Raw genomic sequence first — 230,686 nt, forward strand, 5'->3', positions numbered from 1 at the left:
GCCAGCCGCATCACCGGTTTTCACGCCGACCGCACGGCCGAGTTCGCCGCCACCGCCTTGCTCAACAATGGCCTGGAGGGCTGGCTCAAGGAGGGGCTCAAAGGCCAGAAGGGCAACCTGCTGGTGCACACCAAGGCCATCGTCACCGACTTCACCAGCGAGGCGCCGGTGATCATCAGCGGCAGTCACAACCTCAGCGTCGGCGCGAGCCAGAGCAATGACGAGAACTTCCTGATCATCCGCGGCGATATCGACCTGGCGGACCGCTACGGCCTGGAGCTGCTGCGGTTCTACGAACACTACCGCTTCCGCTACTTCGCCAGGCAATTGGCCCTCAAGCAGGTTCAGCCCCTGGCGGTGGACGACAGCTGGAGCAACGCCTACTACCTGGAAGGGGATCTGCGCCAGCTGTCGCGGCTGCGTTTTTCCGGGCGCTGACCGGGGCTGCGAGCAGCCGCCACAAGGTTGGACAGGGCGCGCCCGACTGGGTAGTTTTCACGGACCGCGCACAAGGACCCTGCCATGGCCCCGGACCTGACCTCCATCGAGCTGTTTCTCAAGGCCCTGACCCTGGGCAACCTGTCCCGGGCCGCCGAGCAGTCGCACCTGTCGCTGTCCGCCGCCAGCCGGCGCCTGTCGCTGCTGGAGCAGCATTTCAAGGTGGCGCTGCTGACCCGCACCTCCACCGGGGTATTGCCGACGGCGGCGGGGCAGGCCCTGGCCGAGCACGCCCGCTCGCTGTTGCGGGCGGTGGATGTGATGCACGCCGACCTGGCCGACTTCGCCAAGGGCGCCACCGGCCGGGTCAGCCTGTACGCCAACAGTTCGGCCATGAGCCAGGAACTGCCCCGGCAATTGACCCAGTGGAGCGACCTGCACCCGGGCATTCGCGTGGACATCCGCGAGGAGCGCAGCCGCGAGATCCTCCTGGCGGTGTGTGACGGCGTGGCCGATGTGGGCATCGTCACCACCCGGCCACGGGGCCAGGACCTGCATTTCATCCCTTATTGCCGCGACCGGTTGTGCCTGATCGTGCCCCAGGACCACCCGTTCAAGATGAGCCACGCGCGCTTTCAGGACCTGTTGGGCTATGACTTCGTCGGCCTGGAGGACAACGCCGCGATCACTCCCCTGATCAGCGAGGCGGCCGCGGCGGTGAGCATGCCCTTGCGCCTGCGGGTGCAGGTGCGCAGCTTCGAGGCCGTGTGCCGGCTGATCGCCGCAGGGCAGGGCGTGGGGGTGCTGCCCCAGGGAGCGGTGCAGATCTTTCGCAAGGAGATGGCCTTGCGTTTTATCGAAATCGACGACCCCTGGGCCGACCGCCAGATGTACCTCTGCCGGCGCCAGGAACAGCCGTCCCTGGCCAGTCGCGAGCTGTTCGACTACCTGGCCGGTTGCGGGCAGGCCGCGGCAGCCGCGGGCTAGCCGCCGGTCATAGCAGGACTCTTCCCGCGTGCCTTCGAATTTTGCGAAGGCGGTTTCCATAATGAGCAATTCCCACTGGCCCCGCGCTGTGGCCAGAATGGGCTCGCCCGTGCGCTTGACCTGCCTCCATAACAACAACACGTCAGACCAGGAGAGACGGCTTGTCCAGGATCAATCCCGCTGTAAAACCTCCCCATCGCATTGCGGTGATCGCCGGTGACGGCATCGGCCGCGAAGTGGTCCCCGAAGGCCTGCGTGTGCTGGAAGCCGTCAGCCGGCGCTTCGGCATCGCCTTGCAATTCGATCATTTCAACTGGTGCAGCGAGCACTACCAGGCCCATGGCAGCATGATGCCCGACGACTGGGCGCAGCAGATCGGTGGCCACGAGGCGATCTTCTTCGGCGCCGTGGGCGCGCCGGACATCGTGCCCGACCATATTGCGGTCTGGGATTCGCTGCTGAAGATCCGCCGCCAGTTCGACCAGTACGTGAACATCCGCCCGGTGCGGCTGATGCCCGGGGTGCCGTGCCCGCTGGCCGGCCGGGCGCCGGGGGACATCGATTTCATCGTGGTGCGGGAAAACACCGAGGGCGAGTATTCCAGCGTCGGCGGGCGCATGTGGGAGGGCACCCCGCGGGAGATTGCCCTGCAGGAGTCGGTGTTTTCCCGCCATGGTGTGGACCGGGTGGTGAACTACGCCTTCGAACTCGCCAGCCGCCGGCCCCGGCGCAACCTGGTGGCGGCCACCAAGTCCAACGGCATCGCCATCACCATGCCGTTCTGGGACGAACGGGTGGAGGCGCTGGCCCAGGCCTACCCTCAGGTCGCGACCCGCAAGTTCCACATCGACATTCTCTGCGCGCACTTCGTCCAGCACCCGGACTGGTTCGACGTGGTGGTGGCCTCCAACCTGTTCGGCGACATCCTCTCCGACCTGGGCCCGGCCTGCACCGGCACCATCGGCATTGCGCCCTCGGCCAACCTCAACCCGGAGCGCCTGTACCCCTCGCTGTTCGAGCCGGTGCATGGTTCGGCGCCGGATATCGCCGGTCTCGGCGTGGCCAATCCGATCGGCCAGATCTGGTCGGCGGCCCTGATGATCGAACACCTGGGGCAGGGCGATGAACTTTACCAGCGGGCCGCGGCGGCGATTGTCGAAAGCATCGAGACGGTGCTCGCCGAAGGGCCGCGCACCCGGGAAATGGGCGGCACCGCCAGCACCGTGGAAGTGGGGCGGGCGATTGCCGAGTGTCTGGCTGGAAACAGGAGCTGAACAGATGACCCTCGAACACTACATCGACAACCAATGGCAAGCCTCGTCCTGGGCCGAAGACATTCCGGTGCAGGACCCCAGCACCGGCATCAGCTATGCGCGGATCGCCCGGGGCACCGCCGAGGACATCGACCTGGCGGTGCAGGCCGCGCAACGGGCCCTGGGGGACAATTTCGACGGCCCCTGGGGCAGCCTCTCGGCCCTGGAGCGCGGGCGTCTGCTGGCGCGCCTGGGCCAGGCGGTGCTGGAGCACCATGAAGAGCTGGCGCAGATCGAAGCCCGGGACACCGGCAAGGCACTCAAGGTGGCCCGCGCCGACGCCACCGCCCTGGCGCGCTATTTCGAGTACTACGCTGGGGCCGCCGACAAACTCCACGGCGAGACCTTGCCCTATCAGGCCGGCTATACCGTGCTCACGGTGCGCGAGCCCCATGGCGTTACCGGGCACATCATTCCCTGGAACTACCCGATGCAGATCTTCGGCCGCAGCGTCGGCGCTGCCCTGGCGGCGGGCAACGCCTGCGTGGTCAAGCCTGCCGAGGACGCCAGCCTGTCGCTGCTGCGGCTGGCGGAGCTGGCGGCCCAGGTCGGCTTCCCGGCGGGCAGCCTGAATGTGGTCAGCGGCTATGGCCACGAAGCCGGTGCCGCGTTGTGCGCCCATCCTGGCGTCGCGCATATCTCGTTCACCGGTTCCACCGGCACCGGCGCCCTGGTGGCCAAGGCGGCGGCCGAACGGCATTGCCCGGTAACCCTGGAGCTGGGCGGCAAGTCGCCGCAGATCGTCTTCGCCGATGCCGATGTGGAGCGGGCGCTGCCCGTGCTGATCAACGCCATCGTGCAAAACTGCGGCCAGACCTGTTCCGCCGGCAGCCGCCTGCTGGTGCAGCGCAGCCTGTATGAACCGCTGCTGGAACGCCTGGCCCAGTGCTTTGGCCAACTGCGCGCCGGGCCCTCGGAGCTGGATCTGGACATGGGCCCGCTGATCAACCAGAAACAGCTGCGCCAGGTCCGGGAGTTCGTCCGCGAGGCCGAGGCCGCCGGCATCCGGGTGGCGGCGCGTGGGCAGGTGGTGGCCGAGGCCGGCAGCGGCGGCTACTTCCACGAAGCGGTGCTGTTTCGCGATGTGCCGCCAGACAGTCGCCTGGCCCGGGAGGAAGTGTTCGGCCCGGTGCTGGCGGTGATGCCCTTCGAGGACGAGGCCGAGGCCATTGGCCTGGCCAACGACAGCGCCTTCGGACTGGTGGCCGGGGTCTGGACCCGGGACGGTGCGCGTCAGTTGCGCATGGCCCACAAGCTGCGCTGTGGCCAGGTGTTCATCAACAACTACGGCGCCGGTGGCGGCGTCGAACTGCCCTTTGGCGGAGTCAAGGCCAGCGGCTACGGGCGCGAGAAAGGCTTCGAGGCCCTGCTGGGTTTTACCGCCTTGAAGACCATCGCCATTCGTCACGACTGAGGGCCGCCACTACGGCGGCCAATAACAACAAAAACAGGAGTCACTAGCATGCGTCTAGCCCATAAAACTGCCATCGTCACCGGCGCCGGTTCCGGCTTTGGTGAAGGCATCGCCAAGACCTTCGCCCAGCAGGGCGCCCGGGTTGTAATCGCCGACATGAACGCCACGGGCGGCCAGCGGGTGGCGCAGGAAATCCGCGATGCCGGCGGCCAGGCCCACTTCATCGAGGTCAACGTGGCCCAGGACGCCAGCGTTGCCGCGCTGCTGCGCAACACCCTGGAGCAATACGGCGGCCTGGACATCGTGGTCAACAACGCCGGCACCACCCACCGCAACCGGCCGATGCTGGAAGTGGACGAGGCCGAGTTCGACCGGGTGTTCGCGGTCAACGTCAAAAGCATCTTCCTCAGCGCCAAGCACTTCGTGCCGCATTTTCGTGGCCAGGGCGGCGGGGTGTTCATCAACATCGCCTCCACGGCGGCGATCCGGCCGCGTCCGGGGCTGGTCTGGTACAACGGCAGCAAGGGCGCGGTGGTGGTGATGAGCAAGACCATGGCCGCCGAGCTGGGGCCGGACAACATCCGCGTCAACTGCGTCAACCCGGTGGTGGGCGCCACGGCCCTGCTCAGTGAGTTCATGGGGGTGCCGGACACCCCGGAAAACCGCCAGAAATTCATGGCCACCATTCCCCTGGGACGCTTCTCCACCCCCCAGGATGTGGCCAACGCCTGCCTCTACCTGGCCTCTGACGAGGCGGCCTTCATCACCGGCACCTGTCTGGAAGTGGATGGTGGACGTTGCGTCTGATGATCTGTAAAACCCTCGAGGCCAGAGCCCCGGCGCGTGCGATCCGCGCTTCGTGTAGCCGCTGCCGCAGGCTGCGAACGGCCCGCAGGGCCACAAGGTTCCAGGGGGCGCCGGGGCTTGACGGTTGATCGCCAGGCAAGGCCACGCGAGCATTTTCGCCCGTTTCAACCCAATCAATGGAGTGCATTCGACATGTGTGGGATCGAGAACAACAAGAACCACCCCAATACCCGGCAACTGCTTGAAGGCCTGCCCAAGAACTGGGGCAAGTGGGGCCCGGACGACGAAGTCGGTGCCCTCAACTACCTGCAACAGGCCGAGATACTGCGGGGCGTGGCCGCCGTGCGCCAGGGCAAGACCTTCACCCTGCAAGTGCAGATCGGCCATCCCGGCGGCGACCCGATGTGGCCGGCACGCAACCCTTCGATGCGTTTCAATACCCTGGACCGCAGCCACTATCAGGCCGGCAAGCAGCCCTCCATGACCGGTGGCGCCGAGTACTGCGACGACGTGATCTTCATGCAGCTCCAGGGCTCGACCCAGTACGACGCCCTGGGCCATGCCTGGTACGACAACCAGCTGTGGAACGGCTACGACGCCAGCAGCACTGTCGGCGGCATGGCCAAGGCCAGTGTGTTGCCGATTGCCGAGCGCGGCGTGGTGGGCCGTGCGGTGCTGATCGACATGGCCCGGCACCGCGGCAAGAAGTACCTGGGGCGCGGCGAGACCTTCAACCACCTGGACCTGCTGGCCGCTGCCCAGGCCCAGGGCGTGGCCATCGAGAAGCGCGACATCCTCATCATCCGCACCGGTTCCATGGGCGCCTTCTACGAGTACGGCAAGACCGAGTTCTTCAAGGACCTGGTGGAACCCGGGCTGACCTACAGCCGGGAACTGGTGGACTGGTTCAACCAGATGGAGATCCCCAATCTGGTCACCGACACCATCGCCAACGAGGTGATCACCGACCCGGTGTCCGGGGTGCAGATTCCCCTGCATTGCGCGCTGATGCGCAACCTGGGGATCGCCTTCACCGAGATCGTGCTGCTTGAAGAACTGGCCGAGGATTGCGCCGCCGATGGCCAGTGGACCTTCCTCTACACCGCCGCGCCGCTGAAGATCGTCGGCGGCAGCGGAGCGCCGGTGAACCCCATCGTCATCAAGTAACCGCTGTTTGCTGGTGGCGAGGCGGGCGCAGGGTTTATCCTGCGCCCCCTCACCAAGACCGATAGGGATCATCGACCGATCATGCATGACGATTCACATTCGCCGGACTGCAGTTGCTGCCTGGATCATGCCAGTGCCCATCAGGGTGTGCTCGATACCCTGGAATTGATGGCCGGCCACCCCGAGGCCAGTGAAGACGACATCGTCCAACTGCTGCAGGAGCGTGGCTACTCGGCCATCGCCGCAGAAAAACTCAACGTCTTCGTGCCGTCGGCCTTCTCCTGGATAGTGCTCAAGCGCCTGGGGGTGGAGCACTTGCCCAATCACTTCATCGCCCTGGATGAGGCGGGCCAGGAGGTCCGGATTCCAGTGGCCGACCAGCACTATTTCACCGCCGCGCTGACCCTGGCCTACAACACCTTTGAAAACGGCTGGAGCGAGGTCCTGCCGCGCAAGACCTACGAAATGGTTGCCGGCCGCAGCGCTGAAATGGCCATGGCCAACGAGGCGCTGTATGCCGGGGAATCTTTGCAGGGCTCCACTCTGGAACCCTTGCAACTGCTGCGCCTGGATGCCCAGGCCGCGCTGATCTGAGCACCTGGCGCAACACTACCTACACTGATGGGCAGTCACCCCGGCCGAGGGCCCTTGCGCACGCAGGCCGCTGGCCGGGACCACCCGCCTTCAGTACAGGAGAACCCCCATGAACCATGAATCCGTTTGCATCGTCGCGGCGGCCCACACCCGCTTTGGCCGCCTCGATGGCAGCCTGGAAGACCTGATTGTCCAGGTCACCCGCGACGTGTTGGTGGACGCCGCCATTGACGCCGGGGCGATCGATGCGCTGTTTCTCGGCCAGTTCAACTCCGGGCTGGTGCCTGATGGTTTTCCCGCGTCCCTGATGCTCCAGGCCGACCCGCAGTTGCGCTTCAAGCCGGCCACCCGCTGCGAAAACGCCTGTGCTTCCGGCTCGGCGGCGATCCAGGCCGGGATCAACGCGATCCGCAGCGGCGCCGCCGAACTGGTGTTGGTGGTGGGGGCGGAAAAGATGACCGGCAACAGCACCGCCGAGGTCACCCGGGCCCTGGCCGGGGCCGGCTACCAGAACGACCCGCAAGAGGCCGGCCTGAGCTTTGCCCAACTGTTCGGCCAAGTGGCCCAGCGCTACACCGAGCGCTACCAGAGCCCCCTGGCTGCCATGGCGGCGATTGCCGTGAAGAACCACGCCAACGCCATGGCCAACCCCCTGGCGCAGATGCATCGGGCCATGGATTTTGCCCACTGCAACAGCGTCTCGCCCGGCAACCCGCTGATCGCCGAGCCCCTGCGTCTGACCGACTGTTCGCTGATCAGCGATGGCGCGGCGGCGATCCTCCTTGCGTCGCCGCGCCGGGCCCGGGAGTTCCGCCGTGAAGTGGCGATCCGCGCCCTGAGCCAGGTGAACGACTTCCTGCCCATGGCGCGCCGCGACGTGCTGGCCTTCGAAGGCCCGCAACTGGCGATCCAGGGCGCCTTGCACGAAGCCGGCCTGGGCCTGGACGACCTGGCGTTCGCCGAAGTCCACGACTGCTTCACCATCGCCGAACTGCTGATCTACGAAGCCATGGGCCTGGCGCCCAAGGGTGAAGGCCATCGAGCCCTGGACGAAGGCTGGGTGAATGCCGACGGACGCCTGCCGGTGAACCTCTCCGGCGGGCTCAAGGCCAAGGGACATCCGGTGGGCGCCACCGGTGTGTCGATGCATGCCCTGGGCTTTCGCCAGTTGACCGGCGAGTCCATTGGCCTCGCCGCGCGCTCACCGGAGTTCGGCTTGCTGTTCAACATGGGCGGCATGGCGGTGGCCAACTACGCCTCGGTGTTGCAGGCCGTCAGGGTGTAAGGGGTTCCGGCCACGCCGGCGTTCAGAGTGCCGGCGTAGCGCCCAGGGGCCCCCAGTCCAGTCTGCGGGCCACTCTCCAGTACCCCGGTTCCTGGCACATGCCAACGTAGAAGGGTTTATGAGCGAGCAATGGCTTTGGCGGCTTGTGGGTCACTTTGCTGTCGCGCACCTTGATGCAGTAGCGGGTGTAGTTGCGGATCTGGTTGAGGCTGACGTCGATCAGGTCCTGGGGGCAGATCAGCAGTGCATCACCGAACAAGAACTGCTGGAATCCCTGGATCTCCAGGCGGCCCTGAGGGCTGAGTCGGGTTTTCCACATCAGCGGGTCGAGGTCCTGTAGCTCAAACTCCTGCTGCACCGAGTAGCGTTCCACGGCTCCCTGGCGAACCTCCAGGCCGCCTGCGGCCTTGTAGGTGATCTGGCTCATGGCCCCGGGCAGCATCAGCAGGAAGGTGCAGGCCATCAACAGTGCGCAGGCTACCGAGTAGGCGATGCGTTTGTAGAGGTCCGCGTTGAGGCAGTAGAAAATCACGACGGGTAGCAGGGTAAAGGCCAGCACCAGCAGGTTCAGGATTGCCGGGAAATGGGGAGCTTCACTCAGCACCTCGTTGCTATAGGCATTGAGCAGCAACAGGCTGGGAAAGACTCCCGATATCACCGTGCTGGTCAGGCAGAAGGTGATGAGGTAGGTAAAGCCGATCCTTGAGGCCCGTGTCGCCTTGCCTGGTTTGTTCACGTTGCTGTCGAGCACCTCCTTGAAGGCCGGGCGCGAGAGCACCCCCCAGCAGGCGAGCAGCACCAGTGTCACCACCAGCAGTATGGCCAGGCCCGGATCAAGCCATTCGCTGAGGTAGTAGCTGATCAGAATGAAGCCGCCAAAGCCCGCCAGGACCGGCAGGGTCAGCCATACCACGACGTTCTTCAGGTGTTCGGGCGTGGAGTGGAACAAGCTGCACGCCAGTCCGAAGAGCAAGGTGGTGGTGGCCAGCAGTATCAGGTAGAGCACCATCAGTACCAGCACGATGACCAGCCACACCGCCAGCGCCGATTTGGCATCGATGGCGGCCATGAACAGGTCGGTGCGGCCTATTGCACGGGTGTACAGGTACAGGCTCAGCAGGCCCTGGCCGGCTGCGCCCAGTCCGATGAGGGTGCCGATCGGTCCCCAGTACGTGAGCACGCGCTTGAAATTTCTCCTGAACACTTCTTCAAAGGCGGGTCCTGCGACTTGCATGTGGGCACTCCCTGGCGACGTTGATGGCGCGGGAGTAGAGCAAGACCTCATGGGCTGTGTCGATGCTTTTGCACGCTGGCCCGCTGGCAACCGCGCCCTCCCTGGCGCGTTCCTGCATCATCGCGGGTATACCGCCCGGCCATGAACCCGCCCCTTGCGCCCCGCCGTCAGGCGATAGGCAATGCCCAGCCAGACAAACCACGCCGGCATCACGCACAGCGCCAGGCGGGTGTCCGGGCGCAGGGCCAGCAGGCACAGGACAAACAGCAGGAAGGCCAGGGCAAACCAGGCCATGGGCACGCCGCCGGGCATCTTGTAGCGCGAACGGGCGTGCAGTTGCGGGTGCTTTTTGCGGTAGGCGATGTAGGACGCGAGGATGGTCGACCAGGTGAAGATCACCAGGATCGCCGACACCGTGGACACCAGGGTGAAGGCGGTCATCACCTCGGGAACCACGTACAGCAGCAACACCCCCAGCAGCATCAGCAGGGTGGTGAAGCTCAGGCTGATGACCGGCACGCTCTGGCCCGACAGGCGCTTGAACAGGCGCGGCGCATTGCCCTGGTCGGCGAGGCCGAAGAGCATGCGGCTGGCCGAGAACACGCCGCTGTTGGCCGAGGAAGCGGCGGAGGTCAGCACCACGAAGTTGACGATGCCCGCCGCCGCCGGGAAGCCGGCAATCAGGAACAGCTCGACGAACGGGCTCTTGTTCGGCGACACCTGTTGCCAGGAGGTCACGGCGATGATGCAGGCCAGGGCCAGCACGTAGAACAGGATGATCCGCAGCGGTATGGCGTTGATGGCCTTGGGCAGGGTGCTGTGAGGGTCGCGGGTTTCCGCGGCGGCGGTGCCGATCAGCTCGGTGCCGGCGAAGGAGAAGATCGCCATCTGGAACCCGGCGAAGAAGCCCAGCAGGCCGTGGGGAAAGGCCGCTTGCCGGTCCAGCAGGTGGCCCAGCGAGGCGGTCACGCCCGAGGGCGAGACGAACGAACTGGCGATCAGCACCAGGCTGACGCCGATCAGGGTGACCACGGCGATGATCTTGATGATGGCGAACCAGAACTCCACTTCGCCGAACAGCCGCACCGTGAGCACGTTGAGGGCGAACAGCGTCAGCATCATGCTGACCGCGGGCATCCAGGCCGGCACCCCGGGGAACCAGTACTGGAAGAAACCGCCCACCACCACGGCGTCGCCCACCACCGCCACGCTCCAGCTCAGCCAGTAGGACCAGCCGAGAAAAAACGCCGCGCGCGGCCCCAGGTAGGCGCCGGCAAAGTCGGCGAAGCTCTTGAATTGCAGGTTCGACAGCAGCAGCTCGCCCATGGCGCGCATCACCAGGTACACGAACAGGCCGATGATCATGTAGATCAGGATGATCGAGGTACCGGACATGGCGATGATCTTGCCCGAGCCCATGAACAGCCCGGTGCCGATGGCGCCGCCCATGGCCATGAGCTGGATATGACGGTTATGCAGGGTGCGTTGCAGCACGGGGCGCGCAGGGGCCCCGAGGGTATCTGGAGTCATCACAAAACCTCTTGATTTTATAGTTGTCGAGTTTTGGCAGTGCAGGGTGGCTGGGGCTGCGCGCTGTGGTTGTAGGTCGGGGTGGCGCAACCGGTTCGGGTTGGGCCGCTGCACAGGGGCACGGGGCGTTTTCCCGTGCAGCGGCCATGGGGGTATTGCCTCAGCCGCTGGCCAGCCGGCGCGGGGCGCCTGTGGCGGCGTCGGGGCCCTGGCCGATCAGTTGGTACAGGTCCTTGATGTTGGCCGGGGTCGGCACCAGGTGGATCCGCTCGCCAATGCCGTGTTCGCGCGCCTGGTCGTGCAGGTAGCGCAGGGACGAGAAGTCCTCCAGGGCAAAGCCCACCGAGTCGAACACCGTGACCTGCCGGGCATGCTCGCGGCCCGGTTCCAGGCCCTGGGCGATGCGGAAGTATTCGGTCACCGCAAAGTCCGCCGGCAACTGCTGGATATCACCCTCGATGCGCGTTTGCGGCTCGAACTCGACGATCACCCGGGCATTGCGCAGGATCTCTGCGTGTAGTTCGGTCTTGCCCGGGCAGTCGCCGCCCACCGCATTGAGGTGCATGCCGGGCTCGATCAGCTCCGGGGTGAGGATGGTGGCGTAGGCCTTGTCCGCGGTCACCGTGGTGACGATGTCGGCGCCCTTGACCGCATCGGCCACCGACTCGGCGATGCGCACCTTCAGGCTCGGCCAGGCTTGCAGGTTGTGCTTGAGCTTGCGGGAGGCGGCCGGGTCGATGTCGAAGATCCGCAGCTCGTCGATGCCGAGCATGTCGTGGAAGGCGATGGCCTGGAACTCGCTCTGGGCGCCATTGCCGATCAGCGCCATGGTTCGGCTGTCCGGGCGCGCCAGGGCACGGGCCACCAGGGCCGAGGTGGCGGCGGTGCGTACCGCGGTGGTCAGGGTCAGTTCGCTGAGCAGCACCGGGTAGCCGCTGTCCACCTCGGCCAGCACGCCGAAGGCCATGACCGTGAGCAACTGCCGGGCCGGATTGCCAGGGTGGCCGTTGACGTACTTGAAGGCGTACTGCTGGCCATCGTCGGCGGGCATCAGTTCGATGACTCCGGTGGGCGAGTGGTTGGCGGTGCGCGGGGACTTTTCGAAGGCTTGCCAGCGCAGGTAGTCGGCCTGGATATAACCGGCCATTTCACGGATCGCCCTGGCGACACCCAGGCGCTTGTACAGCGCCGCTGCCTGATCCACATCGATAAACAAGGTCATGGTGATTTCCCTCTCGGTCGGAACGTTGAACACTGCGGGAGCGCGCGCCTGGCGCGCGCTAGCGGTTGGCATGGCCGTGCAGCACATTGACCGCATTGATGCCGATCTCATCCACCATGTAGCCGCCTTCCATCACGAACAGGGTGGGCGTGCCCACCGTGGCGATGATCTGGCCCATGCCGAGAAAGTCTTCGCTTTCCAGCAGGAAGTGGCTGATGGGGTCGTCCTTGAACGTGTCCACGCCCAGGGACACCACCAGCAGTTCGGGAGCGAAGGCCCGCAACTGTTTGCAGGCCAGCTCCAGCGCTTGGCGGTAGTGCTGCCAGGTGGTGTTCTTCGGCAGGGGCAGGTTCAGGTTGCAGCCTTCGCCGGCCCCGCTGCCGCGCTCGCTGGCATGGCCCGAGAAGTAGGGGTAGGACACGGCCGGGTCGCCGTGCAGCGAGACGAAGAGCACGTCGCCACGGTCATAGAAAATGTTCTGGGTGCCGTTGCCGTGGTGGAAGTCCACGTCCAGCACCGCCACCCGCCTGGCGCCCCGGGTGATGGCGTGCTGCGCGGCGATGGCGGCGTTGTTCAGGTAGCAGTAGCCGCCCATGTATTCCCGTGCGGCGTGATGCCCCGGCGGGCGGCACAGGGCGAAGGCGCTGTCCTGGCCTTCATCGATCAGGGCCAGGGCAGTGAGGGCGATATCGGCGCTGGTGCGCACCGCATCCCAGGTGGTGGCGGTGATCGGCGAGCCGGCGTCCATGGCGAAGAAACCCAGCTTGCCGTCGATGAATTCGGGCACCTGCTGGTTGGCCAGGTCGCGCACCGGCCACACCAGGGGCAGGGCGTCGTGGCTGCGGCCGGTGGCGGTCCATTCGCTCCAGGCGTTTTCCAGGAAGCTGACGTAACGTTCGCTGTGGGCGGCCACGTAGCAGGCGCGGTCGAAGCGCCGCGGGCCGATGATCTCGCCAAGCCCCACGTGGCGCACCCGGTCTCGCACCGTGTCGGCGCGGCTGGGTTGCTCGAAGGAGGGCTTGAGCACGCCATCCTTCAATTCGGTGCCATGGTGCAGGCGGTGGGATTCGCTGAAGACGGTAAGCATGCTGAACGCATCCATTGTTATTGTCCGGTGCAAATAGTTTGTTCCGGCATGGCTGCGAATTCTTTGCTTTTTGTTCTGGTGCAATTAGAGTTTTGGGTAATATTTTCCCCGTTGGTGGCTGATTGTGAAAAAAACGACTCGCAGCGTTAACCTCGACGACACCGACCTGGCGATTCTTGCGCTGTTGCAGCAGGACGCGAGCATTTCCAACGCCGAGCTCAGCGAGCGCCTGTCCCTGAGCCTTACCCCCTGCTGGCGGCGGCGCAAGCGCCTGGAGGAGGAGGGGGTGATCAGGGACTACCAGGCCAACCTCGACCGGCGCCTGCTGGGGCTGGACATCCTGGCCTTCGTCCATGTGCGGTTCGCCACCCACTCCGACCAGACCCCGGACGATTTCGAGACGGTGATCATGCGCCTGCCCGAGGTCCAGGCCTGCCACAAGATCACCGGCGACGCCGACTACCTGCTGCAGGTGCTGGCCCGTGACCTGGACAGCTACAGCGACTTTGTCGAGCACGTGCTCAGGCGCCAGCCGGGCATTGCCTCGATCCAGTCCAGCCTGGCGCTGCGCGAGGTCAAGGCCACCAGCCGCCTGGCGATTCCCCAGCCGCTACCCAGGTAGGGCGGCATCAGATTTCCGATTTTTTGTGCCGGGCTATTCAATGATTGCCCTGCAGGTACTTTCGGCGCGGTCGTGCGCTCGCGTTCCAGCGAGGCAGGCAACAGCAGTGTTGAGCAGGCCATGGATGCAGAAGCAGCAGCGCCTGGCCGCGGCGCTGCCCCGGCCCCAGGGCCTACTGAAATTCGCCGGACTCCAGGCAGAAGGCGACCAGGGCCTGGTCGCTGTCCAGGTTGAGCTTGCGGATCGCCGAGATCTTCTGCGCACTGACGGTCTTCACGCTGCGCTTGAGGTTGGCGGCGATCTGCATCATTGATTCGCCGCGCACGAAATGCCGCAGCACTTCGTATTCCTTGGGCGTAAGGCTGCTCAGGCCGTCGGCCATGGAGCGCAGCGGGCTGCTGTTGAGCTCGTTCTGCACCAGGCTCGGCGGGTGGTGGATGCGCCCCTGGCGGACGTTCTCCAGGGCGCTGAGCAGCTCGCTCATGTCATGGCGCTTGGGCAGTACCGAGCGCACGCCGATGTCATACAGCGCGGCCACGATCATCGGGTTGGACATCATGGTCAGCACCAGCACCTGGACCCTGGGGAAGTGCCGGATCAGGTAGGTCACCAGGCGTATGCCATCGCCGAAGGTCGGGTCGCCCTCCATGAAGTAGTCGGTGATGACCACGTCGATCCGCGGGTCATCCGAAAGTTGCTGGACCAGGGCACTGGGGGTGGTGACAGCCGCCACCACCTCGTACTGGCGGGTCTTTTTCAACAGGTCGCTGACGGCAGCGAGCACCAGGGGATGATCGTCGGCCAGGGCAACGCGTATTTTTTTCATGGTGGACACGATCCATTGTCAAAAGGGAATGCGCAGAAATGCGGGTACTAGGAGCGTTCATTCGAGCTGGCTGATGTCTTGCAAGGCGTGCAGCAGCATCAGGCTATGCGTGCGCGTGGTAGCCGTCAAACCGCTCTGGCGCAAGCTCTGCCCCAAGTCGTGGACCTGCAGGATCAGCGCTTCCTGGCCAGCCACCGCCAGCGACCCGCGCACCCGGTGCAGCAACTGGAAGATGCGCTCGTAATCCTCCTCGTCCAGGGCCTGGCGCAGGTGTTCCACGTCCTGGCCCATGGTGCGGGCAAACAGTTCCCGCAGGTTCGGCGGCAGGCCATCAACTGGCGCGTTGCCAGGCGCGGCTGCCGGATCGGCGAGCGGCTCCGGGGCGAGGCTGGTGAGCCGTGCCAGGCTGGCCCGCAGGGTCTGCAACGGCACTGGCTTGACCAGCCAGGCGTCCATCCCGCAGGCCTGGCAGCGGGCCTCTTCGTCGCACATGGCATTGGCGGTGATGCCGATGATCGGCCGGTCGTCCCCGGCGGCGCGCAGGATGCAAGTGAGTTCGTAGCCGTTCATGCGCGGCATGTTGACGTCGGTCAGCAACAGGTCGTAGTCGCCGATGCGCCACAGGTCCAGGGCTTCCGCGCCATCGGCGGCCAGGGTATTGCGGCAGCCCAGTTGCTGCAGCTGATGGCTCAGGGTCGCCTGGTTGATCGGGTTGTCCTCGGCCACCAGCACGTTCAGGCCCAGGGGGGCCAGAGTGGCGATGTCCCGGGCCGGCAGTTCCGGTTCGGCAGGAGCGTCGGGCGCGCCGCCCAGGGTGCGTTCCAGCAAGCGGCCGATGGCATAGTAGTCGCCGGCCTCGGCCAGGCCCGCACCGGGGGTGCGTTGCTGGCCGCCCAGGTCGATGCGCAGCAGCCCGGGGGGCAGGGCCTCGGACGCTTCGGGGCGGTCATCGAACAGCCGCAGGAGAACGCCCTGGCCCTGGGGAGGTGGGGCCGTAGCGTCCACGGGGGTGGCCTGGGCGTGCCACTTCTGCAGCCACTGGCAGAGGTTGTCGGTGAGTTCGTGGTGCGGGCTTTGTACGTAGATTCGCGCGCCGCCCAGGTCGGGCTGGCGCTCGGCGTCGGGGTCGCTGGCCACCGGCAGTTCCAGCTGCATGGAGAAACTGCTGCCCAGGCCCAGCTCGCTGGTGAGGTGGATCTGGCTGCCCATCAGCGCCGCCAGCTTGGCGCAGATCGACAGGCCCAGCCCCGCGCCGTGCACTGTGTGGGAGTGGGCGTCGATCTGATAGAAGGGGATGAACAACTGCTGCTGTTCTTCCTTGCCGATACCGATACCGGTGTCCGCCACCTGCAGCGACAGCAGCACCCGTCCCTGGCTGCCGGGCTCGGCCCGGGCGCGCACTATCACCTGGCCCGAGTGGGTGAACTTGACCGCGTTGCTGATCAGGTTGGTGAGGATCTGGCTGATCCGCCCCGGATCGCCGAGCAGGGCTGGAGGCAGTTCTGGATCGACCCAGGAAAACAGCAGCAGGCCCTTGTTCCGGGCACTGTCGACAAAGCTTGCGGTGCAGCGCTGGACCAGGGCCCTGGGATCGAACAGCTGATCCCCCAGGGACAGCTGGCCGGATTCGATGCGGGTGATGTCGAGGATGTCGCTGATGATCTGCAGTAGCAGCCCGGACGACACCTGGATGCGTTCGAGCAACTGGCGCTGTTCGCGGTCCAGGTCGGTCAGGCCCATCAGTTCCAGGGAGCCGAGCACCCCGTACAGCGGCGTGCGGATCTCGTGGCTCATGGTGGCGAGGAACACCGACTTGGCGCCGTTGGCCTTGTCGGCCGCCTGTTTCGCCTGGGTCAGTTGCTGCTCCATCTGGGCCCGCGCACTGAGGTCGGCAAAGGCGCAGATCAGCACATCCTGGTTGCGGTAGCGGGTGGGGGCGAAGGCGATGTAGAACGAGCGTCCGTCGAAGCTCTGGTAGTTCTCGATCTCCCCCGGCTCCCGGGCCCGGGCGATGCGCTCCAGCAATGCCGGGTCCAGACCGCTGGCGTCCAGGCTCTGGCCGACCTGGGTGGTGAACCATTTGAGGGCCAGGTTGTTGGCGAAGACGATCCGCCGGTCTTCGCGGCTGAGCACGCACAGGGCCACTGGCGTGGTCTCCAGCAGGGTGCGGCTGAACTGATGGTTTTCCACCAGCTCGGCGTGAGCCTGTTGCGCCGGCGCTATGACCCGGCGCTGGTACCAGCGCGCATAGACCCTGGCGGCCAGGGGGCTGAGCATCAGCAGCAGGAAGATCGCCGCCAGGGACCAGGAGTGGCCGAGGAACAGGGCGCGGTAGCTCAACAGGTAGTAACCGCTCCAGTGGCCACTGGCGTCGTTGATCCGGAACAGCAGGCCGTCGCTGCGCACGTTGGCCCCCTCGTGCAGCGCCAGGGGCGCCGGTTCATCCCCCAGCAGCAGGCCGTCGAGCCGGCCCTGCAGCCAGAACTTGTCGTAGAAGTGCCGCCGCTGCGGCGTGGTGAAGACGTTGATGCGGTCCCTGTAGGTGAGGCAGGCAGCATAGGTGCCGGAACTCTGCAGGCCGCTGCCGGGGGCAAGGTTGTGCAGCGCGGTGAAGGCGATCATGTGCTGGGGAAAGTCCTTGAGACGGATCCAGCGGATCGTGTCGCTGTCGCTGCTGGTAGCGCTGGCGCGCACCGCATGCAGGCCTGCCAGGACCAGGGGGGTGGTCAGCCGCGGCCAGCGGCTGCCGATGGTGGGCACGGTAAAGCTGCTGCCGGCACCGGCGTCCACCACCAGCAGGGCCGAAGCGGGAAAGCTCGAGCGCACCCAGAAGCTGGAGTAGAGATCGGCCAGGTAGCGCCCAAGGCCGGCTGCTGCGGCGCTCTGGTGGGGGCATTGGGCCAGGTCCTGGCAGACCAGGGTGAAGGGGGTTTCCACCGAGGAGGGGTTGCCCTGGAACAGGGTCGCGCCCACCGCCTCCTGTTGCTCCATGAGGTGGAAGAGCTGCGCCGGATCCTGGTCCGCGTCCTTGTATTGCAGGCGCTTCTCGCCGGCCAGCCGCTGGAGCAGGGCTTGCTGCTCGCTCATGTAGCGGGTCAGCAGTTGGAAGTCCACGGCAATCCGTTCCTGTTCCTGGCGGATGATCCGCTGGCCGCCCCAGAACAGCGCGCCGCCCATGACCAGCAGCAACGGCAGAATGAGGAACAGCACGAGATTCAATCGTCGGAAGTTTTTCGCGATGCGGCGTAGCGGGATGTCTGGCATGGGAGAGAGGAGGCGGGCCGGGTAGGTGACGAAAAGGGTGGAGTAACAGTGCATCCCAGCAGTTGTGTGAAGGCGTCCAGCTCCAATGCGGCGGAAATAAGATACCCCTGGGCACTGTCGCAGCCAATCTGGCGCAGAAATTCCAGGTCACGGGCCGATTCCACGCCCTCGGCCACCACTTCCAGGCCCAGTTGCCGGCCCAGTTGCACCGCCGCCACCAGGGCTGCGGCGCGGGCATCGTCGGCTGCGGCGCCATGCACGAAGTGGCGGTCGATCTTCATCTCGGTAAAGGGCGTGGAGATCAGGCTGTACATGGAACTGTAGCCCATGCCGAAGTCGTCCTGTGCCAGGCCGAAGCCTTTGAGGCGCAGGCGGCTGGCGCCCATATGATACTGCCCGGGGGACAGTGGCCGCTCGGTTTCCAGCAGCTCGAAGCAGATATCGCTGGTGGCCAGCCCCGAGGCGAGGGTGATCTGCTGCAACTGGTCGGGCAGGCCGGGGTCGTCCAGCAGTCCGGTGGGCAGGTTCACCGATACGCTGAGGCGGTGGCCCAGGCGTTGCCAGTGCTGCTGCGCCTGGAGGGCGTCGTCGAGCATCAGCAGCAACAGCGCATGGTCCAGCTGGCAGCGGCTGATGGAGGCAAGGAACGAGTCCGGCATCAGCAGCCCGAAGGACGGACTGTTCCAGCGCACCAGGGCCTCGGCGCCGACGATCCGGCCAGTGCTCAGCGAGCGCCGGGGCTGGAACCGGGCCTTGAGCTCGCGGCGTTCGATGGCCCGCTCCAGGACCTGGCGGTCGAACACCGCCTCTTGCTCGGGCCGGGCTGCCAGCACCGGGTCCTGGCTATTGCCGATGATGGCGCTGATCTGCTCGACGTGGATCGCTTCCAGGGGCTTGGGGAAGGTGCCGAGTACCGCCAGGCCCTTCTCCTTGGCCATCAGGCTGACGCTGTTCATCAACCGCCGCGAGCAGGACGAGACGATGGCCAGGATCGGCACCTGGTCGACACCGGTCAGGGCATGGATGAACTGCACTCCATCCATTTCCGGCATGTGCAGGTCCACCAGCACCAGGTCGTAGACCTGCCGGTGCAGCATGGCCAGGGCCTGGCGCGCATCGAGGGCGCTGTCCACCCGGCCGAACCCGGCCGCCTGCAACAGGTGCCGGGCCTGCAGGCAGTGGATCGGATGGTCGTCCAGCACCAGGACTCGCAGGGGCTTGAGCATGCTCAAATGACTTTCCTCTTGATGGATTGCAGTACCTCGCTCAAGGCGTCCAGGGGTACCGGCTTGATCAGCAAATGACGGATTCCGGCCGACTCGCAGTGGCTGCGCAGCGCCGGGGAGAGCTCACCGGTGATACCGATGATGGGGCCGCAATACCCCCGCTCGCGCAGGGTGCGGGCAAACGACAGACCGTCCATGTGTTCCATCTGCAAGTCGGTCAGCACGCCGTCGAAGGACAGCAGGTCGGTGCGTTTCAAGGCATCGACGGCGCTGGCGCAGGCCACCATCCGGTTGCCCAGGTAGCGGCCCTGCTGAAAGATCACCTGCAGCGACAGGGGGCTGTCGTCCACCGCCAGCAGCTTGAGGTCCAGGCTCGGGGCCAGGGCTTCGGGGGAGGCGAAGCACCGTTCGGCAACGATGCCGGACTGGGCCTGGGCCACGGCGTTGCGCAGGCTGTCGAGGCTGAAGGTGCGGGCCACCCAGCTGTCGCCGGCCTGGCGCTGCGGCGGGCCCATGCCGGGGGCGTGCATGAGCACCCGCGGGCCGCTCCAGGCCACTGGCCGCGAGGGGCCGAGAAAGGCTTCCACCAGCACCGCCTTGCGGGTCGGCGGGTCGCGTTCGGCCACATAGGGAATGGCCAGGGCGCCCCAGCGGCGCAACCAGTGGCAGAGGTTGAGATTCACTTCCTGGATATCCCCGCGCACATACACCGGGGTCACCCCCAGGCGCGGCAGGTCCGGCGCCGGGGCGGCGGTGCAGGGTTCCAGGGCCAGGCTGAAGCTGAAGCTGGAGCCCAGGCCCGGTTCGCTGATGGCGCTCAACTGACCCTGCATCATCGTCGCCAGCCGTTGGCAGATGGCCAGGCCCAGGCCGGTGCCCGGCGCCTTCTGGCCCAGCCAGCTGGGCACCCGGTAATAGGGTTCGAACAGGTTGGCCTGGAACTCCGGGGCGATCCCCGGGCCGCTGTCCACCACCTGAAAGCGCAGGCGGGGCGCCTGGCTCGGGCCCGCCTCGGCATGCAGGCGCAGCACCACATGGCCGGACTCGGTGAACTTGATGGCGTTGCTCACCAGGTTGTTGAGGATCTGGCGAATGCGTTCGCCGTCGCCCACCACTCGCTCGGCGACATTCGGGTCCAGGGTCACGTACAGGCGCAGGCCCTTGCTGCGGGCCCGGGCCGAGTAACTGAAGGCCACTTCTTCCACCAGCCGCACCGGGGAGAAGGGGGCGCTGGTGAGGCTCAGGCGGCCGGACTCGATCAGTGACATGTCGAGGGTGTCGTTGATGGTTCGCATCAGCGCCGAGGATGCTTGCTGGGTGGCTTCCAGGTAGTCGCCCTGCTGGGCGCTGAGGGCGGTGGTGCGGAGCATTTCCAGAGAGCCGAGGATGCCGTACATGGGCGTGCGGATCTCGTGGCTCAGGGTGCTGAGGAACAGGGTCTTCTCGTGGTTGGCCTGGTCCGACAGCAGCTTGGCCTGCAGCAGCGACTGTTCGGCCACCTTGAAGTCGGTCACGTCGCTGATGCAGCACAGCACCGCCGCCACGCCGTTGTAGCCGGTGGGGGCACAGGTCAGCTGAATGAAGGTGCCGTCGTCCAGGGCATGTTCGATGGCATGCACCCGGGCAGGCGGCTCGTCGAGGATGCGCTCGCGCAGGCCGGGCACCGAGGCCAGCCAGCGGCGCCCGGATTCATTGCACAGGATCAGCCGGCCGTTGTCGCGCCGCATCAGGCACAGGCCCACCGGCGCCACCTCGATGAAGCGCCGGTTGAGGGACACGCTGTCTGCCAGGGCGCTGTAGTGGCGCACTGCGGGTTCCACCAGGCGCAGGCGGATGTAGCGCGCGCCGAGAAAGATCACCGCGAACAGAAGCAGGGTCACCAGCAGGGTGGTGTACAGCGGGCCACGGCTGTCGCGCAGCAGTTGGCTGACCGGTGCGTAGTACACCAGGCGCCAGCCGGCGTTGCCCACGGATTTATTGAGCACGATGTAGTCGGGCAGCCCGCCCAGGCGGTGCAGGCCGAAGGAGTCCTCGTCGGCCTGCAGGCGCGACAGGCTGCCGGGCACTTGCCAGTTGGCGCTGTGCAGCACCAGTGCGCCGTCGGCGTCATACAGCAGGTATTTGCCCTGGTGCAGGCCCAGGGGGTCCAGGGCCAGGTCGATCTCGGTGAGCTCCAGGCCCAGCCAGCCCTCGCTGGCGTGATGCTCGTCCACCGGGCGCAACAGGTACACCTGCTTGTTGCCATCGATGCCGGCCCAGTACCACAGGGTCCGGGCCTCGGGGTGTCGGGCCAGCAGGTCCTGTACCGCACGCTGGTCGAGCTGGCGCAGCCAGGGTGCGTCCACGGCCTTGCTGGGGGGCTGGCCGGTGCCGGTGGCCGCTGGCTCGTAGAGAGTGCTGACCAGGCCCTGTTCCGGCACCAGGTACAGCAGCTGGCTGTGGGTACTGTCCACTTCCACCAGGTCGCGGGCAGTCAGCACCAGGGCCCAGCGCCGGGAGGGAGTACTGCCGAAGGGCAGTACCCGCAGTTGCTCGTTACTTGCCAGAAAGTTGCGCGCCGTTGAACTAAGGCGCTCATCGCTAGTGCGCACGGCCGAAGAAGAAATGGCCTTCAACAGGCTTTCCCGTTGATTGAAGAATTGTTGTGCGTTAAATGCCGCTGCGTTCATTTGCCGGCGGTAGTTGGAGAGGGTTTCATTAAGTGACCAGTGGACCACGAAACCGGCAATGATCAGGATGCAGGACAGCAGGCTGTACATGAAAAGGCGCAGCAGGACCACCGGGATATAGGCCCCGGAGAAGTGGCTGGTAAACGCTGGGAAGTGGGCTTGTGTATGCATCGGCCCATAGTAAGGAGAACTATCTATATCCCTCTTCAGAATATTCTTAATGCCAGGGGCTTTAAGAAGATTCTCATTTTTTAGTTCACCTATTGACTTCAGGCTTTCGACCCTCTTGTGCTCTAACGCAAAGGTTTGAAAGTTATGGTTCTGGTTAAGAAAACGATAAGCCTCGCCGTTAGCTCCGCGCTGTCGTTGATGACGCTTGTTACTCAGTCTGCAACCGCTGCTGATTATGAAAAAATCGATTTGTCCTCGCCCGAAGGTGAATCCCTGACCCTGGATGAGGCGTCTGTCGATTACACCGGCCGTGGGCCGGCGGTGCGGGTCAGCGGCGCTCAGAACCAGTTGCAGGGCCAGGGCTACGATATCCGGGCCACGGCGGACAGCCCCAACAGCGCGGTGGTGGGCGTGCAGGTGGACGCCGGCGGCAAGGCCGAACTGAGCGGCGTGACCATCAGCACCGGCGGCTCGGATTTCGCCACTGGGGCCCAGGCCACCGGCGCCGGCAGCCAGTTGACCCTGAACGATGTGCAGATCACCACCAGCGGCAACCAGAGCCGCGGCGTGGTGGCCAGCGCTGGTGGCCAGGTGCAGGTGGCCGGTGGCTCCATCACCACCTCGGGCAACCAGGCCGATGTCTTGTCCGCCTCCGGCATGGGCTCCAGCATCCTGGCCTCGGACCTGACCCTGACCGCCACTTCGACCGGCTCGGTCAATGCGGTCCGCGCCGCCGATGGTGCGGCCATCGAGCTGCAGCGCGTCAGCATCCAGTCCAGCGGCTTCATTGGCGCGGTGGCCGTGGAAGGGGTCGGCTCCTCCCTCAGCGCCGACGGCGTCGACATCACCGCCGAGAATGGCCGTGGCATCGGTGTGACCAGCGCCGCCCTGACCTTTCGCAACGGCAGCATCAATGCCAAGGGCGACGGCATCACCCTGAGCAGCCTGTACCAGAAACCGGGTGGCACGGCGGTGGTCAGCCACAGCCGGATCACCTCGCAGAATGGCAACGGTATCAACGTCAACGCCGACCAGGCCGCGGCCGATCTGGACAGCGTGCAGGTCACCGCCCTGGGCGACTATGGCGTGGCGATCTGGATGCCGGGCAGCAACACCCGGGTGGACGTCAAGGACAGCATTCTGCAAACCCGTGGCCAGAGTGCGGTGGCCATCGACAACCGTGGCGGCGTGTTCACCATGGACGGTGGTTCCATCAGCACCCTTGGCGACAACTCCCATGCCCTGTACGCCTCGCCGGACACCACAAACAGCCCCGGTGCGGTGTTCAACGTCAGCCGCGTGCTGATCGAAACCAGTGGCCGGGGCTCCGTGGGGGCGCTGGCCCGCATGGCGGGGGCGAGCATCAGCCTGAGCAACAGCAGCATCGTCACCCACGGCGACCTGGGCTATGGCCTGTTCGCCTCGGGCCGCGGTGCCAGCGTGGAGCTGCAGGACAGCGACGTGCAGACCGCCGGCGAGCAGGCTCACGGCCTGGCCATCAGCAACAACGCCACGACCCGCTTCCAGGGCTCGACCGTGGTCACCAACGGCAGCAACGCCCATGGCATCGTCAGTTTCGCCACTGGCGCCGGGGTGGTGAACGATGTGGAGGTCACGTCCAGCCATATCCAGACTGAAGACGGCGCCGGCATCCTGGTCAACGGCGGAGGCCTGACCACGCGCTTTACCGACAGTAGCCTGGTGGGCCGCAGCGGTGGCGAGCAGGGCACCGCGCTGTGGATCACCGACCGCGCCAGCGGGGTGCTGGCCGGTGCGGTGCAACTGGACGCCGTGCGCTCGAACCTGTTCGGTGATGTGCTGGTGGACGGCGGCAGCCTGCAACTGTCCCTGGCCGACCACTCCAGCCTGGACGGGGCGATCAAGGGCGGCATCCGTGATACCCAACTGAGCCTGGACGACAGCAGTGTCTGGACCCTGCGCGGCGACTCCCAGCTCACCCGCCTGGCCAACAACGGCGTGGTGGAGTTCGCCGATCCCGGCCTGGCGGGGGCCTTCAAGCAGTTGCAGGTCAGTGGCGACCTCGAGGGCGACGGCCACTACATCATGAACACCGACCTGGGCCTGCAGCAGGGTGACCGGTTGATCGTCGGCGGCCAGGTCACCGGCAACAACGACATTCTGGTGCGCAACTCCGGCAGCGAACCGGGGGCCGAGGGCCAGAGCCTGACCCTGGTGCAAAGCGCCGGCGGCCCGGGTTCGTTCAGCCTGGCCAACCGCGGTGGGGTAGTGGATGCCGGGACCTATCGCTACGGTCTTGCGGCCGATGCCCAGGGCAACTGGAACCTGGTGAACGTCGGCCGTACCCAGCCGGCGCCGGGGCCGGACAACCTTTCCACCGGCGCCAGCGCGGCGGTCAACAGCAGCGCCATTGCCACCTTGCGGGCCACCTGGGATGCCGAGCGGGCGACCCTGGTACAGCGCCTCGGCGACCTGCGCCAGGGGGCCGATCGCCAGGGTCTGTGGATCCGTGGTTTCGGCCAGCAGCAATCCCTGGACAACGGCGTTGGCCGGACGTTTTCCCAACAGGTACAGGGCACGCAACTGGGCATGGACACCCGGCTCGACACCGCCGGTGGCACCCTGGTGCTTGGCGCGCTGGCCGGCTACAGCCAGACCGATCGCAACTTCAAGGGCGAGGGCAGCGGCAAGCTCGACAGCTACCACCTGGGCGGCTATGCCACCTACCTGGATGACTCGGGCTGGTACACCGACACCTTGCTGACCCTGAACCGCTGGTCCACCCGCCTGGATGTATGGGGCACCGACGGCGCCAAGGTCTCCGGGCATTCACGCAGCAAGGGCGCGGGCCTGTCGGTGGAAGCCGGCAAGCAGATCGATCTGGGCAACCGCTGGTTCGTCGAGCCCCAGGCGCAGGTTTCCATGCTCTATGCCCGCTCCGACAACTACCGCCTGGACAACGGCCTGCAGGTGCAGCCCGGCGATGGGCTGTCGACCCAGATCCGCACCGGTGCCCGGGCCGGGCGTAACCTGCAGCTGCAAGATGGCACACGCTTGCAGCCCTACCTCAAGGCTGGCTGGGTCGAGGATCTGTCGGCGCAGAACAAGGTCCGCACCAACGGCATCGCCAGCCGTCCCGATGGCAACGGCGGTGGCTGGTATGCCGGGGTTGGCGTGACCGGTGAGCTGAGCCGCCAGCATCAGGTGTATGCCGAGGTCGAGACCAGCGAAGGCTCGAACATCGACCGGCCCTGGGCCGCCAACCTCGGTTACCGCTTCACGTTCTGAGGGGCACTGGCGCTCGCCGCGAGCGTCTGGCGCACCCCTTGGGCATAGGACGTCTTGACGATCGGCCCGATCAGAGCTTGCAGGGCCGAGTCGTCGAGGATCAGCGGCGAGCTGATCAGGTAATGCATCTCCACCATCTCGCGCAGCAGCGGGTCGAACAGCCCCAGCAGGCGCAGCAGGGGCTTGCCGATCACCCGCTGCTTGAAGCGGGCACCGCCGTGCTGCCGGATCAGCTCCAGCAGCTCGCGCTGGCTGGTGACCCCGGCGCCGCCCAGGTGCCAGGTCTTGCCGAAGGCCTCGGGCTGCTGGATCAAGCGGCAGACCACCGGCCCCACGTCGGGAACGAAGACAAACTCATGGGGCCGGTCCAGGGGGCCTACCAGGTTCGCCGTGCCGCCCTGGACCGCGGCCTGGAACGCGCCGTGCAGCAGGCTTTTATCGACCCCGGGCCCGTAGAAGTCCGGCAGGCGCAGCACCGTGGCCTGGATCTTGCCGTCGGCATGGGCCTTCCATAGCAGGTCTTCCTGGGACTTGCGCATGCGGCCCTTGAAGCTGTTGGGCTGGCGCGGATGCTGCTCCGCCACCGGGTTGCTGCGAGCCATGCCGTAGGGATAGACGGTGCCGATCAGCAGGATCCGGCGCACCCCGGCGGCGATGGCGCCGTCCAGGGTCTGGCGCATCAGTTGCGGGTGCAGTTCGAAGCGCCAATAGTCCACCCCTACCAGATAGATCAAGGTGTCGATGCCGGCTGCTGCGGCCTCGACCGAGGCGGGCTGGTCGGGGTCCCAGGTGACCGGCGCGGCCAACGGGTCGGCGCCATAGGCCTTTAGCAGGCTGCTCTGGCTGCGGCCCACCACGCGGTAGGGCTGGCCCTGGCTGCGCAGGGTCCGGGCAATGCTCTGGCCAATGGCGCCGACGGCGCCGAACAAGGCTACTTGGGGCATGACGGGGTTCCTCGTGGATGAACAGAGCTTGCAGAGTGCGAGTTCCTCGGCTAAATGGAAATTGCCCAGACTTCGATGGTTTCTATAAAAAAATGCATAGCCCCACGGATACTCCCCCCCACTGGGACTGGTACCGCACCTTTCTCGCAGTGCTGGACAGTGGCTCCCTGTCTGCCGCCGGCCGTGCCATGGGTTTGACCCAGCCCACGGTGGGCCGGCATATCGACCAGTTGGAAGCGGCCCTGGGCCTGAAGCTGTTCACCCGTTCCTTCGACGGATTCGCCGCCACCGAAGCGGCGCTGGAGCTCAAGCCCTACCTGCTGCAGCTGGCGGCGGGGGAGGCGGCCTTGCGCCGGGTGGCCAGCAGCCATGGCGCCGGGGTGCAGGGCAGTGTGCGGATCTCGGCCAGCGAAATCATCGGGGTGGAGGTGTTGCCGCCGATTCTCGCCACCTTGCGCCAGCAGCATCCGCAGTTGGTGGTGGAGCTGGTGCTGTCCAACCGTGCCGACGACCTGCTGCAACGCCAGGCCGATATTGCCGTGCGGATGTTCCGCCCGACCCAGGAAGCGCTGCTGGTGCGCCGGGTCGCCGACATCGAACTGGGCCTGCATGCCCACCGGGACTATCTGCAGCAGCAGGGCACGCCGCTCTCGCTGGAGCAGTTGGCCGGGCACGCCCTGATTGGCTTCGACCGTGAAACCGCGTTTATCCGCCGCCTGCAACAGCAGTACCCGATGCTGGCCCGGGGCGCCTTCGCCTGGCGCAGTGACAGTGACCTGGCGCAGTTGGCGGCATTGCGCGCGGGGTTTGGCATTGGTGCCTGCCAGGTACGCCTGGCCGAAGCTGATCCACGCCTGGTGCGGGTCCTGGCGGAGCAGTTCGCACCGAGCCTGGAAGCCTGGGTGGCGATGCATGAAGACCTGCGCAACAGCCCGCGCTGCGCGGTGACCTTCGCCGCGCTGGTGCAGGGGCTGGCGGCCTATGCCGGGGGCGATTGACCGCCAGGGTGTCGGCAAGGGTTGCCAGGTGGCCCCGGCAGCGGCTTATCATACGCTGTATGTTTAGGCCCCCAGGAGGCAACGCCCATGGCATTCGGCAAGGTATTCATCGCCACCTCGGTCGATGGTTTCATCGCCCGCAACGACGGTGCCATCGACTGGCTGCCCAGTGGCGAGTCCGGTGAGGACTATGGCTACGGCGCCTTCATGGCGTCGGTGGACGGAATTGTCATGGGCCGTGCTACCTACGACAGCGTGCTGGGTTTCACCCCCTGGCCTTTCGACAAGCCGGTGGTGGTGCTCAGCCGCACCCTCAGTACGCAGGACGTGCCGCAGCGCCTGGAGGGCAAAGTACGCATCAGCGCGCTGCAACCGGTGGCGCTGGTGGCGCAGTTGCGGGCCGAGGGCTGGAGAACCGCCTACATCGATGGCGGCACCCTGATTCAAGCCTTTCTCCAGGCCGGGCTGATCGATGAAATGACCCTGACCCGGGTGCCGGTGCTGCTGGGCACGGGCCGCCCCCTGTTCGGCGCACTGCCCCGGGACCTGCACCTGCGCTGCGTCGATTCCCGGTGGTATCCGGATGGGCTGGTGAGCACCCGCTACCGGGTGGAGCGGGGCGCCGTCCATGACTGACCGGCCCAAGCGCAGCGGCCGCCCTGCCGCAGGGCGTGAACTGAGCCTGGACCAGGTCCTCGACGTGGGCCTGGAGCTGCTGGAGGAGCTGGGGCCCCAGGGGTTCGGTGGCCGGGCCCTGGCGCGGCAGCTGGGGATTACCCCGATGTCGGTGGCCTACCACGTGGGCGACCAGCGCAACCTGATGCGCCTGCTGGTGGAGCGGGTGCACGCCGAGCCGCTGGCCGAGCCGGCAGCGCAGTGGCCACCCGAGGCAAGAATCCAGGCGCTGCTGGGGGAGTACATGGCCCGGGTCCGCCGCCATCCGGCGCTGACCCTGTGCGTCCTCGGTGACCCGCAGCTGTTCGGCGGCTCCCTGGCCACCTTCAGCCAGCGCTTGCGCGAGGAAGTACGGGCCTTCGATGCAGACCCGGCGCTGTTCGACCTGCTGGTGGACTACAGCCACGGCCACGCCCTGGCGCTGGCCCTGGCCGGGGAGGGCGCGCAGGCGCTGGAGGGCGCTTTCGAAGCGGGGCTGCGCCGCTTGCTGCGCTAAGCGGCTTTCTACAGGGCGCCGGCGAGCATCGCGGCAAAGCGCCGGGCTGGCCATTCCTTGCGGTCCGACACCTGGCCGTCGCCCACCTCCACGAGGCGCAGTACGCCGTCGGCCCGCAACACCACATCCACCGAGAAGAACCGACTGTCGATCAGTGCCGCGCATTCGTGCACCAGCGCCGGTACTTCACCGCTAGCACCGTAAGCCTGGCCGTTGAGGACGAAGTAGCGGCGCTCGGTGTCATCCAGGTAGTCCTCGCGACGCCTGACGCAGACACCACCTTCGATCTGGCCGCGATACTGGCGCATGCGTTCGATCAGTGGCGCGATATCCGCGGGGGAGTGCACCAGGCTACCGCTGCCGGTGTTCAGCGATTTGACGTAGTCCTTGATGAAATACCCCGGCCAGTGGAGGTCCGCCAGGGCCTGGGTGAAGTTGGCGTCGGCCGCCAGCACCCGGGTTTCGCAAGTGAAGCGGGCCAGCCGCGGATACCACTGGGGCAAGTGATGGCAGTCCCGGTAGTCGGCAACGCTGGTGAAGGCAACGGCGCCCAGGCGTTGCAGATGCTCCACCAGTTCGCGGTAGCCTTCGGGCGTCAGCATCCAGCCGCGGTACAGCACCGGGGTGCCTCCTTCGAGGGCTGGCCGCGCCCGGAAATTGCCGCTCTCGAAATCCTCGAAGGAAAATAGCGAAGCGCTCAGGCCGGCGGCCAGAATCGCCTGGTATTCGTCGAGGTACTGCTCGTCCGGGCGCTTCGGGTCGAAGGGGTCGCTGGGGTAGAGAAGGTGCATGGCGAATCCTGCCAGTGAGGGTTTGCCCGGGCCCATGGGCGCCGGTGAAGTGAGATGGCGGCCGATGATAACGGGATTTTCCAGGGCAATCCTCCCGGCCCGGGCGTTCATTACATCCCTGCACCTTTGTTCACAGAAAATCACCGACCCACGACAGATTCCAACACCGCTGCTGGGGATACTGGCGCCTGCTCCGCCGGAGCGCCAAGGACCGACGTGACTGGAGAACCCCATGCGTAGACTGTTGACCGCCGTGCTGATCTCGACCCTGGGGGCGGCCTCTCTGGTTCGTGCCGATGGACCAGCGTCATTTTCCAAGGTGTTCGAGGATATTTCGGCCGACCAGCCCGGCTGCGCCGCCGGGGTGATGCGCGGCGGCAAAGTGATCTGGAGCGCAGGCTATGGCGCCGCCGACCTGGCCACCGGAGCGGCGATCCAGGCCGATACCCTGTTCAACCTGGCGTCGGTGTCCAAGCAGTTCACCGGCTTTGCCATCCTCCAACTGCAAGCCCAGGGGCGCCTGAGCCTGGAGGACCCGGTGCGGCGCTTTCTGCCGGAGCTGCCGGCCTATGCCCAGGGCATCAGGATCCGTCACCTGTTGCACCACACCTCAGGGCTGCAGGACTACATGCTGCTGGCCGAACTGGCGGGGATTCCCCTGAGCCAGCGCTTTACCCAGCAACAGGCCCTGGACCTGCTGGTGCGCCAGAACAGCCTGATGTTCCCGCCCGGCAGCGAATTCAGCTACAGCAACAGCGGCTACGTCCTGCTGTCGAGCATCGTCGAGCGAGCCAGCGGCCTGTCGCTGAAACACTACTCCCGGGCGAACATCTTTTTGCCCCTGGGCATGGATCACTCAAGCATCGTCGATCAGTACCCGGTGCTGTTGCCGAACCTGGCCCGGGGCTATGAACCGGGCGGGCAGGGCAAGGCCCAGGTGGCGGTGGATGCGCGCTGGGAGCAGACCGGCGACGGCCAGGTGCACAGCAATGTGGCGGACCTGATGCGGTGGTTGCGCAACCTGTCCACCGGGCGGGTCGGGGGCAAGGCGCTGGTGGAGAACATGCGCCTGACCGAGCCCCTGAACGACGGTGATCCCGGCTATTACGGCATGGGCCTTGCCAACCGCAGCTACCGCGGGCTGCAAGAGCTGTCCCACAGCGGCGGCTGGGCCGGTTTCAACACCGACGTGGCCTGGTACCCCAAGCTCGATGTGGCCACGGTGGTGCTGTGCAACAGCGATGACGGCCGTGCCTCGGAGCGCGGCCGCCAGTTGCTCGATACCCTGCTGGGCTCGCCGGCGCCGTCCGGGGAAGCGGACATTCCGCCGCCACCCCCGAGCATCCGGGCGCTGCCCAAGGCATCGCTGAAAACGCTGGTGGCCGGCACCTACCTGGACGATGGCGGCCATCAGTTGCAGCTGCGGCGCAGCGGCAAGGGTTGGAGCCTGGAAACCTTCCCCGACGTCCTGCCGCTGATCCGGCAGAGCGATGAGGTGCTGGTGGCGGACAACGACGGCACCCCGATCTACCTCGCGGCGACCTCGGGAGGGCGGATCGCGCTCAACAACCCGGCCTCGACCTATGCCCTGGCCCCGCCCTGGAAGCCCGATGATATCCGCCCCTACGTCGGCCTCTATACCCTAGAAACCAGCCCCGGACAGCTCAAGGTCCATGCCCGGCAAGGCAAGCTCTATGTACGCATCGGCCTGTACACCTACCCGATGCAGCCCCTGACCGCTGAGCGTTTCAGCGCCGGGGAACTGGGGGTGCTCAGCTTTGCCGAGCAAGGCGCGGTGCTGACCAGCAGCGTGGCGCGCCACTTGAGGTTTCGCAAGGTGGCGCAGTAGTGTTCCGGCCCCAATTGTGGACCCCTCAAACCCGCCGGCTACGGCCCAGCAACCACAACAGGTAGAAACCTCCCAGCAGGCCGGTCATCAGGCCGATGGGCAGGTTGGCGTGGAACGCCAGGCGCTGGCTCAGCAGGTCTGCGGCCAGGAGCAATACCGCGCCCATCAGCGCGCCCGACCCCAGCGGCACTTCGGCGCTGCGGGTCAGGCGCCGGGCCAGTTGCGGGCCGGCCAGGGCGATAAAGGCGATGGGCCCGGCAGCAGCGGTGGCGATGGCAGTGAGGCCGACGGCGGCCAGGACCATGATCAATCGGGTGTGCTCCACCGCGACCCCCAGTTGGCTGGCGGTGGCGTCGCCCATTTCCAGCAGGTTGATGCGCCGGGCGTGGTACAGGGCGATCGGGGCGATCAGCAGCAGGCCCAGGGCTGCCGGCAGTACATGGGACCAGGTGCGGGTGTTCAGCGAGCCGGCCAGCCACAGTTGGGCGAACATCGCCTGGTCGAGGTTGCCGCTGACCAGCAGGATGCTGTTCAGGCCGGACAGGCTGGCGCCCACGCCGATGCCCACCAGCACCAGGCGATAACCCCCGCTGCTGTGGCCGTTTCGCGCCAGCAGCAACACCAGCAGGGCGGTGCCCAGGCCGGCCGCCACTGCTGCCAGGGACGTGGCCAGGGGGCCGGCATCGAACAGCATGATCTGCACGATGGCGCCACTGGCGGCGCCGGTGGTGAAGCCGATCACGTCCGGCGAGCCCAGGGCATTGCGCGAGATCGACTGGAAGATCGCCCCGGCCATGCCCAGTGCCGCGCCCACCAGGGTCGCGGTCAGGGCCCGGGGCAGGCGCACGCGTTGCAGCACCCGCTGGGCGGTGGGGTCCTGGCCCTGGCCCAGCAGGTTGGCCAGCACCTGTTCCGGGCCCAGTGACAGGCTGCCGGTACCCAGCAGCAGCGCCCAGAGCAGCAGCATCGCCACCAGCAGCACGGCGCAGACCAGGGCCGTGCGCGGTTGCCAGCGCAGCGAGAGCGAGCCCAGGCGCAGGGCCTTGAGCCCCTTCACAGGCGGCTCAGGCGAAAGCGCCTGACCAGTACGATGAAGCACGGCCCACCCAGCAGCAGGGTGATGATGCCGGCGGCGATTTCTTCCGGCGCTGCCACCACCCGGCCGAGCACGTCCGCCCCCAGCAGCAGGCCGGCGGCCAGCAGCGCCGAGTAGGGCAGGATCCAGCGGTAGTCGGTGCCCACCAGCATCCGCGCCAGATGGGGCGCCACCAGCCCGACAAAACCGATCGGCCCGGCCACGGCGGTGGCGGCACCGGCCAGCAGCATCACCGCCAGGCAGGCCAGTAGCCAGGTCAGGCGCAGGTTCACTCCCAGGGCGCGCCCCAGGTCCTGGCCCAGGGCCAGGGCGTTGAGCTGGGCGGCGATCCCCAGGGCCAGGGCCAGGCCCAGCGCGATGGCCAGGGCCGGAACCTGCAGCAGGGCGAAGCCGCTGCCGGACAGCGAGCCCGCGGCCCAGTGGCGAAAGTGATCGAAGACCTCGGGCGGGCTGTTGAGCACGATGATCCCGGTCAGTGAAGTCAGCATCACCGACAGCCCGGCGCCGGCCAGCACCAGGCGCACCGGGTTGGTCCCGGTCTCATGGGCCTGCCCCAGCAGGAACACCACCACTCCCGCCAGCCCGGCGCCGCCGAACGCCAGCCACAGGTACTCGGCCAGGCTGGTCAAGTGCAGCAGCGCCACGCCGCCGATCACCGCCACGGCGGCGCCGGCATTGATGCCCAACAGGCCCGGTTCGGCCAGCGGGTTGCGAGTCACCGCCTGCATCACCGCGCCGGCCACCCCCAGGGCGAGGCCGGCCAGCAGGGCGATCAGGGTCCGGGGCAGGCGCAGTTCACGCAGGATCAGGTGCTGGTCGTTGTGCAGGTCGGGTGCCTGCAACGCCTGCCAGGTCACGCTCAGGGGGATCGCCCGGGAGCCGATGGCCAGGCTCAGCAGGGCCAGCACCAGCAACAGCAGCAGCCCGGCCAGCAGGCCCCAGGTGCGGTGGTGAGGGCGCGACAGCGGTCGGGCCAGGGGCTGGGCAACGAGGTTCATGGCTTAGCGAAAGTGCGCGGCGACGGCATCGATCATCTGCCGTCCCGAGTAATAGTCGATGCGAAACGAACTCGGGCCCAGGGCATACACCCGCCGGTTGATCACCGCTGGCAGGTTGGCCAGCACCGGGTCGGCGAGGAACGCCTGCACGTCGCCGTCGGTGGCGCTGAGCAGGAACACGCTGTCACCGGTGATCGCCGCCGGCAGGTTTTCCCGGGAGATGAACTGGAAGTCCGACGCTCGGGTGACCTTGCCCGCCAGCGCCTCGGGCAGCTCCGCGACCTTGAAGCCAAGAGCGCCGAGCAGCCGGGCCTGGGGGCTGTTCAGGCGGCCGATGGAATAGCTGCCGGCAATGTTGTAGCCCACCACGCTCACCGGCCCCGGGGGCGGGGTGATGCGGGCGGCGGTTTGCGCGGTGTATTGGTCGAAGCGCTGGATCGCCGCCCGGGCCTGTTGCTCCAGGCCGGTGCGCTGGCCCAGGGCGGTGGCGATGTCTTGCCAGCTCTGGTTCGAGTAGTCCACCACCAGGGTCTCCAGGCCCTGGGCCTGCAGCTCGCTGCGGTGGGCGACCACGCTGTCGGCGCCGGTGGCGGACACCACCAGCAGGTCCGGGTCAGCGGCGATCACCGCTTCGATATCGAATTGCAGGTTGCGGTACAGCACCGCTACGCCGCGCTGCCTGGCCACTTCTGCCCACTGGGAAAAGAACCCGCGCTCATCGGTGAGGCGGCTGGGGGTGGTGGCGGCGCTGGCCACCAGCGGCGCATCCATGGCCAGCAGGATCCCGGTGACGCTGGGGCTGGTGGAGACGATACGGGTGGGGGTGGTGCTTGCCCCGAGGGCCAGCTGGCAACTCAGGGCCAGGACCGCTGCACTGAGCAGCCGGGCGCAAAGGCGTGGGTTCATCATCGATCCATCGGACGGTAAAGGGTGGGGCGCAGGGGCCTGAACAGCAGAACCATATGATAATGCTTCTCATGCAATGCGTTCCATATTGTAGAATCCATTCCGCAATTGCAATACTGCAAGCGCTTGTCTCCCAAGGAAAACCCCGCCATGACTCACCGTTTGCACGCCGATGCCGTGACCTTGCGCCACGACGCGCGAATCATTTCCCAGGGCCTGTCCCTGAGCATTCCCGACGGCTCGTTCACGGTCATTGTCGGGCCCAACGCCTGTGGCAAATCCACCTTGCTGGCGGCGTTGTCCCGGCTACTGGCACCGGCTGAAGGGCGGGTGGTGCTCGATGGCAAGGACATCCGCCAACTGCCGGCCCGGGAAGTGGCCCGGCGCCTGGGCCTGCTGCCGCAAAGCGCCATGGCGCCGGATGGCATCAGCGTTGCCGAACTGGTGGCGCGCGGGCGCTATCCGCACCAGTCGTTGCTGCGCCAGTGGTCAAAGGAGGATGAGCAGGCGGTGCGCGGGGCGATGGCCGCGACCCGGGTCGAGGCGCTGGCCGAACGCTTGCTGGACGAGTTGTCCGGCGGCCAGCGCCAGCGGGTGTGGATCGCCATGGTGCTGGCCCAGGAAACGCCGATCCTGCTGCTGGACGAGCCCACCACCTACCTGGATATCGTCCATCAGATCGAGCTGCTGGAGCTTTTGGCCGAGCTCAACCGCCAGGGCCGGACCATCGTCGCGGTGCTGCATGACTTGAACCAGGCCTGCCGCTATGCCAGCCACCTGATCGCCCTGCGCGACGGCGCCATCGTCGCCCAGGGCGCGCCGGCGGCGATCTTCACCGAGGCCCTGGTGGAGCAGGTGTTCGGCCTGGCCTCGGTGATCATCCGCGACCCGGTCAGCGGCACGCCGTTGATGGTGCCCAAGGGCCGGATCGACCCGGCCTGAAGCCACGGCTCAGGGGCGCGCCGGCAACGCTTCCTGGGGCACGCGCTGGCCACCGGTGGCCTGATTGACCTGGGCCGCTTCATGGAACAGCGCATCGCGGTCTTGCGGGGCCTGCAATTGTCCCAGGTCAGTGACTGTGGTCATCACGCAGACGATCTCCTGCTGGGCGTCGAATACCGGCGCGGCCTGCCCGGTGACGTTGGACAGCAGGTGGCTGGTGAGTTCGGCCCAATGCCGGCGTCGTACCTCGTCGAGCACCGCGGCACTGGGCGGGGTGCCGCGAAAATGCGCCGGCTGCTGCTTGCGCGCCGCGTCGATCACGGCCTTGGGCAGAAAGGCCTGGAACACCAGGCCGCAGGCGGTGTTGTCGATGGGCAGGATGTCCCCCAGGGCCAGGGGGTTGATGGAGAAATAGGCGCTGCGGTACCAGCGCACCAGGGTCGGCCCGCGGTCGGTCCAGATCGCCACGCCCCCGCTGGCGGCATGCCGCTGGGCCAGGGCTTTCATGCGCTGGGCGGCGATGTCCACCGCATCGATGCGCTTGAGCGCGCCAATGCCGATGCTCAGGGCTGCCGGGCCCAGGTCGTACAGGCCACTGAGCGGATCCTGCTTGGCCAGCCCTTCCTTGACCAGGCTTTGCAGGTAGCGGTGGGCGGTGGAGCCACCCGTGCCGGTGCGCCGGGCCACTTCCCCCAGGGCCAGCTCGCCCTCGGCATTGGCCAGGGTGTTGAGAAAACGCGCGGCGATCGACACCGACTGGATCACCCCGGAACGTTTTTCCGGCGGTGCATCCAGGGTCTCGTCCAACGGGGGCTGCGAACTGTTCAACGGCTGGGTCTCCTCACCAATGTCTGGCCGCGTGGGGTACGCAGGCTACGGCCTGCGCGGCGCTGGCGCTAGCGGCGGCCATGATACCGGTTCCACCGCCTGCCTGGGACGGGGGAATGCGCCCGGGCCAAAAGTGTAGATCATTCCAATTTGCAGAACGTATTCCGTATTGAGGAATATCATGGCAGCGTGATAGCCTAATCGTGAAAGAGGATCATTCTCATTTGGAAGGAAGTTTTGATGGCCCTTACGCACCGCACATTCAGTCACGGTATTGGCGTTCTCACCTTGTCCACCCTGCTGGCGAGCCCGCCGCTGATGGCCGAGGACAGCAGGCAGCCGGACAAGCCAGGGAAAGGCAGCCTGGCCCTGGAATCGCTGGTGGTCACCGGTGAGAAACTCGACCGCGAGCTGAAGGACACCGCCTCCTCGGTGTCGATCATCACCGACCGCGATATCGACCAGAACAAGACCGGCGATGCGTCGGTGTCGGAGGTCATCAACGGCAGCCCCAACGTGATCTACACCGACTCGGTGGGCGCGCCGATCATCCGCGGCCAGGACACCCAGGGCCCGAACAACGGGCAGAACGTGTTCTGGGGCGGTACGGTGCCGCGGGCCACCATCAACCTGGACGGCCACTACCTGAACTACAACGAGATGTTCTTCGGCGCGACCTCGGTCTGGGACCTGGACAGCATCGAGGTGTTCCGCGGCCCGCAGACCACCTCCCAGGGCGCCAATGCGATTGCCGGTGCGATCATCGTCAACACCAAGAACCCGACCTTCACCCCCGAGGCGGCCTACCAGGCGGAGATCGGCAGCTACCACTCGCGGCGCAGTTCGGTGGCGGTGTCCGGGCCCCTGGCCCAGGACTTTGCCGGGCGCCTGGCAGTGGACTATTCGGCCCGCGACACCTTCATCGACTACGACAACCCGAAGTTCCAGGGCGGCAAGACCGACCAGGATTTTCGCAACCTCAATGCCCGGGCCAAGCTGCTGTGGTTGCCCACCGACATTCCAGGGCTGGAAAGTCAGTTCACCTTCGCCCACAACGACAGCAACCGCCCGACCCAGGAAGCCGCCTCGGCGCCGTTCCACAAGCTGGAGCACAGCTCCACCACCATGCCGTCCTGGGAACAGGACACCAACACCAGCATCCTCGACGTCTCCTATGAGCTGGGTAATGGCCTCAAGCTGTTCAACCAGGCGCAGTATTCGCTGTCGTCGGTGCACCGGGTGACTGGGGCGGCGGGCGAGGGCGATGCCGACATCCACCAGAAGAACGCCTCCAACGAGTCGCGCCTGACCTTCGGTGAGAAAGAGGACCTGCTCAGTGGCATGGGCGGGATCTACTACGCCCGCACCCGCACCGACGAAACCCTCAACCTGCGGGGCCGTTCGGCCTTCGACGACACCAAGACCAACCTGGGGATCTTCGGCGAGCTCAACTACCGGCTCACCGACCTGTGGACCCTGAGCACCGGCCTGCGCTACCAGCAGGACCACATCGAGCGCACGGGCAACTCGGTGCTGGCTCCCGGCGCGCTGAACTACGACAAGACCTTCTCCACCGTGCTGCCCAAGGTTTCCCTGGCCTACGCCGCCACCCCGCACTGGACCGTCGGTGGCCTGGTCAGCCGGGGCTACAACCCGGGCGGTGTGTCGCTGAACCTGACGACCCGGCAATGGGCCTATTTCAAGGAAGAGTCGATCTGGAACTATGAGCTGTTCAGCCGCGCGAGCTTTCTCGACGACCGCCTGCTGATCAACACCAACCTGTTCTACATGGATTTCAAGGACGCCCAGTACAACATCCCGGTGGTGATTTCCCCGGGGGTGGCACAGTCCTACACCATCAACGCCGAGAAGGCCCACGCCTATGGCCTGGAGCTGGATCTGGACTATCGCCTGCTGGACAACCTGCGGCTCAAGGCCAGCGCCGGTACCTTGCGCACCCGCATCGACAAGATTTCCAGCAACGCCGACTACGCCCACAACGAGTTTGCCCGCTCGCCGGGCTACACCCTGAGCGTCGGCCCCAGCTGGGACATCACCGAGCGCCTGAACCTCAATGCCCAGGTGCGCTACCTGGACGGCTACTACTCGGATACCGCCAACACCTCGGCCTATTCGATCAAGCCCTACACCCTGACCGATGCGCGCATGAGCTACCGCTTCAACGACCAGGTGCAGCTCTATGGCTACGTCAAGAACGTCTTCGACGACCGCTCGCCCACCTACATGCAGCAGAACCGCGGCATCGGCGGCATCGAGGCCAGCATGACCCAGCCACGGACCCTGGGCATCGGCGTCAAAGGGGCGTTCTGAGGCCCCGGGAATCCGTCGCCGGCCGCCCCTCGAGGCGCTGCCGGCGTTCATTCGTACACAGGAGATTGGCAACAGATGAGTAACCGCAAACGCCTGCATATCGGCATGTCCCTGGCCCCCACCTGGCTCAGTGGCGATGCCTGGCGCCAGCCCGACAGCAATATCGAAGGCATCTACAGCGCCGACTTCGCCGTGGACATCGCCAAGCGTTCCGAGGCCGCGCACCTGGATTTCGTGTTCCGCCCCGACGTCAGTTGCCTGAACATGGACGGCCTGGAAAGCGGCTCGGGTTTCGCCAGCCTCGATCCCACGGTGCTGCTGGCGTGCATCGCCCGGGAGACGTCCCGCATCGGCCTGGTGTCCACCGTTTCCACCACCTTCTTCCCGCCCTATGTGGTGGCGCGCCAGTTGCAGTCGCTGCATTGGGTGAGCAATGGCCGCGCCGGCTGGAACATCGTCACCGCCTTGCAGGGCCACGAGAACTTCGGCCTGGAGGCCATGCCCGGCGCGGATGAGCGCTATGCCCGGGCGGCGGAGTTCACCCGCCTGGTGCACGACCTGTGGGCCAGCTACCCCAACCAGGCGCTGCTACTGGACCGGGAGAACGGCCGTTACGCCGACCGCAGCCAGGTGCACCCGGTGGACCATGCCGGCGAGTACTTCCGGGTGCGCGGCCCGCTCAACCTGCCGGCGTTCGGCAAGGCACGGATTCCCCTGGTCCAGGCCGGCGCCTCGGACACCGGTCGCGACTTTGCCGCCTCGGTGGCCGACCTGGTGTTCGCCCCGACCCCGGACAAGGATGCGGCCCTGGAACTGCGTCGCGACCTCTCGCAACGGGCCCGGCGCCACGGCCGCCGCCCCGAGGACATCCGCCTGCTGCCGGGCCTGAGCCTGTACCTGGCGCCGACCCGGGAACAGGCCCGCGAGCTGTTCATGCAAACCCACGGGCGCCCGGACAACGCGCGCAAGTTCGCCTCGATCCAGCAGATGATCGGCCTCGATTTAAGCGACTGGCCCCTGGACCGCCCGGTGAGCGCCGCCGACCTGCCGGCCCCGGTGCACAACCCCGGCAGCCGCACCCACACCAACCTGCTGCGGCGGTTGATCGAGCGCGAAACCCTGCGCCTGGACGAACTGCTGCTGCGCCCGGAAGTGATTTCCGCGGCCCACTGGCAAGTGATAGGCACCGCCGAAGATGCATTTGCACAGATCGTGGAATGGGCCGAGGCCGGCGCCATGGACGGCTTTATCGCCGCGCCGGGGGGCTCGATCCGTTCGATGCACATTTTCCTGGAACAGGTGATACCGATGCTGGTGGAGGCGGGGCTGTTTCGCGAGCGCTATAGCGGCACGACCTTTATCGAACACCTGCAAGAGCAGGATTGACCCGGGGCCTGCGAGAAATATCCGGCTTTGAGTGGCGGGCGCTATGGTTGTTTCTCCACAACGTGCGCCCGGATCATGCCGGGCGATCCTAACCCCGCAGTCAATAAAAGGAATGCAACATGAAAGTCAGTGCACGCAACGTGTTCAAAGGCCGGGTCAGCCAGGTGGAAGAGGGTTCGGTCAACGCCGAGGTGGTGCTGTCCCTGGAGGGCGGCGAGCAACTTGTGGCGGTGGTGACCCTGCAAAGCCTGCGTAGCCTGGGCATCGCCCCGGGCACCGAGGCCCTGGCCCTGGTCAAGGCACCCTGGGTGATGCTCATGACCGATGCCGAGGGCATCCGCCTGTCCGCTCGCAACTGCCTGCAGGGCAAGGTGATCAGCGTCACCGATGGTGCGGTCAACGCCGAAGTGGTGCTGGAGCTCAGCGGCGGCAGCCAGGTGTATTCCATCGTCACCCGCGATGCGGTGACCGAACTGGGCCTGGCCCCGGGCGTCAGCGCCACGGCGGTGATCAAGGCGTCCCACATCATCCTGGGCGTGCCGGCCTGATACCCGGCGGTTTCGATCGAGCAGGGGTTCAGGCGCTGTCGGAAGCTCCGGCATCCGCCTGCGCCCCCCGGTTCTCGATGCTTGCGGCAGAGTGCGTACTGCCAATGAACAGGTACATGGCCGGCACCATGAACAGGGTCAGCAGGGTGCCGATGGACAGCCCGGCAAAGATCACCAGGCCCATGTCGTGGCGGCCCGCCGCGCCGGCGCCGGAAGCCCAGACCAGCGGCACCACCCCCAGGACCATGGCCGCGGTGGTCATCAGGATCGGCCGCAGGCGCACCGCGGCGGCTTCTTCGATGGCTTCGCGCTTATTGTGTCCGGCGCGCTGCAATTGGTTGGCGAACTGCACGATGAGGATCCCGTGCTTGGTGATCAGCCCCAGCAGCGTCACCAGCCCGACCTGGGTGTAGACGTTGATCGAGGCGAACCCCATGGTGATGAAGGCCAGGGCGCCGAACAGCGCCGGCGGCACCGAGAACAGGATCACCACCGGGTCGCGGTAGCTCTCGAACTGGAACGCCAGGGCCAGGTAGACGATCAGGATCGAGAACAGCAGCAGGCCGACGAACCCCCCCGATTCCTGGATGAACTGCCGTGATTCGCCGGCGTAGTCGCTGGAGTAACCGGACGGCGCCACCTGTTCCAGAATGCCCTTGAGCCGGGCCAGCAACTCGCCCTGGGACACGCCGCTGACCCCGGACAGGGTCGCCGAGTTGAGCTGCTGGAAGTGGTTGACCGACTCAGGCTCGGTGGAGGTTTCGATATGGGCCACGGTGCGCGCTGCAATCATCGCCCCCGACGGGGTACGGATGTAGTAGTCGAGGATCTGTTCGGGGTTCAGCCGGTCCACCTGCAGCACCTGGGGGATCACCTTGTAGGAGCGCCCGGCGGTGGAAAAGTAGTTCACATAGTTGCCCCCCAGGGCCGCCGAGAGCGCGGCGCCGACGTCGGCCTGGGTCATGCCCAGGGCGGCGATCTTTTCCCGGTCCACCACCAGCTTGGCCTGGGGCTTGTCGAGCTTGAGGTCCAGGTCGGAAAACCAGAACAGCTGCTGCTTGGTGGCCTCGGCCAGTACCGCCTGGGCCACCTCGTTGAGGTTGGCCACCGACTCGGTGGTGCTGATCACGAACTGCACCGGCAGGCCCTGGGCGCCGGGCAGCGAGGGCAGGGGGAAGGCGGCGATGGTGGCGCCGGGCACCTGGTTCCACTTCTGTTGCAGGTCGAGGATCAACTGCGCCTGGGAGCGGTCACGATCCTCCCAGGACTTGAGCAGCACCCCGCCCAGGCCCTGGTTCAGCGAGGGCAGGCCGGTGAGCTGGAACATCTGCAGGTACTCGGGCTCCTTGTTGGCGATCTGGAACGCCTGGTCGGCAATCCACTCCATCTGCTGCGGCGAGGCGGTGGGCGCGCCCTTGATCTGCATGAACACCAGGCCCTGGTCCTCGGTGGGCGACAGCTCGCTCTTGGCGGTCAGGCCACTGGCGGCCACCAGCACGAACAGCAGGAAGCCGAAGGTCACCAGCACCGGCCAGCTATCCAGCCCGGCCGCCAGCACCCGGTGGTAGCGCCCCCGCAGCCAGTCGAAGTAGCGGTCCAGGCGCTTGGCGAACCGGCCTTCCTCCTGGCCGCTCTTGAACAGCCGCGAGGTCATCATTGGCGACAGGGTCAGGGCGATCACCGCCGACACCGTCACTGCGCCGGCCAGGGAAAAGCAGAACTCCTTGAACAGCGCCCCGGTCAGGCCGCTGCGCAGGCCGATGGGCACGTAGGCGGCGATCAGCACCACGGTCATGGCGATGATCGGGCCGCCCAGCTCGCGGGCCGCCAGCAGCGCCGCCTCCAGTACGCCGCGGCCTTCCTCCTTGATATGCCGGTCGACGTTTTCCACCACGATGATGGCGTCGTCCACCACAAGACCGATGGCCAGCACCAGGGCCAGCAGGGTCAGCAGGTTGATGGAATAACCCAGCAGGTACATGACGAAGAAGGTGCCCACCAGCGACAGCGGGATCGCCACCAGAGGCACGATCACCGCACGGAACGAGCCGAGGAACAGGTAGATCACCACCGAGACGATGATCATGGCTTCCACCAGGGTCTTCACCACCTCGAAGATCGAGGTGTTGATGAAGGCCGTGGAGTCGTAGACGATCTCGCCGCGCACCCCGGCCGGCAGTTGCGATTGCAGTTCGGGGAAGGCTTTGCGCACGTTGTCGGCGACGTTGAGGATGTTGGCGGTGGGCGCTGCCTTGATGCCGATGAACACCGAGCGCTTGCCGGAGAAAGCCACGCTGCTGTCGTAGTTTTCCGCCCCCAGGGTGACGTTGCCCAGGTCCTCCAGGTACACCAGGGCGTCGCCGTTGTGCTTGACCACCAGGCGCTTGAATTCGTCCACCGTGTGCAGGTCGGTGCCGGCGGTGAGGTCCACGGTGATCATCTGCCCCTTGGTGGAGCCCACGGCGGACAGGTAGTTGTTGTTGCCCAGGGCCGTGGCCACGTCCTGGGCGGTGACGTTGTGGGCCGCCAGCTTGTCCGGGTCGAGCCAGGCCCGCAGGGCGAACTGGCGGCCGCCGAGGATCTCTGCGGTCTGCACGCCTTCCAGGGAATCGAGCTTGGGCTTGACCACCCGCACCAGGTAGTCGGTGATGTTGTTGGTGGCCAGGGTGTCGCTGTAGAACCCCAGGTACATGGCGTCGGTGGTCTGGCCCACCGCTACCGTCAGCACCGGTTCCTGGGACTGGGCCGGCAACTGGTTCTTCACCGAGTTGACCTGGGTGTTGATCTCGGTCAGCGCCTTGCTGGAGTCGTAGTTCAGGCGCAGGGTCGCGGTAATGGTGGAGAGCCCGGTGATGCTGGTGGACGACAGATAGTCGATGCCCTGGGCCTGGGCGATGGCGGCCTCCAGGGGCTGGGTAATGAAACCGGCCACGGTGGCGGCGTCGGCCCCGTAGTAATAGGTGCTGATGGTGACCACGGTGTTTTCCGTGCGCGGCCACTGGTTCACCGGCAGCTCGAAGATCGAGCGCAGGCCCAGGATCAGGATGAACAGCGAGACCACCACGGCCCAGACCGGACGCTTGATAAAGGTATCGGTGAAGTTCATGGCGGGCCCTAGTGCTCTTGCGGCGTCGGCGAAGGATCGTTGCGCGGCGCGTGGCTGTTGTCGACTTTCACCGGCGAGCCGTTCTTGAGTTTCATCTGGCCGCTGGTGATCACCAGGTCGCCTTCCTTGACCCCTGACAGCACCGCCACCTGGTCGCCACGGTTGGGGCCGGTTTCGATGAAGGTCTGCTGCGCGGTGAGCACTGCGTCGCCCTGGTCGTTGTTCTTCTGGCTGGCGATGAACACCGTGGTGCCGTAGGGGTTATAGGTGACCGCGGTCTGGGGCAGGGTCAGGTAACGCTGGGTGCCGCCGGAGGCCACCACGGCCCGGGCGAACATGCCGGGCACCAGGCTGCGCTTGGGGTTGTCGATGGTGGCTTCCACCGTGACGTTGCGGGTGTTGGGGTCGAACTGGGTGTCGATGGAGCTGACCCGGCCGGTGAACGTCTGTTTGGGCAGGCCGTCGGCGCTGACCGTGACGCTCTGGCCCAGGGCCACCTGCTGCACCTGGGCCTGGGGCACGTTGAAGTCGATGTAGATCGGGTCGAAGGTCTGCAGGTTGGCGATCTTGTCCCCCGGGTTGAGGTATTGCCCGGGGTTGACCGCGGTGATGCCGATGCGCCCGGCAAAGGGCGCGCGGATGCTCTTCTTCGCCACCAGCGCGCGCTGCTGTTCGGCAGCGGCCAGCTTGGCCTTGAGGTCGGCTTCGTCGGCCTCGACCAGGGCCTGGGACACCGCGCTCACCTTCAGTTGCGCCCGGTCGCGCTTGAGCACCGTACCGGCCAGGGCCGCGGTGGCTTCCAGGGAGTGCAACTGGGCGATGTCGGAGTCGGCATTCAACTGCACCAGCAGGTCGCCGGCGGCCACTTCCTGGCCGGGCTTGAAGCCGATGCTGCGCACGATGCCGCCGACCTCGGTGGTCACGTCCACCCCGCGCACGGTCTTCATCGAGCCCACCGCGGAGACGCTGGGCTGCCACTCTTCGTACTGGGCCTTGAGGGCGGTAACCACCGCGGGCGGCAGGGGCACCTTGGCCTGGGCGATCAGCTTGGAGATCTGCGCGAACTTGACCCCGCCGATCACCGCGACGATCAGCAGCACCACGCCGAGCATGATCAGCATCGGCCGCAGCAGCCGGCGCTTGCGCGGCGCCTGGGGGGCCGCGCCGGGGTGCGCAGGGGAGGGGCTGGAGTGGACATCGGCCATGGCGGATCTCACTTAAGGCAAGGTTGCAGGTCGAGTGGACGGCGCGGCGGCTGCCGGCCCCTGGAGCCGGCCCGACTGGCTGGCTTGAGCCTGTTCGCGGTGCTGGGCGGCGGGCGGCGGGTACATCTCCTTGAGCGACGGCCAGCCGAAACGATCGGGGCTGCCGAGGCTGTCGGGATCGACATCCTGGCGCTGCCACCAGCCGCCCCCCAGGGCCTGGAACAGCGCCGTGGTGTCGCTGTAGCGGGCGGCCTGGGCCCGCACCCGGCTGACAATCGCGTTCTGGTAGGTCTGCTGCGCGGTCAGCAGGTTCAGGTAGCCCACCGCGCCCAGGCGGTACTGGGCCTGGGCCAGGTCCAGGCTCTGGCGCGCGGCGGTCTCGGCCAGCACTTGCTGTTGCAGGGCCTCGGCGTCGGCCTGCAGGGCACGCAGGGCATTGGCTACGTCCTGGAAGGCGGTGATCACCGTGCCGCGATAGCGCGCTGCGGCCTGCTCATAGGCGGCCACCGCGGCGCGCTTGCGATGCTCCAGGGCGCCGGCGTCGAACAGCGGCTGGGCGATGGAGCCGGCCAGGCTCCAGACCCCGGTGCCGGAGGAAAACAGTTTGGTGCCCGCCAGCGCCGTGGAGCCCAGGGAACCGGTAATGCTGAACTGCGGCAACTGGTTGGCGATGGCCACGCCGATATCGGCGCTGGCCTGATGCAACTGGGCCTCGGCGGAACGCACGTCGGGCCGCTGCTCGACGATGGCCGAAGGCAGGCTCAGGGGCAGTTCCTCGGGCAGGTGCAGGGAGGCCAGCTGGAAGTGTTCGCCACGGTCCTGGCTGGGGAAGCGACCCAGGTAGGCCTGCAACTGGTTGCGGGTCTGGGCCAGCTGTTTCTGCAAGGGCGGCAGGGTGGCGCGGGTCTGGGCCAGGGTCGCTTGCTGGGTCAGCAGATCGCTGTCGCCGATGGCACCCAGTCGACGCTGGGCCTGCAGCAGGTCGAGCTGGTCGCTCTGCAGGCGAATCACGGTTTCGGTGGCGGCGATCTGGTCACGGATCGAGGCCAGGCTGATGGCGGTGTTCACCAGGTTGGCGGTGAGGGTCAGGTAGGTCGCCTCCAGCTGGTAGCGCTGGTAGTCGGCCTGGGCACCGCTGGCCTCGATCTGCCGGCGGGTGCCGCCAAACACGTCGGGGGCGTAGGACACACTCAGGGACGCCGAGTTGACCGTGAAGATCTGCGCCGCAGAGCCCCCGGCCGCTGCCGCACCGCCGCTGGAGCCCAGGGCGCTGGCGGCGGACACCTTCTCGCGGGTTTTCGAGGCCGAGGCGCTGAGGGAGGGAAACAGCGACGCCTGTTCGGCGTACAGCAGTTCATTGGCCTGGCGCAGCGCGGCCTGGGCGGCGTCGATATCCGGGTTGGCCTGCAGCGCTTCCTGCACCAGGGCATCGAGTTGCGGCGAGCGGAACAGCGTCCACCACTGCCCGGGAATGTCCATGCCGTTCACCAGTCGCTGCGCCGCGCCACCGGCGGCGACCCCCGCCGTGACGGTGCCGGGCGGCAGGGGCGTGGCGCTGTAGCCGGCGTCCCGGCTCAGTTCCGGGCGGCTGAAATCCGGCCCCACGGCGCAGCTGGCGAGGGCTGCGATGCAGATCAGGTTCAGGGACGAGCGGGCAAGCAACAGAAGAGACAGGTGCCCAGAGGATTTTCGACCGGTACCTTCGTCCCTGTGAGGACGCCGGCCGCCAGTGGCTACAGGCAGCAGCTGTGGCTTGTTCATATTCTCTCTAATTGAGCAATCAGTGAGTGAGTTCAACAGGAATATGGAGAGCGGCGCGACGGCAGGGCAGGCACCCCCTCAAGCGCTGGGCTGCGCGAGGTGTAATGAACGTTAATGGATGAGTCGGCTAACCGCCAATAGATGAAATCTTGTGCCGGAAGGTGATCGGTGGGGCTTGGGCTATCCCATTTGCCGCGGGGGGAGCGGCAAATGGGTATTGCGTGCTGGAGCAGGTGTCTGGGTCAAGCTACCAGTGATCGAACAGCTGTTTGACCTGCGTCGGTGCAGTACAGCGCAGCAGGGCCTGGCGAAACCGCGGGTTGGTAAACAGCCGTGCGGTGTCGGCCAGCAGGTCCAGGTGCTGCTGATCGGCGGGAGCGGGCACCAGCAGCACCAGGATATCGCTGACCGGCTGCTGGTCCGGGGCGGCAAAGGCCATGGCGGTCTGCGGCCGCAGGTACAGCGCATGAATGCGATCGAGCTCGGCGAGCCGCGCGTGGGGCACCGCCACCCCTTCACCGATGGCGGTACTGGCGGCCAGCTCCCGGCGCCACAGGCTGGCGGCCACCCACTCCGCCGGCAGTTGCCGGGTCTCTTGCAGGTGCTGGCCGACCTGCTCGAACAGGCGCTGCTTGTTCGTGACATTGACCGCCAGGAGGATGTCTTCGACCTGCAGATAGCGGGCGACTTTGCTCATGGGCTTCTCCGGGAGCTTCAGGCTTGGCTTGCAGGCTATTGAAGCGCATTTGCCAGGTGCCGGGAGGGGCGGGCGGGCAGTCTTTACGAACTCTTTAGATCGCCAGCCGCCGGCCCGCTGCCGCCAGGCGCCTGTTGCCCAGCGCCTCGAAGTCTGGCTCGACAGCGGTATCCGCAGCGGGCAGGAGGTGATCAAGTCCCTGGCGCTGGCCCTGTGTGGCCACACCGATGTGCAGCCGCCGCGGCCAACCTCTCATAGGGCCTCCAGGAAAGCCTTCAGTGCCTTCAGTTCGGTCCGGTCCAGCTCCAATACCTTCAATTGCGCCGACGTCACGGGAAACAGCGGGTCTTGCAGCTGCCCCTCCTTGGGTACGGGCCTGGGCATGCCTGCGTTGTAGAACAACAGCACCTGATCGAGGCTGCTGGCCAGCCCGTTGTGAAACCAGGGGCCGGTATGGCTCACCAGCCGCAGTGAAGGTGTGCGCATGCGCCCGACATCCTGCGCCAGCCCGGTGACTTCATAGCGCCCGAGGTCTTCGCGCAGGCGCCCATAGAAGGTCAGGCCTGCATTGTGGAAGCGGTCGTCCTGCATCCCCGGGCCGAAGTGGCAGTTCATGCAGCGTGCCTTGGTGCGAAACAGGTGCAGCCCCTGCAATTGCTGGTCGCTGAGCGCCTTCGCCTGCCCCCGTAGAAAACGCTCGAAGGGGGTGCGTTGGGCAACCCGCAGCAGGCCACGCTGATAAGTCGCCAATGCCGCCGCCACTTGCTCGGCACCCAGCGCCTGTCCGGGAAATACCTGGGCGAACTGTGCCGGGTAGTCCGTGGTGTCACGCAGCCGGGCCACCAGTTGCGCGACACTGAAGGCCATCTCCTTGGGGTCGACGACCGGCATCAGGGCCTGCATCTCCAGGCTGTCGGCGCGCCCGTCCCAGAACAGGCTCTTGGCCAGGCCGCTGGCCACCAGGCTCGGTGCATTGCGCCGGCCCGCGGCACGGTCATGCCCGAACGAAACCCGACGCCCATCGGCGAACCCCAGGTCCGGTTCATGGCAGGAGGCGCAGGCAATCTGCCCCGAACGCGACAGGCGCGGGTCGAAGAACAGCCGGCGGCCCAGATCGGCCTTCTGCTGCGTGTAGGGGTTGTACGCCGGGGACGGCGCCCGCTCGGGCAAGGGGCCCAGCTCTTGCCAGGCCACGCCGGCATCCACCTGCGGCGCCGGCCACTGCGCGGGGGGGTGGCTGTACAACTCGCGCAGGCAAGACGGTTCGCTCGTGGCGCAGGCCAGCACGTGCTGCGGGCCAATCACCAGCACCATGCCGAGCATGATCTGCAGGCTCTTCAGGGACCGGCGCATTTCAGAACGCGTATCCGACTTCGAGCCAGTACTGGCGGCCCACCTCATAGGTCGAGACCGAGTTGCTGTTGACCGTCTGGTTGGCATTGACCGACTTCTTGTCGAGCACGTTGAAAACGTCGACATTGATGAACACGTTCTGGTCCCTGGCGGTGGGAATACGCCAGCCCAGGCGCGTGTCCCAGGTCAGCGCCGCCTGGAATTTCTGTTCCTCCCAGACATCCACCGAGGTGCCCATGTAGTCCACATTGCGCCCCGTGTCGCCAATGCGCTTGTAGCCGGCGCGGTAGCGCCAGAAGTTGCTCCACTGCAGATTGGCCTGGGGGATCTCGGTGATGGTCGTCAGGCGGGCCGTCCAGGGCCGGTTGAAGTTGCTGGCCGGGCGGTCGTCATAATTGATGAAGCTGCCCTGGTACTGGATGACGCTGTTCTGGTAGTACAGGTTCTCGGCCGCGACGTAGGTCGGTGCGGAGGCCTTGCTGTCGGTCCAGTTGAGCGCCAGTTGCCCGCCGGTCTGGGTGCCCAGCAGTGTCCAGCGCTGCAACGGTGTCACCGTCAGGGTGTAGGTGTCGGTCTCGCTCTTGCCGTCGTTGGTGTAGGTGGTGTAGTTGCTCGCCAGCGTCGGGTCCGTGGAGGGCTCGCCCAAGGTCTTGCCGGACACCTGAACCACCTGGTCGCGCCCCTTGCGATTGACATACTTGAGGGCATATTCGACCCCGGCCCATTGCTGCACCACGCCCAGCATCAGCTCGTCGTCGTAGGGGATGTCCAGCTGATTGAAGCGCACCTGGTTGGCCGCGTTGGATTTGACCACCCAGGGTTTGTCCAGGCTGTCGCGGGTTTCGTTGAAGCGCAGGCGGTTGCGCCCGTCCTGCAGCTGCCAGCTGCTGACGCTGCGCCCGTAGTAACGGTTGACGCCGGCATTGAGCAAGGTGGTGCGGTCACCGAACAGGTCATATTCCAGGGAGAAGCGCGGCGCCCAGGTGGTCTTGTCCATGTAGTCGTCGCTGTCCACGCGTACGCCGGGGCGCAAGGTCAGTTGGCCGAGGGTGATCTCGTCCTGCAGCCAGCTGCCCCAGGAGGTGGTGGTGAAGTCGAATTCGCCAGTGGCATAGCGGGTACGGCTTTTCATGTACTGGCCCGCCCAGCCGTTCAGGGTCTGGCCGATGTTGCAGGCGACGCTGTCGGTAACCCCGGAGCTGTTGGTGCAGGTGGTGGTGGCCGCGGGTGTGACATAGGTGCTGCTGTCGGTCAGGCGCTCGTAGCGCACGTACTGGCGGGAGAACTCCAGGCCGGTCTGCGGGCGGTGAGTCATGCCCAGCCAGTCGACGCTGCGCCAGTCGGCATTGAGCTTGTACTGCCAGGTACGTTGCTGCTGCTCGATATCACCCCAACCGCCTTCAAGGGTATTGGAGGTGGCCTTGTTGCCGATGCCCCAATCCTTGGTGGCCGACTTGCGCCAGGTCCAGTAATCGGCGGAGTCGGATTGGCGGCTCTGTTCCTGGCCGCTCCACGCCAGGTTCTGTTCGACGCGCGCCAGGTCGCCATCCCAGACGGTGCGCAGGTTCACTTGGGTGCCGCCGGCCTTGTTGTCATAACCCGAGTTGGCCACGTTGGCACGGAAGTAGTGACTCTCCTCGGGGGCATGGGTCACGCTGGTCTCAACAGTGAGTTGATCGCTGGCTTTCCATACCGACTTGAGGAAGTAGTTGTCGATGCGCCGTTGCTGCTTCTCCTCGTGAAAGCCCATCTCCTCGACATTGTTGTAGGAGTAGAAACCCAGGGGGATGGTCGAGCGCTTCTGGCTGAAGCTGCCAAGCAGGCCGAAATTGTCGGTCAGGTGGCCCTGCAGCGTGCCACGAACGGTGACCTTGTCGAACTTGGGCTGCTCGTCGGGAGAGCCCGAGTTTTCCATGCGTTGTTCTTCGCTTTCGTCGACGTGATATTGGGTCCAGGCGGAGCGGGTGGTCTGCACCGAGAATTTGCCGTGCAGCGCCTGGGTCGGTGCACGGGTCTGTGCATCGATGACGCCACCGTTGAAGCCGCCATAGGCCGCTGGCACGTTGCTGTCCAGGACCGTGATGTTCTCCAGCAGGTCGGTGTCCAGTGCCAGGCCCTGGCTGCGCCCCGGTACCGCGTCCAGCAATTGCACCCGGTATTCGGCCGGATCGATGTCATTGTTCATGTTGATGCCATCGACCAGGAAGGCATTCTGGTAGAACTGCGCCCCGTTGATGCTGATGTTGGCCGGGCCGATTTCGCCAGGGGTCTTGCTGCTCAGCTGAGCGTCGTCGAACTGCACGTTGGGATGGCTGCGCAACAGGCTGGTGATGTCGCCATTGCCCGCCGGCATTGCTTCGATCGTCGCGCGGTCCACTCGGGTTTCACCCTGGGGCAGCGACAACTCGCCAGGCACCTTGGTATTGCCCAGGCGGACCGGGTCGGTACGCGGGCGAGTCGCCCGTTGCACCATCAGCGCGTCGTCACCGATGTAGATCCACTCCAGCTGGCTGCCTTTGAGCAGCTTCGCCAGCGCCTGCTCGGCGCTCAGTTCGCCCTGCACCGCCGGAGCGTTCAGGTTGAGCAGCAGTTGGCTCTCGACGCTGATCTGCAGGCCGGTCTGCTGTGCCAGCGCCATCAGCGCCGTGCTTAACGGCTGGCGTGCGATGTCGATGCTATGCCGTGTCCGATGGTCACTGGCCAAGGCCGGCAGGGACACCGCCAGCCCCACTGACAGCCACAACAGCCGCGCACTGCGTCGGCAACCCTGAAGTCCCTGTTGGGGGAAAATGGACATGCTCTGGTGAACTCCCCGTTCAGTGCGAACAATACGCACATGCTAATGAGAATAATTATGATTAACTCAGCGGGGCAATAAACGAACGGCGATCGAGAACTTCCAGAAAATTTTGAAATTTATTGTTTTGCCGGCACTTGCGGCTCTTTGCGGATCAGCGTGAGGTAGGGGCCCCATTGCCGCAGATGCCCACCCAACGGAGCGATCGCCAGTTGCAGTGCGCTGACTGGCGAGCGCAGGTTCAGCGAAGCGGTGATGCGCCGCTCGCCCAGAGCAGGGTCCGTCAATAGCAGTACACCGGGGTAATAGTCCTGCAGCGCTTCAACCACCTCGGAGAGTGGCCGGTCATTGACCAGCAACTGCCACTGGCGCCAGGGGGCAACCTGGCCAGGCAATAGCCGACCGCGCTGCGGCGGGCCCTGGTCCAGGCCAAGGCGAAGGCTATCGCCCGGGCCCAGGGCCGGCACCGCGAGTTCGCCGCGCCCATCGCGAACCTGGACAGCGCCGCTCTGTACGGCTACCACCACGGCGGTGCGGCTGAGGTCCACGTCGAACGCGGTCCCTATGACCCTGACCTTGACGTCCGCAGCCTGCACCGTGAACGGGCGCGAGGCATCGTGGCTGACCTCGAAGAACGCCTGCCCCCTGAGCAGGGTGACCGCCCGCGTACCGGGTTCGAAGTCCACTCGAATAGCGCTGTCGCTGCCCAGTTCAATACGGCTGCCGTCACTCAAGAGCACTTGTCGGTGCTCGCCGGCTGGGCTGGTATGGGCGGTCGGTGGTGTCGGCCCGGCCAGCAACAGCAGGCAGGCTGCCAGTGCAAGCGCCTTCAGTGCCCGCCGCGGCCTGTTGCGCCGAGCCCGGAGCGGGGTGGGCAAAGGCTGGGGCACGGGTGGTTCCAGCGGCGCCAGGCCGCCACTGAGCAACCAGACTTTCTCGGCCTTGCGCCAGGCGACAGCATGGCGCTCGTCAGCGGCCAGCCAGCGCGCATGGGCCTGTTGCAGCAAGGCGTCATCCGGCGCCGAGTGGCATTGCAGCAGCCAATCCATCGCCGCCTGCCACACGGGGTCGTCCTTCAGTGAACCGGATACAGGTTGAGGCAAGGGGGTATCAGTCATCGGCCAGGTGCTCCGCACAGTGGGTCAGTGCGTCACGCACCAGCTGGTGCGCCAAGCTGGAGGAGATCTTCAGCTCAGCGGCAATTTCCTGGAAGGTCAGGTGTTGCAGGCGGTGCATGTGGAAGGCCCGGCGCGTGCGCTCCGGCAGCAGTGCCAGCGCATCTTGCAGCAGGCGCAACTGGTCGCTGTGCAGCGCCTGATGCTCCGGTGATGGCGTACTCGAGGGCAGCTCGTTCAGCAGATCGGCGCCATCGGGATGACGATTTTCCAGGGTCGAGCGCCGCAGCAGGTCAAAGGACAGGTTGCGCACGATGCGGTACAGGTAGCCCACCGGGTTGCTCGGCTGGGCGGCGCTATCGGCCTGGCCGCAGAAGCGCAGCCAGGCCTCCTGGACCACTTCTTCGGCTTGAGCCCGACAACCGACAATGGGCGCCGAATAGTCGACCAGCGCGGTACGGTGGGAAAGGTAGAGCTCGAGTTTATCGCTGAGATAAGACACGGCGGCGATCATTCAAGGCGGGATCAGACGAGGGGGCGGGATTCTATCCTTGATTGCAAATGATTATCAAATGCATTTTGTGAGCCTCAATCAGCAGCGCCTGGGCAAGCCTCGCGCTGGGATGGCCAGGCTTCAAGGGCCTAAGGCATTCGAAAAAAACGTACTACAAGGGCTTTCTCATTGGGCACAAACCCAATAGTGATTATTCATTTCCTGGCGTGGGTGTCGGATCGACTTCAGAGGAGGAGGAGGAGGAGGAGGGAAACTACAAATAGCTGTCGCGGGCGCTTGGCTGGTCGGGCTGGTTGTTCGCTGGGGCGCTGCGCAGCGAGCCACTGAGGTTGAGCTGCTGCCACATCAAGGGGCACCTGGATCAGTGATCCTTCCCGGCAAAAGATCACATGAGCCGGGCTATTCGTGCTCGAGGACGCTTTCTGCTCTATTGCTCCCTAGCCCCCGGTACTGGCCTGCATGGAAGACCAGCGGTTCTGCACCGCTGTAGCGGTATTGTTCGATCTCGCCAATGAAGATCAGGTGGTCACCGCCCTCGTACTGGGTGACGTTGCGGCACACCAGCACTGCCACCACATCGTCCAGCACCGGGGCTCCCGCCTTGCCATAGGAATGAGCTACACCGGCGAACTTGTCGGCTGCTGCCCGTGCGAACTGCTCCGACAGGTGGAGCTGGTGCGCGCCCAGTACGTTGATGGCGAAGTGGCTCGCCGAGCAAAAGACCTTCAGGCTCGGTGCCGTGCGTGCCAGGCTCCAGAGCACCAGCGCCGGTGACAGCGACAGTGAGGAGAACGAGTTGGCCGTCACACCGACGTTGCGGCCGTCTGCGGTGCGGGTGGTGATCACGGTCACACCGGTAGCAAACTGCCCCAGCACGTTGCGCAGTTCACGGGCATCGCGGACATCGCGGCCCTCGGCATCGAGCAAATCGTGAACTTTGGTTTCGGTGGCAGCATTCATGGTGAGCTCTCCCCTCAAGCTGGCTCAGGCGGCCTGTTGGCTCATTGCGCGTGTTTGCATGCGCAGCGTGAATCGAACCAGCGGTGCGGTCAGCGCCGTCGTCACCAGCGCGAACACCACGAGGATCGTGTAGACCTTTGGCGGAAGAATCTGCATCTGCAGGCCGATTGACAGGACGATTAGCTCCATCAACCCGCGCGTATTCATCAACGAGCTCGCCAGCATCGCATCGTGTGGCGCCAGCCCAGTGCCACGCGCGCCCAGATAGCTGCCGCCGAACTTGCCGATGAATCCGCCCACGAGGAATACCCCGCACCACATCCATGATGCCGCGTCGTCTATCGTGCCGACCGACGCATGCAGCCCCGCACACGCGAAGAACACCGGCATCAGTACAAGCTTGACGAAACCTTCGACGTTATCGCGCCACTCCTTCGCGACGCCGGGCACGCGCCGCACGAACAGCGCCGCCGCAAGTGCGCCAAATGCACTATGGAATCCGATCAGCGACGTCGCGAGTGCCGAGGCTATTACAAAGCAGAGCAACACGGCCAAGCGGTCGCGCGTCGCATGCGCAGTCGAGGCGAGCCGCGCAAGCACCGGTCGCACCACGAAGCGCACCAGGAGCGCGCATAGCACCAGGTACACGAGCAGGCTGACGAGCATGTGCGCAAATGCCCAGCCAGGCCCGCTCGATAGCGAGGCAATCGTTGCCAGCAGCATCCAGCCGAGCGCATCCGTCAGCATCGCGGCAGACATTGCGTGCCGTGCGCCGACCATGGCGCCGAGCGCCAGGTCGTCGATGATGCGCGCCATCACCGGCACCGCTGATACCGCAAGTGCGACACCGCAAAAGAGTATGTAGGGCAGCGCCGGCACGTCGCTGGCGAGCGTATCTTTCGAGACGATGGCGACGATCATGCCGATCGCGGCCGGCGCTATGAGCCCGCCCGCCGCGATCGCGACAGGTATGCGCCAGCGCTTGCCGCGCAGCGTCTCGCTCAACTCCATATGCAGACCGATCTGAAACATCAGCAGTATCAGGCCGACTTCGCCGACTTGCGCCATGGCTGACAGCGTACGTGGGCCGAACAACAGGTCGTAGAAACTCGGTGCGATCACGCCGAACAGCGAAGGCCCCAACAGCAGGCCGGCCGCGATCTCGCCGACCACCGCGCACTGGCCGAGCCGTTCGGCAAGGCGGCCGCAGAGGTTGCAGAGCGCGATCACCAGCACGAGTTGCAACAGCCAGATGGTCATCAATACCTCGCAAAGAGCGACACCGACACCAAGCGGGTGGCCGCGAGCCCAAGCGGGCCCGCCGCGCCGTACGCCGTGATCTCCGTGACGCAGCTCGAAAGGTTCGCAAGCGCCGGGCAGCGCGACGCGACCGCTACCGGCTCGGCCTCACGCATTACTGCTCACTCGCGACACGGTCGACCCAGCCGCGGTAGAACGCACGGTACTTGAGCACGAGCTTGTCGTACTTGCTGTACGCGCCGCCGCCGTCGGGCTTCATCCCGTTCCAGATTTTGACGTCGTACCCCGCTGCCTGTCTGGTCTGCAGCCCGAACAGCACGAAGTCGGTCGCACGGCGCAGGACGCCGCCCACCTTCTTGATCGAGATGAGCATGTGCATGATGTTCTTGCCGTCGCTCACCGGTGTCACACACTGGAGCAGTTTGTATTTGACGTCTGCGTCCAGGGCAACGGTCATGACGCACCCGCCGGGGTAGCCATCGAAGTGCAGGTTCATCTGCGACATGTTCAGGCCGAGCGCGCGCGACAGCATGCCGAGGGGGCCGAAGTAGCGGTTCACCTGGAAGTCGATCCCGGCACCGAACCACGCGCCCGCCCGGGCCAGCGACTCAACCTCCGGCCACCGGCTCCAGTCGTCGAAGAGCTTGAGCTCGAAGGCCGAGATCGGGAGCGCGTGCACGGGGGTTGCGTGCTGTGCGTCGTAGAAGTTCTCGACGATCCGCAAGACCGCCGTCGTCGTCTCGAACGCGAAGTGCAGGTGCATGAAGTCGCCGTTGTCGACGTCGGCTGCGGTGATTTCGGGCAGCGGGTGCAGCGGCTGCGGGGAGCCGTACCAGACCCACACGTAGCCGTATCGCTCGGTGGTGACCAACGTCGGCTGGCGCGCCGCGCGTGGCACCGGCTCCAGCTGGCGCACCACCTCGCTGTGGCCGGGGATGTGAACGCACTTGCCTTGCTCGTCGTAGCGCCAGTGGTGAAACGGGCACTGGATGCACCCGTCTTTGATCCGCCCGTCAGCCAGGTTCGCGCCCAGGTGCGAGCAGTGGCGGTCCATCACCACGGCCTGCCCCGTCGCTGCGCGCCACGCCACGTACGGACGGCCAAAAAGCGTCAACTCCTTCGGCTTGTCCCTGAGGTCGTTCGAGCGCATCGCGACGTACCAGCTCGCGGCCACGCGTGTGGTCGCGTCGTACGCCCCCGGGGGATGCTTCTTGACGCTCGCTTGATCCAATTGAATGTTGTTCATCGCGTGTGTGCCGTCCTTGGCCGACTACTTCTTCAGAGCCAAGCCGATGCGGGTGGTGATGTACGCCTTGAGCAGCGCGAACATCGGGTTGTAGTCGAAGTACTTCTTCACCTCTGCCGGCGCGCGGGTTTGCGTCCAGTACATCAGCTTCATCGCCGGTATCAGGCTGTACTTCGAGTTGTTGAGCTGCGGCTTGTCCCCGGTGATGCAGTACCCGAAGCCGAACATCGGCTTGGCGAAGTCTCGTTCGTCGATGAGGGCGTGAATCCGCAACGCGGCCTCCTCAGCCGACTTGTGCCCGGCGCTCACAGCCTCGACCTCGGCTTTGGCGTCGTTGAACAACTGGTAGTACTGCTCCATGTCCGCGCACAGGTACCCGAGGTACGGCGGGTCGTTGTCGAGGTGATCGAGGTCGCCCTCGTCGCGCGACGCGCGAAACCTCGCGTGGGCTTGCACCAGCCGGAACTGCCCGAGGATAGTGCCGACCGCCCACAGCCGGTGGAACGCGTCCCATAGGCGGAAGTCCGAGAACGCCGTGTAGCAGCAGCTGACGAAGTCGTCGTTGTGGTCCAAAAGCTTTTGCTGCAGGCGCTCGATGTACTCGAAGCGCTCGGGGGAGAAGTCGTCGTCGCGTAGCGCCTTGATGAGGCGCGCCGCGAGCGCGTGGATGGTCACCGCGGTGTTTTCGAGCCCCCGGGAGAAGAGCGGGTCGATGAACCCGTTCGCGTGCAGCATCAGGCAGTAGCGGTCGCCGACGCAGGCGTTCGACGAGAACTGCAGGCGATCGGTCTTGACCCAGTCGCGCACTGGCACGGCGTCCCGGAACTGAGCGCCGATGCTCGGGAACCGCGCGAGGAACTCGTCGAATTCCTGCTGCGCAGGAATGTCGGTTTTCGGGTAGACACGCGGGTCGAGCTGCAGGCCGACGCTCACCAGGTTATTGGTCGAGCGCGGGTGGTTGTTGAACGGAATCACCCAGAGCCAGCCGCCGGTGAACATGTGGTGCAAGGTTCCTTCGTGCCAGCGCCAGCGCTGCCCCTTGACCTTGAAGATGTCGTCGAACGGCTTGACCCCGAGCATGTGCGTGTAGAGGCTGCGCGAGTGCGTCTTGAAGCGACACGGCTCTTCGCGGAGCCCGAACTTGGTCGCCAGCGGCGCGCCGGGTCCTCCGCAGTCGATCATGTACCGGCCGGTGAACCGCTCGCCCTCGGCGGTGGTCACCGCGACGCCGTCCTTGTCCGCGTGATATTCGGTCACGCTCGTCTTCTGGCGGACCGTGCAGCCATATTTGATGGCCGCTTGCAACAGATAGGCGTCGACGTCCTGCCGGTAATAATGGCTCTCCGGCCCCCACGGCAGCTCGGGAATGACGCACTGGGTGAACTCCTTCGGGTCGTGCTCCTGGCCAGGTTTGTGGAACACGAAGCCGAAGTTGCGCTTGATGCCCGTGCTCGACGAAACGTAACGCTGCGTCGAGTAGAACGAGGTGATGTGGCCGAGCTCCGGAATGTCGTAGCGATCAGCGATGATGCGGTTCATGAGAGACGTTTCGGGGATCGACGATTCGCCGATCGTGAACCGCGGGTGCGACGACTGCTCGATGATCAGCACGCGAAACTGTTGTTTGGCCAGGATGGCCCCCATCTGGGTACCGGACATGCCCGAACCGAGGATGATTACGTCGAAGTGGTTGCTATCGTGTCCGTTCGCGGGGCTCTTCTGAGTCATGGGGGCAAACTCTCCTTGTGAAATAACACTGGGTCGCGCGCATCAGGATTCATCGAGCGCGGCGCGGATGCGGGACCGCGCGGCACAGGTGAGCGTGAGTAGGTCGCCGAGCATGCTGGGCGCGTAGCCCCCGCTGCCGGTTGTGGGGCCGCTGCGCCCGGCTTCGTATGCCCGCTCCGCCAATTTGAGGTGAGGCGCCCGGAAGCGCAGCAGGACCTTGAAGACCCGCTCGAGGGCTGTCAGCCCAGCCCGGACGTGCTCGCCCTGCGTACCCACCGCTCGCGCCTCGTCGAGCGCGCGGTCGATGAGCGCCGGCTCTGTGGCGAACCGAGCGTAGACCGCCCTGTACGCGGGAAGCACGTAGGGCAGGTACGTCTCTTTGAATTCTCGATAAGCTGGGTCGTCCGATTGCGAGCCCCACAGGACGTGCTCCAGCACGAAGAGGGGCATTTCTACGGCGCCGGGGCCGAGGTAGCTCTGGCCCCCGACTCGAATCGGTTCGTAGAAGGGGCGCAGCTCATCGTAGAAGACCTGGGGCGAGATGAAGCGGTACGCGTAGACGATCGATTCGACCATTTTCTGCAGGTAGGCTTCCAGCTCATCGCACCCTTGCGCGAATGCGGGCGAGCGCAGGGATACATCGGACAGCTCGACGGTCAACGCGATGGCCGCCTCGAGGGCCGCCATCGAGATGCGCACGCTCTCGAGCAGGTGCGCTTCGTCGGGCAGCCCGGTGTAGCTCCGCTGCGCATCGGCCGCCGCCGGGTTCCAGACCGTCACATGCAGGAGTGTCTCGCGCGGCGGCAAGTCGGTCACCCGTGCCAGGTCGAGCAGCACCCGTTCAAGCCCGGGCACCAGGTCCACGGGCTCATGTCCGTGCCGCTTGAGCGACCCCAGGAAGAAACCGATGTCCCGCATCGCGGCGGCGGCTTCGACGAAGCCCCAGCTGGAGGGCACGCCGCGCACCGGGAGGAATTCGCGCAGCAGGCCGACGATGCCGGGCACGTCTTTGTCACGGTTCAGGGCCGGCAGCTGCAGAACCAGCGCGCGCGCCTGCAGTGGATCGCAGGCCGCCACGGCAGCGTGCGTGGCCGCGAATGCGGATACCCGGTTCAAGGTGCGTTCCACTACTGGCGTTCCTGAGCCGCGAGCGTCGGCCCGTGCTGGTTGCGCGACAGCTGCGCGCCGTCACGCAGTGACCGCAGGTAGTCGTAGTTCGTCGGCAGGCTCGTGCGCAGGCGCTCGGCTTCGCGCCGGATGCTGGCGAACATCGCTTCGGCCTTCTGGATCGACTCCGGTCGGTGCTGCAGGAGCGGCAGCGACCGGTCGGGCAGCATGCCCAGGCCGGCAAAGATGCAGTAGTAGTTGCCGTTCAACCAGAAGTTCTTGAATTCGTAGTCGAAGGTCTCGTAGTACGTGGAATCGTCGAACGAGGTGGTGGTCAGCGGCAGCCCGGCCTTGTAGCGCTCAACCTTCTCCTGGATGGCGTCCGAGAGCCGCAGTTCGTGCCGGTTCGCGAGCCAGAACGGCGTGTCTTCGCGCGACGTAGTGAAATAGTGCGCCTGGACGAAGTCCCGGCAGTCGTCGAACATGTAGACGATCTCGGCGTTGAATGCGTCGCGCAACCGCGGGTCGAACGAGGTGTCGGGGAAGTGCTTCACGAGTTGGTAAAGCGCCGCGTAGATGAAGTAGATTCCCGTCGATTCCAGGGGCTCCAGAAAGCACGACGACAGCCCGATCGAGACGCAGTTGTTGACCCACGCCCGCTTGTTGCGCCCGACCCGGAACTTGATCTGGTTGAGCTGCTGATTGTCCGAGAGACCCCAGAGTTTGAGGAAGTCGGCGGTGGCCTGGTCGCGCGAGGTGAACTTGCTCGAGAAGACGTAGCCGCTGCCGAACCGGCCCAGCATCGGAATCTTCCAGGTCCATCCCGAGTTCATGGCAATCGCGGAGGTGTAAGGCTCGACCCCCTCGCGCGCGTCGTCGTTGGGCACGGCGCTGGCGACCGCGCTGTCGCACAGCAGGTAGTCGGACATGTCGATGAAGGGTTCCTTCAGGGCCTGATTGATCAGGAGCCCCCGCATGCCGGAGCAGTCGATGAACAGGTCCGCCTCCAGCGTCCGCCCTTCCTTGGTTAACAGGGTGGAGATGTAGCCGCGGTCGTTCAGTTGAACCTCCACGACCTCGTCGACCACGCGATTCACCCCGCGCTCGACGGCCCAGCGCTTCAAGAAGTCGGCCACCAGGTGCGCGTCGAAGTGCCACGCGTGGGACATCTGGCGGGTGCCGTCGGCCAGGCAGGGTGCCAGCTTGCCGTCGAGGGCCCCGGGCTGCGGGTAGCACGCGTACGCCATCGGTTGCTGGAAGCCCTGTTCGCGCTTGCGCAGCCAGTAGTGGGTAAGCGGCACGCCGTCGCAGTTCGGCACGCTGCCGAACAAATGGTAGAAGTAATCTTCGCGCGATGGGTCGGGAGATTTTCTCCAGTTCACGAACTTGATCGCGGCCTTGAAGGCGCCGTTCACTTGGGGCATCCACTCCCGCTCCGGTATCCCGAGGAAGTCGAAGAACACCTTCTGCAAACTCGGGATGGTCGCCTCGCCCACGCCGATCCGGGGGATCGCCGCAGACTCGATGAGCGTGATATTTACCTGCTGTTGGAGCGCCCGGACGAGGTACGAAGCGGCCATCCAGCCCGCGGTGCCGCCGCCCACGATGACGATATTCTTGATCGGCTTGTTCATAACACTCCCTGTTTCGAGGCGGGCTGTCTGTGAGGAGGGGAAGGCCGCCAGTCTCTGTGCATCCGTGCAAGAGGCACATCAATGTGCTTGTCGGATTTAGACTCTAGCCTGCCGGAAAAGCGATGCACCTTCCGTTTCCGAATTAGCATTCAAAAAAGCAAAGGCATTTGGTCTAAAGGAAAATATTGCGTAGGTTTTTTGCGCCTGATCAGTCGGCCGCTGAGGGGGGGCTGACGTTTGGGCATGCCTTCATCCGCTGCCGATCTTGAAAGAGGCGAGCCGCTCAAAAATGATCGGATCACTGAAGGAACGCGACGGTTTTCTTGTCCCGCTTGTGCTTACGGCCAATCCGTTGGCGTGCAGTCGAAACGTCTTGATGGATGAGAAGCGAGACGGGGAGGTGGTTTTCCCAACGCCACCCTCGATGGATGCCACTGCCACCCTTTTCATGGACACAGGCCTCTAATGTGGGTGCATTAGAGGCTGCGATGGCATGCCCGGGGGTAGAGCCTTTCTAGGTGATCTTGAACCAACTGTCCTTGAGCCAATTGGTCCTGGCCAGTTCGATCACCTCGTCGCCACGCCCGCTCATCACCGCCTTGAGCATGTACAGGCTGAAGCCCTTGGCCTGTTCCAGCTTGATGGCCGGCGGCATGGCCAGTTCCTGGGTGGCGGTGACCACGTCCACCAGCACCGGGCCGTCATGGGCCAGGGCGGTGCGCAGGGCGCCTTCCAGTTCTTCGGAGTTTTCCACCCGCAGGCCGAGAATGCCCATGGCGTTGGCCATGGCGGCAAAGTCCGGGTTGTGCAGGTCGGTGCCGGTGTCCAGGTAGCCGGCGGACTTCATTTCCATGGCGACAAAACCCAGGGAGGCGTTGTCGTAGACCACGATCTTCACCGGCAGCTTGAGCTGGGCCAGGGAGATGAAGTCGCCCATCAGCATGCTGAAGCCGCCATCGCCGGACAGCGAGATCACCTGGCGCTGGGGGAAGGCGGCCTGGGCGCCCATGGCCTGGGGCATGGCGTTGGCCATGGAGCCGTGGTTGAAAGAGCCCAGCAGGCGCCGCTGGCCGTTCATTTTCAGGTAGCGCGCGGCCCACACCGTGGGGGTGCCGACGTCGGCAGTGAAGATGGCGTCTTGGTCTGCCAGTTCGCTGAGCAGCCGGGTCAGGTACTGCGGGTGGATCGGCCGGCCAGCGGGCGAGGGCTGGGCCAGGTCGTCCAGGCCCTGGCGCGCCTTGGCGTAGTGCTTGAGGGATTCTTCGAGAAAGCGGCGGTCGCCCTTATAGGGCAGGCGCGGCAGCAGTGCGGCGAGGGTTTCGCCGACGTCGGCGGCGATCCCCAGGTCCAGCGGCACTCGCCGGCCCAGGGCCTGGGGGTTGCGGTCGATCTGTATGACGCAGGCGTCGCTGGGGTAGAACTGGCGATAGGGAAAGTCGGTGCCGAGCATCACCAGGGTGTCGCAGTTGAGCATGGCGTGGTAGCCGGAGCTGAAGCCGATCAGGCCGGTCATGCCGACGTCGAAGGGGTTGTCCCATTCCACATGCTCTTTGCCGCGCAAGGCATGCACCACCGGTGCGCCGAGGGCGTCGGCCAGGGCCACCACCTGATCGTGGGCGCCGGCGCAGCCACTGCCGCAGAGCAGGGTCACGGCCTTGCTCTGGCTCAGCAGTTCCACCAGTTTGTCCAGGTCGTGGGGGGCGGGCAGGGTGCGCGGTGCGTGCAGGGCCGGCCATGGCTTGCTGGCGGCGGGCACCTGTTGCAGGGCCACGTCGCCGGGGATCACCACCACCGCCACGCCGCGGTTGAGGATCGCGCTGCGCATGGCCCGGTGCAGCACCTCGGGCATCTGCGCCGGGTTGCTCACCAGTTCGACGAAGTGGCTGCACTCCTTGAACAGCTCCTGAGGGTGGGTTTCCTGAAAATAGTCGAGGCCGATCTCCGAGGAGGGGATCTGTGCGGCGATGGCCAGTACCGGCACATGGTTGCGGTGACAGTCGAACAGGCCATTGATCAGGTGCAGGTTGCCCGGCCCGCAACTGCCGGCGCACACCGCCAGTTGCCCGGTGGCGGCGGCTTCGGCGCCGGCGGCAAAGGCGGCCACCTCTTCGTGGCGCACATGCATCCACTCGATGGTCTGCATGCTGTGCAGAGCGTCGGTGAGGCCGTTGAGGCTGTCGCCGGTCAGCCCCCAGATACGCTTGACCCCGGCCTGTTCAAGGGTGGTTGCCAGTTGCTGGGCGATGGTGATGTTCGCCATGAAGAGCTCCTGCGGTCCGCTTAAGAAGTCGTGCAATCAAAAGAGGACAACAGGCGAGGGCGGATGATTCCGTGAAATCTTGCAGGCCCTGCCGCGGTGTGGCGACAGGGGCTGGTGTTCAGGCGAAGCGTGCCGGTCGGCAGGCGGCCAGTTCGGCGCAGGTTTGCCCGTGCAGCAGTTCCTGGCTGATCAGGCGCGCCACCGTGGGGGCCAGGGTCACGCCGGCGTGCATCACCGCCAGGTACAGGCCCTGGTAGCGGGTGCTGGGGCCGATGATCGGCAGTTGGTCCCCGGGCATCGGCCGCAGGCCGACTTCCACGCTGCGCAAGGTGATGGCCTGGGCGCCACGGAACAGCTGGCGGATGCTGGCCAGGGCCTGTTGCGCGATGGCCTCGGGCCCCAGTGGACCCTGGGCATCGATATAGTCCTCGGCCAGCAGCAGGCTGCCGTCCGCCGCTTCGCGGATTTCCAGCTGGCTGTTGGAGACCAGGGTCTTGACCAGGCCCGGTGGCGCATTGATGCGGATCAGGATCGACGGCGAGGCCTGCACCGGCAACTGAATCCCCAGGGGCGCGAGCAGGGCCGGGGTGGCGCAGCCGCTGGCGAGCAGCACCTGGTCGGCACGGTGGAGCCCGGCGGCGGTGTTTACCCCGAGTACCCGCTGGCCTTCGACCCGCAAGCCAAGTACCTGGGTCTGGTCGAACACCCGGGCGCCGTGGGTGCAGGCCGCATCGAGCAGGGTGCGGGTGGCGGCCACTGGGTCCAGGCTGCCTTCGCCGGATGCATAGCGGGCACGCTCCGGCAGCACTTGCAGGTGGGGTTCCAGTTGGGCAACCCCGGCCCGGTCCAGCCACCGGGTCGAGGCCTCGGCGGTTGGCTCGTCGGTATCTGGCGCTTGCTGGTCGGCCGCGCCGTAGGTCAGCGCACCGGACCAGCGGATCTGCAAGGCCGGCAGTTCGTGCTGCAGGCGGCGGTAGTCTGCCAGCGCCTGGGCCCGCAGGGCGCGGGCGGCTGCCGGGAACTCGCCGTGGGGGTTGATCCAGGCAAAGGAATGGCGGGTGACGCCCGAGCCCGGGCTGTCCTGTTCCAGCACGGTCACCTGCGCGCCCTGGCGGGCCAGGTGGTAGGCAATGGCGGCGCCGACAATCCCGGCGCCCACCACGATCACGCTTGAAGGCTTCACGCTCACCTCGTTATCCATTCAATGGGGCGTTGCGAAGGGCGCACCTTAACCGTGGCGGATTGCCCCAGCAATTGAACGAGTGTTGTGAAATTGCAAGCGGGCGGGCCAGGACCGTTGCCGCAGGCGCGGCAGCGGTTTGTGCAGTGCCTGGGCTATTGCAGCTTCAGCGTCAGCCCCGACGCCTGGGGCAGTGGCTTGCGCATCAGCCGGCCCACCACCAGGGCGCCGAGCAGGGCGAGCATCCCGGCCACCGTCAGCACCAGGCCGAAACCACCGACAAAGGCCTGCCGGGCCAGGGGCTCGACTAGGGCCCGGGCATCGGGCGGCAAGCCGGCCATCGCGCCCTGCATGTCCCCGGCCACCACCCGTGAGGCAATCTCCGGTGCCTGCTCCAGCCAGTGCCCGGGCACGGCGTGCAGGCTGCCCTGCAAGAGCTGCTGGGTATGGCTGGCCAGCAGCGCACCGAACACCCCGATGGCCAGCATGATGGCGCTGAAGCGCATGGTGGTGCTCATGCCCGAGGCCATGCCGGTGCGTTCCCGCGGCACGCAGGCCATGATGTTTTTCTGCGTGTCGCCATTGAGCAAGCCGGCCCCGGCGCCGGTCACGGCGATTGCCAGGGCGAAGTTCAGGTAGCCCCCGGCGTGTACCGCCCAGGCGCTGAGCAGGTTGCCGCAGCCCACCAGGGTCAGCCCTGCGGCCATCAGCGTGGCCGGCGCATAGCGCCCGGCCAGGCGTGCGCCGATCCGCGGGCAGATGAGCATGGTCAGGGCGAAGGGCAGCATGCCCAGGCCCGAGGCGATGGCCGAGAAGCCCAGGCCGTTCTGCAGGTAGAAGGGCAGCAGCGTCATCATCACCTGGGCACAGCCGGCGTAGGCGAACATGCCCAGCAGGGCGCCGATGAAGCGCGGGTGGCGGAACAGTTGCAGGTCCACCATGGGCCGGCTTTGCAGCCGCTCGATCAGCACGAACAGCCCCAGCAGCGCCACGCCTGCCAGCAGGCGGGTGGTGGTGGCCGGGTGGCTCCAGCCGATGCGGTTGGCCTCGATCAGGCCCCAGATCAGGCACAGCAGGCTGGCGCTGAAGGCCAGGCTGCCCCAGGGGTCGAGGCGCGCCGCCTGGGTATCCCGGGATTCCGGCACGTTGCGCAGCACACTCCACAGCAGCAGCGCACCCACCGGCAGGTTGAAGTAGAAGATCCAGCGCCAGCCGAAGTACTCGGTGATCAGCCCGCCGACCGTGGGCGCGGCAGTCATGGCCATGCCCATGCAGGCACCCCAGAAGGCCCAGGCCTTGGCCCGTTCCACTTCGTCGTGGAAGGTATGGCCGATGGAGGCCAAGGCCGAGGTCAGCAGCAGCGCCGCGCCCACCCCCTTGAGCGCCCGGGCGATGTCCAGCAGCAGGGCGTTGGGCGCCGCACCGCAGCCCAGGGAGGCGAGGATGAACAGGCCCAGGCCGCAGAGCAGGGTGCGCTTGCGGCCGAAGCGGTCGGCCAGGCTGCCGGCGGGCAGCAGCAGGGCGGCGAAGGCCAGCATGTAGGCGCTGACCACCCACTCGATATCGGCGAAGTTGGCCCCCAGGTCACGGGCGATGCTCGGCAGCGCCACGGCGACGATGTTGGTGTCCAGAACGATCAGCGAACAGACCCCGGAGGCGGTGAGCAGGGTCAGGCGCGGGTTGACGGAGCGGTTCATTGCGTGGCCTGCCGACTGAGGGTGGCGAGGGCGGCCAGGGCGATTTCATCGTCGTGGGCCGGGGTGTCGGCACTGACCCCGATGGCGCCGATCACCTGGCCGTCGACGATGATCGGCTGGGCGCCTTTCATCATCACCAGGCCGGCGCTGAGGGCGGCGGGGCGGCCGCCATTGACGGCGTTTTCCAGATCCCCGGAGGGCCGCTTGAACAATGCCGAGGTGCGTGCCTTGCCCTGGGCCAGCTCGACTCCGGCCACCACTGGGGCGCCGTCCATGCGCGCGCCGAGTATCGGCCAGCCGCCGTCGTCGACGATTGCCACGGCGCAGGGCCAGCCCTTGGCCTGGGCGGTTTGCTGGGCGGCCCTGAGCAGGCGCTGGGCGTTGTCCAGGGTAAGGATTGCCTTGTGGGCAATGACGGGTTGGCTGTCCTCGGCTGCCGCGGTCTGCAGCACGCAGCAGGTGATCATTACCAGAAACAGGGGTTTGACGCGCATGGCAGAGGCTCTCTACTGTGAAGGTTCGCTCAGCTTATCCCGGCCTTTCGCGGTCTTTGTTAGCTGCTGGCGACCAGTTCATTACCTTTGAGCTAATGCCCATCATGGAAATTCGTCACTTTCGCTACTTCCTGGCGGTGGCCCGGCAGCGCAATTTCACCCGCGCCGCCGAGCAATTGGGGATTGCCCCGCCCACCCTGAGCCGGCAGATCCAGGACATGGAGAACACCCTTGGCACCCGGCTGTTCCTGCGCCAGCAACGCGAGGTCAGCCTGACCGAGGCCGGCGCCACCCTGCTGCTGGAAGCCGAGGCCACGGTGCGCCAGTTCGAGTTTGCCCAGCGCAATGCCCAGCGTGCCGGGCGCGGCGAGATCGGCCATATCGAACTGGGCTATGTGGCCTCGGCGGTGTATTGCGGGCTGTTGCAGAAACAGGTGCAGGGCTTTGGCCGCGACTGCCCGGACGTCAGCCTCAACGTGCGGGAGTGCCCGATGGCGACGCTGCCGGCGCGGATTGCCGATGGTCGCCTGGACGTGGGCTACATTCGCTCGCCCATGACATTGCCGGAAGGGGTCGAGGCCATTCGCCTGGACGCCGAGGGCTTTGTCCTGGCGCTGTCCGATGAATCCTGGCTGTGCCGCCTGCCGCAGATCGCCTCCGAACACCTGCTCAATGAAACCTTCATTCTTCCGGAGCAGATCAGCGGCACCTTGCAGGTGGCGGCCCAGGGTGCCTACGCCCCCAAGCTGGGCCCCCAGCCCGGCGGCCTGGTGGCGGTACTGGCCCTGGTGTCCCTGGGGCAGGGCGTGGCAGTGGTGCCGGAGTCGGTGGTGGGCCACATCAGCCTGCCCCATGTGCTGTACCGGCCGATTGGCGGCAGCTCGGCGACGTCCTGGCTGTCGCTGATCCACCGGCGTTTCGAGCAGGCACCGGCGGTGGTGCGCTACATCGAGCAGGTACGGCGCGAGTACCGCGGCAAAGCCTGATGGGGCATGTTCAAGCGACGGCCCGGGTCGCATAATCCCCGGGCCATTCCTTTCGCTTCAGGAGCTGCGTCTTCGATGATCGACCACCTTGACCACCTGGTACTGACCACCATCGACCCGATTGCCGCCGAGGATTTCTACGTCCGCGTGCTGGGCATGCAACTGGAAACCTTTGCCGGCGGGCGCAAGGCCTTCAAGTACGGCAACCAGAAGATCAACCTGCATGTGCGCGGCCAGGAGTTCGAACCCAAGGCCCACCTGCCGGTGCCGGGGGCGCTGGATTTGTGCTTCATCGCCAGCGTGCCCCTGGAACAGGTGATTGCCCATCTGCAACAGGCCAACTGGCCGATCATAGAAGGGCCGGTGCCGCGCACCGGCGCCACCGGCCCGATCCGTTCGGTGTACCTGCGGGACCCGGACCTGAACCTGATCGAGATTTCCGAGCAGTTGTAGCGCCAGTGGCCTGCTTCAGAGCCGCTGGCCGATGGAGTCGGCGAGGCGGGTCAGGATCAGGCAGCAGGACACCGCCCCTGCATCCAGTGCCCCCAAGGAGCGCTCGCCCAGGCGGCTGGCGCGACCGATGCGCGCTACCAGGTCGCGGGTCGAATCCCGGCCCCGGGAGGCCGCACTCTTCATTCGATCCAGGGCCTCCTGGAAGGAGGCGCCGGCACCCTGGGCCGCCTCGAAGGCCTCTACCGCTGGAATCAGGGTGTCCATCAGGCATTTGTCGCCCACCCCGGCTTCGGTGATGTCCTGCAAGGAGGTCAGGCCGCCGCGCAGCAGGCGGGCGAAGGTTGCGGCATCGATCTGCTCGGCGCCGCGCACTTCGTTGGCCATGCCGATGAACAGGCTGCCGTATAGCGGCCCCATGGAGCCGCCGATGCCTTCCATCAGGCTCAGGGTCAGCTCGTCCAGGGCTTCGGCCAGGCTCAGTTCGCGACCTTCGAGGGCGCGCCCGCAATGGGCGAAGCCCTTGGCCATATTGATGCCGTGGTCGCCGTCGCCAATGGCACCGTCCACTTCGCTGAGGTACTCGCGGTTGGCGACGATCACCGCCACCAGGTCACTGACGATGGCGCCGCCATCGGCGCTGAAAAAGTGCTGGTTCATGTCTCACTCCGTCTGGGTCAGGCCGATGGAACGGCAAGGCTGATCGATCAGGTGGCGCAATTCGGCGTCCAGGCCCAACAGCGTCAGGGTCACCCCCATCATCTCCAGCGAGGTGAAGTAGTTGCCGACATAGCAGCGGTGGATGCTCAAGCCTCGGGCGCGCAGCAGGCGCTCGACCTCGGCGTAGAAGATGTACAGCTCCATTACCGGTGTCGCGCCAAGGCCGGATACCAGCACCACCAGCGCTTCATCGGCGTGAAAATCCCGGTCGGCGAGGATGGGCGCCAGCATGCGCTCGGCCATGGCCGCCGCGGGCTCGATGGGGATTACTTCGATGCCCGGTTCGCCATGGTGGCCGATGCCCAGTTCCATCTGTCCGTCGGCGATCTGGAAGTTGGCCTTGCCCACCGCCGGGATGGTGCAGGGCGTGAGGCCGGCCCCGATGGAGCGACACTGGTCGACGGCCTTCTGTGCCACCCGGATCACTCCGTCGAGGTCGTACCCCGTGGCCGCTGCGGCGCCGCCGACTTTCCACATGAAGATCTCCCCGGCCACGCCCCGGCGCTTGTGGATGTCTGCCAGCGGTGCGGAAGCGACGTCATCGTTGGCCACCACGGTACGTACCTGAAGGTCTTTGCTGGCAGCCATTTTCATCGCCAGCTTGACGTTCATGTTGTCGCCGGCGTAGTTGCCATACAGGCACGCGACCCCCGCGCCCTGGTCGGCGGCACGAAAGGCGTCGAAGAAACTCTTTGCAGTGGGGGAGGAGAAGATCTCGCCCACCGCCACGGCATCCACCAGCCCGGGGCCGACATAGCCGAGGAAGGCTGGTTCGTGGCCGGAGCCGCCGCCGGTGACGATGCCCACCTGGCCTGGCGCCGAGGGCATGCGCTTGGCGATGACCCGGGGGTTGGTTTCGTATTGCAGCAGTTGCGGGTGGGCGGCAAGGATGCCTTGCAGCATGTCCTCGACCACCTGGTCCGGGTCGTTGATCACTCGGTTCATGACGGGTTTCCTGTGTTCTTGTTCTGGGTCGATGCCAGGTCGCGGCACATCTGTGCAGGGGCCGGTCAAGGTTTGAGGACGACCTTCAGCGAGCGCTCGCCCCTTTCCATCACCGCGAAAGCTTCCTTGAAGTCCGCCAGGGCGAAGGTGTGGGTGACCACGTCGCGCATGTCGATCCTGCGCTGGCCGATGAAATCGATGGCCCGGGGGTACATGTAGGGCCCCAGGTGCGAGCCGAGCACGTCCAGCTCCTTGCGGTCGCCGATGATCGACCAATCCACCGTGGCCTCATCGTTGAACACGCTGAACTCGACGAAGCGCCCGAGCTTGCGCAGCATCGCCAGGCCCTGGTTGACCGCCTTGTGATGCCCGGTGGCCTCGATGTAGATGTCGCAGCCATAGCCCTCGGTGAGGGTGCGAATCTTGGCCAGCACGTCTTCTTCGGCAGGGTTCCAGACCTCGTCGGCGCCCATGCGCAGGGCCAGTTCGGCGCGCTCGGGCTTCATGTCGAGGACAATCAGGCGCTTGGGGTTGCGCAGGCGCACCGCGCCGATGATGCCCAGGCCCAGGGTGCCGGCCCCGGCCACCACCACGATGTCGTCGAAGCCCACGTCGGCGCGCTCGGCGGCGTGCAGCGAGCAGGCCAGGGGTTCGATGAGGATGGCTTCGTCCGGCGGGATGCTGTCCGGCACTTTGTGCACGATGCCTTCGCGAGTAAAGATCATGTACTGGGCCATGGCGCCCTGGACGTTGTTCTGGAAGCCGTACAGGTCGTGTTTCTGGCACATCCAATACTGGCCGTGGTTGCAGAAGCGGCAGCCCCAACAAGGCACGATCTGCTCGGAGATCACCCGGTCGCCAACCTTGACCCCGCGTTTTTCCGCCCCCGGCCCCAGGGCCACCACCCGACAGACGAACTCGTGCCCGGGAATCATCGGCGGCTTGACGTAGCGCGGTTGCTCGGCGTCGCCCCAGAACGAGGGCGCGCCGCGGTAGGTCTTGATATCGCCCATGCAGATTCCGCACAGCTCGACCTTCGTGAGGATCTCTTCGGGGCTGGGTATCGGCACCGGTACTTCTTCGAGGCGGTAGTCTTCGGGCCCGTAGCAGACCACGGCCTGCATGGTGGCCGGGATTACCGGGGACAGCGCTTGCGCAGTGGCATTTTCGAGCAGGCTGGACATGGGCGGGAACCTCGCTGCGATCTGTGGAGTATCCGTGGGTTACTGAATGCTGTAGCCGCCGTCGATCATCACGTTTTCACCGGTGATCATCTTCGCCGCGTCGCTGAGCAGGTAGAGCACCAGCCCGGCAATTTCCTCGGGCTGGGCGAAGCGGCCCACGGGAATCTGCAATTTGGCCTGCTCCCCCAGCTCGCCGGCCCAGGCTTTTTTGCCCAGGGCGGTTTCGACGATGGTGGGGGACACGGCGTTGACGTTGATGCCATGGGGCGCCCATTCCATGGCCAGGACCTTGGTCATGCCCACCACCGCCGCCTTGCTCGCGCAATAGGCCACGTGCCGGTCGAGGCCGATCACCGCGGCCTGGGAGGCGAGGTTGACGATGCGCCCGTGGCCCTGTTCGAACATGTGCCGGGCACAGGCCTGGGCGGCAAAGAAGCTGGCCTTGAGGTTGATGTCCAGGGTGGTGTCCCAGGCGCTTTCCCGTACCTCCAGGGCCTTGTCCAGCAGGGCCACCCCGGCGCTGTTGACCAGGAAGTCCAGGCGTCCGAAGTGCGTTGCCACCAGGTCCACCGCATCTTGCAACTGATCCAGCTGGCGCAGGTCCAGGGCCAGCCCCAGGTGCCCGTTGCCCAGGCCGGCGGCGACCTCGACCACTTGTGGATCGCGGTCGAGCAGGGCAACCCTGGCCCCGCGTTCCGCCAGCAGGCTGGCGCAGGCCAGGCCGATGCCGGCGGCACCACCGGTGATCACCGCGCAGCGGCCGTTCAGATCGAAGGCCTGATCCCAGAATCCGGACATGTCATGTCTCCTTGGAAAGAAAGGTTGTGCTCATGGGGTGTGCCCCACGATGCCTCGCACTCGAGTCATTTGCTGCCGGCAACCTGCTGGTACAGCGCATCGGCATTGTCGGCGGTCACCGGTACCCAGGGCAGGATGTACAGCTTGGCGCTGCCGTCACCCCATTGCAGGTCCTTGGCGTAGCGCTGCCAGATCACCGATTGTGGTTTGTAGTCCTTGCCGGCGAGGGTGCGCAGGGCCACGTCCAGAGCCCCCTGGGACTGCGCCTGGGCGTCCTGCAGGAAGGTGGTGATATCGCCCTTCTTGGCCGCCTGGATGGCGTCCGGCATGCCGTCGATGGAGGTCACCGGCACTTGGGCCGGCGACAGCCCCCGGGACTTCACCGCCTGCAGCGCGCCCAAGGCCATGTCGTCGTTCTGCGCGATGATCCCGGAGATGCCGCCGTTGGGGTGGGCGTTGAGCCAGTCCTCGGTCAGGGACAGGGCTTCGGCCCGGGACCAGTTGGCGGTCTTCATTTCGATAACCTTGATCTGCGGGTGCTGCTTGAGCACTTCCATCTCGCCTTTTTCGCGATCGATCTGCGCCGACTGGCCGATCGGCCCCTGAATGATCACCACATTGCCCTGACCCTTAAGCTTGTCGACCATGGCCAGGGCCTGCAGCCGGCCGCCCTCGACATCGTCGTTGCCGACATAGGGCACACTGGCACTGGCCACCTTGGTGTTGGAGGCGATCACCGGGATGTCGTTCTCCTGGGCCCGGGCTACGGCGCCGACCCCGGCCTTGGTGTCGATGGGCACGAAGATAATCGCGTCATAGTGCTGGGTGACCATGGTCTCGATCTGGTTGTTCTGGGTCAGGGCGTCGTAGTTGCCGTCGAACACGGTGATCTGCACCGTGCCGTCCTTGACCGCCGGGTGCTGCTTGAGCTCGCGCACCCAGTTCTGCATGAACTGGCCCTTGAGGCCGTATACCGCGGCGCCGATCTTGTAGGTCCTGGCCTCGGCCAGGGCCATGCTGCTGGTGAGCAGCGAGGCCGCCGCCAGGGTGAACAGGGAACTGCCGAGCAGGGTAGGAGAAAGCTTCATGGGGAACTCCGTTATTGTTGTAGGCGTTCGTTCGGGAGAGGTGAGATCAGCGTTTCTTCTTGCGCCAGACATCGATGAGCACCGCGAAGACGATGATCAGCCCCTTGGCGACTTGCTGGTAATAGGAAGACACCCCGAGCAGGTTGAGGCCGTTGTTGATCACACCAATCAACAGGGCGCCGAACAGAGTACCGACAATGCTGCCGGTGCCACCGGAGAGGCTGGTGCCGCCGATCACTACCGCGGCGATGGCGTCCAGTTCATAGGACATGCCGGCCTGGGGCAGGGCCGAGGTGGTACGGGCCGAGAGCACCACGCCGGCCAGCCCCGCCAGCAGCCCGGAAACCACGTACACCGAGAACATCACCTTGCGCACGCCGATACCGGAGGTGCGCGCGCTCTTCTCGTTGCCGCCCACGGCGTATACATAGCGGCCGTAGGTGGTGTAGCGCAGGACCATCCAGAAGATCAGCGCGACCACGGCGAAGATCACCACCGGCACGCCCAGCGGGCCTATCTTGCCGATGCCCAGGGCCAGGTAGTTTTCCGGCAGGTCGGTGACCGGGCTGCCATCGTTGAGGATGAAGGTCATGCCCCGGGCCACGCTGAGCATGCCCAGGGTGGCGACGAAAGGGGGGATCGACAGGTTGGCCACCATGAAGCCGTTGATCATGCCCAGCATCGCCCCGGCGAACATCCCGGCGCTGACCGCCGCCAGCAGGCCGTAGCCCTGGGTGGCCACCAGGGCGCTGCAGAGCCCGGCAAAGGCCAGGACCGAGCCTACCGACAGGTCGATGCCGCGGGTCAGGATCACGTAGGTCATGCCCACCGCGAGAATGCCGTTGATCGAGGTCTGGCGCAGGATGTCCATCCAGTTGCGCCAGGTCATGAAGTACTCGCTGGCAAAAGCCATCACCAGGCACAGCAGGATGAACACCAGCGGTAGGCCGAAACGGTCGAGGACCAGGCGCAGGCGGCTGGGGGTGGCCGGGCCGAGGGCGCTGGAAGTAGGGGTGGGGATCAGGGTCTTGGCGTTCATGAGGCGAGACTCAACAGGGCTTCCTGGGAAAGGGCGGTGTCGTTGCTGATGGTCACCAGCCGGCCGCCCTTGAAGATCGCGATGCGATCGCTCAGGTGCAGTAGTTCCGGGGCTTCCGAAGACACCACGATGGCGGCGCCGCCGCTGCGCACGAACTGGTCCAGCAGTTGGTAGATCTCCTGCTTGGCGCCTTCGTCGATACCTCGGGTCGGTTCGTCGCAGAGCAGGCACACCGGAGCGGTGGACAGGCACTTGGCGAGCACCACCTTCTGCTGGTTGCCGCCGCTCATTGATTCCACCGGCAGCTCCAGGGAGCTGACCTTGATCTGCAGGCGCCGGACCATGTCGCGGGCCAGGGCCTGCTCCTTGCGGGCGTTGATCAGCGACCAGCGCGATAGCTGCCCGTAGGCGCTGAGGGCGATGTTGCTGAGGATGCTGCTGCCCAGCACCAGGCCGCTGTCCTTGCGGTCTTCGGTGACCAGGGACAGGCCTGCGCGAATGGTCGCTCCCGGAGCGCCCACCGCTAGTGGCCGCCCTTGCAGGGTCACGCTGCCGGCGTCGGGGGTAGTGAGGCCGTAGATGCAGTTGAGGAACTCGCTGCGCCCCGAGCCCATCAGGCCGTAGATGCCGAGGATCTCGCCCCGGCGCAGCTGCAGGCTGATGTCGTGGAATTCTCCATGGCGACTCAGTTGCGAGACCTCAAGGCAGACCTCGGTGGTGCATTCGCGGCCGAGCTTGTGGTCGATGCGTTGCAGCTCCTGGCCGACGATGCCGCGCACCAGGTGGGCGCGGTCGATGTCCGCCATGCGCCCGCTTTCGACGAAGGCACCATCGCGAAAGATGCTGTAGTCATCGGCGATCTGCGCCAGTTCGCTGAGGCGATGCGAGACGTAGATGATCCCGGCGCCACGCTCGGTCAGGCGGCGGATGGCGCGGAACAGGGTCTGGGTCTCGTGTTCGCCGATGGCCGAGGTCGGTTCGTCCATGATCATCACCTGGCAGTCATGGCTGAAGGCCTTGGCGATTTCCACCAGCTGCACCTGGGCCACGCTCAGGTCGCGCATCGGGCTTTGGGCGTCGACATCGAACTCCAGGCTTTCCAGCAGCGCCCGGGTGCGGCGGTGAAGGGCCTTGCGGTCGACGATACATCCCAGGCGCCGGGGCTCGCGGCCCAGCCAGATGTTCTCGGCCACGCTCATGTCGGGAATCGGTTCCAGCTCTTGGGTGATCATCGCCACGCCGGCAGCGAGGGCCTCGCCGGGACGGTCGAACTGCACCGCATGGCCATTGAGCAGGATGCTCCCGGTGTCGCGCCGGGTGATGCCCATCAGGATGCTGAGGAAGGTGGACTTGCCGGCGCCGTTGCCGCCGCACAGAGCGTGCACGCTGCCGGCACGCAGGGCGAGGCGGCCATCGCGCAGGGCGGGGACCCCGGCATAGGCCTTGGCGACATGTTCAGCCTGGAGCAGTAATGGCGGGGCCATCGGCGTGTCCTCGTGCTGTGAATTCTTATTAGGTCGCAGAGTACTGTTGCGCTGTGATCATATGTGTATCAAATGAAATTCTGATCAGTCAATATCTTTCGCGTTAAAACTGATTTCACTGAAAGTCAGGCTTTTTACCCAGGTTTGTAGGGCTTTGACTTAGACGTCAGGTAATTCACGCTTGACATCGGGGGGTGATTGCTTGCGAAATGACTGAGCAAAAATTCACTAAATGAACATATGATCAATCTGGCTCTTACCTGAAAGCGGAGCGCAATGCCATGCATACAACCTGTTCGGTGGCCATCGGCTGCGATGAAGCGGGGTTCGAACTCAAGGAGTTGCTCAAGCGGCACATCGAGGCGCTCGGATACCCGTTAGAGGATTTCGGTACCCATTCCCTGGATCCGGTGCTCTATCCGGACATCGCCTTGGCGGTAGCCACGGCGATCAATGCCGGGCGTCATCAGTTGGGGGTGCTGGTGTGCGGCACCGGGATCGGCATGGCCATCAGCGCCAACAAGGTCCAGGGCATCCGCGCGGCCCAGGCCCACGACACCTATTCTGCGGAGCGTGCGCGCAAGAGCAACGATGCGCAGATTCTGTCCATCGGTGCGCGGGTGGTGGGGGCGGAGCTGGCCAAGAGCATCGTCAGTGCCTTCCTGCAGTCGGAGTTCGAGGCGGCGCGCTCCGGGGCCAAGGTCGAGCGCATCAGCGCCATCGAGCGCGACGGCCACAAGGGCTGAGGTAGACGCCACCCGTATCCACTAGAGAGAATGCGCCTTTGATGCCGAAACGGAAGCCAGTCCACATGAGTGACAGCACCCTGCGCGGGGCCAGCGACATCGACCTGATGACCGAGGTCGCCATGCTCTATTACCTTGAGAACGTCACGCAGGAAGTCATTGCCAAACGCTTCGACCTGTCCCGGGCCAAGGTCAGCCGGCTGCTCAAGCGTGCACGGGACGAAGGCATTGTCGAAGTGCGGGTGCTGCAGCATCCGGCCATGAACAACGAGCTGGAACAGGCCTTGGTGGAGCGCTTCCAACTGGACCGGGCCCTGATCGCCGTTGATCACAGCGACCCGGACACCCAGCGCTCGGCAGTGGCCAGCCTGGTGGCCAACTACCTGAACAAGACCTTGAGCGACGGCATGATCGTCGCCGTCGGCATGGGTCGCAACGTCGGCGCGGTGGCCGACAACGTGTTCCTGCCGGTGACCCGCAACTGCACCTTCGTCTGCGCCATCGGCGGCTCCCTGCGGGCCGGCGAATACATGAATCCCGACCATATCTGTCGGCGCCTGGCCCTGCGCTTCGGGGCCGAGAGTGAAACCCTGTACGCCCCGGCGCTGGTGGCCAACCCGGAGCTGCGCAGCGCGCTGATCAGCAACGACACCGTGCGTTCGACCCTGGACCGGGCACGGCGCGCGGACATTGCCCTGATCGGCATCGGCGACATGAGCGAGAACAGCAACATGGTGCGCATGGGCTGGTTCTCGCCCCAGGAGATTGCCCAGGCGCGCCTCTCCGGCACCGTGGGCGACATGATGGGCTACGACTTCATCGACATTCATGGCCTGCCGGCGGTCAACGCCATGCAGGGCCGGGTGATCGGGCTGACGGTGCAGGAACTGGTGCGCATCCCCGATGTGGTGGCCATCGCCAGTGAGAACACCAAGGCCGCGGCGACCCTGGGGGCCTTGCGTTCCGGGGTGATCAACACCCTGGCGACCACGGTGACCAATGCTCATACCATCCTCGCGCTGGATGACGCCACCCGTAGGAACTGAAGCTGTGGGGGGGCGGGCCGGATAAAATCTTGTAATGATTTCCCGCTGGGGAATCGGCTCGCCCTCCCTGTAATCTCCAAGTCCGTTTTTTCCTTCAGGACTTGCATGAACACGCTCTCGGAGCCCCCCAGTCGGCGCTCTTTCCTCGCTTTGCCCCATGACTTCTCGCGCCATCCGGCGGCCCTGAGCCCCAGACGCTCAGGCAGCCATTCTCCCGGTTGCACTTGCCTGGCACTTGCCACTTCCTGCCTTTATTCGCCCGTACCCGAGGTTTTGCAGCCCCTGCACCTTGGCGCTGCGTCGCGCCTGGCCGTTTGAATTTTCCGGAGCACTTGAGTCGTCGTTATGGAATGGATCGCAGACCCCACGGCCTGGCTTGGCCTTTTGACCCTGATCGTCCTGGAGCTGGTGCTGGGCATCGACAACCTGGTGTTTATCGCCATTCTCGCGGACAAGCTGCCGCCCGAGCAGCGCGACCGTGCGCGGATCATCGGCCTGTCCCTGGCGTTGTTGATGCGCCTCGGCCTGCTGGCCAGCATCTCGTGGATGGTGACCCTGACCCAGCCGCTGTTCGAGGTCTTCGAGCACAGCTTCTCGGGGCGTGACCTGATCATGCTGTTCGGTGGTGTGTTCCTGCTGTTCAAGGCCACCATGGAGTTGCATGAACGCCTGGAGGGCCATGTCAGCCAGCGCGCCGGCAGTACCACTTACGCCTTGTTCTGGCCGATCGTGGCGCAGATCGTGGTGCTCGATGCGGTGTTCTCCCTGGACGCGGTGATCACCGCGGTGGGCATGGTCGAGCACCTGTCGGTGATGATGATCGCGGTGGTGGTGTCCATCGGCGTGATGATCGTCGCCAGCAAGCCGCTGACCCGCTTTGTCAACGCGCACCCGACGGTGATCATGCTGTGCCTGGGCTTCTTGATGATGATCGGCTTCAGCCTGACCGCCGAAGGCTTGGGTTTCCATATTCCCAAGGGTTACCTGTATGCGGCCATCGGCTTCTCGATCCTGATCGAGGTGTTCAACCAGATCGCCCGGGCCCGGCGCAAGAAATCCATGCAGGGCCTGCGGCCGATGCGCGAGCGCACGGCCTATGCGGTGATGCGCCTGCTGGGTGGGCGCAGGCTGGCGGCGGAAGAAGTGGGCGAGGAAATTGCCGACTTGCTGGAAACTGATGAGGCCCCCAGCAGCGAGCTGTTCGACCGCCGTGAGCGGGTGATGATCAGTGGTGTGCTGCAACTGGCGGAGCGGCCGATCCGCAGCCTGATGACGGTGCGTGCCGAGGTCGACTGCATCGACCTTACGGACAGCCCGGAGAGTATTCGTACCAAGCTGATGCATTCTTCGTACTCGCGCCTGCCGCTGATTCGCGATGGTGCGGTGGATGAGCCTTTGGGCTTCGTGCACAAGAAGGAACTGCTCAAGGAGTACCTGGCGGGCAGTGAGCCGAACCTTGAGCATCTGGCGCGCAAGACCATCAACCTGCTGGACAGCTTTTCGATCCTCAACGCCCTGGAACAGATGCGCCAGGCGTCCACTCACATTGCCTTTGTGATCAACGAATTCGGTGACTTCATGGGCATCCTGACCATGACCGACATTCTCGAATCCATTGCCGGCGAGCTGCCGGATGCCAGCGAGATCGAAGGCCCGGATGTGATCGAAGAAGAGGGCGGGTTCCTGGTCAATGGTGCGCTGAACCTGCCTCAGGTACGCCAGCGGACCGGCTTCGGCGCTGAACCCACCGAGGACTACCAGACCCTGGCCGGTCTGGTGATGAGCCTGCTGGACCGCCTGCCGGTCAAGGGCGATCGGGTGGAGTGGGCGGGCTGGAGCCTGCAGGTCAGGGCAGTGGAGGAGCGCCGGGTAACCCAGGTGCTGCTGTCGCGCAGGAGCGTGGACTGACACTGGGGCCTCTTCGCTGGCAAGCCAGCTCCTACGTGGGTGGTGCGGGCCTGGCGGCTGGATGGAAGGTATAGCGATCCTTGCCGCCGTGCTTGGATTCGTACAGCGCCTGGTCGGCCTTGATCAGGGCCTGGTTCAGGGTTTCGCCAGGCTCGACCCGGGCCAGGCCCATGCTGATGGTCACCGGGTGCCGGGTCGGCTGGTCGCGCACCACCTGGCACAGTCGCGTGGCCAGCGCCTCCACATCCGCGCGGGGCACGTCGGCCAGGTAGATGGCGAACTCCTCGCCGCCCAGGCGGGCATAGTCGAAATCCCTCATCACTCCCTTGATATCGGCGGCGATGCGCTTGAGCACTTCGTCGCCGATGTCATGCCCGTGCACATCGTTGACCTTCTTGAAGTTGTCGATGTCGACCATCGCCAGGTAATGGTCGTGCTCCCGGGGCAGAGCCTGCAGGCGCTGGCCGGCGCGGGCCATGAACGAGCGGCGGTTGGGGATCTCGGTGAGGGTGTCGAGGTAGGCCTGGTCCAGCAGCAACTTGGACATGATGTAGTTGTGCAGCCGGGCCCGGCGCAGGGTGATGAAGCTGTAGAGGGTCAATGCGCTGAGAAACAGCGCGTAAACCAGCACCAGCAGCCCCTTGAGTTCCTGCAGGGTGGTGCTGGTGCGCCAGAACGGATTGAGCACCAGCCAGGTGATGAAGATGGCGCTGACGAACGACCAGCGTCGCAGAGGCATCACCGAGGCGCCGTAGAGCATGCTCGACGCCCCGAGAATCAGCCAGACCGGGCGCTGGTCGATGGGCAGCCCCTCGATCACCAGGCGTACGCCGATGGTGATGGTCAGCACGAACAGCAGGTTGATCCACTGGAAGTGCCGGTCCTGGCGGGTGAAGCCGAGGATGATGGTGGTGAAGGACAGAATGCTCAGAAAGACCATCGAATAGGCGGTGAAGCCCTGCTGCCCGGGAAAGCTGACGATCAGGTCGAAGATCAGCCAGATCAGGATGCTGGCGGTGTAGATCAGGACGCAGAAGCTGCGCAGGCGTTCGAAATCATGTTGCGCGAATTCAAGCTTCAAGGCCGCCGGAGCGGCCTGTTTGAGCACTTGTTCTTCAAGGGTTCTGAACATCGCGGGCCTTGGATGTGAGCTGATGATCCAGCAGCGGCTTGCCCCAGGGGCGATAGCGCAGGGAGAACACCGCGCCGGGGTTGGAGGGGGCGCGACGATCCGCTGCTTGAAAGTGTAGGTCGTCCAGTTCAATCGGCAGGTACCTGCCAGTGACCGGTAGCTTCCAGTTCTCGCACAGAGTGTGGAGCCATATGGCCAACTGGACGTTTTGCGACTGCGGGCTGCGGAGGCTGCCCGGGCTCATGCCGGAGTACGGGGGGCTTGGGCCTCCAGCCAGGTGCACAGGCGGCGGGCGATGTGTTCGCTGGCGCGGCCGTCACCGTAGGGGCTGTACACGCGGCTCATGCGGGCATGCAGCTGTGCATCGTCCAGCAGTTCGCTGGCGTGGTGCACGATGCGCTCGCGATCGGCGCCCACCAGCAGCACGGTGCCGCCTTCCAGCACCGACGGCCGCTCGGTGACCTCGCGCAGCACCAGCAAGGGCTTGCCGATGGCCGGGGCCTCTTCCTGGACACCGCCGGAGTCGCTGAGGATGAAGTGCGAACGTCCCATCAGCCAGACAAAATGCTGATAGTCCTGGGGCGCTACCAGGTAGATGTTCGGCTTGTTCGAGAGCAGGCCGTACACCGCGTTCTGCACCTGGGGGTTGAGGTGTACCGGGTACACGAACTGCACGTCCGGGTAGCGCTCGGCCAGGGTTGCCAGGGCTTCGCAGATATCGCGGAAACCGTCACCGAAGTTCTCCCGGCGGTGGCCGGTGATCAGCACCATGCGCCGGCTGTCGTCGAGCACCGCCAGGGGCGAGTTGGCCGCGGGGCGCCAGTGGGTGTGCTTCTGCCGGTTGCGCATCCACAGTAGCGCGTCGATCACCGTGTTGCCGGTGACCTCGATGTTTTCAGCGGGCACGTTTTCCCGCAGCAGGTTGGTTGCGGACCTGGCGGTCGGGGTGAAGTGCAGGTCGGCGATGACCCCGGTCAGGCGCCGGTTGGCTTCTTCGGGCCAGGGTGCCTGGAGGTTGCCAGTGCGCAGGCCGGCCTCGACGTGGCCAATGGGCAACTGCCGGTTGAAGGCGGCGAGGGCGGCGATAAAACTGGTGGTGGTGTCGCCATGGACCAGCACGATGTCCGGTTTCAGGCGCTCGTAGCTGGTGTCCAGGTGGATCAGCAGTTGCTGCGACAAGCCGTTGAGGGTCTGGCCCTGGGTCATCACTTGCAGGTCCACATCGACCTCGAGCTCAAAGGCGTCGAGTACCTGTTTGAGCATTTCCCGGTGCTGGCCGGTGGAACAGATGTGCAGCTCGATACCTGGCCAGTGCCTTAGAACCCGAGCCAGTGGTGCCATCTTGATCGCCTCAGGACGTGTACCGAAAACCATCATGACCTTGAACGACATGGACCCTCCCTGGGATTGTGAAAACCGGACCTGGCGTTGAGATCAAAGCAGTCAGGATCACTCTTGTCCAACCAGGAGTGCAGGCGCTGATAGCGCTCAGGTTCGCGGTTTAGCGGGAAAAGGGGGCTTGCATTGATTCCGGAGGCAGCAGGTTTCTCGGCGGAAAGAAAACACTGGGCGCAATGCAAGATGATGTTTCGCAGTTCGGCTGCCCGTTAAGAAGAATCAGGCTGATTTAAGCCATTAAATTGACGCCGGTACCATTTGTCGGGAGGCTTTTAATCAGGCTTAGAGTCTCGTGTCAAAATGACGTCGCGCGCTGCTAGAATGCGCGCCATGACTCACCCCGAGAGTGAGTGTGTTGATGACTGCCTGGTTCGTGGAGTGATGCTGTGGGTCGTGCTTTAGCGGTGTATGTAGTGGGGATGGCCCTGGTGCTGGCGTGTTTTGCCTGGGCAATGGTGACGCTCTACAGCTGAGCGCCGGCGGCGCTCGAGCTTTCCCGGGCTGTGTTCATCGGCCCTTCAATGTTGTTTGCCCAGGCCCATGAGCAGCAGGGCCTGGTCCAGTCATTCAGCCAGGGATTTACTGCCACCCAGGGTGGGCAGGGCTGCTGCAATCGCCCCAGCCAGGCCTCGTGCCGCGGGCAGATCCCGTTCGGCTGCCTGAGCCTGGAACCAGTTCAATACGGTTTCGCAGGCCGGATGCGCGGCGCCGCTGTCGCGTAGCCACAGGGCATAGACCCCGCCGGTCTTGAGCGCCTGGCCAAAGGGGATCAGCAGGCTGCCCCGGGCAATCGAGTCCTGGGCCAGGATCAGGTCCGTCATGGCCACCCCCAGCCCCCGGGCCGCGGCGTCCAGGGCCAGGTCGTCGAGGTTGAACAGCAGGTGCTTGTAACTGTGGGGCGTCTGGTCGTCCTGGGCCTGCAGCCAGGCGGTCCATTCCTGGCGGCTGGTAGAGCCGTGGATCAGCGCGTGCCCGGCCAGTTCCTCCAGGGAGCGCGGCGGCAATTGCCCGTCACTGAGCGTTGGGGCACACACCGGTACCAGGTATTCGTCGAACAGCGGGGTCAGCGGCCGCTCGTCCAGGCCTTCCGGCAGGTACAGCACATAGGCGTCGCAATCGCCGCCGGGGTCTACCGTGGCCCCGCCCACGGTCTCGATCGACAGGCACAGCCCGGGGTTGGCGGCGTAGAAACCGCTGAGCCGCGGCAGCAACCAGCGCACCGCCAGGGAGACAAAGATGCGGATGCGAAACGGGCGGTCCAGGGGCGCCGGGGCCAGGCGTTCCTGCAGGGAGCCGAGGGACCTCAGGACTTGGGTGGCCACCGTGCAGACATCGCGCCCCTGTTCGGTCAGCGAGACCCTTCGGCTGCTGCGCTCGAACAGGCTGACCCCATAGTGCTCCTCCAGTTGCTGGATCTGCCGGCTCACCGCGCTCTGGGTCAGGTGCAGGCGCGCCGCGGACTCGGTGAAGCTGTGGGTCTGGGCCACGCTGACCAGGGTCTGCAGGGCCTGCAACGAGGGTAGTCGAAGAGGGTTATCCATGCGTTTTCCGAATAGATGGATGAATTAATAACGTTCGAAATAAAGCCGTCATATCCATAGATTGTAGGCATGTGGCGCCGGGTTGAGTGTTCTGTTGAATGCTCCGGGCGCATGGATTGTGCAGGAGTGACAGGCTTTGAACAATGTATGTGGCTGGATCGCCCTGGCAGGGCAGGCTTCCCAGCGGCCAACCCTCAAGGGCCTACAGAAAGCCGACTGGCTGATCATTGGCGGTGGCATCACCGGCCTCTCGGCGGCCCATGCCCTGGCGCGGATGTTGCCCCAGCAACGCATCGTCCTGCTGGATCGCCAGCGGGCGGCCCAGGGGGCTTCGGCGCGCAACTCGGGGTTTGTGGTCAGCCATGAATTGCCCGGCGCCGATGAGTTGCTGGGGCGGCCCGGCCACTCGGCCTATCAGCTTGCCTGCGGCATCGGCATCGCTGCCGGTGAAGAGGTGCGCCGGCGCATTGACGAGTTGGGCATCGAGTGCGAGTTCGACGCTGGTGGCTATCACTTCGCCGTGCACCAGGGGCAGCACTTGCAGGACAGCGGTGCCCGAGTCGCTACCCTGAATGCCGCGGGCGCCCAGGCCCAGTACCTGGAAGGCGCGGCCTTGCAGCAGCGCCTGGGCAGTGGCTTCTACCAGCGGGCCATCCACTGCGCCGGTGGCAACGCGCTGCTGCAGCCGGCCAAATACGTCAAGGGCCTGCTGGAGCGCCTGCCGGAGCGGGTGGAGGTGTTCGAGAACAGCCCGGTGCAGGACCTGCAGCCTCTGCCGGGCCGGGGCTGGCGGGCGGTGACCGGGGAGGGCGAGATCCAGGCGCCCCAGGTGCTGGCCTGTGTCGGTGCCTTTCTGCCCCGGCTCGGAGTCCGGCACAGCCGCACCTTCCCCCTGGAGCTGAGCGCCAGTATCACCCAGCCCCTGCAGGAAGATCACTGGCAGCGGCTGCTGGATGAGCAGGGCTGGGGCGTGCTCTCCACCTTGCCCGGGGCGGCCACGGTGCGCCTGTTGCCCGGGCGCCGCCTGCTGATGCGCAACACCGTCGAGTATCGCCAGCGCGATCTCGGCCCGGCGCAGTTGGCGGTGCGCCGCCAGGAACACCTGCGGGGCCTGCAAAAGCGCTTTCCCGGCATTACCGATACCGACCTGCAATACACCTGGACCGGGCACCTGAGTGGCACCCGTTCCGGCGAGCCGTACTTCAGCCGGGTCGCCGAAGGCCTGCACGCGGTGGCCGGCTGCAACGGCTCGGGGGTGGCGCGGGGCACCCTGTGGGGCCGGCTGCTGGTGGAAATGGCCGCCGGCTGCGACTCCTCGCTGCTGCGGGACGTGCTGTCCCAGGCCCGGCCCGGCTACCTGCCACCCCGACCATTTTTCGACATTGGAGCAAGCTTGCGCATGGGCTGGGAAGTGCAGCGCGCGCGACACGAACGTTAACCGTCGCGGCGAATGAAACGCCGCAATAATAAGAGCACAGAGGGCGGCAACATGATCAATCGCACCACTACGGCACTGTTATCCCTGGCCTTGTGCGCCGCAAGCGTCCAGGCGGCCGAGACCGTGAGCATCGCCAACTGGAGCGGCTATATCGCTCCGGACACCCTGGCCCAGTTCACCCAGCGCACCGCAATTCAGACTACCTACGACGTGATCGACAGCAACGAGACCACCGAGGCCAAGCTGATGACCGGCGGCAGCGGCTATGACCTGGCCAGCCCGTCCAACCACTTTCTGCCGCGGCTGATCCAGGCCGGGGCGATCCAGCCGCTGGATCGCAGCAGGCTGCCCAACTGGAACAACCTCGATCCCAAGCTGATGAAGCTGCTGGAAACCAGCGACCCGGGCAATAGGTACGGCATTCCCTATATGTGGGTGACCGTGGGCATCGGCTACAACGTCGACAAGATCAAGGCGATCTTCGGCGACACCGATGTCACCCAGTCCTGGCAACTGCTGTTCAAGCCGGAGAACATCCAGAAGCTCAAGCAGTGCGGCGTGGCCTTTCTCGACAACCCGACGCAGATGGTGCCCATCACCCTCAATGCCCTGGGCCTGGACCCCCACAGCGAACAGCCGGCGGACCTGAAAAAGGCCGAAGCGGCGCTGCAGGCGATCCGCCCCTCGATCCTCTACTTCCACCAGGCCAAGTACGTCAGCGACCTGGCCAACGGCAACATCTGCGTGGCCGTGGGTTTCAGCGGCGACGTGCTGCAAGCCATGGCCACCGCGCAGCAGGCAAAAAACGGCGTGAACCTCGGCTACAGCATTCCCAGGGAAGGCTCCACCGTGGCCATGGACATGGTGGTGATTCCCAGGAACGCCCCGCACCTGGACAACGCCTACGCCTACCTGAACTACCTGCTGGACCCCAAGGTGATCGCCAACATCAGCAACTTCGTGCAGTACGCCAACGGCAATGCGGCGTCCTTGCCCTACATCGAACCGCAGTTGCGCAGCAACCCGGCGGCCTACCCGCCGCAGTCGGTGCTCGATACGCTGTTCCCGATCAAGACCATGACCCCGGCCGGCATGCGCCTGAGCACTCGCCTGTGGACCCGGGTCGTCAGCGGCACATGAGGAGCACGGCATGATTGCAAGTCAGCAACAACGCGGCCACGCCGTGGTGGTGGGGGCCGGGGTGGTGGGCCTGGCCAGCGCCCTGTGGCTGCAGCGCCTGGGCTGGCGGGTGACCCTGCTGGACCGCCAGCCGCCGGGCAGCGGCACTTCCTTCGGCAATGCCTGTACCTTCGCCACCTATGCCGTGGAGCCAGTGGCAACCCCCGGCATCTGGCGCCAGGCCCCGGGCATGCTGTTGCGGCGCGACAGCCCGCTGGCGATCCGCCCGGGTTACCTGCCACGGATCGCCCCCTGGCTATGGCGCTTTTTGCAAAGCTCCAGCGAGCCGCGGGTCAAGGCCATCAGTCATGACCTGCACAGCCTGCTCAAGCCCTGCATGGGCGCCTGGCAGGCGTTGTTCGACGATGCCGGGGCCAACGACCTGGTGCGCCATGACGGCTCGCTGTACATCTTCGAGGCCCACGAGCGGCAGAGCGCTATCGACATGCTGGCCTATCACCAGGGGTTCGAGGTGCCCATGCGCCTGGTGCAAGGGCCGGAGCTACGGGCCATGGAGCCGGCCCTCAACGCCCGTGCGGCCCTGGCGCTGGAACTGCCCCAGGTCAGCCGCACCCTCGATCCCTTCGCATTGAGCCAGCGCTTGCTGCGGTGCTTCATCGAGCGCGGCGGAGTGTTTCGCCGCGATGAGTTGCAGGGGGTCGAGCGCAGCGCCCAGGACGGCGAGCGGGTGCTTGCCCGCCTCGGCAGTGGCGAGCAACTGTCCGCCGAACGCCTGGTGTTGTGCAGCGGCGCCTGGTCCCGCCGCCTGGCACAGAGCCTGGGGGACGAGATTCCGCTGGACACCGAGCGCGGTTATCACGTGCTGTTCGATCAGGCCGGCGGCTTGCTCAGCCGCCCGGTGTGCTGGGGCGCCGGCGGTTTCTACCTAACGCCCATGGCCCAAGGGCTGCGGGTGGCGGGCACGGTGGAGTTCGGCGGCCTCGACGCCGCGCCGGACCCGCGCCGCTATCACTACCTGGCCCGGGCGGCGCGACGCTTCCTGACCCTGCACCACGAACCGGTTTCCCGGTGGATGGGCTTTCGTCCCTCGCTGCCGGACAGCAAACCGGTGCTCGGCCAGTCGCGGCTGCTGCCCCAGGTGCACTACAACTTCGGCCATGGTCACGTTGGCCTGACCCTGGCCGCCATCAGTGGGCAACTGGTGGCGGAACAGGCCAGCGGGCTGACCCCGAGCGTGAACCTGCAACCCTTCCTGGCGGGGCGTTTCCGCTAGTCACGCAGCCGCGGTGGTTATGGGGAAGGGAAACGGTCATGTTCATCTGCTACAACGGCTTTTTCCCTCGACAGACCTGCCCGGCGGCCGGAAAGGCGCCGGGGGACCTACGCTAGCCATGGACACGCCCCTATGCGAAATGCACTTGTGCTGACCTCCCTGTTCCTGTGTGCCGGCGCAGCTTGCGCCGAAGACCCCGCCTCGGTACTGGGCCATGGCTTTGGTTCCCTGGGCTGCATCGACCTCAAGGACCCCGACAGCAAGGCCACCTGCGGTGCCCGTGCCCTGTCCAACGGCACCGGTTGCCACGGCCTGTCCAGCCAGGGCATGCGCGACAAATGCCTGGATGAAGCGCTGTACCCGCAAAGCAGCGCGAGCCGCACCCGTACTGCGAAGGCGGCCCAACCAACGGCCCCGGTGCCCGCCCTGTCCAGCCAGCGCCTTGTCCAACCGCCTGCGCCCTTGTTGACGGAGGGCGAGGCGAAGCGGTTGGAAGAGGTGTTGGGGGTCAATGGTTCCAGACGCTGAGCTTGGCTATTGCACCACGGGCTTTTATGCTCCCGGTCCGGTGAATGCACTGACCGGCAGCGGGCTTGAGCATTGAGGCCTGCTGATGCAGCGAACAAGGGCTCGCCTGTTATCCCTGATGCGGATGCGGCGCGCTGGAGGAGGTGAATCAATGGCCGGGCCGACTGTCAGGGTGCTTTTACCGCGCCAGATCGATGGCTTGCTCGAAAACCGGGTGCGGGCCTGTCTGGCCGCAATTGCGGATCAACCCTGGGCCGGTACGAGCTCGTTCTTCATTGACGGCAGCCCCATGCTGTTTGGGATGGGGGCCGAATATCCAGGGGAACTGGTGGAATATGCCGGGCTGGCCGGGCAACTGGGATGGCTCCCTGAAGACATTCTGAGCCTGGCGGCCATGGATAAAGACCAGGCGGATCACCAGCGCCTAGGGCAGGCGGCGCTGGCCTTGGCCCGTTACCTGGATGGCGTGCTGGCCTTCGGCGCCAGCATCCATGCCTACACCCGGGACAGCGAATTTCTGGCGGGGCTGGCGATCATCGAGCATGAGGGCGAGAGCATTTTCAGCGCTGCGGACTTTTCGGCCTGGTTGGGCCACCGGGATTTTCGACTGGTGAAATAATCCACGGCACACGCCCGCACTGCCGCCCACCCACTACCTTGCGTAGGCGCTGGCTTGCCAGCCAAGGCGGCCGGGAGATCGCCTTCGCCGGCAAGCCGGCTCCTACAGGGGAGGGTCAGGCTTGCTGGCGGTGCTCGGCGGCGTGCAGGCCCAGGTAGAAGGTCAGGTTGTCGTCGCTGATGCCCAGGGTGCCGAGAATCTGTGCCATGAAACTCACTGGAGCGCTGCCCGGGGCGGTGATCACGCGCTGGTCCGCAACCGCGTGGGGCACATCCTGGTAGTGCGCGGCGCCGGCATAACCCACCGCCAGCAGGTTGTCCGCCGAATTGGAGGTGTGCTTGAGCTGGTCCAGCACCCCGGCCCGGGCCAGTTCGCGGGTGCCGTCGCAGATGCCGGCGAGGACCAGCTTGCGTTCCTTGGCCGCGCGTAGCAGTTCGCGGATATCCGGCGCCTGGGGGCTTTGCCAGACCGTCCCGCCGCAGACCATCAAGAGGTCCACCTCATCCAGACGAATATCTTCCAACGCCAGGTCCGGGGTTACCCGCAGGCCGCCCATGGAGGTCACGATGGCGCCCTTGGGGGAAGCGTAACGGCAGTCGAAGCCATAGTAGCCACGGCCGGTGGCGTTGATCAGGGCGGTTTCCCAGTCGGCGAAATTGTCGCAGACAAGGGTAATGGCGCGGGTCATGGGCAGCTGTCCTTGCTGAGGCGAATGAGTATTGGAGGGCGCGTAGAATAGCCCGATTTCAGCGACTCAATGGAACATTTCGTTGCTGGGCAAGGGGGAAGGGCTGCTGTCGTTGGCGTGTGGCTGACCCCTGCAACAGCGCTTTGTAGGATAAGTCCTTGGCTCCTGAGGATTTATCGACAACGTTCTGTGTTCGGGCTGATAGGTGCCGTGATGGGGGGGGGCTTAAAGTCGAAGTTTGGGTCGCCTCGTCCTCAGTGGAAAGAGCGCCAAACGTCGTGGACATTTGAACAGGCACCGTACTTTCATGAAGCGCATCCTTCTGCTCTCGGCTCTTGTCCTGGTGTTGTCGCTATGGGGTGAGGGGCCGGCGTATGCCGGCGGGGAGTTCTCTCCCGAGTCATCGATCATTCAGTTGCCTGCCAGCATTTATGTCGGTGCAGGAACCATGAATGGCGACGTCATTGCGACCACCGCAGAGGTGGACTCGATGATGAGGGATCCATGGCCGCAAATATTCAGTTCCGAGCCCATGGTCTACAAGCTTCAAGGCGCTACGCTGGCCCCCGGTTACTACAACGTCTACTTGAGCAACGTGCCTGGAGTCGGATTCAGGTGGAACGCCAAATGGAGATGGCGTGAAAATCAGTCCGGGTCCAGCCAGTATCTGGTGGGGAGCGGAAAGTCATCCGTAAAACTCAGATGGGTCAAGGGTGATGTCTACAAGCAATCCATGTGGCTGGAAATCATAAAGATCGGCGACATCCAGAGTGGGACCTTGGCTGGTAACGGGTTGGTGAACGTTGCGTTCAACTGCGTTGGTATCTGCAACTCCAAAGGCTGGACGGTCTACACCAGCGGTAAAAGCGCAGTGACGGTGCAGCTCAGGGTACCGACCTGCAGTGTGTCCAGCTCGCAGATTTCAGTGCCCCTGGGGCGAACATCGAACATGACCTTTTCCGGAGTGGGGAGTACCTCCAAAGCGGTGCCCTTCAAAATCAACCTGTCATGTTCGGGAGGGGATGCCGGGGCTTCGATCGGGGCTTATGTCTCGTTCATAGATGTGAACAACTGGGCTAACCAGGGCAGCACCTTGTCGCTGAGCGCCGGGTCGACTGCCTCGGGAGTGGGTTTACAGATCCTCAAGGGAGCGACTGTTCTCGGCTACGGTTCGGGCTCTGTCAATCGATGGTGGGCGGGGAATATCTCCGCTGGGGTCTCGAGCTACGACATTCCCCTGACCGCGCGTTATATCCAGACCGCTTCGCGAGTCACCCCAGGAACGGTCCGTGGGATGGCGACCTTGACGATGAGTTATCGTTGAGCGGTTTCATCGTTCAGGGTCTCGGCATGCGCCGGGGCCTTAGCAGTTACTACGGCTCAAGACCCAGAGCTATGCCCAGGGCCGCTTCCTCTGGCAGCAGACCCTGGCCCGCCTGCCGCCGTTGCAGGCGCGAGCTTGCTCGCGAAGACGGTTGCTGGCGCAAGGCGCACATGCCGGACAGGCCGCCAACTGCCAGGCGCAGAAGGTGCAGATCAAGGGCGTGCGCTTCAACTTCTGACCCCACGCAGCTCTGTAGGAGCCCGCTTGCTGGCGAAGGCGTCTCGCCAGGCGCCTCCTTAAATAATTTCTCCCCGGCTATTTACATCCACAGCGTCATTCCCCCATTATCCGCGCCGTCTAAGTTTCGCTGCTGACCAGACAATTCCAGCCACCAAAAGGGTGGTTGTTTTGTTGCGTCCAAGAAAAGCAGTTGAAAAATGACCAAGACTCCTCTGAAAAGAATTCAGCACAAGCTCGCCCGTTCCGGGGTGGCCATCGAACGCCTGAATTCCAATTCCCTCTCTATCTCGTCCACCAATGACGCCGGCCTCAAGGTGGATCTGCTGCTGCCCGACAGTTTTGCCATCGAAGAGAAAGCCATCCTGCAACTGATGGATTTCGCCAAGGTCGCCCACCCCCATGGCGGCGAAGTGAAGTGCGCCTGCGCCACGCCGGATTTCCATACCGGCAGCCCGATTCCGGTGGGCAGCGTGATCGTCACCAGCCACGACATGGTGGTGCCGCAAGCCATCGGCACCGACATCAATTGCGGCATGCGCCTGCACAAGCTGGGGCTGAACTACGAGCAGTTCATGGCGCAAAAGGCCAAGTGGACCGCCCTGGTGCGTGGCGATCTGCTGGAAGGCACGCGCAATATTCCCACCAGCCCCACGGCCATGAGCGCGCTGTTTGCTTCGGGGCTGGGGGATTTCTGGGCTCAGGTACAGCAACAGGACCCGATCGGGCTGTTTGCCGGGGCGGATTTCGCCCAGTTGCAGCGTGAGCTTTCGGGCCTGCATGAGTCGTCCTTTGCCCGCGGCAGCGCCGACTATGCACCGGAGGCCCTGCAGGACCTTTCGCGCAAGATCCTTCGCGACCCGGGCCTGGGTTCCCTGGGCGGTGGTAATCACTTTGTCGAGATCCAGGTGGTCACCGAACTGGTGGATCGCCAGGCCTGCTTTGCCCAGGGCCTGTCCGTGGGGCAGGTGGTGATGATGATCCACACTGGCTCTCGCGACGTGGGCTTCTATGTAGGCCGACGCTGGATGGACAAGGCCAAGGCCCTGTGGCCGGCCGGGATCAAGCATCCCGATTCGAAGATCTTCGCCCTGTTTGGCGAGATGGCCGATGAGTACCTGCTGGCCATGCACAGCGCCGCGCACTACGCCGACGCCAACCGCGCACTGATCGCCGAAATGGTACGCCAGCGCACTCGGCAGGTGTTCGGCGCGGGCATCGAAGCGCCGCTGATTGTCGATGTACCGCACAACATCGTGCTGCGCGAGGAAGGCGGCAACGTCCACCGCAAAGGCGCCACACCGGCCTATGCCGGGCAGCCGCTGCTGATTCCGGGGAGCATGGGGCATGACTCCTACCTGCTCACCGGGCTGGGCAACGAACGCTGGCTGCGCTCGGCCAGCCACGGCGCCGGGCGCTCCATGTCGCGCAGCGAGGTGGTGTTCAAGGCCAAGAAGGACAAGGCCTTCCTCGGCCTGCAGGGCGTGGTGTGCATCACCACCAAGGAAGAGCGGATGATCGAAGAAGCACCGGGGGCCTACAAGGAAATTGGCCAGGTGATCCAGTCCCAGGTGGAAGAGGGCACGGTGTCGGTAATAGCGCGGTTTTCGCCGATCCTGACGTTCAAGGCGTAAGCACGAGAGGGCTGTTGGGCGGGGAGGGTATTCGGGTTTGCCGTGCAACTGGACGGCCGATCCATGGTCGCTCCCGGCCCGATTGTTCTGACCCCCCTGTCATGTTCCGTGCTCCTCATGGCACACTCCTGCGGAATTTATTCCGTTATTTGATATTTAATTCCGTTGTAGCGGAATTATTGCTGTGTGGCCCAGGCCGCCTTTGTTTTCCCGAGGGTGGTCTTGTCTGCTCAGCCTTCAACCAGGAGAACCTCTCATGAGCATCACCCGTTACGGCACCGGTAGCACCGCAGGCGGTGGCCAGCCGCGTCCTTTCGCTCGCGCGGTCGAGGCCGATGGCTGGCTGCATGTGTCCGGCCAGGTGCCGGCGCTGGATGGCGAGATCATTCACGGTGGGATCGTCGAGCAGACGCATCAGACGCTGCGCAATCTGGTGGCCATTCTCGAAGAGGCCGGGTATGGCCTGGAGGATGTGGTGCGGGTTGGCGTGTGGCTGGAAGACCCGCGGGATTTCTGGAGTTTCAACAAGGTGTTCGGTGAGTACTTCAAGCCCGAACACGCGCCGGCCCGGGCCTGTGTGCAGGCCAGCATGATGGTGGATTGCAAGGTCGAGATCGATTGTGTGGCCTACAAGAAGAAGGCCTGATGGCCACGTGTAGGCGCTGGCCTGTAGGAGCTGGCTTGCCAGCGAAGGCGCCCCTGAGGGTGGCACAAGGCTTGAGGGCCTCTTCGCCGGCAAGCCGGCTCCTACGGGTCGATAGAGGGGGCGCAGGTAGATGAGCGAAGACAACATCAAGCGTCGGGCCAAGGGCCTGGATCGGGCGTTCGATATTCTCGATTTCCTCAAGGAGGTCGGCCAGCCGTTGCGGCCCAACGATATCGCCAAGGGCATTGGCGGCCCCAAGTCCACGGTCTATGAGTTGGTGGCTTCCCTGCTGGAGCGGCGGGTACTGGAACCGGTGGGCCAGGAGGGGCATGTGTACCTGGGCCGCCAGTTGTACTTTCTCGGCCAGGCCCATTTGCGTCATTTCGACCTGAGCCGCGAGGCCGATCAGGCCTTGCAGGAAATCGTCCGCCAGACCCAGGAAACCGCGCAGATGTGCCTGCTCAACGGGCGCAAATACACGGTGGCGCTGATGAAGGAGGGCGAGCGGCACTTCCGCATTTCCTCGAGCATCGGCGAGAACGCGCCGATTCCCTGGACCGCTTCCGGGCGGTTGCTATTGGGGCATTTGAGCGATGGGCAGATTGTCGACCTGATCGATGAACGGGACTTCGTTCTGCCCGACGGTGAGCGTCTGCCCTTGGAGACGTTTCTCAAGCAAATCCGCCAGGCCACCGAGGATGGGTTCTTTTCCTTCGACAGCGTGGCCGACACCTTTACCCATTGTTTTGCCGCACCGGTGCGCGATGAGCACGGGGTGTGCATCTGCACGCTCTGCATCGTCGCGCCCAGGGCCGATGCCCAGCGCAATTACCAGCAATATCGCCGGGTGCTGATCGACAGCGCCAACCGTCTGGCCCGGCGTATCAACGATTGATGACTGTTTCGCGGCTGTGCGCAGCTGCCTTGATAAGGAGTGCCAAGATGTCTTCCGTATTGAACCTGCCACTGGTGGAAAAGGGCGCCGCTGCCCAGGGCGCGAGCCTGTTGCAAGACGTCAGCCTGCCGGCCCTGGTGCTGCACCGCGAGGCCCTGGAACACAACATCCGCTGGATGCAGAAGTTCGTCAGTGACAGCGGTGCCGAGCTGGCGCCCCACGGCAAGACCAGCATGATGCCCGCGCTGTTTCAGCGGCAGTTGGACGCTGGCGCCTGGGGCATCACCCTGGCCACTGCGGTACAGACTCGCGCTGCCTATGCCCATGGCGCGCGCCGGGTGTTGATGGCCAACCAGTTGGTGGGGGCGCCGAACATGGCGCTGATCGCCGAGCTGCTGGCGGACCCGGATTTCGATTTCTATTGCATGGTCGATCACCCGGACAGCGTCGCCGACCTGGGGGCGTTTTTCGCCCAGCGTGGGGTCACGCTCAAGGTGATGATCGAGTACGGCGTGGTCGGTGGGCGTTGCGGTTGCCGCACCGAGCAAGAGGTGCTGGCCCTGGCCAAGGCGATCCAGGCGCAGCCGGCCCTGGCGCTGTGCGGTATCGAAGGTTATGAAGGGGTGATCCATGGCGATCAGGCCATCAGCGGCATCCGCCAGTTCGCCGACTCCCTGGTGCGCCTGGCGGTGGACCTGCACAACGACGGGCTGTTCGCCATCGAGCGGCCGATTATCACTGCCTCGGGGTCAGCCTGGTATGACCTGATTGCCGAATCCTTCGAGACCCACAACGCCAAGGGCCGCTTCCTCAGTGTGCTGCGTCCGGGCAGTTACGTGGCTCATGACCATGGCATCTATAAAGAGGCGCAGTGCTGCGTGCTGGATCGCCGCGCCGACCTGGAGGAGGGCCTGCGCCCGGCCATGGAGGTCTGGGCCCATGTGCAATCGCTGCCGGAGCCGGGCTTTGCCGTGGTGGCCCTGGGCAAGCGCGATGTGGCCTATGACGCCGGCCTGCCGGTACCGCTGCGGCGTTATCGCGCCGGGGCCCAAGCCAGTGCCGGGGATGACGTGGGGGCGTGCAAGGTCACTGCGGTGATGGACCAGCATGCGTTTCTCACGGTGGCGCCGGGAGTGGAGTTGCGCATTGGCGACATCATTTCCTTCGGTACTTCGCACCCCTGCCTGACCTTCGACAAATGGCGCACCGGGTTGCTGGTGGATGAGCGCCTGCAGGTGATCGAGAACCTGGAAACCTGTTTCTGATCGCCGGAGCCGGGGATATGCAGGGTCCGTAGGAGCCGGCTCGCCGGCGAAGAGGCCTCTGGATGGTGCGCAGGCTGTGCGGGCGCCTTCGCTGGCAAGCCAGCTCCTACCCGGTGGAATGTGCTTTGAGGGGAGGTCAGGAACATGGACAGGAAGAAACGCATCGCGGCCATCGGCGAATGCATGATCGAGCTGCAGCAGCATCATGACGGCAGCCTGCAACAGAGCTTTGGCGGCGACACCCTGAACGCCGCGGTGTACCTCGCGCGGGAATTGGGCGAGGCCGGGCGGGTGGATTACGTCACCGCCCTGGGCGATGACAGCTTCAGCGATGCCATGTGCCAGGGGTGGGCGGCGGAGGGCATCGGCCTGGAGCGGGTGCAGCGCTTGCCGGGGCGCCTGCCTGGGCTGTATTGCATCCAGACCGATGCCCGGGGCGAGCGGCGCTTTCTCTACTGGCGCAACGAGGCGGCAGTGCGCGACTGCTTTACCACGGCGGCGGCCGGGCCGATCCTCGAAGCGCTGAAGCATTACGATGTGCTGTATTTCAGCGGCATCACCCTGGCGGTGCTGGGGGAGGTGGGGCGCGGGAAGTTGTTGCAGACCCTGGCCGAGGCGCGCCAGCGCCAGGCGCTGATAGTCTTCGACAACAACTACCGGCCGCGCCTGTGGGCGTCGGTCGAACAGGCCCGGGCGGCGTACCGCGAAGTATTGCCCCAGGTGGATCTGGCATTGCTGACCCTGGAGGATGAGCAAGCGCTGTTTGCCTATCCGGATGCCGAAGCGGTGTTCGCGGCGTATCAGGGCATTCCGGAAGTGGTGCTCAAGCGGGGCGCCGAGCCCTGCCTGATTCGCGTGGCGGGCGGTGCTTTCGAGGTGCCGGCCCAGCGGGTGGAGCAGGTAGTGGACACCACGGCGGCCGGGGATTCGTTCAGCGCAGCCTATCTGGCCCGGCGCCTGCTGGGCGGCAGCCCGGTGCAAGCGGCAGAGGCCGGGCACCGGCTGGCGAGCCAGGTCATCCAGCATCCCGGCGCCCTGATACCCCGCCATTGAACCGGGCGTTGACCTTGCGGGCGTTTTCGCTGGCAAGCCAGCTCCTACAAGGCCCGGGGTCAGTCGCGGAAGAAGACCTGCACCAGGTGATAGCCGAACTTGCTCTTGATCGGGCCATGCACGGTGCGCAGGGGCTTCTTGAAAATGACCTGGTCGATGGCACCGACCATCTGCCCCGGGCGCACTTCCCCCAGGTCGCCGCCGCGCTTGCCGGACGGGCAGGTGGAGTATTTCTTTGCCAGTACGTCGAAGGCTTCACCCTTGGCGATGCGCTGCTTGAGCTGTTCAGCCTCTTCGGCGGTTTTCACCAGGATGTGGCGGGCTTGGGCTTTCATGGGCGGGTGACCTTGTAGCGGGAAATCGGCGGCCGCGGATTATGCCTGAATTCAGGACGCGCGGCCGATCATCTGACGAATTTTCTGGGCCATTTCTTCAATGGAAAACGGCTTGGCCATCAGGTCCATGCCCGGCTCCAGGAAGCCCTGGCGCTCGGCCGCCTTTTCCGCGTAGCCGGTCATGAACAGCACCTTGAGCCCGGGCCGCTGCTGGCGGGCGATCTCCGCCAGTTGCCGGCCGTTCATGCCCGGCAGGCCGACATCGGTCACCAGCAGGTCGACGCGCATCGGCGATTCCAGCAAGGGCAGGGCGCTGCGCGCATCTTCGGCCTCGAAGGCGCGGTAGCCCAGTTCGGCGAGGACATTGAGCACCAGCATGCGCACTGCCGGGTCGTCTTCCACCACCACCACGGTTTCCCCGGCGATGGCCTGGGGCGCCTGGTTGAGGGTGGCGGGTTCGGCGCTGTCCAGTGGTGCGGCGAACAGCCTTGGCAGGTACAGGCGCACGCAGGTGCCCTGGTCCGGTTCGCTGCTGATGGTCACGTGGCCGCCGGACTGCTGGGCGAAGCCGTAGATCATCGACAGCCCCAGGCCCGTGCCCTGGCCGATGGGCTTGGTGGTGAAGAACGGATCGAAGGCCTTGGCCAGGATCCGCGGGCTCATGCCGGCGCCGTTGTCGCTGACGCCGAGCATCACGTAGTCGCCGGCCTTGACCGGTTCCAGGGTGCTGATGTCGCTGCCGTCGAGGTAGCTGTTGGCGGTTTCGATCAGCAGCCTGCCGCCGTCGGGCATGGCGTCGCGGGCGTTGATCACCAGGTTGAGCAGGGCATTTTCCAACTGGCTGGCGTCGGTGTTCACCGGCCACACGCCGTCCGCCAATTGCATCTGCAGCTCGATGTGCTCGCCCTTGGTGTGGTTGAACAGCTCTTGCAGCGAGCGCACCAGCTGGTTGGGGTCCAGGGGCTGGCGGTCCAGGGACTGGCGCCGGGAGAAGGCCAGCAGGCGGTGGGTCAGGGACGCCGCGCGTTTGGCCGAGGACATGGCCGCTTCGGTGAAGCGGCCGATCTCGGCGCCGCGGCCGTTGTCGATATAGCGCTGCATCAGGTCCAGGCTGCCGATGATGCCGGTGAGCATGTTGTTGAAGTCGTGGGCGATGCCGCCGGTGAGCTGGCCCACGGCTTCCATCTTCTGCGCATGGCGCAGGGCGTCTTCGGCGCGTTCGCGCTCGAACATTTCGTTCTGCAGGCGCTGGTTGGCAGTGGCCAGTGCCTCGGTCCGCTGGTTGACCCGTTCCTCCAGGGTTTCGTTGAGATTGCGCAGGGCTTCTTCGGTCTGCCGGCGCTCGGTTTCGTCGATGACAAAGATGTAGAAACCATTGATCGCGCCGTCGGCGCCGTAACGCGGCAGGTACTTCATCAGGGCATGGCGCGGCCGGCCGTCGCGGTGCGGCGAGTTGGCCTCGAAGCTGCACGGCTTGCCGGCCAGTGCGGCCTTGATGTTCTCGGCGCGAGTGGCGTAGATCTCGTCGCCCACGACTTCGCGGATGCTCTTGCCGTACAGTTCCTGCGGGGTCAGGCCGTACCAGTCCAGGTAGGCGCTGTTGTTCAGGCGAAAGCGTTCCTCGTGGTCGACATAGCCGATCAGCACGGGCATGGCATTGATGATCAGTTGCAGCTCGGTCTGGCTCTGGCGCAGCGCCTGTTCCATCTGCTTGCGTTCGGTGAGGTCCAGGGCCGCGCCGAGAAAACGCGTCGGCCGGCCATGGTGGTCCTTGTAGCAGCGGCCTCGGGCGAACACCCAGCGCAGCTGGCCGTCGGCCAGTTGCAGGCGGTACTCCTCGGCGTATTCGGTGCCGTGGGTGATGCAATGCTTGATGCCCCGGGCCACCATGCCGCGGTCTTCCGGGTGCACGCCCTTGAGGTATTCGCTGATCGGCAGTTGCCGGGACTGCTGCGGATCGACGCTGTGCAACTGGGCGAAATGCGCGTCGGCGATGAAGCGGTCTTCGCCGATGTCCCAATCCCAGGTGCCCACCGCGTCGGTGGCCGCCAGGGCCAGTTGCAGGCGCTCTTCGGTCTCGTGCTGGGCGCGCAGGCTATCGTCGGAGCGCTGCTGCAGTTCCAGGGCGATGCGCCGGCGCTCGTTGGTCTCGATGGCGGTGACCAGGATTCCGGCGACGTCGCCGCGTTCGTTGCGGATCGGGCTGTAGGTCAGGTCCAGCCACAGGTCGTATTCGCTGCCGTTGGTGCGTTGCAGGCTGAAGCGCTGTTCGCTGAAGGTGCGCACCTGGCCGTTGAGCACGGCGCGGTAGATCGGGTCGGTGAAGTCCATCAGTTCCGGCCAGGTCAGGTGCGCCGGGTGGCCGAAGGCACTGGGGTGCTTGTTGCCCGCCAGCAGGGCGAAGCCGTCGTTGTAGATCTGCGTCAGCTCGGCGCCCCACAGCAGCAGCATCGGCATCGGCGAATGGATCACGATGTCCACGGCGGTGCGCAGGCTCTGGGGCCAGTGGCCGGATTCTCCGAGGGGAGTGGCCGACCAGTCCAGGCGGGCAATCAGGTTGGCGGCTTCGCTGCCGGAGTGGGGGCCATTCATGTCGAAGGTGTCCTGGGTGGTGCGGTATTACGCGGCGACGCCACAGGCTCGCGCACTCGAAAAGTCGCATGGACATGCGGTGCATATTCAAACGGATGGATTGTAGGCGTTTTCGGCGCGCACATTTTCACCCGCTTTTGCGGCGGATGACCAGTCTAGAGGGGCTGAACGGTTATCAGAGTGATGCGTTGGGGATGCGGTAGCCCGTAGGAGCCGGCTTGCCAGCGAAGTGGCCATTGCCGAGCGCGCCGACCTGGACGACGCCTTCGCCGGCAAGCCGGCTCCTGCAAAGGGCGGGGTCAGTGGCGCAACTCCTCGCGGTCGCGAAACTGTTCCAGGGCCTCGGGGTTGGCCAGGGCGTCGGTGTTCTTCACCGGCAGGCCGTGCACCACGTTGCGCACCGCCAGTTCGACGATCTTGCCGCTGATGGTGCGGGGAATGTCCGTGACCGCGAGGATCTTCGCCGGCACATGGCGCGGCGTGGTGTTGCTGCGAATCACCTGGCGAATGTGTTCCTGCAAGGCTTCATCGAGCTCCACGCCGTCTTGCAGGCGCACGAACAGCACCACCCGCACGTCCTGCTCCCAGCTCTGGCCGATGGCCAGGCTTTCCAGGACCTGCTCCAGCTTTTCCACCTGGCGGTAGATTTCCGCGGTGCCGATACGCACCCCGCCGGGGTTGAGCACGGCGTCTGAACGCCCATGGATCAGCCAGCCACCCTCGGCCAGTTGTTCGGCGTAGTCGCCCTGGGCCCAGACGCCGGGGAACAGGCTGAAGTACGAGGCCTTGAGCTTGCTCTGGTCCGGGTCGTGCCACAGGCCCACGGGAATGCTGGGGAAGTGCCGGGTGCACACCAGCTCGCCTTTCTCGCCGATCACCGGCTGGCCCTGGTCGTTCCACACTTCGATGGCCATGCCCAGGCCCTTGCCTTGCATCTCGCCGCGGCGCACCGGTTGTATCGGATTGCCGGCGACGAAGCAGGCGACGATATCGGTGCCGCCGGACATCGAGGCCAGGCACAGCTCGCTCTTGATCTCGCGGTACACGTAGTCGTAGCTCTGCGGCGACAGCGGCGAGCCGGTGCACAGCAGGGTCTTCAGGCTCTCCAGGCGGTGGCTCTGGCGCGGCCGGCTGCCGGCCTTTTCCAGAGCCGCCAGGTACTTGGGGCTGGTGCCGAAGACGCTGATGGCTTCGCGGTCGATCAGGTCCATCAGGTGCTCGTTGCCGGGATGGAACGGCGAGCCATCGTAGAGCACCAGGCTGGCCCCGGTGGCCAGGGCCGAGACCAGCCAGTTCCACATCATCCAGCCGCAGGTGGTGTAGTAGAACAGGCGCTCGCCGGGGCCCAGGTCAGCGTGCAGGCCGTGCTCCTTGAGGTGTTGCAGCAGCACCCCGCCGGTGCCGTGGACGATGCACTTGGGCACCCCGGTGGTGCCGCTGGAATAGAGGATGTACAGCGGATGGGCGAAGGGCACCGGGGTGAATTCGGGCTCGCCGCCGGGGCGGTAGAAGTCGTCCCACAGGCTGACGCTGGCGGGGGTGCGGTAGTCCTCGGCCCGGGCCTGCGAGCGGGCGTAGGGCACGATCAGCAACTGCTCCAGGGACGGCAGGCGCTCGAGGATCTGGTTGACCTTGGCCGTCTGGTCGATGTCCTTGCCGGCGTAGCGGTAGCCGGCGCAGGTGATCAGCACCTTGGGCTCGATCTGGCCGAAGCGGTCGACCACCCCCTGGGTGCCGAAATCCGGCGAGCAGCTGGACCACAGGGCCCCGAGGCTGGTGCTGGCGAGCATGCCCACCAGGGTCTGCCAGGTGTTGGGCATGCAAGCGGCAACCCGGTCACCGAGGCCGACTCCAGCGTCCCGCAGGCTGCGTTGCAGGCCGGCCACCTGGGCCGCCAGTTCGGCGTGGGTCAATTGTTCGCGCTGGCCGTTCTCGTTGATAGCCACCACCGCCACCGCGTCGTCCCGGCGCTTGAGCAGGTGCTCGGCGAAGTTCAGCGTGGCCCCAGGAAACCATTGGGCGCTGGGCATCTGCGGGCCTTCGCGGAGCACCGCTTCAGCCGGTTGGTGAAAGCTGACGTCGAAGACGTCGACGATGGCCTGCCAGAAGCTTTCTCGCTGGTCGATGCTCCACTGGTGCAGAGCGAGGTAGTCGTGAAGATTCAGCCCGTGGCGCTGATTGACGAAGCGGCGAAAGGCATCCATCCGCGTCTTGCCGATGCGCTCGGCGCTGGGTTGCCAGAGTAGGTCGGACATGCAAGGCCTCGTGTTCTTATTGTTGTTTTTTTGGGGGGGCTGTTCGCTGGCAAACCAGCTCCTACGCGGGCCAGCACAGCCGTGTAGGAGCCGGCTTGCCGGCGAAGACGTCAGCCAGAGACGCGCGTCATTGCGCCAACCACCCGCCATCGATGTTCCACGCCGCGCCGCGCACCTGGGCGCCGGCTTCGCTGCACAAAAATAGCACCAGTTCCCCCAGTTGCGACGGGGTGACGAACGCCAGGGACGGCTGCTTTTCCGCCAGCAGATCATGCTGGGCCTGTTGCGGGTCGGTGCCGGCCGCGACGCGATCATCGATCTGCTTCTGCACCAGCGGGGTCAGCACCCAGCCCGGGCAGATGGCGTTGCAGGTGACGTTGCTGGTGGCGGTTTCCAGGCCTACCACCTTGGTCAGGCCGATCACCCCGTGCTTGGCCGCCACATAGGCGGCCTTGCCCACCGAGCCCACCTGGCCGTGCACCGAGGCGATGTTGACGATCCGCCCCCAGCCCTTGGCGCGCATCCCCGGCAGCCCCAGGCGGGTGCTGTGGAACACCGACGACAGGTTGATGGCGATGATCGAATCCCAGCGCTCCACGGGGAACTCCTCCACCGCCGCCACGTGCTGGATGCCGGCGTTGTTGACCAGGATGTCGACGCCGCCGAACTCCCGTTCGGCGTAGGCGAACATTTCGGCGATCTGCGCAGGGTCGCTGACATCCGCCGGGTGATGGCCGACCTGGCCGCCGAATTGTGCGACCTCGGCGATCGCCTTCGAGGCATCGCCAAAACCGTTGAGAATCAGTTTGGCCCCGGCCTTGGCCAGCACCAGGGCGATGCCCAGGCCGATGCCGCTGGTGGAGCCGGTGACCAGGGCGGTCTTGCCAGAAAGAGTGGTCATGAATACCTCACACAATGCCGGTGGCGTAGAAAGTGGCGATGACGACGAAGACCGCCAGGGTCTTGATCAGGGTAATGCAGAAAATGTCCTTGTAGGCCTCGCGATGGGTCAGCCCGGTGACCGCCAGCAGGGTGATCACCGCGCCGTTGTGGGGCAGGGTGTCCATGCCGCCGCTGGCCATGGCGGCCACCCGGTGCAGCACTTCCAGGGGAATGTTGGCAGCGTGGGCGGCGCTGATGAAGCTTTCGGACATGGCCGCCAGGGCGATGCTCATGCCGCCCGAGGCCGAACCTGTGATGCCCGCCAGCAGGGTCACGGTAATGGCTTCGTTGACCAGCGGGTTGGGGATGCTTTTGAGCCAGTCCGCCAGCACCAGAAAGCCCGGCAGGGAAGCGATCACCGCACCGAAGCCGTATTCTGAGGCGGTGTTCATGGCCGCCAGCAGGGCGCCGCTGACCGCGCTCTTGCTGCCCTCGGCGAGCTTGCTGCGAATCGCCGAGAAACCGCACACCAGCACCATCAGGATGCCCACCAGCAACGCCGCCTGCACCGCCCAGATGGCGGTCAGCTTGGCGATTTCGCTGGTTACCGGCGCCGCCATGCCCGGCAGGCTGAGGCTGTGGGTCTTGCCGTACCACTGGGGAATCCAGTGGGTGAACAGCAGGTTCATGATGCCCACCAGCAGTAGCGGCGACAGCGCCAGCCAGGGGTTGGGCAGTTGCAGGTCTTCGGCGGTTTCCGGCTCGTTGCGCAGCTCGGTGCCGTAGCCTTCACCGGCCTTTTGCGCCTTGTTGCGCTGGCGCTGGAGGAACAGCATGCCCGCGCAGAACACAAAGATGGTGCCGATCACGCCCAGCCAGGGCGCGGCCCAGGCGGTGGTGTTGAAGAAGGTGCTGGGGATGATGTTCTGGATCTGCGGGGTGCCGGGCAGGGCGTCCATGGTGAAGGAAAACGCCCCCAGGGCGATGGTCGCCGGGATCAGGCGCTTGGGGATGTTGCTCTGGCGGAACATCTCGGCGGCAAAGGGGTAGACCGCGAACACCACCACGAACAGCGAGACCCCGCCGTAGGTCAGCAGCGCGCAGACCAGTACGATCACCAGCATGGCCTGGCGGGTGCCCAGCAGGCGGATGGCGGCCGCGACGATGGAGCGGGAAAAGCCCGACAGCTCGATCAGCTTGCCGAACACCGCGCCCAGCAGGAACACCGGGAAATACAACTTGATGAAGCCGACCATCTTCTCCATGAACACACCGGTGAAGGCGGGCGCCACGGCGGACGGGTCGGTGAGCAGCACCGCGCCGAGGGCGGCGATGGGGGCAAAGAGGATGACGCTGTAGCCACGGTAGGCAGCGAGCATCAGCAGCGCCAGGGCTGCCAAGGCAATGATCACACTCATGGTGTGTCTCTCCAGGATTGTTATTGTTGTCGGGTGTTGCGTGTGGAGAGCGTTATAGCGAGAACTGTGCCATCTAATTAAGCTATTGAAATATATAGATATTTTTATTTTTCTGGGGGCGAATTGACGTTGATTGTCTCTGTTTGGAGAATTTTTTGGGTTTACCGGCCTCTTCGCTGGCAAGCCAGCTCCTACAGAGATTGTGCAAGCCGACGTAGGAGCTGGCTTGCCAGCGAAAAGCGTGCAGTGCGCGGTAGGTTCTTCAAACTGAGATTCGTGTCTCTTTATTGAGACTCGACAATCCCCAGGGCTGCCATCTTCTTGTACAGCGTGGAGCGCCCCAGCCCCAGGCGCCGGGCCGCTTCGTCCACCTTGCCGGCACATTGGGCCAGGGTGGCGCCGATCAGTTGCCGGTCGAAACGCTCTCGGGCCGCGGCGAAGGTTTCCTGGTTTGGCGAATCGCCCGGCACCAGGGCTTCGTTACGCTGCACCGGGCTGAAGCTGCCAATCGCCGCGCGAATATCCGAGGCGTTGAGTATCAGGTCGTCGCTGAGCAGCGCCGCTCGTTCCAGGACGTTGCGCAACTCGCGGATGTTCCCCGGCCAGGCATGTTGCGCCAGCAGGGCCAGGGCATCGCGGTCCAGTTCATGCTGGCTGCGCAGTTCTTCGAGAATCCCTTCGCTCAGGGCTGGCAGGTCGTCCAGGCGTTCGCGCAAGGCTGGCACCTGGATTGGCAGCACATTCAACCGGTAGTACAGGTCGGCGCGAAACTCGCCGCGCTTGATCGCCGCTTCAAGGTCCGTGGAGGTGGCGGCGATGATCCGCACATCGCTGTGGATCACCTCGTTGGAGCCCACCGGCTCGAACTCTTTTTCCTGCAGCACCCGCAGCAGCTTGCTTTGCAGGGGCAGCGGCATGTCGCCGATTTCATCGAGGAACAGGCTGCCGCCCTGGGCGATCTGCAACTTGCCCGGGCGGCCCTTGCGGTCGGCGCCGGTAAAGGCACCAGGGGCGGTGCCAAAGAATTCCGCCTCCAGCAGGGCCTCGGGAATGGCCGCGCTGTTGATGCTGACAAAGGGCTTGTGCGCCCGTGGCGAGGCGGCGTGGATGGCCTGGGCCAGCAGCTCCTTGCCGGTGCCGGTTTCGCCTTGCAGCAGGATCGGCGACTCGGCGCTGGCCCCGCGTCGGGCGCGGCGCTTGACCTCCAGGCTGGCGGCACTGGTGCCGATGAAGTGAGCGAAGTTGTATTTGGTCTGCCGGGCCCGCAGCAGGGAGCGGGTAGAGGCCAGTTCTTCCTGCATGCTCAGGTAGCGCTTGAGCATCGGCGACAGGCTGCGCAGTTCGTCGAACAGGGCAAAACCGATGGCGCCGATCACCGTGCCGGCGTCGTCGTGGATCGGCAGGCGCATCACCACCAGGGGTTCCTTGGGGGTGTCCTGCATGTCCAGCAGGATGGGGCGGCCGGTGCGCACCACCTCCCGCAGCAGGCTGCCGGGGATCACGCTTTCACAGGGCTTGCCGATGGCGAAGGCTGCCGATTCCAGGCCGAAGCGCCGGGCGTAGCGCTCGTTCATCCAGACGATATTGGCGTCGCGATCGACGATCACCGTGCCTTCGCTGGATTGCTCGATGATCTCGAACAGCGAGCGGATCGCCAGTTGGCGCACGCGCTGGTAGTCCTTGAGGCTTTCGCTGTCGTTCATGGCGGCATCCTGGAAATGGGCGCAGCGATTATGCCCGATTTGTAGGAGCCGGCTTGCCGGTGAATGGGGTCTTGGGCGGGGTGGTGATCTTGCGGGCGTCTTCGCTGGCAAGCCAGCTCCTACGGTGGCGGTGAATGTGTTCGCCCGTGTAGGAGTCGGCTTGCCGGCGAAGGGGCCTTTGGGTCAGCCGGGATGGGCGGCAGCCAGCAGTTCCTGGGTGTAGGGATGCTGTGGGGCTTCGAATACGTCGTGGCTGGCGCCGCGCTCAACCACCTTGCCGTCCTTGATCACGATCATGTCGTGGGCCAGGGCTCGCACCACCGCCAGGTCATGGCTGATGAACAGGTAGGTCAGGCCGTACTTTTCCTGCAGTTGGCGCAGCAGGGCCACCACTTGTTTCTGTACGGTACGGTCCAGGGCCGAGGTCGGTTCGTCCAGCAGGATCAGCGCCGGTTTCAGCACCAGGGCCCGGGCGATGGCGATGCGCTGGCGCTGGCCGCCGGAGAACTCGTGGGGGTAGCGGTGGCGGCTGTCGGGGTCGAGGCCGACTTCCTCCAGGGCGCGGATGACCTGTTCGTCGCACTGGCGGGCATCGTACTGGCTGTGCACTTCCAGGCCTTCGCTGATGATCTGCGCCACCGACATGCGTGGGCTGAGGCTGCCGAAGGGGTCCTGGAATACCACCTGCATCTGTTTGCGCCAGGGCCGTAGCTGTTTCTGGTTGAGGCCGTCCAGGGCCTGGCCCTGGAAGCGGATGCCACCTTCGGAATCCAGCAGCCGCAGGATCGCCTGGCCCAGGGTGGACTTGCCCGAACCGGACTCGCCGACGATCCCCAGGGTCTTGCCTTGCTGCACGCTGAGGCTGATGCCGTCCACTGCCCGCAGGTACTCCTTGCGCCGGAACAGGCCGCCGCCGATCTGGAATTCGACGCGCAGGTGGTCCACCTCCAGCACGGTTTCCCGGTTGTCGCGGCACAGCGGCTCGCCTTCGGGTTCGGCGTGCAACAGTTCGCAGCTGTAGGGATGCCTTGGCGCGTTGAACAGGGTGTCGCAGTCGGCCTGCTCGACGATTTCCCCGGCTTTCATCACGCACACCCGCTGGGCGATGCGCCGCACCAGGTTGAGGTCGTGGCTGATCAGCAGCAGGGACATGCCCAGGCGCTGTTGCAGGGATTTGAGCAGCAGCAGGATCTTGCGCTGCACGGTCACGTCCAGGGCGGTGGTGGGTTCGTCGGCAATCAGCAGTTCCGGTTCGCAGGCCAGGGCCATGGCGATCATCACCCGCTGGCGCTGGCCGCCGGAAAGCTGGTGCGGGTAGGCCTTGAGTCGCTCCTTGGGTTTCTGGATGCCCACCAGTTCCAGCAGTTCGAGAATCCGCGCCTGGGCCTCCTTGCCCCCCAGGCCACGATGCAGCAGCAGGGTTTCGCCGATCTGCTTCTCGATGCTGTGCAGCGGGTTGAGGGAGGTCATGGGCTCCTGGAAGATCATGGCGATACGGTTGCCCCGCAGTTTTTGCAGGGTCGCGGCCGTGGCGCCGATCAGTTCCTGGCCGCGGTAGCGCACGCTGCCAGAGCTGCTGCAGCCGGTCTGCGGCAGCAGTTGCAGGATCGAGTGGGCAGTCACCGACTTGCCCGAGCCGGACTCGCCCACCAGGGCCAGGCATTCGCCGGGGCGGATATCCAGGCTCAGGTCGCGGACCACGGTCTGCGCGCCGAAGGCGACATTGAGCTGGCGGATTTCGATCAGGTTTTCAGTCATTTCTACAGTCCGCTTCAAGATCGAGGATCAAAGGCATCGCGCAACGCCTCGCCGATGAACACCAGCAGCGAGAGGATCAGCGCCAGGGTGAAAAACGCCGTCAGCCCGAGCCACGGCGCCTGCAGGTTCTGCTTGCCCTGGCCGATCAATTCGCCCAGGGAGGCGCTGCCGGCGGGCATGCCGAAGCCGAGGAAGTCCAGGGCGGTGAGGGTCGAGATGGCCCCGGTGAGAATGAACGGCAGGTAGCTCAGGGTGGCGTTCATGGCGTTGGGCAGGATGTGCCGCAGGATCACCTTGCGGTCGCTCAGGCCCAGGGCCCGGGCAGCCTTGACGTACTCCAGGTTGCGCCCGCGCAGGAACTCGGCGCGCACCACGTCCACCAGGGCCAGCCAGGAAAACAGCGCCATGATCCCCAGCAGCCACCAGAAGTTCGGCTCGACAAAGCCCGAGAGGATGATCAGCAGGTAGAGCACCGGCAACCCGGACCAGACCTCCAGCAAACGCTGGCCCAGGAGGTCGACCCAGCCGCCGTAGTAGCCCTGCAGGGCGCCGGCAGCGATGCCGATCAGGGCGCTGATGGCGGTCAGGGCCAGGGCGAACAGGATTGACACCCGGGCGCCGTAGATCACCCGTGCCAGCACATCCCGGGCCTGGTCGTCAGTGCCCAGCCAGTTGACCTTGCTCGGCGGGCTGGGGGCCGGCTGGGTCAGGTCGTAGTTGGGGGTGTCTTCGCTGAAGGGCACCGGCGGGAACAGCAGCCAGCCACCGTCCTTGCGGATAAGTTGCTGCACGTAGTCGCTGCGGTAGTCGGCCTGGAACGGCAACTGGCCGCCGAATTCCTGCTCGGTGTAGCGCTTGAGCACCGGGAAATACAGCGAGCCCTGGTAGCTGATCACCAGCGGCTTGTCGTTGGCGATCAGTTCGCCGCCCAGGGTCAGGATGAACAGGCCGATGAACAGCCACAGCGACCACCAGCCGCGGCGGTTTTTCTTGAAACGGTCGAAGCGCCGGCGCGCCAGAGGAGAAAGCATGAGCATCAGGCGTTCCTCGCGGCGAAGTCGATGCGCGGGTCGACCAGGGTGTAGCACAGGTCGCCGATGAGTTTTATCAAGAGGCCGAACAGGGTGAAGATGAACAGCGAGCCGAACACCACCGGGTAGTCCCTGGACACCGCGGCCTCATAGCTCATGCGCCCCAGGCCGTCGAGGGAGAAGATCACCTCGATCAGCAGGGAGCCGGCGAAGAACACGCTGATAAAGGCCTGGGGAATGCCCGAGACCACCAGCAGCATGGCGTTGCGGAACACATGCCCATACAGCACCCGGCGCTCGCTCAGGCCCTTGGCCCGGGCGGTGACCACGTACTGGCGGGTGATCTCGTTGAGGAAGGAGTTCTTGGTGAGGATGGTCAGGGTGGCGAAGCCGCCGATCACCAGGGAGCTGACCGGCAGTACCAGGTGCCAGAAGTAGTCGGCGACCTTGCCCAGGGTGCTCAACTGCTCGAAGTTGTCCGAGACCAGGCCGCGCACCGGGAACCAGTTCAGCGAGGTGCCGCCGGCGAACAGCACGATCAGGAACATGGCGAACAGGAAGGCCGGCATGGCGTAGCCGATGATGATCGCGGTGCTGCTCCAGATGTCGAAATGGCTGCCGTGGTGCACCGCCTTGCGGATTCCCAGGGGGATCGACACCAGGTAGGTGATCAGGGTCGCCCAGAGCCCCAGGGAAATGGTCACCGGCATCTTTTCCAGGATCAGGTCGGTGACCGTGGCGCCGCGAAAGAAGCTCTTGCCGAAGTCCAGCTGGGCGTAGTTCTTGAGCATCAGCCACAGGCGTTCATGGGCCGGCTTGTCGAAGCCGTACTGTTTCTCGATGTCCTGGATCAGCTTGGGGTCCAGGCCGCGGCTGGCCCGGGAGCCGCTGCTGCTCATGGCATCGGCGGAACCGCCGACAGCGGCGCCGCCACCGATGCCCTGCAGGCGGGCGATGGCCTGTTCCACCGGGCCGCCGGGGGCGGCCTGGACGATGACGAAGTTCACCAGGAGGATGATCAATAGGGTCGGGATGATCAGCAGCAGGCGCCGCAGAATGTAGGCCAGCATCAGTGGCGCCCTCCGGGTTTGCCACGGCGGATCAGCTCGGAGGCCATTTGTTCGTCGGTCAGCGCGCTGCTGCTGACTTCCCACCAGCTTTCGATGGCTTCATCGTTGCTCGCCGGCACCTTGGGGATGCCGAAGCGGTTCCACCACACCGTGGAGGTGCCGGGCGGGTAGTAGTTGGCAGTCCAGTAGTAGTTCCACTGCAGCACCCGGTCCAGGGCATGGGCGTAGCGCAGCATCTCCGGCTGGCTGGTGGCCTTCACCAGGCCATTGACCAGGCTGTCCACGGCCGGGTTCTTGAGCACCATGTAGTTGTTGGAACCGGGGTCGTTGGCCGCGGCGGAGCCGAAGTAGTTGTACAGCTCCATGCCCGGCGAGGTGGTCACCGGGTAGCCGGTGACGATCATGTCGTAGTCCCGGGCCATCAGGCGGTTGACGTACTGGGCGGAGTCGATGCGGCGAATGTTCAGGCTGATGCCGATCTGCGCCAGGTTGCGCTTGTAGGGCAGTAGCAGGCGTTCGATGGAGCCCTGGGTGATCAGGAAAGTGAAGCTCAGGGGCTCGCCCTGGGCGTTCACCAGCTTGTCGCCCTCGGGCTTCCAGCCGGCCTGTTCCAGCAGGGCCAGGGCTTGCAGTTGCTTGTCGCGGATCACGCCGCTGCCGTCGGTTTTCGGCGCCTCGAAAACCTGGGTGAAGACCTCGTCGGGGATCTGCCCGCGCAGCGGTTCGAGGATCTTCAGCTCCTCGGCATCCGGCAGGCTGCGGGCCGCCAGGGCGGTGTTGGAGAAGAAACTCTGCTGGCGGATGTAGAGGTTGCGCATCATCTGCCGGTTGCTCCATTCGAAATCCCAGAGCATGGCCAGGGCCTGGCGCACCCGGCGGTCCTGGAACACCGGCCGGTCGAGGTTGAACACATAGCCCTGGGCCGGTTGCGGCGCCGATTGCGCCAGGTGGGCCTTTTGCAGGCGGCCGTCGTTCAGCGCCGGGCTGTCGTAGCCGATGGAATAGCCGGTGGCGGAAAACTCGCGGTTGTAGTCGTAGGCGCCGCCGCGCAACACCTGGCGGGCGACGTCGATATCGCCGAAATACTCGACGCTGAAATGATCGAAGTTGTACAGGCCGCGGCTCACCGGCAGGTCCTTGCCCCACCAGTCGGGGTTGCGGGCGAAGGTGATGCTGTTGCCCGAGTCGACCTTGGCCACGCGGTAGGGGCCGCTGCCCAGGGGCGCTTCATAGCCGCCGCCATTGGCGAAGTCGCGACTCTTCCACCAGTGTTCGGGGAACACCGGCAGGGTCGCGATATCCAGGGGCAGGGTGCGGTTTTCGTTGCTTTTGAAGTCGAAGCGCACCACTCGTGGTGATTCCACGGTGACGCCTTTGACGTCGTCGAACTGGGTGCGGTAGCGCATGCTGCCCTGGGTCATCAGCAGGTCGTAGCTGTAGCGCACGTCTTGGGCGGTGATCGGCGTGTTGTCGGCAAAGCGCGCCTTGGGGTTGAGGTAGAAGCGCAGCCACAGGCCGTCTTCGGCACGCTCCATCTTTTCGGCCACCAGGCCGTAGACGGTGTAGGGCTCGTCCAGGGAGCGCTGGGCCAGAGGCGAATAGACCAGGCCGTCGAGCTGGGAGACACCGATGCCTTTGTCGATATAGGGCAGTACATGGTCGAAACGGCCGATTTCGATGGCCGAGCGGCGCAACGTCCCGCCTTTGGGGGCCTGGGGATTGACGTAGTCGAAGTGGCTGAAACCCTGGGGGTACTTAGCCGGTTCGCCATAGACGGTCATGGCGTGTTGCGGTGCGGCTTGGGCACCCGCGGCGCCCAACAGCAGGGCGGTGAAAAGCACGGTGGAGGAAAGCAGTCGCATTGTCAGCCTTAGGAGCCGGGTGATCGATGACCACGATTTGTACGCTAGCGGCGCGTGACTGGCCAGCCGCATCCGCTTTGGGCAGAGCCTGGCGTCCATGCGCAACGGCCCACCAAAAGGCGGGCCGTTGAGCAGACGCAGGCGCTTGGGGATCAGTCCTGGCGGCTGGTGACTTCCAGCAGGTGGTAGCCGAACTGGGTTTTCACCGGGCCTTGCACCACGTTTACCGGAGCGCTGAACACCACGGTGTCGAATTCCTTGACCATCTGGCCTGGGCCGAAGGAGCCCAGGTTGCCGCCGTCACGGCTGGAAGGGCAGGTGGAGTTCTTTTTCGCGACTTCGGCAAAGTCGGCGCCGGCTTCGATTTCGGCTTTGAGTTCGTTGCACTTGGCTTCGCTGGCAACCAGGATGTGACGGGCAGTGGCTTTGGCCATGGATGTTGCTCCTTTCAAGAAAGTTGAGAGCCTACCGGATTCAGGTGGCTATTTCTTCTCAAAGTTCCTTCAAGGCATTGCCGCCTGGCGCCTGCGGGGGATGAGTGGTGAGGGTCCTGTAGGGGCCGGCTTGCCGGCGAAGAGGTCCTTGGAGGAGACGCTGCTCTTGAGGACGCCTTCGCTGGCAAGCCAGCTCCTGCGGGGGCGGTGCTGCTCAGGCGGGGACGGCTGCGGCCTTGTCTGCGTGTCGCAGTTGTTGCGCGCCATTGCGCAGCAATTGTTCGGTGGCGTCCCAGCCCAGGCAGCCGTCGGTCACCGAAACGCCGTAGCGCAGGTTCGCGCTCAGGGGCTGGCAGCCTTCGAACAGGTGGCTTTCCAGCATCACCCCCATCAGCGAGGTATCGCCCTGCAAGCGCTGCTCCAGTACCTCGTTGAACACCGCCGGCTGACGCAGCGGATCCTTGCCGCTGTTGGCATGGCTGCAATCGACCATGATCCGCGCCGGGATCTTCAGCTTCTGCAGGTCCTGCTGGACCTGGGCCACGCTCTGGCGGTCGTAGTTGGGCCCGCGATGGCCACCGCGCAGCACCAGATGGGTGTCGGGGTTGCCTGGGGTCTGGATGACCGCCGGGTGGCCCTGGCTGTCGACGCCGAAGTGGCGGTGCGGGTGGGCCGCCGAGCGCATGGCGTCACAGGCGATAGCGACACCGCCGTCGGTGCCGTTCTTGAAACCCACGGGCATGTCCAGGCCGCTGGCCATCTCGCGGTGGATCTGCGATTCGGTGGTGCGCGCACCAATGGCGACCCAGCTCAGCAGGTCATCGAAGTAGCCGGCGGCCATGGGCTGCAACAGTTCGGTGGCAACCGGCAGGCCCAGGCGCAGCATCTCGCGCATCAGTTCACGGGACAGGTGCAGGCCGCCGGCCATGTCGTCGCTGCCATCCAGGCGGGGGTCGTAGGCCAGGCCTTTCCAGCCGACGGTGGTACGGGGCTTTTCCACGTAGGCGCGCATCACCAGCAGCATCTGGTCGCGCACTTCATCGGCCAGGCGGGCCAGGTTGGCGGCGTATTCCAGGGCCGATTGCGGGTCGTGGATGGAGCAGGGGCCGACGACTACCAGCAGGCGTGGGTCGCGACCTTCGAGGATGGCGCGCACCGCCTGGCGGTGAGCGGCGACTTGTTGGTTCAAGGCCAGGGACAGCGGCAGTTGCTGCTTGAGTTCCAGGGAGCTGGGCAGGCGCTGGGTCAGGGTTTCATTGGCGCTGACGTGGGCGGACAGGGGCAGGGCGGATACGGACGAGTTCATGTGCGGTCTTCCTGGGCGGGCGGCGGGTTATGTCCCGCGCGCGACCCTACTGGGGTGTTCGACAATTGGCCGTACTGGCCATAAGTGTGCAATTGCCACCGGTAGGTGACCGATCGGAGGCGGCAGGCTGTCCCGAGCGGGGGCTGCTAAATCGCCAGGCGCAAAACATGTCGTAGCGGTAATAGGTGGAGTAGTTCATGGAGCAATCCTCAGTAAGTTCGGTGTGTCGCTGAAAGTCGTGGTTGAAAATGCAGTGCCGGAAAAAACAAAACCCCCGGTCGGGAGGCCGACCGGGGGTTGAGATTTCTCTGGTAGGCGACCCGTTGAAGTGGGCGCCGGTTGGGTATCAGGCGCGCCAGTGGCTAAACCAATACCCAAAATAAAAGCTGGCCGGAGCCCGAGTGCCGTTGACCCAGGCAGCCGCGACCGAGCGCAGTGCGCTGGCAGTGTGGCGGTGCAGGGAAGGGGTCTTGGACAACATGGGTTTCTCCGTAAAGTGTGGACGAGCTTACTAGAGGCTGGTGCCGGGATTCAATCAGTAATTTCTATCGGCGCAGCCCGCGGCGGCTATGGATTAAGCCTGCAGGGGATTTATGCCACACTCGCTGCTCCCGCCTGTTCGCCCTCCAAGGAATGTTCATGTCCGTGCTGACCCTCGCTGCTGCCCAAACGGTGTCCATCGCGGGCGATCTACCGGCCAACCTGGCCCGGCATCAGCAGTTGATGCAATTGGCAGCGGCGCAGGGCGTGCAGTTGCTGGTGTTTCCCGAGCTGTCGCTGACCGGCTATGAGCCGCAATTGGCGGCCGAACTGGCGCTGATGCCGGATGCACCGCAATTGCGGCCGCTGCGGGATCTGGCCCGGGAGCTGGAACTGACGGCGGTGGTGGGGATGCCGATCCGCCTGTCTGTTGACGGGCCGGTGCTGATTGGCGCTCTGGTGCTGGGCGGCGACGGTTCGCTGGCGGTCTACACCAAGCAGCACCTGCATGCAGGAGAAGAGCGCGCTTTTGTCGCAGGCCGGGGCGGCGCACCTTTGCCTATCGGTGGCGAAACCGTGGCTTTGGCGGTCTGCGCGGACTTCTGCCACGCCAGCCATGTGCAGGCGGCGGCCGATGCCGGCGCCGGGATCTATGCTGCCGGGGTCTTGATCAGCGAAGGTGGCTACGCTGCCGATAGCGCGCAGCTCCAGGGATACGCCCAGGAACACGGAATGCTGGTGCTGATGGCCAACCACGGCGGCCCCAGCGGTGGGTGGGCCTGCGCCGGACGCAGCGCGGCCTGGGATGCCCGGGGCCGGTTAATGGGCGCCGTCGAGGGTGTGGGCGAGGCTTTGTTGATTGTCCGCGGTGGTACTGGGGAATGGCAGGCGCAGGTGCTAGAGGTGAGCCATTGATGGACGGCTTTTCATTACGCCCGGCGGTTGATTCGGACCTGGCGTTCGCCCGCGACCTGACCCGTTCCACCATGCTCGGCTATTACATTCGCAACGACTTGCTGTGGCAGGACGAAGCCTTCGATGTGGCCTGGGCCGGCCGCAGGAACCTGCTGATCTGCCAGGGTGCCCGGGTGCTGGGGTTTGTCAGCCTGAGCCGGGATGCGCAGGCGCTGTATGTCCGCGAATTGCATGTGCTGGAGGCTTTCCGGGGGCAGGGCGCCGGTGCCTGGACGCTGGAGCAGGTGCTGGAGCTGGCTCGCCAGGAGCGCCGAGGGTTGTTGCGCCTGACTGTGTTCAAGGGCAATCCCGCACAGCGGCTGTATGAGCGGATGGGGTTGCGGGTGGTGGGAGAGGATGATTGCTTCTGGCGCATGGAGCGCTTGTCTGATTCGCTTGCCGGAAGGCTTGGCGACGCCTGAGCGCAACGCCCTTCCGCAGGCTTTACTGTGCGTTGGGATCTATCGCGGGCGCATCCTCGAGGATGATGCCGTCCTTCATTCCCAGTAGCACCGCGACCTTGTGCGCTTCCCCTCGTTTGCCTTTCTTGCGGCCTGCCAGCACCTGATAGGTAGTGGCCGGGTCAACCCCGTGTTCACGAGCAAATTGTTGAACCGATTTACCTTGATGTTCCAGCCAGGCCTTGGCTTGTGCGGCAGTGCGGATACCGGGCATAGTTCAAAACCGTTCAAATTTGTTCAATGCTTGAAGAGTATGACACCCCCTTGGGGTGTATCAGATGGGATCATACATCCAAATGAGTGGAATCGGTTCGCGGTTGAGGCAGGAGCGAGAACGCCTGGGACTGTCGCAGAAAGTTTTTGGTGAAATAGGCGGGGTTGAAGCCAACGCCCAGGGTAAATATGAAAGTGGTGATCGTGCACCCAAGGCGGATTATCTGTCCCGGGTGGCGGCAAAAGGGGTGGATGTGCTGTATGTGCTGACCGGCAGCCGGATCCCGATCCAGAGCGGCGGGCTGAGTCAGACCGAGGAAAAGGTCCTGGATTGCTATCGGGCGCTGTTCAAGGAGGATCAGGATGCTATCTGCCGCCTGACCAGTACCCTGGCCGAGCTTTCGGCAAGCCAGGGCGAGAGGCGCAAGGCCCAGGTACGAGAGTGAGGGGCGCTGGCCTCTTTCGATGTGCACGGGGGTAGGACCGTTATTGCGCCCGGATGTTTTTTATATAGCGCTTGTGATTAGGTTTGTACGCCGCTTTTTTGCTAAGGTGTCGGGCAACCTGTAAAGACCATATCGCGAGGTGTCTGCTTGATAAGGGTGCTAGTAGTCGATGACCATGATCTCGTTCGTACGGGCATTACACGAATGTTGGCTGACATCGATGGCCTGCAAGTAGTCGGGCAGGCGGAGTCAGGGGAAGAATCCCTGCTCAAGGCGCGGGAGCTGAAGCCCGATGTGGTCCTGATGGACGTCAAGATGCCAGGCATCGGCGGCCTCGAAGCCACGCGCAAACTGCTGCGCAGTCATCCGGACATCAAGGTCGTGGCGGTCACCGTCTGCGAGGAAGATCCCTTTCCTACCCGCTTGCTGCAAGCGGGTGCGGCGGGCTATCTGACCAAGGGCGCCGGTCTGAACGAAATGGTCCAGGCCATCCGCCTGGTATTTGCCGGCCAGCGCTATATCAGCCCGCAGATCGCTCAGCAATTGGTGTTCAAGTCATTCCAGCCTTCCAGTGATTCACCGTTCGACGCCCTGTCGGAACGGGAGATCCAGATTGCGCTGATGATTGTCGGCTGCCAGAAGGTGCAGATCATCTCCGACAAGCTGTGCCTGTCGCCGAAAACCGTGAATACCTACCGCTATCGCATTTTCGAGAAGCTCTCGATCAGCAGCGATGTCGAGTTGACGCTATTGGCGGTTCGTCACGGCATGGTTGATGCCAGCCTCTGAAATGACCGACCAGTTTGATCCCAGTGCCTTTCTTTCTACCTGCAGTGGCCGCCCCGGTGTGTATCGCATGTTCGACAGCGATGCACGCCTGCTTTACGTCGGTAAAGCCAAGAACCTGAAGAACCGGCTCTCCAGCTATTTCCGCAAGACCGGCCAGGCGCCGAAGACCGCCGCCCTGGTGGCGCGCATCGCGCAGATCGAAACCACCATCACCGCCAATGAAACCGAAGCGCTGCTGCTGGAGCAGACGCTGATCAAGGAGTGGCGGCCGCCGTACAACATTCTCCTGCGCGACGATAAGTCCTACCCCTACGTGTTTCTTTCGGAGGGCGACTTTCCGCGTTTCAGCATCCATCGCGGGGCGAAGAAGCAGAAGGGCAAGTATTTCGGCCCTTATCCCAGCGCCGGCGCCATCCGCGAAAGCCTCAGCCTGTTGCAGAAGACCTTCATGGTCCGCCAGTGCGAGGACAGCTACTACAAGAACCGTACGCGGCCCTGCCTGCAGTACCAGATCAAACGCTGCAAGGCGCCCTGCGTCGGCCTGGTGGAGCCTGAGGTCTATGCCGAGGACGTGCGCCACTCGGTGATGTTCCTGGAGGGGCGCAGCAATGCCCTGACCGACGAACTCTCCACCGCCATGGAAGCCGCCGCCAGCACCCTGGATTTCGAAAAGGCCGCCGAACTGCGGGACCAGATCTCCCTGCTGCGTCGGGTCCAGGACCAGCAGAGCATGGAAGGTGGCACGGGCGATGTGGATGTGGTGGCGGCCTTCGTCAACCCGGGCGGCGCCTGTGTGCACCTGATCAGCGTGCGCGGCGGCCGGGTACTGGGCAGCAAGAACTTCTTTCCCCAGGTGGGTATCGAGGAGGACGTGGCCGAAGTCATGTCGGCGTTCCTCGGCCAGTATTTTGTCAGCAGCCCGGAACGCGACCTGCCTTCCGAGTTGATCGTCAACGTGGTCCATGAGGACTTCCCGACCCTGATCGCCGCCATCGACGAGCTGCGCGGGCGCGAGTTGACCATCAGCCACCGGGTACGCGGTACCCGCGCCCGCTGGCAGCAACTGGCGGTAACCAACGCCGAGCAGGCCCTGAGCGCGCGCCTGGCCAACCGCCAGCACGTGGCCGCACGTTTCGAAGCCCTGGCCGAGGTGCTGAACCTGGACGAGCCGCCGCAGCGCCTGGAGTGCTACGACATCAGCCATTCAAGCGGCGAGGCCACTGTAGCCTCCTGCGTGGTATTCGGGCCGGAAGGGCCGCTGAAGTCCGACTACCGGCGCTACAACATCGAAGGCGTGACCGCCGGCGACGACTACGCCGCCATGCACCAGGCCCTGACCCGGCGCTTCAGCAAGCTCAAGGACGGCGAGGGCAAGCTGCCGGACATCCTTCTGGTGGACGGCGGCAAGGGCCAGCTGTCCATGGCTCGGGATGTGCTCAATGAGCTGGCGGTGCCGGACCTGATCCTGCTCGGCGTGGCCAAGGGCGCGACCCGCAAGGCCGGATTCGAAACCCTGTACCTGAACGACGCAGCCCATGAATTCACCCTCAAGGGTGACTCGCCGGCGCTGCACCTGATCCAGCAAATCCGCGATGAGGCTCACCGCTTCGCGATCACCGGTCACCGCGCACGGCGTGGCAAGACCCGGCGTACCTCGACCCTGGAAGGGGTGGCGGGCGTCGGGCCGAAGCGTCGGCGGGACCTTCTCAAACATTTTGGTGGATTGCAGGAACTGTCCCGTGCAAGCATCGACGAGATTGCCAAAGCACCGGGAATCAGTAAAAAGCTCGCAGAGTTGATTTATGCAAACCTGCACAGCGAGTAGAATGCCCAATCACCTCGTAGCCAGTTGTGCCGATGAATATCCCTAATCTGATCACCGTTCTACGCGTCCTGCTCATCCCGATTTTCATTTTGCTGTTCTATTTGCCCTATAGCTGGAGCTACATGGCCGCCAGTTCAGTGTTTGCCTTCGCGGCCGCCACCGACTGGCTGGACGGCTACCTGGCGCGGCGCCTGCAGCAGAGCACGCCGTTCGGTGCGTTCCTCGACCCGGTGGCCGACAAGCTGATGGTGGCGGTGGCCCTGGTGCTGCTGGTGCAGGAGCATCACAACCTGTGGCTGACCTTGCCCGCCGCGGTGATCATCGGTCGTGAAATCGTCATCTCGGCGCTGCGCGAGTGGATGGCCGAGCTCGGCGCGCGCGCGCAGGTGGCGGTGTCGAACATGGGCAAGTGGAAAACGGCGGCGCAAATGCTGGCGCTGGTGATTTTGCTGGCCAATCCCTCGGACTTCAGTTTCTGGGTGCTGGTAGGTTACGCCTTGCTGTTGGCGGCAGCGGGCCTGACCCTGTGGTCCATGCTGCAGTATCTGCGAGCCGCCTGGCCGCACCTGAAAACTGATAACGAGAAAAAATAAGTTTTTTTGAATCAAAGGCTTGACGCGCATTCGGATTTCTATAGAATGCGCAACACCAAGACGTTGCGGGAATAGCTCAGTTGGTAGAGCACGACCTTGCCAAGGTCGGGGTCGCGAGTTCGAGTCTCGTTTCCCGCTCCAAACATAGCGCTGCAGAGTTCCACGAATTCTGCAGCGATCGAAAAAAGGACCTTCGGGTCCTTTTTTCGTTTCTGCGGGCTTCACTGAAATCCAGCACCATCCAGCGCCTTCAAATCCAGGAGTTGAGTTCTTCTCAAAAGGCTTGAATCCGGGCAGCGCTGAATCGGTTCGTTGCTGGAGCGGTGATGAACATCCGGCCCCTGGCCTGTTCAGGCACTCACGATGGCACTCTCGGATAACAGCCAGGCGCTGAATGTTTCAAGCGCCGGATAATGCTGATAGCGCGCTGCGCAGGTCAGATAGTAATTGCGACCGCTTTCCATAGGGCCAAACAGTTTTACCAGTGCCCCGGATTTGATTTCGTCTTGCACCAGAATATCGGGAACCAGCCCAATGCCGACGCCAGCGGATACCGCCTGTATAAGGTGAGCCGTGAGCTCAAAGCTTGGGCCTGTCCGCATTTTCTGGTGGTCCAGTTTGTTGAGGTCAAACCAATCGGACCAGCTATTGGGTCGAGAAACGACATTCAACAACAAATGATTGGTGACATCGTTGAGCGACATCTCAAGGCTGTCCGGCAGCGCTTTGGGGCTGGCGACAACCACCAGTTTTTCTTGTAGCAAAAGGTGCGATACGTAGCCCGGCCAGTCGCCTTTTCCCGCGTAGATGATGGCCTGCATGTCGCTCACGCTGGATGGATTGTCGGCGTGAATGATCCTCGAGTGGACGTGCACCAGGCTCCTGGGATGACGCGCATAAAATTCATGCATTTTGGGCAGCAGCCATTTTGAACCGAAGGTCGGCAGTACCGCGAGGTTCAATGGGCCTTCTTCCTCCTTGAAGGCAATTGTCTGCAGGGTAGCGCTTCGAATTCGGCCCAGTGCGGCAGTGAGTTCATGCTGGTAAAGCGCGCCGGCAGCGGTGAGTTCGATTCTTCTTCCCTCACGTTTGAACAGCGAGACCTCAAGCTGTGATTCCAGAGCCTGCACTTGCCGGCTGACAGCGCTTTGAGTCAGGGCAAGTTCGTCTGCCGCTTTGGTAAAGCTGCAATGTCGGGCTGCTGCCTCGAAAGCGATCAGCAGGGACATCGAGGGGGTCAGTCTTCGTGGGTTCATTCATAAAGCTCATGGAAATGCTGCAGGTTTTACGTTTGTGTGAATTGTCTTGTCCCCACAAAATCGGTGGAAAGGCCTTTGTCCTGAGCCAGGCCTCGGGCTAGGAAGCATACATAACGAGAATGCTCAGATTAGCCGTATCGCCGCTAGGAATTCCACCATGATTGCCAGGTTGCCTCCCCACGAAACTAAAAACGAACCCTGTGAGTTGTTCCTGGCTCGCCTTGAGAAAGAAGGATTCCAGGGAGAAATTGCTCGCGATCATGCTGTGAGGACAGTGCTGGCAACCGACAACTCGATCTATCAGCGTCTGCCTCAAGCCGCGGTGTTTCCCAGAAATGTGCAAGATGTCGAGCTCTTGGCCCGCCTTGCGGCGCTGGCGTCGTTCAGTTCGGTGGTGCTCACGCCGCGTGGCGGCGGAACCGGAACCAATGGCCAATCGTTGACGAGCGGCGTTGTGGTGGATCTGTCGCGTCATATGCACGGCATCCTTGAGATCAACGTCGAGGAGCGCTGGGTGCGTGTGCAAAGCGGTGTGGTCAAGGACCAGCTCAATGCAGCGTTGAAACCGCACGGACTGTTTTTTGCACCGGAGTTGTCGACGTCGAATCGGGCCACGATCGGCGGGATGATAAATACCGACGCAAGCGGTCAGGGAAGCTGTACCTACGGAAAAACCCGTGACCACGTCCTGGCGCTTTCTACCATTCTGATAGGCGGGGAGCGGCTCGATAGTGCAGTCCTGGAGCGAGATTGCTGGCAGGCGCAAGCACATCGCGACGACAAGGTTGGGGCAATTTATCGATGTGCTTCGCAGATCGCCCATGATTACGCCGAACTCATCGAGCATACCTTTCCCAAGTTGAACCGTTGCTTGACGGGATATGACCTGGCGCATCTGCGTGAGCCGAATGACCGATTCAATCTGAACAGTGTCCTGTGTGGGTCCGAAGGCTCACTGGGTTTCATTGTTGAAGCCACGCTGAATGTGTTGCCCATCCCCAAGTACTCGATCCTTGTCAACGTACGTTACGCGGGCTTCATGGATGCATTGCGCGATGCCAAGGCGTTGATGCAGCTCGAGCCATTGTCCATCGAGACGGTCGACTCCAAGGTCCTCGGGCTGGCCATGAACGACATCGTCTGGCACGGAGTCGCCGAGTACTTTCCCCAAGACCCCGATGTGCCAACCCTGGGAATCAACCTGGTGGAGTTCAGCGGCGACGATGAGGAAGTGGTTCAGCTGCGTGTTCATGAGTTTGTCCGGCACCTTCAGCAGGACACCAGTGTGGTGCGATTGGGGCACACCCTTGCCATCGGTGCAGAGGCATTGAAGCGGGTTTACGCGATGCGCAAGCGTGCGGTGGGGCTGCTGGGGAATGTCAAAGGTTCCGCCAGGCCCCAGCCGTTCGTTGAAGATACTGCGGTTCCTCCCGAGAACCTGGCTGATTTCATTGCGCAATTTCGGGCGCTTTTGGATAGCCATGGTTTGGAATATGGCATGTTCGGCCACGTTGACGCCGGGGTCCTGCATGTGCGGCCGATTCTGGATATGAAAGACCCCGCTCAGGCGGCCTTGATCCAGCCCATTTCCGATGCCGTCGCCGAGCTGACGCAAAAGCACGGTGGCTTGCTCTGGGGGGAGCATGGCAAAGGGTTGAGGTCGCAATATGTGCCGGACTACTTCGGCGAACTCTATCCGGCGCTGCAGGAACTCAAGTCGGCTTTTGACCCGTACAACCAACTCAACCCGGGAAAAATCGCCACGCCACACACGCTACCTGACGCTCGGTTGACTCGAGTTGATGAGGTCACGTTGCGCGGCGAGCTGGATCGTACGATTGATGAGCGGGTGTGGTTGCATTACGACGCCGCGGTCCATTGCAACGGCAATGGCGCCTGCTACAACTTCGACCCCGATGACGCCATGTGCCCTTCCTGGAAGGGCACTCGAAATAGAATTCACTCGCCCAAGGGGCGCGCTTCTCTGGTCCGGGAGTGGCTGCGCTTGCAGGGGCAGCAAGGTGTCGATGTGTTGGTTTCACAAGGGGCTCGCCCTTTAGCGGCCACGGTGATCCGCTTCGCCAGGCGTGCTGCCAATACGGTTGCGCACAAGATGGGCCAGAAAGACTTTTCCCATGAGGTCTACGAGGCGATGGCAGGGTGCCTCGCCTGCAAGTCCTGTGCGGGTCAGTGCCCGGTGAAAGTCAACGTGCCCGACTTTCGCTCGCGATTCCTCGAGCTATACCACAGCCGATATCTGCGCCCATTGAAGGATTACCTCATCGGTTCTCTGGAGTACACGATTCCCTACTTGGCCCGTGTGCCGCGCTTGTACAACGGGATCATCGGTTCTGGGATGGTGGGGGCGTTTCTTCGGCGCGTTGCCGGTATGGTCGACAGCCCGCTGCTGAGCTTGCTGAATTTTGATGACGTTTGCCGCCGCTGGAAGGTGCGCGTGGCGTCGCCAGCGCTTCTTGAAGGGCTGGACGAGGCGCAGCGTAAACGCAGCGTTATTCTCGTGCTGGACGCCTTCACCCGTTATTTCGAGACACCGCTGCTCGCGGACTGGATCGAGTTGATTTCCAGGCTCGGGTTTGAGGTGTACATCGCGCCGTTCGCGGCCAATGGCAAGCCGCTGCAGGTTCAGGGCTTTCTAAAGGCATTCGAACAAGCCGCGCATTTCAACGCCCGATCGCTTCGCGAATTGCATCAATATCAGATTCCGTTGGTGGGGCTTGATCCAGCGATGACCTTGGTTTACCGCCAGGAGTACGTCAAGACCCTGGGTGAGGACCAGGCCCCAGCGGTCCTGCTGCCGCAGGAATGGCTTGTGGAGGTGCTTGTGCAATCAGCGGTGAGCGCCGACGAAGGTACTTACTACTTCCTGCCGCACTGCACCGAGAAAACCAACGAGCCGGGCAGTGTGGGCCTGTGGCAGACGATCTATGCGCGAGTCGGCTTGAGGTTGCAGGTGCAAGCCAGTGGGTGTTGTGGAATGTCCGGAACCTACGGGCACGAAACACAAAATGCCGAGACGTCCGAGGTTATTTACCGACAGTCCTGGGGGCCATTGGTGGCCCGTCTTAATGGGGCAGGGCGCCTGCTGGCGGATGGGTACTCGTGTCGAAGCCAGGTCAAGCGCAAGGACGGGCAGCTTGTCCTGCACCCGCTCCAGGCGTTGCTGAGGTTCCTGCGCGACACTGCCACCCCATCTTCAGGATGCTGATTGGCACAAGCCTGAGGCGGCTTGGCCGCCTCGCGTTTCTTCAGGTATTGATTGGAGGCCATCGGCCCAGCGAAAACCGATGTGCGCAGATCGTCGAGCGGTATCAGAACCCATAGAGCTTTGCAGGGTTATCAACCAAAATCTGCTTGATGAGCGCGTCATCGTTTTCAACCCAGTTAAACAGCATCTCCAGCAGACTGGCATCGTTGGGCATGGGTACCGGTATACAAGGATGTGGCCAGTCGCTCGCCCACAGTAAGCGGTTTGGATTCGCTTCGATCAACGCCCGAGCGTAGGGCGTTACGTCGTCGTAAGGGAAGTCCTTCGATGCTGTAAAGCGATAAGCCCCCGAAAGCTTGACCCACACACGACCTTCTTTTAACAGCCGCAGCAGGTCGGTGAATCCTGGATGGCCCAGCCCGCAACTGGTGGGCATGTGCCCCATGTGGTCGATGACGACTGCGACGGGCAGGCTGGCCACGGTCTCGTACAAGTCGGCGAACTCGGTGATATCGATCAGTAGCTGTAGGTGCCAGCCAAGTGGCGCGACTTTTTCTGCCAGCGCTGCAACATCCGATACCTCAACACCGCTTTTGAAGATCAGGTTGACGCGCACGCCGCGCACCCCGAGGCGATGCATTGCCCACAAGGTTTCTGTATCGGTATCGGCATCGATCACCACAACGCCGCGGAATGCGCTGCCCGCTTCTTTCAGGGCCGCGAGCGTTGTGCTGTTGTCCGCCCCATAGACGCTGGGTTGGACGATGACCCCGCGACTTAGCCCCAGGGTTTTTTGGACGCGTTGAAATGCCTCCAGTGGAGCGGGCGGCGGCGTGTAGGAGCGGTGAGGAGAGAAGGGTTGGCCATTCTCGTCACCAAAAACGTGGAAGTGGCAGTCGCACGCGCCGTCAGGCAAGGCGCGTGGCAATGTACGAGGTTCAGGGTCCGGGCCTGCGCATTGCGGTGCGTAGGTCTCTCCCAGCGAACTCATCCGAGTGATTTCCCAGCCTTGCAATCCTCGCAATCCGTTGCGTTCGGCGGAGTTGATGATTTGTTGCCAGGTGACTCGTCTGGCAAGGTCGGGATCGCCGAGCCTGATCGCTTCGAAGATCGCCTGATGCTCAGCCAGTAGCGTCTCGCCAAGGTCGCTGGAGCGAACCAGGTGGTTCTCCAGTAACGCCGCTTCGTAGACGTGGCTACACAGAAAAATGATGAAGTTGCGAAAGTATTCATTGCCTGTGGCATCGGCAATTGCGCGCTTGAACTGCAGGCTGTGTTCCACCATGTCCTGACGGTTTTGGATACTGGCGCGCAGGGTGTCCAGTGCCGCTTCAATCTTGTTCAACTGACTGAGTGACCGGCGTCTGGCGGCCATGGCGGCCGCGGCGACTTCGAGGTCCAGGCGCAGCTCATACAGTTGACGCAGCTTGGTGCTATCGGTGAGCTCCTCTTGAGTAATCCGGAAGCTGCTTTGGTTGGCTTCGGTTGCAACAAATACCCCAAGCCCCTGGCGACTGACGACGAGGCCGGCCGAATTGAGCCGAGCGACAGCTTCACGCACTACATTTCGGCTAACGGCAAAAGCCTCTGCCAACCGGCTTTCCGTGGGGATGCGATCACCTGGGCGGAGTCGACCTTCACGTATTTCGCTTTCCAGGTGACGAAAAATTTCAACCGAGAAGTGATCGCGTCGGCCAATTGCTTTTATAGTCATTTTACTCAGTCATCAAATGTCAGTTTCAAAAGCTTGAAACGTCAAACGCCCACGTAACGAACATTGCGTGGGCGTTACTCTAACAAATGATGGCTGGCTCAGTGTAATTGCTTGCCCTTGGTTTCCGGGAGGAAGAAGGTCACCACCAGGACAAGGCAGTAGGCTCCTCCCGCGAAGATCGCGATGGCGGTGCCGAGGCTGTATTTGGCGCTTATAAAGCCTACGAGTCCGGGAAACAGAGCGCCTACCGCTCGCCCAAAGTTATAGGAGAATGCCTGGCCATTGGCCCTCACTGCTGAAGGATAAAGCTCAGTCAAAAAGGCGCCCATGCCGCTGTAGATACCTGAAGCTGCGAAGCCCAGTGGAAAGCCGAGAAACAGCATTTGAGTGTTGGTCAAGTTCAGCTGCATGTAGCAGACCACACTGATGGCCGACAGAACGGCGAAGATGATGAAGTTGGGGCGGCGCCCCAGGCGGTCAGACAGGAAGGCGCCGCAGACATAGCCAAAGAATGAACCGATGATGACGACCATCAGATAGCTACCGGTGCCAAAGACCGACAGGCCCTTTTCCAGTTTCAGATAGGCTGGCAACCACGTGGTGATTGCGTAGTAGCCACCTTGAACGCCCATGCAGAGCAGGGCGGATAGCAGCGTGGTGCGCAGGAGCGAGGGTGAGAAAATGTGCCAGAAAGGAACCGAGTTGCCTGTTTCGCTCTGGTGCTTTTTAGTCCGCAGGAATACCTCGGGCTCTGGTACATATTTACGAATGTAGAGGACCAGAAGTGCCGGAACGATGCCGATCCAAAACAGCGACCGCCAGGCAATATCTTCGGGAAGCAAGCTGAAAGACAGTGTGTAGAGCAGTGCGGCGGCGCCCCAGCCAATGGCCCATCCGCTTTGCACGATACCCACGGCTTTGCCGCGATGTTGTGCTCGAACCATTTCGCCGATCAGTACCGATCCCACGGCCCACTCACCTCCGAACCCGAGCCCCTGCAGTGCCCGAAGGACAAATAACTGTTCGAAGTTTTGCGCAAAGCCGATCAATACGGTGCAGATCGAGAACCACAGAATACTGATCTGCAGCAACCGCACACGACCGTATCGGTCTGCCAGAATGCCCGCTCCCCATCCGCCAATGGACGAGAAAAGTAACGTCACGGTACTCAGTAGCCCCACTGAACCCTTGTCAATGTGCCAAAGGGTCATCAGCGAGGCGATGACAAAGGTGAACACCATGAAATCCAGGGCGTCCAAGGCCCAGCCACCAAATGCGGAATAGAAGGTGCGTTTTTCAACGGTATTAAGTTCGCTAAACCAACTCATTATTATTCTCCGGGCAGCACCGCAGTTCTGCTTGGTTATTGTTTTTGTTATTTGAAGTCGTACAGGGCGCCAGGGTTATCAACCAGAATGCTCTGTCGTTGGCGTTCGCTGGGCGCCCATGAAAGCAAGCGATCCAGCAATGAACTTGTGTCGGGCGTACTTTCGAGTGCTACGTGAGGCCAGTCGCTGCCCCACACCATTCGTTCCGGGGCAACGGCCAGCAAGGCATGGGCGAGCGCATCTGTATCGGCATAGTCCGGACGCTGATCACTCAGGCGGTAAGCGCCCGACAACTTGACCCACCAACCGTGCTCCGCCACGTTCCTCAGCAGCAACTCAAACCCCGCTTCCTTAATGCCCAGATGGGCCGGGAAGTGCCCGAAGTGATCAATCACGACAGCGCAAGGCAACTTGGCCATCCGAGCCTCAATCTCACTTAGAAGCCGAACATCAATCAGAAACTGCATATGCCAGCCAAGGTCGGCAATTCGATGGGCAAGGTGCTCCATCAAGTCCAGATTCACTCCGCCTCGAAACAGAACGTTGATGCGAAGACCACGCACACCCAAGGCATGCATATGCGCCAGTTCGTCGTCGCCAACGTGTTCGTCTACTACCGCGACCCCTCTCAGTTGCTCCTGATGACGTTGCAACACTTCGAGCATGTACCGGTTATCGGTGCCATAGACGCTCGGCTGCACCAAAACCCCTCGCTGCATCCCCATTGCCCGCAACACCTCCAGATACAGCACCTCAGGTGCCGGAGACGGGGTGTAGCTACGGTCGGGTACCAGTGGATAGCGCTCAAGATCGCCGGAGATTACGTGTGCATGGGTGTCGCATGCCCCGGCCGGCATTACGAAGCTCGGGGCCCGGACCTCTGCTCCAGGGGGCGCGCACAAAGGCGGCGAGTCGGTGGCGGGTCGCAAGTGAGACATGGATTTCATCCCCTCGACAGCCTTTCGCGCGTCATCACGGTTGAAAAGCGGCACTTGTTAGTTGTTGGTTGTTGGTTGTCCTACAAGTGCTGGCATGTTGAGTTTTTGCCTCTGCCTTGTCAATGCGTGCAGGCGTGGTTTTTTACACGGGGGTGGGGGGCGTCATCGGGATGCCTGGTCGAGATTGCTCAGCCCCCGGCCGAACCGGCCCAGGCTGAACGAGGTATTGAGCAACGCCGGCGGGCCAAGCGGCGGCCCGCCTCGGTTCTAAAGCTCGGCCGCTGAAAAACCGTTGCGCTGGAAGAACCGGTCCAGCTCCCGGGGCAGGGGCTCCACGCCGGTGAAGATCTTCAAGTACTCGGGGATGTAGCGCATGCGCTGCGCCATCGGTTCCTGGGTGTTCATGCTGATGTAGCCGATCTGGGTCAGGTAGATCGAGCGCGCGCGGGTGACGGCGGCGTCATGGGCGAAACCGAAACGGTCGAACATCTGTGCCAGGGCCTGCACCCGCTGTGCATCGGCCTGGCGGATCTCGTGCGCCACTTCGGGGGATTGCAGGGCCCAGCTGCGCATGGCGAACTCGAACTGTGAATCGAACAATTCGCTGTTCAGCCAGCAGTCGAAGACGTTGAGAATCGCCTCGGTGATGGATTCGGCATAGGCCTCGGACTGTGACACCAGGCTCAAGGTGTTCTTGTTCTTCCACAGATTAACCAGGGCTTCGAGCAGGGCTTCGCGGTCCTGGAAATACCAGTAGAAACTGGTGCGCGACAGGTTGAGTTTCTTCGCCAGCGGCATCACCCGCACCGCATCCACTCCCGATTCCTTGAGGCTCTCATAGGCCGCGTTGAGCCAGCTTTCCAGAGAGCCGCGGCCGGCAGCTTCCACATTGTTGCTGGTTGCTTTCATGGGGCATTTTTTCCTTGTCCGTTTAACCTTGACGGGGCGAATGTACACCACTGTCAGCATCATTGACACTGGTGTACATTGAGGTCTATCGTCTGCCTTGCCTGATGACCAGTATGCGAGACCGATATGAATAACGATCCGCTTCTTCAGCCCTATCGCCTCAAGCACCTGACACTTCGCAACCGCATTATCACCACCTCCCACGAGCCGGCGTACCCCGAAGAGGGCATGCCGAAGAAATTGTACCGGGCCTACCACGTCGAGCGTGCCAAGGCCGGCGTGGCCATGACCATGACTGCAGGCTCGGCGGCGATCTCCCGCGATAGCCCTCCGGTGTTCAACAACATCCTGGCGTACAAGGACGAAGTGGTCGGCTGGATGAAAGACCTCACCGACGAATGCCACGAGCATGGCGCGGCGGTGATGATCCAGCTCACCCACCTGGGGCGCCGCACCCGCTGGGACAAGGGCGATTGGCTGCCGGTGGTGTCGCCTTCGCACAATCAGGAGCCGGCACACCGAGCCTTTCCCAAGAAGCTGGAAATCTGGGATATCGAACGCATCATCCGCGATTACGCCGACGCCGCCGAACGCATGCAGGCCGCCGGCCTGGATGGTATCGAACTGCAGGCCTACGGCCACCTGATGGACCAGTTCTGGTCGCCATTGACCAACGAGCTGGAGGGCGCCTACGGCGGTTCATTGCACAACCGCCTGCGGTTTACCTTCGAGGTGCTGAGTGCGATTCGCCAGCGGGTGGGCCCGGAGTTTATCGTCGGCATCCGCTACACCGGCGATGAGGTGCTGGCCGGCGGCCTTGAGAAAGAGGAGGGGCTGCACATCTCGCAGCTGTTGAAAGACAGCGGCATGGTCGATTTTCTCAACGTGATTCGCGGCAATATCGCCACCGATGCCGGGTTGACCGACATCATCCCGATCCAGGGCATGCGCAATGCACCGCACCTGGACTTTGCCGGGGAGATTCGTGCCCTGACCGGTTTCCCCACCTTCCATGCGGCGAAGATCCCCGATGTCGCCACCGCCCGCCACGCGATTGCCTCGGGCCTGGTGGACATGGTGGGCATGACCCGTGCGCACATGACCGACCCGCACATCGTGCGCAAGATCATCGAGAACCGTGAAGATGAAATCCGCCCCTGTGTCGGCGCCAATTATTGCCTGGACCGGATCTACAACGCCGGCGCCGCCTACTGCATTCACAATGCCGCCACTGGCCGCGAAACCAGCATGCCCCACGAGGTGCCCAAGGCCGCGCACCCGCGCAAGGTCCTGATCATCGGCGCCGGCCCCGGTGGCCTGGAGGCGGCGCGGGTCGCCGGCGAGCGCGGGCATGAAGTGCTGGTGCTGGAAGTGGCCGACCAGCCCGGCGGGCAGGTGCGCCTGACCGCGCAGTCCGAGCGGCGCAAGGAGATGATCAGCATCATCGATTGGCGCATGGCGCAGTGCGAGCGCCTGGGGGTGAAGTTTCGTTTCAACACCTGGGCCGATGCGGCGATGGTCCTCGATGAAAACCCCGACGTGGTGATCGTCGCCACCGGCGGCTTGCCCCATACCGAAGTCCTGCACAGCGGCAACCAGTGGCTGGTGTCGAGCTGGGACATCATCTCCGGCGACGTGAAGCCTGGGCGCAATGTGCTGGTGTACGACGATGCCGGCGATCACGCAGGTTTGCAGGCTGCCGAGTTCATCGCCCGCAGCGGCGCCAGGACCGAGATCATGACCCCCGACCGCTCGTTCGCGCCGGAGGTGATGGGCATGAACCTGGTGCCTTACATGCGCTCGCTGCAGCAGTTGGACACCACCTTTACCGTTACTTACCGGCTCAAGGCCGTGGAGCGCCAGGGCGAGCAGTTGCTGGCGACCATTGGCACCGACTACAGCGACCTGGAGAAAACCCGACTGGTGGACCAGATCGTGGTCAACCACGGCACCCGGCCCCTGGACGAGCTGTATTTCGAACTGCAGCCCATGGCCACCAACGAAGGCGCCGTGGAGTACAAGGACCTGATTGCCGGCACCGCGCAAAACCTGGTGACCAACCCTCAGGGGCGTTTCCAGTTGTTCCGGATCGGCGATGCGGTGTCATCGCGCAATACCCACGCGGCCATTTACGACGCACTGCGCCTGGTCAAGGACCTCTAGCCACTGCTTGCGCCCTGTTTTGCACAATAAGAAAGACAGCCGTCATCCGTTTCCCTAGCGTCAAGTCACTGCCCCGAACGTTGGTCTGACTGGTTTTGATAAACCTCAAACTCTTCCCAGCGGAGGTTGTTGCATGCACACGGATACCGATTTCACCGAGCTGCTCAATGTCGTTCCCCCAAGCCCCCTGCACTATCGCAGTGATGCCAGCGTCACCGGCCATGCCCTGGCCCCGGTGGACCACGGCCTGCTGGCGGCCTATGCCGCGATCGACCGGCCGGCGCTGCGCCAGTACCGCCTGGAGCGCATTCGCCAGCAACTGCGCAAGCAGGATTACGCCGGCGTGCTGCTGGCCGACCCGATCAATATCCGCTACGCCACCGATACCAATAACCTCGGCCTGTGGGTGATGCATTCCCCTAGCCGTTACGTATTCGTGGCCACCGATGGCCCGGTGGTGCTGTTCGAGTTCGACAGCAGCCGGCACAACAGTGAGCACATCGAGACCATCGATGAAATTCGCCCGGCGATCCCCTGGCTGTATTTCCTGGCCGGCCCACGGGTCGAGGAGAAGGCCGAACGCTGGGCCCTGGAGGTGGCCGACCTGCTGACCCGGCATGGCGCCGGCAATCGTCGCCTGGCGGTGGACCGCTGCGACCCCTGGGGCGCGGAAAAGCTCAAGGCCAGGGGCATTCAGCTGTTCGATGCCCAGCCGCTGATGGAGCAGGCGCGGCTGATCAAGTCGGTGCAGGAGATTGCCAGCCACCGGGTGTCGATGGATGTGTGCGACCTGGCGATTGCCCGCATGCGCGCCAGCCTGGTGCCGGGCATCACCGAAAACCAGCTGTGGAGCATCATGCACGGGACCAACGTGGCCCAGGGCGGGGAGTGGGCCGAGAGCCGCCTGCTGAACTCCGGGCCGCGCACCAACCCCTGGTTCCAGGACGCCTCGGACAAGCTCATCGCGGCCGGGGAGATGGTCTGTTTCGACACCGACATGGTGGGCCCGGGCGGTTATCTCTCGGACATCTCCCGCAGCTTCATCTGCCCCGGCAAGGCGCCGACGGCGGCCCAGCGCGACCTGCTGGACATCGCCTCGCAGCAAATCAGTTTCAATCTCGACCTGCTGCGCCCGGGGCTGTCGTTTCGCGAGTTCGCCGAGGGCTGCTGGCCGGTGCCCAGGCAGTTCGAGCACAACCGCTACATGATGATGCTGCACGGTGTGGGCCTGGTCGATGAGTACCCCAGCGTGGCCTACGCGGTGGACTTTGCCGAGTGGGGCTATGACGGCCACTTCGAGGAAAACATGGTGCTCTCGGTGGAGAGCTACATCGGCGAGCGGGGCGGCCATGAAGGCGTGAAGCTCGAAGAGCAGGTGCTGATTACCGCTGCTGGAGCGGTCAAGCTTTCCCGTACCCCGTTAGTCGACGGCGATCGATAGCAGTGGTTGTTGCCTGATTCTTGCAGGCACGGCGTCTACCCTGTCCGGAGAAAAACAATGAGCAGCATGACCGTGATCGAAAACGCCAGCCCCCTGGCACCGCCCCCGGTACCCAGCGCCGAACCTTTCCTGCGACTGGAGGCGATCCATAAGCAATTCGGGCCTTACCCCGTATTGCACGACGTGTGTTTCGAGATGGCCAAGGGGGAGGTGGTGGCGATCATCGGCCCCAGCGGCTCGGGTAAAAGCACCTTGCTGCGTTGCATCAACCAACTGGAGCCCGCGACCCGGGGGCGGGTCAGCATGGGCGGGGTGGCTATCGAAGCCGGGCGCCCGCTGCCCCGGAGCGAGCTGCTCAATCTGCGCCGGCGCATCGGCATGGTGTTCCAGTCGTTCAACCTGTTTCCGCACCTTACGGTGCTGCGCAACGTCAGCCTGGCGCAGGTCCGCACCCTCGGCCGCAGGGCCGAGGAAGCTGATGCCCGCTCTTTGCAGTTGCTGGACCGGGTGGGGCTCGCGGACAAGGCCAACGCCTATCCGGCGCGCTGCTCCGGCGGCCAGCAGCAACGCATCGCCATCGCCCGGGCCCTGGCGCTGGATCCGGAGCTGATGCTGTTCGATGAGCCGACCTCGGCCCTGGACCCCGAGCTGGGCCTGGAAGTGCTGGCGGTGATGAAGGAGCTGGCGCGCGAGGGCATGTCGATGCTGGTGGTGACCCACGAGATGCACTTTGCCGAGACGGTGTCCGACCGGGTGGTGGTGATGGCCGAAGGGCGGATCATCGAGCAGGGGCCCAGCGCCCAGGTGATGCGCGAGCCGCAGCACGCGCGGGTGGTGCAGTTTCTCCAGGCCGTGAGGAATCGCTGATGGCGGATATTCTGCTGGTCCTGTTGCGCGGCGTGCCCTGGACCCTGAGCGTGACCCTGGGCGCTTTCTGCATCGGCGTGGTGCTGGGCTTTCCACTCTGTGCCCTGCGTCTGTCGAACCTGAAGCTGTGTCGCTGGCTGGCGGCGATCCTGGTGCTGACCCTGCGTTCGATACCGCCCATCGTCTGGCTGTTCTTCATCTTCTTCGGCATCGGAGGCGGCTACATCGCCTTGTCGCCGTTCGCTGCCGCGGTGCTGGGCCTGGGGCTGATCACCGCGGCGCATATGTCGGAGGTATATCGCGGTGCCTTTGCGGCGATCCCCCAGGGGCAGTACGAGGCGGCGCAGGTGCTCAATCTGTCGGCGCCCCAGCGCTTTTTCGATGTGATGCTGCCGCAACTGGTGCGCATCGCCATTCCCACCTCGGCCACCTATGCCATTGGCTTGCTCAAGGACTCGGCCGTGGCCTCGACCATCGGTGTCGGTGACGTCAGCTTCCAGGCGTACCAGATGTCCCAGCAAACCTTTCAAGGGCTGGAGGTGTACAGCGTGGCGGCGCTGGTCTACCTGATTCTCAGCGTACCGGTGGCGCTGTTCTCGCGCTGGCTGTCGGCCACCCTGAAGCAGAGGATTGCCCGATGAACGAGATCCTGACGATGTGGATGGCCTGGTTTCCCGAGCTGTGGAAGGGCTTTGTGCTGTCAATTCAGGTCACCGCCGCCAGCCTGGCACTGGGGGTGGGCCTTGGGTTGTTGCTGGCGCTGGGTGTGTCGGCGCCCCGCCGGGCAGTGCGCTACCCCTCGTTGCTGATAGTCGAGCTGGGGCGTGGCGCGCCGGCGTTGATCCTGTTGCAGTACTTCTATTTCGGCCTGCCTTCGGCGGGCCTGACCCTGAGTTCTTTCTGGGCGGCAGCCCTGGCGCTGGCCTACTGCACTGCGGCCTACACCAGCGAGATCATCCGTGGCGGCATCGAGGCGGTGGCCCAGGGGCAGAACGAGGCGGCCGAGGTGATCGGCCTGAACCGCTTCGATGCACTGCGTTTCATCATCTTGCCCCAGGCGTTGCGGGTGGCTCTGCCGTCGTTGCTGGGGTTCTCGATCATGATGTTCCAGGCCGCGTCGTTGTGTTTCACCATCGCGCTCCCGGAGATCGTCAGCCGCGCCTCGGCCATCGGTTCATCCACCTTCGAGTACATGCCGGTGCTGACCCTGGCCGGCCTGATGTATGCCGCTGTGTGTGCGCCCGCGACCCTGGGCGTGGCGGCGCTGGAGAAAAAACTGGCCCCCAGCCAGCACGCATGACCTGCTCGAGCCGTCTTTCGGCTGCCATTCTCTTAACGCAACCCATGCACAGGTGAAGCCATGATCCGTTCATTCAAACGCATTGTTCGTTGGGCGTTCCTTTGTTCCTCCCTGGGGGGAGGTTTGGTGCTGCTCGGTGCCCCCCAGGCTCTGGCCGACTGCAAGCCGGCCCACTCGTTTGAAACCCTGACTCCGGGGGTGTTGAGCGTCGCGGCCTGGGTCTTCCCGCCGTACTCGATCCCCGGGCCGGGCAACCAGTTGAGCGGGGTCGATGGTGAAATCATCAAGCGCATCGCTGCCAGGGAGTGCCTGGATATCAAGCTGACAGTGGTGGACCCGGCGGCGGTGGTCCAGTCGGTGATCGCACGGCGGGCCGACGTCGGCATCGGCGACTGGTACCGTACCGCCGAGCGCAGCAAGGTCCTGGGTCTGACCGCGCCGCTGTACCTGGACGTGATGGGGATCATTTCCAGCGAGGGCTATTCGAAAATCTCCGAGCTCGAAGGCCAGCGCATCGGCACGGTGCAGGGTTACCTGTGGGTCGACGACTTGAAAAAGGCCTTTGGCGACAATCTGGTGCTCTACCCCAACCCGGTGGCCATGGCCCAGGACCTGGCGGCCAAGCGGATTGCGCTGGGCATCGACAGCTTTGCGGTGGGTGTGGCTTCGCAGCAGAAGGGTGCCTACCGGGGCATGAGCATCAAGGTCTCGGAGCCCGACCCGCGGGTTAAGGCTACCCTGGAGCCGGGGCAGACCAGTTTTCCCCACACCAAGGCCAATACGGCGCTGAGTGTGGCGCTCAATGAAAACATCCAGGCCTTGCATGCTTCTGGCGAAATTGCCGAGATACTCGGCTCGTTCGGCCTGGATAAACAAGCCGCCAACGTGGGGGCGCCACGCCTGGTGGAATGACCCGCAGCCCCGGGCCCGGTGGCCAGGGCGGTTGTGCAGCAGCGTCAGGGAGCAATCGATGCAAGAGAGTGCAGCGTTCAAGTGTCTGTCGCTGGCAGAGGCCAGGGATTTTGCCCAGCGCTGCTGCCTGCAGGCGGGCAGCAGCCAGGAAGTGGCCCAGGCTCTGGCCGAGGCCACGGTATCGGCCCAGGGTCATGGCCTGGCCAGTGTGGGTTTCGAGCATCTGGCCGATTACCTGCACGGGTTTGCCAGCGGGCGCATAGCGGGCTTGGCCAAGCCACTGATCACCCAGGTAGCCCCGGCGATGATCCGTTGCGATGCGCGCGCGGGCATTGCGCAACTGGGGTTCGATCAGGCCTTTGGCGCTGTGTGTGACAGCACCCGGCAGTTGGGAATCAGCCTGTTTGCCCTGCACAACGGGTTTACCTGTGGCGAGCTGGGCTACTACACCCGGCGCCTGGCCGCCGAAGGCCTGGTGGCATTGGCGTTTTGCAACGGCCCGGCGCTGTTGACCGTGGCCGGCCAGCGCCAGCCGATTTATTCCACCAACCCCCTGGCCTTCGCCGCTCCCTGCGGCGACGGGCGCCTGCTGCTGATCGACCAGGCCAGCAGCGCCACGGCCTTCGTCAACCTCCTCAAGGCGGCCGAGGCCGGGGAGGCGATCCCCGAAGGCTGGGCAGTGGATGCCCAGGGCGCAGCCACCCTGAGTGCCCGGGAGGCCATGCACGGTGCCTTGCTGGCGTTCGGCGGCAGTCGCGGGGCCAACATCGCCTTGCTGGTCGAAGTGCTCGCCGGCGGTGTCGCCCGGGGCAACTGGTCGCTGGATGCGCCCGATTTTCGAAGCGGCGCACAATCGCCGGGTTCGGGCCTGCTGGTGATCGCCATCGCCCCGCACCTGCTCGACGAGCAGTTCGAGGCTCGACTGGCGCGGCAGATGCAGCGCCTGGCCACCCTGGGGGTTCACCCTCCGGGGCAGGCCAAGCAGCAGGCCTGGGCCCGGGCGCAAATAGAAGGAATCAGCTTGCCTATGGCGCTGTATCAGCAGCTGGCGGCGCGCTTCTAGGGGGGAGCGAGTTCTGCCGTCAGAGCCCCAATCGTTGCAGCGATGCCAGGGAGCGGCTTACCTGGCGGATGACATGGGTGGCCAGAAGCGATTGCGCGGGGCATCACAACCGGCGCAGCCGGTGTTTGAATAATCCCCGGAATAATGCTGTGATTGCGCCCGTCACGCCCCCCGGCGGCCCTGCTTTTTTCAGAGACACTGCGAAATGGATAGCCAAGAAACGACAGCCAGGATGTCGCAGTTGCCTTCCGGCGATGACCTGTTCACGCGCCTGCAAGGGATTGCTGCCCAGACCGCACTGGTGTTGGAAACCAACAATCTGCGCGGCGGCAAGAATGCAGGCGAAGCCTTGAGCAGCCTCCAGCGGCTGATTGCCCGGCTGGCCCTGCAAAGTCTGGCGCCCCAGGCTTTTGCCCAATGGATCATCACCCATGACGGCCTCGACCTTGAGGCACGCCAGGCGCTGTGCAGCCTGGCCGGCTGTGCGCTGGAGTTCATCGAGATCGATGCCGGCACCGGTTACTACGATGCCAAGAATGTCGGTTTCGATGGCGTCGACCAGGCGCGCTGCCAGTACGTGGTATTCGCCGATGCCGACTGCCTGCCCGATGCCCATTGGCTGGAAGAATTGCTGCTGCCCTTTGTGCAACCCGAGGCGCCCGTGGCGGTGGCCGGGCGCACCAGCTACGCGCCGAGCGTCGCCGGCAGTGCGCTGACCGCCATCGACTTCATGTATTTCCCCAGCCCCTTGCGCCACGGCGCCACGCGTAACTTCTACGCCAACAACGTGGCTTTTCGCTGTGCCACCTTCGAGCAGTATCGCTACGAACCCCTGGCTGGCATCTATCGTGCCCATTGCCAGGTCATGGGCCTGCGCCTGCAAGCGGCGGGGGTGGCGGTGGCCTATGCGCCGGCGGCGCATACCGAGCACCGGCTGCCCGACAGCCAGGGCGAGGTGTTCAAGCTGCGCTGGCTCAGGGGCGGCGACAGCGTCGGCCTGACCCCGTACCTGGTGCGCGCCTACATGCCGGGCTGGCTGCAATGGCTCGGGCGCAGTGGGCCGCTGGGGCCTTTGTGCGTGATGGTCGGGCGCCTGGGCTACAGCCTGCGGGCCCTCAACCACCAGGACCTGCCGCCCCTGCACGGAGCCCGGCGCCTGGGGGCCATGGCCATGGTCACTGCCATCTCGTTGCTCGACACTGCCGGCGCCGTGGTGCGTGGCTGCGGGCTGTCTATCGGCCGCTCCAGTGCCCGGCACAGTGAAGCGTTGTCCTACCACCGCAACCTGGATTGATCCGCGTCGCGCCGTATCGTCGCACGCCGTTCGCGTGCCCAGAGGAAGTCCCCATGCAGAACCCTTCTCTTGCCTCATTCGGCCGTTCCCTGGCGTGCCTGGCCTTGCTGGCACTCGGTGGCCAGACCCAGGCCGCTCCCAGCGAGTTCGCCGGTCGCGGGGTGTACCACTTCGCTTCGGACAGTGGCTGCGCCACGTTCGCCTCCAGCAACCTCGACTGCAACCGCATCGCCCTGGACGTGAGTGATGCGCGGGCCAGTGTCGACCGGCAAACCCATGCCATCGTCATCGACGCCGACAGCAACCACGACAGCAAGACCGTGATCGGCGACATTCTGCTGCACGGCAGCGGCATCGCCAGCGACGGCCAGCGTGTACCCCTGAGCCTGCAGGTGCTGCTGCGCCGTTCGGGCAAGGTGTGGAAATCCGATACCTATGTGCACGCACCGGTGCGTGGCAAGTTCCGTGACATCAGCCTCGATCCCTATCAGATCAGCGTCCGTGAAGGCACCCGTGAGCGCGTGCTGTTCAGCCCCGAACAGGCGCGCAACGTATTGGCCCAGCCGTCGATCGCGGCGCGCCTGGCCAGTTATTTCGTGGTGGTGCGCCCCAGCGATGCGCAGCACCCGACAGCGGGCGATATCACCATCGGCCTGGGCGTCGGCCGAGTGTCGAAGTCGCTGATGCGTGCCAGCTTCAGTACCAGGCAGCCGGGCAGCGAAGCGCTGGAGCAGGTGCTGCAGCAGGGCACCTGGAACCTCGACCTGCAGGCCCTGAGCGGGCAGATCCCGCTGTGGGTGGTACAGCGCCAGCTGTTTGTCTTTGCGCTGGAGGACAGCCCGTTGCTCAGGGAGGTGCGTCAGCGGGGCTTGAACAAGGGCGACAGCCTGGAGCTGGGTGCGGTCAACGGCCAGGGTTACCTGCGCTATAACGGCCAGGAGGAGAGCTTTCCCGGCGCTGCGGCCAGCGGCACGGCCTTCATGCGTGACAGCTTTATCGGCCTGATCCTGGCCTGGCAGCGCCATTCGCACGGGGCCAGGACGGCCACCGCCAGCGCCGCGCAGCCCTTGCAATGAATGCGGGGCAAGCGGTTGCCGGCGAGGCCAACTTCGACTGCCTGAGCATGCCCCGGCCCCAGGGCCTGGGGGCGCTGCAGGCGCGGCTGGTGGACCGCATCAAACGCGCCGCCTTGTTGCGCCTGCACCGCAGCCCGCGAGGCGAACGCCTGCTGTTGCGCATGTACCTGGTCGGTGAAGACGCCACCGAGCGTGCGTTGCTCGATGAGTTGTTGCCGCAGTCGCCACCCTGGCTCGAACGGCAGGTAGCACAGCACCTGGCCGATGAGCAGCGCCACGTGACCCTGTTTGCCGAGGCCCTGCGCGAGCGGGGCGACGACGCTCAAGCCCGCCTGGAGCCGGACTGGCTGAGCCGGCGCAAGATCCAGCGCTGGCAGCGCCTGGCCCGTCGTTATGCGGGGCATTTCGAACAGGGCCTGCTGGTGCCAGCCTATGCCACCGGGCTGTGTGCCGAGCAGATGGCCGAGCGGGTATTGACCCGCCATTGTGCGGTGCTGGATGCCGGGCATGGCTTGTATCCGTTGCTGGCGCGGGTGCTGGCCGACGAGAAAGCCCACGTGCGCTTGTGCGAGAACACCCTGCGGCGCATCGTGGCGCCCCATGAGGCGGGCCATCTGGCGCGCCTGCTCAAGGACATTCGCCGCGTCGATGCGAGCTTTGGCGTGACCGGTGCCATGGCGATGTATGGTGCCGGCTGGCTGCTCGGTGGCCGGGGCCGAGTGGGGCGATGAGTGCACGGATTCTTTACCTGGCGACCGCCGATGCCCGCGGGCACCTGATGCGTGCCCAACTGCTGGTACATGCCTTGCGTGCGGCCGGGGCCGAGGTCGAGGTGCTGACCACCTCGCAGCAGGGGCAGGACTTCCTGCAGCGCTTCGGCATTGCGGCGCAGATTCTCTCGCTGCATTACGCGGTGCAGTTCGACAGACAGCAGAACATGCTGCGCCAGGCCACCAACCGCAATGTCGCCCACTACCTGTTCCGCCCCGGGCGCATGCTGCGGGACATCCTCCAACTGCGGCGCCGGCTGCGCGGCGTGGACCTGGTGATCAACGATTCCTTCCACCCGGCGCTACTCTACATGGGCATGCTCCCGGGCTGGCGGCGCCAGGTGGTGCACGTGTACGGGGCCAGCCTCAAGGTGGCGCTGCTGAACAACTTTGCCGGCATGTGGCCGCGCCAGTTCGGGCGCCTGTTCGGCTGGATTGTCGGGCGCCAGATCAATACGGCGCGGGCGCGCATCGAGCACGATTTCGCCTATGAAGTCGACGATACCCAGGCCCCGGCACTGTATCGCCTGCCGACCCCGGTGGCCCTGGCCGAAGCCTTGCCGGAACAGGCCGCCGTGGGCGCCGCGGTGTACCTCAATCCGCATTTTCGTGAGCCCGACCTGGCCGATGCCTTGAGCCGTGGCCTGGAGGATGCGGGCCTGGACGCTCACCGCGTGGGCGAGGGGTATGCCGGGCGCAGTGGCTGGCTGCAGGTCGATCCGCTCTGGGCCAGCCGCGCTGCCCGGGCGCAACTCCTGGTCTCGGCACCGGGCATGGCGGCGCTGTCCATCGCCCGGGTCTACCAGCGGCCGATCATCCTGGTGGTGAGCGACCAGCCGGAACAGACCAGCAACGCCGCCCGGGCCCGGCAATTGCAGTTGCTGCACCGGGTGGTGACCTGGCGCGGCGACCCTGCCGATTTTCGCCGTCAGGTGGCCGAGGCGGCGCGGCAGTTGAGCGCGGCGGCGCCAGCGCCCGACGTGATCTCGGGCAACCAGCGGGCCCAGGCACGGATTGATGCCTGGGCCAGCCGCTTGCTCGGCTTGTGAGGGCGCGGCCTTGAGTCTTCACCGCTGCATGCCCGCACCGGGCCAGCAGCCATGACCGGCACCTTGCAGCGCCTGATAGCCGCCGCCAACCTTCGGCAGGCCCTGGCTGCGGTGTTCGCCCTGCTGTTGGGGCTGGGCGCGTTCATGGGTCTGCAGCGCCTGGTGACGCCGCGCTACAACTGGGTCACGCCATTGGATGAGCTGATCCCCTTTATCGCCCAGTCCTGGTTCGTCTATGTGCTGTTCTTTCCCTTTGTGCTACTGGCGGCGGCCTATGCCAGCCAGGAGGGCTTCAGGGCCCTGCGCAACGCCACCGGCATGGCCTTCGCCGTTGGGCTGCTGTGCTTCTGGCTGTTCCCCGAATATGTGCCGAGGCCGGATATCGCCGCCCTCGACAATGGCTTCCTGCAACAGCGGCTGGGCCGGATGTGGCAGCTGGACCTGGCCTGCAACGGTTTTCCCAGCCTGCATGTGGCCGTGACCTGCCTGGCCTGTCGCGCGCTCTGGCGCCGCCCTTGCAAAGAGCTGAGCGCTGTCATCGGCCTGCTGATCTGCCTCTCGACCCTGACCCTCAAGCAGCACACGCTGATCGATGTGGCGGGCGGCCTGTTCCTGGCCCTGGCCTGTGCCCTGGCCACCCAACGACAAGGAAACCCTGCCCGTGTCCCAGCCTGAACCCCGTGCCGGAGAGAATCGGGCCCTGCGTGCCTTTGCCCCCGACGCCGGGCTGTTCCTGCTCAAGCCCTGGATCGGTGGCCTGGCGCTGCTGGCCGACTGGGGGCTGATCGCCGCCGCATTCGCCTGCGCTGCGCTCTGGCCGCACCCCGTCATCTATCTGCTGGCCGCGCTGCTGATCGCCCGCAGCCAGTTGGCGCTGGCGGTGCTGATGCACGAGAGCGCCCACGGCCTGCTGCTGCGCGGGCAGAAAGCCAATGATCGGCTGGGCCAGTGGCTGGCCGCCGGCCCGCTGTTCCTGTCCCTCTGCACCTACCGCGCCGGCCACCTCAAGCATCACCTGCATCCGATGGAGCATGACGACCCGGTGGTGGCGGTCTTCGGCCTGGGGGATTACCCCTTGCCCCGGGGCAAGCTGGCCCTGCGCCTGCTGGCGGACCTGTGCGGGGTGGGCTACTTCATCAGTGCCTTGAGGTTCGCCCGGGGTGACTACCGCGCGATCATGCCCCGGGTCGACAAGTCGCCGCGCCAGGCCCTGGCGCAAGTGCTGTCCATGCTGGTCAGCAACGGCCTGCTGTTCGGCCTGCTGGCCTGGAGCGGCCACCCCTGGCTGTACCTGGGGTTGTGGCTGTTGCCGGCGATTACCCTGCTGCCCTTGCTGGGCCGGGTGCGAGCCATCATGGAGCATGCCGGCCTGCCGGTTGCCGCCGACCAGAGCCGCAACGCCCGCAGCATCGTGCGGCCCAGCGTGCAGACCTTCCTGTTCGGCCCCCACGCCATCCACTACCACATCGAGCATCACCTCTATGTGCGTGTGCCGTTCTACCACCTGGGCGGCCTGCACCGGCAACTGGCCACGGCGCAGTTGCTGCCCGAGGGCAACCTCCACCAGGGGTATGGCGGGGTACTGCGAGATGTCAGCGACCCCGACTGGAGGTCATCGGCGCGCTGAGGCGTGGAGGAAGGGGAGCACGGGCCCGCCATGGGTGGCGGGCCCGTGAGGGCGGTCAGAGCTTGGGCAACTGGCCGATGCGGCCGACCATCTCGGTGACGATCTGCAGGTCCAGGAGGAACTGCTCCACGGTCTTGAACTCGTTGTCGGTGTGGCCGGTGTACTTGACCTCGGGCCGCGCCAGGCCGAACTGCACGCCGTTGGGCAACTCGTGCACCGAGGTGGCGCCGGCGGAGGTGCCGAACTTGTGCGCCATGCCCAGGTTCTCGCTGGCCACCGCCAGCAGTGCCTTGACCCATTCACCCTCGGGGTTGCGGTACATAGGTTCGGCGATCTTGGTGTCGATGTTCACCGCCACTTGGGTCTTCTTGCTCCAGGCCGCCAGCTTGTCGATGATTTCGCCCTTCAGCACTTGCGGGGTCTTGCCCTTGGGCACCCGCAGGTTGACCGCCAGCTTGAAGGTCTTGTCATCCACGCTGACCTGGGTCAGGGAGGTGGTCAGCGGCCCCATGAAGTCGTCGGAGAAGCCGATGCCCAGCTTGTTGCCCAGGTAGTCCAGGCCCCAGTTGTCGGCGGCGTAGCGGGCACCATCGGTGAAGGCGTTGTGCTTGAAGGCGATCTTGCCGTCCTGGCTGTTGATGAAGTCCAGCATCCGCGCCACCGGGTTGACCCCGGACTCGGGCTCGGAGGAGTGGGCCGAGACGCCGGTGACCGTCAGTTGCACATCCTTGCCCACCACCTTGGCCGCGACCTGGAAGTTGCCGCCGTGCTGCTTGGCATATTCGGCGCCGGCCTTTTGCAGGCTGGCGGCCAGTTCCGCGGGCTGCTCGGTGACCAGGGTGGCTACCGAGGTCGAGGGGATCTGGTTGGTGGCCAGGCCACCGGTGAGGTGGGTGATCTCCGCCCCTTTGCCCTCGGCGGCGCGCCGGGCGAAGCTGGCCATGACCGTGCCGTAACCTTTCTCGGCGATCACCACCGGGTAGCCGCCGTCCAGCGCCAGGTTGTAGTTGGGCGTCGGGTTGTGTTCGAAGTAGTAGGGAATGGCGTCGCCGCTGGTTTCCTCGGTGGTGTCCACCAGCAGCTTGAAGTTGCGCGCCAGGGGCAGCTTCTCTTCCTTGATGATCTTCATCGCGTAGAGCGCTACCACGATGCCGTTCTTGTCGTCTTCGGTGCCGCGGCCGTACATGCGGTCGCCGATCAGGGTGACCTTGAACGGGTCGAGGCGGGTGCCGTCTTCGAGCACCCAGTTTTCCGGGGTCACCGGCACCACGTCGGCGTGGGCGTGGATGCCGACGACTTCATCGCCGCTGCCTTCCAGGGAGATCTCGTAGACCCGGTTGTCGATGTTGCGAAAGTTCAGGTTGAAGGCCTTGGCCAGGTCCTGGATCTTGGCGGCGATCTTGAGGAACTCGGGGTTCTTGTACTGCGGCACGCCGTCGATGTTGAAGGTGGGGATGGCCACCAGCTCGCGCAGGGTTTCGGTGGCGGCCTTGCCGTACTTGATCCGGGCGTAGAGGCCCAGCAGGCGGTGGATCTCGTTCTGCTGTTCGGCGTTCAGGGGCTTGTTGGCCAGAAAGGCCTCGATGGTCGGGGCGAGCTGGTCGCTCTTGGCCAGCGGGCTCTTGGCCAGGGTGCCGAGGAACTGGCGGAAATCCGTGACCGTGGCGTCATTGAAGGTCTTGAGGATGGCCGCGCTTTGTTGCGGGGTAATGTTGGCCTGGGCGATCGAGGTGTAGGACGACAGGCTGGCGAGCATCAGGGTGGCCGCAGCCAGGTGCTTGAGAGAAAAATCCATTGCGGAGGGCATTCCTTTGCAGGGGGTAAGGATTATCTGAGCTGTTAGTCAGAAACCTTGCCAAGCTAACACTGCGAAGGAGCAGGGCGGGAGCCCCTGAAGTGGGATCTGTCGCACAGAAACGCAAAAGCGACGCACAAACGAAACATTCATCCAGGCAGGAGGCGCCTGCATCGGCGCCTCCTGTCGTGGCTAGTGCATCAAGCCTTGGCGTCCCATGGGCGGTCGCCCTGTTCGTCCTTGATGCGGGTCGGCAGGCCCATCAGGTCCAGCGCCTTGAGGAACGGCTTGGCCGGCAGTTCCTCGACGTTGGCCATGCGCTGCACGTCCCACTCGCCACGGGCCACCAGCAGGGCGGCGGCCACGGGCGGTACGCCGGCGGTGTAGGAAATGCCCTGGCTGTCGGTCTCGGCGTAGGCTTCTTCGTGGTCGGCCACGTTGTAGATGAAGACTTCGCGCGGCTGGCCATTCTTGCTGCCCTTGACCAGGTCACCGATGCAGGTCTTGCCGGTGTAGCCCGGGGCCAGGGAGGCCGGGTCAGGCAGCACGGCCTTGACCACTTTGAGCGGCACCACTTCCAGGCCTTCGGCGGTCTTCACCGGTTGCTCGGAGAGCAGGCCCAGGTTGCGCAGCACGGTGAACACATTGATGTAGTGCTCGCCGAAGCTCATCCAGAACCGCACGTTGGGCACGTCGAGGTTCTTCGACAGCGAGTGCACTTCATCGTGGCCGGTCAGGTACAGGTTTTGCGAGCCGACCACAGGCAGGTCGTCGGTACGCTTGACTTCGAACATGGTGTTGCTGGTCCACTGGCTGTCCTGCCAGCTCCACACCTGCCCGGTGAATTCGCGGAAGTTGATTTCCGGGTCGAAATTGGTGGCGAAATATTTGCCGTGGGAACCGGCATTGACGTCGAGAATGTCGATCGAGTCGATGCGGTCGAAATGTTCCTGCTGGGCCAGGGCCGCATAGGCGTTGACCACGCCCGGGTCGAAGCCGACGCCGAGGATCGCGGTGATGTTCTTCTGCTGGCACTCTTCGAGATGCTTCCACTCGTAGTTGCCGTACCAGGGCGGGGTCTCGCAGATCTTGCCCGGTTCTTCGTGGATCGCGGTGTCCAGGTAAGCCACACCGGTATCGATGCAGGCACGCAGCACCGACATGTTGAGGAAGGCGGAACCGACGTTGATGACGATCTGCGACTCGGTCTCGCGGATCAGCGCCTTGGTTGCCTCGATGTCCAGCGCGTTGAGCGCATAGGCTTTTATTTCAGCGGGCTGTTTGAGGCTGCCCTTGGCCTTGACGCTGTCGATGATGGCCTGGCATTTGGAGATGTTGCGCGACGCGATAGCAATACGACCGAGTTCGTCGTTGTGCTGCGCGCACTTGTGGGCCACCACCTTGGCGACACCTCCTGCACCAATGATAAGAACATTCTTCTTCAATTTATTTACTTCTCCTCGTGACCTGTCCGCTCAGGAAAGGCTGGACAGGTAGTCTTCGAAACCAAACTCGCGTACCACCTCGATGCTGCCATCGAGTTGTTTCACGACAATGGACGGCATTTTCAGACCGTTGAACCAGTTTTTCTTGACCATGGTGTAACCCGCCGCATCAATGAACGACAGTCGATCGCCGATGGCCAGCGGACGATCAAATTGGTATTCGCCGAAGATATCCCCGGCCAGGCAGGACTTGCCGCACACCATGTAGGTATGTTCGCCCGCGCTTGGTGACAGCTTGGCGTTCAGGCGATAGATCAGCAGGTCGAGCATGTGGGCTTCGATGGAGCTGTCCACCACGGCCAGGTGCTTGCCGTTGTACAGGGTGTCGAGCACGGTCACTTCCAGGGAGGCGCTCTGGGTGATCGCCGCTTCGCCCGGCTCCAGGTAGACCTGCACGCCGTACTTCTGGGAGAAGGCCTTGAGGCGCGCGCAGAAGGCGTCCAGGGCGTAGTCCTCGCCGGTGAAGTGGATGCCGCCGCCGAGGCTGACCCACTCGACCTTGTGCAGCAGGTGGCCGAAGCGTTCCTCGATGGTGGTCAACATCTGGTCGAACAGGCCGAAGTCGCCGTTCTCGCAGTTGTTGTGGAACATGAAGCCGGAGATCTGCTCGATGACCTGCTCGATCTTGGCCGGGTCCCACTCGCCCAGGCGGCTGAACGGGCGCGCCGGGTCGGCCAGCAGGTAGTCCGAGCTGCTCACCTGGGGGTTGACCCGCAGGCCGCGCACCTTGCCCGCGCTGGCGTCGGCAAAGCGCTGCAGCTGGCTGATGGAGTTGAAGATGATCTTGTCGCAGTTGGCGAGCATCTCCTCGATTTCGTCGTCGGCCCAGGCCACGCTGTAGGCGTGGGTCTCGCCTTCGAACTTCTGCCGGCCGAGCTTGAGCTCGTAGAGCGACGAGGAGGTGGTGCCGTCCATGTACTGCTGCATCAGGTCGAACACCGACCAGGTGGCGAAGCACTTGAGGGCCAGCAGGGCCTTGGCGCCGGACTGCTCGCGCACGTAGGCGATCTTCTGCATGTTGCTCAAAAGCTTCTGCTTGTCGATGAGGTAGTACGGCGTCTTGATCATTTCAGGGTCTCCGGCAGGGCCAGCCAAAAAGGTACGCATTGTGCCCGCAGTGCCACTAGATCGAAAGCTCGGAAATATATTTTCCACGGTCAACCGTCTGTCCCTTGCGTTGTCGAGCCAGGCATGCGATTCCACACAGACAGCTGCAGGCGGTGCACACTGGCCCGAGCCCAGGTCGATGAATGCTGCGGCGCTGCAACGTTTCGCCGATTCGATGAAAAAAATACCCGACGGAAACTGCCATGCCTGATCTGCCCGAGCCGTACCACCCTCTTACTGACGATCGCTTCCGCCTGCTGGTCGATGCGGTGGTGGACTACGCGATCTACATGCTCGACGCCCAGGGCCGGGTCGCCAGTTGGAACAGCGGTGCCCGGCGCTTCAAGGGCTACCGGGAGGAGGAAGTGCTGGGCCGGCACTTTTCCTGCTTCTATACCCCCGAGGATCGCCAGGCCGGTTTGCCCCAGAGGGCGCTGGACAGTGCCGCGCAGTGCGGGCGTTTCGAAGGCGAGGGCTGGCGCCTGCGCAAGGATGGCACGCGGTTCTGGTGCCATGTGGTGATCGACCCGATCCGCGACAGCGCCGGCGGGCTGATCGGCTTTGCCAAGGTCACCCGGGACATGACCGAGCAGCGGGCCGCCGAGCAGATCCTGAAACAGAGCGAACAGCAGTTCCGCCTGCTGGTGCAGAGCGTGACCGACTACGCGATCTACATGCTCGATGCCCAGGGCCGGGTCAGCAGCTGGAACCTGGGGGCGCAACGGATCAAGGGCTATGCCCCAGAGGAAGTCATCGGCCAGCACTTTTCACTGTTCTATACCGCCGAGGACCGGGCCAGCGACGAGCCGCGCAAGGCCCTGGAAGCCGCCGCCCGCGAAGGCCGTTTCGAGAAGCAGGGCTGGCGCCTGCGCAAGGACGGTACGCGGTTCCTGGCCCATGTGATTGTCGACCCGATCCGCGCCGACTCCGGGGCCATCATCGGTTTCGCCAAGATCACCCGCGACATCACCGAGGTGGTCCAGGCGCAGAAGGAACTGGAAGTCGCCCGCGAAGCGCTGTTCCAGTCGCAGAAGCTCCAGGCCATCGGCCAGCTCAGCGGCGGCATCGCCCATGACTTCAACAACCTGTTGACGGTGATCCGCGGCAACCTGGAGCTGCTGCACAAACGGGTCGGCGATGACCCCAGGCTGCGGCGCCTGCTGGACAACGCGCTGCAGGGCACCGAGCGCGGCGTGACCCTGACCCAGCGCATGCTGGCCTTCGCCCGGCGCCAGGAGTTGAAATCCCAGGCCCTGGACCTGGGCCAACTGGTGGCCAGCCTCAGCGGCCTGTTGTGCAGTTCGGTGGGGCCCAGGATTGCCCTGCGGGTGGAGATGGCGCCGGACCTGCCGGCGGTGCAGGCTGATCTCAACCAGCTGGAACTGGCGCTGCTGAACCTGGTGAGCAATGCCCGGGATGCCATGCCCGAGGGCGGTTCGATCCTGATCGAGGCGCAATTGCGCGGGGCCACGGGCAACCTGGCCCGGGGGCAGTACGTCTGCCTGGCGGTGGTCGACGATGGCCAGGGCATGGACGAACAGACCCTTGCCTGCGCCGCCGATCCGTTCTTCACCACCAAGGGCCTGGGCAAGGGCACCGGCCTGGGCCTGTCGATGGTCCACGGCCTGGCCGAGCAACTGGGCGGGCGCCTGGTGCTCCAGAGCCGCCTGGGCCAGGGCACCCGCGCCGAGCTGTGGCTGCCCCTGGCGAGCGCGGCCAAGGGTTCGCCGGGCAGTGAGGCCATGCCGGCCCCGGGCCCGGACCACCCGCCGCTGTGCGTGCTGCTGGTAGATGACGACAGCCTGGTCCTGGACAGCACCACGCTGCTGCTGGAGGACCTGGGCCATCGAGTCATCCGCGCCGCCAGCGGGGCCCAGGCGCTGCAGTGTCTTGAGCAGCACCGGGACATCCAGCTGATGATCAGCGACATGGCCATGCCACACATGGATGGCCGCCAGTTGGCCGAAGCGGTGCGGCGCCTGCACCCGCAGTTGCCGATCATCCTGGCCAGCGGTTATGCCCAGCGCCAGGACGGCCCGGTGCCGGAGCTGCCACGGATCTTCAAGCCCTTCAGCCAGGCGCAGTTGAGGGACGCCCTGGCCCAAGTCCTGGCGCAGTCTGCAGCGGGCTGACTGCGGCGCACGGCAAGAGGGTGCAAACCCTACACCGGCGACACCTGCTGGGCCATGGCCGCGCCGGTCATGGGGGCCTGTGGAAAGGGCGCGGGAAATGCACGCTCGTAAGCCCGGCATACTCGCAGCACCTGATCGTCGGCAAATCGCGCGCCAACCACCTGCAGGCCGATGGGCAATCCCGCCTCCGAGAACCCGCAGGGCAATGAGGCAGCAGGTTGCTGGGTCAGGTTGAAGGGGTAGCTGAAAGGCGACCACTTCATCCAGTCATCGATAGCGCTGCCGGGCGGGGTGTCGTGGCCGGCCTCGAACGCGGTGATCGGCAGCATCGGGCAGACCAGCAGGTCGTAGCGGCTGTGAAACATGTTCATGTGGGCCATCAAGGCCGCTCGGGCTTCCTGGGCCGCGGTGAAGTCGGCGAGGGTGGTGTGGCGGCATTCTTCGGTAAAGCGCAACAGGCCCGGATCGAGCATGGCTTTCTGGGCCGTGCTCAGTTGCCGGGCCAGCGTCTGTGCGCCGGCGTAGATCACGCTCTTGAACAGTTGCAGGGGGTCGTCGAATCCCGGGTCGACCGCTTCGACGATCGCCCCCAGTTGTTCCAACCGCGCCACGGCCTGCGCCACCTGGCGAGCGACCTGCGGATCAACCTGCACATAGCCGAAGTCTGCGCTGTAGGCGATGCGCAGGCCGTTGAGGTGGGTGCTGTCGGGCAGCCACGGGGTGTGTCGCGGGGCTCCCATCAGCGCGTCCCGCGGGTCGGGGCGGGCGATGGCCTGCAGGAGCAGCACGGCGTCTTCCACGGTGCGGGTTATGGGGCCCAGGTGAGACACCAGGGTCGTCGCGCTGGCCGGGTACTGGGGGATGTAGCCAAAGGTGGGCTTGAAGCCGAAAGTGCCGGTAAAGCTGGCGGGGATGCGGATCGAGCCTCCGGCATCGCTGCCCTGATGCAGCACGCCCAGATTGAGCGCCGCGGCCACCGCTGCGCCGCCGGAGGAACCGCCGCAGGTCATGCGGGTGTCCCAGGGGTTGCGGGTGATGCCGTAGAGCGGGCTGTCGGTCACGCCTTTCCAGCCGAACTCCGGGCTGGTGGTCTTGCCCAGCACCACGGCGCCGGCCTCCCGCATGAAAGTGGTGACGGGCGCGTCGACGTCCCAGGGGCCTTGCGCGCCAATCGTCAGTGATGCCTTGCGCGATGGCATGCCCCGGGTCGGGGTCAGTTCCTTGATCGATGTGGGCAGGCCGTCGAGGGCGCCGCAGGGCTGGCCCTTCATCCAGCGCTTTTCAGCTTCGCGTGCGGTGTTCAGCGCGCCTTCGGGATCGGTGTAGCAAAAGGCATTGACCCGCGGGTTGAAGCGCTCGATGCGGGCCAGTGCGTCCTGGGTGACCTCCACGGGAGACAGCTGCTTGTCACGGTAATGACCGAGCAGCTCGATGGCGCTCATGTCGGCGATGGCGGTAGCGTTTGGCATGGCAGTGTCCTGATAGGCGGGTGCAGGGCTGGCCTGCACAAGACAGTGTGTGGGCGCCCAGTTCGGGGCACCCCGAGAACCAAGCGCCTCAGCGCAAGTAGCCTTCGACCAGTTCCACCCAGCACGCTGCGCCCAGGGGAATCAATTGATCGTTGAAGTCGTAGTGATCGTTGTGCACCGAGCAGCCGTTGAACTCCCCGGTGCCATTGCCCAGGCCGAAATAGCAGCCGGGAACTTCATCCAGCATCCAGGCAAAATCCTCGCTGCCCATGGCCCTGAATGACACTTGCTCCACCACGTTCTCGTTGCCCAGGGCCTTGCGCGCGGCGTCGAGCATCCGTTGCGTCTCGGCGACGGTGTTCACCAGGACCGGGGCCAGCAACTGATAGTCGATCTCGGCGGTGACCCCGAATGCTGCGGCCTGGCCCTCGACGATGGTGCGGATCCGCTGCTCGACCTGTTGGCGGATCGCCGGGTCAACCGTGCGCACGCTGAGTTCCAGCATGGCCGATTCGGGAATGATGTTGGTGGCGGTTCCGGCGTGTACCTTGCCGATGCTGATCACCACCGCATCGTTGGCGCTGATGTTGCGCGAGACCACGGTTTGCAGGGCACTGATGATGCCGGCCAGGGCCGGGATCGGATCGACGGCGCGCTCCGGCACGGCGCCGTGTCCGCCTTTGCCGGTCAGGGTAATGCCGACCCGCTCGGACGAGGCCATGACCCCGCCGCTCTTGATGATCGCGTAGCCCACGGGAAACCCCGGCATGTTGTGGAAGGCGTACACCGCATCGCAGGGGAAGCGCCGGAACAGCCCGTCGGCCATCATGCTCCTGGCGCCGGTCAGGCCTTCTTCATCCGGTTGGAAGATCAGGTTCAGCGTGCCGTCGAACTCGCCGTGCAGGGCCAGTTGTTCGGCCGCCGCCAGCAGGGTGGCGGTGTGGCCGTCATGACCACAGGCGTGCATCACCCCGGCGCGTTGGCTGGCCCAGGGCAAGCCGTTGCGCTCGATGATCGGCAGGGCATCCATGTCCGCCCGCAGGCCCAGGGTCCTGGAGCCCGAGCCGCGACGCAGGACGCCGACCACGCCATGGCCGCCCACCCCGGTGTGGACTTCATAACCCCAGCCTTCGAGCAGGCCGGTGACCAGGGCTGCGGTGTCCAGGGTGTCTTCACCCAGCTCCGGATGGGCGTGGATGTTGCGCCTGATCTTCAGGAAGCGCTCGGTGCTGGCTTGCAGTCGGTCTTGCAGAGAGGTCATGTTCACAACGGATTCCTTGTTCCAGGTAGAGGGGCAGTTGCAGGTCGGATTCAGGGACGGCCGGGATATTCCGGGTAGAAACGCAGGGCCACGCCACTGAGCACGATGGCGCTGCACAGATACCAGGCAGGTACCAGCGGGCTTGCGGTCACGGCGATCAGCCAGGTCACGATCAGCGGCGAGAACCCCCCGAACAGGGTGACCCCGAAGCTGTAGACGATCGACAGCCCAGTGACTCGCTCGTCACGGGCGAAGGCTTCCATCAGCAGCGCCAGGCCGGCGCCGCCGCTGATGGCCATCGGCAGGATCAGCATCGACACCGCCACCAGGCAGAGCAGGGTGCTTTGCAGGCCCAGCAGCATGAAGGCCGGGTAGGTCAGGATGATCTGCAGCCCGCACAGCCAGTACAGCAAGGGCTTGCGCCGTGGCATGCGGTCAGCCCATCGCGAGGCCAGCGGGGGAACGACCGTCAGCAGGACGCAAGCGAAGGCCACCAGCGAAAAGGCGAAGCTGCTGGAGTAGTGCAAGGTCCGGGTGAGGTAGGTCGGCATGTAGAACACCACCATGTAGGAGGTGACCGTCGAACTGGCCATGAGCAGTATGCCCAGCCCCAGGGTGCGCGCGTGCTTGCGCAACAGGTCGCGAAACGGCGTCGGGTTCTCCGGGTTCTGGTGGGTTTCATCCAGGTGCTTGCGGATGTACCAGCCCACCGGGCCTATCAGCAGGCCGATGATGAACGGAACGCGCCAGCCCCAGCTGTGCAGCGCCTGCTCCGACAGAACACTGGTCAGCGCCAGCCCGGAAAGCGCCCCGAGCAGGGCGGCAGCGCCCTGGCTCGCGCCTTGCCAGCAGACCATGAAGCAGCGGTTGTCGGTGCGCCCGGACTCCATCAGGAAGGCCGACGCGGCGCCAACCTCACCGCCCGCGGAAAAGCCCTGCAGCATCCGCCCCAGCACCAGCATGATGGTGGCGAAGATCCCGATGCTGGAATAGGTGGGGGTAAAGGCAATGATGCCCGTGCCGATGGTCATCAAGGCAATGGTCAGCGACAGCGCCTGCTTGCGGCCGTAGCGGTCGGCCACCCGGCCAATCAGTACCGCCCCTAGCGGGCGGACGACAAAACCCAGGGCGAAGGTCACCAGCGACATCATCAGCGATGCCAATGGGGAGTCGGAGGGGAAGAACAGCTGGCCGATGATCACCGCGAAAAAGCTGTAGACGGTGAAGTCGTACATCTCCAGCGCATTGCCCAGGGAGGAGGCGACGACCACCCGGCGCATGTTGCCGCGGGGTATTGCCGATGCTGTGCTCGGCGCGTATTGAAGCGGTAGCGAAGGAGCGGGGGTGCTTTTCATGGCATTTTCCAAAGAGTGGCGGTTGGCACAGAGGCTGTGCCCACCGCCAGTACGAGGTCCTGGCGCCCCCTCGGCGAAGGCGCTGTTGTTCGAGCCGTCGTGACCCGAGTTCAGCGCACCCCACTCTGGCGCAAGGCGTTGGGCGTGAACTCGGCCTCCAGCGCCTTGACGCCGAACTGATAGTTGCTCTTCTCTTCGTTCTTTAGGCCCAGCACCAGGTAGCGGCCGCTGACCATGTCATTCAGGGTCTCGGCGGTGTACCAGGGCACCTGGCTGTTGTAGTAGGAAAGCTGGTGGGCTTCGGCAACCCGCCACAGGGTATTGCGCCCGTCGTAGTGATCGATGACCGCGGCCTGCCAGGAGTCCTCGTCGATGTAGAAATCGCGCTTGGCATACACATGGCGCTGGCCGGGTTTCAAGGTCGCGACCACGTGCCACACACGGTGCAGTTCATAGCGCGCCAGGTCCTGGTTGATGTGCCCGGCCTTGGTGATCTCGGCGTACTTGAGCGTGGGCGAATCGAGCTTGTAACTGTTGTAGGGGATGTACAGTTCCTGCTTGCCCACCAGTTGCCAGTCATAGCGATCCGGCGCGCCGTTGAACATGTCGTAGTTGTCCACCACGCGCTGGCCGTCGGTACTGGCGGCCGGCCCGTCGTAGGCCACCTGCGGGGCCCGCCGCACACGGCGCTGGCCGGCGTTGTAGATCCAGGCCTGGCGAGGTTCCTTGACCTGATCGAGGGTCTCGTGAACCAGTTCCACGTTGCCGGCCAGGCGCGCGGGCGCGACCACGGTCTGCTTGTTGTAGAACAGCACGTTGCTCGGCTTGGCCGGATCGTAGTCGGCGAGGCTCTCGCGCAACACGTACTGGTGGGCAAAGGTCACGGGTGTGCCGTTGCCCTGGACATCCGGCACGATCTGCACCATCTGGCGCTTCACGCTGTCACCGCGATAACGGGTGATGTGGTTCCAGATCACCTCCAGCCCATTCCCGGGAATCGGAAACGGATAGGCCTTGGTGAAGTGCTCCAGCCCGTTACCGCCGGCAACCAGGGTGGTGTTCAGGGCGTTCTTGCGGGCTGCCTCGACGATGCTCGGCGGTACGTTGGCGCTGCGGTGAGTGGGGTAGACGTTCATCCGGTAATCGGGGTAGCGCTTGAACATCGCGACCTGGCCCGGGGACAGGCGGCTTTTGTACTGCTCGAGGTTCTGCGAGGTAATGCTGAACAGCGCTTGCTCGCTGCCATAGGGGTCGGCGAGAAAACCAGCGCTGTCGATCGCTCCGGCATTCTTCGCCAGGCCGCCGGTCCAGGCCGGAATGGTGCCGTCGGCATTGCCGGCGCGCTCGGCACCCACCGGGGTCAGCGTGGTCTCGAGCTTGGCCGCCTCTTCGGGCGACACTGCGGCCATGGCCGACGTACAAAGCAGCAGCGACAACGCACTGCCGTGAAAAACCGACTTCGAAATGTTCATCGCACCCTGTCCTGTTCGATTGCTGATTGCGGATTCAAAAGCTCACGCCGAAGCTGAGGGCGACGAAGTCGCGATCAGTCGAAGTGTTGTAGGCGCCACCGAAAAAATCGGTGTAGGAAAGACTCGCCGAGTAGGTATTGCGAAGGTCGGCATCCAGGGCGAGGCTGATGGCCTTGCTGCCTTGGTTGAAGTTGGGGCCGTAGCCTTCCACGTCATGGGACCAGGACAGGCTGGGTTTGAGGTTCACCCCGGCGATCACGTTCTGATAGTCGAGGATGGCGCGGCCGCGATAACCCCAGGAATTGGCGCTGTAGAAGCCCTTGTTGTTGCAGTTCTGCGGGTTGACCGGGTTGGCCATCAGCGCGCAATTGCGGTTGTCGGGCAGTTCGCCGTTGCCGAAGATACTGTCCCGGCCGAAGCGCAAGGCGTTGCTGTTGATATCCCCCAGATGGTTGTAGCCGATCTCGGTAATCAGGCTCAGGCGCTCGGCGGCCCAGACCTGGTCGATGAAATGGGTGAGGGTGATTTGCGCCTGGGTCACCGGCTTTCGCACATAACCGTGGAAGCTCTCGCCTGGCACTGGCTGCGCAAAGCCGCTGGTGAAGATCGGCGCACCGAGATCGGCCGCCATCGGGCCGGCGAGCGCGGCAATGGTCACGTCGCTGCCGTTGAGTGACAGCGGCATGTTCGGCCGGTAGCTCAGTTCGCCGGAAACCGCAGTGGTGCCCAGGGTGGTGGCAAAGCTCAGGCCATAGAGGCGGATGTCTTCCGGGTACTCGATGAAGTACTCGGCGCTCGACGCCCTGGTCCCTGGCTTAACCGCGAAGGGGGCCGTGCCGACCGTGCCACCGAGGAAAGGCGCGCGGCTGTGGTAGTTCAGGGCATACAGGCCGAACTCGGTGTTGTTCAGCGCCTCGACCTGCCAGCGCAGGGCCATCCCGAACTGGCCACTGTCCCGCGCGTCGCGGTCGCCACCCCGGGTGAAGTGATACTGGCCATTGGGGTCCCAGGGGGGCGAGAAACCCATGCGGGTATTGCATCCATCGGCCATCACGTCGGAGCCGAAAAAGGTCCCGCAATTGTCGACGACGGTCTGGTCCCATTCCAGTTGATAGAAAAATTCGGCAGAGAGGTTTTCGCTCAGCCCCTGGGACAAAAACAGCATGTTGACCGGAATCAGGCCTTCCTTGATTTCGGCTCCCGGGCGCCGGAAGGCGGCGACATCCGTCGGGTTGATCACGTTGATGCCATTGCCGATAAAGGTGCTTTCCCCCCAACTGACCACCTGTTTGCCCAGGCGCGCATTGCCGGGCTGATCGGCGATGAAATAGTTGTGATAGACAAAGGCGTCCAGCAGCTGCGCGCCCGAGGACTTGGCGGCCTCCTTGCGATGCTCATCGCTGATCTGCACATAGCGCCGGCTCTCGTCCTTGAGCTCGAAGTCGTACCAGTACTTGCCCCGCAGGAACAGCCCGCTGTCGCCGTAGCTGAGCTGCAGGTCGTGCACGCCCTTGAAGATCTTCGAGAAGGTTTCGCCCTTGCGAAAGTTCAGCCGGCCGTCGTCGGAGGATTGGCTTGAAGCGTGCCCTGCGTTCCACGTGCCGATGAAGGCCCGGTCCGGGTTGCGCAGTGCCCAGCTGGCGCCAATGGACAACGAAGAATCGAATTGCCCCTGGATCTCGCCGATGTCGAAGGTAGCGGCCTGGCCAGGTGCGCTGATGCTCAGTGCAAGCAGCGTTGGCAGGCCCAGTAAGCGGAATGGATCAAGCTGGAATTGGTGCGCCACAGAACTTCCCCATCGTTTTTTTTATTGGAGGCAGTACGTGTTGTCTGCCGGGCGATGCTGGTGGTGGAGAATCTTCTGGGAGCGTGTTAAGAGTGTCCAATGCAAAGATAGGGCTGGATTAATGCAGTGAACGACTTAATCGATCTGAAACGTGTGCGCCATCTGGTCTATCTGAGCGAGGAACTGCATTTTTCCCGCGCTGCGGCTCGGGCCAACCTGTCGCAGACGGCGTTCAGCCGCAGTATCCAGTCGCTGGAAGCGGACCTGGGCGTTCGGCTCTTCGATCGTGATACGCGCACGGTGATGCTCACCGCTGCCGGGCAGCAGTTGATCGGGCGTGCTCATGAGCTGCTCGGTTGCGCCAGGAAGCTGGTGGCGCAAGCCATCGATATTGCCGGCGCCGAAGGTGGGGAACTGCGCCTGGGCATCAACCCGATGGCGGCCACGCTCAACACCGTCGATATTCTCATCAGGTTGCGCAAACAGGTCCCCAGGCTGGTGCTCAATGTCCAGGTCGGGTACTGGAATCAGTTGTGCCACCTGCTGGAAACCGAGCAACTGGATTTCGTGGTCGCCAGCCTCAAGTCGGGCGAGGAAATCGACCCGCGCTTTTCCGTGACCCATCTGCCGCCTCAGCCGGCCTCGGTGTTCTGTCGCCGCGATCACCCGCTGGCCCGCCAGGCAGGCCCGATTGCCCGTGCCCAGATCCTCGACTACCAGTGGAGTGGCGTGTCGCCGTCCAACGAAGCTTCGCTGTATGCCCTGTTCGATCTGGCGCCGGGCACCTTGCTGCCCTGGACCCTGAGCTCCAACGATCTGAACCTGTTGCGCGAAACCACCCTGAGCAGCGACTCGTTGCTCCTGACCTGGCGCTCGTGGCTCGACCAGGACCTGCACAACGGGTTGCTGGTGGACCTGGCACCGTTCATACAGCCGCCCTGGCCGGCGGATGTGCTGACCATCCGCTACGCCGTGGTGACCCATGCCGGGCGCACGCTTTCACCGATTGCCCAGCAAGCCGTGGACATGATCGTCAGCGAAGCCCCGGGGAGTGCCGGGCTGTCGACATTCCCGGGTGCTTGAACCGCGGGTGCCGGGGGGGCTCAACCGGCCGCCCCGAAGGTCTGTACGAAAACTCGCCGAGCAAAGATCAGGCAAGGCAAAAGCAGGCGAGGAAGCCGAGTCCAGCGGCCTGAATGAGCATGCCGAGCCTGTCTTCAACGCAGTTTGATCGAAGCACAGGTAGTTTTCGTACAGAGCCTAAGGTTGCGCCAGGTGCCTTTGGCGACATGCACTGGGGCTCTGGCCGAACCAGCGATAGCAGGCGCGGGTCAGCGAGCTGGGGTCGCCGTAGCCCAACAGGAACGCCACTTCGGTCAGGGCGATCTGCGGGTGGGGCAGCAGCGATTCAAGGCGCTTGCGGCGCAAGTCATCGATGATTTCCTCCACGCGCAAGCCTTGGGCTAGCAGGCGGCGCTGGAGCATATGCCGGGGCATGCCCAGTTGTCCGGCCAGGACCGGCAGCGTGCAGTTGCCCGTCACCAGCAGGCGTTCCACCAGTATTTCCACCTGGCGCCCCAGGTCCAGGGGGTGGCTCTGGATCAGGCGGCGGACAATGCGCTCGGTGGTCTCAAGCATTGCCGGGCTGGCGCTGGCCAGCGGGGTACTGAGCAAGCTGGCGGGAAAGAGCAGGGCGTTTTCAGCCTGGTTGATGCGTACCCGGCAGCCATACAGGGCGCGATAGGCCTTGGCGTCGAGGGGGCTGTCATGCCTGAAATTGATTTGCCATTGCTTGCCGGTGTGGTGGGTAACCCGGCGCAGGAAAGCCAGGGCAATGCCATGGACCAGCTCGCTCAATTGCCGGTCGCCCAGCCTGCTTACACTCAGGTCATGCTGCAGGTGCCAGGCGGCATATTGGCCCTCGACGCTCAGGCGCAGGTTCAGCCCGGGGGAGTGGTAGGGCATGTAGCGAGCGACCCGTTCCAGGGCATCGGCCAGGTGGCTGGCGTGGAGCACGATGAGGGCCAGCGGCCCGAGGATGGAGACGTCCTGCAGGTTCGCCAGGCGAGCGCCGAAATCCGCCAGCGACAAGGCCTGCGAGGTGATCTCCAGCAACTGCGCGACCTTCTCCAGGGGCAGGCTGAAATGGGCGTCGTCGAGCTGGGCCTGGGTCATGCCGACACGGGCCAGCAGGGCCTGGGCGTCACCGCCATGCTCGCTGACCAGTCGGGTGAAGCCGGTCAGGGCAGGGGCCCTGACAAACAAGGGGGGACGGTTCATTTTGTTCCCGAATGCCAAATTCTTGTTATCAAATGCCAAGTAACCTAATTCGCCTCATGCCAGCATCTCAAGTCAAGAAAATTCATGATTCGAGGTCTTGGAAATGCTTTGCGACTATCAGGACGTTCTGCAGATCGAGGCGGGTCCTCAGCCCTTTGCCGATATCAACAACACCTATGCGTTGATCGAACGCAGCGCGAGCCAATGGCCACAGGCCCCGGCCCTGAGCTTTTTTCTGCGGGTCGAGGATCATGCGCGGCCGGTGCGCTGGACATACGCCCAACTGCTGGCGGACATCACTCGCGCAGCCAACCTGTTCGAGCGCTTGGGGGTACGGCGGGGCGACGTGGTTGCGCTGATCCTGCCGAACTTGCCGCAAACCCATATCGCCATGTGGGGTGCGCAGACCGCGGGTATCGCCTTTGCGGTCAACGTCTTGCTGGACGGCACGCAGATGGCCGAGCTGCTGGCGACGGCCAAGGTCCGCTGGATAGTCACGGTAGGCCCCGAGCCGGATGCGCAGATCTGGCAGCGGGTCGAGGGCGCGATTGCCCGCTTGCCCGGCCTGCAAGGCGTATTGGCTGTCGACCCGATGCGGCACCTGCCGGGCCATGGGCAGAGCGCGCCGCTGCCCGCTGAAGTGGCCGGGGTGCCGGTCCTGGATTTTTTCGCCGAACTGGCCCTCGAGCCAGGCGAGCGCCTGCGGTTTGCCCCGCCGGGCCTGAACGACGTGGCGGCCTACTATTGCACCGGCGGCACCACCGGCTTGCCGAAAATTGCCCGTCACAGCCAGCGCAATGAAGTGATCTTCTGCGGGCAACTGGATGCGGTGATCGGCGCGCCGGTCCTGCGGCCAGGACGCACCGTGCTGACCGCGTTACCGCTGTTTCACGTCAATGCGCTGATCGGTTGTGGCCTGGCGGCATTTGCCCAGGGCGGTCATGTGCTGCTGGCACCACCGGCGGGGTTTCGCACGCCGGGATTCATGCCGCGGTTCTGGGAGATAGTCGAAACCCATCAGGTCAGCAGCTATTCAGCTGTGCCCACGGTCTACGCCGGCCTGTTGCAGGTGCCCTGCGCGGGGCATGACACAAGCTCGCTGACGGTGGCGATCTGCGGCGCGGCGCCGATGCCCAGGGACTTGCTGCGCAAGTTCGAGCAACAGACAGGCCAGCGCATTCTCGAAGGCTATGGCTTGACCGAGGGCACTTGCGCGTCGTCGGTCAATCCGGCGCGCGGTGAGTCGCGCATTGGCTCGGTCGGCCTGCGCCTACCCTGGCAGGACATGCGGGTGATGATCCTCGATGAGCGAGGTGCCTGGTTGCGTGATGCGCAAGTCGATGAGGTGGGGGCGATCTGCATCAGCGGTCCCAATGTCTTCATCGGCTATCTGGACAGCGCCCATGATCAGGGGGCGTGGTTCGATACTGTCGCCCTCGACGGTGTGTCCGAACAGCGCTGGTTCAACACCGGGGACCTTGGGCGCTGCGATGGCGAAGGTTACTTCTGGCTCACCGGGCGCAAGAAGGAACTGATCATCCGCGGGGGGCACAACATTGAGCCCAAATACATCGAGGAGGTGCTGGCCACGCACCCCGATGTGGCGTTGTGTGCAGCGGTGGGCCGGCCCGACGCGCATGCCGGGGAAGTACCGGTGGCCTATGTGCAGGTGCGCGCCGGGAGTGCCATCAGCAGCGCCCAGTTGCTGGACTACGCGACGCGGCATATCAGCGAGCGCGCAGCGGTGCCCAAGGCGATCATCCTGGCCGACGCGCTACCCGTCACCGGAGTGGGCAAGATTTTCAAGCCCGCGCTGGTCATGGCTGAAATCGAGACAGTCATACGCCAGGAAGCCGCCTTGCTGGCCATCGAGCTGCAAGAGGTGAGGGTGGTGCAGAGCGCCAGGCAAGGCCTGGTGGCGAGCTATCGCTGCACAGATGAAACCTCGCGACTGGCCGAGGCTTTGAGCCGCTACACCTTTGTCAGTGAGCGAAGCTGAGCCTGGGCTCCAGGCCGCGGGCCCGAGTGCTTGCGATGCAGCGCCGGTGTTGTGAAGTTGCACGCTTCGCATGCTCGCGCGCTGCCTCGCTTTTTCTTATCCAGCGAGCACATTTTTAATATTTTTCCTTCGCAGGCGTCTGTCGCACCATCTGTGGCATCCGACTTACCCCCGGGTTCTGAACAGCGTGCGCCCAGCCTTCCGGCTGGCGCCATTCGTCTCGCAGAAGGACACAGACATGACCGTAGAACAACCCATACAAGTGGACACCCTGGTGGTGGGCGCAGGCCAGGCCGGCGTGGCCATGAGCGAGCACCTGAGCAAGCTCGGGGTGCCGCACCTGGTGCTGGAGCGCAGCCGGGTGGCCGAGGCCTGGCGCACCGGGCGCTGGGATTCCCTGGTGGCCAACGGGCCGGCCTGGCACGACCGCTTTCCCGGGATGGAATTCGATGTCGCCGCCGATGCCTTCCCGGCCAAGGACCAGGTGGCGGACTATTTCGAAGCCTATGCGCGCAAGTTCAATGCGCCGATCCGCACCGGCGTGGAAGTGCGCAAGGTACTGCGCAATGTCGGCCGCCCGGGCTTCACCGTGGAAACCTCCGAAGGGCTGATCCAGGCCCAACGGGTGGTGGCCGCCACCGGGCCGTTCCAGCGTCCGGTGATCCCGCCGATTGCCACGGCCAATGACCGGCTGACGCAGATCCACTCCGCCGAATACCGTAACCCGCAGCAACTGCCCGAGGGCGCGGTGCTGGTGGTGGGCGCGGGGTCGTCCGGGGTGCAGATCGCCGATGAGCTGCAGCGTGCGGGGCGCCGGGTCTACCTGTCGGTGGGGGCTCACGACCGGCCACCGCGCTCCTATCGCAACCGGGATTTCTGCTGGTGGCTCGGGGTGCTGGGAGAGTGGGACGCCGAGATCGCCAAGCCGGGGCGCGAGCACGTGACCATTGCCGTCAGCGGCGCCCGCGGCGGCCAGACCATCGACTTCCGCGCCCTGGCGCACCAGGGCATCACCCTGGTGGGGCTGACCAAGGCCTTTGCCGGCGAGCACGTGACCTTCCAGGCCGACCTGCTGGACAACCTGGCCCGGGGCGACGAGAACTACCTGGCATTGCTGGACGCGGCGGATGCCTACATCGCCCGCAACGGCCTCGACCTGCCCCTGGAGCCCGAAGCCCGCCGGCGCCTGCCGGACCCGGACTGCGTCAAGCAGCCGATCCTCGAACTCGACCTGCAACAGGCCGGCATCACCTCGATCATCTGGGCCACCGGCTACGCCGTGGACTTTTCCTGGCTGCAGGTCGACACCTTCAGCGAACAGGGCAAGCCCCTGCACCAGCGCGGCGTGTCCCGCGAGCCGGGGGTCTACTTCCTCGGCCTGCCCTGGCTGTCGCGCCGTGGCTCGTCGTTTATCTGGGGGGTGTGGCACGACGCCAAGCATGTCGCCGACCACATCGCCACCCAGCGCAAGTACCAGGCCTACAGCGACGCCCGGCCGCCGGCGGCTACCGCCGAAGCTCCGGCCCTCAACCTCAGCCCCGTGGGAGCCCACTGATGCCTACTCATACTCGCATCCGCATGTTCAACACCAAGGACACCTACCCCAACCAGTCCCTGGACAACGACCTGTGCCAGGCCGTGCGCGCCGGCAACACGGTGTATGTGCGCGGCCAGGTCGGCACCGACTTCGACGGCCGGCTGGTCGGCCTCGGCGACCCGCGGGCCCAGGCCGAGCAGGCGATGAAAAACGTCAAGCAACTGCTGGAAGAGGCCGGCAGCGATCTGAGCCACATCGTCAAGACCACCACCTATCTCACCGACCCGCGCTACCGCGAGCCGGTGTACCAGGAGGTGGGCAAGTGGCTCAAGGGGGTGTTCCCGATCTCCACCGGGCTGGTGGTCTCGGCCCTCGGCCAGCCGCAGTGGCTGATGGAGATCGACGTGATCGCGGTGATCCCCGAGTGAGGGGGTTGCCGAAGGTTCCGGCGGCCTTGTGCCGCGCTTGCCACAAGGCCCTGTGGGCCAGGGAGTTTGCATGACTTTTTCCATCGTTGGACGCTGCGCCGAAACCGGCCAGCTGGGCATCGCCATCAGTTCTTCCAGCATCGCCGTGGGCGCGCGCTGCCCCTGGGTGCGGGCCGGAGTGGGCGCGGTGGCGACCCAGAACGTCACCTTGCCGGCCCTGGGCCCGCAGATCCTCGACCTGCTGGAGGGCCAGAAGCTCGACCCGGCCAGCGCCCTGGACCGGGCCCTGGGCAGCAACGGCTGGAGCCAGTATCGCCAGGTCACGGTGATCGACAGCCAGGGCCGCACCGCGTTGTTCAGCGGCCAGGAAGCCCTGGGCCAGCACAACGCGGTGGCGGGGGAGCAGTGCGTGGCGGCCGGCAACCTGCTGGCAGGCCCGCAGGTGATCGAGGCCATGGTCCAGGCCTTTGAAAACACCCCGGGCATGCTGGTGGAGCGCCTGCTGGCGGCGATGCAGGCAGCGATGGCGGCGGGGGGCGAGGCGGGGCCGGTGCATTCGGCGGCGCTGAGCGTGGTGGACGACCTGACCTGGCCCATCGTCGACTTGCGGGTGGACTGGGCCGACGCCGACCCCATCGGCCAGCTCGCCGGCCTGTGGCAGGCCTACCGGCCGCAGATGCAGGACTACCTGACCCGCGCCCTGGACCCGACGGCGGCGCCCAGCTACGGAGTGCCGGGCAATGAGTGAACAATCGAGCCGCGAGTTGTTGGCGCGGCTGGTGGGCTTTGCCACGGTCAGCCGCGACTCCAACCTGGAGCTGATCGGCTTCATCCGCGATTACCTGGCCAGCCATGGCGTGCACAGCGAGCTGATCTACAACCCGGAGCGGACCAAGGCCAACCTGTTTGCCAGCATCGGCCCCGAGGATCGTGGCGGTGTGGTGCTGTCCGGCCACACCGACGTGGTGCCGGTGGACGGCCAGGCCTGGAGTGTCGAGCCCTTTGTCCTCAGCGAGCGCGAAGGGCGCCTGTACGGCCGCGGTACCGCCGACATGAAAGGTTTCATCGCCTCGGTGCTGGCTGCGGTGCCGGGCCTGACCCGGCGCCGCTTGCGGCTGCCGGTGCACCTGGCCTTTTCCTATGACGAGGAGGTGGGGTGCCTGGGGGTGCGGCCGATGCTTGAGCGAATGCAGCAGCGGCCGCACAAACCGCTGCTGTGCCTGATCGGCGAGCCCACCGAGCTGCGCCCGGTGCTCGGCCACAAGGGCAAGCTGGCCATGCGCTGCCAGGTGCGCGGCGCGGCCTGCCATTCCGCCTATGCGCCCTATGGGGTCAATGCCATCGAGTACGCGGCGCGGCTGATCGGCAAGCTGGGGGAGATCGGCAGCCGCTTGGCGCAACCCGAGCACCACGACCCACGTTTCGATCCGCCGTTCTCCACGGTGCAGACCGGCACCATCCAGGGCGGTCGGGCCCTGAACATTGTGCCGGCCGAGTGCCAGTTCGATTTCGAGGTGCGCACCCTGCCGGGCTATGACGCCCAGGCAGTGGTGGACCAGTTGCAAGGCTATGCCCGGGACCAGCTGCTGCCGCAGATGCAGGCGGTGCAGGCCGACACCGGGATCGCCCTGCAACCTCTGAGTGCCTACCCGGGGCTGGCCACCGCTGCCGACAGCGAGGCCGCCGAACTGCTGGCGCTGCTCAGCGGCTCGCGGGAGTTCGGCACCGTGGCCTTCGGCACCGAGGGCGGGCTGTTCCACCAGGCCGGGATTCCCACGGTGGTCTGCGGCCCGGGCAGCATGGACCAGGGCCACAAGCCGGACGAGTTCATCAGCCTTGAGCAACTGCACGCCTGCGACGCCCTGTTGCTGCGCCTGGGCGACTGGCTGGAGCACCCGGCCTGAACCGGATGTGCTCAACCCAGGCTCCCTCGCCGTGGGACAGTGCCCATTCGCCGCCATCCGGACCTCCGGATGGCGGCGTTTTGCGTGGGGCGCCAGGCCGTCTGGTTGCAGAGCTTTTTCATGGGACTCGAACATATTTTTAGTATTTTTCCTCTGGCCCGCTGTGACGCACCATCGCTCTGGACCCAATAACCAGCAGGCCGTCGCAACGGCCGATGAGGGAATGCAGCGTGTTCGATCTCGGTTACTGGCAGCAGCGGGCTGCCCGACAAACATTCATTGACCAGGCGCTGATCGGCGGCCAGCGGTTGTCCGCCGAATCCGGCGCTACCTTCGATGCCATCAACCCGGCCACCCGCCAGGTGCTGGCCCGGGTCAGCGCCTGTGGCGCAGCCGAGGTGGACCTGGCGGTGGCCGCCGCGCGCCGGGCCTTCGAGCACGGGCCCTGGGCGCGCATGGCCCCGGTGGAGCGCAAGAAGGTCTTGCTGCGCCTGGCCGAACTGATGCTGGCCCACCGCGAGGAACTGGCCCTGCTGGACAGCCTGAACATGGGCAAGCCGGTGATGGACGCCTGGAACATCGACGTGCCCGGCGCGGCCAATGTCTTCGCCTGGTACGCCGAAAGCATCGACAAGCTCTACGATCAGGTGGCCCCCGGCGCCCGCAACAGCCACGCCAGCATCAGCCGCGTGCCCCTGGGGGTGATCGGCGCGGTGGTGCCCTGGAACTTCCCCCTGGACATGGCCGCCTGGAAGCTGGCGCCGGCCCTGGCGGTGGGCAACTCGGTGGTGCTCAAGCCCGCCGAGCAGTCGCCGTTCTCGGCGCTGCGCCTGGCCGAACTGGCCCTGGAGGCCGGTTTGCCGGAAGGCGTGCTCAACGTGGTGCCGGGCCTGGGCAGCGAAGCCGGACGGGCCCTGGGCCTGCACCCGGACGTGGATTGCCTGGTGTTCACCGGCTCCACCGAAGTGGGCAAGTTCTTCATGCAGTATTCGGCGCAGTCCAACCTCAAGCAGGTCTGGCTCGAATGCGGGGGCAAGAGCCCGAACCTGGTGTTCGACGACTGCCAGGACCTGGACCTGGCCGCAGAGAAGGCCGCCTTCGGCATCTTCTTCAACCAGGGCGAGGTGTGTTCCGCCAACTCGCGGCTGCTGGTGCAGCGCAGCATCCATGAAGAGTTCGTGGAACGCCTCAAGGCCAAGGCCCGGGACTGGCGGCCGGGCAACCCGCTGGACCCGGCCAGCCGTGCCGGGGCCATGGTCGACGCGCGCCAGACCGCCAGCGTCATGGGGCATATCGCGGCGGCCCTGGAGCAGGGCGCGCAGCTGGCCTGTGGCGGCCGGCAACTGAGCATCGATGGCAGCGACAACTACATCGAGCCGACCATCCTCACCGGCGTGGGCCCGGCGATGGCCATCGCCCGGGAAGAAGTGTTCGGCCCGGTGCTGGCGGTGACGCCGTTCGACGACGAGGAACAGGCCATTGCGCTGGCCAATGACAGCGTCTACGGCCTGGCCGCCTCGCTGTGGAGCGACGACCTCAACCGCGCCCACCGGGTCGCCGGGTGCTTGCGGGCCGGCACGGTGTCGGTCAATACCGTGGATGCCCTGGACGTCACCGTGCCGTTTGGCGGTGGCCGGCAGTCGGGGTTCGGTCGCGACCTGTCGCTGCATGCCTTCGACAAGTACACCCAACTGAAAACCACCTGGTTCCAGCTGCGCTGAGCGCTGTGAACCCTCTGCGGCGCCGGGCTGGCGCCGCTGCACCTGCCGCCCCGGCGGCAGGCCCACAACAACAATAAGAACGGAGTGCGTGCCATGACTGCAAATCTCTCCACGGGGGCCTTGAGCCCCACCAGCAAGGGCGGCCTGCGCCGGGTCCTGGGCCTGGGTTCACTGGTCTCGGTGGCTGTCGGCCTGGTGGTGTCCCAGGGGGTGATGGTGCTGATGCTGCAAGGGGCGGGGATGGCCGGGCTGGGCTTCTTCATCCCGCTGCTGCTGGCCTACCTGCTGGCCCTGACCTATGCCCTGTCGTTTTCCGAACTGGCGCTGATGGTGCCCCGGGCCGGCAGCCTGAGCAGCTACACCGAGGTGGCCATCGGGCATTTCCCGGCGATCCTCGCGACCTTCTCCGGCTACATGGTGGTGGCGATGTTCGCCCTGTCCGCCGAGCTGCTGCTTCTGGACCTGATCATCGGCAAGGTCTACCCCGGCGCGTTGCCGCCGATGCTGGTGGCCTATGGGGTACTCGGGGTGTTCACCTTGCTCAACCTGTTGGGCATCGACGTCTTCGCCAAGCTGCAGACGGTGCTGGCGGTGGTGATGGTGGTGATCCTGCTGACCCTGGGCCTGGGCGCCGTGAGCAGTGCCCAGGCCGACCTGCAACTGCCCCTGGACCAGGGCTGGAACCCCTTGCAAGTCGGCGCCCTGGCGCTGGCGGCCATGGCCATCTGGGGCTTTGTCGGTGCCGAGTTCGTCTGCCCGCTGGTGGAGGAAACCCGCAACCCGGAGCGCAATATCCCGCGTTCGATGATCATCGGCCTGAGCGTGATCTTCCTGGTGATTACCCTCTATTGCCTGGGTGCCTTGCTCTGTGTGCCGCGGGCGCAACTGGCCAGCGATCCGCTGCCGCATTTCCTGTTCGCCACCACGGTGTTCGGCGAGGCCGGCAAGCTGTTCCTGGTGGGGGCGGTGATCACTGCCACCTGCAGCACGGTCAACTCGTCCCTGGCGGCGCTGCCGCGGATGCTCTACGGCATGGCCCAGAACGGCCAGGCCTTTCCCCAGTTCAAGCGCTTGAGCCCCCGTGGCCGTACGCCCTGGGTGGCGGTGCTGTTCGTGGCGGCGCTGACCGGGCTGCCGATCCTGCTGCTGGGCCAGGACCCGGATTCCATCAGCCTGCTGCTGTTGGCCGCCGCCCTGGCGTGGCTGCTGGCCTATATCGTCGTGCACATCGACGTGATCGCCCTGCGCCGCCGCTACCCCGATGCGCCACGGCCGTTCCGCTCGCCGTTCTACCCCTGGCCCCAGGTGCTGGGTATCGTCGGCATGCTGTTTGCGATCTACCACGTTTCCCCATCCCCCGAGATGACCGCGCGGATCTTCGGCAGTGCCGGCGTGGTGCTGGGGGTGATTTCGCTGATCGCCGTGGTCTGGATCAAGCTGGTGATGCGCAAGCCGCTGTTCGTTCCCGAACCGCTGCTGCCCGGCGAACCGACCCTGGCAACCCAACCTTCCCTTGAACCCGCCTACCGTGCAGGAGAATGACCATGAGCACCTCCAACCAACAGCCGCAGCCGGCCGCGCCCCGCAGCACCCAGGACTACCAGGCCGCCGACGCCGCGCACCATATCCATGCCTTCCTCGACCAGAAGGCGCTGAACGCCGAGGGCCCGCGGGTGATCGTCCGTGGTGAGGGCCTGCACCTGTGGGACAACGACGGCAAGCGCTACCTGGACGGCATGTCCGGCCTGTGGTGCACCAACCTGGGCTATGGCCGCAAGGACCTGGCCGCTGCCGCCAGCGCCCAGTTGGAGCAATTGCCGTACTACAACATGTTCTTCCACACCACCCACCCGGCGGTGGTGGAGCTGTCCGAGTTGCTGTTCAGCCTGCTGCCCGGGCACTACAGCCACGCCATCTACACCAACTCCGGTTCCGAGGCCAACGAGGTGCTGATCCGCAGCGTGCGCCGCTACTGGCAGATCCTCGGCCAGCCGCAGAAGAAGGTGATGATCGGCCGCTGGAATGGCTACCACGGCTCGACCCTGGCAGCCACGGCCCTGGGCGGAATGAAGTTCATGCATGACATGGGCGGGTTGATCCCGGACGTGGCGCATATCGACGAGCCTTACTGGTTCGCCCACGAAGGCAACCTGACACCCGCCGAGTTCGGCTTGCGCTGCGCCCGCCAGCTGGAGGAGAAGATCCTCGAACTGGGGGCCGAGAACGTCGCCGGTTTCATCGCCGAGCCGTTCCAGGGCGCGGGCGGCATGATCTTCCCGCCGGAAAGCTACTGGCCACAAATCCAGCGCATCTGCCGCCAGTACGACGTGCTGCTGTGCGCCGACGAAGTGATCGGTGGTTTCGGCCGCACCGGCGAATGGTTCGCCCACCAGCATTTCGGTTTCGAGCCCGACACCCTGTCCATCGCTAAGGGCCTGACCTCCGGCTACATCCCCATGGGCGGGCTGGTGCTGAGCAAGCGCATTGCCCAGGTACTGGTGGAGCAGGGCGGGGTGTTCGCCCACGGCCTGACCTATTCCGGGCACCCGGTGGCAGCGGCCGTAGCCATCGCCAACCTCAAGGCCCTGCGCGATGAAGGGGTGGTGAGCCAGGTCAAGAACGATACCGGCCCCTACCTGCAGCAGTGCCTGCGGGAAGTGTTCGGCAACCACCCGCTGATCGGCGAGATCCAGGGCACCGGGCTGGTGGCGGCGTTGCAGTTCGCCGAGGACAAGGCCAGCCGCAAGCGTTTCGCCAACGAGAACGACATCGCCTGGCGCTGCCGCACCCTGGGCTTCGAAGAGGGGGTGATCATTCGCTCGACCTTCGGGCGGATGATCATGGCCCCGGCCCTGGTGGCCAGCCGTGGCGACATTGACGAACTGGTGGACAAGACCCGCCGCGCAGTGGAACGCACCGCCGGGGAAATCGAGGCCGGTACCCTGCCGAGCAGCTAAGCGCGACACAGACCCGTCTCCCTTGAGTGGCATCACCCGCCGCAGCCTGGCTGCGGCGGCTTTTTTTTACCTGTAACTCGGCAGGGGAAGCATTTCCTTCTGCATGCCCCGGTGATGGGGCGTTAGCCTGTGGTCAGCCTCTAGAACTTCCCGTTCAAACCGATGCGCAGGCTGTCGTTGCGTTCATCCGAACCCAGCGCGGTCTTATAGGAGAAGCCCATTTGCCAGGCACGCCCGAGGTTGAAGTCAACACCCATGTCCAGGCTGGCGAAGTCGCGGTCCAGGGCATCGGGCTTGAGCCGGTAGAGAAGGCCTTCATCGCCCTGGTCGGTATAGCGCATCTTGTAGTCGCTGCTGCTACTGAAGTTGTGACCCCAGGCCAGGCCGACCTTGGGGGTGACCACGCCGACCCGGGTCATCAGGTCGTAACCGGTGCGCAGGCCCAGGTAGGAAGTGAAGTTCTGCTGGTTTTGCTCGTCATAGGAAAGCCCGTAGATGCCTCCGCCTTTTTCACTGAAGGCGTCCAGGCGTGTGACGCTGGCGTTCAAGCGGCTGTAGGGGGTCAGCGACAGTGGTCCCTGGCGGTACTCGTAGCTGGCGGTCAGCGAGGCGAACAACTGGTCGGCATCGCGCGAGCCACGGGCATAGTCGTCGTTACTGCCCGTGATGTAGCGACGCGAGTCGAAGCTGATGCGGTTGTAGCCCAGCAGGCCGTCGACAAACACCTGGGGCGCCAGGTTCAGGCTCAGGTAGGTGGCGATGCCGATGGCGTCCGCATCGCTGCGGGTCTTGTTGCTGCCGATCTCGCTGCGGTCGTTGCCGTAGCCGATCCCGACACCGGCGATCAGCGTGGGCGACAGCCGATAGTCGACGCCGGCGCTCAGGCCCAGGGTGGTGAAACTGTTGCCCTGGGCGCCACGGGCGTGGGTCGAGCCGGTGTTGACGAAACCGTCGCTCCAGAACGCCAGGTCATCCTGCTTGCAGTTGTCCTGCGCGGCAGCGGCGGCCTCGCGTTTTTCCTGCTCGGTCTGGTGGGCCGAATCTCCCAGTTGTTCCTTGATCACCTTGGCGACCTCGCCCAGCGGTACGTTGCTGCCGTCCTTGCGCAAGCTGGCGTTGAACGAATTGCGGTCGCAGCGCATCTGGTGCAGCTGCTCCATACGCTGGTTGAAGTTGTCCATCTGGGTACTGGCAAAGCGTTCCGCGGCGCGGGTCTGGGCGTTGAGCAGGCCGATGACCTCGGCGTCCCTGGTCGGGTCCGCACGGGTCTGGATGATGAAGCTCATGGTGCTGGAGGCGCTGGAACCGCTGAGGTTGTGCAGGCTGAAGCTGACGACCGCCGTACCGGCGAAGGCCGCCGATGGCACGAAGCGCATCGAGAAGGGGCCCATCATCATCGCCCGGCCGGCCGAGGCCGGGGTCACCGTGCCCAGGGTGGCGTGGGTGAACGGGCCGCCGGTGGCGCCCTGGGTCAGGTCGACGGTGGCCGACTGGCCCGCTGCGAGGATCTGGCTGGAGGCGGGCACGGTGATCGCCACGGCAGCGATGGTGATCGAATAGGCCTGTGAGCCCGTGGCACCGTTGGCATCGGTGGCGGTGATGACCAGGTTGCTGCTGCCGCTGGTAATCGGCGTACCGCTGATCAGACCGCTGGCAGTGTTCAGGTTCAGGCCCGTCGGCAGGCTACCGCTGGTGATGCTGTAGCTGTAGGGAACGGTGCCACCGGTAGCGCTGAGAGTTGCGCTGTAGGGGCTGCCTGCCGTGCCGGCCCCCAGGGAAGCCGGGGTCAGTACCAGGCTGGGCGCGCTGACGGTGATGGTCACCGTGGCCGGGCTGGAAGTGCCGCTGGCGTTGGTGGCGGTGTAGGTGAAACTGTCGGCGCCGGAGAAGCCTGCGGCAGGCGTGTAGCTGATGCTGGTGCCGCTGGCCGTGGCAGTCCCGTGGCTGGCGGCGCTGGCCACGGCGACGCTGGTGGCGGCGCCGCCACTGAGGCTCAGAGGGATCGGGTTGGCGCTGCTGTTGGCCGCGACCGTGGCGCTGACGGCGCTGGCAACCGGTGCCTGAATATTGATGGTGATCGAGTAGGCCTGGGACCCGGTGGCGCCGTTGGTATCGGTGGCGGTGATGGTCAGGTTGGAGGTGCCAGCGGCGCTCGGTATGCCGCTGATCGCACCGGTGCCGGTGTTCAGGCTGAGGCCGGTCGGCAGGCTGCCGGATGTGATGCTGTAGCTGTAGGGCACAGTGCCGCCGGTGGCGCTGAGGGTAGCGCTATAGGGCGTGCCGGCAGTGCCGTTGCTCAGGGAGCCGGGGCTCAGGGTGATGCTCGGGGCACTGACGGTAATGCTCACCGTGGCCGGGCTGGAAGTGCCGCTGGCGTTGGTGGCGGTGTAGGTGAAACTGTCGGCGCCGGAGAAACCGGCGGTGGGGGTGTAGCTGATGCTGGTGCCGCTGGCCGTGGCAGTCCCGTGGCTGGCGGCGCTGGCCACGGCGACGCTGGTGGCGGCGCCGCCACTGAGGCTCAGAGGGATCGGGTTGGCGCTGCTGTTGGCCGCGACCGTGGCGCTGCCGGCGCTGGCAACCGGTGCCTGAATATTGATGGTGATCGAGTAGGCCTGGGACCCGGTGGCGCCGTTGGTATCGGTGGCGGTGATGGTCAGGTTGGAGGTGCCAGCGGCGCTCGGTATGCCGCTGATCGCACCGGTGCCGGTGTTCAGGCTGAGGCCGGTCGGCAGGCTGCCGGATGTGATGCTGTAGCTGTAGGGCACAGCGCCGCCGGTGGCGTTGAGGGTTGCGCTATAGGGCGTGCCGGCGGTGCCGTTGCTCAGGGAGCCGGGGCTCAGGGTGATGCTCGGGGCACCGACGGTGATGCTCACCGTGGCCGGGCTGGAAGTGCCGCTGGCGTTGGTGGCGGTGTAGGTGAAACTGTCGGCACCGGAGAAACCGGCGGCAGGCGTGTAGCTGATGCTGGTGCCGCTGGCCGTGGCGCTGCCATGGCTGGGGGCGCTGGCCACGGCGACGCTGGTGGCGGCACCACCGGTGATGTTCAAGGGAATCGTGTTGGCGCTGCTGTTGGCCGCGACCGTGGTGCTCAGTGCGTTGGCAACTGGTGGCAGGCCGTTGATCAACAAGGTGTAGGCGCGAGAGCCGGTGGCGCTGTAGGCGTCGGTGGCGGTGATGGTCAGGTTGAAGGCACCACCGGCAGTGGGGGTGCCGCTGAGTGTACCGGTGCCGGTGTTCAGGCTCATGCCGGCCGGCAGGCTGCCGGCAGTGATCGCGTAGCTGTAGGGGGCGGTGCCCGCGGAGGTGCTCAGGGTCTGGCTGTAGGCCGTGCTTTGAGTGCCGTTGGGCAGAGTCGTCGGTGTTATCGCCAGGGTGGGCGGGGTGACGGTGATGGTCACCGTAGCCGGGCTGGAAGTGCCGCTGGCGTTGGTGGCGGTATAGGTGAAGCTGTCGGTGCCGGAGAAACCGGCGGTGGGGGTGTAGCTGATGCTGGTGCCGCTGGCGGTGGCAGTCCCATGGCTGGCGGCGCTGGCCACGGCGACGCTGGTGGCGGCGCCGCCACTGAGGCTCAGAGTGATCGAGTTGGCGCTGCTGTTGGCGGCCACCGTGGCGCTGACCGGGCCGACTGTGGGGGCGGGCACGGCGTAGGTATAGCCATTGGTCAGGGTCGCGCTGCCGCCAGGGGTGATGATCGTTACGTTCACTGCGCCCGCGGCATGAGCCGGTGTGGTGGCCGTGATGGTCGTGGCGTTGTTGACGGTATAACTGGGGGCCGCCGTGCCGCCGAAGCTGACCGAGGTGGCGCCGGTAAAATTGCTGCCGGTGAGGGTGACGGCGGTGGCGCCTGCGATGCTGCCGCTGTTTGGGCTGACCGACGTCAGGGTTGGGACCGCAGAACTGGTGACCACCAGGTTGTAGGTGGCGACTCCAGCCTGGCCAACGCCGTCATTCAGGGAAATGCTGAAGGTATAGTTGCCGGCGGTGGTCGGTGTGCCGTGCAGGGTGGTGGCTGAACTGTGGGGCGAGGAGTCGAGGATCAACCCCGGCGGCAGGCAGGGGGTAATGCCATCGTAGCCCGGATCGTCGATGTCGCACTGGAACCATTGATCCAGGGGTGTTGCGCCGCCCACGGAAAGGATCGGGATGCTCATCGACTGGCCCACCGCAACTGACGGCAGGGTAGTGCCCGATACCGGGCTGGTGATCACTGGCGCTGCGGCCTGGGCCTGGGCAGCCAGGGCCAGGTTCAACAGCAGGAAGAGAAAGGCCAGCGGACGTGCCAGCCAAGCGTGGAAACAACTGCGTGATGTTTTCATAAAGGCTTCCTGCCATGCGACCTGCTTGGTGGAGTCGCATCCAGCGTGTAAGGGAGTCAAGGACGAAGGTGAAAATACGCAGGCTGCCTGATTCGGGCGTCCTGTCAGTAATACGCATTCAGGCTTCAGGGGTTGTCCAGATCCTCACGGACCGGTCGTTGTGCCGGCCGCTGCATTTGCAGGTACAGGCCATTCTCTTCAATGGGCTCAAAGCCCAGCCGCTGATACAGGTACCGGGCCCGGCTGGCGGTTTCGACGCTCAGGCTGCTGTTGTGCCCCTGGGCGTCGGCCTGCGCCAGGATCGCCCGCAACAGTCGGGTACCCAGGCCTTGGCCATGCCAGGCGGGCAGCAGGGCGATATCGACGATGCGCTGCTCAGTGGCGTGCCGATGCAGGCACAGGCGGCCGATGGGCTGGCCGGCCTGCTCGACAATCAGCCACTGCGCCTCGGGGTAGTGCCGCTCATAGTGCTGGCGTTGCAACTCGGCCTGGTTGTGCAGGAACGCCCGTCGTTGGGCGTCGCTCCAGCCAGGAACGGCACTGACCTCGTCCCAACGGCGGGACACGAACAGCTCCTGCAGGAAGGCCAGGTCGTCAGCGCTCTGCGGACGCAGCCTGGCGCCGGCCGGCAGCGTGACCTGCAGGAGAGAGTCAAGGCATGATCTGGTCACGATTGCTGTGGGTACTCGCCGTTCAGGCAGATGCAATAGCGCAGGGTCAGGAAAGGCTGCATCACATCGCGCGTCGAACCTGTCTTCGCCGCCTCCGTACCGTTCGTGGTCACCGTACTTGGATGCAGGCTTGGTACCGGAGCAGCGGTGGGCGGCACTGTGCCGTTGTACAAGCGCACACCCCGTGGTTGTGCCAGGTAGGCAGTGCCATTGGCCAGGTCCAGGGCGCCAGTGGTGTCGGTGCCGTCCTTGGCCAGTACGTGATGGGTATGGGGCGCAAAGTGTGCTGGCAACAAGGTCGTTGTATCGCCGCCCACGGCCTGGCCCAGGGATCGATTGGTCAGGTTGGCACCCTGGCCGGTGCCGATGGTGACGCGACTTTTGAGGTTGGGCAGATTGAAACTGGTCCCGGCAGTACCGCCATAAGTGAGGCCGATCACGGAGTACAGTGCGGGGTAATTCTGCGCGAGCAACGGGCTGCCGTCGCAGACGGCCCAGTTATCGGGAGCGAAGTTGAAGGGAAAGAGCCTGATTTCACCAGTAAAAGCGTCCATGGTCGAGCATTCCTGAAGTTAAGAGAAACTAGGGCTTTTGTGGGTAGTAGCCGTTCAGGCAGATGATGTAGGTGATCGCCAGGGACCCCATCATGTTGCTGTGTGGCTCGACTGCTTTATTGGGGATACCCAGAGCCGGGCTAAGAAAGTTGGGGCTCATGCTGACCACCGCCGATGTGCTGTCGCCCTTGCTGTAAAGGCCGGTAAAGCTGCCTTCAAGCTTGAACTTGCCAAAGGTGTAGCTATTGGCCGGTTGGTTGGCGGGGAGCGGGTTGGCGGATGTGACCTCGCTGGAACTGACCTGGAAGCCATGGATGTGCGGTGGGGTATTGAGCGCACTCATGGTGACCTGCTCGGTCCCTACGGCCTGGCCCAGGGCCCGGGGTGTGAAGCCGGGTCCATTGCCCTGGCCGATGGGGGTGCGGCCGCGGTAGTCAGGCAGGCAGAAGGTGTTGCTGCCATCACCGCCGTAGGTCGTGCCGATCAGGGAGTAAAGGGCTTCAAAGTTCCGGATCAACAGTTGCGCACCGTTACACAGGGCCCAGCCCCTGGGGGCAAAGTTGCCGGCAAACATGCGGATTTCTCCGAGGTATGCATCAGACATATCACTATCCTTAGTCGTTAGGCCCGGGGTGGGTAGGTGCCGGTGACGGCAATGCAGAAGTTGCCGACGATCGACGGCTGCATGTTCGGCAGTGGATAGCCGAGGGTGGTCACCACTGTGATCGGGTTGATCGTCACGCGATCTTTGTCGGCATAAGCGACATAGGTGGGCTTGGATACGGCGCCTTTGGACGTCGAACTGATGGCGGGAATATTTCCCGCCGGCCCGCCGGTGCCGGCGGTGACCGCGACATTGGCGACATGGTTGTGGGCGGGCAGGTTGTTGAGGGTCAGTGCGACCCACTCGGCGCCGTCCATGCTGCCCAGTTCATGTACCCCCAGCACAGGGCTGGTCGACGCGACAGGGTTTTCCCCCAGGGCTGCGCGGCCTCGAAGGTCTGGCAGGCCGAAGGTGGTTCTACCGTCGCCGCCGTAGCGATCGCCGAGCAGGCTGGCCAGCGCCGTATAGTTCACGACGTCAAGGATCTGTCCCTGACACAAAAGCCAGCCTTGTGGGGCCCAGGCCCAAGGGAACAGACGAATCTCGCCGAGAAAGGGTTCCATGTTCTTCGCTCCTTGAAAAAAGGCCTGGCAGAAGTACTTTCCGCAGCTGGCAATTTGATGTTGCGCACGATATACAAAATCGAATTTAGTTAGCAAACAGTATTTCTATCCATGAAAAAAGAGGAACTACTTCCCGGTGTTAGTGGGTTTGCGGCTTATCTTTTTTTACTTGGTCGGTAACATTAAGTTCATCTTGATCGGTAACATTCGATGCGCGTCACAGTCTTGTGCTTTAACGTTTTAGTTGCGGCATAAGCGCAGCGCGGTAAGCCTCATGCCTAGCGGCTTGGCACTAAAGATACAGGCCTTGAGGCATATCGAATGCTGGCTTGCGGCGGGTGGGCGGGGGTTATTGCGCTGCTCGCGAAAGTCCTCTAGTTCGGGCTTTTCAGGCCCTTTCATCACGAGCTCTAGTTGAGCGGGAGACGGCAGTGAAAAGTTCAGAAGAAAACAAAGTAGGCTAACGATCTTCCTGGGCGGGAAGCATGGGCCGCTTCCACGGGGAGGGTTCTGGAGTATAAGCAGAGGCTTTGGAAAGTGTTACCCGAAGCGATCCTTGTTGTTACCCGTTCTTTAAGTTGTTCCCAACTAGAATACTCGGGAATTAGTGCTTTAAGTCTGGCTTGAAAGGCGTTGTTCAAGCGGTGTGCAGAGTTTCTTTCAGGCCTTGCACCTGAAACGGGTAGGGCGCCGCTGCCCTGGCAGGCGGCACCCGGTGCCCGGCTTAGAGCCCGGCGTTTTCCGCCGCTACGCTTTTCGGCTTGCCGTAGTGCCACTCATAGACCACGAACTTGAAGTCCTTGAGATCGCCTTTCTCGTCGAAGCTCAGGTCGCCGGTGGGGGTCTTGAAGGTGCCCTTGTGGATCGCCTCGGCGACTTTTTCCGGGTCTTCGCTCTTGGCTGCGGCGATGCCTCCGGCAATCACTTCCACGGCCGAGTAGGACGGCAGCACGAACGGGCCGCTGGGGTTTTCCTTCTTGGCTTCGAAGGCCTCCACCAGGGCCTTGTTGGCCGGGTCCTGGTCGAAGGACTTGGGCAGGGTCACCAGCATGCCTTCGGAAGCGTCCTTGGCGATCTGCGAGATCGAGTCGTTGCCCACGCCTTCAGGCCCCATGAAGCGTGCGGTCAGGCCCTTTTCCTTGGCCTGGCGCAACAGCAGGCCCATTTCCGGGTGGTAGCCGCCGAAGTAGACGAAATCCACATTGGCCTGCTTGAGCTTGGCCAGGATCGAGGAGTAGTCGCGTTCGCCGACGTTGATGCCTTCGAACATCGCCACCTTGATGCCTTCCTTGCCGAGGATGTCCTTGACCGAGCTGGCAATGCCTTCGCCGTACTGTTGCTTGTCGTGCAGCACCGCCACATTGGTCGGCTTGAGCTGGGCGATGTAGCGTGCCGCCGCCGGGCCCTGGGCGTTGTCCAGGCCGATGGTGCGGAACACCATCTTGTAGCCACGGGCGGTCAGCTCTGGGCTGGTGGCGGCCGGGGTGATCATCACGATGCCTTCGTCTTCGTAGATGTCCGACGCGGGTTGGGTGGAGCTGGAGCACAGGTGTCCGACCACGAACTTGACGCCGTCGTTGACCACCTTGTTGGCCACGGCGACCGCTTGCTTGGGGTCGCAGGCATCGTCGTATTCCACGGCCACCAGTTGCTTGCCGTCGACGCCACCCTTGGCGTTGATCTGCTCGATGGCCATGCGCGCGCCGCTGAACTGCATGTCACCGTATTGCGCCACCGGGCCGGTCTTGGCCCCGGCGATGCCGATCCGGATGCTGTCGGCTGCCATGGAATGGCAGGCCAGGCCGGCAAGGATCATGGCGCTGAGCAGTTGGGTGGCTTTGTTATTGATACGACTCATGGGTTGTTCCACTCCTGTGGGTTACGGTTCTAAGGGTGTTGCGGGTGTTGCCTGGACTGCCGGCGCTCGGGCGCCGGCAGGGTGTTGTAGTCGGCTTTGCCGCCAGATGTGCTGATCCTGCTCAAGGCAGGGCCTTGCCGATTCGGCTCACGGCCTCCAGGGTGGGGCGCGCGGGTTCGGCGCTGGCGTCCAGGGCCTGGGCGATGTCGGCCAGCAGGTCGGCGATGTCTTCCAGCCCCACCGACAGCCGTACCAGGCCCTCGGCGATGCCGTGTTCGGCCCGTTCCTCCTGGGTGTAGGTGGAATGGGTCATGCTCGCCGGGTGCTGGGCCAGGGATTCGGCATCCCCCAGGCTGACCGCGCGGCTGAACAGCCCCAGGGCGTTCATGAAGCGTCGCCCGCTGGCCAGCCCACCCTTGAGTTCGAAGGCGATCATGCCGCCGGGCAGCTTCATCTGTCTTGCGGCCAGGGCGTGTTGGGCAAAGGATGCCAGCCCCGGGTAGGCGACCCAGGCCACGGCGGGGTGGTCCTGGAGGAACTGGGCGACGGCCTGGGCGTTGGCGCAATGGCGATCCATGCGCAGGGCCAGGGTCTTGAGGCCGCGCATCAGGAGAAAGGCGTCCTGGGGCGAGAGCACCGCGCCGGTCAGGTCCTTCAGGCCCTGCAGGCGGATGCGTTCGGCCAGGGCCTGGCCGGTGACCACGATGCCGGCGGTGATGTCGCCATGGCCGCTGAGGTACTTGGTGGCCGAATGCAGCACCAGGTCGGCGCCCAGTTCCAGCGGGCGCTGCAGGTAAGGTGTGCAGTAGGTGTTGTCCACCGCCACGAGCAGGCCGGGATGCTGGCGGGCCACCTGGGCCACGGCGGCGATGTCCACCAGTTGCATGTTGGGGTTGGCCGGGGTTTCGAAATAGATCATCCGCGTGGCCGGGCCGATGGCCGCCCGTAGCTCGCCCAGGTCGGTCAGGTCGACATGGCGTACCTTGACGCCGAATTCGCCAAGGCCGTGGTGCAGCAGGGCAAAGGTGCAACCGTACAAAGTCTGGCCGACGATGACCTCGTCGCCCGGGCGCAGCAGGGTCCACAAGGTCGCGGCAATCGCCCCCATGCCGGAGCCGAACGCCACGGCCGCTTCGCCGTTTTCCAGGGCGGCCATGCGCGCTTCCAGCAACGCCAGGGTCGGGTTGCCGATGCGGGTATAGAAGTAGCCGGGTTCTTCACCGGCAAAACAGCCGGCGCCGTATTCGGCGGTGGCGAAGGTGAAGGTGGAGGTCAGGTAGATCGGCGGGATCAGCGCGCCCTGATGCTCCTGGGGGTTGTAGCCGTGATGGATGGCACGGGTGGAAAAACCAAGGTCACTGTTTTTATTGTTCATGGTGAACGCTCCCGGATTTGCTCTAATGCTATGCTCAAATCCGGCGCAATAATTTCCAATATCGGCCCTTTAGAACCGAATAATTGGAATAAATAACCATAAAAATAAGATAAAAAGGTAAGACATGCCCCTCGATCTGGACCGTATCGACAAAGCCCTGCTGATCGCCCTGCAAGACAACGCCCGGCTGACCAATGCCGAGCTGGCGGACAGCGTCGCCTTGACCACCTCGCCGTGCTGGCGCCGGGTGAAGATTCTCGAAGAGAGCGGGGTGATTACCGGTTACCAGGCGATCCTCTCGCCCAAGGCGCTGGGCTATGGGGTCACCGCCTTTGTCAGCGTGATGATGGAATCCCACTCCCAGGACACCGCCCGGGCCTTCGAGCAGCGGCTGCTGGAGATCCCGGAAATCATCGCCTGCCACAACGTCTCCGGGCGCTACGACTTTCTCCTCGAAGTACTGGCCAAGGACCTGGAATCCTTCGGCGAGTTCGCCCGTGAAGTGTTGCAGACCCTGCCGGCGGTGAAGGAGATCTATTCGAGCTTTTCCTTCAAGTCGGTCAAGCCGTTGCGGCAGATTCCGGTACAAGAGTGAGCGCAGGCGGGGCGCCAGCGTCCCTGCGATTCACAAGCAACCTTGCTGTCTGAAACAGGCCCTCAGCGAAGGAGCGCCGGCCAGGGTTCACACCGCGCCCGGGGCCGCGAGGTTGCAATATTGTCCTTTGAAATACAGCAATGGCTGCGCAGCAGTCGCTTGCTGCAGGTTCAGCGCCTTGACTTCACCGATCACGATCAGGTGGTCACCGGCGACGTGTTCGGCATGAATTTCACAATCGAGCCAGTGCAGGCTGCCGGCAATGATCGGGTTGCCCAGCGGCGATTCCTGCCATTGAACTCCCTGCCACTTGTCCGTGCCTTTGCTTGCGAACTGGTTGGAAATCCTGACCTGCTCGCCTGAGAGGATATTGACCATGAAGCGGCCCGCCTGACGAATCTTGGGGTAGCTGGCCGAGCTGGACATGACGCTGAATGACACCAGCGGCGGGCTCATCGACACGCTATAGAACGACTGGCACGTGAAGCCGAGCGGCTCGCCATCAACCTGCGAGGTAATCACCGTGATGCCGGATGCGTAGTGCCCGAGCGCTTCGCGAAAGCGCATTGGCTCGATAGCCGTACTGGGAAGTGACATGGCGGGTCCTGAATATTGGGTACTGTCCGACAGCGCGCAGAGGGGTGAAGCGGCGGCTTTTCAATCCACCGCTTCACCCCTCTGGCACACCACTTGCGGCTTTAGCTCAGCGCAGGTTCGAGAGTTCTCTTCGGATGATTTCTGCGCCGGCACTCAAAGCCTTCAGCTTGCCCCTTGCCACGCCACGGGATAAGGGCGCCATGCCACAGTTGGTGCAGGGATAGAGCTTGTCGGCATCCACGAACTGCAATGCCTTGCGCAAGGTGTCGGCCACTTCCTCGGGTGTTTCAATGGTGTTGGAGGCCACATCAATGGCCCCGACCATCACTTTCTTGCCTCTGATGAGTTCAATGAGATCCATTGGGACATGAGAGTTGTGACATTCCAGCGAGACTATATCGATACTGGATTTCTGCAGCTTGGGGAACGCCTCTTCATATTGCCGCCACTCTGAGCCCAGGGTCTTTTTCCAGTCCGTATTGGCCTTGATGCCATAGCCATAGCAAATGTGCACCGCCGTTTCGCATTTAAGACCTTCAATGGCTCTTTCCAGGGTGGCCACACCCCAGTCATTCACTTCATCGAAGAAGACGTTAAAGGCGGGCTCATCAAACTGGATGATATCCACGCCGGCCGCCTCCAGCTCCCTGGCTTCCTGGTTGAGGATCTTGGCGAATTCCCAGGCCAGTTTTTCGCGGCTTTTGTAATGGCTGTCATAAAGCGTGTCGATCATCGTCATCGGGCCTGGCAGCGCCCACTTTATGGGTTGCTCGGTCTGCTGGCGCAGAAACTTGGCATCTTCCACGAAAACCGGCTTCTGGCGACTGACAGCCCCCACCACCGTGGGGACGCTCGCATCATAGCGATCACGAATCCTGACGGTTTCACGTTTTGCAAAATCAACGCCGCTGAGGTGTTCGATGAACGTCGTGACAAAGTGCTGACGTGTCTGCTCGCCATCACTGACGATATCAATGCCTGCTTGCTGTTGTTCTTGCAGTGACAAGCGCAAGGCGTCCTGCTTGCCTTCAACCAGTTCTTCCTCTTGCAACTTCCAGGGCGACCAGAGTGTTTCAGGTTGTGCAAGCCAGGAAGGTTTAGGCAAGCTGCCGGCAGTTGAAGTGGGTAACAACTTTTTCATCATGGGTGACCTTGTATTTTTGATGAGTCAAAGAGCGTAATTGGCGGACCACTGCTCAAGAATGGTCTGGTATGGCTTGATGAAGTTGTTCTCGACAAACTGCCCTTGCTCAATCGCCAGGCGGCTACGTTCTTCTCGGTCATAGACAATTCGAGTCAATGAATAGTCCTGGTGCTTCAGGCTCGGTTGATAGGATTTGCCTGCTGCAGAGTTGGCATTGTAGATCTCTGGCCGGTAAATCTTCTGGAAGGTGTCCATCGTGCTGATGGTGCTGATCAGTTCCAGGTTGGTGTAATCACTGAGCAAATCGCCGGCAAAGTAGAAAGCCAAAGGCGCAACGCTGTTGGACGGCATGAAGTAACGAACTTTCAACCCCATCTTGTTGAAGTATTCATCTGTTAGAGAGTATTCGTCCTGCTGGTATTCAATGCCCAGTACAGGGTGCTGGTTTTCAGTCCGATGGTAGGTCTTGCTGCTCGAAACGCTCAGGCAGATCACCGGTGGCTTGTTGAAGTTTTCCTTGTAAGTGCTGGAGTTGATGAAGTGCTTGAATAGCTTTCCATGCAGCTCTCCGAAGTTTTCCGGAATGCTGAACTGTGGTCGCTCCCTGTTGTGCTCCGGCAACAGCACGCTGAAGTCGTAGTCCCGTACGTAAGAGGAAAAGTTGTTTCCTACAACGCCCTCAAAGCGTTCGTTGGTCTTTCGATCGAAAATATTGGTTTTCAATATTTCAATCAGGGGGATGGCATGGCCACTGCTTCGAGTGTCGATGTCCATCTCCACGGAGATGATTTCAAGCTCGACTGCATAACGATCGCCCTTGGGGTTATCCCAATGCGCCAAGGCATTGAAGCGGTTGTCAATCATCCTCAAGGTATTGCGCAAGTTCTCTTGGCGACTCTTGCCCCTGGCCAGGTTGGCAAAGTTGGTGGTGATGCGCGTATTCTCGGACGGGTGATAATTTTCGTCGAAGCAAATGCTCTTGATGGTGAATGTGAAATCGTTGTTCATTGTGATCTGGCATCCTGATTTCCGAGATAAGTCCTGAACTTGTTTGTTGGCTTTCAGTGCTTTCCAGTTTTGTTCCTGGCTGCTTTTGCTCGGTAGTCTTTATGTTGTCTATTATTGAGGCGCATCTTATGTCGAGCTATTAATTGAGTACTAATGAATTGATTTCACCAGGTCTTTAGTCACATTCATGATGAGATATTCACTCAATCGCAAAAGCCTATTTGCCCCAGTATTCATTGCCCGGCCAAACCACTGGTTGAGGGTGTGCCTGGGCTCTGGCGCAATCCGACCCGTGGTGGCTGCGGCAGCACTCGACAGGGCTGCCAGTGCCAGATGGGCCGGGAGCTGGCCCATCAATGCAATTGCTGCTCGTCCAGGTAGCGGTTCAGGCATTGGATGAAGGCCTGGTGCTTGCGGGTCTGGCGCCTGTGGGCGGGGTAGATCACATGGATCCTCGGGCCGAACTGCTCCGGGTCCAGCTGCGCCTCGGGCAGCAGTTGCACCAGCTCGCCGCGACGCAGGTAGGGCGCGGCGCTCCACTGCGGGCACAGTTGCAGGCCCAGCCCGGCCAGTAGGGCACCGAACAGGAAATCGTAATTGTCACTGGCCAGCCGCGGCACCGGCTGGGGCACACGCTGCTGCTCGCCATTCAAGGTGAAGCGCCAGAAATGCGGGTTCAGTGCCGGGTGACGGAAGATCAGCCAGTCATGCTCGGCAAAATGCGCCGGGGTCACCGGTAAGGGCTGGCGCTGCAGATAGCGCGGGCTGGCGCAGAGCAGGATGCGGTTGGCCGTCAGCGGGCGGGCGATCAGGTCCGGCAGCTCCACCGGCCCGTCGCGCACGGCCAGGTCATAGCCGCCACTTTGCAGGTCGACGAATTCGTCGGTGAGCTCCACGTCCAGGCGCATCTGCGGGTACTGCTCAAGAAAGCCGTAGCAGGCGCCATTGAGAAAGGCCGGGGCGAAGGAGGGCGGCGCCACCAGGCGCAGGGTGCCGCACATTTCCTGCTGCAGCCGCTCGATGTCTTCCCCGGCCTGTTGCAGTTGGCGCAATACCTGCCGGGCGCTGGCCAGGTAGATATGCCCGGCCTCGGTGAGGGCGATCCGGCGTGTGGAGCGCTCCAGCAAGCGGGTGCCGAGCTGGTTCTCCAGGTGGCTCACTGCCTTGGTCAGGGCCGAGGTGGTCTTGCCCAGGCACGCGGCGGCGCGGGTGAAGCTGCCCTGATCGACCGTGGTCACGAACATGGTGATGGCGCCCAGCTGGTCCATTGCAGTCTTGCCTCTTTGGAAAGGATGGGTTGCGCGAAGCAGTATTCTTAAGCACCGGTGACTTGGCTAGTCTCTGGCGCATTCTGAGCCAAGGGTGCGAACAACCATGAAAAAGACGCTGAATATCACGCTGGCCTCGGCCCTGGCCCTGGTCTCGCTGCACAGCCAGGCCGCGGTGGACCTGGTGCTGCACAACGCCAAGGTGTTCACCGCCGAGCAGGGCCAGCCCCTGCAACAGGCGGTGGCGGTGGAGCAGGGGCGCATCGTCATGGTCGGCAGCGATGCCCAGGTGCTGGCGCTGAAGGCCCCGGGCACCCAGGTCATCGACCTGCAGGGCAAGGTGCTGAAGCCGGGGTTCATCGACAGCCACAGTCATGCCATCTTCGGGGGCCTGAAGCTCAAGGCCGCCGACCTGGAAACCCAGCAACTGCCCCTGGACGAGCTGGAGCAGCGCCTGCGCGGCTGGCGCGATGACGGCAAGGCGCGGCATGGCGAGATCCTCAGCGTCAGCGGTTTTCCCTCGACCTACTGGAGCCAGGTGGACGCCCTGGAACAGCGCTTCAACCAGGGCGAATGGGCCGATGTACCGATTCTGTTCGTTGGCTGGGACTACCACACCGGCTGGGCCAACCGCGCCATGCTCAAGCGCGGCGGCATAGACGCCGCGCGGGTCAAGGCGCTGCAGGGCGAGGCCCAGGCCACCATCGGCCATCACCCGGACAGCAGCCCCAACGGTTTTGTCGCCGATGCCGGGCTCTCAGCCCTGACCTCGCAACTGCCGCCGCCGAGCTTCGAGCAGTTGCTCGACGCTGGGCGCGCCGCCCGCGACCTCAACCTGAGCCTGGGCATCACCGCGCTGATGGACCCGGCGGCCAACGCCACCCCGGGCGACGCGCTGTTCGCCATGCATCCCACGGCCCAGACCGTCGGTGTGCTGCCGGTGTACAAGGCGCTGGCGCAGAAGGGCGAGCTGACCCTGCGGGTCGCGGCCCTGATGGTGGCCAATCCCAAGAGCCGCCCGGCGGACCTGGAGGTGCTGGAGCAGGTGCGCCAGCAGTTCCTCGGGGTGCCGAACCTGAGCCTGCCGGGGATCAAGATCTTCGCCGACGGTGTCGCCGAGTTTCCGGCGCAGACCGCTTCCCTGCTGACCCCCTACAAGAACTCGAAGAAGGACGGCGAACTGCTGATCGACCCGGCGCATTTCGGCGAGCTGGTCAGCGCCGCCGATGCCCGTGGCTGGCTGGTGCATGTGCATGCCATTGGCGACCGCGCGGTGCGCGAATCCCTCAACGGCATCGAGCAGGCGCGGCGTGATCGCCAGAGTGGGGTGGTGCACTCCATCACCCACTTGCAGATGGTCAACCCCAAGGAGTTCGCCCGCTTCAAGCCACTGGACGTGATCGCCTCCATGCAGCTGTACTGGGCCGCCGCCGATGAGCTGAGCATCGATTTGCTCCAGCCCTACATCAGCGCCATGCAGTTCCAGTTCATGTACCCGGCCCGCTCGCTGCTGAAGAACGGCGCCACCATCGCCGGGGCCAGCGACTGGCCGGTAAGCACCCCGGAACCCTGGAAGGCCATCGCCCAGGCCATCAACCGCAAGGGGCCCAAGGGCGTGTTGAACAAGGACGAAGGCATCGACCGGGAAACCATGTTCTACGCCTACACCCGCAACGCCGCGCGGGCCATTGGCCTGGAGCAGCAGATCGGCAGCCTGGCCCCGGGCAAGCAGGCCGACCTGATCGTTCTTGACCGCGATGTGTTCCAGGTGCCCCAGGAGCAACTGGCGCAAACCCAGGTGCTCAAGACCTACTTTGCCGGGCGTGAGGTGTATAGCCGGCCGTGATGCTGCATGGATGCCGGCCGGGCCCGCGATCTTCATCGCGGGCTTTTTTTTGCCTTGTCGACCACTGCGACGCCTTCGCTGGCAAGCCAGCGCCTACGGGCGAACGGCCTCACGGCCAAACACTTTTCTGCACGGCGATGATTGACGCGGCCAGAGCGTATCCCTATTATTTGTCGACCGACAAAGAATAGGGAGCAGTTCGATGAAAACCCTCAAGGGGCCCAGCCTGCATCTGGCGCAATTCAGCGCCGAGACGGCGCCGTTCCACAATTTGCCGGCGATTGCCCAATGGGCCGCCGACCTGGGTTTCAAGGCGCTGCAGATCCCTGCCTGGGATGCGCGGTTGTTCGACGTCGCCACGGCGGCCGAGAGCCAGGACTACTGCGATGAACTCAAGGGCCAGCTGGCGCAGAAGGGCCTGCAGATCAGCGAGCTGACCAGCCATATCTTCGGCCAACTGGTGGCGGTGCACCCGGCCTACGACGCGATGTGCGACAACTTCGCCCCGCCAGCGCTGCGGGGCAATCCGCAAGCCAGAACGGCCTGGGCCATGGAGCAGATGAAGCTGGCGGCCAAGGCTTCGCGACGCCTGGGGCTGAGTGAGCTGGGGACCTTTTCCGGGTCCCTGGCCTGGCCTTATCTGTTTCCCTTTCCCCAGCGCCCCGAGGGCCTGATCGAGACGGCGTTCGACGAGCTGGCGCGGCGCTGGCGGCCGATCCTCGATGCCTGCGACGAGCAGGGGGTCAACCTGTGCTACGAGATCCACCCCAGCGAGGACCTGCACGACGGCACCAGCTTCGAACGCTTCCATGAATTGGTGGACCATCACCCGCGTTGCAACATTCTCTTCGACCCCAGCCACTTCGTGCTGCAACAGCTGGACTACCTGAGTTACCTGGACATCTACCACGAGCGCATCCGCATGTTTCACGTCAAAGATGCCGAGTTCAATCCCAGCGGCCGCCAGGGCATCTACGGCGGCTACAGCGCCTGGGTCGAGCGCGCCGGGCGCTTCCGTTCCCTGGGCGATGGCCAGGTGGACTTCAAGGGGATCTTTTCCAAGCTGGCGCAATACGACTACCCGGGCTGGGCGACCCTGGAATGGGAGTGCTGCCTCAAGGATCAGGAGGATGGCGCCCGGGAAGGTGTCGAGTTCATCAACCGGCACATGATCCAGGTCACCCAGCGCATCTTCGACGACTTCGCCGGCGCGCAGATCGACCGCCAACAGATCAACGCCATGCTCGGCATTGCCTGAAACCCTTCATCGAGAACACACCATGAATGCTTTGACTGACACCCTCCAGGCCGACAGCCTCGACCTGGTTCACCGCTATGTGCGCGTCGATGGCCAGCGCATCCACTGTGTCATCGCCGGCACGGGCCGGCCGGTGCTGTTGATTCCCGGCTGGCCGCAGACCTGGTACGCCTGGCGTCAGGTGATCCAGGCCCTGGCTGCCCAAGGCTTCCAGGCCATTGCCGTGGACCCGCCGGGCAGCGGCCAGTCCGACCGCCCTGAGCACGGCTACGACACCGGCCATGTGGCCGCGGTGCTGCACCAGGTGATGGGGCAGTTGGGTTTCGAGCGCTACAGCGTGGTCGGCCACGACGTCGGCATGTGGATCGCCTACGCCTTGGCCAGCGACCATCCGCAGGCGGTGGAGCGCCTGGCGCTGACCGAGGCGGTGATCCCCGGGCTGGCGGATGCACCACCGATTTTCGTCGCGCCGCAGCAGAACATCTTTCTCTGGCACTTCATGTTCAACCAGCTGCGGGATTTGCCGGAAGCCTTGATCGCCGGGCGCGAGCGGGCCTATCTGAATTACATCTTCGACCACTGGTCCCATCGCCGCGAGGCGGTGGCCGCCGAAGTCTACATCGAGGCCTACGCTGCCCCGGGCGGGTTGCGCGCAGGCTTCGCCTATTACCGGGCGATCCCCGAGACGGTGCGCCAGAATCAGCTGCGCGCGCAGCGGCCGCTGACCATGCCGGTGCTGGCCATTGGTGCCGAGCACGCCACCAACGATGCACCTCTGCTGACCCTGCAGGGCCATGCCAATGACCTGCGCGGGGCCATTGTCGAGGACTGCGGGCACTTCATCATGGAAGAGGCACCGGAGGAATTTCTCGCGCTGCTGCTGCCGTTTCTGCAGGAGGGCCGTGACTGAGGCAGGGCGCAGGCAAGGCCGCGGCCACGGAAATTGGCCGCGGCCGGCGCAAATCTAATATCATTTCGTCCCGGCGCCCTGCGCCAACCGGCTGTTCGGGCTCAACCGAGCGCCTTCCCTGTCCCGACGAGATACCCGACCCCCATGGCTGGAAGACCCCGCGAATTCGACCGTCACCAGGCACTGCGCCAGGCGCTCGAACTGTTCTGGCGCCGTGGTTTCGAAACCACCTCCATGGCCGACCTGGTGGCGGCCCTGGGCATCGCCTCGGCGCGCATCTATGCCGCCTTCGGCTCCAAGGAGGCGTTGTTTCGCGAGGCCATCGAGCTGTACGAAAGCCAGGAAGGCGGTTTCGCCGACCTGGCCCTGCAAGAGCCCTGCGCCTACGTCGCCATCGAGCGCATGCTGCAAGAAGCGGTGGCACTCTACACCCGGGCCGACGGCCCCCGTGGCTGCATGGTGGTGGCCTCGGCGGTGAACTGCTCAAGCGACAACGACAGCGTGCGCGAATGGCTGGCCGAACATCGCCGGGCGCGTACCGCAAGCATTATCCAGCGCCTGGAAGCCGCGCAGCAGGCGGGTGAATTGCCCGGCCACAGCGATGCAACTTCCCTGGGCGATTATTACTCTACGGTGCTCCACGGGCTGTCGGTGCAAGCCCGCGACGGCGTCAGTGCGGCGCGCCTGCTGCAGGGCGTGGCGCTGGCCATGCAGGTCTTTGCGCGAACCGCCCAAGGGAATTGAAGCGGCGCTGCACCCTGGCTCCGCCTGGGAGCCTTTGCCCGCAATCCGGGAGCAGCGATGCTGGCCCGGGTTGTGCATTTTTCCAGCGGGTCCCGGACCCGTTCCATCATCGAAAGAGTATGACGCCCCCCCATGAGTGATTCCGCGGCGACACCCCAAGGCAACTGGCAGCCGGTCATCGCGCTGGCGTTGGCGGCCTTTGTCTTCAACACCACCGAGTTTGTGCCGGTGGGCCTGCTCAGCGCCATTGGCGCCAGCTTCGACCTGCCCACCGAGCGGGTCGGTCTGATGCTCACCATCTACGCCTGGATCGTGTCCCTGACCTCGCTGCCGGTGATGCTGCTGACCCGCAACATCGAACGACGCAAGCTGCTCACGGTGCTGTTCGGGCTGTTTATCGTCAGCCATGTGTTCTCCAGCCTGGCCAGCAACTTCGGCCTGCTGATGCTCAGCCGCATCGGCGTGGCCCTGGCCCATGCACTGTTCTGGTCCATCACCGCGTCCCTGGCGGTGCGCCTGGCGCCGCCGGGCAAGCAGGTGCAGGCCCTCGGGCTGCTGGCCACCGGCACCTCACTGGCCATGGTCCTGGGCATTCCCCTGGGCCGCTTGCTGGGCGAGGCCCTGGGCTGGCGCACCACGTTCAGCGTGATCGCGGCCATGGCCGGCCTGCTGGTGCTGTGGCTGATCCGCACCTTGCCGCTGCTGCCGAGCCAGAACTCCGGTTCCCTGCGCAGCCTGCCGCTGCTGTTCAAGCGCCCGGCGCTGGTGGCGATCTATGTGCTTACCGCCCTGGTGGTGACGGCGCAGTTCACCGCCTACAGCTACATCGAGCCCTTCATCAAGGTGGCGGCGGGCCTGGGGGGCGAGGTGGTGACCCTGGTCCTGCTGGTGTTCGGCGGCGCCGGGATCATCGGCTCGCTGCTGTTCAGCTGGCTGCACCGCCACAGCCCCCAGGGGTTTCTACTGACCGCGGTGGCGCTGCTGGCGCTGTGCCTGAGCCTGCTGTTGCCGCTCAATGGCCACGTCTGGTCGCTGGTGGCCCTGAGTGTGTTCTGGGGCATGGCGATCATGGGCTTCGGCCTGGCCCTGCAATCCAAGGTACTGGTGCTGGCGCCGGACGCCACCGACGTGGCCATGGCGATGTTCTCCGGCATCTACAACATCGGCATTGGCGGCGGTGCGCTGCTGGGCAGTTGGGTCGGCGGGCAGTTGGGCTTTGCCTATGTCGGCCTGGCGGGTGGCGCCCTGGCGACCCTGGCCTTGCTGTTGTACAGCCTGGCCCTGGGCCGCATGAGCCGCACCAGCGTGTAGCCGCTGCCGCAGGCTGCGAACGGTCTGGGCGGCACTCCGTCGCAGGGGCGCGGCGCTCTTGAGGCCGATAGAGGTTCGGCGGTCGATCGTCAAGCAAGGTCCTGCGGACCTTTTCGCAGCCTCGCCGCAGGCTCGGCAGCGGCTACAGGGCCGCAGGGTTTCGATAATGCGCGTCGTTCGCCCGAAGGTTACCGGCGTCGGGCTACGGGCCAGCAGGCCACCAGTACGAGCAGCAGCGCCGCCAGCAGGTAGGGCAGGCGTGGCTCCAGCCCGTAGATCAGGGTCCCGGCCAGGGGCCCGACCACTACCCCCAGGCCCTGGGCCGCGCCGATGGAGCCGGCCGTGGCGCCTTGTTCGGCGGCGTCCACCGAGTTGCTGGCCAGGGCGGCGAAGGAGGGGAAGATCCAGCCCATGCCGGCGGCCGAAACAAAGAACCCCAGCCACAGCACCCAGGCCTGGGCCGCGAGAATGCTGGTGACAAAGCCCAGCGCCGCCACCAGGGCGCCGATGCGGATCATCCGCAGCGGCGGCCATTCCAGTTTGCGCACCACCAGTTGCGAGGCGATCAGCGCCACCCCCACCAGGGTCAGGGAAATGCCGGCGGTCTGCGCCGCGTCGGCCGGGCTCATGCCCAGGCGGTCGAGGGCGAAGAAGCCCACGGTGATCTGCGCCATGGCCACGCACAGCATCGAGACGAACGCCACCACCAGCGGCCGGCGCAGGCGCGGATCGCCCAGGCTCACCGGCTTGGGCGGCTGCTTGAGGTGCAGTTCCTGGCGCGGCAGCCGTGCCTTGAGGAAGGCGAAGCCCAGCAGCGGCAACACCGCCAGCGCATAGAACGGCAGGCTCAGGCTGTGGCGCGCCAGCAATGCGGCAAGCGCCGGCCCCAGGACCAGCCCGCAGGCGTTGGCCGCCCCCAGGGACGCCATGGCCCGGGCGCGATGCTCGGGTTCGATGTTGTCGGCGATCAGCGCATAGCCGCCCACCGGGATTGCCGCATAGAACACCCCGATCAGGCCGCGGCCCAGCAGCAACCCGGCAAACGCCAGCAGCGCCGAAGGCAGGGCGTGCAGCGCCACGTCGATAAATAGGCTGAGGGCGAGAAAGGCCAGGGTGAAGCCGCCGGTGCCCAGCAGCAGGATGCGCCGCCGACCGAGGCGATCGCTGGCCCGGCCCCATGGGCGGGCCAGGAGCATCCAGATCACCCCGGAGACGGTCACCGCCATCCCTGCCTGCCAGGTGGCCAGGCCGAGAATCCGCGCAATGGGGCCGATCAGCGAAACGAACGCCATCATCGCCATGGTGCAGGCCAGGTTGGCCACCAGCAGCGGGCGCAGGTCGAAGGCCGGGGCGGCCTGGGGCGTGTCCAGGGTGTCGAGGGGCAACTGTTGAGCGTTGGTCATGGTTTATCCCAGGGCTGAGTGAGAGGGCAGGCGGCCGTCGACCATCACCAGCGGTCGACCGCGTACCTGTTCCAGGCTGGCGTCGACGCCGTAGACGTCGCGCAGCAGTTGTGGGTTGATCACCTCCAGGGCCGGCCCCGCGGCGGCCAGGCGGCCATGGTGCAGCACCACCACCTGCTGGCTGAAACCCAGGGCCAGGTTGATATCGTGGACCACCACCAGGGTGATCAACTGGCGCTCGCGGGTGGCCCGGGTGATGGCTTCCACTACCTGGCACTGGTGGTACAGGTCCAGGGCGCTGGTGGGTTCGTCCAGCAGCAGCACCCGGGGCTGGCGCACCAGGGCCTGGGCCAGGCCCACCAGTTGGCGCTGGCCACCGGAGAGGGCGTCGATCGGGCGGTCGGCCAGGGCGGTGAGGTCCAGGTCCTGCAGCACTTGTTCGACCCCGTGCAACACCGCCGCGCTGGGCCGGCCAGGGGCGAAACCGCCAGTGCGATGCCCGGCCATGGCAGCGCTGAGCACTGCTTCGAAGGCGCACAGGCGGGTACGTTCCGGCAGGCTCTGGGGCAGGTAGACGATGTGCTGCGCCCGTTCCACCTGGGGCAGGCGGTTGAGGTCGACGCCGTCCAGCAGTACCTGGCCCGAGGTCTTGTGCAACCCGGCGATGCCCCGCAGCAGGGTCGACTTGCCCGCCGCGTTGGGGCCGATCAGCGCGGTCACGCTGCCCCCGGCCAGGGGCGGCAGGGCCACGTCGCACAGCACCTGGCGGTTGCCGTAGTGCATGTTCAGGCCGGCGGTGCACAGGCCGGCGTTGGAGGACACAGGCGGCTTCACAGGACACCTCGACGGTTGCGCATGACGATGGCCATGAAGAAGGGAATGCCCACCAGGGCGGTGACGATACCCACCGGAATCAGCACCCCGGGGATCAGCGCCTTGCTGGCGATGGAGGCCATGGACAGGATCAGCCCGCCGCTGAGCACGCTGGCCGGCAGGAACAGCCGATGGTCTTCGCCCACCAGCAGGCGGGCGATGTGCGGGGCGATCAGGCCGATAAAGCCGATGGTGCCGACAAAGGACACCGCCAGGGCCGACAGCAGGCTGATGCGCAGCAGCGACAGCAGGCGCAGGCGACCAACGTCGATGCCGAAGCTGCGGGCCCGTTCCTCGCCCAGGGTCAGGGCGGTCAGGGCCCAGCTCTGGCGCAGGGAGAAGGGCAGGCACAGCAACAGCGCCAGGGCCAGTACCGCGAGCTTTTCCCAGGAGGCCCGGGCCAGGCTGCCCAGGGTCCAGAACACCAGTTGCTGCAGGCTGTCCTGGGTGGCGACAAATTGCAGCAGCGCCACCAGGGCGTTGAAGGCGAACACCAGGGCGATGCCGAACAGCACCAGGCTTTCCACGCCGAAGCCGCGCCAGCGTGCCAGCAGGTACAGCAAGGCCACCGAGGCCAGGGCGAAGAGGAAGGCGTTGGCCGAGATCAGGTACTGCGCCGGCACCCCGGGAAGGCCCAGGCCGAGGACGATGGCCAGGGCTGCACCAAACGCCGCGGCGGCGGATACACCGAGGGTGAAGGGGCTGGCCAGGGGGTTATCGAGCACGGTCTGCATTTCCGCGCCGGCCAGGGCCAGGGCGGCCCCCACCAGCACCGCCATCAGGGCGTAGGGCAGGCGCACGTTCCACACGATCACCGCTTCCACCCGGGGCATCGAGCCCGGGTCCCAGAGCACCTGCAGCAGGCGCGACAGGCTCATCCCCGAAGGCCCGGTGGTGATGTCCAGGGCCAGGGACAGCAGCAGGGCCAGGGCCAGCCCGCCCAACAGCAGCACCCGGCGGCCATGGCGCCTTTGGTAGTGCCCTGAGGCAACGCGCTCCTGCACGTCGGTAGCAGCCTGGGTCATGGCGCCAGACTCGTGGCAAACACGCCGCTGGCGGGAATCGGCATGAAGCGCTGGTACAGCTCGCGGCGGGTCTGGTCCGGGTCCAGGTCCTTGAACAGTTCAGGGTGCAGCCACTTGGCCAGGGCCTGGACCGCGATCAGGTGCTCCGGCGAGTCGTAGAAAATGTGCCACAGGCCGTGCACATTGCCCTCGCGCACCGCCCGCAACTCGTTCAGCGGTGGGCGCTGGGCGGCCTGGCGCAGGCTGTCCCGAGCCTGTTGCAGGGTGGCGGAGTAACCCAGGGTCACGCCGCCCTGGCCGGCGGCAAAGACCCCGGTGGCCACGTAAACGTCCGGGTCGCTGGAGAGAATGTACTCCACGTTGAGCACACCAATGGGCCCGGGTATGCGCCCGTCGGCAATGTTGCGCCCGCCCGCCAGCTTGATCATCTCGCCGAAGTTGCCGGTGCCTGGCGAGCCGCAGCAGTCCTGCAGCCCGGCGAGCATGTCGATGAAGATCTTCGGCTGCTTGACGGTACCGGCCTTGGCCAGGGTCTGGGTGACCTTGGCCAGGGACTGCTGATAGAAGGCAATGAATTCCTCGGCCCGCTGCTCACGGCCCAGGGCCTGGCCCAGCAGGCGCATGCTGGGCACGGTGTTGCTCAGGGGATGGTCGCTGAAGTCGACGAAGATCACCGCCACCCCGGCGGCCTCCAGCTGTTTCACCGCCTCGCTGTCGGGGCCGGGCCCATGGCCGCCGCTCAGGGCCATGATCGCCAGGTCCGGGTGCACCGCCAGGGCCTTTTCGACGCTGAAGGTCTCGGCCGAGGTGCCGCCCACCAGCGGCACCTTGTCGGCCTGGGGGAAGACCTTGTGATAGGCCTCGTAGCCCTGCACGTCGAGGCCGCGAAAGTCCCCTTGCCAACCGGCGAGACGGGCGAACGGGTTCTGGCCTTCGAGCAGCGACAGGGAATAGATCATCCGGCCTTCACCCAGGAGGATGTGCTCGACCTTCTCCGGCACCTGGACCTGGCGTCCGGCCAGATCGGTGAGGGTCGCGGCGCTGGCCGTGGCGGCCCATAGCAGGCCCAGGGGCAACAGGCCGAGCAAGAGCCCGCGCTGGGCGCGGCGCAAGAAATCACGGTGTGTCATGGCTAGTTTCCTTGAACGATTGGACGGCCTGGCGGGCAGCGCGCTTGCGCCACCACAGCAGCAGGCCGGTGAGGTACAGAAGGGGTAACGAAATGCCGCAGAGAAAAGCCAGCCAGGCGCCGGGGGGGCCCAGCAGCAAGTGGCCATGGGCCGCGGAAAACAGCGGCTTGATCGCCATCGGCTGGGCGCCGGGCCAGGTGAAGAGGTCGGGGCGCGCCAGCCAGGCACCGCTGCCGGCAATCAGCAGCAGCGGCAGGCACAGCCAGGCCGCCGCCACGTTGTGCCATTCCCGCAGGCGCCGGTTGCCCCGGCTGCCGGGACGCAGGCTGGCGGCCTTCCACCAGCTGCGCCGGCCCGGCCACCACAGGTACAGGCCACTGCCCAGGGAGCCCAGCAGCGCCAGGCCACAGAGCAGCACCAGGTTCGACCCCCAGGCTGGCGGCAGCAGCAGGCTGCGGTGCAGCGCCACCAGCTTGGCCAGCCACAGGTCCTCGAAGACGAAGAAGCCCCGGGGTTCGCCGCTATAAGGATCGATCATGGCGATGCCGGTGCCGGGACGCTCCTTGAGGGCCCCGAAGACGATCACATTGTCCGATTCGAGAAAGCCTTGGCGCGGTGGGGCTGCGCCGAAGACCTTGTGCAGTTGCGGGTAGGCGTCGGAGGCGGCCCTGATCCAGGCGTCCTGTTGCAGCAGCGTGCCATGCTCGCCAGGGGCCAGTTGCAGCATCTGCGCACCGACCTCCCAGCGCAGGATCGGCCCCTTGAGCTCCAGCAGCGAACCACTGAGGCCCAGCAGCGCGAGGAACAGCCCCAGGCACAGGGCCAGCCAGCGGTGCAGCCTGAGCCAGATATCACGCATGGACAGCATCGGCGGCTTACCAGCGATAGCGCAGGCTGGCGATGACACTGCGGTCATAACCGGCGCTGCAATTGGTCAGTGAGCAGCCTTCGTAATAGTGCTTGTCGGTGAGGTTGGTGGCATTCACCGCCAGGCGCAGGCCCTTGGCCGCCGGGATCAGCTTGTCGAAGTCGTAGTGCACCGCCGCGTCCAGCAAGGTGTAGGAGGGCACGCGCTGGGTGTTGGCGGCATCGGCCTCGGTGGAGCCGATGTAACGCACCCCGGCGCCGAAGCCCAGGCCGCTGAGGGGGCCTTCGGGCAAGGTGTAGTCGGCCCACAGCGAGGCCATTTTTTCCGGGGTGTCGGTGGGGCGTTTGCCCTTCTCCAGCGGGTTGTTGCTCTTGCTCACCTCGGCGTCGTTGTAGGTCAGCGCCGCCAGCAGGTCCAGGCCCCGGGCCAGGCTGGCCTTGCCTTCGAGCTCGATGCCGCGCACGTTGATCTCGCCGGTCTGGATCTTGTTCAGGCGTTCGGCCGGGTCGGTGGTCAGGACGTTTTCCTGGGTCAGGTCGAACAGCGACAGGGTGATGTAGCTGTCGATGCCCGGCGGCTGGTACTTGACCCCCACTTCCGATTGCTTGGCGCTGGTGGGCTTGTACGGCGTGCCGTAGAAGTTGGTGCCCAGCACCGGGTCGAAGGACGTGGAGTAGCTGATGTAGGGCGCCAGGCCGTTGTCCGCCAGGTACACCAGCCCGGTGCGGTAGGTGAACTTTTCGTCGTCCTGCTTGCTGCCGCTGTCGTTCATGCGGTTATCGGTACGGGCGCTGGAGCGGTCCTGGCGTCCGCCGACGGTGAGCACCCAATGCTCATCGAAGGTGAACTGCTGCTGGGCGTAGACCCCGACCTGATCGGCGCGCTGCACGGTGTTGGTGAAGGGGGTGCTGGGGTCGAACACGCCGCCGTGCACCGGGTTATAGATGTCGATGGGCGAAGCCGAGCCGCCGCGCAGGTAGTAGTCCTCGCGGGTGCGCCGGTAGTCGATCCCCAAAAGCGACACCATTTGCGTGCTGCCCAGGTTCCAGCGGGCCTGGGCATTGTTGTCCAGGGAGTAGGTGTCGCCGACGATGCGAAAGCGATAGGCAGCGCGGTTCAGGGTGCGCAGGTCCGGAGCCAGGGACATGCCGCTGGCGGTGTTGGTCAGCAGGTTGACGTGGCCGTAGCGGGCGCTGGAATTGAGGCTCCAGACGTCATTCAGGCGGTGCTCCAGCAGGTAGCCCAGGGAGTACTGGGTGCGGTCGTTGTCCAGCCCCGGTTCATCGAGGAAGACGTTGTGCCTGACCTTGCCATTGGGGTTGCCAAGCAGGGTGCCCTGGGCCGGCAGGAACACCCGCGGCGCGCCGAACGTGTCCTGGGTGTAGTCGGCCAGGAAGGTCAGGCTGGTGTCGTCGTTGGGCTTCCAGGTGAAGGAGGGCGCGAAGTACTGTTTGTCGTCCTTGATGTGATCGAACTGGGTGCCGCTGTCGCGCTCCAGGCCCACCAGGCGATAGAGGAATTGCCCTTCATCATCCAGCGGCCCGCTGAAGTCGAACTGGCCCTGGGCTCGGTCGAAGCTGCCCCCCTGGATCTGCACTTCATGGAAGGGCTTGTCCAGCGGGCGCTTGCTGATCTGGTTGACCACGCCCCCCGGCGAGTTCTGCCCGAACAGCACCGAGGCCGGGCCCTTGAGCACATCGATGCGCTCCAGGCCATAGGCTTCGACCTTGGGCCAGGCCTGGGCGGTATTGCCCTTGAGGCCATCGCGGAGCATGCCGGTGGTGACGTCGAAACCGCGGATCGAGAGGGTGTCGAAGCGCTGGCTGGCGGCGGTGGTATTGGCCTGGACCCCGGCGGTGTAGCGCAGCGCCTCGTTCACCGACTGCACCTGCTGGGCATCCATCTGGTCACGGGTGATCACGGAGATCGACTGGGGAATTTCGCTCAGGCTGGCATCGGTCTTGGTTCCGCTGAGGCTGCGCTTGGCCACGTAACCGGCCTGCGGCCCGGTGGCGGAGTCGGGCTGGGTGGCGCTGATCACGCTGGTGTCCAGGGTCAGGGCGTGGTCCTGGTCGGTATCGCCATCGGCGGCCAGTGCGGCGCCGGCCTGGGTCAGCGAGAGGCCCAGGGCCAGGCCGTGGATCAGGCACGCCAGTGGGTTGCGGCCCAGAGCCGGACGCGAGACCACACAATTGACGGGACAACCTGAGGTGTTTCGGTGCGCAACGCGGCTACCCATGCTTCACTCCGTGATGGGGATTAAATGAGAATGCAAACGTATCTCATTTGTGAGCTTGGGTTGCGGGCTAAAACTTTGGCTTGAGCGACCATTTCTTTCGTTTGCGGTACGGCGCGGGGAGGGCGCCCGGATCACCAGGCGCAGCTTTGGATGGAGCAGGCTCGAGCAGGAGCGGGCTCAACGCAAGGACTTGGGCGACACCCCGAAGCGCTTGCGAAAGGCCGTGGAGAAATGCGCCGGGCTGTAGCCGACCCGATAAGCCGCGCTGGAGACATTGGTCTCGCCACTGGCCAGCAAGCGATAGGCTTCGCCCAGGCGCTGCTCCTGCAGGTAGGCATAGACGCTGGTGCCAAACACCTGACGGAAACCGGCGGTGAGCTTGCGCGGGTTCAGGCCCACCTGGCGCGACAGCTCCGACAGCGAAGGCGAATCCTGCAATGAGTTGAGCAGCAGGTCACGGGCGGCATGGATGCGCTCGATGTCCGCCGAGCTGCACGGGCTGTCCTGCAGTGGCCTGGATTCGGCCTGGGCGAGAATCCCCTCGACCCCCAGGGCGGTGAGTTCCAGGGCCTTGCCACCCAGGTAGAAGGAGCGGGTCGGGCCCTGCAGCGGGCAGGTGAAGATCTGTTGCGCCAGGGCCAGCAGCGGTTTGCTCGCCGGCTGGCAGAACAGCATCGGGCCGCCGCCGCGCTGATCGAGCAGGCGCTCGGGTTCCAGGCCGACATTGCGGATCGAGGGGAAGTCCAGCTGCACCGTGGTGTAGCGCACCGGCACGCCGCTGGCGAACAGGTGGTCGCCGCAGTGCTCGCCCTGGTTGGCCACGGCGCACAGGGTCGGTCCGCGGATCTCCACTTCGGGCTGGCCTTCGACCCGGCAATTGAGCTGGCCGCTGAGCACCAGGATGATTTTCAGGCCTTCCCAGAGCGGCTCCTGCATCCACATCTGGCTGTCCATCAGTACGGTCCCGGTAGAGAGGGTGACCTCCGGGACTACAGCGGCCGACCCGGTGTGCTGCGGGTTGGGAAAGTGCAGGGTGGAATCCCTTTTGACAGGCTGCGGCGCAGCGTTGGGGCTGAGCATGGCGAACTCCCTGTGGACCTGAAAAGAGGCCATACGCTAGCAGGAAATTGCCTTTCTGTAATTAAGAATGATTATCCTTTAGCCTTCGAGCACCGTCCTGCCGCGCTCTTTCCGGGGCGCGCCGCGCAATCAAAAGAAAAAGCCGCGCAAACGAATGTCCTGCCGATTGCCGGGTCCGGCAAATTGCCTATTAATAATCACTCTCATTTCCAGGCACGGCAGCCTCCCATGGACGACCCCTTGCTCGACAGCGCCGCAGGACCGCCGGCAACTCTTCATTCCCGCCAACCCTGACGGCGGATTCCCAGCTCATTCCAGGGGCCTGATCTTTCAGGTCCAGGGCCGCTTTTTGCGTAAAAAACATCAGGAGACAGCATGTCCACTTTCGATGACCTCAAGGATTGCCCCTCTTGGCCCGAAGACTTCGCCCAGCGCTACCGCCAGGCCGGCTACTGGCGCGACGAAACCTTTGGCGACCTGCTGCGCAGCGCCGCCCAGGCCTTTGCCGAGCGTGAAGCACTGACCGAGGGCGAGCAGCACCTGAGCTACCGGCAACTGGACCTGCGGGTCGACCAACTGGCCGCCGGCTTATACCGGCTGGGTCTGCGGGCCGGCGACAACGTGGTGCTGCAACTGCCCAACAGTGCGGCCTTCGTCGAAGTCTGCTTTGCCCTTTACCGCCTCGGGGTGCGGCCGATCTTCGCGCTGCCGGCCCACCGGCACCTGGAAATCGGCCGCTTCTGCGAGTTCGCCCAGGCCCGGGCCTACTTCTGCGCCGACCGGGACGCCAGCTTCGACTATCGGGCCATGGCCCGCGACCTCAAGGACCGCAACCCGCAGCTGGAGTGGGTGGTAGTCGCCGGCGAGGCCGAGGAATTCACGGCCTTGCACAGCCTGTATGAGCCGGCGCCTGTGCGTACCTTCCAGTCCCCCAGCGCCGACGCGGTGGCCTGTTTCCAGCTCTCCGGCGGCTCCACCGGGGTGCCCAAGCTGATCCCACGCCGGCACCACGAATACCTCTACAACCTGCGGGCCAGTGCCGAGCGCTGTGGCCTGTCCGAGGCCAGCGTGTACCTGGTGGCGCTGCCCATGGCGCACAACTTTCCCATGTGCTGCCCAGGGTTCATCGGCACCTTTTCGGTGGGCGGGCGGGTGGTGCTGAGCCCCTCGCCGAGCCCGGAAGTCTGCTTCGAACTGATCGAGCGCCAGGGGGTGACCCACACCGCGCTGGTGCCGCCCCTGGCCCTGGTCTGGCTGGAAGCGGCCCAGGCCCGAGGGCGTGGCCTGGCGCCGTTGCAACTGCTGCAAGTGGGCGGCGCCAAACTCAGCTACGAGGCCGCAAGGCGCATCGAACCGGTGCTCGGCTGCCGCCTGCAGCAGGTGTTCGGCATGGCCGAGGGGCTGATCTGCTACACCGACCCCGAGGACCCGCCACAGCGGGTGCTGCACACCCAGGGCCGGCCGCTGTCGCCGGCGGACGAAATTCGTGTGGTGGACGAGCACGACCAGCCGGTGCCGGTGGGGCAGGTGGGGCAGTTGCTGACCCGCGGCCCCTACACCATCCGCGGTTACTACCGTTACCCCGAGCACAACGCCCAGGCCTTCACGGCCGATGGTTTCTACCGCACCGGCGACCGGGTCATGCTCACCGCAGACGGCTACCTGATGGTGGAAGGGCGCGACAAGGACCTGATCAACCGCGGGGGCGAAAAGATCGCTGCCGAAGAAGTGGAAAACCTGCTGCTCAGCCACCCGGCGGTGGCCGACATCGCCCTGGTGGCGATGCCTGATGCCTTCCTGGGCGAACGCACCTGCGCCTTCGTCATCCCCCGCGGCACCGCGCCCCGGGCCCCGGAACTGCTGCGTCACCTAAGGGCCCAGGGCCTGGCGGCGTTCAAGCTGCCGGACCGCTTCGAGTTCATCCCGGCCTTCCCCCAGACCGGGGTCGGCAAGGTCAGCCGCAAGCACCTGCGCGAGGCGATCCAGGCCCTGTACTTCGGCGCCCAGGCCGAACCCCTGGAGGGAAGTGGCGCCCGTGGCTGAACGACAAGGACTTTGCGACCTGTTGCACCCGGTGCGCGGGCGCCTGCTGGCGGCCATGCTGCTGCAGGCCCTGGCGGCGCTGGTGGGGCTGTTGCCGTTCATTGCCGTGGCCGAACTGGCGCCGCTGCTGCTGGCCGGCGAGCTGGATGCGCAGCGTGCGCAGTTCTGGCTGCTGGCCGGCGCCGCCGCCTTGCTCCTGCGCCTGCTGGGGCTGGCGGCGGCATTGCAGATCACCCACCTGGCCGACAGCGACCTGCAACGCCAACTGCGCCAGCGCATCGCCGCGCACCTGGCACGGGTGCCCCTGGCCTGGTTCGGCCAGCAGCGGGAGACCGCCGAACGGGCCTTGCTGGATGATGTCGGCGCCCTGCACCAGTTGGTGGCGCACCTGCCCAACAACCTGGTGGCGGCGCTGGTGGTGCCCCTGGCCAGCCTGGTCTACCTGCTCACGGTGAGCCTGCCCATGACCCTGGTGGTGCTGCTGCCGCCATTGCTGGCGCTGTGGCGCTTGCGGGTCATGCGCACCCCGGCCTATCAGGCCGAGCGCCAGCGCCTGGGGGCGGCCCTGGGCGACCTGTCCACCGCGACCCTGAACTTTGTGCAGAGCATCGCCATGGTCAAGTCGTTCGGCCGTGCCGAGCGGGTGCAGGCGGATTTCGTGAGCGCGGTGCGGGGTTTCGGGCGTTTTTTCTCCCAGTGGGTGGAGCGCTGGGCGGGCCTGGGGGCGAGTGTCGAGGTGCTGCTGTCGCCCTTGCTGGTGCTGGCCCTGGTGCTGGTGGCCGGGGTGGCGCTGACGGCGGCCGGCTGGCTGCACCCGGTGCAACTGTTGCCGTTCGCCCTGCTTGGCCCGGCCCTGGCGGCGCCGGTGGCGGCATTGGGGCATGGCGCCGATTCCCTGGTCCAGGGCCGGGCGGCGGCGCAGCGCATCAGCACCGTGCTGAGTACCCCGGTGCAGGCGCAGCCGGCATTTTCCCGGGAGCCCGAGGGGCATCAGGTGATCTTTGATGAAGTGGCTTTCAGCTACCCCGACGGCACCCAGGTGCTGCACGGCATCGACCTGTGCCTGCAACCGGGCACCCTGACCGCCCTGGTGGGGGATTCGGGCGCTGGCAAGTCGACCCTGGCCACCTTGCTGGCGCGCTTTGCCGACGTCAGCGGCGGGGCCATCCGCATCGGCGGCGTCGACCTGCGGGACATGGACAGCGCGACTCTCTATCGCCAGGTGGCCTTTGTCTTCCAGGACGTGCGCCTGCTGCGCAGCAGCGTTCTGGACAACCTGCGCCTGGGGCGTCCCGAGGCCACGCTGGCCGAGGTCGAGGAGGCGGCCCGGGCGGCGCAGATCCACAGTCGTATCACCGCCTTGCCCCAGGGTTATCACACCCAACTGGGCAGTGGCGTGCAGCTCTCCGGTGGTGAAGTGCAGCGCCTGGGCATTGCCCGGGCGATGCTCAGCCAGGCACCGATCCTGGTGCTGGACGAAGCCACCGCCGCCAGCGACCCGGAGTCCGAAGCGGTGATCCAGCAGGCGTTGTCGCGGCTGGCGGCGGGGCGCACGGTGCTGGTGATCGCCCATCGCCTGAGCAGTATCCAGGATGCCGACCAGATTGCCGTGCTGCAGGCCGGGCAACTGGTGGAATGCGGCCGGCACCCGGCCCTGCTGGAGCAGCAGGGGGTGTATGCCGGGCTGTGGGCGGCGCAGCAGTTCTGCGCCGTGGAAACGGCGGGGGAGCAGGCATGATTGGCGCACTGTTACGCAGTTTGCAGCCGGCCGAAGCCAGCCTGCTGCGCCGGGCCTTGCTGGCCATGGCCACCAGTGCCCTGGCCCAGGGCGCGGCGCTGGCCCTGTTGCCCATGGCCTTTGCCAGCCTGTTCGATGCCGCTGCCGGGCAGGCGCCGTGGCGATGGGCCGGGGCCTTTGCCGGTTTCGCGCTGCTGTGCCTGGGGTTGCGCCGGCATGCGCAGCTGGCGGGCTACCGCGCGGGCGCCGCGGCGGCCCAGTCGTTGAACCTGCGCATCGGCGAACAACTGGTGCGCCTGCCCCTGGAGTGGTTCGTCGAGCGCCGCAGCGCCGAGCTCAATCGGCTGGTGACCCACACCGTACTGCAGATCATGAGCACCCCGGCGCACCTGTTGCAGCCCATGGCCAACGCCTTGCTGACGCCCCTGGCGCTGCTTGTGGCGCTGTTCTTCTATGACCGCACCATGGCCCTGGCGGCCTTGGCCAGCGTGCCCCTGCTGCTGGTGTTCTACCACTGGGGCGTACGCTGGGGCGGCCAGGCCGAAAGCCGCAGTGAGGCGGCGGCCAACGAGGCGGCGGCGCGGGTCCTGGAGTTCCTGCGCCAGCAGCCGCTGCTGCGTGCCAGTGGCCGCACCGGCGAAGGCTTCAGCCTGCTCACCGAGGCCTTGCAGCAACAGCGCCGGGCCCAGCGTCGGGCCCACTGGCGGACCTTTCCGGCGGCCCTGGGGCTGGCGGTGGTGCTCCAGGCCGGCTACACCGCGATGCTGCTGTGCGGCCTGTATGCAGTGCTCGCTGGCAGCCTGGGAGTGGCCCAGTACCTGGCGCTGGCGGTGCTCGCCACCTGCCTGGTGGAGCCCATGGGCACCCTGGTCAACCTCGGCACGACCTTGCGCCAGACCCGCCATGGCCTGAACCGTTTGCGCCACTTGTTGCGCCTGCCGGCGCTGCCGGAGCCGAGCCAGCCCGAGGAACCCCGGGGGCATCAGGTGCAGGTGCGCGACCTGGGGCTGGTGCGCCAGGAGCAGGTGATCCTGCAGGGCATCAGCTTCGAGCTGGCGCCGGCCTCGCTGAACCTGCTGGTGGGCGCCTCCGGCTCCGGCAAGTCGAGCCTGCTGCGCCTGCTGGCGCGGTTCAGCGATGTCGATAGCGGCGCCATTTTGTTGGGTGGTGTCGACCTGCGCCAACTGTCCGCCGCGCAGCGCGATCGTTCCATCGCCCTGATGTTCCAGGGCTGTCCGCCGCTGGCTGCGAGCCTGCTGGACAACCTGCGCCTGGGCGGCCCCGAGGCCAGCGACAGCCAACTGATGGACGCCGCCCGCGCCACCGGCCTGGACCTTGTGGCCCAGCGCCTGCCCCAGGGCTGGCAGACCCGGGTCGGCGAGGGCGGCGTCAGCCTCTCCGGGGGCGAGCGCCAGTGCCTGGCCCTGGCCCGGGTGCTGCTCAAGGACGCCAGCCTGATCCTGCTGGACGAACCCACCGCGGCCCTCGATGCCATCAGCGAGGCCCGGGTCAACCGTTGCCTGCTGCAACTGGCGCGCAAGCACACGGTGCTGCTGGTGACTCACAAACCGACCCTGGCCCCCAGCGCCGGACAGATCCTCCTGCTGGACCAGGGCCACCTGGCCCAGCGCGGTACCCACGCCCAACTGATGGCGGCCCCGGGCCGTTATCGCGAGCTGTTCCACGAGCGCGAGGCGATCAATCGCTGGCGCCTGCGCCAACCCCCTTCCGTACCCCAAAGGAACGTCCACCATGACCGATAACCCAGCACTGGCACGCGCTCATCCAGCGGACGCCGGCCTGAGTCATTCACCCCAAGGACTCTGCGAAGGCATTGCCCGGCTGCTCGGCTACAGCGCCGAGGATCTTGAACCCCAGGCCTCCCTGATCGAGCAGGGGCTCGACTCGGTGAGCATCATGCGCCTGCCGGCGCTGCTGGCCGCCGAAGGCGTGGCCCTGAGCTTCGCCGAACTGATCCAGCAACCGACCCTGGACGCCTGGTGGGCGCTGATCGAGGCTCGCCGTGGCCTCGCGGCGCCGCGCCTGCAGGCTGTGGTCAGCGCTCCTGCCAACAGCGATTTCGCCCTGACCCCACTGCAACAGGCCTACTGGTTCGGCCGCGATCCGGGCATGCCCCTGGGCGGCGTCGGCTGCCACCTGTACCAGGAACTGGACGGCCATGGCCTGGAGCCCCAGCGCCTGGAGCAGGCCCTGCGCCGCCTGTGCCAGCGCCATCCGATGCTGCGGGCGTGCTTTATCAGCGACACCTGCCAGCGCATCCTGCCCCAGAGCCCCTGGCCCGGGCTGACCGTCCACGACCTGCGCCAGGCTTCCTGCGTCGGGGCTGCCGAGGCCCTGGAGCAGATCCGCGAAAACCTCTCGCACCGGTGCCTGGAGGTCAGCCGCGGGCAGGTATTCGATGTGCAGTTGAGCCTGCTGCCCGAAGGTCGCAGCCGCCTGCACCTGAACATCGACCTGCTGGTGGCTGACGTGCTCAGCATTGGCATCCTGCTGCGCGACCTGGCGCTGATCCATGCCGGCCAGGAGCGCAGCCTGCCGACCCTGGACTGGAACTTCGCCGACTACCTGCGGGCCGAACAGGCGGCGCGCGCGCCACTGCTGGCGGCGGCCCGGGACTATTGGCTGGAGCGCCTGGAAGAGCTGCCGGACGGCCCGCAACTGCCCCTGGCCCAGGAGCCGCAGAACGCCGGTACTGCGCGTTTTCGCCGCCTGGCCATGCGTCTGGACCAGGGCCAGTTGCAGGCCCTGGAGCAGCGCGCCCGGCAGCACGGGCTGACCCTGGCCAGCGTGCTGGCCTGCGCCTATGCCCAGGTGCTGGGGCGCTGGAGCGCCAGCCAGCATTTCCTGCTCAACGTGCCGCTGTTCAATCGCCAGGAACTGCACCCGTGCGTGCCTCATCTACTGGCGGACTTTTCCAACCTGGTGCTGCTGGAGGTCGACCAGCGCCAGCCCGCGCCCTTCAGCCAGCAGGCCCTGGCGTTGCAGGCTCAATTGCACCGCGACATCGCCCACAGCGCCTGGCCCGGGGTCGAGGTGCTGCGCGAGCGGGCGCGGCTGCGCCAGGGCGGTGGCCAGGGCGCGCCGGTGGTGTTCGCCTGCAACCTGGGCCCGGCCTTTGTCGACGCCACCTGCCGCGAGCAACTGGGCGAACCGGGCTGGGCGCTGTCGCAGACGCCCCAGGTCTGGCTCGACCACCAGAGCTACCCGCTGGCCGACGGCCTGCTGCTGAACTGGGACGCGGTGGACGCGCTGTTCCCCGAAGGCCTGCTGGACGAGATGTTCGACGCCTACCGCGCCTTGCTGTTGTGGCTATGCGCCAACGACTGGCAGCAGGTGGCGCCCTTGCCGCTGCCGGCGGCGCAACAGCAGCGCCGCCAGCAGGTCAATGCCACCGCACACGCGACCCCGGCGCAGCTGTTGCACCAGGGCTTTTTCCAGCAGGCGCGCCTGAACCCCGAGGCCGTGGCGCTGATCTGCGAGCAGGGCAGCCTGAGCTACGCCGAGCTCGCCCGGCAGGCCCTGCAACTGGCCGGGGCCTTGGGCGAGTGGGGCGTGCAGCCGGGTGACGCGGTGGCGATCACCTTGCCCAAGGGCCGCGACCAGGTGGTCGCGGTGCTGGGGACCCTTGCCGCCGGGGCGGTCTATGTGCCGGTGGGCATCGAGCAGCCGCCGGCGCGCCGCGACATGATCTACCAGCGCGCCGGGGCGCGGGTGGTGATCACCGATCAGGCCCACCGCGAGGGCGGTATCTGGCTCGCCGAACTGCGGGTGGTGACCCTGGCCCAGGCGCTTGTCGCACCGGCGCTGGGGCAATCCCTGGAGATGGCGGCGGATGCCCTGGCCTACGTGATCTTCACCTCGGGCACCACCGGCGAACCCAAGGGCGTGGAACTGTCCCACCAGGCGGCGATGAACACCATCACCGCCATCAACCGGCGCTACCAGGTGAGCGCCGAGGATCGGGTGCTGGGGGTCTCGGCCCTGGATTTCGACCTGTCGGTGTACGACCTGTTCGGCCTGCTGAGTGTCGGCGGCGCCCTGGTACTGCCGGCGGACGAGCTGCGCAAGGAGCCCCGGGAATGGCTGCGGCTGATCCGCGAGCAGCGAGTGAGTGTGTGGAACTCGGTGCCGGCGCTGCTGGACATGCTGACCCTGCAAGTGCGCGACGACGGCGGCCTGGGAGCCTTGCGCCTGGCTATGGTCTCCGGTGACTGGGTCGGCCTCGACCTGCCACGGCGCCTGGAGCGGGCGGCGGGCCACCGCGTGCCGTTCGTGGCCCTGGGCGGCGCCACCGAGGCGGCGATCTGGTCCAACTACCAGGACGTGGCGCAGGTGCCCGGGCACTGGCGTTCGATCCCCTACGGGCGGCCCCTGGACAACCAGTGCTTCCGGGTGGTGGACAGCCAGGGCCGGGACTGCCCGGACTGGGTGCCCGGCGAGCTGTGGATCGGCGGTGCCGGGGTGGCCGCCGGCTATCGCGGCCTGCCGACCCTCAGCGCCCAGCGCTTTGTCGAGCACGAGGGCCGGCGCTGGTATCGCACCGGCGACCAGGGCCGCTACTGGGCCGACGCCAGCCTGGAGTTTCTCGGGCGCCTGGACCATCAGGTCAAGGTCCGCGGCTTTCGCATCGAGCTGGCAGAAATCGACGTGGCCCTGGAGCGCCACCCGGCCATCGACCGCGCGCTGAGCCTGGTGCTGCCCGGCAGCGAAGCGCAGCTGGCGGCGGTGCTGCTGGCCCGGGAGCCGCTGCCCGAACCCCAGGCCCTGCGCCAGTGGCTGGGGCAATGGCTGCCCGAACACATGCTCCCGGACCTCTGGCTGAGCCTGCCGGAACTGCCCCTGAGCACTAACGGCAAGGTCGATCGCGCGGCTTTGCTGTGGCTGCTGCAGGAGCAGCGCCGGGGCATCCAGCCGCAGAGTGCCGAGCCGCCGCAAGGGGAATGGGAAGAGGCCGTGGCCGCGCTCTGGCAGGAGCTGCTGGAGGTGCCGCAGGTGGGCCGGCACCAGGGCTTTTTTGCCCTGGGCGGCAACAGCCTACTGGCGGCCCGGTTGATCGAACGCATCGCCCGGCAGTTCCAGCTGGAACTGTCGCTCAAGGATTTTTTCAACGCGGCCACCGTGGCCCTGCAGGGGCAGTTGCTTGCCTCGCGCCGGGAACAGCGGCCCGTCAATCAGAACGCAATGGTGGAGGGCGTGTTATGACGCTGCAGCAACTGCAACAGGATCTGCAACAACTGGGTGTGGAACTCTGGGAAGAACAGGGTCGCTTGCGCTATCGGGCCCCGGCCGGGGTCATGGACGAGGCGCGCCTGCAACAGCTGCGCGAACACAAGGAGGCGCTGCTGCAACAGCTGCAAGCGGCGCAGATGCCGACCCTGGAGGCCGACCATTCGTCCCGGGAAGAACCCTTCCCGCTGACCGACGTGCAGGCCGCCTACCTGCTGGGCCGCACCACGGCTTTCAGCTACGGCGGCGTGGCCTGCCACGGCTACCTGGAGTTCGCCCAGAAGGACCTGGACCCGGTGCGCCTGGAGCAGGCCTGGAACCAGTTGATCGCGCGTCACGAGATGCTGCGGGCCGTGGTCCTGGAGGAGGGCTACCAGCGCATCCTGCCCCAGGTGCCGCATTACTCCATCGCCCGCCACGACCTGAGCCGGGACGACGGCAGCGCCTTGCAGGCCTTGCGCGAGCGCATGGAACTGCGCCGTGCACCGCCCCAGCAATGGCCGCTGATCGAGCTGTGCGTGAGCCTGGGTCGCGACACCTCGCGCTTGCACCTGTCAGTGGACCTCTTGGTGTGCGACTACCAGAGCGTGCGCATGCTGCTGGCCGAACTGCAGCAGCTGTACCGCGGCGAGAGCCTGCCGGCGCCGGCGCAGATCAGCTTTCGCGACTATGTGCTGGGTGAGCGCCGCCTGCGCGAGCAGCCGCGCTACCAGCGTGATCGCGACTACTGGTGGGCGCGGGTCGACAGCCTGCCGGGTGCGCCGGAACTGCCTTTGCTGGGGCCGCCCAGCGGGCCGCGCTTCCAGCGCCGGGCCATGGGCCTGGAGGCCCGGGACTGCAATGCCTTGCGCCTGAACGCGGCGGCGGCCGGGGTCGGTGTGTCGGCGGCAATCCTCTCGGCCTATGCCGAAACCCTGGGCCGCTGGAGCCGGCGCGGGCACTTCTGCCTGAGCCTGACCCTGCTCAATCGCCTGTCCCTGCACCCCCAGGTGGATCGCCTGGTGGGGGACTTCAGCTCGGTGGAACTGCTGGAAGTGCAGACCCTGCAAGGCGGCAGCTTCGGCCAGCGCAGCCAGCAGCTGCAGGAGCGCCTGTGGCAGGACATGGACCATCGCCTGTGTTCGGGCATCGAAGTGCTGCGCGAGCTGGCGCGGCGCAAGGGCCAGGACGCGGCGCTGATGCCCTACGCCTTCACCAGCACCCTGGGGGCCGGCGGCGAGAGCGGCGGCGGGGCCTTCATGCCCGGTGCCGAGCTGGTGTTCGGCATTAGCCAGACACCCCAGGTGCTGATCGACTGCCAGGTCAGCGAGCGTGACGACGGCTTGGCGATCAACTGGGACATCCGCGAAGGGGTGTTCAGCGAGACCCTGCTGGATGCGCTGTTCGACACCTTCGAACGCTTGCTCAAGCGCCTGGCCCGGGAGCCCTCGGCCTGGACCCTGGATGACTGCCTGGAGTTGCCGGCGGCCCAGCGCCTGCAGCGCGAGCTGGTGAACCAGACTGCCGCGCCTTTGCCCTCCGGCCTGCTGCATGAGCCGTTCTGGCGCCAGGCCGCGGCTGCTCCCGAGCGTGTGGCGCTGATCCAGGGCGCCGCGCAACTGAGCTACGGCGAACTGGCCGGGCGCGCCGAAGCCGTGGCCGAAGCCTTGCTCGACGCCGGCTGCCAGCCTGGAGAGCGGGTCGCGGTGTGCATGGACAAGGGCCTGGAACAGGTGATCGCGGTGCTCGGCATCCTGCGGGCCGGGGCCGCCTACCTGCCCCTGGACACCAACCAGCCCGAGGCCCGGCGCCAGTTGATCCTGGACAACGCCGAGGTCGCCCGGGTGCTCAGCCAGTCCTGGCTGAGCGACAGCCTGTGCTGGCCGGCGCGGGTGACCCAGGTGATCGCGGTGGACCAGGGCCCGCGGGCGGCACAACGGGCGTTGCCGAGCCTGGACATCGACCCGCAGCAACTGGCCTACGTGATTTACACCTCGGGCTCCACCGGGGTGCCCAAGGGCGTGATGATCAACCATCAGGCGGCCCTCAATACCATCGTCGACATCAACCAGCGCTTTGCCATCGAGGCCCAAGACCGGGTACTGGCCCTGGCCAGCCTGGGCTTCGATCTGTCGGTGTACGACATCTTCGGCCTGCTGGCCGTGGGCGGCGCCCTGGTGCTGCCGGACCCGCAACGCCGCGCCGACCCTTCGCATTGGGCCGAGTGCGTCCGGGAACACGGGGTGACCCTGTGGAACTCGGTGCCGGCGCAATTGCAGATGCTCACCCACTACCTGCAGGCCGTGCCATCCATGGCCCCCGGTTCCCTGCGCCTGGCGCTGCTGTCTGGAGACTGGATCCCCCTGAACCTGCCGGCGGAGGCCGCCCAGCTACTGCCCGGGCTGCGGCTGATCAGCCTCGGCGGCGCCACCGAAGCGGCGATCTGGTCGATCTACTATCCGATTACCCAGGTCAACCCCCAGTGGCGCAGCATTCCCTACGGCATGCCCCTGGCCAATCAGCGCTTCATGGTGCTCGACGAGCAGGGCCGGGATCGCCCGCAAGGGGTGGCCGGCGAGCTGTACATCGCCGGTAGCGGTCTGGCCCTGGGTTACCTGGGGGATGCCGAGAAAACCGCCGAGCGCTTTGTCGACCATCCGCGCAGCGGCGAGCGCCTGTACCGCACCGGCGACCTGGGGCGCTACCTGGACGACGGCCTGATCGAGTTCCTCGGCCGCGAAGATTTCCAGGTCAAGGTCCGTGGCCACCGCATTGAACTGGCGGAGGTGGAAAGCGCGCTGCTCAGCCATCCCCATGTGGAGTCCGCGGTGGTGGTGGCAGCGGGCGAGGGTGCCTTCGAGCGGCACTTGCAAGCCTGCCTGCGGGCCAGCCTGCGGGACACGCCGATCGCCTGGCCGGCGCAGTTGCAGGCGCGCACCCAGGCGGCGGCCGAAGCCGTGCGCGGCGGCTTGAGCGATGCCCTGGTGAGCGAGATGTCGGCCTGTGTCGAGCGCGCCGCACTGCTGTCCATGGGCCTGGCCCTGCAACGCCCCGGCTTGTTCGAGAGCGCCGGGCAGAGCCATGCCCTGGACGAGATTGTCGAGGCTTGTGAGGTGGCGCCGCGCAACCAGCGCTTGATCCGCCGTTGGCTGCAAGCCCTGGCCCGGGAAGGCCTGGTGCACCGGGACCTGCACACCGGGCGTTATTCGGGCCTGCAGGTGTCGGCCGAGGAATACCGCCAGCAATGGCAGCGCATCGATGCCCTGGAACCGTCCGTGGGCTGGGGCGGCGAAGTGCTGCGCTACCTGCGCGAAAGCCAGGAGCAACTGCCGGCGCTGATGAGCGACCAACTCGACCCGCTGCACCTGCTGTTTCCCCAGGGCCGCACCGACACCGCCGAAGGCGCCTACCGCAAGAACCTGATCAGCCAGTACCTGAACCAGGCGGTGTGCGCCGCGGTGCAGGAGATCATCCGCCAGCGTCCGGCCGGCCAGCGCCTGCGCCTGCTGGAAATCGGCGCTGGGGTCGGCGGTACCAGCGCCGACCTGATCCCGGCCCTGGACGGGCTGGCGGTGGACTACCAGTTCACCGACCTGTCGCAGTTCTTCCTCAACGAGGCCCGGGAACATTTCGCCGCTTACCCCTGGGTCAGCTACGGGCTGTTCGACCTCAACCAGGACCATTGGGCCCAGGGCGTGGCCGCCAACTCCCTGGACGTGATCCTCTGCGCCAACGTGCTGCACAACTCGCGGCACGCCAGCCGGGTGCTGGCGCGGCTGCGGGAGATGCTGGCCCCGGGCGGCTGGCTGATCTTCATCGAGGCCACTCGCGACACCTACCAGATCATGGCGTCCATGGAGTTCAAGGAGGGCCTCACCGCCTTCGAGGATTTCCGGGCCGAACTGGATACCACCTTCATCCGCCGCGAGCAGTGGCAGCAGTTGCTGCTGGAGGCCGGAGGCGAGACCCCGCTGTGCCTGCCCGGGGCCGATGACGCCATGTCGCAGATCGGCCAGCACCTGTTCATCACCCGCTTCAAGAGCGAGCGCCAGGCCCTGGAGCCCGAGCAGATGCGGGCCCATCTGGCCCGGCACCTGCCGGAGTACATGATCCCGAGCCACTGGCAGATCCTCGATGAAATGCCCCTGACCGCCAACGGCAAGGTCGACCGCCAGGCACTGGCGCGGATCGGCGTGGCCGGCCCCGAGCAGCAGGCCAGCAGCGGCGCGGCGCCCGTGGATGAGCTGGAACGCAGCATTGCCGAGGTCTGGCAGACCCTGTTGCGGGTGCCGGCGGTGGGCCGTGACCAGGGCTTCTTCGAGCTTGGCGGCGACTCGCTGCTGGTGGCCCAGGTGGTGGGCCGCCTGCGTGAAGCCTTGCCCCAGGCCCGGCAGTTGCCCTGGAGTGACCTGCTGCGCCAGTTGATCAACCAGCCCACGGTGGCGGCCCTGGCCGATTACCTGCGAGGCCAGGGCGTGGAGGGCGATTCGCCGCTGGTGCGCATCAGCGACAAGGCCCAGGGCCCGACGCGGATCTTCGTCCACGACGGCAGCGGCACCCTGGCGCCGTACCGAGCCCTGTTTGCCGCCCTGGGGGAAGAAGCGCCCCTGGAAGGGCTGGTGCTCAACGATGTGCCGGCCTACCTGGCCCTGGAGCCGGCCACGGCGATCCGCCAGTTGGCCGAGCGTTATGCCGACACTCTGCAGGCCGAAGGCCGGCGCCAGGTGAGCATCGTCGGCTACTGCCTGGGCGGGCTGCTGGCCACCGAGCTGGCGGCGTGCCTGGCGGCGCGCTCCATCGAGGTGCTGCAACTGAGCGTGATCAGCAGCTACCGGGTGCCGTTCATGATCGAGGACGACCTCTTGGCCGAGTACGTGTTCGCCCGGGTGATGCAGGCCGATCCGCTGGCCCTGGGTTACCCCGAGGATGAACAGGCCATGGAACGCACCATCGCCCGGGTGCTGGCGCAGACTCCGGGGCGCGTGCCCCAGGGTTCGCTGCTGGCCTTGAGCGAGGATGCCCAGTGCGCCCCGGCCCTGGCCTGCCTGCGGCGTCTGGCACACAAGACCCCGGAGCAGCGCCTGCAGGCCATTGCCGAGGCCATGCGCCACGCCGGTTCGCAACTGAGCGACCTGCACTGGCTGCGCGAGCAGTTGCAGGTATTGCGCCACAGCCTGGCCGCGGTAGCCCTGCACGAGGCCACGCCGTACCAGGGCGACATGCTGTTCATTCGCCAGAGCGGCGAGGTGCAGGTGCTGCCCGGCATGCACCGCGACATGAGCGCCTACTGGCAGGCCCTGTGCCTGGGTGAGCTGCGGGTAGTGGATGTGCCCGGGGATCATTTCAGTTGCATGCAGCAGCCCCAGGTGCAAGCCGTGGCCCAGGCCTTCGATGCACCCACCGAGGTGGCGGCATGAGGGCAGGGGTGATGGGGCTGGTCGGCGCTTACGGCAGCGTCGGCCGTCAGGTCGCGCAGTTGCTGGCCGGTAAGGTGGCACTGCGCCTGGGTGGGCGTGATCCGCGGCAGGCCGAGCAACTGAACCAGCAGTTGGGGGCGCGCGCCGAGGTGCGCGCCCTGGACCTGTGGGAGCCACAGAGCCTGGCGGACTTCTGCGCTGGTTGTTCGCTGGTGATCAACTGCGCCGGGCCCAGCTACCGGATTCTCGATCGGGTGGCCCGGGCCGCCCTGACCGCAGGCGCCGACTACCTGGATGTGGGGGGCGACGATCCACTCCATGAGCGGCTGGTGGGACAGCTGCCGGCGGGGCACCGGGTGCTGTTGTCGGCGGGCATGCTGCCGGGGCTCTCGGGGCTGTTTCCGCAACTGCTGGCGCAGTCCTTCCAGCGGGTCGATGCCTTGCGCTGCTATGCCGGTGGGCTGGGGCGCTTGTCCGCCACGGCTGCCGAGGATTTCCTGCTGAGCCTGGGCAACGGCTTCGGCCAGGCCCAGTGCGGCTGGTGCGAAGGGCAGGTGGTGCGCAGCACGGCAAGTGCCGAACAGGCATTGCAACGCGACTGGCTGCCACCGGCCGGGGTGCAGGCCTATCCGTACCTGAGCACCGAGCAGCAGCGCCTGTTCGGTGATGTGCCGGTGCGCCACGGTCAGGGTTTCAACCTGTTCGAGGGCGGCCAACTGGCGGCGGCCCTGCAACGTATCCAGGGCTCGGCGCCAGAGGCGCGGAGCAGCGCGCAGAACATCGCTGCGCTGGTGCAGGCCAGCGCCCTGGATGTGGCCGGGCGCCGGCCCTATCAACTGCTGGCGGTGGAAATCGACGGCCTGCGCGAGGGCCGCCAGCAGCAGGCCAGCGCCTGGCTGCGGGCCAGCGACGGCTCGCGCCTGACCGGCAGCGTCGCAGCCTTCTGTGCATTGCAGTGGGCGCATCTGCCTGAGGGGCTGCACTACGCCGCCCAGGTGCTGGACGCGACGGCCTGCCTGGAACAACTGCTGCGCTGGCTGCCGGATACCCGGGTGCGCCTGCCCGACTTCGCCGCTGTGGCGCTGGCCGAGCCAGAGGAGGGCGTGCTGTGAGAAAGGTTCCCAGTGCCTGGCTGCGTCGTTATCCGCAGCCGCAACCGCCGCGCTGCCGCCTGGTGTGCCTGCCCCATGCCGGTGGCAGCGCGAGCTTTTTCAACGACTGGCGTGGCCAGTTGCCGGCGGATGTCGAGCTGGTCAGCGTGCAGTACCCGGGGCGCGAAGAGCGCCTGAGCGAAAGCTGGCCCGGCAGCCTGGAGTGGATGGCGGGCACTATTACCCGGGCCCTGTCGGACCTGGTGGACCGGCCCCTGGTGCTGTTCGGCCACAGCATGGGCGCGGCCCTGGCCTATGAGGTGGCGGCGCGCATGCAGCAGCAGGGCTCGGCGCCACAACGGTTGATCGTGTCCGCGCACCCCGCGCCCCATCGCCAGCGCAGCGGCGAACTGCACCTGGGCCCGGACGAGGACCTGCTGGCGGATGTGCGACGCCTGTCGGACGGTGCGTCGTCGCCCCTGGATGACCCGGCGCTGCGCGACCTGTACCTGCCGGCGTTGCGCAACGACTACCGGCTGATCGAGTGCTACCGCGGTGCGCCCGGCCGCGCCCTGGACCTGCCCCTGAGCGTGTGCCTGGGGGCCCGGGACACCGAGGTGGACCAGGACGAAGCCTATGCCTGGGCCGAGGTCAGCGCCCAGGTCACCGACTTCCAGGCCTTCCCCGGCGGGCACTTCTACCTGCGCGAGCAACAGGCCGAACTGCTGCGCCACCTGACCCGGCTGCTGGCCGGCCATGGAGAGCAGCCGTGGCAGTGCTGGCCTTCGACCCCATGAATTTTCCCTTGGTAGACCCCGACATGAAGACACCCGAGCAGTGCAGCGGCCTGGACGACGTCCGCTGCGGTATCGACGCCATGGACCAGCAGATCATCCAGGCCCTGGGCCGGCGCCTGGCCTACGTCAAGGCGGCGGCGCAGTTCAAGCCGACCGAGGACAGCATTGCCGCCCCGGAGCGGGTTGCGGCGATGCTCCCGCAACGTCGGCAATGGGCCGAGCAGGCGAGCCTGGACCCGATGTTCGTGGTGCCGCTGTTTGCCCAGATCATCCACTGGAACATTGCCCAGCAAGTGCGCCACTGGCGCCGTCAGCACGGGCTGGATCAAGGAGCCCAAGATGAGTGAATCCTGCCTGTCCGGCTTGACCCGGGCCCTGCGCAAGGGCGAATCCCTGGCCCGACGCAGAGGTCGGGCGGTGCTGGTGGTGTACAGCCTGGCCGCCGAGCGCCTGGAGCCGCTGCGGCTGTTTGCCGCCAACCGCCAGGTGTTCGGCCAGAGCCTGTTCTGGTCCAGCGACCAGGGCGCCCTGGCCCTGGCCGGGTTCGGCTGCACCGAAGAAATCAGCCCGCCGGCCGCCGAGCGTTTTGCCGCCAGTACCCAGGCCTGGCGCCAGTTGCTGCTGCAGGCCCATCAGGTAGGGCCCAAGCGGGCCTACCTGTGCGGCGGCTTTGCCTTCGACCCCCAGGGCCCGCGCAGTGCCCAGTGGCAGTCGTTCGCCGCCACGTCCCTGGTGCTGCCGCGGATCCTGCTGCTGCGCGAAGGCGAGCAGCAGCACTGGCTGTTCAGCCTGTGGATCGAGCCCGGCGCCGACGTGGCCCAGTGCGCCGGTGCCCTGGAGGCGGAGTGGGCCCTGTTGCAGGCGCGCTATACCCACGCCCCCTTGGCACAGATGCCCGTTGGCACCCAGGCCGAGGACGACACCCAGGCAGCCGACCGCTGGCAGGACTGCGTGGCCCGAGCCATCGCGCGAATCCAGGGCGGCGAGCTGAGCAAGGTAGTACTGGCCCGGGAAGTCTGCCTGCGGGCGAGCCGCAGCATTCCTTGCGGGCCGCTGCTGGAAAACCTCAGGGCGGCCTATCCCCAGGCCTTCCTGTTCGCCTTCAGCCGTGGCGACAGCTGCTTTCTCGGCGCCACGCCGGAACGCCTGGTACGCCTGGCCCGCGGCACCCTCAACACCGTGGCCCTGGCGGGCACCTGCGCGCGCGGCCAGCATGAGCAGCAGGACGCGGAACTGGGCCAGGCCCTGATGGACAGCGCCAAGGATCGCCACGAACACGCCCTGGTGGTGCAGACCCTGCGCGAAGCCCTGCAGCCCTACTGCGCGATGCTGGAGATTCCCCCGCAGCCGCAATTGCACCGCCTGGCCCACGTCCAGCACCTGCTGACCCCGGTGCTGGGGCGGTTGCGGCCCCAGGTCGATCTGCTGCAAGTGGTGGATGCCCTGCACCCGACCCCGGCGGTGGGCGGCCTGCCTCGGGGCAAGGCCCTGGGCTATATCCGCGAGCATGAGCAACTGGACCGCGGCTGGTACGCCGCCCCGGTGGGCTGGCTGAACGCCGAGGGCGATGGCGAGTTTGCCGTGGCCTTGCGTTCCGCCCTGATCCGCGGCAACCAGGCGCACCTGTTTGCCGGTTGCGGCATCGTCGGCGAGTCGGACCCGGCGAGCGAATACCAGGAAACCTGCCTGAAGTTGCGCACCATCGGCGAAGCCCTGCGCCCGCAACCGGCCGCCACCTACGAAAAGCTCGGCCTCTCCCTGTAGGAGCCGGCTTGCCGGCGAACCGCGCAGCGGCCAGTTGGCGCGGTTCGTGGCGAAGGAATGCGACGCTCTTGCGGGCCTCTTCACTGGCAAGCCAGCTCCTACGGATGAGCGGGTGTGCACCCGTAGGAGCCGGCTTGCCGGCGAGCCGCGCAGCGGCCAGTTGGCGCGGTTTATGGCGAAGGAATGCACCAGGGCGTTGATGGCCTGACCGGAGCCCTTGCCCGCCAGGCTCAGGCGCGGCGGTACGTAGTCGTCCTTCAGGCCATGGACCACCCGCAGCGGCATGCCGATTTCGCGGATGGTGTCGATGGCGTATCGTTGCGCCTCCCTCCCTTCGAGCTCCCTGGCGAGTACCCATGAAATTCGACGCGTTGACCGACATCCTGCTAAAGCTCGAAAACGCCTTCAACGACCCTGGCGAGAACCTTGTGCGGCGCATCGACGCCTGCATCGCCGAGGTGGCCCAGTTGGCCGACCCGGCCAGCATTGGCCCGCTGTTGTCGTTGCTCGACGATGAGGCCGAATATGACGAGGTGATGTTTTCGCTGATTCACGCCGCCGAGCATTTCGATGATGCTGTGTATGTGCCGGCGTTGCTGGCGGCGCTGCCCGGCTTGCAGGAACACAGCCCGAGGTGGGCGCAGACGCTTTTCATGCGGGTGCTCAACAGCGAGCCCGCGCGCCTGGAGATGGTCCGTGCCTTGCGCGAAGCGGCGCCTGCGGTCAAGGCGGCGGCCCTGGAGTTGGCCGATTCGATCAATCAGCAGTCTCCGGCATTCCTGGCCAAGACCGTGGTGGTCATGGTGGCGGCTCAGCCGGCTGCGTGAGGGACGTCTAGGGACAGGTTTTTTGCAGGTGCCGCGGGCCCATTCGCTGGCAAGCCAGCTCCTATACAAGCCAGCTTCAGCTGGTGGGGGCGGCGGTGGGGGGCGGGCCGGCGAATTTTTGGCTGGGTTTGGCACGCAGCAGGGCGTTGATGGCCTGGCCGTAGTCCTTGCCCGCCAGGCTCATGCTGTTGTTGTGGGTGCCGCCGGGCACCAGCAGCAGTTTCTTCGGCTCCAGGGCGGCCTGGAACAATTCCTTGCTCAGGCGCGGCGGCACGTAGTCGTCCTTCAGGCCGTGCACCACCAGCAGCGGCATGCCGATCTCGCGGATCTTGTCGATGGAGTCGAACTTCTGCGACATCACCCAGCGCACCGGCAGGGAGGTCTTGGTCACCGCCGCGGCAGCGTCGGCCAGGGTAGTGAAGGTGGATTCGACGATCAGCCCGCGAGCGGCGGTCGGCGCCTTGGCGCTGGCGGCCTGGCGTCCCAGCTCGGCGGCCAGGTCGATGGCCACCGCGCCACCCAGGGAATGGCCGTAGATCAGGCGCTTGCTGGCGTCGGGCTGCAAGACCTTGAGCCGCTCCCAGGCGATGCGCGCGTCTTCATACACGCTGCTTTCCGAGGGCAGGTCGCCGTGGCTCTGGCCAAAGCCGCGGTAGTCGATGGCCAGCACCGAGTAACCCAGGGCGTGCAGCTGCTCGATGCGAAACAGCTGGCCAGTGAGGTTCCAGCGGACCCCGTGCAGGTAGAGGATCGCCGGGGCATCGGCGCGTTGTGCCGGCCACCACCAGGCGTGGATGTTCTGCCCGGCCTTGAAGCTTTTCGGCTTGAGTTCGAATTCCTGCACCGTACTCGGCAGGCCGCGATACCAGCCGGCGGTGCCGGGCTCGATGCGAAACACCAGTTGGCGTTCCTTGTGTTCGAGCACCGCGCAGCTCACCGGCAGGCCGACCACCAGCGCGGCCATGCACAGCAGGGAAAACCAGCGACGGCGCAGGCGCTGGGGCAGGGTTGGGGACATGGAAGGCTTCACCGCAGGACAGTCGAAAACGCGTTTTAACAGATGTGCCGCGACGGCTGCAGGAATTTCGGCGCAACGGTCGGCGGCAAGGGTTAGCAAATGCTACAGAGAGGGTCGGCAAGCGCCGTGGCCACCCGCTGCCGGGGCGGGCCACGACGGTGGGGCTTTAGAAGTTCCAGCGGGTGCTGAGCATCACATTCCGCGGGTCGCCGTAGTACGACGAGTTGTAGAAACCGATGTTGGTGAAGTACTTCTTGTCGAACAGGTTGTTGACGTTGAGGGTGGCCGAGACGTTCTCGGTGATCTGGTAGCGGGCCATCAGGTCCACCAGCCAGTAAGGGTCCTGGGCGAATTTTTCCTCGGTGCCCTTGCCGTAGTTGCTGAGTATCTTCCAGCCGGTGCCCTGCCAGCGCACGCCGCTGCCCAGGGTCAGCTTGTCCAGGCTGCCGGTCAGTTTGTAGCTGGTGTAGAGGTTGACCTGATCTTCCGGTTCCCAGGTGGAGACCTTGGCCCCGCTCTGGTCGCGAATGATCTTGTGGGTGTAACCGGCCTGCAGTTGCCAGCCGGGAGCGAGCTCTCCGGAGACTTCCGCTTCATAACCCTTGGCCTTGGACTTGATGCCCTTGGAGGCATAGTCCAGCCCGGGGGTAGTGGGGTTGGCGTTGTAGGCCAGGTCATCCACTGGCCGGTTTTCTTCATGCACCTCGAAGTAGGCCAGGCTGGAGTTCAGGCGGCCGTCGAAGAACTCGCCCTTGAGGCCCACCTCGTAGTTGGTGCCTTCGTCGGGCTTGAGCACCTTGTCGTTGCGGTCGCGGTAGTCGTCCTGGGGCAGGTAGATCTCGGTGTAGCTGGCATAGACGGAGAAGTTCTGGTCGAGGTCGTAGACCACCCCGGCATAGGGAATGACCTTGCCGGTGTCCTTGGTCCTGCTGGTACCGCTGACCTCGTAGTTGTTGACCCGGCTGCCGAGCAGCAACGAAAGATCGTCGTTGAGGCTAAAGCGCGCGGTCATGTAGCCGGCGCTCTGGCGGGTGGTCTCGTCGTTCTTTTTGGTCATGCTGCCCCAATCGGGCTTGGGGCTGTGCCCGTCCCAGTTGAAGTAGTCGTAGAAATTGTTGTGATTGGTGGCGCTGGTGAAGTCCCGGCCTTTCCAGTGCGAGTTGGAGATCGAGGCACCGACCACCAACTGATGCTCGCGCCCCAGCAGGTCGAAGGGGCCCGTGGCGTAAAGGTCGCCGCTGTCGCTGACGGTTTCGCCGGTGTACTTGCGGGTCAGCAGCGAGGCGATGCCGGTCTCGGCATTGGGCGACATCAGCGAACCCAAGGGCGCGTTGTAGCCATTGATCTGGTGGTTGTATTGGGCCTTGGCCACCCAGCCGTTGGCGAAGCTGTGCTCCAGGGTGCTGAACACGGTGCGGGTGTATTGCGACCAGCGGCTCCAGCTCGCGCCGTTGTTGTAGGAGCGCGAGGTGCTGATGGCATTGCCCTTGGAGTCGTACAGCGAGCTGCTGCCCGACCAGCTGGAACCCTTGGGGTCGTTGTCCTGATAGTCGGCGCCGACGGTCAGCAGGGTGTCCGGTGACAGGTCGAACTCGAGGATGCCGTAGTAGACGCTGGTCTGGCGCTGGTAGTGGTCAAGGAAGGATTTCTTGTCCTGATAGGCGGCGACCATCCGCCCGCGGACATTGCCGCTGTCGGTCAGGGGGCCGCTGACATCGACCTGCGAACGGTAGTTGTCCCAGGAACCGGCCCCCAGGTCGATGTGCCCGGCGAATTCGGCAGTGGGTTTCTTGCGCACCATGTTGATGGTGCCGCCGGGGCCACCGGCACCGGTGAGCAGGCCGGTGGCACCCTTGAGTATTTCCACGCGGTCGTAGATCACCGTGTCGGTGAGGGTGTGGCCCGAGGAGTACTGTGCGTCCTGCAGGATCGGAATCCCGTCGTACTGGAAGTTCTGAATGGCAAAACCGCGGGAGTAGTAGCTGGTGCGGTCACTGTCGTAGGTGGCCACGGTGATGCCTGGGGTATGGCGCATCACCTCGTCGATGGAGTTGAGGCCAAAGTCATCCATGGCCTGGCGGGTCACCACCGAGATCGACTGCGGGGTTTCCCGCGGTGTCAGCACTAGCCGGGTGGCGGTGGCGATGGTGCCCGGCGTGTAGGAGCTGCTGCCTTCGGTGACGGTGCCCAGCTGGTTGGTGGTGACCGTGGTTGCTCCCAGCTCGACCCGTTCACCGCCGACGGCCTGTATTACCCGATAGCCCGCGCCCTCGGCCACGGCTTGCAGGCCCAGGGGTTTGAGCAGGCGCTGCAGGCCTTCGGCCACGCTGAAACGGCCATTCAGGCCGGTGCTGCGCTTACCGGCGCTGAGGTTGGCGTCGATGGCGATCATGCTTGCCGATTGCTGGCCGAAGATGCCCAGCACCTGGTCCAGGTTGCCCGGGGCGATGGCGTAGTCGCGCTGCTGGTGGTCGGTCACGGCGGCGCCGGCTTCCGTGGCCAGCAGCGGCAGGCTGGTGCTGGCGATGGACAGGCCGATGATGACCGGGCGCAAGGTCGCGGCAAGGGGCGTAAGGCGAATGTGCATAAGGAAAATCCGTGGGTTGGGAAGGGATGGCGCTGAGCTGTTTTCCAGCTTCTTCCCTGGTCTTGATGCACGAGATTGAAAAAACTGCCGCCGCCCTGAAAAAAACAGGAAAACAATCAGGCAGCGTCCACGGAGGCCCAGTACCCCATTACCCGCCGGATGCGAATCGGCAGGGTCCTGGCCAGCAAATCGAGGCTGGCGTCCGGCTGGTCCAGGGAGAACGAGCCGGAAACCCGCAACCCGGCGACTTCGGCGGAGCAGCGCAGCAGGCCGGGGCGATAGCGGTCGAGTTCGGCGATCACCTCGCCCAGGGGGCGACGCTCGGCGATCAGCAGGCCCTGGGTCCAGGCATTGGCCGTGGTGGGCACGGCGGCCAGGGCGCTGATCCGCTGTTGGGCGATATCCACTTGCTGGCCCGGGTCCAGGCTTAGCGCAGGGGCATGGGCGGTGCTCACCGAGCCGCTGCCGGCGAGCAGTTGTACCCGGGTGCCGTTGATGCCCGGCAAGCCGACGCTGAGGATCAACTGCGAGCGCGGGGCGAGCTGGATGTGCCCATCGGTGGTGGCGACCTGCACGGGCGCGGCGTTGCCCAGGGTCAGCAACAGGCGGCCGCTGTTGAGCCGCAGTTGCAGGCCCTGGGGGCTGGCCTTCTGGTCGAGGCTGGTGCGCGTGTCCAGTTGCAGGCTGGCGCCAGCGGCCAGTTGCAGCTGGCGGCGCTCGCCGGTGGCGGTGTGGTAGTCGCTGAACAGTTGCGGCAACAGCAACCGTTCGCGCACGCTCCAGCTGCTGGCGGCGACCACGCCCAGGCCGACGATGCTCTTGAGCAGGGTGCGCCGCCCGGGGTGGCTGCGAGCCTGCAGCAGTTGCCGGGCGTGGGGCGCGGGCAGGCTGCGGGTGCTGTCGCGCAGGTCCTGGCCGATGCCGGCCAGGCGCTGCCAGGCCAGCTCATGCTGCGGGTCGGCCCGGCGCCAGGCCAGGCAGGCGGCCTGCTGCTCGGGGGGGCTGATGCCCGATTGCAGCAGCACCAGCCACTCCAGGGCCTGGTCCAGTACCTGCTGCTCCACGGCGCCCTGATCGTCCACTGGCTGGAAGGCGTTCATCCCGGGTACACCGCCGCGTAGCAGTGGCGGTAGGCCTTGAGCATGGCTTTCTGCACCACGTTGACCGAGAGCTGCAGGCGTTGGGCAATTTGCGGGTAGGTCAGGCCTTCGAGCTGGGACAGCAGAAACACCTCGCGCACCCGGCTGCCCAGGCCGTCCAGCACCTGGCCCACGGCGTCCAGGGCCTCAAGCACCAGCAGCCGGGTTTCCGGCGAGGGCTGGTACTGCGGCTCCAGCTGCGCCAGGGTTTCCAGGTATGCACGCTCCAGGGCCTGGCGCCGGAAATACTGCCCGCACAGGCGGCTGGCCACGGTGTTGAGGTAGGCCCGGGGTTCGCGCAGTACCGGCAGTCGCTCGCTGCGCAAGATGCGCACAAAGGTGTCCTGCGCCAGGTCCATGGCCTGGTCCTGGTTGCCGAGCTTGCGTCGCAGCAGTTGCACCACCCAGTTGTGATGCTGGAGGTAGAGCTCGCCCACGGCGTGCTGTAGCGAAGGGTTGGGCACCATCGATAAGGGTTCCGAGGTCGAGGTGGGTGAAATGGGCGTTTATGGTAATGCTTCTCATTAGTGAGTGCTTGAGTTTTTATTGCCGTTCACCAGGGCTGACTGCCACTCGGAAAAGTGAGCAGGGTTGCGGTTTAATTGGTTGCAAGGTACAACTAAATGCCTCACTTGCGAGGTCACGCCCATGCCGAGTTCATCCGCTTCCCTTATCCCATCACTGCGCCAGGCCTCCCGGCAGATGGTCCGCGAGCTGGGCTTCATGCAGGCCACCCTGGCCGCCACCGACTACCCGCCCTCGGCGGTGCACGCACTGCTGGAGATCGGCCAGGGCAATGCCCTGACCGCCGGTGACCTGGTGACCCTGCTGGGCCTGGAGAAATCCAGCGTCAGCCGCCTGGTGCGCAAGCTGGTGGACGCCGGCGAGATCAGCGAGCAGGCCCATGACCAGGACGCCCGCTCCAAGAAGCTGCAGCTCAGCGCCCGGGGGCGCCAGACCCTGGCCGGCATCGACCGTTTCGCCCAGGCCCAGGTGGCCGCGGCCCTGGCCCACCTGAGCCCGGCACAGCAGCGCAGCGCCTGTGCGGGCATCGCCGACTACGCCCGGGCATTGCGTGCGGTGCGGCTGGGAGACGTGCCCGAACAGCCGGAGCGCTGCTCCATCGCCCGTGGCTACCGGCCCGGAGTGATTGGCCGCATCGCCGAAATGCACGCCCGTTACTACGCGGATCTGGCGGGTTTCGGCCAGCCCTTCGAAAGCCTGGTGGCGCGGGACATGGCCGAATTGATGGGGCGTTTGCACAACCCGCGCAATGAAGTCTGGGTGGCGCTGCAGGGGGAACGGATTGTCGGTTCCATCGCCATTGATGGGGAGGGCGAGGGCGGCGAGGCGCTCCTGCGTTGCTTCATTCTCGATGAGGCCGCCCGCGGCCAGGGGCTGGGCCGGCGGCTGCTGGTCGAGGCCCTGGGCTTTTGTGACCAGTGGGGTTTTGCCGCCACCCGGCTGTGGACCTTCAAGGGCCTGGATGCGGCGCGCGCGTTATATGAGGAACAGGGCTTTGTGCTGGTGCAGGAGCAAGAGGGAGAGCAATGGGGCGCGCCAGTGACCGAGCAGTGTTTTGTGCGAGCAAGGGTGGCGCAGCGCGACACCATCCGCTGAGCGCTGTAGCCGCTGCTGAGCCTGCGAAGCTGCGCAAAGGCCCGCAGTGCCTTGCTTGGCGGTCTCGAGCCGAGCCTGTGGCGGCCCTGAAAACCTGCGTCTGCTGCGTCGGAATGCCGCCCAAGCCGTTCGCAGCCTTGTGCAGCGGCTACAGATAGCCGGTACTGGTGGTAGGGTTAGCCCCCTGATGATTATCGATCTGTGGAGAAGCATCCCATGCAAGCCATCAAGCTCAGCCTGCCGGCATCCCTGGACAACCTGAAGCGCGTGGAGCTGGCAGACCCCGGCCAGCCCGGCGCCGGGCAGATCCGCGTGCGTATCCATGCCTGTTCCTTGAACTTCCACGATTACGCCGTGGTGACCGGCGCGCTGCCTACCGCCGACGGGCGGATTCCCATGGCCGATGGCGCCGGGGTCGTGGAAGCGGTGGGCGAGGGCGTCAGCGAGTTCGAGGTGGGCGATGCGGTGGTGTCCTGCTTCTTTCCCCATTGGCACGATGGCGGCCCGGCGATCGCCGATTTCAGCACCACTCCGGGCGATGGCGTCGACGGTTACGCCCGTGAAGTGGTGATCCAGCCCAGCCACTGGTTCACCCATGCGCCCAAGGGCTACAGCCATGCCGAGGCGGCGACCCTGACCACCGCCGGCCTGACTGCCTGGCGCGCACTGGTGGTGGACGGCGCGCTCAAGGCCGGGGAAACCGTGCTGGTGCTGGGCACCGGCGGGGTGTCGATCTTCGCCCTGCAACTGGCCAAGGCCATGGGCGCCACGGTGATCGCCACCTCCTCCTCGGACGCCAAGCTGGCCAAGGTGCGCGAGCTGGGGGCCGACCATACCCTCAACTACCGCACCCACCCCGAGTGGGGCGCTGAAGTGCTCAAGCTCACCGGCGGCCGCGGCGTCGATCACGTGGTGGAAGTCGGTGGCCCGGGCACCTTGCCGCAGTCGATCAACGCGTGCCGCATTGGCGGGCACATCGCCCTGATCGGCGTGCTCACCGGCTGGGCCGGACCGGTGCCGACGGCGGCGCTGATGGCCAGGCAACAGCGCCTGCAGGGGCTGATCGTCGGCAGCCGCCAGCAGCAGATCGAAATGGTCCGGGGCCTGGAAGCCACCGGCATCAAACCGATCATCGACAGCACCTTCCCCCTGGCGGATATCGCCAAGGCCTTCGCCCATGAAGCCTCGGGCGCGCACCTGGGGAAAATCTGCCTGAGCCTCTGAAGCGATGCCGCAACCCGGGCCCAGCCTACTGATCGGATCCCCTGGGGATCCGATCTCTGCGGCCGCTGCTGCAGGTGGCGACAAAAGGCGCAGCGCCTGCCTGCCCCAGCCAGCCACTCACAAACAGTTGATCCATGCTAATGGATCCAAAAATAAAGCCATTATCTAAAGGCTTCATCATTTGCAGCGTGAAAAGTCGATAGTGCGCGATAATCGCCCATAAAAAGCACTATTCGCGTGTCTCTCTATTGTTTGTGGATCCATTAATTGATTGATTAGGCCCCTGGCGATGGCAGGAACCTTCCTGGCCGTCCCCGCATAACAATTACAAGAAAAGGGTTTCGTCATGCGCGTTCTCCCAAGGGCACGGGCCGTTCTCGGTCCTGCGTGCCACCTGCCTGTGTGCCTGTCCGTCCCCGCGCTTTGCGCGTCCAGCCCGAGCATGAGAGGACGGCCATGAACCACGATCTCAAGCAACGGGTCGACCAAGGCCCGATGGGCTCCTTCCAGTGCCTGGCGATCGGTATCTGCATCGTCCTCAACATGATCGACGGCTTCGATGTGCTGGTGATGGCCTTCACCGCCGCTTCGGTGTCCGCCGAGTGGCAACTCAACGGGGCGCAGATCGGTCTGCTGCTCAGTGCCGGTCTGTTCGGCATGGCCGCCGGTTCGCTGTTTATCGCGCCCTGGGCCGACCGCTTCGGGCGCCGGCCGCTGATCCTGTTCTGCCTGCTGCTGTCGGGTGTCGGCATGCTGCTTTCGGCCGGCAGCCAGAGCCCTTTGCAACTGGCGCTGTTGCGCGGCCTGACCGGCCTGGGCATCGGCGGCATCCTGGCCAGCAGCAACGTGATCGCCGCCGAGTATTCCAGCCGCCGCTGGCGCGGCCTGGCGGTAAGCCTGCAATCCACCGGCTATGCCCTGGGCGCGACCCTGGGCGGGCTGTTGGCGGTGTGGCTGTTGACTCATTGGGGCTGGCGCTCGGTGTTCCTGTTCGGCGGCATCGTCACCTTGCTGGTGATCCCCCTGGTGCTGCTCTGGCTCCCCGAATCCCTGGACTTTCTCCTGGCCCGGCGGCCGGCCGATGCCCTGGCGCGAATCAATCGCCTGGCCGGGCGCCTGGGCCATCCGCAACTGCTGCAAATGCCCGCGGCAGCGGTACGCGAGCAGGGCGCCGGCAGCGGTTTTGGCCAACTGTTCGCCGGGCCGATGCGGCGCACCACGCTGCTGATCTGGCTGCTGTTTTTCCTGGTGATGTTCGGTTTCTACTTCGTCATGAGCTGGACCCCGAAACTGCTGGTGGCCGCCGGGCTCTCGGCGCAGCAGGGGATCACCGGCGGGGTGCTGCTGAGTGTCGGCGGGATCTTCGGCGCGGCGCTGGTCGGCGGCTTGTCCTCGCGCTGGCCGCTGACCCGGGTGCTGTCGCTGTTCATGCTGGTGACCGCCGGGCTGCTGGTGCTGTTCGTCGGTTCGGCCTCCTCGATTGCCGCGGCCCTGGGCCTGGGGCTGCTGATCGGGCTGTTCGCCAACGGCTGCGTGGCCGGGCTCTACGCCCTGTCACCGGTGGTCTACGACGCTTCGGTACGGGCCACCGGGGTCGGTTGGGGGATCGGCATCGGGCGCATGGGCGCGATTGTCTCGCCCACGGTGGCCGGGGTGTTGCTGGATGCCGGCTGGCAGCCGCTGCACCTGTACGCAGTGTTTGCCGTGGTCTTCGTGCTGGCGGCCGCTTGCCTGTTGCTGCTGCGGCCGGTATCGGCGCAACCGCAGCCCGCCCTGGCCTAGTGTGGCCAGGGTGGGGGTTAAAAGATCGAGTCCCTGTCCTTGCGGGTAAAGGCACTGATCCGGGTGTAGCGCCCGTTGACCGATTCGACGTTCAGGTTGCCATTGAAGTCGGGATAGCTCACGCGCCCGCTGGACAGCGGCAGCAGCGCCACCTTGAGTTTTTCCACGGGGATCGAGGTGAACTTCAGGTCGGCGATGTTCGGCGCCATGTGGGGCAGGGCATAGCGGGCGCTTTTCAGCTCGCCGACGTAGCTGAAGATCATCGGCGTGGTGTAGTCCTGGGTGCGCGGGCGATAGGTGGAGGAGTAACCGACGATGCTCAGGGTGCGGCCCTTGATCTCGACGAACATGAAGGTCGGCGTGCGCTCGGTGATCCGGGTGCTGTCTTCCAGCAGCGCCCTGGCTTCGGCGGCGCTGATCAGGCTGTTGTCTTCACCGCTGAAGTCGTAGGCATGAAAACCGTTGAGCTCGGTCATGGCGCGCAGCAGCAGTTCCTTCGACGGGTCCGGGTGCATCCAGCGCACGTTGGGGCCACAGGCGCTCAGCACCAAGCTGATGCAAATGGTCAGGAAAATTAAAGGCAGGGAGCGGGTGCTCATGGTGGTCAGAGTCCTTTCAAGAGAGGTGCCTGGTTGTGGCCCAGGCCGGCCATGGTCGCCCAAGGGATGGGCGGTTGTCAGCACGGCCCGGCAAAGTGCGGGCGCTGTTTCAAGACTGGCCGTCGATGATCGCCGCGGCCACGGCCTGGCGGAACCAGCTCAGGGCGGCGGAGCTGTCGCTGTTGGGGTGCCAGTGCAGCGAGACTTCGAACTCCCCCACGGAAAACGGCAGTTCCAGTTGCCGCAGGCCGCCTTCGAGGGTGAACAGGCGGGCGATCTGCGCTGGCAGCACGGTCAGCAGGTCGGTGCCGGGCAGCACTTTGGGCAGCACCGAGAAGTGCGGCACGTGCAGGCTGATGCGGCGCCGGGCGCCCATCTGCTTGAGCACGTCCTCGACGCTGCCGTGGCCGGTGGTGCGGGTCACGGCGATGTGCCGCTCGGCGAGGAACTGCTCCAGGCTCAGCTGGGTGCCGATGCGCGGATGACGGTCGCTGAGCAGGCACACGTAGCGCTCGCGGATCAGCACCTGGCTGCGGGTGCCGGTCAAGGGCTTGCGGCAGATCAGCGCGTCGACCTTGGCGCTGCTGAGCCACTCGCCGGCCTGGTCCACCTGCAGCGGCAGGACTTCGACTTCGGCCTCGGGGGCCTGCTGGTTCAGGCGCGCCAGGATCAGCGGCAGGAAGCCCATTTCGCCAAGGTCGGAGAGGGCGATGCGAAAGCGCCGTTCGGTGGTCGCCGGGTCGAAGCGCCGGGTGCTGTGCACGGTGTTCTCGATCCGCGTCAGGGATTCGCGAAAGGCCGGGTACAGCTCATCGGCCAACTGGCTGGGCTGGATGCCGTCCCGGGTGCGGCTGAACAGGCCGTCGTCGAACAGCTCGCGCAGCCGCGCCAGGCCGTAGCTGACCGAGGGCTGGGTGACGAACAGGCGCTCGGCGGCCAGGGTCACGCTGCGGGCTTCGTAGAGGGTGACGAAGGTGCGGATCAGGTTCAGATCGATGTGGCTCATGCTGCCTCATGGATATAGACGGGTCTTATTTTTAATAGAGATAGTATCGATTTGATCAATTTCGTGGCGGCTGCAAGAGTAACTCAAATTCTAAAAAACAGCGGCAAAGGTCCATATGAAAACCGTCCATAGCGCCTCCTACGACATCCTGCGGCAACAAGGCCTGACCACCGTGTTCGGCAACCCGGGTTCCAACGAGCTGCCCTTTCTCAAGGGCTTCCCCGAAGACTTCCGCTACATCCTCGGCCTGCATGAAGGCGCGGTGGTGGGCATGGCCGACGGCTTCGCCCTGGCCAGCGGCCAGCCGGCCTTCGTCAACCTGCACGCCGCGGCCGGCACCGGCAATGGCATGGGCGCCCTGACCAATGCCTGGTACTCCCACAGCCCGTTGGTGATCACCGCCGGCCAGCAGGTGCGCTCGATGATCGGCGTCGAGGCGATGCTGGCCAACGTCGATGCACCGCAGCTGCCCAAGCCCCTGGTCAAGTGGAGCGCCGAGCCGGCCTGCGCCGAGGACGTGCCGCGGGCCCTGAGCCAGGCGATCCACATGGCCAACCAGGCGCCCAAGGGCCCGGTGTACCTGTCCATTCCCTACGACGACTGGGCCCGCCCGGCGCCGGCCGGGGTCGAGCATCTGGCCCGGCGCCAGGTGGCCACTGCCGGGCTGCCCTCGGCGGCGCAATTGCGTTCGCTGGTGCAGCGCCTGGCGGCAGCGCGCAACCCGGTGCTGGTGCTGGGGCCGGATGTGGATGGCAGCCAGAGCAACCACCTGGCCGTGCAACTGGCGGAGAAACTGCGCATGCCGGCCTGGGTCGCGCCGTCCGCTTCGCGCTGCCCGTTTCCCACCCGTCACCCGAGCTTTCGCGGGGTGCTGCCGGCAGCCATTGCCGGCATCAGCCGCTGCCTGGCGGACCACGACCTGATCCTGGTGGTGGGGGCCCCGGTATTCCGCTACCACCAGTTCGCCCCGGGGGACTACCTGCCCGCGGGCACCGAGCTGCTGCACATCACCTGCGACCCCGGCGAAGCGGCGCGTGCGCCCATGGGCGATGCGCTGGTGGGGGACATCGCCGAGACCCTGCAGGCCCTGGTCTGGGCGCTGCCGGATTGCGACCGGCCGCAGCCCCAGGCCTTGCCGCCGGCTGCTCCGGTCGAGGAGCTGGGCGGCCTGCTGCGCCCGGAAACCGTGTTCGACGTGATCGATGAGCTGGCGCCCAAGGACGCGATCTACGTCAAGGAGTCCACCTCCACCGTGGGCGCCTTCTGGCAGCGGGTGGAAATGCGCGAACCCGGCAGCTACTACTTCCCGGCCGCCGGTGGCCTGGGCTTCGGCCTGCCAGCGGCGGTGGGGGTGCAACTGGCCCGGCCGGAGCGGCGGGTGATCGGAGTCATTGGCGACGGCTCGGCCAACTACGGTATCACCGCGCTGTGGACGGCCGCCCAGTACCAGATCCCGGTGGTGTTCATCATCCTCAAGAACGGCACCTATGGCGCCCTGCGCTGGTTCGCCGGTGTGCTGCAGGTCAGCGACGCCCCGGGCCTGGACGTGCCCGGCCTGGACTTCTGCGCCATCGGGCGCGGCTATGGCGTGCACTCGGTGCAGGCCAACACCCGCGAGGCGTTCGCCCAGGCCCTGAGTGAGGCCCTGGCGGGCGACCGCCCGGTACTGATCGAGGTGCCGACCCTGACCATCGAACCCTGAGGGCTGCCTTGTCGCCGGGCGCGAGCCCGGCCTTGCCAACCGCAACCTGCGGACTCACCAGAAGAATAAAAAGAGGTGGTTATGAACACGACTTCGGTCACTGCTGTGATAGATGACGCGCCCCAGCCGGCGCGTTCCGGTTCCACCCAGGCCGACATCGGCACCTTGCTCGACCATGGCCCCTTCACCGGCATGCAGAAGCTGGTGGTGTTGCTGGCGGCGCTGTCCATCGTCATGGACGGCTTCGACGGCCAACTGATCGGCTTTGCCATTCCGCTGATGATCAAGGAGTGGGGCATCACCCGCGAGGCGTTCGCTCCGGCGGTGGCGGCCGGGCTGATCGGCATGGGCATCGGCAGTGCCTGTGCCGGTCTGTTTGCCGACCGGTTCGGCCGGCGCATGGCGATCATTGCCAGTGTCTTCGTGTTCGGTGCGGCCACTTGCGCCATTGGCCTGGCGCCCAATGCGCTGGCGGTGGCGGCCCTGCGTTTTATCGCCGGGCTGGGCATCGGTGGCGCGCTGCCCAGCGCCACCACGGTGACGGCCGAGTTCACCCCGGCGCGGCGGCGTACCCTGGCGGTGACGGCCACCATTGTCTGCGTGCCCCTGGGCGGGATGCTGGCGGGGTTGTTCGCCTCCCATGTGTTGCCGCTGTACGGCTGGCGCACCCTGTTTTTCATCGGCGGCAGCCTGCCCATCGTCCTGGGCTTTGCCTTGCTGGCGACGCTGCCGGAGTCGCCGCGCTTTCTGGCGCGCCGGCCCCAGCGCTGGAACGAGCTGGGCACCTTGCTTGGGCGCATGGGCCGGCCGATGGCGGCGGGGGTGGTCTACACCGATGCCCTGGAGCAGAAGAGCGAGAAGCAGGGTGGTTTCCGCGCCTTGTTCGCCCTGGGCTACGGGCGTGACACCCTGGCCCTCTGGGTGGCGTTCTTCATGTGCCTGACCGCGGTCTACAGCGCCTTCAGCTGGCTACCCACCATGCTGCTGTCCGAAGGCCTGGAGCTGTCGGTGGCCGGTTCCGGGCTGACCGCCTACAACCTGGGCGGGGTGATCGGGGCACTGGTGTGCGCGGTGGCCATCACTCGCTGGGGTTCGTTCTGGCCGCTGCTGATCTGCTGCGCCGGCGGCGCGGCCAGCGCCTTCCTGTTGCAGGTGGTGGACATCCACCAGGACACCGGGCTGCTGATCTTCGGCTTCGGCGTGCACGGCCTGTTCGTCAACGCCGTGCAGTCCACCATGTTTGCCCTGTGCGCCTTTATCTACCCCACCAGTGTGCGCGCCACCGGCACCGCATCGGCCCTGGCCTTCGGGCGCCTGGGGGCGATCCTCAGTGCCTTCGCCGGAGCCCTGGTGATTACCCAGGGCGGCGCCAACGGCTACCTCACGCTGCTGGGTTCGGTGATGGTCATGGCGCTGCTGGCGCTGCTGATCGTGGGCCGGCACATTCCCCGGCGCCTGCCGGGCCAGTCATGAACGCGGCGCGGTGCGTGAACCGGCCACTCAAACAGGAGGTTCGATGAACATCACCATTCTTGGCGCGGGCGCCATGGGTTCGCTGTTTGGCGGCCTGCTGGCGCAAAGCGGCCAGCAGGTAACCCTGCTGGACATCAACGACGGGCACCTTGCGGCGATCCGCAGCGACGGCCTGCTGCTGGCCACCGACAGCGGCGAGCGGCGCATTACCGGCCTGCACGCCTGCCGTCCGGAGCAGGCCACGGGGCACCCCGACCTGTTGCTGGTCTTCACCAAGACCTTGCACACCGACAGTGCCTTGCGCAGTGTCGCCGGGCATATCGCCGGCCACACCCTCGTGCTGACCCTGCAGAACGGCCTGGGCAATGCCGAGGCGCTGTCCCGGCATGTGGCCCCGCAGCAGGTGCTGATCGGCATGACCAACTGGCCCGCCGACATGGTCGGGCCGGGGCAGGTGCATTCCCACGGCCAGGGCATGGTGCGGGTGCTGGCCCCAGGCAGCCGCGAGCGCAACGCCAGCCAGGAGGTGGCGGCGGTGCTGGACGCTGCCGGGCTGAACTGTGCGGTGGACCCGCAGGTCTGGACCTCTATCTGGGAGAAGGTGGCCTTCAACGCCGCCTTGAACAGCCTGTGCGCCGTTACCGGCTGCACCGTGGGCCAGCTGGACGCAGCGCCGGAGGGCGTGGCCCTGGCCCGGTCCATTGTGCTGGAGGTGGTGGCGGTGGCCAGGTCCCAGGGAATAGAGCTGGATGCCCAGGGCTGCCTGGACAGTGTGGCGTTCGCCATTGCCCATCACCGCACCCACAAGCCTTCGATGTTGCAGGACGTGCTGGCCGGGCGGCCCACGGAGATCGGCTCCATCAATGGCCAGGTGCTGGAACGGGCGCGGCAGGCGGGGGTGCCTGTGCCCCACACCGAAACCCTGCTGGGCCTGCTGCGCCTGATCGAAAAACGCGCCGCCTCGTAGGAGCCGGCTTGCCGGCGAAGAGGGCCTTGGGGCTTGTGTGGCGCTGGCGGGCGCCTTCGCTGGCAAGCCAGCTCCTGCATACGCCGGCTTTTGTGTGACACATCGGTTTATGAATGCTGTTCCATGAGGAGATTTTCCATGAGTG

The 230,686-nt window shown here is 65.3% G+C and carries 182 protein-coding genes and 1 tRNA gene (2 of these 183 only partly in view); 89 read left to right on the forward strand and 94 right to left on the reverse strand.

Annotated features, from left to right (window positions below):
* The 8 genes from BM382_RS00195 to BM382_RS00230 form a co-directional block, all read left to right on the forward strand.
* Window positions 1-438 carry the final stretch of a phospholipase D-like domain-containing protein gene (locus BM382_RS00195; protein ID WP_011061927.1) on the forward strand. The gene continues 1,209 nt to the left of window position 1, outside the view, so 438 of the gene's 1,647 nt are visible here — the last part of the coding sequence; its start codon lies off the left edge, out of view; the stop codon is at window positions 436-438.
* A gap of 84 nt (window positions 439-522) precedes the next feature.
* Entirely contained in the window at window positions 523-1,425 is a 903-nt protein-coding gene (locus BM382_RS00200; protein ID WP_072441237.1) for a LysR family transcriptional regulator, read from the forward strand.
* Between the two features lie 161 nt (window positions 1,426-1,586).
* On the forward strand, window positions 1,587-2,699 hold the full coding sequence (locus BM382_RS00205; RefSeq protein WP_041118883.1) for a tartrate dehydrogenase: 1,113 nt from the start codon (window positions 1,587-1,589) through the stop codon (window positions 2,697-2,699).
* A gap of 4 nt (window positions 2,700-2,703) precedes the next feature.
* A complete protein-coding gene (locus tag BM382_RS00210) occupies window positions 2,704-4,152 on the forward strand; it encodes an aldehyde dehydrogenase family protein (RefSeq protein WP_072441240.1) in 1,449 nt (482 codons plus the stop codon).
* Window positions 4,153-4,200: 48 nt separating this feature from the next.
* On the forward strand, window positions 4,201-4,959 hold the full coding sequence (locus BM382_RS00215) for an SDR family oxidoreductase (protein WP_011061923.1): 759 nt from the start codon (window positions 4,201-4,203) through the stop codon (window positions 4,957-4,959).
* A 192-nt stretch (window positions 4,960-5,151) separates the two neighbouring features.
* Window positions 5,152-6,126, forward strand: a complete 975-nt coding sequence (locus BM382_RS00220; RefSeq protein ID WP_072441243.1) for a cyclase family protein — start codon at window positions 5,152-5,154, stop codon at window positions 6,124-6,126.
* 81 nt (window positions 6,127-6,207) lie between these two features.
* Window positions 6,208-6,720, forward strand: a complete 513-nt coding sequence (locus BM382_RS00225; protein ID WP_072441246.1) for a hypothetical protein — start codon at window positions 6,208-6,210, stop codon at window positions 6,718-6,720.
* Between the two features lie 109 nt (window positions 6,721-6,829).
* On the forward strand, window positions 6,830-8,005 hold the full coding sequence (locus tag BM382_RS00230) for an acetyl-CoA acetyltransferase (RefSeq protein ID WP_072441248.1): 1,176 nt from the start codon (window positions 6,830-6,832) through the stop codon (window positions 8,003-8,005).
* Between the two features lie 22 nt (window positions 8,006-8,027).
* On the opposite strand, the gene BM382_RS00235 is transcribed toward BM382_RS00230, so the two are convergent.
* The 4 genes from BM382_RS00235 to BM382_RS00250 form a co-directional block, all read right to left on the reverse strand.
* A complete protein-coding gene (locus BM382_RS00235) occupies window positions 8,028-9,239 on the reverse strand; it encodes a hypothetical protein (RefSeq protein WP_019094340.1) in 1,212 nt (403 codons plus the stop codon).
* Between the two features lie 117 nt (window positions 9,240-9,356).
* Complete coding sequence (locus BM382_RS00240) at window positions 9,357-10,769, reverse strand: amino acid permease (RefSeq protein WP_019094341.1); 1,413 nt, start codon at window positions 10,767-10,769, stop codon at window positions 9,357-9,359.
* Window positions 10,770-10,929: 160 nt separating this feature from the next.
* Entirely contained in the window at window positions 10,930-11,991 is a 1,062-nt protein-coding gene (locus BM382_RS00245) for an ornithine cyclodeaminase (protein WP_072441251.1), read from the reverse strand.
* A gap of 58 nt (window positions 11,992-12,049) precedes the next feature.
* Entirely contained in the window at window positions 12,050-13,078 is a 1,029-nt protein-coding gene (locus BM382_RS00250) for a histone deacetylase family protein (protein ID WP_026020116.1), read from the reverse strand.
* Window positions 13,079-13,199: 121 nt separating this feature from the next.
* Here BM382_RS00250 and BM382_RS00255 point away from each other — a divergent pair, with 121 nt between their 5' ends.
* Complete coding sequence (locus BM382_RS00255; RefSeq protein WP_026020117.1) at window positions 13,200-13,700, forward strand: Lrp/AsnC family transcriptional regulator; 501 nt, start codon at window positions 13,200-13,202, stop codon at window positions 13,698-13,700.
* Window positions 13,701-13,872: 172 nt separating this feature from the next.
* On the opposite strand, the gene BM382_RS00260 is transcribed toward BM382_RS00255, so the two are convergent.
* The 4 genes from BM382_RS00260 to BM382_RS00275 are packed head-to-tail and all read right to left on the reverse strand — an operon-like array spanning window position 13,873 to window position 21,856.
* Window positions 13,873-14,526: a response regulator gene (locus tag BM382_RS00260; protein ID WP_011061914.1), complete on the reverse strand. Its 654-nt coding sequence runs from the start codon at window positions 14,524-14,526 to the stop codon at window positions 13,873-13,875.
* A 57-nt stretch (window positions 14,527-14,583) separates the two neighbouring features.
* Complete coding sequence (locus tag BM382_RS00265; RefSeq protein WP_239690437.1) at window positions 14,584-17,736, reverse strand: hybrid sensor histidine kinase/response regulator; 3,153 nt, start codon at window positions 17,734-17,736, stop codon at window positions 14,584-14,586.
* Between the two features lie 5 nt (window positions 17,737-17,741).
* The gene (locus BM382_RS00270; protein WP_072441254.1) at window positions 17,742-19,016 is read right to left on the reverse strand and encodes an EAL domain-containing response regulator; all 1,275 of its coding nucleotides are present in this window, start codon (window positions 19,014-19,016) and stop codon (window positions 17,742-17,744) included.
* Between the two features lie 2 nt (window positions 19,017-19,018).
* Window positions 19,019-21,856 (reverse strand): hybrid sensor histidine kinase/response regulator, encoded by a 2,838-nt coding sequence (locus tag BM382_RS00275; protein ID WP_019094345.1) that lies wholly within the window; start codon window positions 21,854-21,856, stop codon window positions 19,019-19,021.
* Window positions 21,857-22,105: 249 nt separating this feature from the next.
* On the opposite strand from BM382_RS00275, the gene BM382_RS00280 reads away from it, so the two are divergent.
* On the forward strand, window positions 22,106-25,123 hold the full coding sequence (locus tag BM382_RS00280) for an autotransporter outer membrane beta-barrel domain-containing protein (protein WP_072441257.1): 3,018 nt from the start codon (window positions 22,106-22,108) through the stop codon (window positions 25,121-25,123).
* Here the strand turns inward: BM382_RS00280 and BM382_RS00285 are convergent.
* Window positions 25,105-26,067 carry an SDR family oxidoreductase gene (locus tag BM382_RS00285; RefSeq protein ID WP_072441260.1) on the reverse strand — a complete coding sequence of 321 codons (963 nt, stop codon included), beginning with the start codon at window positions 26,065-26,067 and terminating at the stop codon, window positions 25,105-25,107. The genes BM382_RS00280 and BM382_RS00285 overlap by 19 nt on opposite strands.
* Before the next feature lie 92 nt (window positions 26,068-26,159).
* Here BM382_RS00285 and BM382_RS00290 point away from each other — a divergent pair, with 92 nt between their 5' ends.
* The 3 genes from BM382_RS00290 (at window position 26,160) to BM382_RS00300 (ending at window position 28,236) form a co-directional block, all read left to right on the forward strand.
* The gene (locus tag BM382_RS00290; protein ID WP_011061908.1) at window positions 26,160-27,065 is read left to right on the forward strand and encodes a LysR family transcriptional regulator; all 906 of its coding nucleotides are present in this window, start codon (window positions 26,160-26,162) and stop codon (window positions 27,063-27,065) included.
* 87 nt (window positions 27,066-27,152) lie between these two features.
* Entirely contained in the window at window positions 27,153-27,701 is a 549-nt protein-coding gene (locus tag BM382_RS00295; RefSeq protein ID WP_072441264.1) for a dihydrofolate reductase family protein, read from the forward strand.
* The gene (locus BM382_RS00300; protein ID WP_015636058.1) at window positions 27,694-28,236 is read left to right on the forward strand and encodes a TetR/AcrR family transcriptional regulator; all 543 of its coding nucleotides are present in this window, start codon (window positions 27,694-27,696) and stop codon (window positions 28,234-28,236) included. The genes BM382_RS00295 and BM382_RS00300 overlap by 8 nt, the downstream gene beginning before the upstream one ends.
* 8 nt (window positions 28,237-28,244) lie before the next feature.
* Here BM382_RS00300 and BM382_RS00305 read toward each other — a convergent pair whose 3' ends face one another.
* Entirely contained in the window at window positions 28,245-29,027 is a 783-nt protein-coding gene (locus tag BM382_RS00305) for an ATP-grasp domain-containing protein (RefSeq protein WP_019094349.1), read from the reverse strand.
* A gap of 232 nt (window positions 29,028-29,259) precedes the next feature.
* On the opposite strand from BM382_RS00305, the gene BM382_RS00310 reads away from it, so the two are divergent.
* A complete protein-coding gene (locus tag BM382_RS00310; protein WP_072441267.1) occupies window positions 29,260-30,876 on the forward strand; it encodes a serine hydrolase domain-containing protein in 1,617 nt (538 codons plus the stop codon).
* A 25-nt stretch (window positions 30,877-30,901) separates the two neighbouring features.
* On the opposite strand, the gene BM382_RS00315 is transcribed toward BM382_RS00310, so the two are convergent.
* Genes BM382_RS00315 through fepB form a run of 3 tightly spaced genes read right to left on the reverse strand, consistent with a single transcriptional unit; the run spans window position 30,902 to window position 33,879 of the window.
* Window positions 30,902-31,933 (reverse strand): FecCD family ABC transporter permease, encoded by a 1,032-nt coding sequence (locus BM382_RS00315; protein WP_072441269.1) that lies wholly within the window; start codon window positions 31,931-31,933, stop codon window positions 30,902-30,904.
* Window positions 31,930-32,970 carry a FecCD family ABC transporter permease gene (locus tag BM382_RS00320; protein ID WP_015636053.1) on the reverse strand — a complete coding sequence of 347 codons (1,041 nt, stop codon included), beginning with the start codon at window positions 32,968-32,970 and terminating at the stop codon, window positions 31,930-31,932. Before BM382_RS00320 ends, BM382_RS00315 begins: the two co-directional genes overlap by 4 nt.
* A gap of 3 nt (window positions 32,971-32,973) precedes the next feature.
* Window positions 32,974-33,879, reverse strand: a complete 906-nt coding sequence (fepB, locus tag BM382_RS00325) for a Fe2+-enterobactin ABC transporter substrate-binding protein (RefSeq protein ID WP_011061900.1) — start codon at window positions 33,877-33,879, stop codon at window positions 32,974-32,976.
* Window positions 33,880-34,026: 147 nt separating this feature from the next.
* Between fepB and BM382_RS00330 the strand changes: the two genes are divergently transcribed.
* Window positions 34,027-34,818 (forward strand): ABC transporter ATP-binding protein, encoded by a 792-nt coding sequence (locus BM382_RS00330; RefSeq protein WP_011061899.1) that lies wholly within the window; start codon window positions 34,027-34,029, stop codon window positions 34,816-34,818.
* Between the two features lie 9 nt (window positions 34,819-34,827).
* Here the strand turns inward: BM382_RS00330 and BM382_RS00335 are convergent, their stop codons facing one another.
* Window positions 34,828-35,613, reverse strand: coding sequence for an IclR family transcriptional regulator (locus BM382_RS00335; RefSeq protein WP_169893601.1), 786 nt, complete (start codon window positions 35,611-35,613; stop codon window positions 34,828-34,830).
* A gap of 270 nt (window positions 35,614-35,883) precedes the next feature.
* Between BM382_RS00335 and BM382_RS00340 the strand changes: the two genes are divergently transcribed.
* The 3 genes from BM382_RS00340 (at window position 35,884) to BM382_RS00350 (ending at window position 39,911) form a co-directional block, all read left to right on the forward strand.
* A complete protein-coding gene (locus tag BM382_RS00340) occupies window positions 35,884-37,977 on the forward strand; it encodes a TonB-dependent receptor (protein ID WP_026020119.1) in 2,094 nt (697 codons plus the stop codon).
* Between the two features lie 75 nt (window positions 37,978-38,052).
* Window positions 38,053-39,363, forward strand: coding sequence for an NtaA/DmoA family FMN-dependent monooxygenase (locus BM382_RS00345; protein ID WP_011061896.1), 1,311 nt, complete (start codon window positions 38,053-38,055; stop codon window positions 39,361-39,363).
* Window positions 39,364-39,482: 119 nt separating this feature from the next.
* Entirely contained in the window at window positions 39,483-39,911 is a 429-nt protein-coding gene (locus tag BM382_RS00350) for a TOBE domain-containing protein (RefSeq protein WP_015636050.1), read from the forward strand.
* A 28-nt stretch (window positions 39,912-39,939) separates the two neighbouring features.
* Here BM382_RS00350 and BM382_RS00355 read toward each other — a convergent pair whose 3' ends face one another.
* The 18 genes from BM382_RS00355 to BM382_RS00450 all read right to left on the reverse strand — a co-directional run bounded on the left by BM382_RS00355 (window position 39,940) and on the right by BM382_RS00450 (window position 66,025).
* Window positions 39,940-43,017 carry an efflux RND transporter permease subunit gene (locus BM382_RS00355; protein ID WP_072441272.1) on the reverse strand — a complete coding sequence of 1,026 codons (3,078 nt, stop codon included), beginning with the start codon at window positions 43,015-43,017 and terminating at the stop codon, window positions 39,940-39,942.
* 8 nt (window positions 43,018-43,025) lie between these two features.
* Window positions 43,026-44,138: an efflux RND transporter periplasmic adaptor subunit gene (locus BM382_RS00360; RefSeq protein WP_170866310.1), complete on the reverse strand. Its 1,113-nt coding sequence runs from the start codon at window positions 44,136-44,138 to the stop codon at window positions 43,026-43,028.
* Between the two features lie 96 nt (window positions 44,139-44,234).
* Window positions 44,235-45,983 carry an efflux transporter outer membrane subunit gene (locus tag BM382_RS00365; RefSeq protein WP_139187229.1) on the reverse strand — a complete coding sequence of 583 codons (1,749 nt, stop codon included), beginning with the start codon at window positions 45,981-45,983 and terminating at the stop codon, window positions 44,235-44,237.
* 247 nt (window positions 45,984-46,230) lie between these two features.
* Window positions 46,231-46,680: a PTS sugar transporter subunit IIA gene (locus tag BM382_RS00370; protein WP_072441278.1), complete on the reverse strand. Its 450-nt coding sequence runs from the start codon at window positions 46,678-46,680 to the stop codon at window positions 46,231-46,233.
* Between the two features lie 252 nt (window positions 46,681-46,932).
* Window positions 46,933-48,033 carry a cytochrome-c peroxidase gene (locus BM382_RS00375; protein ID WP_072441281.1) on the reverse strand — a complete coding sequence of 367 codons (1,101 nt, stop codon included), beginning with the start codon at window positions 48,031-48,033 and terminating at the stop codon, window positions 46,933-46,935.
* 1 nt (window position 48,034) lies between these two features.
* Window positions 48,035-50,830 carry a TonB-dependent receptor gene (locus BM382_RS00380; RefSeq protein ID WP_072441285.1) on the reverse strand — a complete coding sequence of 932 codons (2,796 nt, stop codon included), beginning with the start codon at window positions 50,828-50,830 and terminating at the stop codon, window positions 48,035-48,037.
* Window positions 50,831-50,949: 119 nt separating this feature from the next.
* Window positions 50,950-51,948, reverse strand: a complete 999-nt coding sequence (locus tag BM382_RS00385) for a FecR family protein (RefSeq protein WP_225368693.1) — start codon at window positions 51,946-51,948, stop codon at window positions 50,950-50,952.
* Complete coding sequence (locus BM382_RS00390; RefSeq protein ID WP_011061887.1) at window positions 51,941-52,459, reverse strand: sigma-70 family RNA polymerase sigma factor; 519 nt, start codon at window positions 52,457-52,459, stop codon at window positions 51,941-51,943. The genes BM382_RS00385 and BM382_RS00390 overlap by 8 nt, the downstream gene beginning before the upstream one ends.
* Before the next feature lie 399 nt (window positions 52,460-52,858).
* On the reverse strand, window positions 52,859-53,419 hold the full coding sequence (locus BM382_RS00395; protein ID WP_072441288.1) for a flavin reductase family protein: 561 nt from the start codon (window positions 53,417-53,419) through the stop codon (window positions 52,859-52,861).
* Between the two features lie 24 nt (window positions 53,420-53,443).
* Window positions 53,444-54,679: a cation:proton antiporter gene (locus tag BM382_RS00400; RefSeq protein ID WP_011061885.1), complete on the reverse strand. Its 1,236-nt coding sequence runs from the start codon at window positions 54,677-54,679 to the stop codon at window positions 53,444-53,446.
* A 154-nt stretch (window positions 54,680-54,833) separates the two neighbouring features.
* Complete coding sequence (locus BM382_RS00410) at window positions 54,834-55,925, reverse strand: Rieske 2Fe-2S domain-containing protein (protein ID WP_072441291.1); 1,092 nt, start codon at window positions 55,923-55,925, stop codon at window positions 54,834-54,836.
* Window positions 55,926-55,949: 24 nt separating this feature from the next.
* Window positions 55,950-57,653, reverse strand: a complete 1,704-nt coding sequence (locus BM382_RS00415) for an NAD(P)/FAD-dependent oxidoreductase (RefSeq protein ID WP_011061883.1) — start codon at window positions 57,651-57,653, stop codon at window positions 55,950-55,952.
* 42 nt (window positions 57,654-57,695) lie between these two features.
* On the reverse strand, window positions 57,696-58,781 hold the full coding sequence (locus BM382_RS00420) for a monodechloroaminopyrrolnitrin synthase PrnB family protein (protein ID WP_053159249.1): 1,086 nt from the start codon (window positions 58,779-58,781) through the stop codon (window positions 57,696-57,698).
* Window positions 58,781-60,394, reverse strand: coding sequence for a tryptophan halogenase family protein (locus BM382_RS00425; protein WP_011061881.1), 1,614 nt, complete (start codon window positions 60,392-60,394; stop codon window positions 58,781-58,783). The genes BM382_RS00420 and BM382_RS00425 overlap by 1 nt, the downstream gene beginning before the upstream one ends.
* Window positions 60,395-60,908: 514 nt before the next feature.
* The gene (poxB, locus tag BM382_RS00435; RefSeq protein WP_072441294.1) at window positions 60,909-62,654 is read right to left on the reverse strand and encodes a ubiquinone-dependent pyruvate dehydrogenase; all 1,746 of its coding nucleotides are present in this window, start codon (window positions 62,652-62,654) and stop codon (window positions 60,909-60,911) included.
* Between the two features lie 118 nt (window positions 62,655-62,772).
* Window positions 62,773-63,837: an NAD(P)/FAD-dependent oxidoreductase gene (locus BM382_RS00440; protein WP_239690436.1), complete on the reverse strand. Its 1,065-nt coding sequence runs from the start codon at window positions 63,835-63,837 to the stop codon at window positions 62,773-62,775.
* Between the two features lie 152 nt (window positions 63,838-63,989).
* Window positions 63,990-65,531 (reverse strand): MFS transporter, encoded by a 1,542-nt coding sequence (locus BM382_RS00445; RefSeq protein ID WP_072441300.1) that lies wholly within the window; start codon window positions 65,529-65,531, stop codon window positions 63,990-63,992.
* The gene (locus BM382_RS00450; RefSeq protein WP_041118830.1) at window positions 65,528-66,025 is read right to left on the reverse strand and encodes a GlcG/HbpS family heme-binding protein; all 498 of its coding nucleotides are present in this window, start codon (window positions 66,023-66,025) and stop codon (window positions 65,528-65,530) included. The genes BM382_RS00445 and BM382_RS00450 overlap by 4 nt, the downstream gene beginning before the upstream one ends.
* A gap of 104 nt (window positions 66,026-66,129) precedes the next feature.
* Here BM382_RS00450 and BM382_RS00455 point away from each other — a divergent pair, with 104 nt between their 5' ends.
* Both BM382_RS00455 and BM382_RS00460 read left to right on the forward strand, forming a co-directional pair.
* Window positions 66,130-67,011: a LysR family transcriptional regulator gene (locus tag BM382_RS00455; RefSeq protein ID WP_011061876.1), complete on the forward strand. Its 882-nt coding sequence runs from the start codon at window positions 66,130-66,132 to the stop codon at window positions 67,009-67,011.
* 75 nt (window positions 67,012-67,086) lie between these two features.
* Entirely contained in the window at window positions 67,087-67,464 is a 378-nt protein-coding gene (locus BM382_RS00460) for a VOC family protein (RefSeq protein WP_011061875.1), read from the forward strand.
* Window positions 67,465-67,479: 15 nt separating this feature from the next.
* Here BM382_RS00460 and dhaL read toward each other — a convergent pair whose 3' ends face one another.
* The 7 genes from dhaL to BM382_RS00495 all read right to left on the reverse strand — a co-directional run bounded on the left by dhaL (window position 67,480) and on the right by BM382_RS00495 (window position 74,719).
* On the reverse strand, window positions 67,480-68,121 hold the full coding sequence (gene dhaL / locus BM382_RS00465; protein WP_072441303.1) for a dihydroxyacetone kinase subunit DhaL: 642 nt from the start codon (window positions 68,119-68,121) through the stop codon (window positions 67,480-67,482).
* A 3-nt stretch (window positions 68,122-68,124) separates the two neighbouring features.
* Window positions 68,125-69,126 carry a dihydroxyacetone kinase subunit DhaK gene (locus tag BM382_RS00470; RefSeq protein WP_072441306.1) on the reverse strand — a complete coding sequence of 334 codons (1,002 nt, stop codon included), beginning with the start codon at window positions 69,124-69,126 and terminating at the stop codon, window positions 68,125-68,127.
* Window positions 69,127-69,191: 65 nt separating this feature from the next.
* The gene (locus BM382_RS00475; protein ID WP_072441309.1) at window positions 69,192-70,310 is read right to left on the reverse strand and encodes an MDR/zinc-dependent alcohol dehydrogenase-like family protein; all 1,119 of its coding nucleotides are present in this window, start codon (window positions 70,308-70,310) and stop codon (window positions 69,192-69,194) included.
* A 39-nt stretch (window positions 70,311-70,349) separates the two neighbouring features.
* Window positions 70,350-71,108 carry an SDR family oxidoreductase gene (locus BM382_RS00480; RefSeq protein WP_072441312.1) on the reverse strand — a complete coding sequence of 253 codons (759 nt, stop codon included), beginning with the start codon at window positions 71,106-71,108 and terminating at the stop codon, window positions 70,350-70,352.
* 65 nt (window positions 71,109-71,173) lie between these two features.
* Window positions 71,174-72,196: a substrate-binding domain-containing protein gene (locus tag BM382_RS00485; protein ID WP_072441315.1), complete on the reverse strand. Its 1,023-nt coding sequence runs from the start codon at window positions 72,194-72,196 to the stop codon at window positions 71,174-71,176.
* 46 nt (window positions 72,197-72,242) lie between these two features.
* Window positions 72,243-73,235, reverse strand: coding sequence for an ABC transporter permease (locus BM382_RS00490; protein ID WP_072441318.1), 993 nt, complete (start codon window positions 73,233-73,235; stop codon window positions 72,243-72,245).
* Window positions 73,232-74,719 (reverse strand): sugar ABC transporter ATP-binding protein, encoded by a 1,488-nt coding sequence (locus BM382_RS00495; RefSeq protein WP_072441321.1) that lies wholly within the window; start codon window positions 74,717-74,719, stop codon window positions 73,232-73,234. Before BM382_RS00495 ends, BM382_RS00490 begins: the two co-directional genes overlap by 4 nt.
* A 281-nt stretch (window positions 74,720-75,000) precedes the next feature.
* Between BM382_RS00495 and rpiB the strand changes: the two genes are divergently transcribed.
* The 3 genes from rpiB to BM382_RS00510 all read left to right on the forward strand — a co-directional run bounded on the left by rpiB (window position 75,001) and on the right by BM382_RS00510 (window position 78,419).
* On the forward strand, window positions 75,001-75,465 hold the full coding sequence (gene rpiB / locus BM382_RS00500) for a ribose 5-phosphate isomerase B (protein ID WP_072441324.1): 465 nt from the start codon (window positions 75,001-75,003) through the stop codon (window positions 75,463-75,465).
* A gap of 65 nt (window positions 75,466-75,530) precedes the next feature.
* Entirely contained in the window at window positions 75,531-76,511 is a 981-nt protein-coding gene (locus tag BM382_RS00505; RefSeq protein ID WP_072441327.1) for a sugar-binding transcriptional regulator, read from the forward strand.
* Between the two features lie 345 nt (window positions 76,512-76,856).
* Window positions 76,857-78,419 carry a TerC family protein gene (locus BM382_RS00510; RefSeq protein ID WP_011061874.1) on the forward strand — a complete coding sequence of 521 codons (1,563 nt, stop codon included), beginning with the start codon at window positions 76,857-76,859 and terminating at the stop codon, window positions 78,417-78,419.
* A gap of 31 nt (window positions 78,420-78,450) precedes the next feature.
* Here the strand turns inward: BM382_RS00510 and BM382_RS00515 are convergent, their stop codons facing one another.
* The 3 genes from BM382_RS00515 to BM382_RS00530 form a co-directional block, all read right to left on the reverse strand.
* Complete coding sequence (locus BM382_RS00515; RefSeq protein WP_072441330.1) at window positions 78,451-79,551, reverse strand: GGDEF domain-containing protein; 1,101 nt, start codon at window positions 79,549-79,551, stop codon at window positions 78,451-78,453.
* Between the two features lie 240 nt (window positions 79,552-79,791).
* Window positions 79,792-80,943, reverse strand: coding sequence for a non-hydrolyzing UDP-N-acetylglucosamine 2-epimerase (wecB, locus tag BM382_RS00525; RefSeq protein WP_072441334.1), 1,152 nt, complete (start codon window positions 80,941-80,943; stop codon window positions 79,792-79,794).
* Window positions 80,944-81,512: 569 nt separating this feature from the next.
* Window positions 81,513-82,490, reverse strand: a complete 978-nt coding sequence (locus BM382_RS00530; RefSeq protein WP_019095395.1) for a LysR substrate-binding domain-containing protein — start codon at window positions 82,488-82,490, stop codon at window positions 81,513-81,515.
* Between the two features lie 136 nt (window positions 82,491-82,626).
* On the opposite strand from BM382_RS00530, the gene BM382_RS00535 reads away from it, so the two are divergent.
* From BM382_RS00535 to BM382_RS00555, 5 genes are all read left to right on the forward strand, one after another.
* Complete coding sequence (locus tag BM382_RS00535; RefSeq protein WP_072441337.1) at window positions 82,627-83,928, forward strand: NAD(P)/FAD-dependent oxidoreductase; 1,302 nt, start codon at window positions 82,627-82,629, stop codon at window positions 83,926-83,928.
* Between the two features lie 51 nt (window positions 83,929-83,979).
* Window positions 83,980-85,068 carry a polyamine ABC transporter substrate-binding protein gene (locus tag BM382_RS00540; protein WP_072441340.1) on the forward strand — a complete coding sequence of 363 codons (1,089 nt, stop codon included), beginning with the start codon at window positions 83,980-83,982 and terminating at the stop codon, window positions 85,066-85,068.
* Between the two features lie 10 nt (window positions 85,069-85,078).
* Entirely contained in the window at window positions 85,079-86,341 is a 1,263-nt protein-coding gene (locus BM382_RS00545; RefSeq protein ID WP_011061868.1) for an NAD(P)/FAD-dependent oxidoreductase, read from the forward strand.
* A gap of 132 nt (window positions 86,342-86,473) precedes the next feature.
* Window positions 86,474-86,869 carry a hypothetical protein gene (locus tag BM382_RS00550; protein ID WP_065364310.1) on the forward strand — a complete coding sequence of 132 codons (396 nt, stop codon included), beginning with the start codon at window positions 86,474-86,476 and terminating at the stop codon, window positions 86,867-86,869.
* A gap of 85 nt (window positions 86,870-86,954) precedes the next feature.
* Window positions 86,955-87,488: a DUF6368 family protein gene (locus BM382_RS00555; RefSeq protein ID WP_239690435.1), complete on the forward strand. Its 534-nt coding sequence runs from the start codon at window positions 86,955-86,957 to the stop codon at window positions 87,486-87,488.
* Between the two features lie 115 nt (window positions 87,489-87,603).
* On the opposite strand, the gene BM382_RS00560 is transcribed toward BM382_RS00555, so the two are convergent.
* Window positions 87,604-88,176 (reverse strand): type 1 glutamine amidotransferase family protein, encoded by a 573-nt coding sequence (locus tag BM382_RS00560; protein ID WP_053152414.1) that lies wholly within the window; start codon window positions 88,174-88,176, stop codon window positions 87,604-87,606.
* Window positions 88,177-88,483: 307 nt separating this feature from the next.
* Between BM382_RS00560 and BM382_RS00565 the strand changes: the two genes are divergently transcribed.
* From BM382_RS00565 to BM382_RS00590, 6 genes are all read left to right on the forward strand, one after another.
* The gene (locus BM382_RS00565) at window positions 88,484-89,500 is read left to right on the forward strand and encodes a fimbrial protein (RefSeq protein WP_072441346.1); all 1,017 of its coding nucleotides are present in this window, start codon (window positions 88,484-88,486) and stop codon (window positions 89,498-89,500) included.
* Window positions 89,501-89,937: 437 nt separating this feature from the next.
* Entirely contained in the window at window positions 89,938-91,371 is a 1,434-nt protein-coding gene (locus tag BM382_RS00570; protein ID WP_072441349.1) for an RtcB family protein, read from the forward strand.
* Window positions 91,372-91,627: 256 nt separating this feature from the next.
* Entirely contained in the window at window positions 91,628-92,017 is a 390-nt protein-coding gene (locus BM382_RS00575; RefSeq protein WP_011061860.1) for a RidA family protein, read from the forward strand.
* A 130-nt stretch (window positions 92,018-92,147) separates the two neighbouring features.
* Window positions 92,148-92,912 (forward strand): IclR family transcriptional regulator, encoded by a 765-nt coding sequence (locus BM382_RS00580; protein ID WP_072441352.1) that lies wholly within the window; start codon window positions 92,148-92,150, stop codon window positions 92,910-92,912.
* A 47-nt stretch (window positions 92,913-92,959) separates the two neighbouring features.
* The gene (locus BM382_RS00585; protein WP_019096140.1) at window positions 92,960-94,177 is read left to right on the forward strand and encodes an amino acid deaminase; all 1,218 of its coding nucleotides are present in this window, start codon (window positions 92,960-92,962) and stop codon (window positions 94,175-94,177) included.
* A 144-nt stretch (window positions 94,178-94,321) separates the two neighbouring features.
* Window positions 94,322-95,230, forward strand: coding sequence for a sugar kinase (locus BM382_RS00590; RefSeq protein ID WP_072441355.1), 909 nt, complete (start codon window positions 94,322-94,324; stop codon window positions 95,228-95,230).
* A gap of 59 nt (window positions 95,231-95,289) precedes the next feature.
* On the opposite strand, the gene BM382_RS00595 is transcribed toward BM382_RS00590, so the two are convergent.
* The 12 genes from BM382_RS00595 to BM382_RS00650 all read right to left on the reverse strand — a co-directional run bounded on the left by BM382_RS00595 (window position 95,290) and on the right by BM382_RS00650 (window position 111,876).
* Entirely contained in the window at window positions 95,290-95,565 is a 276-nt protein-coding gene (locus tag BM382_RS00595) for a peptidylprolyl isomerase (protein WP_011061856.1), read from the reverse strand.
* Window positions 95,566-95,616: 51 nt separating this feature from the next.
* Window positions 95,617-98,157 carry a PAS domain-containing hybrid sensor histidine kinase/response regulator gene (locus BM382_RS00600; protein ID WP_011061855.1) on the reverse strand — a complete coding sequence of 847 codons (2,541 nt, stop codon included), beginning with the start codon at window positions 98,155-98,157 and terminating at the stop codon, window positions 95,617-95,619.
* Between the two features lie 299 nt (window positions 98,158-98,456).
* Complete coding sequence (locus BM382_RS00605) at window positions 98,457-100,412, reverse strand: acetoacetate--CoA ligase (protein WP_072441358.1); 1,956 nt, start codon at window positions 100,410-100,412, stop codon at window positions 98,457-98,459.
* A gap of 127 nt (window positions 100,413-100,539) precedes the next feature.
* Window positions 100,540-101,313, reverse strand: coding sequence for a 3-hydroxybutyrate dehydrogenase (gene hbdH, locus BM382_RS00610; RefSeq protein WP_015636019.1), 774 nt, complete (start codon window positions 101,311-101,313; stop codon window positions 100,540-100,542).
* 7 nt (window positions 101,314-101,320) lie between these two features.
* On the reverse strand, window positions 101,321-102,712 hold the full coding sequence (locus BM382_RS00615; protein ID WP_072441361.1) for a GntP family permease: 1,392 nt from the start codon (window positions 102,710-102,712) through the stop codon (window positions 101,321-101,323).
* Window positions 102,713-102,996: 284 nt separating this feature from the next.
* Window positions 102,997-104,415 (reverse strand): sigma-54 interaction domain-containing protein, encoded by a 1,419-nt coding sequence (locus BM382_RS00620; RefSeq protein ID WP_011061851.1) that lies wholly within the window; start codon window positions 104,413-104,415, stop codon window positions 102,997-102,999.
* Between the two features lie 183 nt (window positions 104,416-104,598).
* Window positions 104,599-106,173 carry an ABC transporter ATP-binding protein gene (locus BM382_RS00625; RefSeq protein WP_072441364.1) on the reverse strand — a complete coding sequence of 525 codons (1,575 nt, stop codon included), beginning with the start codon at window positions 106,171-106,173 and terminating at the stop codon, window positions 104,599-104,601.
* Window positions 106,174-106,187: 14 nt separating this feature from the next.
* A complete protein-coding gene (locus tag BM382_RS00630) occupies window positions 106,188-107,210 on the reverse strand; it encodes an ABC transporter permease (protein ID WP_011061849.1) in 1,023 nt (340 codons plus the stop codon).
* Window positions 107,210-108,274 carry a microcin C ABC transporter permease YejB gene (yejB, locus tag BM382_RS00635; protein WP_011061848.1) on the reverse strand — a complete coding sequence of 355 codons (1,065 nt, stop codon included), beginning with the start codon at window positions 108,272-108,274 and terminating at the stop codon, window positions 107,210-107,212. The genes BM382_RS00630 and yejB overlap by 1 nt, the downstream gene beginning before the upstream one ends.
* Window positions 108,274-110,136: an extracellular solute-binding protein gene (locus BM382_RS00640; protein ID WP_072441367.1), complete on the reverse strand. Its 1,863-nt coding sequence runs from the start codon at window positions 110,134-110,136 to the stop codon at window positions 108,274-108,276. Before BM382_RS00640 ends, yejB begins: the two co-directional genes overlap by 1 nt.
* Before the next feature lie 152 nt (window positions 110,137-110,288).
* Complete coding sequence (locus tag BM382_RS00645) at window positions 110,289-110,570, reverse strand: peptidylprolyl isomerase (RefSeq protein WP_007924449.1); 282 nt, start codon at window positions 110,568-110,570, stop codon at window positions 110,289-110,291.
* Between the two features lie 214 nt (window positions 110,571-110,784).
* Window positions 110,785-111,876, reverse strand: coding sequence for a 3-deoxy-7-phosphoheptulonate synthase (locus tag BM382_RS00650; protein WP_053159199.1), 1,092 nt, complete (start codon window positions 111,874-111,876; stop codon window positions 110,785-110,787).
* A gap of 639 nt (window positions 111,877-112,515) precedes the next feature.
* Between BM382_RS00650 and BM382_RS00655 the strand changes: the two genes are divergently transcribed.
* Entirely contained in the window at window positions 112,516-113,271 is a 756-nt protein-coding gene (locus BM382_RS00655) for a carbon-nitrogen hydrolase family protein (protein WP_072441370.1), read from the forward strand.
* Window positions 113,271-113,732 (forward strand): GNAT family N-acetyltransferase, encoded by a 462-nt coding sequence (locus tag BM382_RS00660; protein WP_011061844.1) that lies wholly within the window; start codon window positions 113,271-113,273, stop codon window positions 113,730-113,732. The genes BM382_RS00655 and BM382_RS00660 overlap by 1 nt, the downstream gene beginning before the upstream one ends.
* A gap of 22 nt (window positions 113,733-113,754) precedes the next feature.
* On the opposite strand, the gene BM382_RS00665 is transcribed toward BM382_RS00660, so the two are convergent.
* Window positions 113,755-113,985: a DNA-binding protein gene (locus BM382_RS00665; protein ID WP_011061843.1), complete on the reverse strand. Its 231-nt coding sequence runs from the start codon at window positions 113,983-113,985 to the stop codon at window positions 113,755-113,757.
* 82 nt (window positions 113,986-114,067) lie between these two features.
* Here BM382_RS00665 and BM382_RS00670 point away from each other — a divergent pair, with 82 nt between their 5' ends.
* From BM382_RS00670 to BM382_RS00690, 5 genes are all read left to right on the forward strand, one after another.
* Complete coding sequence (locus BM382_RS00670) at window positions 114,068-114,430, forward strand: helix-turn-helix domain-containing protein (RefSeq protein ID WP_011061842.1); 363 nt, start codon at window positions 114,068-114,070, stop codon at window positions 114,428-114,430.
* A gap of 147 nt (window positions 114,431-114,577) precedes the next feature.
* Entirely contained in the window at window positions 114,578-115,219 is a 642-nt protein-coding gene (uvrY, locus tag BM382_RS00675) for a response regulator transcription factor GacA (protein WP_011061841.1), read from the forward strand.
* Window position 115,220: 1 nt separating this feature from the next.
* The gene (uvrC, locus tag BM382_RS00680) at window positions 115,221-117,044 is read left to right on the forward strand and encodes an excinuclease ABC subunit UvrC (protein WP_072441374.1); all 1,824 of its coding nucleotides are present in this window, start codon (window positions 115,221-115,223) and stop codon (window positions 117,042-117,044) included.
* Between the two features lie 32 nt (window positions 117,045-117,076).
* Window positions 117,077-117,637 (forward strand): CDP-diacylglycerol--glycerol-3-phosphate 3-phosphatidyltransferase, encoded by a 561-nt coding sequence (pgsA, locus tag BM382_RS00685; RefSeq protein ID WP_011061839.1) that lies wholly within the window; start codon window positions 117,077-117,079, stop codon window positions 117,635-117,637.
* Between the two features lie 65 nt (window positions 117,638-117,702).
* A tRNA-Gly gene (locus BM382_RS00690) sits at window positions 117,703-117,778 on the forward strand.
* A gap of 209 nt (window positions 117,779-117,987) precedes the next feature.
* On the opposite strand, the gene BM382_RS00695 is transcribed toward BM382_RS00690, so the two are convergent.
* Window positions 117,988-118,893 (reverse strand): LysR substrate-binding domain-containing protein, encoded by a 906-nt coding sequence (locus BM382_RS00695; protein WP_015636008.1) that lies wholly within the window; start codon window positions 118,891-118,893, stop codon window positions 117,988-117,990.
* A 160-nt stretch (window positions 118,894-119,053) separates the two neighbouring features.
* On the opposite strand from BM382_RS00695, the gene BM382_RS00700 reads away from it, so the two are divergent.
* Window positions 119,054-122,122, forward strand: coding sequence for a D-2-hydroxyglutarate dehydrogenase YdiJ (locus tag BM382_RS00700; protein ID WP_015636007.1), 3,069 nt, complete (start codon window positions 119,054-119,056; stop codon window positions 122,120-122,122).
* A gap of 103 nt (window positions 122,123-122,225) precedes the next feature.
* On the opposite strand, the gene BM382_RS00705 is transcribed toward BM382_RS00700, so the two are convergent.
* The 4 genes from BM382_RS00705 to BM382_RS00720 all read right to left on the reverse strand — a co-directional run bounded on the left by BM382_RS00705 (window position 122,226) and on the right by BM382_RS00720 (window position 127,011).
* Entirely contained in the window at window positions 122,226-123,836 is a 1,611-nt protein-coding gene (locus BM382_RS00705; protein WP_019094842.1) for an amidohydrolase family protein, read from the reverse strand.
* Window positions 123,837-123,934: 98 nt separating this feature from the next.
* Entirely contained in the window at window positions 123,935-125,164 is a 1,230-nt protein-coding gene (locus tag BM382_RS00710; RefSeq protein WP_011061835.1) for an MFS transporter, read from the reverse strand.
* A 47-nt stretch (window positions 125,165-125,211) separates the two neighbouring features.
* On the reverse strand, window positions 125,212-126,021 hold the full coding sequence (locus BM382_RS00715; RefSeq protein ID WP_239690434.1) for an amidohydrolase family protein: 810 nt from the start codon (window positions 126,019-126,021) through the stop codon (window positions 125,212-125,214).
* Between the two features lie 348 nt (window positions 126,022-126,369).
* On the reverse strand, window positions 126,370-127,011 hold the full coding sequence (locus BM382_RS00720) for a TetR/AcrR family transcriptional regulator (RefSeq protein WP_011061833.1): 642 nt from the start codon (window positions 127,009-127,011) through the stop codon (window positions 126,370-126,372).
* Between the two features lie 126 nt (window positions 127,012-127,137).
* Between BM382_RS00720 and BM382_RS00725 the strand changes: the two genes are divergently transcribed.
* The 13 genes from BM382_RS00725 (at window position 127,138) to BM382_RS00785 (ending at window position 140,573) form a co-directional block, all read left to right on the forward strand.
* The gene (locus BM382_RS00725; RefSeq protein WP_011061832.1) at window positions 127,138-129,174 is read left to right on the forward strand and encodes an NADH:flavin oxidoreductase; all 2,037 of its coding nucleotides are present in this window, start codon (window positions 127,138-127,140) and stop codon (window positions 129,172-129,174) included.
* A 133-nt stretch (window positions 129,175-129,307) separates the two neighbouring features.
* Window positions 129,308-130,615 carry a M24 family metallopeptidase gene (locus BM382_RS00730; protein ID WP_011061831.1) on the forward strand — a complete coding sequence of 436 codons (1,308 nt, stop codon included), beginning with the start codon at window positions 129,308-129,310 and terminating at the stop codon, window positions 130,613-130,615.
* Between the two features lie 57 nt (window positions 130,616-130,672).
* Complete coding sequence (locus BM382_RS00735) at window positions 130,673-131,482, forward strand: amino acid ABC transporter ATP-binding protein (protein ID WP_072441382.1); 810 nt, start codon at window positions 130,673-130,675, stop codon at window positions 131,480-131,482.
* A complete protein-coding gene (locus BM382_RS00740) occupies window positions 131,482-132,123 on the forward strand; it encodes an amino acid ABC transporter permease (RefSeq protein WP_011061829.1) in 642 nt (213 codons plus the stop codon). The genes BM382_RS00735 and BM382_RS00740 overlap by 1 nt, the downstream gene beginning before the upstream one ends.
* Window positions 132,120-132,782, forward strand: coding sequence for an amino acid ABC transporter permease (locus BM382_RS00745; protein ID WP_072441385.1), 663 nt, complete (start codon window positions 132,120-132,122; stop codon window positions 132,780-132,782). Before BM382_RS00740 ends, BM382_RS00745 begins: the two co-directional genes overlap by 4 nt.
* Window positions 132,783-132,842: 60 nt before the next feature.
* Window positions 132,843-133,694, forward strand: a complete 852-nt coding sequence (locus BM382_RS00750; RefSeq protein ID WP_072441388.1) for a substrate-binding periplasmic protein — start codon at window positions 132,843-132,845, stop codon at window positions 133,692-133,694.
* A 58-nt stretch (window positions 133,695-133,752) separates the two neighbouring features.
* On the forward strand, window positions 133,753-134,757 hold the full coding sequence (locus BM382_RS00755) for an Ldh family oxidoreductase (RefSeq protein ID WP_072441391.1): 1,005 nt from the start codon (window positions 133,753-133,755) through the stop codon (window positions 134,755-134,757).
* Window positions 134,758-134,989: 232 nt separating this feature from the next.
* Window positions 134,990-136,051, forward strand: a complete 1,062-nt coding sequence (locus tag BM382_RS00760) for a glycosyltransferase family 2 protein (RefSeq protein WP_019094848.1) — start codon at window positions 134,990-134,992, stop codon at window positions 136,049-136,051.
* A gap of 53 nt (window positions 136,052-136,104) precedes the next feature.
* A complete protein-coding gene (locus tag BM382_RS00765) occupies window positions 136,105-137,127 on the forward strand; it encodes a hypothetical protein (protein ID WP_072441394.1) in 1,023 nt (340 codons plus the stop codon).
* Window positions 137,124-137,858: a diiron oxygenase gene (locus tag BM382_RS00770; RefSeq protein WP_072441397.1), complete on the forward strand. Its 735-nt coding sequence runs from the start codon at window positions 137,124-137,126 to the stop codon at window positions 137,856-137,858. Before BM382_RS00765 ends, BM382_RS00770 begins: the two co-directional genes overlap by 4 nt.
* Complete coding sequence (locus BM382_RS00775; RefSeq protein ID WP_072441400.1) at window positions 137,855-138,946, forward strand: glycosyltransferase family protein; 1,092 nt, start codon at window positions 137,855-137,857, stop codon at window positions 138,944-138,946. The genes BM382_RS00770 and BM382_RS00775 overlap by 4 nt, the downstream gene beginning before the upstream one ends.
* A 51-nt stretch (window positions 138,947-138,997) precedes the next feature.
* Complete coding sequence (locus BM382_RS00780; protein WP_053152341.1) at window positions 138,998-139,621, forward strand: phosphatase PAP2 family protein; 624 nt, start codon at window positions 138,998-139,000, stop codon at window positions 139,619-139,621.
* On the forward strand, window positions 139,608-140,573 hold the full coding sequence (locus BM382_RS00785; protein ID WP_072441403.1) for a fatty acid desaturase family protein: 966 nt from the start codon (window positions 139,608-139,610) through the stop codon (window positions 140,571-140,573). Before BM382_RS00780 ends, BM382_RS00785 begins: the two co-directional genes overlap by 14 nt.
* A gap of 55 nt (window positions 140,574-140,628) precedes the next feature.
* On the opposite strand, the gene BM382_RS00790 is transcribed toward BM382_RS00785, so the two are convergent.
* From BM382_RS00790 to BM382_RS00800, 3 genes are all read right to left on the reverse strand, one after another.
* Window positions 140,629-142,368, reverse strand: coding sequence for a dipeptidase (locus BM382_RS00790; RefSeq protein WP_072441406.1), 1,740 nt, complete (start codon window positions 142,366-142,368; stop codon window positions 140,629-140,631).
* Window positions 142,369-142,568: 200 nt separating this feature from the next.
* Entirely contained in the window at window positions 142,569-143,813 is a 1,245-nt protein-coding gene (locus BM382_RS00795; RefSeq protein ID WP_011061818.1) for a saccharopine dehydrogenase family protein, read from the reverse strand.
* Between the two features lie 30 nt (window positions 143,814-143,843).
* Complete coding sequence (locus tag BM382_RS00800; protein WP_011061817.1) at window positions 143,844-144,941, reverse strand: carboxynorspermidine decarboxylase; 1,098 nt, start codon at window positions 144,939-144,941, stop codon at window positions 143,844-143,846.
* Between the two features lie 242 nt (window positions 144,942-145,183).
* On the opposite strand from BM382_RS00800, the gene BM382_RS00805 reads away from it, so the two are divergent.
* On the forward strand, window positions 145,184-147,112 hold the full coding sequence (locus tag BM382_RS00805) for a hybrid sensor histidine kinase/response regulator (protein ID WP_011061816.1): 1,929 nt from the start codon (window positions 145,184-145,186) through the stop codon (window positions 147,110-147,112).
* Window positions 147,113-147,141: 29 nt separating this feature from the next.
* Here BM382_RS00805 and BM382_RS00810 read toward each other — a convergent pair whose 3' ends face one another.
* The 5 genes from BM382_RS00810 to BM382_RS00830 all read right to left on the reverse strand — a co-directional run bounded on the left by BM382_RS00810 (window position 147,142) and on the right by BM382_RS00830 (window position 154,455).
* Complete coding sequence (locus BM382_RS00810; RefSeq protein ID WP_072441409.1) at window positions 147,142-148,581, reverse strand: amidase; 1,440 nt, start codon at window positions 148,579-148,581, stop codon at window positions 147,142-147,144.
* Between the two features lie 88 nt (window positions 148,582-148,669).
* The gene (locus tag BM382_RS00815) at window positions 148,670-149,842 is read right to left on the reverse strand and encodes an amidohydrolase (protein ID WP_011061814.1); all 1,173 of its coding nucleotides are present in this window, start codon (window positions 149,840-149,842) and stop codon (window positions 148,670-148,672) included.
* Window positions 149,843-149,892: 50 nt separating this feature from the next.
* Window positions 149,893-151,197 carry an MFS transporter gene (locus BM382_RS00820; RefSeq protein ID WP_050783788.1) on the reverse strand — a complete coding sequence of 435 codons (1,305 nt, stop codon included), beginning with the start codon at window positions 151,195-151,197 and terminating at the stop codon, window positions 149,893-149,895.
* A gap of 110 nt (window positions 151,198-151,307) precedes the next feature.
* Window positions 151,308-152,669, reverse strand: coding sequence for a DUF1329 domain-containing protein (locus BM382_RS00825; RefSeq protein ID WP_072441412.1), 1,362 nt, complete (start codon window positions 152,667-152,669; stop codon window positions 151,308-151,310).
* 34 nt (window positions 152,670-152,703) lie between these two features.
* The gene (locus BM382_RS00830; protein WP_072441415.1) at window positions 152,704-154,455 is read right to left on the reverse strand and encodes a DUF1302 domain-containing protein; all 1,752 of its coding nucleotides are present in this window, start codon (window positions 154,453-154,455) and stop codon (window positions 152,704-152,706) included.
* Between the two features lie 126 nt (window positions 154,456-154,581).
* Here BM382_RS00830 and BM382_RS00835 point away from each other — a divergent pair, with 126 nt between their 5' ends.
* A complete protein-coding gene (locus tag BM382_RS00835; RefSeq protein WP_015635988.1) occupies window positions 154,582-155,538 on the forward strand; it encodes a LysR family transcriptional regulator in 957 nt (318 codons plus the stop codon).
* A 177-nt stretch (window positions 155,539-155,715) separates the two neighbouring features.
* On the opposite strand, the gene BM382_RS00840 is transcribed toward BM382_RS00835, so the two are convergent.
* Window positions 155,716-156,735, reverse strand: coding sequence for an AraC family transcriptional regulator (locus BM382_RS00840; RefSeq protein ID WP_011061809.1), 1,020 nt, complete (start codon window positions 156,733-156,735; stop codon window positions 155,716-155,718).
* A 103-nt stretch (window positions 156,736-156,838) separates the two neighbouring features.
* Between BM382_RS00840 and BM382_RS00845 the strand changes: the two genes are divergently transcribed.
* From BM382_RS00845 to BM382_RS00880, 8 genes are all read left to right on the forward strand, one after another.
* Window positions 156,839-158,734: an acyl-CoA synthetase gene (locus tag BM382_RS00845; protein ID WP_015635986.1), complete on the forward strand. Its 1,896-nt coding sequence runs from the start codon at window positions 156,839-156,841 to the stop codon at window positions 158,732-158,734.
* A gap of 238 nt (window positions 158,735-158,972) precedes the next feature.
* On the forward strand, window positions 158,973-160,289 hold the full coding sequence (locus tag BM382_RS00850; protein ID WP_011061807.1) for a flavin-containing monooxygenase: 1,317 nt from the start codon (window positions 158,973-158,975) through the stop codon (window positions 160,287-160,289).
* Window positions 160,289-160,699, forward strand: a complete 411-nt coding sequence (locus BM382_RS00855) for a RidA family protein (RefSeq protein ID WP_011061806.1) — start codon at window positions 160,289-160,291, stop codon at window positions 160,697-160,699. Before BM382_RS00850 ends, BM382_RS00855 begins: the two co-directional genes overlap by 1 nt.
* 70 nt (window positions 160,700-160,769) lie before the next feature.
* Entirely contained in the window at window positions 160,770-161,447 is a 678-nt protein-coding gene (locus tag BM382_RS00860) for a DUF1028 domain-containing protein (protein ID WP_011061805.1), read from the forward strand.
* Window positions 161,440-162,603, forward strand: a complete 1,164-nt coding sequence (argE, locus tag BM382_RS00865; RefSeq protein WP_011061804.1) for an acetylornithine deacetylase — start codon at window positions 161,440-161,442, stop codon at window positions 162,601-162,603. The genes BM382_RS00860 and argE overlap by 8 nt, the downstream gene beginning before the upstream one ends.
* Window positions 162,604-162,833: 230 nt before the next feature.
* Entirely contained in the window at window positions 162,834-164,324 is a 1,491-nt protein-coding gene (locus BM382_RS00870) for an aldehyde dehydrogenase (RefSeq protein ID WP_011061803.1), read from the forward strand.
* Window positions 164,325-164,417: 93 nt separating this feature from the next.
* Window positions 164,418-165,866 (forward strand): APC family permease, encoded by a 1,449-nt coding sequence (locus BM382_RS00875; RefSeq protein WP_011061802.1) that lies wholly within the window; start codon window positions 164,418-164,420, stop codon window positions 165,864-165,866.
* A 2-nt stretch (window positions 165,867-165,868) separates the two neighbouring features.
* A complete protein-coding gene (locus tag BM382_RS00880) occupies window positions 165,869-167,281 on the forward strand; it encodes an aspartate aminotransferase family protein (protein ID WP_011061801.1) in 1,413 nt (470 codons plus the stop codon).
* A gap of 140 nt (window positions 167,282-167,421) precedes the next feature.
* On the opposite strand, the gene BM382_RS00885 is transcribed toward BM382_RS00880, so the two are convergent.
* From BM382_RS00885 to BM382_RS00915, 7 genes are all read right to left on the reverse strand, one after another.
* Complete coding sequence (locus BM382_RS00885) at window positions 167,422-171,597, reverse strand: putative Ig domain-containing protein (protein ID WP_093508652.1); 4,176 nt, start codon at window positions 171,595-171,597, stop codon at window positions 167,422-167,424.
* A 125-nt stretch (window positions 171,598-171,722) separates the two neighbouring features.
* Window positions 171,723-172,268 (reverse strand): GNAT family N-acetyltransferase, encoded by a 546-nt coding sequence (locus BM382_RS00890; RefSeq protein WP_011061799.1) that lies wholly within the window; start codon window positions 172,266-172,268, stop codon window positions 171,723-171,725.
* On the reverse strand, window positions 172,265-172,822 hold the full coding sequence (locus BM382_RS00895) for a phage tail protein (RefSeq protein ID WP_072441422.1): 558 nt from the start codon (window positions 172,820-172,822) through the stop codon (window positions 172,265-172,267). Before BM382_RS00895 ends, BM382_RS00890 begins: the two co-directional genes overlap by 4 nt.
* Before the next feature lie 28 nt (window positions 172,823-172,850).
* Window positions 172,851-173,426, reverse strand: coding sequence for a phage tail protein (locus BM382_RS00900; protein ID WP_019094514.1), 576 nt, complete (start codon window positions 173,424-173,426; stop codon window positions 172,851-172,853).
* Between the two features lie 17 nt (window positions 173,427-173,443).
* Window positions 173,444-173,989 carry a phage tail protein gene (locus BM382_RS00905; RefSeq protein WP_072441425.1) on the reverse strand — a complete coding sequence of 182 codons (546 nt, stop codon included), beginning with the start codon at window positions 173,987-173,989 and terminating at the stop codon, window positions 173,444-173,446.
* Window positions 173,990-174,713: 724 nt separating this feature from the next.
* Window positions 174,714-175,847, reverse strand: a complete 1,134-nt coding sequence (locus tag BM382_RS00910; protein ID WP_011061795.1) for a branched-chain amino acid ABC transporter substrate-binding protein — start codon at window positions 175,845-175,847, stop codon at window positions 174,714-174,716.
* Window positions 175,848-175,968: 121 nt separating this feature from the next.
* Window positions 175,969-177,222, reverse strand: coding sequence for a methionine gamma-lyase (locus BM382_RS00915; protein ID WP_011061794.1), 1,254 nt, complete (start codon window positions 177,220-177,222; stop codon window positions 175,969-175,971).
* A 124-nt stretch (window positions 177,223-177,346) separates the two neighbouring features.
* Between BM382_RS00915 and BM382_RS00920 the strand changes: the two genes are divergently transcribed.
* Entirely contained in the window at window positions 177,347-177,817 is a 471-nt protein-coding gene (locus BM382_RS00920; protein WP_011061793.1) for an Lrp/AsnC family transcriptional regulator, read from the forward strand.
* Between the two features lie 87 nt (window positions 177,818-177,904).
* Here the strand turns inward: BM382_RS00920 and BM382_RS00925 are convergent, their stop codons facing one another.
* The 4 genes from BM382_RS00925 to BM382_RS00940 all read right to left on the reverse strand — a co-directional run bounded on the left by BM382_RS00925 (window position 177,905) and on the right by BM382_RS00940 (window position 181,834).
* Window positions 177,905-178,414, reverse strand: a complete 510-nt coding sequence (locus tag BM382_RS00925; RefSeq protein WP_019094510.1) for a flavin reductase family protein — start codon at window positions 178,412-178,414, stop codon at window positions 177,905-177,907.
* Window positions 178,415-178,520: 106 nt separating this feature from the next.
* A complete protein-coding gene (locus tag BM382_RS00930) occupies window positions 178,521-179,555 on the reverse strand; it encodes a methionine synthase (RefSeq protein ID WP_026020140.1) in 1,035 nt (344 codons plus the stop codon).
* A gap of 27 nt (window positions 179,556-179,582) precedes the next feature.
* Complete coding sequence (locus BM382_RS00935) at window positions 179,583-180,566, reverse strand: DUF1852 domain-containing protein (RefSeq protein ID WP_072441428.1); 984 nt, start codon at window positions 180,564-180,566, stop codon at window positions 179,583-179,585.
* 353 nt (window positions 180,567-180,919) lie between these two features.
* A complete protein-coding gene (locus BM382_RS00940) occupies window positions 180,920-181,834 on the reverse strand; it encodes a LysR family transcriptional regulator (RefSeq protein WP_072441446.1) in 915 nt (304 codons plus the stop codon).
* Window positions 181,835-181,940: 106 nt separating this feature from the next.
* On the opposite strand from BM382_RS00940, the gene BM382_RS00945 reads away from it, so the two are divergent.
* From BM382_RS00945 to BM382_RS00965, 5 genes are all read left to right on the forward strand, one after another.
* Window positions 181,941-183,680, forward strand: coding sequence for an amidohydrolase (locus BM382_RS00945; protein ID WP_072441449.1), 1,740 nt, complete (start codon window positions 181,941-181,943; stop codon window positions 183,678-183,680).
* Between the two features lie 202 nt (window positions 183,681-183,882).
* Window positions 183,883-184,938, forward strand: a complete 1,056-nt coding sequence (locus BM382_RS00950) for a sugar phosphate isomerase/epimerase family protein (protein WP_011061787.1) — start codon at window positions 183,883-183,885, stop codon at window positions 184,936-184,938.
* Window positions 184,939-184,960: 22 nt separating this feature from the next.
* Complete coding sequence (locus BM382_RS00955) at window positions 184,961-185,848, forward strand: alpha/beta fold hydrolase (protein WP_072441453.1); 888 nt, start codon at window positions 184,961-184,963, stop codon at window positions 185,846-185,848.
* 144 nt (window positions 185,849-185,992) lie between these two features.
* Window positions 185,993-186,592, forward strand: coding sequence for a TetR/AcrR family transcriptional regulator (locus tag BM382_RS00960; protein WP_011061785.1), 600 nt, complete (start codon window positions 185,993-185,995; stop codon window positions 186,590-186,592).
* 132 nt (window positions 186,593-186,724) lie between these two features.
* Complete coding sequence (locus BM382_RS00965; RefSeq protein ID WP_011061784.1) at window positions 186,725-187,903, forward strand: sugar transporter; 1,179 nt, start codon at window positions 186,725-186,727, stop codon at window positions 187,901-187,903.
* A 188-nt stretch (window positions 187,904-188,091) separates the two neighbouring features.
* On the opposite strand, the gene BM382_RS00970 is transcribed toward BM382_RS00965, so the two are convergent.
* From BM382_RS00970 to BM382_RS01000, 7 genes are all read right to left on the reverse strand, one after another.
* Window positions 188,092-189,306: an MFS transporter gene (locus tag BM382_RS00970; protein ID WP_053159150.1), complete on the reverse strand. Its 1,215-nt coding sequence runs from the start codon at window positions 189,304-189,306 to the stop codon at window positions 188,092-188,094.
* A gap of 3 nt (window positions 189,307-189,309) precedes the next feature.
* The gene (locus BM382_RS00975; RefSeq protein ID WP_011061782.1) at window positions 189,310-190,128 is read right to left on the reverse strand and encodes an ABC transporter ATP-binding protein; all 819 of its coding nucleotides are present in this window, start codon (window positions 190,126-190,128) and stop codon (window positions 189,310-189,312) included.
* A gap of 8 nt (window positions 190,129-190,136) precedes the next feature.
* Window positions 190,137-191,204, reverse strand: coding sequence for a FecCD family ABC transporter permease (locus BM382_RS00980; protein ID WP_053159148.1), 1,068 nt, complete (start codon window positions 191,202-191,204; stop codon window positions 190,137-190,139).
* Entirely contained in the window at window positions 191,201-192,334 is a 1,134-nt protein-coding gene (locus BM382_RS00985) for an ABC transporter substrate-binding protein (protein WP_072441456.1), read from the reverse strand. Before BM382_RS00985 ends, BM382_RS00980 begins: the two co-directional genes overlap by 4 nt.
* A complete protein-coding gene (locus BM382_RS00990) occupies window positions 192,321-193,202 on the reverse strand; it encodes a PepSY-associated TM helix domain-containing protein (protein WP_019094502.1) in 882 nt (293 codons plus the stop codon). The genes BM382_RS00985 and BM382_RS00990 overlap by 14 nt, the downstream gene beginning before the upstream one ends.
* 7 nt (window positions 193,203-193,209) lie before the next feature.
* Window positions 193,210-195,441 (reverse strand): TonB-dependent siderophore receptor, encoded by a 2,232-nt coding sequence (locus tag BM382_RS00995; protein ID WP_072441459.1) that lies wholly within the window; start codon window positions 195,439-195,441, stop codon window positions 193,210-193,212.
* A gap of 177 nt (window positions 195,442-195,618) precedes the next feature.
* Window positions 195,619-196,521 carry an AraC family transcriptional regulator gene (locus BM382_RS01000; RefSeq protein ID WP_011061777.1) on the reverse strand — a complete coding sequence of 301 codons (903 nt, stop codon included), beginning with the start codon at window positions 196,519-196,521 and terminating at the stop codon, window positions 195,619-195,621.
* Window positions 196,522-196,533: 12 nt separating this feature from the next.
* Here BM382_RS01000 and BM382_RS31420 point away from each other — a divergent pair, with 12 nt between their 5' ends.
* The 11 genes from BM382_RS31420 (at window position 196,534) to BM382_RS01050 (ending at window position 215,424) form a co-directional block, all read left to right on the forward strand.
* Window positions 196,534-196,815, forward strand: a complete 282-nt coding sequence (locus BM382_RS31420) for a hypothetical protein (protein ID WP_139187198.1) — start codon at window positions 196,534-196,536, stop codon at window positions 196,813-196,815.
* 81 nt (window positions 196,816-196,896) lie between these two features.
* On the forward strand, window positions 196,897-198,564 hold the full coding sequence (locus BM382_RS01005) for a (2,3-dihydroxybenzoyl)adenylate synthase (RefSeq protein WP_072441462.1): 1,668 nt from the start codon (window positions 196,897-196,899) through the stop codon (window positions 198,562-198,564).
* Complete coding sequence (locus tag BM382_RS01010) at window positions 198,557-200,302, forward strand: ABC transporter ATP-binding protein (RefSeq protein ID WP_170866294.1); 1,746 nt, start codon at window positions 198,557-198,559, stop codon at window positions 200,300-200,302. The genes BM382_RS01005 and BM382_RS01010 overlap by 8 nt, the downstream gene beginning before the upstream one ends.
* The gene (locus BM382_RS01015) at window positions 200,299-202,065 is read left to right on the forward strand and encodes an ABC transporter ATP-binding protein (RefSeq protein WP_072441467.1); all 1,767 of its coding nucleotides are present in this window, start codon (window positions 200,299-200,301) and stop codon (window positions 202,063-202,065) included. Before BM382_RS01010 ends, BM382_RS01015 begins: the two co-directional genes overlap by 4 nt.
* Window positions 202,055-205,525, forward strand: coding sequence for a non-ribosomal peptide synthetase (locus BM382_RS01020; protein ID WP_072441470.1), 3,471 nt, complete (start codon window positions 202,055-202,057; stop codon window positions 205,523-205,525). Before BM382_RS01015 ends, BM382_RS01020 begins: the two co-directional genes overlap by 11 nt.
* Window positions 205,522-210,945, forward strand: coding sequence for a non-ribosomal peptide synthetase (locus BM382_RS01025; RefSeq protein WP_072441473.1), 5,424 nt, complete (start codon window positions 205,522-205,524; stop codon window positions 210,943-210,945). The genes BM382_RS01020 and BM382_RS01025 overlap by 4 nt, the downstream gene beginning before the upstream one ends.
* Window positions 210,942-212,057 (forward strand): saccharopine dehydrogenase NADP-binding domain-containing protein, encoded by a 1,116-nt coding sequence (locus BM382_RS01030; protein WP_239690380.1) that lies wholly within the window; start codon window positions 210,942-210,944, stop codon window positions 212,055-212,057. Before BM382_RS01025 ends, BM382_RS01030 begins: the two co-directional genes overlap by 4 nt.
* Window positions 212,054-212,833 (forward strand): thioesterase II family protein, encoded by a 780-nt coding sequence (locus BM382_RS01035; protein ID WP_065364252.1) that lies wholly within the window; start codon window positions 212,054-212,056, stop codon window positions 212,831-212,833. The genes BM382_RS01030 and BM382_RS01035 overlap by 4 nt, the downstream gene beginning before the upstream one ends.
* A gap of 23 nt (window positions 212,834-212,856) precedes the next feature.
* Window positions 212,857-213,180 (forward strand): isochorismate lyase, encoded by a 324-nt coding sequence (locus BM382_RS01040; RefSeq protein ID WP_026020138.1) that lies wholly within the window; start codon window positions 212,857-212,859, stop codon window positions 213,178-213,180.
* Window positions 213,173-214,597 (forward strand): isochorismate synthase, encoded by a 1,425-nt coding sequence (locus tag BM382_RS01045; protein ID WP_072441479.1) that lies wholly within the window; start codon window positions 213,173-213,175, stop codon window positions 214,595-214,597. The genes BM382_RS01040 and BM382_RS01045 overlap by 8 nt, the downstream gene beginning before the upstream one ends.
* 356 nt (window positions 214,598-214,953) lie before the next feature.
* Window positions 214,954-215,424, forward strand: a complete 471-nt coding sequence (locus tag BM382_RS01050) for an Imm30 family immunity protein (RefSeq protein ID WP_011061767.1) — start codon at window positions 214,954-214,956, stop codon at window positions 215,422-215,424.
* 76 nt (window positions 215,425-215,500) lie between these two features.
* Here BM382_RS01050 and BM382_RS01055 read toward each other — a convergent pair whose 3' ends face one another.
* From BM382_RS01055 to BM382_RS01070, 4 genes are all read right to left on the reverse strand, one after another.
* Entirely contained in the window at window positions 215,501-216,442 is a 942-nt protein-coding gene (locus BM382_RS01055; protein WP_072441482.1) for an alpha/beta hydrolase, read from the reverse strand.
* 166 nt (window positions 216,443-216,608) lie between these two features.
* Window positions 216,609-219,029, reverse strand: coding sequence for a TonB-dependent siderophore receptor (locus BM382_RS01060; protein ID WP_072441485.1), 2,421 nt, complete (start codon window positions 219,027-219,029; stop codon window positions 216,609-216,611).
* Window positions 219,030-219,145: 116 nt separating this feature from the next.
* Window positions 219,146-220,129: a DUF4880 domain-containing protein gene (locus tag BM382_RS01065; RefSeq protein WP_019094489.1), complete on the reverse strand. Its 984-nt coding sequence runs from the start codon at window positions 220,127-220,129 to the stop codon at window positions 219,146-219,148.
* Entirely contained in the window at window positions 220,126-220,635 is a 510-nt protein-coding gene (locus BM382_RS01070; RefSeq protein ID WP_011061763.1) for a sigma-70 family RNA polymerase sigma factor, read from the reverse strand. Before BM382_RS01070 ends, BM382_RS01065 begins: the two co-directional genes overlap by 4 nt.
* 181 nt (window positions 220,636-220,816) lie before the next feature.
* Between BM382_RS01070 and BM382_RS01075 the strand changes: the two genes are divergently transcribed.
* The 3 genes from BM382_RS01075 (at window position 220,817) to BM382_RS01085 (ending at window position 224,794) form a co-directional block, all read left to right on the forward strand.
* A complete protein-coding gene (locus tag BM382_RS01075; protein WP_019094488.1) occupies window positions 220,817-221,788 on the forward strand; it encodes a bifunctional helix-turn-helix transcriptional regulator/GNAT family N-acetyltransferase in 972 nt (323 codons plus the stop codon).
* Window positions 221,789-222,004: 216 nt separating this feature from the next.
* Entirely contained in the window at window positions 222,005-223,012 is a 1,008-nt protein-coding gene (locus tag BM382_RS01080) for a zinc-dependent alcohol dehydrogenase family protein (RefSeq protein WP_011061761.1), read from the forward strand.
* 456 nt (window positions 223,013-223,468) lie between these two features.
* Window positions 223,469-224,794 (forward strand): MFS transporter, encoded by a 1,326-nt coding sequence (locus tag BM382_RS01085; protein ID WP_072441488.1) that lies wholly within the window; start codon window positions 223,469-223,471, stop codon window positions 224,792-224,794.
* A 17-nt stretch (window positions 224,795-224,811) separates the two neighbouring features.
* On the opposite strand, the gene BM382_RS01090 is transcribed toward BM382_RS01085, so the two are convergent.
* Window positions 224,812-225,393, reverse strand: coding sequence for a hypothetical protein (locus BM382_RS01090; RefSeq protein WP_072441490.1), 582 nt, complete (start codon window positions 225,391-225,393; stop codon window positions 224,812-224,814).
* A gap of 109 nt (window positions 225,394-225,502) precedes the next feature.
* Entirely contained in the window at window positions 225,503-226,399 is an 897-nt protein-coding gene (locus BM382_RS01095; protein ID WP_011061759.1) for a LysR family transcriptional regulator, read from the reverse strand.
* 115 nt (window positions 226,400-226,514) lie between these two features.
* Here BM382_RS01095 and mdlC point away from each other — a divergent pair, with 115 nt between their 5' ends.
* The 4 genes from mdlC to BM382_RS01115 all read left to right on the forward strand — a co-directional run.
* Entirely contained in the window at window positions 226,515-228,101 is a 1,587-nt protein-coding gene (gene mdlC, locus BM382_RS01100) for a benzoylformate decarboxylase (RefSeq protein WP_015635942.1), read from the forward strand.
* Between the two features lie 81 nt (window positions 228,102-228,182).
* Entirely contained in the window at window positions 228,183-229,574 is a 1,392-nt protein-coding gene (locus BM382_RS01105) for an MFS transporter (protein ID WP_072441493.1), read from the forward strand.
* A gap of 43 nt (window positions 229,575-229,617) precedes the next feature.
* Window positions 229,618-230,541 (forward strand): ketopantoate reductase family protein, encoded by a 924-nt coding sequence (locus tag BM382_RS01110; RefSeq protein WP_019094484.1) that lies wholly within the window; start codon window positions 229,618-229,620, stop codon window positions 230,539-230,541.
* 138 nt (window positions 230,542-230,679) lie between these two features.
* Window positions 230,680-230,686: the 5' portion of an aldehyde dehydrogenase family protein gene (locus BM382_RS01115; RefSeq protein WP_072441497.1), read on the forward strand. It continues 1,469 nt past the right edge of the window; only the first 7 of its 1,476 coding nucleotides appear in the window; the start codon lies at window positions 230,680-230,682; the stop codon falls past the right edge of the window.

The organism is Pseudomonas sp. NFPP25 (assembly GCF_900116505.1).
Lineage (GTDB): Bacteria > Pseudomonadota > Gammaproteobacteria > Pseudomonadales > Pseudomonadaceae > Aquipseudomonas > Aquipseudomonas protegens.

What these genes read in the sequence shown, in the direction of transcription:
- BM382_RS00200 (WP_072441237.1), top strand. Translation starts at nt 523, where the DNA reads ATGGCCCCGGACCTGACCTCCATCGAGCTGTTTCTCAAGGCCCTGACC.
- BM382_RS00210 (WP_072441240.1), top strand. Translation starts at nt 2,704, where the DNA reads ATGACCCTCGAACACTACATCGACAACCAATGGCAAGCCTCGTCCTGG.
- BM382_RS00215 (WP_011061923.1), top strand. Translation starts at nt 4,201, where the DNA reads ATGCGTCTAGCCCATAAAACTGCCATCGTCACCGGCGCCGGTTCCGGC.
- BM382_RS00220 (WP_072441243.1), top strand. Translation starts at nt 5,152, where the DNA reads ATGTGTGGGATCGAGAACAACAAGAACCACCCCAATACCCGGCAACTG.
- BM382_RS00225 (WP_072441246.1), top strand. Translation starts at nt 6,208, where the DNA reads ATGCATGACGATTCACATTCGCCGGACTGCAGTTGCTGCCTGGATCAT.
- BM382_RS00230 (WP_072441248.1), top strand. Translation starts at nt 6,830, where the DNA reads ATGAACCATGAATCCGTTTGCATCGTCGCGGCGGCCCACACCCGCTTT.
- BM382_RS00235 (WP_019094340.1), bottom strand. Translation starts at nt 9,239, where the DNA reads ATGCAAGTCGCAGGACCCGCCTTTGAAGAAGTGTTCAGGAGAAATTTC.
- BM382_RS00240 (WP_019094341.1), bottom strand. Translation starts at nt 10,769, where the DNA reads ATGACTCCAGATACCCTCGGGGCCCCTGCGCGCCCCGTGCTGCAACGC.
- BM382_RS00245 (WP_072441251.1), bottom strand. Translation starts at nt 11,991, where the DNA reads ATGACCTTGTTTATCGATGTGGATCAGGCAGCGGCGCTGTACAAGCGC.
- BM382_RS00250 (WP_026020116.1), bottom strand. Translation starts at nt 13,078, where the DNA reads ATGCTTACCGTCTTCAGCGAATCCCACCGCCTGCACCATGGCACCGAA.
- BM382_RS00260 (WP_011061914.1), bottom strand. Translation starts at nt 14,526, where the DNA reads ATGAAAAAAATACGCGTTGCCCTGGCCGACGATCATCCCCTGGTGCTC.
- BM382_RS00270 (WP_072441254.1), bottom strand. Translation starts at nt 19,016, where the DNA reads ATGCTCAAGCCCCTGCGAGTCCTGGTGCTGGACGACCATCCGATCCAC.
- BM382_RS00275 (WP_019094345.1), bottom strand. Translation starts at nt 21,856, where the DNA reads ATGCATACACAAGCCCACTTCCCAGCGTTTACCAGCCACTTCTCCGGG.
- BM382_RS00285 (WP_072441260.1), bottom strand. Translation starts at nt 26,067, where the DNA reads ATGCCCCAAGTAGCCTTGTTCGGCGCCGTCGGCGCCATTGGCCAGAGC.
- BM382_RS00290 (WP_011061908.1), top strand. Translation starts at nt 26,160, where the DNA reads ATGCATAGCCCCACGGATACTCCCCCCCACTGGGACTGGTACCGCACC.
- BM382_RS00295 (WP_072441264.1), top strand. Translation starts at nt 27,153, where the DNA reads ATGGCATTCGGCAAGGTATTCATCGCCACCTCGGTCGATGGTTTCATC.
- BM382_RS00300 (WP_015636058.1), top strand. Translation starts at nt 27,694, where the DNA reads ATGACTGACCGGCCCAAGCGCAGCGGCCGCCCTGCCGCAGGGCGTGAA.
- BM382_RS00305 (WP_019094349.1), bottom strand. Translation starts at nt 29,027, where the DNA reads ATGCACCTTCTCTACCCCAGCGACCCCTTCGACCCGAAGCGCCCGGAC.
- BM382_RS00310 (WP_072441267.1), top strand. Translation starts at nt 29,260, where the DNA reads ATGCGTAGACTGTTGACCGCCGTGCTGATCTCGACCCTGGGGGCGGCC.
- BM382_RS00320 (WP_015636053.1), bottom strand. Translation starts at nt 32,970, where the DNA reads ATGAACCTCGTTGCCCAGCCCCTGGCCCGACCGCTGTCGCGCCCTCAC.
- fepB (WP_011061900.1), bottom strand. Translation starts at nt 33,879, where the DNA reads ATGATGAACCCACGCCTTTGCGCCCGGCTGCTCAGTGCAGCGGTCCTG.
- BM382_RS00330 (WP_011061899.1), top strand. Translation starts at nt 34,027, where the DNA reads ATGACTCACCGTTTGCACGCCGATGCCGTGACCTTGCGCCACGACGCG.
- BM382_RS00345 (WP_011061896.1), top strand. Translation starts at nt 38,053, where the DNA reads ATGAGTAACCGCAAACGCCTGCATATCGGCATGTCCCTGGCCCCCACC.
- BM382_RS00350 (WP_015636050.1), top strand. Translation starts at nt 39,483, where the DNA reads ATGAAAGTCAGTGCACGCAACGTGTTCAAAGGCCGGGTCAGCCAGGTG.
- BM382_RS00355 (WP_072441272.1), bottom strand. Translation starts at nt 43,017, where the DNA reads ATGAACTTCACCGATACCTTTATCAAGCGTCCGGTCTGGGCCGTGGTG.
- BM382_RS00360 (WP_170866310.1), bottom strand. Translation starts at nt 44,138, where the DNA reads ATGCTGATCATGCTCGGCGTGGTGCTGCTGATCGTCGCGGTGATCGGC.
- BM382_RS00365 (WP_139187229.1), bottom strand. Translation starts at nt 45,983, where the DNA reads ATGAACAAGCCACAGCTGCTGCCTGTAGCCACTGGCGGCCGGCGTCCT.
- BM382_RS00370 (WP_072441278.1), bottom strand. Translation starts at nt 46,680, where the DNA reads ATGAGCAAAGTCGCCCGCTATCTGCAGGTCGAAGACATCCTCCTGGCG.
- BM382_RS00375 (WP_072441281.1), bottom strand. Translation starts at nt 48,033, where the DNA reads ATGCGCCGGTCCCTGAAGAGCCTGCAGATCATGCTCGGCATGGTGCTG.
- BM382_RS00380 (WP_072441285.1), bottom strand. Translation starts at nt 50,830, where the DNA reads ATGTCCATTTTCCCCCAACAGGGACTTCAGGGTTGCCGACGCAGTGCG.
- BM382_RS00385 (WP_225368693.1), bottom strand. Translation starts at nt 51,948, where the DNA reads ATGACTGATACCCCCTTGCCTCAACCTGTATCCGGTTCACTGAAGGAC.
- BM382_RS00390 (WP_011061887.1), bottom strand. Translation starts at nt 52,459, where the DNA reads ATGATCGCCGCCGTGTCTTATCTCAGCGATAAACTCGAGCTCTACCTT.
- BM382_RS00395 (WP_072441288.1), bottom strand. Translation starts at nt 53,419, where the DNA reads ATGAATGCTGCCACCGAAACCAAAGTTCACGATTTGCTCGATGCCGAG.
- BM382_RS00400 (WP_011061885.1), bottom strand. Translation starts at nt 54,679, where the DNA reads ATGACCATCTGGCTGTTGCAACTCGTGCTGGTGATCGCGCTCTGCAAC.
- BM382_RS00410 (WP_072441291.1), bottom strand. Translation starts at nt 55,925, where the DNA reads ATGAACAACATTCAATTGGATCAAGCGAGCGTCAAGAAGCATCCCCCG.
- BM382_RS00415 (WP_011061883.1), bottom strand. Translation starts at nt 57,653, where the DNA reads ATGACTCAGAAGAGCCCCGCGAACGGACACGATAGCAACCACTTCGAC.
- BM382_RS00425 (WP_011061881.1), bottom strand. Translation starts at nt 60,394, where the DNA reads ATGAACAAGCCGATCAAGAATATCGTCATCGTGGGCGGCGGCACCGCG.
- poxB (WP_072441294.1), bottom strand. Translation starts at nt 62,654, where the DNA reads ATGGCGAACATCACCATCGCCCAGCAACTGGCAACCACCCTTGAACAG.
- BM382_RS00445 (WP_072441300.1), bottom strand. Translation starts at nt 65,531, where the DNA reads ATGAACCGCTCCGTCAACCCGCGCCTGACCCTGCTCACCGCCTCCGGG.
- BM382_RS00450 (WP_041118830.1), bottom strand. Translation starts at nt 66,025, where the DNA reads ATGCGCGTCAAACCCCTGTTTCTGGTAATGATCACCTGCTGCGTGCTG.
- BM382_RS00455 (WP_011061876.1), top strand. Translation starts at nt 66,130, where the DNA reads ATGGAAATTCGTCACTTTCGCTACTTCCTGGCGGTGGCCCGGCAGCGC.
- BM382_RS00460 (WP_011061875.1), top strand. Translation starts at nt 67,087, where the DNA reads ATGATCGACCACCTTGACCACCTGGTACTGACCACCATCGACCCGATT.
- dhaL (WP_072441303.1), bottom strand. Translation starts at nt 68,121, where the DNA reads ATGAACCAGCACTTTTTCAGCGCCGATGGCGGCGCCATCGTCAGTGAC.
- BM382_RS00470 (WP_072441306.1), bottom strand. Translation starts at nt 69,126, where the DNA reads ATGAACCGAGTGATCAACGACCCGGACCAGGTGGTCGAGGACATGCTG.
- BM382_RS00475 (WP_072441309.1), bottom strand. Translation starts at nt 70,310, where the DNA reads ATGTCCAGCCTGCTCGAAAATGCCACTGCGCAAGCGCTGTCCCCGGTA.
- BM382_RS00480 (WP_072441312.1), bottom strand. Translation starts at nt 71,108, where the DNA reads ATGTCCGGATTCTGGGATCAGGCCTTCGATCTGAACGGCCGCTGCGCG.
- BM382_RS00485 (WP_072441315.1), bottom strand. Translation starts at nt 72,196, where the DNA reads ATGAAGCTTTCTCCTACCCTGCTCGGCAGTTCCCTGTTCACCCTGGCG.
- BM382_RS00490 (WP_072441318.1), bottom strand. Translation starts at nt 73,235, where the DNA reads ATGAACGCCAAGACCCTGATCCCCACCCCTACTTCCAGCGCCCTCGGC.
- BM382_RS00495 (WP_072441321.1), bottom strand. Translation starts at nt 74,719, where the DNA reads ATGGCCCCGCCATTACTGCTCCAGGCTGAACATGTCGCCAAGGCCTAT.
- rpiB (WP_072441324.1), top strand. Translation starts at nt 75,001, where the DNA reads ATGCATACAACCTGTTCGGTGGCCATCGGCTGCGATGAAGCGGGGTTC.
- BM382_RS00505 (WP_072441327.1), top strand. Translation starts at nt 75,531, where the DNA reads ATGAGTGACAGCACCCTGCGCGGGGCCAGCGACATCGACCTGATGACC.
- BM382_RS00510 (WP_011061874.1), top strand. Translation starts at nt 76,857, where the DNA reads ATGGAATGGATCGCAGACCCCACGGCCTGGCTTGGCCTTTTGACCCTG.
- BM382_RS00515 (WP_072441330.1), bottom strand. Translation starts at nt 79,551, where the DNA reads ATGTTCAGAACCCTTGAAGAACAAGTGCTCAAACAGGCCGCTCCGGCG.
- wecB (WP_072441334.1), bottom strand. Translation starts at nt 80,943, where the DNA reads ATGTCGTTCAAGGTCATGATGGTTTTCGGTACACGTCCTGAGGCGATC.
- BM382_RS00530 (WP_019095395.1), bottom strand. Translation starts at nt 82,490, where the DNA reads ATGGATAACCCTCTTCGACTACCCTCGTTGCAGGCCCTGCAGACCCTG.
- BM382_RS00540 (WP_072441340.1), top strand. Translation starts at nt 83,980, where the DNA reads ATGATCAATCGCACCACTACGGCACTGTTATCCCTGGCCTTGTGCGCC.
- BM382_RS00545 (WP_011061868.1), top strand. Translation starts at nt 85,079, where the DNA reads ATGATTGCAAGTCAGCAACAACGCGGCCACGCCGTGGTGGTGGGGGCC.
- BM382_RS00550 (WP_065364310.1), top strand. Translation starts at nt 86,474, where the DNA reads ATGCGAAATGCACTTGTGCTGACCTCCCTGTTCCTGTGTGCCGGCGCA.
- BM382_RS00555 (WP_239690435.1), top strand. Translation starts at nt 86,955, where the DNA reads ATGCAGCGAACAAGGGCTCGCCTGTTATCCCTGATGCGGATGCGGCGC.
- BM382_RS00560 (WP_053152414.1), bottom strand. Translation starts at nt 88,176, where the DNA reads ATGACCCGCGCCATTACCCTTGTCTGCGACAATTTCGCCGACTGGGAA.
- BM382_RS00565 (WP_072441346.1), top strand. Translation starts at nt 88,484, where the DNA reads ATGAAGCGCATCCTTCTGCTCTCGGCTCTTGTCCTGGTGTTGTCGCTA.
- BM382_RS00570 (WP_072441349.1), top strand. Translation starts at nt 89,938, where the DNA reads ATGACCAAGACTCCTCTGAAAAGAATTCAGCACAAGCTCGCCCGTTCC.
- BM382_RS00575 (WP_011061860.1), top strand. Translation starts at nt 91,628, where the DNA reads ATGAGCATCACCCGTTACGGCACCGGTAGCACCGCAGGCGGTGGCCAG.
- BM382_RS00580 (WP_072441352.1), top strand. Translation starts at nt 92,148, where the DNA reads ATGAGCGAAGACAACATCAAGCGTCGGGCCAAGGGCCTGGATCGGGCG.
- BM382_RS00585 (WP_019096140.1), top strand. Translation starts at nt 92,960, where the DNA reads ATGTCTTCCGTATTGAACCTGCCACTGGTGGAAAAGGGCGCCGCTGCC.
- BM382_RS00590 (WP_072441355.1), top strand. Translation starts at nt 94,322, where the DNA reads ATGGACAGGAAGAAACGCATCGCGGCCATCGGCGAATGCATGATCGAG.
- BM382_RS00595 (WP_011061856.1), bottom strand. Translation starts at nt 95,565, where the DNA reads ATGAAAGCCCAAGCCCGCCACATCCTGGTGAAAACCGCCGAAGAGGCT.
- BM382_RS00600 (WP_011061855.1), bottom strand. Translation starts at nt 98,157, where the DNA reads ATGAATGGCCCCCACTCCGGCAGCGAAGCCGCCAACCTGATTGCCCGC.
- BM382_RS00605 (WP_072441358.1), bottom strand. Translation starts at nt 100,412, where the DNA reads ATGTCCGACCTACTCTGGCAACCCAGCGCCGAGCGCATCGGCAAGACG.
- hbdH (WP_015636019.1), bottom strand. Translation starts at nt 101,313, where the DNA reads ATGACCACTCTTTCTGGCAAGACCGCCCTGGTCACCGGCTCCACCAGC.
- BM382_RS00615 (WP_072441361.1), bottom strand. Translation starts at nt 102,712, where the DNA reads ATGAGTGTGATCATTGCCTTGGCAGCCCTGGCGCTGCTGATGCTCGCT.
- BM382_RS00620 (WP_011061851.1), bottom strand. Translation starts at nt 104,415, where the DNA reads ATGAACGACAGCGAAAGCCTCAAGGACTACCAGCGCGTGCGCCAACTG.
- BM382_RS00625 (WP_072441364.1), bottom strand. Translation starts at nt 106,173, where the DNA reads ATGACTGAAAACCTGATCGAAATCCGCCAGCTCAATGTCGCCTTCGGC.
- BM382_RS00630 (WP_011061849.1), bottom strand. Translation starts at nt 107,210, where the DNA reads ATGCTCATGCTTTCTCCTCTGGCGCGCCGGCGCTTCGACCGTTTCAAG.
- yejB (WP_011061848.1), bottom strand. Translation starts at nt 108,274, where the DNA reads ATGCTGGCCTACATTCTGCGGCGCCTGCTGCTGATCATCCCGACCCTA.
- BM382_RS00640 (WP_072441367.1), bottom strand. Translation starts at nt 110,136, where the DNA reads ATGCGACTGCTTTCCTCCACCGTGCTTTTCACCGCCCTGCTGTTGGGC.
- BM382_RS00645 (WP_007924449.1), bottom strand. Translation starts at nt 110,570, where the DNA reads ATGGCCAAAGCCACTGCCCGTCACATCCTGGTTGCCAGCGAAGCCAAG.
- BM382_RS00650 (WP_053159199.1), bottom strand. Translation starts at nt 111,876, where the DNA reads ATGAACTCGTCCGTATCCGCCCTGCCCCTGTCCGCCCACGTCAGCGCC.
- BM382_RS00655 (WP_072441370.1), top strand. Translation starts at nt 112,516, where the DNA reads ATGTCCGTGCTGACCCTCGCTGCTGCCCAAACGGTGTCCATCGCGGGC.
- BM382_RS00660 (WP_011061844.1), top strand. Translation starts at nt 113,271, where the DNA reads ATGGACGGCTTTTCATTACGCCCGGCGGTTGATTCGGACCTGGCGTTC.
- BM382_RS00665 (WP_011061843.1), bottom strand. Translation starts at nt 113,985, where the DNA reads ATGCCCGGTATCCGCACTGCCGCACAAGCCAAGGCCTGGCTGGAACAT.
- BM382_RS00670 (WP_011061842.1), top strand. Translation starts at nt 114,068, where the DNA reads ATGAGTGGAATCGGTTCGCGGTTGAGGCAGGAGCGAGAACGCCTGGGA.
- uvrC (WP_072441374.1), top strand. Translation starts at nt 115,221, where the DNA reads ATGACCGACCAGTTTGATCCCAGTGCCTTTCTTTCTACCTGCAGTGGC.
- pgsA (WP_011061839.1), top strand. Translation starts at nt 117,077, where the DNA reads ATGAATATCCCTAATCTGATCACCGTTCTACGCGTCCTGCTCATCCCG.
- BM382_RS00695 (WP_015636008.1), bottom strand. Translation starts at nt 118,893, where the DNA reads ATGAACCCACGAAGACTGACCCCCTCGATGTCCCTGCTGATCGCTTTC.
- BM382_RS00700 (WP_015636007.1), top strand. Translation starts at nt 119,054, where the DNA reads ATGATTGCCAGGTTGCCTCCCCACGAAACTAAAAACGAACCCTGTGAG.
- BM382_RS00705 (WP_019094842.1), bottom strand. Translation starts at nt 123,836, where the DNA reads ATGACTATAAAAGCAATTGGCCGACGCGATCACTTCTCGGTTGAAATT.
- BM382_RS00710 (WP_011061835.1), bottom strand. Translation starts at nt 125,164, where the DNA reads ATGAGTTGGTTTAGCGAACTTAATACCGTTGAAAAACGCACCTTCTAT.
- BM382_RS00715 (WP_239690434.1), bottom strand. Translation starts at nt 126,021, where the DNA reads ATGCCGGCCGGGGCATGCGACACCCATGCACACGTAATCTCCGGCGAT.
- BM382_RS00720 (WP_011061833.1), bottom strand. Translation starts at nt 127,011, where the DNA reads ATGAAAGCAACCAGCAACAATGTGGAAGCTGCCGGCCGCGGCTCTCTG.
- BM382_RS00725 (WP_011061832.1), top strand. Translation starts at nt 127,138, where the DNA reads ATGAATAACGATCCGCTTCTTCAGCCCTATCGCCTCAAGCACCTGACA.
- BM382_RS00730 (WP_011061831.1), top strand. Translation starts at nt 129,308, where the DNA reads ATGCACACGGATACCGATTTCACCGAGCTGCTCAATGTCGTTCCCCCA.
- BM382_RS00735 (WP_072441382.1), top strand. Translation starts at nt 130,673, where the DNA reads ATGAGCAGCATGACCGTGATCGAAAACGCCAGCCCCCTGGCACCGCCC.
- BM382_RS00740 (WP_011061829.1), top strand. Translation starts at nt 131,482, where the DNA reads ATGGCGGATATTCTGCTGGTCCTGTTGCGCGGCGTGCCCTGGACCCTG.
- BM382_RS00745 (WP_072441385.1), top strand. Translation starts at nt 132,120, where the DNA reads ATGAACGAGATCCTGACGATGTGGATGGCCTGGTTTCCCGAGCTGTGG.
- BM382_RS00750 (WP_072441388.1), top strand. Translation starts at nt 132,843, where the DNA reads ATGATCCGTTCATTCAAACGCATTGTTCGTTGGGCGTTCCTTTGTTCC.
- BM382_RS00755 (WP_072441391.1), top strand. Translation starts at nt 133,753, where the DNA reads ATGCAAGAGAGTGCAGCGTTCAAGTGTCTGTCGCTGGCAGAGGCCAGG.
- BM382_RS00760 (WP_019094848.1), top strand. Translation starts at nt 134,990, where the DNA reads ATGTCGCAGTTGCCTTCCGGCGATGACCTGTTCACGCGCCTGCAAGGG.
- BM382_RS00765 (WP_072441394.1), top strand. Translation starts at nt 136,105, where the DNA reads ATGCAGAACCCTTCTCTTGCCTCATTCGGCCGTTCCCTGGCGTGCCTG.
- BM382_RS00770 (WP_072441397.1), top strand. Translation starts at nt 137,124, where the DNA reads ATGAATGCGGGGCAAGCGGTTGCCGGCGAGGCCAACTTCGACTGCCTG.
- BM382_RS00775 (WP_072441400.1), top strand. Translation starts at nt 137,855, where the DNA reads ATGAGTGCACGGATTCTTTACCTGGCGACCGCCGATGCCCGCGGGCAC.
- BM382_RS00780 (WP_053152341.1), top strand. Translation starts at nt 138,998, where the DNA reads ATGACCGGCACCTTGCAGCGCCTGATAGCCGCCGCCAACCTTCGGCAG.
- BM382_RS00790 (WP_072441406.1), bottom strand. Translation starts at nt 142,368, where the DNA reads ATGGATTTTTCTCTCAAGCACCTGGCTGCGGCCACCCTGATGCTCGCC.
- BM382_RS00800 (WP_011061817.1), bottom strand. Translation starts at nt 144,941, where the DNA reads ATGATCAAGACGCCGTACTACCTCATCGACAAGCAGAAGCTTTTGAGC.
- BM382_RS00805 (WP_011061816.1), top strand. Translation starts at nt 145,184, where the DNA reads ATGCCTGATCTGCCCGAGCCGTACCACCCTCTTACTGACGATCGCTTC.
- BM382_RS00810 (WP_072441409.1), bottom strand. Translation starts at nt 148,581, where the DNA reads ATGCCAAACGCTACCGCCATCGCCGACATGAGCGCCATCGAGCTGCTC.
- BM382_RS00815 (WP_011061814.1), bottom strand. Translation starts at nt 149,842, where the DNA reads ATGACCTCTCTGCAAGACCGACTGCAAGCCAGCACCGAGCGCTTCCTG.
- BM382_RS00820 (WP_050783788.1), bottom strand. Translation starts at nt 151,197, where the DNA reads ATGAAAAGCACCCCCGCTCCTTCGCTACCGCTTCAATACGCGCCGAGC.
- BM382_RS00825 (WP_072441412.1), bottom strand. Translation starts at nt 152,669, where the DNA reads ATGAACATTTCGAAGTCGGTTTTTCACGGCAGTGCGTTGTCGCTGCTG.
- BM382_RS00840 (WP_011061809.1), bottom strand. Translation starts at nt 156,735, where the DNA reads ATGAACCGTCCCCCCTTGTTTGTCAGGGCCCCTGCCCTGACCGGCTTC.
- BM382_RS00845 (WP_015635986.1), top strand. Translation starts at nt 156,839, where the DNA reads ATGCTTTGCGACTATCAGGACGTTCTGCAGATCGAGGCGGGTCCTCAG.
- BM382_RS00850 (WP_011061807.1), top strand. Translation starts at nt 158,973, where the DNA reads ATGACCGTAGAACAACCCATACAAGTGGACACCCTGGTGGTGGGCGCA.
- BM382_RS00855 (WP_011061806.1), top strand. Translation starts at nt 160,289, where the DNA reads ATGCCTACTCATACTCGCATCCGCATGTTCAACACCAAGGACACCTAC.
- BM382_RS00860 (WP_011061805.1), top strand. Translation starts at nt 160,770, where the DNA reads ATGACTTTTTCCATCGTTGGACGCTGCGCCGAAACCGGCCAGCTGGGC.
- argE (WP_011061804.1), top strand. Translation starts at nt 161,440, where the DNA reads ATGAGTGAACAATCGAGCCGCGAGTTGTTGGCGCGGCTGGTGGGCTTT.
- BM382_RS00875 (WP_011061802.1), top strand. Translation starts at nt 164,418, where the DNA reads ATGACTGCAAATCTCTCCACGGGGGCCTTGAGCCCCACCAGCAAGGGC.
- BM382_RS00880 (WP_011061801.1), top strand. Translation starts at nt 165,869, where the DNA reads ATGAGCACCTCCAACCAACAGCCGCAGCCGGCCGCGCCCCGCAGCACC.
- BM382_RS00885 (WP_093508652.1), bottom strand. Translation starts at nt 171,597, where the DNA reads ATGAAAACATCACGCAGTTGTTTCCACGCTTGGCTGGCACGTCCGCTG.
- BM382_RS00895 (WP_072441422.1), bottom strand. Translation starts at nt 172,822, where the DNA reads ATGGACGCTTTTACTGGTGAAATCAGGCTCTTTCCCTTCAACTTCGCT.
- BM382_RS00900 (WP_019094514.1), bottom strand. Translation starts at nt 173,426, where the DNA reads ATGTCTGATGCATACCTCGGAGAAATCCGCATGTTTGCCGGCAACTTT.
- BM382_RS00905 (WP_072441425.1), bottom strand. Translation starts at nt 173,989, where the DNA reads ATGGAACCCTTTCTCGGCGAGATTCGTCTGTTCCCTTGGGCCTGGGCC.
- BM382_RS00910 (WP_011061795.1), bottom strand. Translation starts at nt 175,847, where the DNA reads ATGAGTCGTATCAATAACAAAGCCACCCAACTGCTCAGCGCCATGATC.
- BM382_RS00915 (WP_011061794.1), bottom strand. Translation starts at nt 177,222, where the DNA reads ATGAACAATAAAAACAGTGACCTTGGTTTTTCCACCCGTGCCATCCAT.
- BM382_RS00920 (WP_011061793.1), top strand. Translation starts at nt 177,347, where the DNA reads ATGCCCCTCGATCTGGACCGTATCGACAAAGCCCTGCTGATCGCCCTG.
- BM382_RS00925 (WP_019094510.1), bottom strand. Translation starts at nt 178,414, where the DNA reads ATGTCACTTCCCAGTACGGCTATCGAGCCAATGCGCTTTCGCGAAGCG.
- BM382_RS00930 (WP_026020140.1), bottom strand. Translation starts at nt 179,555, where the DNA reads ATGAAAAAGTTGTTACCCACTTCAACTGCCGGCAGCTTGCCTAAACCT.
- BM382_RS00935 (WP_072441428.1), bottom strand. Translation starts at nt 180,566, where the DNA reads ATGAACAACGATTTCACATTCACCATCAAGAGCATTTGCTTCGACGAA.
- BM382_RS00940 (WP_072441446.1), bottom strand. Translation starts at nt 181,834, where the DNA reads ATGGACCAGCTGGGCGCCATCACCATGTTCGTGACCACGGTCGATCAG.
- BM382_RS00945 (WP_072441449.1), top strand. Translation starts at nt 181,941, where the DNA reads ATGAAAAAGACGCTGAATATCACGCTGGCCTCGGCCCTGGCCCTGGTC.
- BM382_RS00950 (WP_011061787.1), top strand. Translation starts at nt 183,883, where the DNA reads ATGAAAACCCTCAAGGGGCCCAGCCTGCATCTGGCGCAATTCAGCGCC.
- BM382_RS00955 (WP_072441453.1), top strand. Translation starts at nt 184,961, where the DNA reads ATGAATGCTTTGACTGACACCCTCCAGGCCGACAGCCTCGACCTGGTT.
- BM382_RS00960 (WP_011061785.1), top strand. Translation starts at nt 185,993, where the DNA reads ATGGCTGGAAGACCCCGCGAATTCGACCGTCACCAGGCACTGCGCCAG.
- BM382_RS00965 (WP_011061784.1), top strand. Translation starts at nt 186,725, where the DNA reads ATGAGTGATTCCGCGGCGACACCCCAAGGCAACTGGCAGCCGGTCATC.
- BM382_RS00970 (WP_053159150.1), bottom strand. Translation starts at nt 189,306, where the DNA reads ATGACCAACGCTCAACAGTTGCCCCTCGACACCCTGGACACGCCCCAG.
- BM382_RS00980 (WP_053159148.1), bottom strand. Translation starts at nt 191,204, where the DNA reads ATGACCCAGGCTGCTACCGACGTGCAGGAGCGCGTTGCCTCAGGGCAC.
- BM382_RS00985 (WP_072441456.1), bottom strand. Translation starts at nt 192,334, where the DNA reads ATGACACACCGTGATTTCTTGCGCCGCGCCCAGCGCGGGCTCTTGCTC.
- BM382_RS00990 (WP_019094502.1), bottom strand. Translation starts at nt 193,202, where the DNA reads ATGCTGTCCATGCGTGATATCTGGCTCAGGCTGCACCGCTGGCTGGCC.
- BM382_RS00995 (WP_072441459.1), bottom strand. Translation starts at nt 195,441, where the DNA reads ATGGGTAGCCGCGTTGCGCACCGAAACACCTCAGGTTGTCCCGTCAAT.
- BM382_RS01000 (WP_011061777.1), bottom strand. Translation starts at nt 196,521, where the DNA reads ATGCTCAGCCCCAACGCTGCGCCGCAGCCTGTCAAAAGGGATTCCACC.
- BM382_RS01005 (WP_072441462.1), top strand. Translation starts at nt 196,897, where the DNA reads ATGTCCACTTTCGATGACCTCAAGGATTGCCCCTCTTGGCCCGAAGAC.
- BM382_RS01015 (WP_072441467.1), top strand. Translation starts at nt 200,299, where the DNA reads ATGATTGGCGCACTGTTACGCAGTTTGCAGCCGGCCGAAGCCAGCCTG.
- BM382_RS01020 (WP_072441470.1), top strand. Translation starts at nt 202,055, where the DNA reads ATGACCGATAACCCAGCACTGGCACGCGCTCATCCAGCGGACGCCGGC.
- BM382_RS01025 (WP_072441473.1), top strand. Translation starts at nt 205,522, where the DNA reads ATGACGCTGCAGCAACTGCAACAGGATCTGCAACAACTGGGTGTGGAA.
- BM382_RS01030 (WP_239690380.1), top strand. Translation starts at nt 210,942, where the DNA reads ATGAGGGCAGGGGTGATGGGGCTGGTCGGCGCTTACGGCAGCGTCGGC.
- BM382_RS01040 (WP_026020138.1), top strand. Translation starts at nt 212,857, where the DNA reads ATGAAGACACCCGAGCAGTGCAGCGGCCTGGACGACGTCCGCTGCGGT.
- BM382_RS01045 (WP_072441479.1), top strand. Translation starts at nt 213,173, where the DNA reads ATGAGTGAATCCTGCCTGTCCGGCTTGACCCGGGCCCTGCGCAAGGGC.
- BM382_RS01050 (WP_011061767.1), top strand. Translation starts at nt 214,954, where the DNA reads ATGAAATTCGACGCGTTGACCGACATCCTGCTAAAGCTCGAAAACGCC.
- BM382_RS01055 (WP_072441482.1), bottom strand. Translation starts at nt 216,442, where the DNA reads ATGTCCCCAACCCTGCCCCAGCGCCTGCGCCGTCGCTGGTTTTCCCTG.
- BM382_RS01060 (WP_072441485.1), bottom strand. Translation starts at nt 219,029, where the DNA reads ATGCACATTCGCCTTACGCCCCTTGCCGCGACCTTGCGCCCGGTCATC.
- BM382_RS01065 (WP_019094489.1), bottom strand. Translation starts at nt 220,129, where the DNA reads ATGAACGCCTTCCAGCCAGTGGACGATCAGGGCGCCGTGGAGCAGCAG.
- BM382_RS01070 (WP_011061763.1), bottom strand. Translation starts at nt 220,635, where the DNA reads ATGGTGCCCAACCCTTCGCTACAGCACGCCGTGGGCGAGCTCTACCTC.
- BM382_RS01075 (WP_019094488.1), top strand. Translation starts at nt 220,817, where the DNA reads ATGCCGAGTTCATCCGCTTCCCTTATCCCATCACTGCGCCAGGCCTCC.
- BM382_RS01080 (WP_011061761.1), top strand. Translation starts at nt 222,005, where the DNA reads ATGCAAGCCATCAAGCTCAGCCTGCCGGCATCCCTGGACAACCTGAAG.
- BM382_RS01085 (WP_072441488.1), top strand. Translation starts at nt 223,469, where the DNA reads ATGAACCACGATCTCAAGCAACGGGTCGACCAAGGCCCGATGGGCTCC.
- BM382_RS01090 (WP_072441490.1), bottom strand. Translation starts at nt 225,393, where the DNA reads ATGAGCACCCGCTCCCTGCCTTTAATTTTCCTGACCATTTGCATCAGC.
- BM382_RS01095 (WP_011061759.1), bottom strand. Translation starts at nt 226,399, where the DNA reads ATGAGCCACATCGATCTGAACCTGATCCGCACCTTCGTCACCCTCTAC.
- mdlC (WP_015635942.1), top strand. Translation starts at nt 226,515, where the DNA reads ATGAAAACCGTCCATAGCGCCTCCTACGACATCCTGCGGCAACAAGGC.
- BM382_RS01105 (WP_072441493.1), top strand. Translation starts at nt 228,183, where the DNA reads ATGAACACGACTTCGGTCACTGCTGTGATAGATGACGCGCCCCAGCCG.
- BM382_RS01110 (WP_019094484.1), top strand. Translation starts at nt 229,618, where the DNA reads ATGAACATCACCATTCTTGGCGCGGGCGCCATGGGTTCGCTGTTTGGC.